Origin of the sequence: Pleomorphovibrio marinus, from assembly GCF_003347495.1 — a bacterium.
Classification (GTDB): domain Bacteria; phylum Bacteroidota; class Bacteroidia; order Cytophagales; family Cyclobacteriaceae; genus Pleomorphovibrio; species Pleomorphovibrio marinus.
The window spans coordinates 115,344-346,029 of record NZ_QCXY01000005.1 but is presented as its reverse complement, the minus strand read 5'-3'; the positions used below and the strand labels follow the sequence as shown (position 1 = coordinate 346,029).

At 43.1% G+C, this 230,686-nt stretch carries 176 protein-coding genes and 2 tRNA genes (2 of these 178 only partly in view); 105 read left to right on the top strand and 73 right to left on the bottom strand.

Translation table 11 applies throughout. From position 1 onward, the window contains the following. Positions 1–2,630, top strand: partial view of an alpha-L-rhamnosidase gene (locus tag DB520_RS15150; protein ID WP_198675351.1) — the 3' portion only. The gene continues 103 nt to the left of window position 1, outside the view; 2,630 of the gene's 2,733 nt are visible here — the last part of the coding sequence; the start codon falls outside the window, past its left edge; it ends in the stop codon at positions 2,628–2,630. Here DB520_RS15150 and DB520_RS15145 read toward each other — a convergent pair. Next, complete coding sequence (locus DB520_RS15145) at positions 2,627–3,136, bottom strand: YdeI/OmpD-associated family protein (protein WP_114750552.1); 510 nt, start codon at positions 3,134–3,136, stop codon at positions 2,627–2,629. The two genes, DB520_RS15150 and DB520_RS15145, sit on opposite strands and share 4 nt — an antisense overlap. Positions 3,137–3,275: 139 nt before the next feature. Here DB520_RS15145 and hisD point away from each other — a divergent pair, with 139 nt between their 5' ends. From hisD to DB520_RS15130, 3 genes are all read left to right on the top strand, one after another. Beyond that, entirely contained in the window at positions 3,276–4,556 is a 1,281-nt protein-coding gene (gene hisD, locus DB520_RS15140) for a histidinol dehydrogenase (RefSeq protein ID WP_114750551.1), read from the top strand. A gap of 48 nt (positions 4,557–4,604) precedes the next feature. Further along, on the top strand, positions 4,605–5,993 hold the full coding sequence (locus tag DB520_RS15135; protein WP_114750550.1) for a GntP family permease: 1,389 nt from the start codon (positions 4,605–4,607) through the stop codon (positions 5,991–5,993). A 262-nt stretch (positions 5,994–6,255) separates the two neighbouring features. After that, positions 6,256–6,912: a hypothetical protein gene (locus DB520_RS15130; RefSeq protein ID WP_157972106.1), complete on the top strand. Its 657-nt coding sequence runs from the start codon at positions 6,256–6,258 to the stop codon at positions 6,910–6,912. 59 nt (positions 6,913–6,971) lie between these two features. Here DB520_RS15130 and DB520_RS15125 read toward each other — a convergent pair whose 3' ends face one another. Further along, a complete protein-coding gene (locus DB520_RS15125) occupies positions 6,972–7,283 on the bottom strand; it encodes a Dabb family protein (RefSeq protein ID WP_114750607.1) in 312 nt (103 codons plus the stop codon). Between the two features lie 370 nt (positions 7,284–7,653). Between DB520_RS15125 and DB520_RS15120 the strand changes: the two genes are divergently transcribed. Then, the gene (locus DB520_RS15120) at positions 7,654–8,058 is read left to right on the top strand and encodes a response regulator (RefSeq protein ID WP_114750548.1); all 405 of its coding nucleotides are present in this window, start codon (positions 7,654–7,656) and stop codon (positions 8,056–8,058) included. Here DB520_RS15120 and DB520_RS15115 read toward each other — a convergent pair. Then, positions 8,041–11,082, bottom strand: coding sequence for a glycoside hydrolase family 3 N-terminal domain-containing protein (locus tag DB520_RS15115; RefSeq protein WP_114750547.1), 3,042 nt, complete (start codon positions 11,080–11,082; stop codon positions 8,041–8,043). The two genes, DB520_RS15120 and DB520_RS15115, sit on opposite strands and share 18 nt — an antisense overlap. A gap of 117 nt (positions 11,083–11,199) precedes the next feature. Here DB520_RS15115 and DB520_RS15110 point away from each other — a divergent pair, with 117 nt between their 5' ends. Further along, entirely contained in the window at positions 11,200–12,642 is a 1,443-nt protein-coding gene (locus DB520_RS15110) for a sodium:solute symporter (RefSeq protein WP_114750546.1), read from the top strand. A 315-nt stretch (positions 12,643–12,957) separates the two neighbouring features. On the opposite strand, the gene DB520_RS15105 is transcribed toward DB520_RS15110, so the two are convergent. The 3 genes from DB520_RS15105 to DB520_RS15095 are packed head-to-tail and all read right to left on the bottom strand — an operon-like array spanning position 12,958 to position 16,768. After that, entirely contained in the window at positions 12,958–14,868 is a 1,911-nt protein-coding gene (locus tag DB520_RS15105; protein ID WP_114750545.1) for a beta-N-acetylhexosaminidase, read from the bottom strand. Positions 14,869–14,895: 27 nt separating this feature from the next. Continuing rightward, positions 14,896–15,510: a DUF4230 domain-containing protein gene (locus DB520_RS15100; protein WP_114750544.1), complete on the bottom strand. Its 615-nt coding sequence runs from the start codon at positions 15,508–15,510 to the stop codon at positions 14,896–14,898. A gap of 43 nt (positions 15,511–15,553) precedes the next feature. Beyond that, positions 15,554–16,768 carry a hypothetical protein gene (locus DB520_RS15095; protein ID WP_114750543.1) on the bottom strand — a complete coding sequence of 405 codons (1,215 nt, stop codon included), beginning with the start codon at positions 16,766–16,768 and terminating at the stop codon, positions 15,554–15,556. A 202-nt stretch (positions 16,769–16,970) separates the two neighbouring features. On the opposite strand from DB520_RS15095, the gene DB520_RS15090 reads away from it, so the two are divergent. Both DB520_RS15090 and DB520_RS15085 read left to right on the top strand, forming a co-directional pair. Next, complete coding sequence (locus DB520_RS15090; RefSeq protein ID WP_114750542.1) at positions 16,971–18,647, top strand: AMP-binding protein; 1,677 nt, start codon at positions 16,971–16,973, stop codon at positions 18,645–18,647. 499 nt (positions 18,648–19,146) lie between these two features. Then, positions 19,147–19,371 (top strand): hypothetical protein, encoded by a 225-nt coding sequence (locus DB520_RS15085; RefSeq protein ID WP_114750541.1) that lies wholly within the window; start codon positions 19,147–19,149, stop codon positions 19,369–19,371. 9 nt (positions 19,372–19,380) lie between these two features. Here DB520_RS15085 and DB520_RS15080 read toward each other — a convergent pair whose 3' ends face one another. Beyond that, on the bottom strand, positions 19,381–19,968 hold the full coding sequence (locus DB520_RS15080) for a class I SAM-dependent methyltransferase (RefSeq protein WP_114750540.1): 588 nt from the start codon (positions 19,966–19,968) through the stop codon (positions 19,381–19,383). A 59-nt stretch (positions 19,969–20,027) separates the two neighbouring features. Here DB520_RS15080 and DB520_RS15075 point away from each other — a divergent pair, with 59 nt between their 5' ends. The 10 genes from DB520_RS15075 to DB520_RS15035 all read left to right on the top strand — a co-directional run bounded on the left by DB520_RS15075 (position 20,028) and on the right by DB520_RS15035 (position 29,726). Continuing rightward, positions 20,028–20,945 carry a hypothetical protein gene (locus DB520_RS15075; RefSeq protein WP_114750539.1) on the top strand — a complete coding sequence of 306 codons (918 nt, stop codon included), beginning with the start codon at positions 20,028–20,030 and terminating at the stop codon, positions 20,943–20,945. A gap of 85 nt (positions 20,946–21,030) precedes the next feature. Further along, entirely contained in the window at positions 21,031–21,402 is a 372-nt protein-coding gene (gene rpsF, locus DB520_RS15070) for a 30S ribosomal protein S6 (protein WP_114750538.1), read from the top strand. Next, positions 21,399–21,650 carry a 30S ribosomal protein S18 gene (rpsR, locus tag DB520_RS15065; RefSeq protein ID WP_114750537.1) on the top strand — a complete coding sequence of 84 codons (252 nt, stop codon included), beginning with the start codon at positions 21,399–21,401 and terminating at the stop codon, positions 21,648–21,650. Before rpsF ends, rpsR begins: the two co-directional genes overlap by 4 nt. A 45-nt stretch (positions 21,651–21,695) precedes the next feature. Further along, the gene (gene rplI / locus DB520_RS15060; protein WP_114750536.1) at positions 21,696–22,139 is read left to right on the top strand and encodes a 50S ribosomal protein L9; all 444 of its coding nucleotides are present in this window, start codon (positions 21,696–21,698) and stop codon (positions 22,137–22,139) included. Positions 22,140–22,567: 428 nt separating this feature from the next. Continuing rightward, positions 22,568–24,697 (top strand): formylglycine-generating enzyme family protein, encoded by a 2,130-nt coding sequence (locus DB520_RS15055; RefSeq protein WP_157972105.1) that lies wholly within the window; start codon positions 22,568–22,570, stop codon positions 24,695–24,697. Between the two features lie 134 nt (positions 24,698–24,831). After that, entirely contained in the window at positions 24,832–24,921 is a 90-nt protein-coding gene (locus DB520_RS27490) for a DUF4160 domain-containing protein (protein WP_262511322.1), read from the top strand. After that, positions 24,897–25,094: a DUF4160 domain-containing protein gene (locus DB520_RS27675; RefSeq protein ID WP_394340937.1), complete on the top strand. Its 198-nt coding sequence runs from the start codon at positions 24,897–24,899 to the stop codon at positions 25,092–25,094. The genes DB520_RS27490 and DB520_RS27675 overlap by 25 nt, the downstream gene beginning before the upstream one ends. After that, positions 25,066–25,344: a DUF2442 domain-containing protein gene (locus tag DB520_RS15045; RefSeq protein ID WP_114750534.1), complete on the top strand. Its 279-nt coding sequence runs from the start codon at positions 25,066–25,068 to the stop codon at positions 25,342–25,344. The genes DB520_RS27675 and DB520_RS15045 overlap by 29 nt, the downstream gene beginning before the upstream one ends. 31 nt (positions 25,345–25,375) lie before the next feature. After that, positions 25,376–27,421 carry a PKD domain-containing protein gene (locus DB520_RS15040; RefSeq protein WP_114750533.1) on the top strand — a complete coding sequence of 682 codons (2,046 nt, stop codon included), beginning with the start codon at positions 25,376–25,378 and terminating at the stop codon, positions 27,419–27,421. A 241-nt stretch (positions 27,422–27,662) separates the two neighbouring features. Continuing rightward, positions 27,663–29,726: an alpha-L-fucosidase gene (locus DB520_RS15035; RefSeq protein ID WP_114750532.1), complete on the top strand. Its 2,064-nt coding sequence runs from the start codon at positions 27,663–27,665 to the stop codon at positions 29,724–29,726. Positions 29,727–29,787: 61 nt separating this feature from the next. On the opposite strand, the gene DB520_RS15030 is transcribed toward DB520_RS15035, so the two are convergent. The 5 genes from DB520_RS15030 to DB520_RS15010 all read right to left on the bottom strand — a co-directional run bounded on the left by DB520_RS15030 (position 29,788) and on the right by DB520_RS15010 (position 35,538). Further along, complete coding sequence (locus DB520_RS15030; RefSeq protein ID WP_114750531.1) at positions 29,788–30,171, bottom strand: PIN domain-containing protein; 384 nt, start codon at positions 30,169–30,171, stop codon at positions 29,788–29,790. Next, on the bottom strand, positions 30,168–30,374 hold the full coding sequence (locus DB520_RS15025; RefSeq protein ID WP_114750530.1) for a type II toxin-antitoxin system VapB family antitoxin: 207 nt from the start codon (positions 30,372–30,374) through the stop codon (positions 30,168–30,170). Before DB520_RS15025 ends, DB520_RS15030 begins: the two co-directional genes overlap by 4 nt. Before the next feature lie 256 nt (positions 30,375–30,630). Then, the gene (locus DB520_RS15020) at positions 30,631–31,566 is read right to left on the bottom strand and encodes a DUF4249 domain-containing protein (protein ID WP_114750529.1); all 936 of its coding nucleotides are present in this window, start codon (positions 31,564–31,566) and stop codon (positions 30,631–30,633) included. 3 nt (positions 31,567–31,569) lie between these two features. Then, complete coding sequence (locus DB520_RS15015; RefSeq protein ID WP_114750528.1) at positions 31,570–33,924, bottom strand: TonB-dependent receptor; 2,355 nt, start codon at positions 33,922–33,924, stop codon at positions 31,570–31,572. 135 nt (positions 33,925–34,059) lie between these two features. Then, positions 34,060–35,538: a M28 family peptidase gene (locus DB520_RS15010; RefSeq protein ID WP_114750527.1), complete on the bottom strand. Its 1,479-nt coding sequence runs from the start codon at positions 35,536–35,538 to the stop codon at positions 34,060–34,062. A 166-nt stretch (positions 35,539–35,704) separates the two neighbouring features. Between DB520_RS15010 and DB520_RS15005 the strand changes: the two genes are divergently transcribed. Beyond that, on the top strand, positions 35,705–36,577 hold the full coding sequence (locus tag DB520_RS15005) for an SMP-30/gluconolactonase/LRE family protein (protein WP_114750526.1): 873 nt from the start codon (positions 35,705–35,707) through the stop codon (positions 36,575–36,577). Positions 36,578–36,595: 18 nt separating this feature from the next. On the opposite strand, the gene DB520_RS15000 is transcribed toward DB520_RS15005, so the two are convergent. The 10 genes from DB520_RS15000 to DB520_RS14955 all read right to left on the bottom strand — a co-directional run bounded on the left by DB520_RS15000 (position 36,596) and on the right by DB520_RS14955 (position 48,718). Next, the gene (locus DB520_RS15000) at positions 36,596–37,627 is read right to left on the bottom strand and encodes a DUF3667 domain-containing protein (RefSeq protein WP_157972104.1); all 1,032 of its coding nucleotides are present in this window, start codon (positions 37,625–37,627) and stop codon (positions 36,596–36,598) included. Between the two features lie 304 nt (positions 37,628–37,931). Next, positions 37,932–38,909 (bottom strand): nucleoside hydrolase, encoded by a 978-nt coding sequence (locus tag DB520_RS14995; RefSeq protein ID WP_114750524.1) that lies wholly within the window; start codon positions 38,907–38,909, stop codon positions 37,932–37,934. After that, the gene (locus tag DB520_RS14990; RefSeq protein WP_157972102.1) at positions 38,906–40,672 is read right to left on the bottom strand and encodes a hypothetical protein; all 1,767 of its coding nucleotides are present in this window, start codon (positions 40,670–40,672) and stop codon (positions 38,906–38,908) included. The genes DB520_RS14995 and DB520_RS14990 overlap by 4 nt, the downstream gene beginning before the upstream one ends. A gap of 5 nt (positions 40,673–40,677) precedes the next feature. Continuing rightward, positions 40,678–42,333: an apiosidase-like domain-containing protein gene (locus tag DB520_RS14985; protein ID WP_232834996.1), complete on the bottom strand. Its 1,656-nt coding sequence runs from the start codon at positions 42,331–42,333 to the stop codon at positions 40,678–40,680. Continuing rightward, a complete protein-coding gene (locus DB520_RS14980; RefSeq protein WP_114750522.1) occupies positions 42,333–43,166 on the bottom strand; it encodes a phosphogluconate dehydrogenase C-terminal domain-containing protein in 834 nt (277 codons plus the stop codon). The genes DB520_RS14985 and DB520_RS14980 overlap by 1 nt, the downstream gene beginning before the upstream one ends. 38 nt (positions 43,167–43,204) lie before the next feature. Then, positions 43,205–44,596, bottom strand: a complete 1,392-nt coding sequence (locus tag DB520_RS14975) for a four-carbon acid sugar kinase family protein (RefSeq protein WP_114750521.1) — start codon at positions 44,594–44,596, stop codon at positions 43,205–43,207. Further along, a complete protein-coding gene (locus DB520_RS14970; protein WP_114750520.1) occupies positions 44,593–45,834 on the bottom strand; it encodes a RuBisCO large subunit C-terminal-like domain-containing protein in 1,242 nt (413 codons plus the stop codon). The genes DB520_RS14975 and DB520_RS14970 overlap by 4 nt, the downstream gene beginning before the upstream one ends. After that, positions 45,831–46,859, bottom strand: a complete 1,029-nt coding sequence (locus tag DB520_RS14965) for a Gfo/Idh/MocA family protein (protein WP_114750519.1) — start codon at positions 46,857–46,859, stop codon at positions 45,831–45,833. Before DB520_RS14965 ends, DB520_RS14970 begins: the two co-directional genes overlap by 4 nt. 16 nt (positions 46,860–46,875) lie before the next feature. Beyond that, positions 46,876–47,691: a sugar phosphate isomerase/epimerase family protein gene (locus tag DB520_RS14960; protein WP_157972101.1), complete on the bottom strand. Its 816-nt coding sequence runs from the start codon at positions 47,689–47,691 to the stop codon at positions 46,876–46,878. Positions 47,692–47,701: 10 nt separating this feature from the next. After that, positions 47,702–48,718, bottom strand: coding sequence for a GRP family sugar transporter (locus DB520_RS14955; protein WP_114750517.1), 1,017 nt, complete (start codon positions 48,716–48,718; stop codon positions 47,702–47,704). Positions 48,719–49,123: 405 nt separating this feature from the next. On the opposite strand from DB520_RS14955, the gene DB520_RS14950 reads away from it, so the two are divergent. The 9 genes from DB520_RS14950 (at position 49,124) to DB520_RS27485 (ending at position 58,808) form a co-directional block, all read left to right on the top strand. After that, positions 49,124–50,101: an endonuclease/exonuclease/phosphatase family protein gene (locus DB520_RS14950; protein WP_114750605.1), complete on the top strand. Its 978-nt coding sequence runs from the start codon at positions 49,124–49,126 to the stop codon at positions 50,099–50,101. Positions 50,102–50,150: 49 nt separating this feature from the next. Continuing rightward, the gene (locus DB520_RS14945) at positions 50,151–51,611 is read left to right on the top strand and encodes a Ca2+-dependent phosphoinositide-specific phospholipase C (RefSeq protein ID WP_114750516.1); all 1,461 of its coding nucleotides are present in this window, start codon (positions 50,151–50,153) and stop codon (positions 51,609–51,611) included. A gap of 33 nt (positions 51,612–51,644) precedes the next feature. Next, the gene (locus DB520_RS14940) at positions 51,645–53,657 is read left to right on the top strand and encodes an alpha amylase C-terminal domain-containing protein (RefSeq protein ID WP_114750515.1); all 2,013 of its coding nucleotides are present in this window, start codon (positions 51,645–51,647) and stop codon (positions 53,655–53,657) included. Positions 53,658–53,823: 166 nt separating this feature from the next. Continuing rightward, a tRNA-Ser gene (locus tag DB520_RS14935) sits at positions 53,824–53,912 on the top strand. Between the two features lie 364 nt (positions 53,913–54,276). After that, positions 54,277–54,663 (top strand): type II RES/Xre toxin-antitoxin system antitoxin, encoded by a 387-nt coding sequence (gene parS / locus DB520_RS14930; protein WP_114750514.1) that lies wholly within the window; start codon positions 54,277–54,279, stop codon positions 54,661–54,663. Positions 54,664–54,666: 3 nt separating this feature from the next. Further along, the gene (locus DB520_RS14925; protein WP_114750513.1) at positions 54,667–55,113 is read left to right on the top strand and encodes an RES family NAD+ phosphorylase; all 447 of its coding nucleotides are present in this window, start codon (positions 54,667–54,669) and stop codon (positions 55,111–55,113) included. A gap of 76 nt (positions 55,114–55,189) precedes the next feature. Then, the gene (locus DB520_RS14920) at positions 55,190–56,293 is read left to right on the top strand and encodes a cellulase family glycosylhydrolase (RefSeq protein WP_157972100.1); all 1,104 of its coding nucleotides are present in this window, start codon (positions 55,190–55,192) and stop codon (positions 56,291–56,293) included. 410 nt (positions 56,294–56,703) lie between these two features. Further along, positions 56,704–58,548 carry a MutS-related protein gene (locus tag DB520_RS14915; RefSeq protein ID WP_114750604.1) on the top strand — a complete coding sequence of 615 codons (1,845 nt, stop codon included), beginning with the start codon at positions 56,704–56,706 and terminating at the stop codon, positions 58,546–58,548. A 131-nt stretch (positions 58,549–58,679) separates the two neighbouring features. Then, positions 58,680–58,808: a hypothetical protein gene (locus tag DB520_RS27485; protein WP_262511321.1), complete on the top strand. Its 129-nt coding sequence runs from the start codon at positions 58,680–58,682 to the stop codon at positions 58,806–58,808. A 133-nt stretch (positions 58,809–58,941) separates the two neighbouring features. Here DB520_RS27485 and DB520_RS14910 read toward each other — a convergent pair whose 3' ends face one another. Next, positions 58,942–59,181 carry a hypothetical protein gene (locus DB520_RS14910; RefSeq protein ID WP_114750511.1) on the bottom strand — a complete coding sequence of 80 codons (240 nt, stop codon included), beginning with the start codon at positions 59,179–59,181 and terminating at the stop codon, positions 58,942–58,944. A 749-nt stretch (positions 59,182–59,930) separates the two neighbouring features. On the opposite strand from DB520_RS14910, the gene DB520_RS14905 reads away from it, so the two are divergent. From DB520_RS14905 to DB520_RS14865, 8 genes are all read left to right on the top strand, one after another. After that, the gene (locus tag DB520_RS14905; protein WP_114750510.1) at positions 59,931–60,740 is read left to right on the top strand and encodes a tyrosine-type recombinase/integrase; all 810 of its coding nucleotides are present in this window, start codon (positions 59,931–59,933) and stop codon (positions 60,738–60,740) included. Then, a complete protein-coding gene (locus tag DB520_RS14900) occupies positions 60,740–61,912 on the top strand; it encodes an IS91 family transposase (RefSeq protein ID WP_114750509.1) in 1,173 nt (390 codons plus the stop codon). Before DB520_RS14905 ends, DB520_RS14900 begins: the two co-directional genes overlap by 1 nt. 338 nt (positions 61,913–62,250) lie before the next feature. Continuing rightward, positions 62,251–63,549, top strand: a complete 1,299-nt coding sequence (locus DB520_RS14895; RefSeq protein WP_114750508.1) for a hypothetical protein — start codon at positions 62,251–62,253, stop codon at positions 63,547–63,549. 337 nt (positions 63,550–63,886) lie between these two features. Continuing rightward, complete coding sequence (locus DB520_RS14890) at positions 63,887–65,689, top strand: MotA/TolQ/ExbB proton channel family protein (RefSeq protein WP_114750507.1); 1,803 nt, start codon at positions 63,887–63,889, stop codon at positions 65,687–65,689. Then, on the top strand, positions 65,689–66,390 hold the full coding sequence (locus DB520_RS14885; RefSeq protein WP_114750506.1) for an OmpA family protein: 702 nt from the start codon (positions 65,689–65,691) through the stop codon (positions 66,388–66,390). The genes DB520_RS14890 and DB520_RS14885 overlap by 1 nt, the downstream gene beginning before the upstream one ends. Continuing rightward, complete coding sequence (locus tag DB520_RS14880) at positions 66,383–67,828, top strand: EH signature domain-containing protein (protein ID WP_114750505.1); 1,446 nt, start codon at positions 66,383–66,385, stop codon at positions 67,826–67,828. The genes DB520_RS14885 and DB520_RS14880 overlap by 8 nt, the downstream gene beginning before the upstream one ends. After that, complete coding sequence (locus tag DB520_RS14875; RefSeq protein WP_114750504.1) at positions 67,821–71,072, top strand: SNF2-related protein; 3,252 nt, start codon at positions 67,821–67,823, stop codon at positions 71,070–71,072. The genes DB520_RS14880 and DB520_RS14875 overlap by 8 nt, the downstream gene beginning before the upstream one ends. Before the next feature lie 182 nt (positions 71,073–71,254). Beyond that, the gene (locus DB520_RS14865; RefSeq protein WP_114750502.1) at positions 71,255–71,710 is read left to right on the top strand and encodes a GNAT family N-acetyltransferase; all 456 of its coding nucleotides are present in this window, start codon (positions 71,255–71,257) and stop codon (positions 71,708–71,710) included. Between the two features lie 160 nt (positions 71,711–71,870). Here DB520_RS14865 and DB520_RS26710 read toward each other — a convergent pair whose 3' ends face one another. Then, a complete protein-coding gene (locus DB520_RS26710; protein WP_157972099.1) occupies positions 71,871–72,152 on the bottom strand; it encodes a hypothetical protein in 282 nt (93 codons plus the stop codon). A 312-nt stretch (positions 72,153–72,464) separates the two neighbouring features. Here DB520_RS26710 and DB520_RS14860 point away from each other — a divergent pair, with 312 nt between their 5' ends. The 4 genes from DB520_RS14860 (at position 72,465) to DB520_RS14840 (ending at position 78,508) form a co-directional block, all read left to right on the top strand. Then, positions 72,465–72,827 carry a group II intron maturase-specific domain-containing protein gene (locus DB520_RS14860; RefSeq protein WP_114750501.1) on the top strand — a complete coding sequence of 121 codons (363 nt, stop codon included), beginning with the start codon at positions 72,465–72,467 and terminating at the stop codon, positions 72,825–72,827. Between the two features lie 233 nt (positions 72,828–73,060). Next, the gene (locus DB520_RS14855; RefSeq protein ID WP_157972098.1) at positions 73,061–76,765 is read left to right on the top strand and encodes a PIN domain-containing protein; all 3,705 of its coding nucleotides are present in this window, start codon (positions 73,061–73,063) and stop codon (positions 76,763–76,765) included. A gap of 228 nt (positions 76,766–76,993) precedes the next feature. Continuing rightward, positions 76,994–77,173, top strand: coding sequence for a hypothetical protein (locus tag DB520_RS27050; protein WP_198675357.1), 180 nt, complete (start codon positions 76,994–76,996; stop codon positions 77,171–77,173). Positions 77,174–77,911: 738 nt separating this feature from the next. Continuing rightward, positions 77,912–78,508: a hypothetical protein gene (locus DB520_RS14840; RefSeq protein WP_114750497.1), complete on the top strand. Its 597-nt coding sequence runs from the start codon at positions 77,912–77,914 to the stop codon at positions 78,506–78,508. A gap of 326 nt (positions 78,509–78,834) precedes the next feature. Here the strand turns inward: DB520_RS14840 and DB520_RS14835 are convergent, their stop codons facing one another. Next, on the bottom strand, positions 78,835–79,035 hold the full coding sequence (locus DB520_RS14835) for a hypothetical protein (protein WP_114750496.1): 201 nt from the start codon (positions 79,033–79,035) through the stop codon (positions 78,835–78,837). Between the two features lie 300 nt (positions 79,036–79,335). Here DB520_RS14835 and DB520_RS14830 point away from each other — a divergent pair, with 300 nt between their 5' ends. The 18 genes from DB520_RS14830 to DB520_RS14730 all read left to right on the top strand — a co-directional run bounded on the left by DB520_RS14830 (position 79,336) and on the right by DB520_RS14730 (position 103,403). Beyond that, entirely contained in the window at positions 79,336–82,872 is a 3,537-nt protein-coding gene (locus DB520_RS14830; RefSeq protein ID WP_114750495.1) for a DUF7149 domain-containing protein, read from the top strand. A gap of 5 nt (positions 82,873–82,877) precedes the next feature. Continuing rightward, the gene (locus tag DB520_RS14825) at positions 82,878–83,576 is read left to right on the top strand and encodes a hypothetical protein (protein ID WP_114750494.1); all 699 of its coding nucleotides are present in this window, start codon (positions 82,878–82,880) and stop codon (positions 83,574–83,576) included. Positions 83,577–83,588: 12 nt separating this feature from the next. Continuing rightward, positions 83,589–84,455, top strand: a complete 867-nt coding sequence (locus DB520_RS14820) for a hypothetical protein (RefSeq protein WP_114750493.1) — start codon at positions 83,589–83,591, stop codon at positions 84,453–84,455. 147 nt (positions 84,456–84,602) lie between these two features. Beyond that, positions 84,603–85,403 (top strand): hypothetical protein, encoded by an 801-nt coding sequence (locus DB520_RS14815; protein ID WP_114750492.1) that lies wholly within the window; start codon positions 84,603–84,605, stop codon positions 85,401–85,403. After that, positions 85,396–85,863 (top strand): hypothetical protein, encoded by a 468-nt coding sequence (locus tag DB520_RS14810; RefSeq protein ID WP_157972097.1) that lies wholly within the window; start codon positions 85,396–85,398, stop codon positions 85,861–85,863. The genes DB520_RS14815 and DB520_RS14810 overlap by 8 nt, the downstream gene beginning before the upstream one ends. Before the next feature lies 1 nt (position 85,864). Continuing rightward, positions 85,865–86,194 carry a hypothetical protein gene (locus DB520_RS14805; protein WP_114750490.1) on the top strand — a complete coding sequence of 110 codons (330 nt, stop codon included), beginning with the start codon at positions 85,865–85,867 and terminating at the stop codon, positions 86,192–86,194. Between the two features lie 526 nt (positions 86,195–86,720). Then, complete coding sequence (locus DB520_RS14795) at positions 86,721–86,948, top strand: hypothetical protein (protein WP_114750489.1); 228 nt, start codon at positions 86,721–86,723, stop codon at positions 86,946–86,948. Positions 86,949–87,149: 201 nt separating this feature from the next. Next, entirely contained in the window at positions 87,150–87,401 is a 252-nt protein-coding gene (locus DB520_RS14790) for a type II toxin-antitoxin system VapC family toxin (protein WP_394340940.1), read from the top strand. Positions 87,402–88,047: 646 nt separating this feature from the next. Next, positions 88,048–88,557 carry a hypothetical protein gene (locus DB520_RS14785; RefSeq protein ID WP_114750487.1) on the top strand — a complete coding sequence of 170 codons (510 nt, stop codon included), beginning with the start codon at positions 88,048–88,050 and terminating at the stop codon, positions 88,555–88,557. A gap of 464 nt (positions 88,558–89,021) precedes the next feature. Then, positions 89,022–89,354, top strand: a complete 333-nt coding sequence (locus DB520_RS14780) for a hypothetical protein (protein WP_114750603.1) — start codon at positions 89,022–89,024, stop codon at positions 89,352–89,354. A 35-nt stretch (positions 89,355–89,389) separates the two neighbouring features. Then, complete coding sequence (rhuM, locus tag DB520_RS14775; protein WP_114750486.1) at positions 89,390–90,400, top strand: virulence protein RhuM/Fic/DOC family protein; 1,011 nt, start codon at positions 89,390–89,392, stop codon at positions 90,398–90,400. Positions 90,401–90,642: 242 nt separating this feature from the next. After that, positions 90,643–92,103 (top strand): DUF3375 domain-containing protein, encoded by a 1,461-nt coding sequence (locus DB520_RS14770; RefSeq protein ID WP_114750485.1) that lies wholly within the window; start codon positions 90,643–90,645, stop codon positions 92,101–92,103. Then, positions 92,100–92,678, top strand: a complete 579-nt coding sequence (locus DB520_RS14765; RefSeq protein WP_114750484.1) for a DUF4194 domain-containing protein — start codon at positions 92,100–92,102, stop codon at positions 92,676–92,678. Before DB520_RS14770 ends, DB520_RS14765 begins: the two co-directional genes overlap by 4 nt. A 37-nt stretch (positions 92,679–92,715) precedes the next feature. Continuing rightward, positions 92,716–96,060, top strand: a complete 3,345-nt coding sequence (locus tag DB520_RS14760; RefSeq protein ID WP_198675350.1) for an ATP-binding protein — start codon at positions 92,716–92,718, stop codon at positions 96,058–96,060. Then, positions 96,057–97,205, top strand: a complete 1,149-nt coding sequence (locus DB520_RS14755; RefSeq protein ID WP_114750482.1) for a Wadjet anti-phage system protein JetD domain-containing protein — start codon at positions 96,057–96,059, stop codon at positions 97,203–97,205. The genes DB520_RS14760 and DB520_RS14755 overlap by 4 nt, the downstream gene beginning before the upstream one ends. A 547-nt stretch (positions 97,206–97,752) precedes the next feature. After that, the gene (locus tag DB520_RS27670) at positions 97,753–98,037 is read left to right on the top strand and encodes a hypothetical protein (RefSeq protein WP_394340939.1); all 285 of its coding nucleotides are present in this window, start codon (positions 97,753–97,755) and stop codon (positions 98,035–98,037) included. A 125-nt stretch (positions 98,038–98,162) separates the two neighbouring features. Continuing rightward, positions 98,163–100,049 carry a DUF885 domain-containing protein gene (locus DB520_RS14745; protein ID WP_114750480.1) on the top strand — a complete coding sequence of 629 codons (1,887 nt, stop codon included), beginning with the start codon at positions 98,163–98,165 and terminating at the stop codon, positions 100,047–100,049. 2,223 nt (positions 100,050–102,272) lie between these two features. After that, positions 102,273–103,403, top strand: a complete 1,131-nt coding sequence (locus tag DB520_RS14730) for a sensor histidine kinase (protein WP_114750477.1) — start codon at positions 102,273–102,275, stop codon at positions 103,401–103,403. Positions 103,404–103,471: 68 nt separating this feature from the next. Here DB520_RS14730 and DB520_RS14725 read toward each other — a convergent pair whose 3' ends face one another. Next, entirely contained in the window at positions 103,472–103,783 is a 312-nt protein-coding gene (locus DB520_RS14725) for a 3D domain-containing protein (protein WP_232834995.1), read from the bottom strand. Between the two features lie 320 nt (positions 103,784–104,103). After that, the gene (locus DB520_RS14720) at positions 104,104–104,898 is read right to left on the bottom strand and encodes a hypothetical protein (protein WP_157972094.1); all 795 of its coding nucleotides are present in this window, start codon (positions 104,896–104,898) and stop codon (positions 104,104–104,106) included. 224 nt (positions 104,899–105,122) lie between these two features. Between DB520_RS14720 and DB520_RS14715 the strand changes: the two genes are divergently transcribed. From DB520_RS14715 to DB520_RS14700, 4 genes are all read left to right on the top strand, one after another. Then, complete coding sequence (locus tag DB520_RS14715; RefSeq protein ID WP_232834994.1) at positions 105,123–105,386, top strand: ABC transporter permease; 264 nt, start codon at positions 105,123–105,125, stop codon at positions 105,384–105,386. A gap of 196 nt (positions 105,387–105,582) precedes the next feature. Then, positions 105,583–106,002: a hypothetical protein gene (locus DB520_RS14710; RefSeq protein WP_114750474.1), complete on the top strand. Its 420-nt coding sequence runs from the start codon at positions 105,583–105,585 to the stop codon at positions 106,000–106,002. Between the two features lie 135 nt (positions 106,003–106,137). Then, positions 106,138–107,262, top strand: a complete 1,125-nt coding sequence (locus tag DB520_RS14705) for a Gfo/Idh/MocA family protein (protein WP_114750473.1) — start codon at positions 106,138–106,140, stop codon at positions 107,260–107,262. 131 nt (positions 107,263–107,393) lie between these two features. Beyond that, a complete protein-coding gene (locus DB520_RS14700; RefSeq protein ID WP_114750472.1) occupies positions 107,394–107,708 on the top strand; it encodes a nucleotidyltransferase domain-containing protein in 315 nt (104 codons plus the stop codon). A gap of 433 nt (positions 107,709–108,141) precedes the next feature. Here the strand turns inward: DB520_RS14700 and DB520_RS14695 are convergent, their stop codons facing one another. Continuing rightward, positions 108,142–108,384: a hypothetical protein gene (locus DB520_RS14695; RefSeq protein ID WP_157972093.1), complete on the bottom strand. Its 243-nt coding sequence runs from the start codon at positions 108,382–108,384 to the stop codon at positions 108,142–108,144. Positions 108,385–108,555: 171 nt separating this feature from the next. Between DB520_RS14695 and DB520_RS14690 the strand changes: the two genes are divergently transcribed. Continuing rightward, positions 108,556–109,587: a chemotaxis protein CheB gene (locus DB520_RS14690; protein ID WP_114750470.1), complete on the top strand. Its 1,032-nt coding sequence runs from the start codon at positions 108,556–108,558 to the stop codon at positions 109,585–109,587. Positions 109,588–109,630: 43 nt separating this feature from the next. Here the strand turns inward: DB520_RS14690 and DB520_RS14685 are convergent, their stop codons facing one another. Continuing rightward, positions 109,631–111,283, bottom strand: a complete 1,653-nt coding sequence (locus DB520_RS14685) for a hypothetical protein (RefSeq protein ID WP_114750602.1) — start codon at positions 111,281–111,283, stop codon at positions 109,631–109,633. A gap of 776 nt (positions 111,284–112,059) precedes the next feature. Between DB520_RS14685 and DB520_RS14675 the strand changes: the two genes are divergently transcribed. Continuing rightward, the gene (locus tag DB520_RS14675; RefSeq protein WP_114750468.1) at positions 112,060–113,529 is read left to right on the top strand and encodes a Gfo/Idh/MocA family protein; all 1,470 of its coding nucleotides are present in this window, start codon (positions 112,060–112,062) and stop codon (positions 113,527–113,529) included. 33 nt (positions 113,530–113,562) lie between these two features. Here DB520_RS14675 and DB520_RS14670 read toward each other — a convergent pair whose 3' ends face one another. From DB520_RS14670 to DB520_RS14645, 5 genes are all read right to left on the bottom strand, one after another. Next, positions 113,563–115,710, bottom strand: coding sequence for a glycoside hydrolase family 20 zincin-like fold domain-containing protein (locus DB520_RS14670; RefSeq protein WP_114750467.1), 2,148 nt, complete (start codon positions 115,708–115,710; stop codon positions 113,563–113,565). 70 nt (positions 115,711–115,780) lie between these two features. Next, a complete protein-coding gene (locus DB520_RS14665) occupies positions 115,781–118,783 on the bottom strand; it encodes a PVC-type heme-binding CxxCH protein (RefSeq protein WP_114750466.1) in 3,003 nt (1,000 codons plus the stop codon). A gap of 433 nt (positions 118,784–119,216) precedes the next feature. After that, positions 119,217–120,584, bottom strand: a complete 1,368-nt coding sequence (locus DB520_RS14655; RefSeq protein WP_114750601.1) for an NAD(P)(+) transhydrogenase (Re/Si-specific) subunit beta — start codon at positions 120,582–120,584, stop codon at positions 119,217–119,219. A gap of 5 nt (positions 120,585–120,589) precedes the next feature. Next, complete coding sequence (locus tag DB520_RS14650; RefSeq protein ID WP_114750464.1) at positions 120,590–120,910, bottom strand: NAD(P) transhydrogenase subunit alpha; 321 nt, start codon at positions 120,908–120,910, stop codon at positions 120,590–120,592. 2 nt (positions 120,911–120,912) lie between these two features. Continuing rightward, positions 120,913–122,025 (bottom strand): Re/Si-specific NAD(P)(+) transhydrogenase subunit alpha, encoded by a 1,113-nt coding sequence (locus DB520_RS14645; protein WP_114750463.1) that lies wholly within the window; start codon positions 122,023–122,025, stop codon positions 120,913–120,915. A 344-nt stretch (positions 122,026–122,369) separates the two neighbouring features. Between DB520_RS14645 and DB520_RS26695 the strand changes: the two genes are divergently transcribed. The 5 genes from DB520_RS26695 to DB520_RS14620 all read left to right on the top strand — a co-directional run bounded on the left by DB520_RS26695 (position 122,370) and on the right by DB520_RS14620 (position 132,071). Then, positions 122,370–122,552 carry a hypothetical protein gene (locus tag DB520_RS26695; protein ID WP_157972092.1) on the top strand — a complete coding sequence of 61 codons (183 nt, stop codon included), beginning with the start codon at positions 122,370–122,372 and terminating at the stop codon, positions 122,550–122,552. Next, positions 122,549–123,553 (top strand): 2-hydroxyacid dehydrogenase, encoded by a 1,005-nt coding sequence (locus DB520_RS14635; protein ID WP_114750600.1) that lies wholly within the window; start codon positions 122,549–122,551, stop codon positions 123,551–123,553. Before DB520_RS26695 ends, DB520_RS14635 begins: the two co-directional genes overlap by 4 nt. 100 nt (positions 123,554–123,653) lie before the next feature. Continuing rightward, positions 123,654–124,982, top strand: coding sequence for an AGE family epimerase/isomerase (locus DB520_RS14630; RefSeq protein WP_232834992.1), 1,329 nt, complete (start codon positions 123,654–123,656; stop codon positions 124,980–124,982). A 150-nt stretch (positions 124,983–125,132) separates the two neighbouring features. After that, on the top strand, positions 125,133–128,573 hold the full coding sequence (locus tag DB520_RS14625) for a HEAT repeat domain-containing protein (protein WP_114750460.1): 3,441 nt from the start codon (positions 125,133–125,135) through the stop codon (positions 128,571–128,573). A 99-nt stretch (positions 128,574–128,672) separates the two neighbouring features. Continuing rightward, positions 128,673–132,071, top strand: a complete 3,399-nt coding sequence (locus DB520_RS14620) for a HEAT repeat domain-containing protein (RefSeq protein WP_114750459.1) — start codon at positions 128,673–128,675, stop codon at positions 132,069–132,071. 325 nt (positions 132,072–132,396) lie between these two features. Here the strand turns inward: DB520_RS14620 and DB520_RS14615 are convergent. Further along, positions 132,397–132,470, bottom strand: a tRNA-Arg gene (locus DB520_RS14615). A 30-nt stretch (positions 132,471–132,500) separates the two neighbouring features. Further along, positions 132,501–133,718, bottom strand: a complete 1,218-nt coding sequence (gene sucC / locus DB520_RS14610; protein ID WP_114750458.1) for an ADP-forming succinate--CoA ligase subunit beta — start codon at positions 133,716–133,718, stop codon at positions 132,501–132,503. Between the two features lie 371 nt (positions 133,719–134,089). Between sucC and DB520_RS14605 the strand changes: the two genes are divergently transcribed. Then, entirely contained in the window at positions 134,090–134,749 is a 660-nt protein-coding gene (locus tag DB520_RS14605) for an ABC transporter ATP-binding protein (protein ID WP_114750599.1), read from the top strand. Here the strand turns inward: DB520_RS14605 and DB520_RS14600 are convergent. Then, complete coding sequence (locus tag DB520_RS14600) at positions 134,746–135,198, bottom strand: peroxiredoxin (RefSeq protein WP_114750457.1); 453 nt, start codon at positions 135,196–135,198, stop codon at positions 134,746–134,748. The two genes, DB520_RS14605 and DB520_RS14600, sit on opposite strands and share 4 nt — an antisense overlap. Positions 135,199–135,488: 290 nt before the next feature. Between DB520_RS14600 and DB520_RS14595 the strand changes: the two genes are divergently transcribed. From DB520_RS14595 to DB520_RS14580, 4 genes are read left to right on the top strand one after another with little or no spacing between them, the layout of a single operon-like run. Continuing rightward, positions 135,489–138,254, top strand: a complete 2,766-nt coding sequence (locus tag DB520_RS14595) for a TonB-dependent receptor (RefSeq protein ID WP_198675348.1) — start codon at positions 135,489–135,491, stop codon at positions 138,252–138,254. A 27-nt stretch (positions 138,255–138,281) separates the two neighbouring features. After that, positions 138,282–139,622, top strand: coding sequence for a hypothetical protein (locus DB520_RS14590; protein WP_114750455.1), 1,341 nt, complete (start codon positions 138,282–138,284; stop codon positions 139,620–139,622). Between the two features lie 48 nt (positions 139,623–139,670). Beyond that, entirely contained in the window at positions 139,671–140,624 is a 954-nt protein-coding gene (locus DB520_RS14585; protein ID WP_157972091.1) for a hypothetical protein, read from the top strand. Between the two features lies 1 nt (position 140,625). Next, positions 140,626–141,378, top strand: a complete 753-nt coding sequence (locus tag DB520_RS14580) for a leucine-rich repeat domain-containing protein (RefSeq protein WP_114750453.1) — start codon at positions 140,626–140,628, stop codon at positions 141,376–141,378. A gap of 686 nt (positions 141,379–142,064) precedes the next feature. On the opposite strand, the gene DB520_RS14575 is transcribed toward DB520_RS14580, so the two are convergent. From DB520_RS14575 to DB520_RS14500, 16 genes are all read right to left on the bottom strand, one after another. Further along, the gene (locus DB520_RS14575) at positions 142,065–143,006 is read right to left on the bottom strand and encodes an alpha/beta hydrolase (RefSeq protein WP_114750452.1); all 942 of its coding nucleotides are present in this window, start codon (positions 143,004–143,006) and stop codon (positions 142,065–142,067) included. 366 nt (positions 143,007–143,372) lie between these two features. After that, positions 143,373–144,983: a RagB/SusD family nutrient uptake outer membrane protein gene (locus DB520_RS14570; RefSeq protein WP_114750451.1), complete on the bottom strand. Its 1,611-nt coding sequence runs from the start codon at positions 144,981–144,983 to the stop codon at positions 143,373–143,375. 14 nt (positions 144,984–144,997) lie between these two features. Next, positions 144,998–148,249, bottom strand: a complete 3,252-nt coding sequence (locus DB520_RS14565; RefSeq protein ID WP_114750450.1) for a SusC/RagA family TonB-linked outer membrane protein — start codon at positions 148,247–148,249, stop codon at positions 144,998–145,000. A gap of 82 nt (positions 148,250–148,331) precedes the next feature. Continuing rightward, a complete protein-coding gene (locus tag DB520_RS14560) occupies positions 148,332–149,303 on the bottom strand; it encodes a FecR family protein (protein WP_114750449.1) in 972 nt (323 codons plus the stop codon). Between the two features lie 290 nt (positions 149,304–149,593). Further along, complete coding sequence (locus DB520_RS14555; RefSeq protein ID WP_114750448.1) at positions 149,594–150,160, bottom strand: RNA polymerase sigma factor; 567 nt, start codon at positions 150,158–150,160, stop codon at positions 149,594–149,596. Positions 150,161–150,426: 266 nt separating this feature from the next. Next, positions 150,427–152,187, bottom strand: a complete 1,761-nt coding sequence (locus DB520_RS14550) for an efflux RND transporter periplasmic adaptor subunit (RefSeq protein WP_114750447.1) — start codon at positions 152,185–152,187, stop codon at positions 150,427–150,429. 45 nt (positions 152,188–152,232) lie between these two features. Next, positions 152,233–153,735: a TolC family protein gene (locus DB520_RS14545; RefSeq protein WP_198675347.1), complete on the bottom strand. Its 1,503-nt coding sequence runs from the start codon at positions 153,733–153,735 to the stop codon at positions 152,233–152,235. A gap of 34 nt (positions 153,736–153,769) precedes the next feature. Continuing rightward, positions 153,770–157,645: an efflux RND transporter permease subunit gene (locus tag DB520_RS14540; RefSeq protein WP_114750598.1), complete on the bottom strand. Its 3,876-nt coding sequence runs from the start codon at positions 157,643–157,645 to the stop codon at positions 153,770–153,772. 104 nt (positions 157,646–157,749) lie between these two features. Next, on the bottom strand, positions 157,750–158,136 hold the full coding sequence (locus tag DB520_RS14535) for a hypothetical protein (protein ID WP_157972090.1): 387 nt from the start codon (positions 158,134–158,136) through the stop codon (positions 157,750–157,752). Positions 158,137–158,355: 219 nt separating this feature from the next. After that, on the bottom strand, positions 158,356–159,474 hold the full coding sequence (locus DB520_RS14530) for an XdhC family protein (protein ID WP_114750444.1): 1,119 nt from the start codon (positions 159,472–159,474) through the stop codon (positions 158,356–158,358). A 233-nt stretch (positions 159,475–159,707) separates the two neighbouring features. Continuing rightward, complete coding sequence (locus tag DB520_RS14525; protein ID WP_114750443.1) at positions 159,708–160,895, bottom strand: molybdopterin molybdotransferase MoeA; 1,188 nt, start codon at positions 160,893–160,895, stop codon at positions 159,708–159,710. Continuing rightward, entirely contained in the window at positions 160,892–161,968 is a 1,077-nt protein-coding gene (locus tag DB520_RS14520; protein WP_114750442.1) for a HesA/MoeB/ThiF family protein, read from the bottom strand. Before DB520_RS14520 ends, DB520_RS14525 begins: the two co-directional genes overlap by 4 nt. 16 nt (positions 161,969–161,984) lie before the next feature. Next, a complete protein-coding gene (gene moaA, locus DB520_RS14515) occupies positions 161,985–162,992 on the bottom strand; it encodes a GTP 3',8-cyclase MoaA (RefSeq protein ID WP_114750441.1) in 1,008 nt (335 codons plus the stop codon). Positions 162,993–163,002: 10 nt separating this feature from the next. After that, complete coding sequence (locus tag DB520_RS14510) at positions 163,003–163,413, bottom strand: molybdenum cofactor biosynthesis protein MoaE (RefSeq protein ID WP_114750440.1); 411 nt, start codon at positions 163,411–163,413, stop codon at positions 163,003–163,005. A gap of 20 nt (positions 163,414–163,433) precedes the next feature. Beyond that, positions 163,434–163,673, bottom strand: a complete 240-nt coding sequence (locus DB520_RS14505) for a MoaD/ThiS family protein (protein WP_114750439.1) — start codon at positions 163,671–163,673, stop codon at positions 163,434–163,436. Between the two features lie 238 nt (positions 163,674–163,911). Beyond that, a complete protein-coding gene (locus tag DB520_RS14500; RefSeq protein WP_114750438.1) occupies positions 163,912–164,586 on the bottom strand; it encodes an RNA polymerase sigma factor in 675 nt (224 codons plus the stop codon). Between the two features lie 489 nt (positions 164,587–165,075). Here DB520_RS14500 and DB520_RS14495 point away from each other — a divergent pair, with 489 nt between their 5' ends. From DB520_RS14495 to DB520_RS14460, 8 genes are all read left to right on the top strand, one after another. Beyond that, the gene (locus tag DB520_RS14495) at positions 165,076–166,137 is read left to right on the top strand and encodes a FecR family protein (protein ID WP_114750437.1); all 1,062 of its coding nucleotides are present in this window, start codon (positions 165,076–165,078) and stop codon (positions 166,135–166,137) included. Between the two features lie 216 nt (positions 166,138–166,353). Further along, positions 166,354–169,695 carry a SusC/RagA family TonB-linked outer membrane protein gene (locus DB520_RS14490; protein WP_394340938.1) on the top strand — a complete coding sequence of 1,114 codons (3,342 nt, stop codon included), beginning with the start codon at positions 166,354–166,356 and terminating at the stop codon, positions 169,693–169,695. A 17-nt stretch (positions 169,696–169,712) separates the two neighbouring features. Further along, positions 169,713–171,236, top strand: a complete 1,524-nt coding sequence (locus tag DB520_RS14485) for a SusD/RagB family nutrient-binding outer membrane lipoprotein (protein ID WP_114750597.1) — start codon at positions 169,713–169,715, stop codon at positions 171,234–171,236. 63 nt (positions 171,237–171,299) lie between these two features. Continuing rightward, positions 171,300–172,076: an HpcH/HpaI aldolase family protein gene (locus tag DB520_RS14480; protein WP_114750435.1), complete on the top strand. Its 777-nt coding sequence runs from the start codon at positions 171,300–171,302 to the stop codon at positions 172,074–172,076. Between the two features lie 10 nt (positions 172,077–172,086). After that, a complete protein-coding gene (locus DB520_RS14475) occupies positions 172,087–173,523 on the top strand; it encodes a GntP family permease (RefSeq protein ID WP_198675346.1) in 1,437 nt (478 codons plus the stop codon). Between the two features lie 46 nt (positions 173,524–173,569). After that, the gene (locus DB520_RS14470) at positions 173,570–174,745 is read left to right on the top strand and encodes a mannonate dehydratase (RefSeq protein WP_114750434.1); all 1,176 of its coding nucleotides are present in this window, start codon (positions 173,570–173,572) and stop codon (positions 174,743–174,745) included. A 51-nt stretch (positions 174,746–174,796) separates the two neighbouring features. Further along, positions 174,797–175,672, top strand: coding sequence for a 2-hydroxy-3-oxopropionate reductase (locus tag DB520_RS14465; RefSeq protein ID WP_114750433.1), 876 nt, complete (start codon positions 174,797–174,799; stop codon positions 175,670–175,672). A gap of 109 nt (positions 175,673–175,781) precedes the next feature. Then, entirely contained in the window at positions 175,782–177,110 is a 1,329-nt protein-coding gene (locus DB520_RS14460) for an enolase C-terminal domain-like protein (RefSeq protein WP_114750595.1), read from the top strand. A gap of 364 nt (positions 177,111–177,474) precedes the next feature. Here the strand turns inward: DB520_RS14460 and DB520_RS14455 are convergent, their stop codons facing one another. Continuing rightward, the gene (locus DB520_RS14455) at positions 177,475–178,014 is read right to left on the bottom strand and encodes a DUF2141 domain-containing protein (protein ID WP_157972089.1); all 540 of its coding nucleotides are present in this window, start codon (positions 178,012–178,014) and stop codon (positions 177,475–177,477) included. 255 nt (positions 178,015–178,269) lie between these two features. On the opposite strand from DB520_RS14455, the gene DB520_RS14450 reads away from it, so the two are divergent. The 11 genes from DB520_RS14450 to nagA all read left to right on the top strand — a co-directional run bounded on the left by DB520_RS14450 (position 178,270) and on the right by nagA (position 194,849). Next, the gene (locus tag DB520_RS14450; protein ID WP_114750431.1) at positions 178,270–178,863 is read left to right on the top strand and encodes an RNA polymerase sigma factor; all 594 of its coding nucleotides are present in this window, start codon (positions 178,270–178,272) and stop codon (positions 178,861–178,863) included. A 120-nt stretch (positions 178,864–178,983) separates the two neighbouring features. Further along, complete coding sequence (locus DB520_RS14445; protein ID WP_114750430.1) at positions 178,984–180,000, top strand: FecR family protein; 1,017 nt, start codon at positions 178,984–178,986, stop codon at positions 179,998–180,000. Between the two features lie 181 nt (positions 180,001–180,181). Further along, on the top strand, positions 180,182–183,661 hold the full coding sequence (locus tag DB520_RS14440) for a SusC/RagA family TonB-linked outer membrane protein (protein WP_114750429.1): 3,480 nt from the start codon (positions 180,182–180,184) through the stop codon (positions 183,659–183,661). Positions 183,662–183,709: 48 nt separating this feature from the next. Next, the gene (locus DB520_RS14435; RefSeq protein ID WP_114750594.1) at positions 183,710–185,290 is read left to right on the top strand and encodes a SusD/RagB family nutrient-binding outer membrane lipoprotein; all 1,581 of its coding nucleotides are present in this window, start codon (positions 183,710–183,712) and stop codon (positions 185,288–185,290) included. Between the two features lie 84 nt (positions 185,291–185,374). After that, complete coding sequence (locus DB520_RS14430) at positions 185,375–186,307, top strand: RraA family protein (RefSeq protein ID WP_114750428.1); 933 nt, start codon at positions 185,375–185,377, stop codon at positions 186,305–186,307. A gap of 34 nt (positions 186,308–186,341) precedes the next feature. Continuing rightward, positions 186,342–187,640 carry a mandelate racemase/muconate lactonizing enzyme family protein gene (locus DB520_RS14425; RefSeq protein ID WP_114750427.1) on the top strand — a complete coding sequence of 433 codons (1,299 nt, stop codon included), beginning with the start codon at positions 186,342–186,344 and terminating at the stop codon, positions 187,638–187,640. A gap of 33 nt (positions 187,641–187,673) precedes the next feature. Further along, a complete protein-coding gene (locus tag DB520_RS14420) occupies positions 187,674–188,951 on the top strand; it encodes a mandelate racemase/muconate lactonizing enzyme family protein (RefSeq protein ID WP_114750426.1) in 1,278 nt (425 codons plus the stop codon). 24 nt (positions 188,952–188,975) lie between these two features. Continuing rightward, on the top strand, positions 188,976–190,445 hold the full coding sequence (locus DB520_RS14415; protein WP_114750425.1) for a mandelate racemase/muconate lactonizing enzyme family protein: 1,470 nt from the start codon (positions 188,976–188,978) through the stop codon (positions 190,443–190,445). A gap of 124 nt (positions 190,446–190,569) precedes the next feature. Beyond that, positions 190,570–191,502: an RraA family protein gene (locus tag DB520_RS14410; RefSeq protein ID WP_114750593.1), complete on the top strand. Its 933-nt coding sequence runs from the start codon at positions 190,570–190,572 to the stop codon at positions 191,500–191,502. A 125-nt stretch (positions 191,503–191,627) separates the two neighbouring features. Further along, positions 191,628–193,115: a mandelate racemase/muconate lactonizing enzyme family protein gene (locus tag DB520_RS14405; RefSeq protein WP_114750424.1), complete on the top strand. Its 1,488-nt coding sequence runs from the start codon at positions 191,628–191,630 to the stop codon at positions 193,113–193,115. A gap of 546 nt (positions 193,116–193,661) precedes the next feature. Beyond that, the gene (gene nagA / locus DB520_RS14400; RefSeq protein WP_114750423.1) at positions 193,662–194,849 is read left to right on the top strand and encodes an N-acetylglucosamine-6-phosphate deacetylase; all 1,188 of its coding nucleotides are present in this window, start codon (positions 193,662–193,664) and stop codon (positions 194,847–194,849) included. On the opposite strand, the gene DB520_RS14395 is transcribed toward nagA, so the two are convergent. Beyond that, on the bottom strand, positions 194,841–195,842 hold the full coding sequence (locus tag DB520_RS14395; protein ID WP_114750422.1) for a Gfo/Idh/MocA family protein: 1,002 nt from the start codon (positions 195,840–195,842) through the stop codon (positions 194,841–194,843). The genes nagA and DB520_RS14395 overlap by 9 nt on opposite strands. 372 nt (positions 195,843–196,214) lie before the next feature. Between DB520_RS14395 and DB520_RS14390 the strand changes: the two genes are divergently transcribed. From DB520_RS14390 to DB520_RS14380, 3 genes are all read left to right on the top strand, one after another. Beyond that, positions 196,215–197,612 (top strand): Gfo/Idh/MocA family protein, encoded by a 1,398-nt coding sequence (locus tag DB520_RS14390; protein ID WP_232834989.1) that lies wholly within the window; start codon positions 196,215–196,217, stop codon positions 197,610–197,612. 71 nt (positions 197,613–197,683) lie between these two features. Continuing rightward, the gene (locus DB520_RS14385; RefSeq protein WP_114750420.1) at positions 197,684–198,070 is read left to right on the top strand and encodes a VOC family protein; all 387 of its coding nucleotides are present in this window, start codon (positions 197,684–197,686) and stop codon (positions 198,068–198,070) included. Positions 198,071–198,073: 3 nt separating this feature from the next. Beyond that, a complete protein-coding gene (locus DB520_RS14380; protein ID WP_114750419.1) occupies positions 198,074–199,078 on the top strand; it encodes a nucleoside hydrolase in 1,005 nt (334 codons plus the stop codon). A gap of 135 nt (positions 199,079–199,213) precedes the next feature. Here DB520_RS14380 and DB520_RS14375 read toward each other — a convergent pair whose 3' ends face one another. The 6 genes from DB520_RS14375 to DB520_RS14350 all read right to left on the bottom strand — a co-directional run bounded on the left by DB520_RS14375 (position 199,214) and on the right by DB520_RS14350 (position 208,196). Beyond that, positions 199,214–200,170 carry an aldo/keto reductase gene (locus DB520_RS14375; RefSeq protein ID WP_232834988.1) on the bottom strand — a complete coding sequence of 319 codons (957 nt, stop codon included), beginning with the start codon at positions 200,168–200,170 and terminating at the stop codon, positions 199,214–199,216. A 53-nt stretch (positions 200,171–200,223) separates the two neighbouring features. Next, positions 200,224–201,366 (bottom strand): efflux RND transporter periplasmic adaptor subunit, encoded by a 1,143-nt coding sequence (locus DB520_RS14370; protein WP_114750418.1) that lies wholly within the window; start codon positions 201,364–201,366, stop codon positions 200,224–200,226. Next, a complete protein-coding gene (locus DB520_RS14365) occupies positions 201,353–204,499 on the bottom strand; it encodes an efflux RND transporter permease subunit (protein ID WP_114750417.1) in 3,147 nt (1,048 codons plus the stop codon). Before DB520_RS14365 ends, DB520_RS14370 begins: the two co-directional genes overlap by 14 nt. A 1-nt stretch (position 204,500) precedes the next feature. After that, entirely contained in the window at positions 204,501–205,880 is a 1,380-nt protein-coding gene (locus DB520_RS14360) for a TolC family protein (RefSeq protein WP_114750416.1), read from the bottom strand. A 184-nt stretch (positions 205,881–206,064) separates the two neighbouring features. Continuing rightward, on the bottom strand, positions 206,065–206,838 hold the full coding sequence (locus DB520_RS14355; protein WP_114750415.1) for a sulfite exporter TauE/SafE family protein: 774 nt from the start codon (positions 206,836–206,838) through the stop codon (positions 206,065–206,067). 95 nt (positions 206,839–206,933) lie between these two features. Further along, entirely contained in the window at positions 206,934–208,196 is a 1,263-nt protein-coding gene (locus DB520_RS14350) for a hypothetical protein (protein ID WP_232834987.1), read from the bottom strand. Between the two features lie 494 nt (positions 208,197–208,690). Between DB520_RS14350 and DB520_RS14345 the strand changes: the two genes are divergently transcribed. Genes DB520_RS14345 through DB520_RS14335 form a run of 3 tightly spaced genes read left to right on the top strand, consistent with a single transcriptional unit; the run spans position 208,691 to position 212,316 of the window. Then, positions 208,691–210,244, top strand: coding sequence for a hypothetical protein (locus DB520_RS14345; RefSeq protein WP_114750414.1), 1,554 nt, complete (start codon positions 208,691–208,693; stop codon positions 210,242–210,244). 24 nt (positions 210,245–210,268) lie between these two features. Further along, the gene (locus DB520_RS14340) at positions 210,269–211,129 is read left to right on the top strand and encodes a bile acid:sodium symporter family protein (RefSeq protein WP_114750413.1); all 861 of its coding nucleotides are present in this window, start codon (positions 210,269–210,271) and stop codon (positions 211,127–211,129) included. Positions 211,130–211,167: 38 nt separating this feature from the next. Then, complete coding sequence (locus DB520_RS14335; protein ID WP_114750412.1) at positions 211,168–212,316, top strand: lactonase family protein; 1,149 nt, start codon at positions 211,168–211,170, stop codon at positions 212,314–212,316. A 130-nt stretch (positions 212,317–212,446) separates the two neighbouring features. On the opposite strand, the gene DB520_RS14330 is transcribed toward DB520_RS14335, so the two are convergent. The 3 genes from DB520_RS14330 to ung all read right to left on the bottom strand — a co-directional run bounded on the left by DB520_RS14330 (position 212,447) and on the right by ung (position 214,924). Further along, on the bottom strand, positions 212,447–213,181 hold the full coding sequence (locus tag DB520_RS14330; protein WP_114750411.1) for a hypothetical protein: 735 nt from the start codon (positions 213,179–213,181) through the stop codon (positions 212,447–212,449). Positions 213,182–213,332: 151 nt separating this feature from the next. Then, positions 213,333–214,169, bottom strand: a complete 837-nt coding sequence (locus tag DB520_RS14325; protein WP_114750410.1) for a helix-turn-helix domain-containing protein — start codon at positions 214,167–214,169, stop codon at positions 213,333–213,335. 92 nt (positions 214,170–214,261) lie between these two features. Continuing rightward, the gene (gene ung, locus DB520_RS14320) at positions 214,262–214,924 is read right to left on the bottom strand and encodes a uracil-DNA glycosylase (protein WP_114750409.1); all 663 of its coding nucleotides are present in this window, start codon (positions 214,922–214,924) and stop codon (positions 214,262–214,264) included. A gap of 74 nt (positions 214,925–214,998) precedes the next feature. On the opposite strand from ung, the gene apaG reads away from it, so the two are divergent. Continuing rightward, positions 214,999–215,385, top strand: a complete 387-nt coding sequence (gene apaG / locus DB520_RS14315) for a Co2+/Mg2+ efflux protein ApaG (protein ID WP_114750408.1) — start codon at positions 214,999–215,001, stop codon at positions 215,383–215,385. A 3-nt stretch (positions 215,386–215,388) separates the two neighbouring features. Further along, positions 215,389–216,168, top strand: coding sequence for an O-methyltransferase (locus DB520_RS14310; protein WP_114750407.1), 780 nt, complete (start codon positions 215,389–215,391; stop codon positions 216,166–216,168). Here DB520_RS14310 and DB520_RS14305 read toward each other — a convergent pair whose 3' ends face one another. Next, a complete protein-coding gene (locus DB520_RS14305) occupies positions 216,169–218,892 on the bottom strand; it encodes a phosphoenolpyruvate carboxylase (protein WP_114750406.1) in 2,724 nt (907 codons plus the stop codon). It abuts the gene before it with no gap. A gap of 167 nt (positions 218,893–219,059) precedes the next feature. On the opposite strand from DB520_RS14305, the gene DB520_RS14300 reads away from it, so the two are divergent. Further along, complete coding sequence (locus DB520_RS14300) at positions 219,060–219,920, top strand: cysteine hydrolase family protein (RefSeq protein WP_114750405.1); 861 nt, start codon at positions 219,060–219,062, stop codon at positions 219,918–219,920. Then, a complete protein-coding gene (locus tag DB520_RS14295; protein WP_114750404.1) occupies positions 219,910–220,218 on the top strand; it encodes a SelT/SelW/SelH family protein in 309 nt (102 codons plus the stop codon). Before DB520_RS14300 ends, DB520_RS14295 begins: the two co-directional genes overlap by 11 nt. A 3-nt stretch (positions 220,219–220,221) precedes the next feature. On the opposite strand, the gene DB520_RS14290 is transcribed toward DB520_RS14295, so the two are convergent. Continuing rightward, on the bottom strand, positions 220,222–221,319 hold the full coding sequence (locus tag DB520_RS14290; RefSeq protein ID WP_114750403.1) for an NAD(P)/FAD-dependent oxidoreductase: 1,098 nt from the start codon (positions 221,317–221,319) through the stop codon (positions 220,222–220,224). 205 nt (positions 221,320–221,524) lie between these two features. Here DB520_RS14290 and DB520_RS14285 point away from each other — a divergent pair, with 205 nt between their 5' ends. Then, positions 221,525–222,088: a hypothetical protein gene (locus tag DB520_RS14285; protein WP_114750402.1), complete on the top strand. Its 564-nt coding sequence runs from the start codon at positions 221,525–221,527 to the stop codon at positions 222,086–222,088. Here the strand turns inward: DB520_RS14285 and DB520_RS14280 are convergent. Both DB520_RS14280 and DB520_RS14275 read right to left on the bottom strand, forming a co-directional pair. Then, positions 222,085–222,858 carry a 3-keto-disaccharide hydrolase gene (locus DB520_RS14280; RefSeq protein ID WP_114750401.1) on the bottom strand — a complete coding sequence of 258 codons (774 nt, stop codon included), beginning with the start codon at positions 222,856–222,858 and terminating at the stop codon, positions 222,085–222,087. The genes DB520_RS14285 and DB520_RS14280 overlap by 4 nt on opposite strands. Before the next feature lie 12 nt (positions 222,859–222,870). Further along, entirely contained in the window at positions 222,871–224,388 is a 1,518-nt protein-coding gene (locus tag DB520_RS14275; RefSeq protein WP_114750400.1) for a DUF4301 family protein, read from the bottom strand. Between the two features lie 291 nt (positions 224,389–224,679). Here DB520_RS14275 and DB520_RS14270 point away from each other — a divergent pair, with 291 nt between their 5' ends. After that, a complete protein-coding gene (locus DB520_RS14270) occupies positions 224,680–226,317 on the top strand; it encodes a TIM-barrel domain-containing protein (RefSeq protein WP_232834986.1) in 1,638 nt (545 codons plus the stop codon). Positions 226,318–226,537: 220 nt separating this feature from the next. On the opposite strand, the gene DB520_RS14265 is transcribed toward DB520_RS14270, so the two are convergent. The 5 genes in view from DB520_RS14265 to DB520_RS14245 are tightly spaced (at most 19 nt apart) and all read right to left on the bottom strand, a layout consistent with a single transcriptional unit that may run on beyond the window. Next, on the bottom strand, positions 226,538–227,722 hold the full coding sequence (locus DB520_RS14265) for a THUMP domain-containing class I SAM-dependent RNA methyltransferase (RefSeq protein WP_114750589.1): 1,185 nt from the start codon (positions 227,720–227,722) through the stop codon (positions 226,538–226,540). Positions 227,723–227,741: 19 nt separating this feature from the next. After that, positions 227,742–228,914 carry a putative sulfate/molybdate transporter gene (locus DB520_RS14260; protein ID WP_114750399.1) on the bottom strand — a complete coding sequence of 391 codons (1,173 nt, stop codon included), beginning with the start codon at positions 228,912–228,914 and terminating at the stop codon, positions 227,742–227,744. Positions 228,915–228,917: 3 nt separating this feature from the next. After that, positions 228,918–229,538, bottom strand: a complete 621-nt coding sequence (locus DB520_RS14255; protein ID WP_262511320.1) for an NTP transferase domain-containing protein — start codon at positions 229,536–229,538, stop codon at positions 228,918–228,920. Beyond that, positions 229,522–230,007 (bottom strand): cyclic pyranopterin monophosphate synthase MoaC, encoded by a 486-nt coding sequence (gene moaC, locus DB520_RS14250; protein WP_114750397.1) that lies wholly within the window; start codon positions 230,005–230,007, stop codon positions 229,522–229,524. Before moaC ends, DB520_RS14255 begins: the two co-directional genes overlap by 17 nt. Positions 230,008–230,012: 5 nt before the next feature. Further along, positions 230,013–230,686: the 3' portion of a cysteine desulfurase family protein gene (locus DB520_RS14245; protein ID WP_114750396.1), read on the bottom strand. 505 nt of this gene lie beyond the right edge of the window; only the last 674 of its 1,179 coding nucleotides appear in the window; its start codon lies beyond the right edge, outside the window; its stop codon occupies positions 230,013–230,015.

The window sequence follows — 230,686 nt, the reverse complement described above, 5'->3', positions numbered from 1 at the left end:
AAAAAAGAGAGAATAATGTCATCGCATTAAAGGCTAACCATTTAACAAATCCCATTGGACTTGAAAGCGTACCCACCTTAAGTTGGCAAATTTCCGGGCAAGAAACAGGTCTTCGACAGCTTGCCTACCAGGTGCTAGTGGCAAGTCGCCCCGAAAAGTTGACACCGGAAGATGCAGATCTCTGGGATAGTGGCAAAATAACTTCTTCTCAATCCCAGAATATCCCTTATCCGGGAAAAGAGTTGGGTTCAGGGGAGAGGGCATATTGGAAAGTAAGGGTATGGGATAAAGCCGATAAACCCACTCTATTTAGTGAGGAGGCATTTTGGGAAATGGGACTGCTGAATATGGTTGATTGGGAGGCAGAATGGATTTCACATGTGCCACCTTCGGATTCGGTGCCTCCCGTTTTACCATCCCCTTATTTTAGAAAGGAATTTGTGGTTGAAGACCAAGTAAGTAGTGCCCGATTGTATATTTCAGGGTTGGGCTACTATGAGGCCAAGATCAACGGTAACAAAGTGGGGGATCATGTCCTTGACCCCGTGCTTACCCGTTATGATAAACGGGTCAAATACGTGGTACACGATGTTACTAATTTGTTGGAGAATGGGGAAAACGCCATTGGGGTGGTATTGGGAAACGGTTGGTATAATCAGCATACCCGCACGGCCTGGGATTTTGACCAGGCACCATGGCGAGAATCACCTTCTTTACTGGTTCAACTAATCATCACCACTGAAAACGGAAAAGAGATCCTAGTAGCAACGGATAGTACCTGGCGTTTTAGCGAAGGGCCAATCCTGTTTAATGGGGTTCACAATGGAGAGACCTATGATGCTAGAAAGGAGCTGGGAGATTGGGCCAAAACCGGATTTGATGATGATGATTGGAAAAATGCCTTAGAGGTGCCCGGGCCACAAGGGAAACTTTCTGCTCAGCTAATGCCACCCATTAGAATCATCGATCAACTTTCCCCTAGTGATACCTGGCACATCAATGACTCGGTCAGTATGATTGACCTTGGACAGAATATCACAGGTTGGGCCAAACTTAAGGTAAAAGGACCTGCCGGAGGTCAGGTAAAAATCAGATATGGGGAGCGCATTTATGAGGATGGAACATTGGATCAAGAAGAACTCAGCCGTTTTATTTGGACAGGTGACACCCAAACCGACCGGTACCTCCTAAAAGGGGAAGGGGAGGAGCATTTTCACCCTATCTTTACCTACCAAGGGTTCCAGTATATGGAAATTACCCGAAGTGATCCCTCCATCGAAATCCTGGAACAGAATGCCGATGTGGTGCATACCGATCTTACCCGCATAGGAGACTTTAAATGCTCCAACGAGATGTTCAACCAACTGCATAAAAATATAGGTTGGTCTTTTTTGGGCAATTACCATGGGTACCCCACTGATTGTCCACATCGGGAAAAAATGGGATGGACAGGGGATGCCATGCTTGTGGCAGAGGTGGGTTTGTACAATTTTGACATGACCCAGTCCTATCTAAAATGGCTGGATGATTATGTGGATGAGCAAAGGGAAGATGGGGATTTACCCGGGATTATTCCCACAAGTGGATGGGGATATACTTATGGCAATAGGGAAGAAGGATACGGTCCCCAATGGGAAGGGGCATTTATGGAGATTCCCTGGCAGCTCTATAGGTATACGGGCGATAAGGGGATTATTGCTTCCTATTATCCGTACCTGAAAAAATATGTAGGATCCCTAACTATAAGGGCGCAGGATCATCTCCTGGACTTGGGCATAGACGACCATAAACAATTAGAAAACCTTACGGATGGTCCTTTTATTTCTTCTGCCTATTACTACTATTTTACAAGCATGCTCTCAAAGATGGCAGGTTTGACTGGAAACACCTCAGATGCTGAATCTTATGCCGACTTGGCCACTGCCATTAAAGCCTCCTTTAATAAAAAGTATTTTGACACAGGGTCGGGAACCTATTATCATGGTGGACAAGCACCCATGGCTTTGGCTTTGTATTTGGGTTTGGTGGATGAATCCAATACGGATATTGTATTACAAGGACTCCTTGATGCGATAGCAAATAAGGGAGGGCACATAGACGCTGGGGTAGTAGGGACGAAAGCGGTGATAAATGTCTTGCTTGAAAAGGGAGAACATAGGGTGCTGTACGAAATGGCCAACAAGAGGGAGTTTCCCGGTTGGGGGTATTGGGTAGACGAACTTGGGGCCAACACCATGTTTCAAAACTGGGATGGATCCCAATCCAGAAATCACATCATGTTTGGTTCTATTGGAGATTATTTTTATAAAGGCTTAGCGGGTATCCTGATCGATGAATCGGAGCCCGGATTTGGTAAGATTGTTATTCGACCGGACATGGAAAACGATATCACTTGGGTGGAGGCTTATCACGAATCCCCTTATGGAAAGATTGGGTCTAAATGGCAAAAGTCTGAGGAAAACAGCATTTTAGAAATTGAGATACCCGGCAACACAAGGGCAGAAATATGGATAAAACCCAAGTCTTCTAACAGTATCCAGCTCAACGGCAAGGAAGTAAAGGAGACCAGGGAATCGGGGGATTATAAGGTAATTGAAGTGGAAGCGGGAATGTTTAAGGTGGAGTTTTAAAGGTTATTGAAATATTTGATCTGCTCGTTGAGCTGTTTAAAATCCAACTGTCCTTTGGAAAGCTTGAGGTGGGAGGTGATCGCCAGTGCTTTTTTTAGTCGGGAATCGCTGTTTTTCACCCGGGTGACAATATAGATCAAACTTCGCTGCTTGCCTTTGGTGAGAGAATCGAAATAATCAAAGGCCTCCGGATCCTGATCCAACAGCACCTGCAACTCCTCCGGCATTTCATGACCATAAGTGGAGTTGTCTTTTTCCAGCCCTACTTTCACCTTATGCCCCTCCTGTTTGCCTAATTCGTTTCGTAGTTTTTGGTTGACCAATATAAACCAATAGTCCTTGCATTTCATTAAGGCTGCATGGTACCCGGGGGTGGTATCCAGGGTGCATATTACACGCCTGTTTTCCCCCTCTATCAGGGATAGGGCAATATCATCGGGTACAGGTACGTGATACTGCCAAAGGTTGGAGCCAAAGTTCTCCAGAGTACTTTCAAAAAGAGTCATTCCTTTCCTTTTTACGGATCACCAATTTACAAGTTCTTGACCAAAAAAGAAGTAGATGCACAAGCTAAAGCCTGAATATTTTCAAATGGGAAAAAGAATGTTTACTTTCAATTTTAAACCTATTTTAAACCCAAGATAAATGGCTAAGTATATCAAAGAGGGCAAATCAGCAGCCCAGTTAAAGGCGGAAGACAGCAAGGTAAGGGAAACGGTAAAAGCTGTTATTGAACGTATTGAACAAGAAGGGGACAAGGCAGTTAGGGAATATTCCAAGACTTTCGACAAATGGTCTCCCGCCTCATTTTTATTGAGCGAGCAACAAATCACCACCGTAATAGAGTCACTCCCCAAGCAGGTGATAGAGGACATAACCTTTGCCCAACAACAAATCCGTCATTTTGCTCAATTGCAGAGGGAATCCATCCAAGATATTGAAGTGGAAACCCTTCCTGGTGTGATATTGGGACATAAAAACATTCCAATAAACAGTGCTGGCTGTTACATCCCGGGGGGACGTTACCCTATGGTGGCCTCGGCCCATATGAGTATCCTCACTGCAAAGGTGGCCGGAGTAAAACGGGTGATAGGGTGTACACCTCCCATAAACGGTGAAATCCCAAAAGCCACCGTGGCTGCCATGCATCTGGCAGGAGCGGATGAAATCTATATTCTTGGTGGAGTGCAGGCCATGGCAGCCATGGCAGTGGGGACTGAAAAAATAGCACCTGTGGACATGATCGTTGGTCCTGGGAATGCCTATGTGGCGGAGGCAAAACGGCAGCTTTTTGGAAAAGTAGGAATAGACCTGTTGGCAGGTCCCACGGAGGTATTGATAGTGGCAGATGAAAGTGCAGATGCCGAAATGGTAGCCTGTGACATCCTCGGGCAGGCAGAACATGGCCCCACCTCACCGGGTGCTCTTATTACCACCTCAGAATCCCTGGCCCAAGAGACCCTAAAGGAAATTGATAGGCAATTGATTTCCCTGCCCACAGCCGATATTGCCAGAGTAGCATGGGAGGAAAATGGGCAAATCATTTTGGTGAAAGATGAAAAAGAGGCTGTTCTGGAAGCCGATAAGTTAGCCTATGAGCATGTTCAAATCCTTACCAAGGATCCCGATTACTTTTTGAACAATATGACCAATTATGGGGCACTCTTTTTGGGCCAAGAAACCAATGTGGCGTATGGGGACAAGGTAATAGGTACCAACCATACCCTTCCTACCAATAAAGCTGCGAAATATACAGGCGGACTTTGGGTGGGAAAATTTTTAAAGAACTGCACTTATCAAAGGTGTAATAAGGAAGCAAGCCTGAAGATTGGGCAATATGCCATGCGTCTCTGTGAACTGGAGGGTTTTATGGGACACAAAGAACAGGCCGCCCTTAGGGTTAGACGTTATGGGAAAGATGATTAATTGCAGCGGGTTTAAGCGCTGTTTGGCGTTTCCAATATTGCTTGCCTGATGGATGTTCTCATAATTTTACTTGCCCTTTCTCTGTTGATTTTGGTGGCTTACAGGGGTTTTAGTGTAATCGTATTTGCCCCTATTGCAGCTATGCTGGCTGTGGTGCTGACCTTTCCCTCCATGGTGTTACCCTATTTTTCAGGGGTGTTTATGGAGAAAATGGTAGATTTTGTGAAACTCTATTTCCCGGTTTTCCTATTGGGAGCCCTATTTGGAAAGGTAATAGCCATGTCCGGTTTTGCAAAGGCAATTACCGCCTTCACCCTGAAAACCTTTGGCCCCAACAGGTCCATTCTTGCTATCGTACTGGTTTGCGCCCTGCTCACCTACGGAGGGGTTTCCCTATTTGTGGTAGCCTTTGCCGTGTACCCCTTTGGAGCGGTATTGTTTAAGGGAGCCAACATTCCAAAACGGTTGCTGCCAGCTACCATTGCATTGGGGGCCTTTACCTTTACCATGGATGCCTTTCCGGGTTCCCCACAAATCCAAAACATCATTCCCACCACCTTTTACCGCACCGATACCTGGGCGGCTCCCTGGTTGGGTTTTCTGGGTGGGATGTTTGTATTCGCAACTGGCCTTTTTTACCTGCAATGGCAAAAAAGCAAGGCCAAAAAAAGAGGAGAGGGGTATGGAGCTGAGCATATCAATGAACCAGAGGAAAATCCACAGGAGAAGAAGGTTTCCCCTTATCTGGCCCTGCTTCCCTTATTGGTGGTGGCTTTGGCCAATAAGGGGTTTACCTATTGGATACCTGCCTATTATGGGAACACAGTGGAGCTTATGGGTATACCTGCAGATGGCCCCATAGAGGTTTCTCGGCTTGCCGGAATCTGGGCAGTGATGATTGCCTTGATTTTGGGAATCGTATCCGTGTTGGTATTTGCGTATAAAGAGGTTGGGAAGAATTTTAACGCCGAAATCAATACTGCGGTTACTGGTGCCTTGGTGGCTACTTTAAATACAGCATCGGAATATGGTTTTGGGGCGGTCATTGCGGCACTTCCGGGTTTTCAATCGGTACGTACTTATATTTCCAGTACCTTTTCCGATTTGCTGATCAACCAGGCAGTGACGATTAATGTATTATCTGGCATTACCGGTTCGGCCTCGGGAGGAATGAGCATTGCGTTGGCAGCTATGGGAGACACCTATCTTTCTGCTGCTGCGGAACTGGGCATACCCCCTGAGGTACTGCACCGGGTGGCCTCCATGGCCAGCGGTGGGATGGACACCCTTCCACATAATGGAGCTATTATTACCTTACTGCTAGTCTGTGGGCTCACCCATAGACAGTCCTATAAGGACATTTTTGTACTTACCGGGGTTAAGACTGCAGGAGTTTTCTTTATTATCGCACTCTACTACACCTTTGGGATCGTGTAAAAAAATCCATAAGTCTTAGGAGGAAATAGTCGCCCACAAATGTCTCTTATTTTTTTAAAAATCCCTTTGCACCTATCTGCGTAATCCTCGGGAAACCCTTTTTTCATCAGGATGAAGGGTTTGTTCTCTCGTAGATGTCGCTGATTTTCTGAGGACACCCTATGCTATTATTTGAGAGATCCGCCGGAATCATTTGCAGGGTACAGTTATCATTGGAACAGCTTTTGATTCAATAAGAGGGTAAACCAACTATTAAAAATCGATGAATACGAAGATTAAAGCAATGCTTTGTGGCTTATTTTTCCTTATGGTTGTAAAAGGTTGTGGGACAAGTACAGAAATCACGGCTCAATGGAAGGCCGATGAAATCACAGAAACCGAATATCAAAGAGTGTTTGTAGCCTCTATGATGGATGACCTTGAGGCAAGGGCGGAAATAGAAGAGGAATATGCCAGTAGGTTGGCAAACCGGAATGTGGAGACTGTAAAAAGTGTGGACGTTTTTCGTCCAGGCTTTTTGGATGATACCCAACCCTCCAAAGAGCAGCTATTGGAGATTATCCAAGAGCAAAATGTAGATGGCATATTAACCATTACACTCATCGATGAAAAGGATGAGCAAAGATGGGTGCCGGGAGGAGGAGCCCAAGGGCCCATGATGGCGCCTATGGGTAGGTTTGGCTATTATGGCAACTTCCCTGGTTATTTCGACCATTGGTACGGAACGGGTTGGAATACGGGCTACTACACACAAGACACTAAATTCTTAATTGAGACTAACCTTTACGATGCCGAAAGTCTCGACTTGATGTGGAGTGCGCAATCCAAAACTTATAATACCAGAAACTTGGCGTCCTTGGCCACAGAATATGTGGATGCCATCAAAAAAGAACTTAGGGAAGGAAAACTTATTCAATAAGAATAAAATAGGACAAGGCTGTCCCAAGAGCCTGAAAAGGAAGGGACAGCCTTTTACCATTATTTGGCCCAGTAATCCACCACAGTTACATCCGCCAAATGGGGTTTAAGCACTTCTACGAATGCCTGATGTTCAGGATGGGGTAAATAGGCATCCCGATCCGCTTCGCTTTCGAAGGTAACAAGAAAACAATGGGTCAAGCCTTTGTCTAATCCCTCGGGACTGTTGTTGGTTCCCCACTCAAAATCTTTGATTAATGGGATTTTGTCAGCAAGGGCTATAAAGGCATCTTCTACCTTTTTGATGTCCTCCTCAGAACTTTCCTCATTGAATTTAAACAACACAACGTGCCTTAGTTTATTTTCCTCCATTTTTTCATTTGTTTTTGAAGTGTTTGATTCATGGGTGTCGCTTACAGCATTTGGCCCGCAGGACCACAGTAAAGTGGCTGCTGAGAACATCACTAAAATTGATTTTGATAAATTGTTCATTGGTATAAGGCTTATTTGGTATAATCCGAAAATTAAAGAAAAAAACACGAATTAGAGTCATTCATTTACTAATAAGCGATGGATAAATCAAGAAAAATGCGGAATCAATCACCTATCAAAAATTAATAGCTAATCCTTAATAACTTTTGTAAATAAAATTTAATTAATTCTTATATTTATTGAAAATTTCCGTGATGATGAGGATTTAGTTTTTGATTATAATCCAATCAAAAAAAAAGAATTGACTTTTATGCCTAAAATTAAACTAGTATGTATTATCGATGACGATCCATTGTATATTTTTGGGATGAAAAAAATTCTGGAATATACCTCTTTGGCAGAAGAGAGCTTGTTTTATAAAAATGGACAGGAAGCCATTGATGGCCTTACAGATAGAGAAAAAATGGGTGAACCATTTCCAAATGTAATCCTCCTAGACATCAATATGCCTATCATGAACGGATGGACATTTTTAGAAAAATTCGCCGAAAAGGATTTCAAAGAAGAAGTCAAGATTTTCATGGTTTCTTCCTCCATTGATAAAGAGGAAGTGGACAAGGCACATGACAATTCCCTCATAAATGGATATATTTTTAAACCCATGACCATAGAAAAGATCAAAACCTTGAAAAAGGAATTAGAAGAAGGTTTCTGATGATCTTTCTGCAGCTTTCCGCATAGCCTCATACACCACTTCCATGATGTCCGTTCGGATATTGAGTTGGTATAATTTACGGTTATTCCGGGTTGGGTAAACCCTGTTGGAAAGGAAAACATAAACAATTTCATTTTCTGGGTCTAACCAGGTATAAGTACCCGTAAACCCTGAATGCCCAAAGCTTGATTCGGGAGTACTGGCTGCCGCATTTCCGTTGGGATCTCCAGGTTTGTTAGGTCTATCGAATCCCAAAGCTCTGTAATTTCCTTGCTTACAAAACTTACATTTGGAGAAGTAACTCACCACTCCAGGAGCAATAAGTTGTTCCCCGGCATATTTTCCGTCATACAGGTACAGGTGCATGAGTTTGGCCAGGTCGTCCGCTGTTCCAAAAAGGCCTGCATGACCACTGATCCCTCCAAGCATGGCGGCACCTTCATCGTGCACAGTGCCACGAAGTAACTGTTTTCGGAAAAGACTGTCCCTTTCTGTGGCCACAATACGATCTCGGGAAAATCGCTGATAAGGGTTAAAGGTTAGGCTTTTGGCACCAAGGGGTTGATAAAGTTTTTCGTTTAAATAATCTACAAACTCTTCCCCGGTGATGGATTGGATCACTAAGGGTGCCAGGATAAATGATAAATCACTGTATACATAACCTGCATCTGGATTCACTGGTGAGTCCATGATGGCCTTATAGATTTTACGTTCGTAGTTACGATGTATATAGAGATTCTCGGCCACGCGTATGGGAAACCTTCTTGAGGAATCCTGCTTAAATGTAAACCACTTGAAATTCCCGCTTTTTCTTACGGTAGATGTCCAGAATGGGATCCAGGATTGTAATCCTGCCTGGTGGGTCAGTATATCCGTATATTTTAGGTTCTCCTTGTTGGTTCCCCTGGCCATGGGTAAGTAGTCCCCTAGGGTTTTTTCTTCATCAAATTTCCCTTCACCCCTTAGGTGCATCAGGGCTGCCAAGGTTGTGCTGATCTTGGTAATGGAAGCCATGTCGTAGAGGTCGTCCTTATGTACTGCTTGTAGGGAGTCGTAGGTGTGATAGCCAAAGGCTTTTTGATAAATAACCTTTCCCTTCTTAGCAATTAAAATGGAAGCTCCTGGTATGGCCTCCTGACGTATGCCTTTAAGCACCAAAGAATCAATTCTGGCAAAATCCGAAGAGGCAAGGCCGCTGTCCTCAGGCATTCCATAGGACATTCTAAACCCATTTTCTAATACATCCTGTCCTTTGCCCATCGGAAAGTTAGGTGAAACGTTGACAGGTAATCTTCCATTGGCACCGATACCCCCAAATACCAATTGGGAAACCAAGTCCTGGGTATCCTCGGTTTCCTGGTAAGCAGCAATAATCCCATCTGCCTCAGGAAGGGCACTTAATTTTTCCATGCTATATACATTTCCAAATATCGCCACAATGGAGGGCTTGGCGTTGATAATGGTTTTTACCGCCAAATTCATTTCAGCGCTTATGCCAAAATTTCCCGAACCTGCTCTTAAGGCAAGACCATGCATTCCTATCAAGACCAGGTCGTAGGAGGCTAATTCTTCCATCAGCTTATTGAGATCAGTAAGGGAAGCTTCCTTGGGGAAATTGAAATGGGTCATGCTCCCATACCTTTCCAGGCCTTTTTGAAATGGGGTGATCTTATCTGTACCCATAGAAACAGTAGCTATTTTCTTTGAGGCCAGATTCTGAATAGGTAGTATGGATGATTCGTTTTTAAGCACAGTAAGCGATTTTGCTGCCAATTGCCTACTTAGGTGCTTGGCATAAGGGGAGTTTAGATCTTCAATAAGTTTACTTGTCTCTACATATTGCCAATTGGGTAGATCTAGCCATGCTTTTGCCCTTAAAACCTTTAGTACCCGCGTATTGATCTCCTCCTCGGTGATTTCTCCGTTTTCTAAGGCTTTTTTTACTTCCCGGATAGTGGCTCTGGTATCCATGGTGTTTAATAACATGTCGTTTCCGGCAAGCAGGGCCTTTACGTCCACTACACCAGGCTCATAATATTTCGCTACCCCTTGCATATTAAGTGCATCAGTAAAAACTAATCCCTTGTACCCCATGTCCTCTTTTAAGAGGCCTGTCACCACGGGTGGAGAAAGGGTGGAGGCCAAATTGGGGGTATCGTCCAATACAGGAATTTGCATATGGGCCACCATCACACTTCCGAGGCCTTCTCTCATAAGGGCTTTAAAGGGGTAGAGCTCCAACTCTTCTAGTCTGTTCATGGAAAAGGGAATGACAGGAAGCCCGTAGTGGGAATCCACATTGGTGTCCCCATGCCCGGGAAAATGTTTTGCACTTGCCAATACCTTTTCTTTTTGCATTCCTCTCATGTAAGCCAAGCCCTTCTGGGCTACGTTTACCTTATTCTCCCCAAAGGACCTAAAGCCGATTACTGGATTATTGGCATTGTTGTTAATGTCCACAACAGGAGCGAAGTTGACATGTAAACCAGCCCTACGACTCTGCCTTGCAATTTCAGCTCCCATTTCTTCGATGATCTCATTGTCCTGGATGGCACCCAGTGCCATTTGGTAAGGAAACCTTATCGTGCTGTCCAGCCTCATGGCAAGGCCCCATTCTCCATCTATACTAATCATTAATGGGACTTTCGATTCCCTCTGCAATCTATTGATCATGTTGGCCTGCCTTACTGGCCCTCCCTGAAAAAAGATGATCCCACCTATTTTGTGTTCTTTTACCAAGCGACTTATGGAATCCACATGCACTTGGTCCTTATTGGAGTAAGCAGGTACCATGATAAGTTGAGCGATTTTTTCCTCCGAGGTGAGGGATTCAAAGGTTTTTTGTACCCACCTTTCCTGCGTCTGGCTCAACCGGTCAAATGGGGGAGGAGCACTTTGGCTCTGTACGGATAATGGTGCGAAAACGAGACAGAAAATATAGAAGCATATTAGCCAAGGCTGTTTCGGGGTGGAGATGGATACACAGAAAAATGGACTGAGGCTAGGAAAAGGAATATGGTTCATGACTAGAGTTGCGTGTAATTATGGAATTTTGCACAAGATAAAGCATTTTGCTCACGATAGAAGGTGTGCCTTTGACAAAAATACGTAATTTCGGGCATCTTAAGAATCTAAAACCGCATGTCCCCAACATTGGTATTTGGCGTGATCGCCGGATATTTCCTTCTGCTGATATTGATCAGTTACCTGACCTCTAGAAAGTCGGATAGTTTGACTTTTTATACGGGAAACAGGGAGTCACCTTGGTTTTTGGTGGCCTTTGGCATGGTGGGAGCTTCTTTGTCTGGGGTAACATTCATTTCTGTCCCTGGGGAAGTGGGCAATACAAACTGGGCCTATTTGCAGCTTGTACTTGGCAATATGGTGGGATATGCGGTAATCGCTTTGGTACTTATTCCCCTGTTTTACAAGCTAAACCTAATATCTATCTATGAATATTTGAAAACCAGGTTTGGCAACAAAACCTATTTATCCGGAGCCACTATTTTTCTAATTTCACAGACAATAGGGGCATCTTTTAGGCTGTTTTTGGCTGCTACGGTTCTACAACTTGCTTTTTTTGAGGCTTTTGGTATCCCCTTTTATGCGGCTGTGTTCACTACCATGGTTTTGATCTGGCTTTATACCTTCAAAAGTGGCATCAAGACCATCGTATGGACGGATACCCTTCAAACCACCTTTCTTTTGGCCGCGGTTGTTATTTGTATATTTGTAATAGGCTACCACCTCAATAAGGATGGGTCTGGGCTAATGGGGATTATTGCACAAAGTGATCGTTCCCAAATTTGGGTGTGGGATGGCAATTCCAGCCAAAACTTTTTCAAGATGTTTTCCGCAGGAATTTTCATCACTATTGCCATGAACGGGCTCGACCAAAACGTGATGCAAAAAAACCTGACCTGCAAAAACCAAAAGGATGCCCAGAAAAACATATTTTGGTTTTCCATTACTTTCCTTTTTTCCAATGTGCTGTTTTTGGCTTTGGGGGTGTTGCTGTATGCCTATGCTTCTCAGTTTGGGATTGACTTGCCAGGAGCCACAGACGAATTATTCCCTTCCTTGGCACTAAACCACTTTGGTACATTGGCGGGGGTGGTGTTTTTGCTGGGAATTACTGCGGCGGCATTTTCTAGTGCGGACTCTGCTCTTACCGCACTTACCACTTCATTTTGCATAGATATCATTGACCTTCCAAAAAGGAAGGGAATCAATCAGGACAGGGTGAGGCTATTGATACATATTGGTTTTACCTTTTTGGTGTTTTTCACCATTGTGCTTTTCAATGAGCTGAACGACCGCTCTGTGGTAAGTGCCGTTTTTAAGGCGGCCGGGTTCACCTACGGTCCTTTGTTGGGGATGTTTGTATTTGGCCTCACCAATGGCTGGCAAGTGCGCGACAGGCTTGTGCCTTTTTTGTGCCTGGTAAGCCCGGCACTGTCATTTGTTCTGGATCATTACTCAGAGGTTTGGTTTTCAGGTTATCAGTTTGGTTTCGAAATTCTATTGGTAAATGCTGCCATTACTTTTTTAGGGCTTATTCTCTTGAAAAGAAAACCGATTTAAGGGTTACTCTTTCAGGTTGTACCAAGTTCGGAATTCGTTTTTTTCCTGTTTATCTGCTTTGGCCGAGCTTGTAAAGTGCACTTAATTTCGGAAAAAGGTTACTTGGTTTACTTTCATTTTATTTCCTCAAGTCGGCATATTACCTTTAGGTATAAGCTTTTAGGGAAAGTAGAATTTTATTTTTAAAGCTTAATTTTAAGATGAAGGTTGGTTGATTTTTAGTGAGTATATTTTTTTGTGGTTTAGTTGGGTAAGGCTCCCCAAGAACACTTATAGTGGTTTTGGGGAGCTTTTTCTATATACGCCAACCGCTTATTATTTAACCTCTACCTGGAATTCATTACTGGATCTTCCATTAGGCGTCACCACCACATACCTTAAGGAAAGCGGCCCCTGTCCCTCACCGGGAATAGGAGCCAAAAATGGGCCTCTATAGGGAGTGCCTGTTGGGTCTGCCTTATGCCCATCCACGGTATAGAAAACCAGAGCCTGATCTACCAGAGGGGTGATTGCTATGCGATGTCTTCCACTTTCCTCGTCTTTTTCAATACTGACCTGGGCTTCCGGGATTCTGAAGAAAACCCTGTCCCTCTCCAACTGTCTCAAATGCCGGGGTAGCCTGTCTCTGCTGAAACTCCCGTAATCTTTATCTTCCTTTGCCCTCCAAGCCACTTCAGCCAATGCCAAAGCTCGGGGGAAAAGGAAGTATTCCATTTTATTGTTTGTGGGAATATATTCTGTCCATAGGTTGGCCTGTACTCCCAGCACATGCTGACTTTCGGTATCATCCAGGTCAGCAGGAATTGGAGAGTAGCTATATACCTTTTCCAGTGGCAGGAAACCTCCAATGGCTAAGGGTTCCTTGCTTTTGTCTTCCCCTTGATAATGGTCGAAATAAAGATGGCTGTTCGGGGTCATGATTACGTCGTGTCCCATCTTTGCGGCTGCAATACCTCCTTTTTCACCTCTCCAGCTCATCACGGTGGCATTGGGAGCAAGGCCCCCCTCCAAAATCTCATCCCATCCGATCAACTTTCTTCCGTTTTTGTTTAGAAACGTTTCGATCCTTCTGATAAAAAAACTTTGAAGTTCATGTTCGTCTTCCAGCTTTTCCTTTTTAATCAGCTTTTGGGCAGCTTCTGAAGTAATCCAATGATCCTTGGGCACCTCATCCCCACCAATATGAATGTAGGTGCTGGGAAAAATTTCCATGATTTCAGTAAGCACGTCCTCCAAAAAGCGGAAAGCTTTTTCGGTGGGTCCATAAATATTTTTGTGCACGCCCCAATGGCCTGGGACTTTTGTGTCCAGGGTATTGTCATAGGGCTCTCCCTTTTCGTTTTTCGCCTCGATTTTACCCGGCAGAGCTTTTCCGTCCTTTACCTCAAAGCTTCCCAATTCGGGATAGGCAGCCAACACCGCAGAGCTGTGCCCGGGTAATTCAATCTCTGGAATTACGGTGATATTCCTGTCCGAAGCATACCTTACAATCTCTCTTGCTTCCTCTTGGGTATAGTATCCACCGTGTTTTTTGCCATCATAAATAAAGGGATCAAAGTCATAATATTGCCCGATGATAGTGGAATCTCTCCATGCGCTAAAAGAGGTGAGTTTGGGGTATTTTTTTATTTCAATTCGCCAGCCCTGATCTTCGGTTAGGTGCCAATGCAGCCGGTTGAATTTATAATGGCCCATCAAGTCAATAATTTTTTTGATTTGCTCCACAGGGAAGAAATGTCTGGCCACATCCAGCATGATACCCCTATATCCAAAAGCAGGTTCATCCTCAATTTGAAGCACAGGAACACTTAGGGTACCTTGGTTTTCTTCTACCAACTGAAGCAGGGACTGAAGCCCGTAAAATATACCGGCTTTTCCACCTTTGATGGTAATTTGGTCAGATTGTATACTTAGGCTATATGCCTCTTCGCTGTCCTTTAGTGTTTCTTCTTCCAAATGTATGGAAAGCCCTTCTTGGGGCACTGTAGCAGGCGTTAAACTGAATCCATGCCTTTTTTCAAAAAAGGCATTGAATAGTTCCAGAGACTGCCGTCCCCCTTCTGTGTTGGCTAGTACCGTGGTATGTGGGGAAAGGACAAAATTGCCCTCCCCTAAGGTTAAGGATTTGGGATAGGGGATGATTTGGACGCTAGGTTCCTCTTGTGCATAAAGCAGGTGGGACATAAAACAACCAATATAGGCAATGAGTAGTAATTTACCATTCATAAATAATAAAGCTTTGTTGCGTTAATTTTAAAATTGAAGTCGGTTAAAATCCTCCATGCTGTCAATGATGGACTCTTCGTAAGTGAGGGTCCATCCCATGGATTGGGTGAGGATATAAATTTTGGCGAGTTCACTTAGTAGCCTTTCTTTGGCATTTTCCTCTAGATTGGATTGTTTGATTTTTTCTTCCATCATAGTTGTGACCCTGCCCTTGATTTTATTATAATCCTCGGCCCCAAATTTATTAAAATAATCCTGGCTCACATCGTAGTATTCTATATCCGGGTAGATATTGATCTCCGGAGGGGGAATATAGGTCAGCCTTACGGTGCGGTTGGCCTCGTCTATTTCAGTCTGGATTTCCCTCAGGTCGTAGCCCACCGTGACCTTTGCGTTTACCACTACCAGTGCTTTTTTGTTGGCTGCGAAGATATCAAAATAGTTCCTGCGCGTATTGCGGTAGCTTACAATTTGCGAAAAGTTGCCTTCAGTGACGATGAGTTTACCCACCTGATTGATCTGTTGCTGGATCATGGCTGAATTGAGCCTGAGTTCTTCACTTTCCTCTTTTCGCTGAAAGAAGAAAAAAATACTAACTACCAAGATAAGGGTAAGGACTACCCCGGCAAGAAATCTATACATGTGCGTGAAACAAGGTTTGCTTTTAGGCAAGCCCTTGGCTTTTTTAATATACTTTATACATTTTGTTAGCGGAATTGATATATGCTAAGGGGCTGAAGGTTTTGTCAAAGGAGTTTTGCAGGTTGTTGAGCTTATTTTCCAAATCGTTCATCCTGCCCCCCAAATGCCTGCTTTTTTTATACTTTTCTATTAGTCCTCCATATTTATTGATGTTCTCGCTTATACGGAAGGTAATGGTTCCAAAACGTACCTTCAGGGACTGGATTTCCGTCATTTCATAGTAAAAGGTGTTTTTCCAGTTTTTGGGATTTTGGTTTTTTTCCTCTCTCACCTTTTCAGAGATGACCTCTGTAAGTTCATTGAGGTATTGGTATCTCTTGTTGGCATCATTTTCCAAGGTGAATCTCCTGTCAAAATCTCCCCTTTTTATGGCTAATATTTCCAGATTTTTATCCAAATTACTTTCGTATAGCTTCTTAAGTTCTTCTAATTCCACATTTATAGCTTCCCATTCAGTTTCAATCAAGTCCTTGTCGTTGGTGAATTGGCCTAGCTCCGTCACTAATTCAAACATCCTTTGACTCCTGTCCCGCAAGTCTTGGTTTTTTCTGTTCCCGCCTAAATTATCCACATAATTTGACATACCCAAAAATAGGGCTTGACTAAATGTCCCGAATATGGGGGTTCCTGCGGAAAGATTGCCTGTAAGGTTCATCAGGTTAGAAACCACGCCGAGGGTGGAATTGCTTTCCCGATTATCGTTTACATAGCTCTTAAAACCTGAATACCAATCGTTAAAGCCTGGGTATTTAGTGGGGTTCCCCACGTCGTTTAGGGTGGTGAAAAAGTCTCGGGTGGAATTAAAAAGTATAAGTGGCTTGAGCTCCCTTTCCATAGATACCAGATTGATAATGGCGGATTGGTAATTTCCTTTGTAGATGTTGAGTTCCGATTCCTTCTCAGCCTGTTGAAAATCCTCGATGAGCTTGACCCTTTCCACCAGCTTGTCCAAGATCATCCTTTCGTTGGTGGTCTGTTCCAGGGATAGGTCCAGAAGTTGGATTTTAAGGTCCAAATCCGAGAGTTTGGTACCCAGGTTCTGGTTCAACGAGTCTGTTTTTTGCTCTATGCTTTTCAACAAACTTTCTTTGAGTGTGTTTTCTAAGGTGACTACAAGGGAATCTTGCTGCTGAGCCAGCAGGGGGAGTTGACCAAGGACTACCAAGACCAACAGCCACAGGGATGTTTTCGTGTGCATGGGTGTTTGCAAATGATTATGGCATTATTTTTCAAATTTATGCCATTTGTTGCCATACTTCAACGGAAATTTTTCGTAAAAGATATTATAATATAGGGATTACTGAAAAAAAGGTGGGGACACTTCACATTCACCTAAAGAATGAATATATTAGAAGAAATTGGATCAATCATTCATGTTATCTTAACTCAAAATAATCGATATGCAAGACTATCCTTGGTTTAAGTTTTACCCGAAATCTGTGCCAAAGACTGTGGACGTTACAGCCTATGACAGCGTGGTGGATCTTTTTGAAGAGAGCATTAAAAAATTCGGGAATGGAATCGCTTATGAATGCATGGGCAAAACCATGACTTTTAATGAGCTGGACAAGTTATCGAAGGATTTTGCCGCCTTTCTTCAAAAGGAGCTGAAAATGAAAAAGGGTGACCGCATTGCCATACAAATGCCCAACCTTCTTCAATATCCTGTTGCTATGTTCGGGGCACTAAGGGCCGGTCTGATCGTAGTAAATACCAACCCACTCTATACTTCCAAAGAAATGAAGCATCAGTTTACCGATGCAGGTGTGGATGCGGTGGTTATTTTATCCAATTTTGCATCTAACCTTGAGAAAATAAAAAATGAAATCTCAGCCAAACACATCATTATCACTCAAATAGGGGATATGTTGGGAGGGCTGAAAGGTGGTATAGTGAATTTTGTGGTGAAGTATATCAAGAAAATGGTGCCGGCATACTCCCTTTCTGGAACACACTCCTTTAAGGATGCCCTTAAGCAAGGAGGAGCAAAAACCTTTGTTAGGGAAAAATTGAATAGGGAGGACTTGGCATTCCTTCAATATACCGGAGGAACCACGGGGGTGTCCAAAGGTGCCGAATTGACCCATGGAAATATCGTTGCCAATATGCAGCAGATTTCGGGGTGGATGAAGCCCAAGCTTAAGGAATATGAGGAAACAGTGATCACTGCCCTACCCCTTTACCATATCTTTGCCTTGACGGTAAACTGCTTGGCCATGCTTAAAATTGGCGCTCACAACGTGCTTATTACAAATCCCCGGGACATGCCGGCATTTTGTAAAGAACTTAAGAAACACCCTTTTTCGGTTTTTACGGGCGTAAACACCCTTTTCAACGGGCTTTTGAACCAAGAGGCATTTCGTTCCCTGGATTTCTCTTCCCTCAAGATAGCAGTGGGAGGAGGTATGGCTGTGCAAAAAGCCGTAGCCGAAAAATGGCAAAAGGTGACAGGTACCACATTGGCAGAAGGATATGGACTTACAGAAACTTCTCCGGTGGCCACCTGCAACCCCATTGATGGGACGGAAAGAATAGGCACCATAGGTCTTCCCTTGCCCAATACAGAATGTAAGATCATAGATGATGATGGGAATGAGGTAGCTACTGGTGAAAAGGGAGAGATGTGTGTAAAAGGACCTCAGGTAATGAGAGGCTATTGGAACAGAGCAGAGGACACAAAACAAGTCCTGGATGGAGGTTGGTTAAAAACCGGGGACATAGCGACTATGGACAAAGATGGATATTTCAAGATAGTAGACAGGAAAAAGGAGATGATACTGGTATCCGGATTTAATGTTTACCCCAATGAAGTGGAAGATGCTATTTCCGGGCATGAAAAAGTAAATGAAGTAGGGGTAATTGGCATTCCTGATGAAAAGTCCACAGAAAAAGTCGTGGCCTATGTGGTACCCAATGACCCCTCTGTCACTCAGGAAGAAATAATTGCACATGCAAGGGAGAACCTTACCAACTACAAAATCCCTAAGGAGGTGTATTTTGTAGACGAACTCCCAAAATCAAATGTGGGCAAAATACTCAGGAGGATAATCAAGGAAAACCACGAGAAAAACCATTAGGCACAAAGGCCCTTTGTTAAATGTCCAAAGGGCCTTTTTTTTGACCTTATTGCTGTGCATTTCTAACGGGCATGTCTAGATTTTCCCAACCGCTTCTATAGCTAGGTTTGCTGTACTTCCTGCATGCATTTAAGGCGTTTAATTCCATCAATTTTTTGTAGAAAGATGGTTTTCCGTCCTTTATTTGAAAGCTGTCACTTTCCTCTAGCTTTTTGCTTTCCCTACCTCAGATAATACGGAATGCCATGTTTTCCCCATCCAATTCCACCTAACCCATTACTGGGAACTATGCTAATTCCTGACCCAGCTTTTAGGCTTGTTTTCAAACACTCCCGCCTTTGGTTGATTTTTTGCTTGGTTGTTTTGGGATTAAGACTATTTCGAGTTTAATTTACCACGGGCTTTTTAGTAGGTGTAAACTTTTTTGAAAAATAATGAAAATTTTGGGACGCAATTTGCTTTCGGTTCGTATAGGTAAAAATTTAAAACCACATTAACCATGAAACGGATTTGGCTTTTTGTTCCAGATATTTTTTTCACACTCCTTATCGTCGCAAGCTGTGAAAGGGTTAGCCTTGACCAAGATAGGGAATCCGAAGGTGACAAGTTGGAGTGGGTGAGTAAGGTAGAAGTAAGTACCGATAACTCCCAGGATTGGAACAAGGAATTGGCAGATTATATGGTGAAGGCAAAACAAATATTGAAAAGAATGGAACTGAATTAATCAATCACCCTACTTTTTTCTTGCAATAAAGAACAACTCCATTCCTGCTCGATCGGGTATGGAGTTATGACAGGGCTGCATGGTGATAATCTCGAAAGTTTTCTCAAAATAGTGCAAATAAGAAGCCCTGTCTCCCCCGAAGGGAGGGCCATCGAATTGGAAATAGTGGTTGAAAAGAACCCCGACCATTTTTCCCCCGGTTTTCAGTAAACTATCTGCTTTTTGAATGTATTCCTGCCTCAATTTGGGATGAAGGGCACAAAAGAAGGTTTGTTCTAAGATGAGGTCATATTCACCTTCATGGGAAAAAAAGTCCTCAACATGAGCTTGTGAGACTGGAAATTCAGGGTTTTCTTTAAGAAATTTCTCGATTGGAATTCTTGAAAAATCAAGAATATGAATATTCTTGAACCCCTTTTCGAAAGCATATGCGGCTTCATATGCGTTTCCGGCTCCTGGGATTAAAATAGTTTTGGATTTTTCTGAGATTTGGTCTAGATATTGCTTTATGGGAGTGGAAATAAATCCAATGTCCCAGCCGATGTGATTTTCATTGTATCTGTTGGTCCAGTAGGTTTCATCAAATGGATTTTCCATTTTTTTTTATAGATAAAGTGGTGAGAAATCGTTTCAAAGATATATAATTAGTCTTCAAAATGAGTGAAGTAAATACGAATAAGGAAAACCGGCAGGAGCAAGGCAAAAACATTTTGATCGTTGTGCTTGTGATTTTGGTATTGTTAAGTGGGGTTAGGTTGTTTTTTGACCATAAGGAAAAGACCTTGAAATCCGAGGAAATTTTGATTCTTACCGAGGAGACAAGTTCCCTAAACTCCAGAATCGACTCCATGACCTTTCAACTGGACCTCCGGATAAAGGAAATAGAAAGGCTGGGGGGTGAGGTGGATTCGTTGGTGATGATTAAAGATGAGCTTATCAAGGAAAGGAATTCCGAAAGGACCCGTTCCGCCAGTGAAATTGCCAGACTTAATAGGCAAATGGATGGCTATGGAGAAATGCTCAGGGAGAAGGACGAGGATATTGTCAGACTTAGGGAATTAAACGATCAGTTGTATGCCGAAAATAAGGACCTAAAGTCCTCCAAAGCAGAGGTTGAAGAGGAAGTGGTAAAGCTCAACCGGAAGGCTCAGGAATTGGAGGAAAAGGTGAACGTGGCCGCGCGGCTGAGAGCTGAAAACATCGTCATTGCGGCCGTTAATGCAAGGGGAAGAGAAAGGGTAGGAGAATTTAGAAATCGGCAGCTTGAAAAACTTAAAATTTCTTTTAACCTGGGCGAAAACAGCGTGGCACCCTTAGGAGCAAAGGACATATATGTACAAGTGCTTGGCCCCAACGAACAGGTTATTTTTGACATCGCTAAGGGTTCCGGTACATTCAACCTCAATGGAAGGGAGGAATTTTTCACCTCTAAGCAGGACATTATTTTCGACAACACCTTACAGAAATTGACCTATTACTATGAGAAGGGGTCCGATTATGCCAAGGGGTCTTATATGGTAAAGGTGTTTTCGGATGGGATAGAAATTGGTAACGGAAGTTTTGAGGTAAAATAATAAAGACGCATTATTTTTTGTTTTTTCACTCATTCAGTCTAATTTTGCACTCTAATTTTCAATAAGTATCAAATAATACAAAAAAATGTTCCAAAAAAATTACGAGACGGTATTCATACTCACTCCCGTTTTGTCTGATGTTCAGATGAAGGATACCGTAGACAAGTTTGTGAACTTGTTAAAAGAAGAGGGGGCAGAAATTGTGAACGTGGAGAACTGGGGGCTTAAAAAAATGGCCTACCCGATTCAGAAGAAATCCACGGGGTTTTATGTGCTGGTTGAATTCAACGCCGAGCCCACCTTGATCAAGAAACTGGAGGTAGAATACAGGAGGGACGAAAAAGTCCTTAGGTTTCTTACCACTGTACTTGACAAGCACGCATTAGTTTATGCGGAAAGAAGAAGAAAAGGTGAATTTAACAAAAAAGCCGAAGCTAAGGAGGAGCCAGCAAAATGACACTGAGAAACGAACCTATCAATAGAGAGCAGAACAAAAAGAAATATTGCCGCTTCAAAAAGATGGGCATCAAATATATTGATTACAAGGATCCCAATTTCTTGTTGAAGTTTGTGAACGAACAGGGAAAGATCCTTCCTAGGAGACTGACTGGAAATTCTGCAAAATACCAAAGAAAAGTAGCTCAGGCCATAAAGAAAGCCAGACATTTGGCCTTGTTGCCCTTTGTAGCTGACGGCCTGAAATAGTGCAGTCCTGTTCTTTGTTCATTTATCTTAAATTGTGATCAACAAATGGAAATTATCTTAAAAACAGATATAAAGGGGCTAGGCTACAAAAACGACCTGGTGGAAGTAAAACCTGGGTACGGCCGTAATTACCTGATCCCCCAAGGGTTTGCCGTATTGGCCACCCCTTCAAATAAAAAAATCCTTCAGGAGAATGTAAAACAAGCAGCCCACAAGGCTGAGAAAATCAAGACGGAAGCAGAAGCTATTGCCGAGAAGATTCAAGGTATTAAACTTCAAATAAAAGCTAAAATCGGTGATTCCGGTAAGATTTTTGGCAAGGTCACCACTTTGCAGATTTCGGATGCCTTAGCCGAAAAGGGCATTGATGTAGACAGGAAGAAAATCGCCATCGCTCAACCCGTATCAACAGCTGGTGAGTTTGAGGCCGAGGTTGACCTTCACCGTGATGTGAAAACTCAGGTAAAATTCGAAGTGGTAGCGGAATAATCCGTATACTTTAAATATTGAAAAGCCGGGTTGTTAAATGCCCGGCTTTTTTTGTTTATACCTCCAGGGAATTTATACTTCACCTCTTTGATCTTCCCTAATCCCTCGTTACGGGTACATACCTCCTGTACACGAAGCAAATAAACAGCTTATCGCCTGGGAGGGTAATGATTGGATGTGCAAAGTCCAACATTTAATCAAAGCAAATTATTTAGCGAATTCCCCTAAAATAAGGTAGGCAGTTTGCCATTGCAAATGGCTTCATAAAGATATTGCTTTTTTCCTGTCACCACTTGCAAGTACCTGATCCTAATCCGGTTTGAAATGTGTCTGTTTTCAACTATATTTCAAGAAACGCCTCTCCCGACATGATTTCACTATGTCTCCGACATTTTCTGCTATGCACTATTCTATTCCTACTTGTACCCATGTTGAATATTCCCCTGATGGCCCAAGAGGAATCCGATGATACAATGGCCTTTGGCCAACTTATAGAAGCACCTACCTCTCCCTTGGAGTGGAAGGAGTGGGAAAAAAAGCTGAAGGGCTGGAAGGAAAAAACCCTCAGGAAACTGGAATACAGTGATGCTATTTACAGGGATCCCGGTTATCAATGGGCCTCTAAGGCATATTCCATGTTATTTCTTATTGCATTCGACCAAAACCTTTATGATCAGGATTGGAATTTTCAAATGGAGGAATACCTGGAGAACTATGAGGCTAACTACGGCGGGGTGGATATCGTATTACTTTGGCCTACTTATCCCCAGTTGGGTTTTGACAATAGGGATCAATTTGAGTTTTACCGGAACCTCCCGGGCGGGACGGAGGGCTTGAGGGAACTGGCCTCACAGCTTCACAGCATGGGCAAACGGCTATTTATCGCCTATAATCCCTGGGACAATATTGGTCGGCTCAATGGGAAAAATGATGAGGAGGAACTGATCAAACTGGTGAAAGAGACAGGTGCAGACGGAATTTTTTTGGATACTATTACCAGCGTAAAAGGATTTCTGGATCAGCTAAAGGAGGCCAGTCCGGGAGTGATCCTTCAGTCGGAAATCGCCACCTCCCCCGAGGAGTTACAGGAAATCCACCAATCCTGGCTGGAGATCGGCTGGTCCATGGAGGACAAGTACAAGGAGTTTTTGGAAGTTCCACCCTTGATCCGCAACCGCTGGCTGGAACAGAGACATATGCTCTATCGGCTTTCCCGGTGGAGCCATGAGCAGTCAGCAGTGATCCAAAATGCCTGGATGAACGGCAGTGGCATGGTGATTTGGGAAAACGTCTTTGGCAGCGTAAATCCCTTGAATCCTAGGGATAAAACCTTGCTGAGAACTATGTTGCCCCTGCAGAGGCACTTCAGCTCCTTTTTTACCGAGGGAGAGTGGAGCCCATTGGTGGAGACCCACCTGAACAGGGTGTATGCCTCCCTCTGGCAAAGGGGAAACCAGAAATTGTGGACCATCGTAAACCGTCAAGAACAGAGAGCCAAAGGGCCTTTTCTGAAATTGTACGCACATAAGGGGATGCGGTATTTTGATCTGATCAAAGGAGAGGAAGTAACCACCAGCCACCATGAGGATAAAATACACTTGCACCTTTCCCTGTTGCCAAGGGAGTTGGGGAGTTTTCTGGCTATTCCCAAAGAGGAAGTAACGGAAGAGTTACTCTTGTTTTTGGAAGGGCAAGGGGAAAGGTATGCTGAGGCAGACTTTAGGACAGCCCATACCCTTCCCCAACATACCTGGGAGCCATATTCTACTACTAAAAGGTACCCACCTGAGGGGTTGCCTGAAAACATGGCCATCCTTGAGGTACCGGAGGATTCCATCAATTTTACATTTAGTTTTAGAAGAAGGGAATGTGGTTTTTACCCCATGGAAGGAGTGGTGGACCATACTTTTGTGAACAACCAGTTGCATGAAACAGTGGAAGGCAGAGTTACCCAACAACTGAAGCCCTTTGCGATGGACAAGACCTTGGTAACCAATGCGGAGTTTAAGCGTTTTTTGGAAAAAAGCGGCTATGTGCCCAAGGTGAAGCATCAATTCCTGGCACATTGGGAAAACGGGAATATTCCAAAGGGAAAAGAGGAGCACCCTGTGACCTTTGTTTCGCTGGAGGATGCCAGGGCCTATGCTGCGTGGGCAGGCAAACGCCTACCTACCGAGGCAGAGTGGCAGTGGGCAGCTCAAAATGGTAATTCTGAGACGCAATACCCCTGGGGCAATGCTTTTGACCCCGAACGCTGTAACCATGGTCAGTTTGAGGACACCTCTCCGGTAACCTACTTCAAAAATGGAAGAACCGTGGAAGGCATCTATGATATGAGTGGCAATGTATGGCAATGGACAGAAAGCGAGCGCAGCGATGGACACAACCGGTATGCCATAGTGAGGGGAGGTGCCTGGTACGAGACCAAAGCCTCGGGGTGGTACGCCGATCAAGGTCCCCAACGCACTCATTTTGGGGCCAAGTACCTGTTCTCATGGCCAGGCCTGGACAGGTGTGGTACGGTGGGGTTTAGGTGTGTGGTGGATTTAAATTATTAACCTTTTTTGCAATAGAATATTCAAAATTTATTACTGAACCTATTTATTAATCCTGATTTTGAAAACTTCATTATTCAACTTTAATTCAATGAAATATACCAGAACTGAGCAGGTTTTATGGGATTATTATTTATATGTTTGTTAAGGATCACCATCCACCACATTTTCATGCAAAATATGGAGAATTTAAGGATATCTTTTGTGTAAAACTGGGGAACTTTTAGAAGGAGAACCTCCAAGAAGGGCACAACGTATGATAAAAGAAGGGGCTGGACTACATCAAGATGAGTTAATGAAAAATTGGGATTCTACCCAATCGGAAACACCGGAGTTTAGGAAGATTCAACCTCTACAAAAGAAAAAATGTTATGATATATTCAATAAAGGAAATAGTTGATGTTGAGCCTTATAGGGTGACGTTAAGGTTTAATACGGAAGAAATTCGCACAGTAGACTTGACAGAAAATTTAAATGAATTGGGCAGTAATCCCATTTCAAAGTTCGCTGAATTAAAAGATCCTTCTACCTTTAAAAAAGTAAAACTTGACGAGGAATTTGATACTGTAGTCTGGGAGAATGGAATTGATTTGTGCCCAGACGTATTGTATCAGATGAGTACCGGGAAGGCAATAAAGAACAAGGTTTAAATATATACACAGCCCCATTTATATTCCAGCTATGAATCATTTCAACATTTATTTTTTGATTGTTATCTCCTTTCTCTTGTCCAATCTGCGGTTATTGGCAAATCCCATTGTTTTATCTTCCAAATCTACCCTCACTGTAATAGAACTTGACGCTGGGGACAAGGTAAGCTATATCAAATCCAATGGGGACACCTTGCACTTTGAATTTCTCTCTTCCCAGCACAATATTGTTTTTTCTACCCTGAAAGACACCAAGCAAGGAGCCAACAAAAATGGAAGCATTTTCAATATGATCAGCAGGGTAAAAGTGGATGGGCAGGAGATGGAGATGCTGAGGTATGTGCCTGTACAGCAATCCTTTTATGAGCCCTACACGGTAAATGGGGTACAGATTTGGTTTGACGGACTAAGGTCATTGGGGGAAAACTTTAACGAAAACCATGGGGATTGCCTGCCCCAGAAGCAGGCGCGATTTGCTTTTCAGGATTTGGGAAAGTCTGTTAGTCCACAAACATTGACCAATTGGTGTCCGGTGCCTGACAGAAGGCTGAAGGTGGCGGATGCCTACCAGGGGGATGATGTCTGGATGGGACCCTATTTTGGGGCGGACCTTCATGGCGGACTGGACATCAACATGCCCTCTAATACCCCGCTGTGGGCACCCATAGATTTCGACACCCATTACTATTTTAATTCCTTAGGAGCAGGGCACAACAACAATCGCTGGAGAGGGAGCAGGACTTGGGAAAATGGGGATATCTGGCAGCTTCAGACCCACCATATGGTGGAATTGCTTATCCCAGAACACCAGCCTATAGCACAGGGGGAAACCTATGCCCATACCGGAGGGGTCTATACGGGTGTCACCCCCCACACCCACTTTGTATGGCGCATCAAGCAACCGGATCAGGAGTGGACCTTTATGGACCCATGGGTGTTTTTTTGGGAGATATTCAACAACAACAGGGAAAAGGCAGGGGAAATCCTGGCCAAAATTGATCCCCTTTCCAAGGCTAGTACCGGAGAAACCATACACTTCAAAAGTAGGGGTTCCCGCCCCGGTCTATGGGGAGGCGTATTGACCTATCATTGGGATTTCGGTGATGGAAGTATAGGCATCCACCCCAATCCTTCACATACTTATACCAGGCCAGGAATATACCCTGTGACCCTTACGGTAAGCGACGGACAGGACAAGCATGCCTTTAAACAATTTATTACCGTATCCGGAGAGACCATAAACCTTCCCTCTCTATACATTAGCGCTGAAGAAGAACCAGGATTTGATGCACCTGCGCCTTGGAAAACCAATACCCAGGATAGTGAATTCCCAACCACAAACACCCTTCGGTTTAGAGGCCACCACGATAGGAAGGAACACCTTCTTCCAAAGACCATCTCCCTTTTCCCTGAGCATTATCTATGGGGGCCAGATGAGGGGAGAAAGTGCCGTTTTGAGGCACTTTATGTTCATGGAAGTGATTGGTTGGAACTAACACCAAGCGTAAAGGAAGACCATATTCTCCTTGAGATTCTTCCCAAAACCGAAAAAATGATAAAAAAGCACGGTTTTTACGAAGCCTATGTGTTGGTTTACCATGAAGCCTTTGTCAATTCTCCCCAGTATATAAAAGTGAGGGTGGATTTCCCCTGGCAAAAGCCAGCTAAAGGAAGGATGGTCCATCATGATGACCCCTTTACCCAAAGATCGGATTATTTTTGGTTGTCTCCGGAGTTTCCTTTTGATTGGACTAAGGGTCAAAAAGGCCACTACCTTATCAATGGCAGAAAAGGGGAGGGGGAATTTATCAGGTATAACCCCTATTTGGAAAAAGGAAACTATAGCGTAAACCTGGAAAGTCCTGCCTATAAATATCCCGAGTTAGCCCAACTAGTGGGAGCCTTTGATGTTTGGGTAAGGCATATGGACGGAAAAGAAAAAATAACGGTAAACGCCAGGGAAAGCCTTGAGCTCGGCCGGTTTTCCATGGACGAACACAGCTATGTAGAGGTAGTGTCGGATGGTGCTGATAGCTTAATCCTTATAGATGCGGTAAATTTTGAGTGGGTAGAATAAGCCCTTTAAAACAATGTAATAGTTTTTAACTGTTAATTGTTAAATTTCAATTAACCTTTACCCCATTAACTATTACCTTATTGATCCATTAACAATTAATCATTAATACATTAACCATTACCGCTCTTCTCCAATTAAGTGCTTCCCACTCTTAACCCTTTTTCCACTATAAAAATCAGGGGCCTTTCCTTCAGGTATTAATGATTTGTGTATTTTTGGCCTTCCAATTACCTATTTAACTATGACCTTTCGATTGGCTTGCTGCTTTCCCTTGTTTTTTGTTCTTGCCTGTGGATCGGTGGATCCCCCGAGTGCTGTAATGCCCATTCCAAGTGAGCGCCAGTTGGCATGGCAGGACATGGAATTTTATATGTTTGTGCATTTCAATATGAACACTTTTACCAATATGGAGTGGGGGACAGGTGCGGAGGATCCTGTCCAGTTTAATCCCTCGGCCTTAGATGCAAATCAATGGGCTAGGGTGGCAAAGGAAAATGGAATGAAGGGAATTATCATTACGGCAAAGCACCATGACGGCTTTTGCCTTTGGCCTACCTCAACCACCTCTCATAGTATTGCGTATTCTCCCTACAAAAATGGGGAAGGCGATATTGTAAAGGAGGTAGCAGAGGCTTGTGAAAAACATGGGCTTAAATTTGGCGTGTACCTATCTCCATGGGACAGAAACCACCCGGAGTATGGGAACGATGCCTATATTGAGGTGTTCAGAGAACAGCTCAGGGAGCTCCTGACGGGGTATGGGGATATTTTCGAGGTTTGGTTTGATGGGGCAAATGGCGGTACCGGTTATTATGGAGGTGCCAATGAAGATAGAAGGGTGGACAAGAAGACCTATTACGACTGGCCAAATACCTATTCCATCATCCGAGACTTGCAGCCTGATGCGGTGATTTTTGGAGATGCGGGGCCGGATGTGAGATGGGTAGGCAACGAACACGGATTTGCCTATGAGACTACCTGGTCAAATCTTATGCGGGATTCCATCTACGGAGGCATGCCGGAATACAGCGAAAAATATTCGGCAGGTCAGGAAAATGGCACCCATTGGGTGCCTGCGGAGTCTGACGTTTCCATACGTCCAGGCTGGTACTATCACCCCTATGAGGACCATAAGGTGAAATCCCTTCCGGAACTGTTGGATATATACTATTACAGCATAGGGAGAAACAGCAGTTTGCTCTTGAACTTTCCAGTGGATACGAGGGGTCTGATCCATGAAAACGATGTGGAACAGGTAGAGAAGTTATATGCCAAGATTCAGGAGGATTTTAAAGATGACCTTATCCAAACTATAAACCAAAGCCATGCCTCAATTTCCAGGGGCAGGGGATTTGGGGTGGACCAGGCTCTGGACGGGAACCTGGACACCTATTGGTCCACCCCCGACGGACAGGTAAAAGGAGATCTGACTTTCGAATTTCCTTCTCCCACTGCTGTGAATCGCTTATTGGTTCAGGAACATATCCCACTTGGCCAAAGGATAAAAGCCTTTGAAATTGAGGCCAAGATGGACGGAGAATGGGTAACCTGGACGGAAGGCACTACTGTGGGCTATAAGCGTATCTTGAGGCTGGATGAGAAAGAGGTGGAAGGGGTACGTTTTAGGGTGCTGGATGCCAAGGCCAGTCCAACCATTGCCAACCTTGCACTTTATCGTGCGCCAAAACTCCTATTGGCACCTACTGTGGAAAGGGACAAAAGTGGAAGAGTAACCTTAATACCGGCAGAAGAAAATTTACAAATGGTATATTCCCTTGACGGAACCGACCCAAGTCCTGAAAGTACCCCCTACGAAGGCCCATTTATGGTGGCTTCGCCCTCGGTACTGAAAGCAGCAGCCCTGGAAGGTGAGGAGATAAGTGAGCCATTGGTGCAGAAAATGGATATCCCAAAAGCAGCATGGAAAGTGATCAGCAAGGGCAAAAACCCAGAGCACCTTATAGACGAAAACCCTAGGACCAACTTTGTTTCGGAGAACAATGAGGCCGTGGTGGACTTGGGGGAAACCTATAGGCTAAAAGGATTCACCTACTTGCCCATGCAAAACAGGTACATTGCAGGGGTGATAAAGGAGTATGAGTTTGCGGTAAGCAGAAATGGCCGGAACTGGGAAACAGTGAAAAAAGGGGAGTTTGGCAATATCGCCAATAGTCCTGTTTTGCAAGAGTTGGGGATAGATCCGGTCAATGCCAGATATATACGTCTAAGGGCCATCGACACCCTGGACGGTGAGCCAGCCAGCTTTGCGGAGTTGGGAGTGGTGACGGAGGGTGCTATTGAGTAATATCAAGAGCCAAAGGATGAGAGACTTACAAACGGAATAAATACTTAGAAAAAGAAATAACCTACAAATTAAATAAAAATTCATAACCAATAACTTTTCTGACCTTATTGTCTAAGGTCCATAGTAAAATGTCGTTTTTCTTCACTGAATGAATGATCACAGCGTCAATCAAACCCACGCCATGGTTGATGAGGTTAAGGCGGTTGGACATTATGCTTGCCTCTATAATTAGCTGAGGTTCGTCAAGTAGGGGAATTGAATTTACTAAATCGAGAATAACGCCTATTTCCCTTTTTCCTTTGGCTCCTTGAAGGAGTTCTGCAAAGATTAAGGCTATCCCACATACCTTTCCTTCTTCCAGAAGTTCTTGGCAATTGAAAAAATAGGAAGGATTGCCTTTCAGATATTCAATCCAAACAGAAGTGTCAAAAACTAGGCCCTTCATTTCCTGTTAAGATCCCTAAGTTCTTGGGGAGTGTATTTGAACTCCAAAGGCTCTTTTAATACGGCAGCACCAATTTGTTTGATTTTTTGAGACCTGATATAAGAAGTTAAAGCAATCTTTAGCGTTTCTGTTATGGTCTCACTTTTGGAGACCTGCATGGCTTCCTTAATCAGATCATCCGGAATAATGGCTGTTACTTTCATCTGTTTATAATTTCTTTTTAGCGGTCATATGGAATCTCGCAACGATAATCATCCCTCCGTTTGTCGCTTGCGTCATGCCCTGACTGCCGTCAGGACAGGCTCGATTTCATGACTCTTTTAAACGAATATACGATAGGTAATCGTATAAAGGTAATAGTCAGTAAAAAAAATTTGCTCAATTCACTGTAGATCTTGCTGTTGGGACCTATGCTAGGGGGATATTGAACCGATTTGTATGAAAATATATTATACTGAATTACTTTGCCTTGTATACATCACTAGCACTACCCATCAGAATTCCATAACCGTTTTTGATATTCGAATACACCCTGACAGGTTGGGCAAAAGGATCCCCATCGTTCCAATACTGAAGGCCATAGGTAGTTGAGAAATCATAATAGCTCCTTGTGACTGATTTCAGTTCAAAATGGATCTCAGTAATAACCTGCATACTTTCATAATTATGTTCAACTTCGAAATCGGTAAAGAAATTCCCACCCGTAAACAGATCTATGTTTGCTTCCTTTCCATCGAATAACTTGTCATCGACCAGTATGGAACCACCCACATAATAGTCTCTCTCATAGGCGGGATTTTTGGGTCGCAGGTACAGTGGATATCTTTCCACGAAGGTGACTTCTTCACCATGTTGGTTGGGAAAGGTACTGGTTCTAAGGGTATAGGCATTGATCTCATAGAAATTCTCCCCGTCTGGATCCTGAAAGGTCAAAGTGACATCATCGTCCCTGGACCATTCATTTCTCTCCACTACACCATTCACAGTAAATGAACGGATGGGAACCTTGGGCGGGATCCTTTCCGTAGCTTCTACTTGCTCATGCCCGTCCAAATTGACCCTAACGGTGTATTCTTTTTCAGCCTGAAGCCGAAGTGATGGCAATTGGTACTGTTCCTCATCCTGGTTATAGGATAGAAAATAGGTTTCTTCCCCGGAAGTAAGGGTGACTTGAGCATTGGGGATTGGGGAAAAGTTCCAATCGTTATCCAGAATATGCCTGCTCAGGGTTAATCTCACCTTTGGAATGGAGTCGGCTTGTAAGCGGGCATTGAGGGTTACCTTGGGTGCTTCAAAGGGCAGTTCTACATCCACCACGGTTTCGCAGGCACTTAAGAAATAAATAAGTATTCCCAAAGAGGAAAAGGATATACTATAGTGCAGTTGCTTGTTCATCGCTTAAAATTTAAAACCGTAGGAGAAAGAAGGGATCATGGGAAAAAGGCTGTATTGAAGGACTTTACGGTTTCCTCCCCTATCATAGCCTATGTCCATAAAGAAGGGATTGAGGCGGTTGTAGGCATTATAGACCCCCAAGGTCCATTTCCTTTCTCCCCAGCGCTTGGTTTTCCACCAACTAAAGCTGAGGTCCAGCCTATGGTAAGCCCTATTCCGAAAATTGTTGCGGCTTTCATAAAAGTTGATATTGCTTCTGTGCATTCCTCCCCACCTATTGAATTCAGGGCTTTCGTACCTTTGTGTGGGGAGTGAAACTGCATTGCCGGTCCCATATACCCATACCAAGGAAAAGTCCCTGTTTTCTTTCCAGTCATGGGTGATGGCAAGACTCACATCGTGCCTGCGGTCATATTTATAGGGAAACCATTCCCCAAAGTTGATTTCATCAAACCTTCTCTCGGTATTGGAAAGGGTATATCCCAACCATCCTGAAGTTCTACCCACTTTTCGCTGCGCAAACATCTCCAGGCCGTAGCTTCTTCCCTCACCAACCGCGACTTTGTTTTGCCAGTCTTGGTCCAAGTTCAGGTAAGTGGCCCCATCCCGGTATTCAATCAGGCCATCCATGGTTTTATAATATGCTTCTGCGCTAAGCTCAAAGCCCTTAATGTTTTTTACCACTCCAATGGCAGCCTGCATGGCCCGCTGGGGCCCAATTTGGTTCGTTGCTGGCACCCAAAGGTCAGTGGGAAGCCCTAACCCGGCATTAGTCAGCAGGTGAATAAACTGGGCCATGGTGACAAAGGAGGCTTTAATAGAGGTGGATTCATCTAGCAGGTACCTGGCGGCTATACGGGGCTGCAAGGAATTATAGTGCTGCCCCTCTGTAAAAAAACCGGAATAATGAAGCCCTACATTGGCTTTTAAGCGGTCATTCAACCGGATATCATCCTCTACGTAAACTGCATATTCTGTAGAATTCAACTCATCGGCCCCTAGCCTCAGATCATTTTCCTGGCGGCTGCTCCTGCTGGCGTATACACCAGGGGAAAAGCGGTGAAGGATTACGTTGCTGCCAAATCGTACATAATGGTCTGGATTGGGGATATACTCAAAGTCTGCCTTGGCGGCCCAGTCCCTGATGCCGGAAAAGTAGCGTTCTGAATAGGTATTGGATTCATTCTTGCCCACTCCTGTGACCTGCTCGTTATATTCATTAAAGAGATCAAAATTATACTTACTGTAGGTGAAAGTATAATTGCTAAAAAAACGGCTGCTGATGACGTTGTTCCATCTCAAGGCGGTGATAAAATTACCCCAACTCAGACCAAACTCATCTCTGTAGTCCGTTCTCTCGTTATTGTTGACGTAAAAGTTGCTGAAGCGGGAATAGGCTTTGTCATCCCCCGAATACATACTCAGGTAGATCCTGTTTTTGTCGTTCACTTTATGGTTGATCTTGCCATTAAGATCGTAGAAATAGTAACCCACTGATTCATTTCCCCCAGAGCTGGCTTGAATAATTGGCCTGGCTAAAAGGTCAAGGTAGGTTCTTCTTCCCGAGAATAAAAAGGAGGTTTTATCTTTTTTTATGGGGCCTTCTACGGTAAGTTTAGAGGCAATGATGCCGATGGAGCCTTCCCCTTTGAATTCCTGCATATTGCCTTCCTTCATGGTAACATCAATCACCGAAGACAACCTGCCTCCATACCGGGAGGGGAATCCCCCCTTGATCAATTCCACATTGTTGATGGCGTCGGCATTGAAAATGGAGAAAAAACCAAAAAGGTGTGCCGCATTATATACAGGGACACCATCCAAAAGCACCAGGTTTTGGTCTGGCCCTCCACCTCTTACGTAAAGCCCGCTGGCCCCTTCCGTACCGGATTGAACCCCTGGCAGTAACTGCAACACCTTAAACACATCCACTTCCCCCATCAGTGCAGGCAGCTCCTTGATCTGCTTGATGGGCACGTTGATGGATCCCATTCTTGTGGTTTCCTGAACTTGTTCCATGCTTAAGGCAGAAACGACCACTTCCTCTAGCAGGCCATCAGGAATTAATTGGATGTGAAGGACAGTATCTTTACTTACAGCGAAGGCAACTCGTTGGGTCTGAAAGCCGATATAGCTGAAATAAAGATCCACAGAATCTGTAGAGGTGGTGGTGTAACTATAAAATCCAAATTGATTGGAAGTGGCGCCTCTCTGCGCTGTCCTGTCGTAAACATTGGCTCCAATAAGGTGTTCTCCGGTCCCATCTTCACGGATGGTTCCGTTAATTGTTACCCTTTGACCATAAGCATTTTGTAAACAATAAATGCTGACTATTGCAATAAAAATTCCCCTTTTCATCAGTGGTACTAGGTGCAGAATGACGCCACCCACCTACTGAGGGCAATGCCACTTTTTTACCAGCAAATTTAAGTAAAAAGTGATATCAACAATTAATAATAAAAAAATTTCGCCAAAATTTAACAATTATTTTTGTTAAGGTAAACCGTAAAGAGATTTGGCCGCCTCCTCATATTTGTCACCTGGCTCCCAAAGGGGTTGATCGATTTCATTGGCTATCTTTTCGGCAGAAAGTAAGTAAGCCTTCCAGTAAAGTAGGGCATAATCCATGTCAAAATTGTCCGTTCTGTCGGAAGGTTGGTGGTAATGTTTGGCAACATCTTCGTCAAAGGCAGTAAATCCCAGGCTAAAGGTGGGTGCAGGGATTCCCTCCCGTGCAAAATTCACATTGTCCGACCGGTCGTAAAGCCCCTGCTCCGGTGCTGGATCGGGGATGGCTTCTATGCCAAATTCGGCTACAGCCTCTTTAATCAGGGTATCCACGGAGGTTCTACCCAGCCCAATAACAGTGATCACAGAGGTGTCGTTATAGCCGGCATTGTCAATGTTGAGGTTATAAATGATGTCCTTTAGGGATACCATGGGGTTTTTTGAAAAATAAGCAGATCCCAGCAATCCCTTTTCCTCTGCGGTCCAAGCACAAAGGAGAATGGATCGTTTAGGTGGGTTTTTGGCAAAATATTTCGCCGCATTGATTAATGCTACCGTGCCCACGGCATTGTCCCTGGCACCGTTATAGATGGAGTCGCCTTCCGCATTCGGGCGACCCACTCCCAAATGGTCGTAATGTGCAGAAAGCATCACATAAGTGGTACTTAACTCAGGATCAGTTCCTGGGATGTAGGCCACCACATTTCTTCCTTGGATCTTGCGGTTTACTTTTCCTTCCACTGCCAGATTTACCTCTAGCTCCTTACCTTCTATTTTTTTCACCCACTCGCCTCCGGTATCTTTGACCCATAAGTAGGGCAGGGCTGCCTCCTCGTCGGGATTTTCATCCAAGGTCATTTGTGGCCGATTTAGAAAATTAACCACCAATCCCCAAGGTGTGCTGGGGGCATTATAAAGCTCTAAGACCCCTGCAGCACCTTTGTTTCGGGCCAGTCGCATTTTTTCTCGCCCCGAGGCAAACATGTCCGTTGGGGCAAAGCGATTGGGTGCTCCCACCTTGACCACCACCACTTTACCTTCCACATTTTTTCCCTCATAATCTTCTTCCAAACCGAATCCCAAGTATACCATCTGCAGGGTTTCATCGATATCCGGGCCATCCAATACCAGTAAATCATCACCATGGGTAAAGGTGTGATCCAAAAAAGTCACCTCTCCCTTTTTTGGGGGCGCGGATTGTCGGAAAGGCACATATTGGTAAAAGTCCCCTAATGTATCTACTGACTCTGCACCATATTTTCTGAATTGCTCCTTAATATACCTTGCAGCAATATCTATTTCCATCCTCGCCGCGTCCCTGCCTTTCAATTCATCCGAGGCCAAAAAGGTAAAATGGGAAATAGCCTCTACACTATCCACGCTTTCCTCTATGGCCGCCTTTTGACCAACACTTTGAAATACAGGTAGAAATAGGCATAAGAGCCAGGTAAATTGCTTTTGCATGAAAGTTCAGAATGGGTTAAACCTCAAATATAACCATTTTTCCTAACGGTACATTCTAAAACAGGGGATAACCCTCCATAAATTACCTTTTTAGGAATTGGCGGGGAATTTGTAGTTTTGATCTTGAGAATACAGTAAATGAAACCTTCAAAACCCTAAGATTATTATGATAGCTTCCTTACTATACCCCTGTAAGGGGATATTGGCCGAAGGGCCCTATTGGCATACAGCATGGCAATCCTACCTGTGGGTGGATATCGAAAAGGGGATTTTGTACCGATATGGATGGAATGACCAAAAGGTGAAAACCTGGACCTTTCCAAATAGGCTTACCCTGGTGATCCCGGATCAAAAAGGAAGTCTAATACTGGCCCTAGATGCCAAATTGGCCCGCTTCCATCCAGATACCGAAGCATTGGACTGGTTGGCGCAGGTGGAGGAGGATAAGCCTTTGAATCGGTTTAACGATGGGGCATGTGATGCCATGGGCAGGCTTTGGGCGGGGACTATGAGCGTGAAGATGGAAAAAGGTGCCGGTAGCCTCTTTTGTTTCGATAAAACCTTAATTCCACAATCCAAAATTGCCCCGGTCACCGTTTCTAATGGACTTGCTTGGTCCCTGGATGGTAAAACTCTCTATTATATCGACAGTCCCAGCAGGGAAATCAAGGCCTATGATTTTGAGGAGGCCTCAGGGGATATCCAATTTAGGGAAGTTGTGGTAAAGGTACCTGAGGAAATGGGAACCCCTGATGGCATGTGTGCCGATACCGAAGGAAACCTCTGGGTAGGCCATTACGGTGGCAGCGGTGTTTTTGCATGGAATCCTAAAACCGGAGAAAATTTCGAAAAAATTGAGGTGGAAGCTCCCCACGTGACCTCCTGTGCCTTTGGAGGTCCAGAAAATGATCACCTTATCATCACAACGGCCCGCGAAAACCTGGGGAAGGATCAACTGGAAAAATACCCAGAAAGTGGCTCGGTTTTTTACTGCAAAATGCCCGTAAAAGGTGCCCCTGTACATGGGTTTGGTTTTTAAGACTTTGTGAGTTTAGGGTCAGAGCAGCAACACGGATAGGTATAGCTCCGTCAATACCCCAAAAATTAAAATGCTTATATACAAAAACCCCAGGACCAAGAATTTGAACAGGGTGCTGAGCCAATGTTGCTTGTGTACCCGCCAGATGGAGATAAAAGCAAAAAGGGATACTAGATAGAAACTATACTGAATGGGAAGAAAATCGGATTGCCCGAGGATTAGAAACAGTAGGATAGAAAATCCATACACCACATATGCCAGGGCATGTAGGTGAAGGCCATGGATCAGGTGTTCTATGTAGTACAACTTCGCATTGTAAAAAAGTATTTTCAAGAGCAACGCAAAAAAGGGCAGCAGGGCAAACATCATCAAAGGCAGGTTCTTTGCAGACTGCACGATAAAGAGGTTACTATTGGCGACAAAGTTCCTCTTTTTTTCTATGCCTATGGGCAGGTCAATGTGGAAATAACTTTGGCTCAAAGAAGTGGCAAATTCCTGGTTGCTGATCTCCTTATCCAGAGAAAGGAAACGCAATTCTTTCCAAGTGACTTTTTTCTTTAAAGTGTCCTTCCTATTTGTTTTCTCGGATGTTGGAAAAAATGGAATATTCCTGCTCCCAAATTCCAGAACTGAATCCAACTCAGCCCGTTCTCCCGGTGAAAGTTCATCTAAGCCTCCGGTTTCATCTTCATAAAGGGTAATGTCTTGGGAAAGTATATCATCCAGGATATTTGCTGGAATCACTAGTCCTATGATAAAGAAATAAAATAGGGAGCTAAAGAGGTAAAGCCGTATTGGGTGCGTGTATTTTTTCCGCTGCCCCTTGTTGAAGGTCATGGTCAGTTTGCCCGGTTGGAAGAAAAAGGGTCCCAGAGTCCTCAGGAACCTTCCGTCAAAACTCAGGATGCTTGCAATTAAATCCTCCAAAAACACCCCAATCGGCACTTTTTGGATTTTGTTTTCTTGCCCGCAGGAGGGGCAATAGTCTTCACCCTGTGACAGGTCCTGTTCACAGTTGAGGCAATATTCGGTTTTTCTGTTATCCTTCACTACTGATATAAATAGGTTTTACCCCCTCCTGAGCGGCTGGAGCCCAACGGAAATAAAAGTAGAAAGAAACCCATCATCTTGCAAGCGTGAAATTTTTCAAATAGATGGCGTCCTCGACCTTTGTGTTTTTAGGAACCCGTATTTGTATTCGGGGTTAAACGTTTTTCTCGAAACGGGCGCAAAGGGGATCGTAACGATCGCAGCGGGTTTTGTGAAAAAAGGGATTGGTGAAAACAAGATAGGAGGAAGCTCTCTAGGTCCAAAGAAGCTCTCAATGGTTTTGTGTATCGGACCTTAATTTGGATCAATCGCCGAATTGTCGGGCTAATCCCTCGTAGAAAAGCTGGAAGACCCCATCCCTGTCTATGTACTTGCACCTAAGGATCTTCCCGTTGGTTTTTTCAAAGTTGTAATCCATATAGTAATTGACAGTGGGGCATTCAATTTCCTCCCAGGTGGCAAGATCAGGATCCAATAAGGCTGCAATGTCACCCATATCAAAATATCCTTTGTCCTCCCTGAGGTAATAGGGGTGCTTTTTTCTATACTCATACAGATATTCCCCCAAGGCCCCATGGGGTTTCACTTCTCTTTCTGTCTCCTCCAGAGGACCTGCGGTCAAGTGGGTTCCTGTATCAAAAAGAACCAATGGAAAGGGGGCATGAAACATCATCATGGCAGCTTGTAAATCTCCTTTGATATTGTAGTTTATTGCCCTTTCTGGCCAGGTGTTTTCGGTACGCGCATGCCAAAACATAACCACCCTATCCTGAATGGCGGGTTCTTTCAAATAGGCGGAGGCCAGGTCTGTGGCAGAGCCTAACCCTACTACCCAAAGGGGTTTTTCTGCGGTGTGTTTCATAGCCTCTTCCACGATAAAATCTATGCCCTCACTGCTGGCAGGCTCGAACTCGTAACGCAAAGGATGGCCGCCCGGAAATACCGGAAACTCACCTCCCATGCCTGCTTTTTCCAGGATGGTGAAGATTTCTTTTACCGATAGCCAAACACTTTTGGTGCCCACCCCCTGGTGGGTGTGGTCGTAGTTGCTTCCCACAAAGCCCTTAATATCAAAACGCTCCGGATAGGAAAGGGCCAATGCAATGGCCCAAATGTCATCAATTTCATTGGTGGCATCACTGACAATGATAAGAGGAATCCTTTCGCCTTTCGGCGGGACCTTTGGAACCACAGTTTTTTCTCCATGGTATTTAGCAGACTGACCCTTTGCCATTCCCACCATTAATACTAACGAAAATAAAATTATCAGGACCTTATTCATATCTCGTCTTTACTAAAATGAACTAAACTATTTGCTGGAAGACTGCTGTCTTGGAAAGATACGGGTTGCCATTCGAATTTACTCCCTTTGACCATTTCCTTTGGAATAAAACCTTCGGGTAATTGTACTTTCTCTTCCTTATTGGACCAATTGACTACAAAGAGGGAAATTCCCCCATTTTGTTCAAAGGCAATGGTATCCACAAGTAATGGTTGGGAACTAGTGCTGCGGTACAATTTTTTTAGTTGTTTTAGGGAATCCCTTAAGGGATACATCGGGGATTTTTCGGCACCTTCGCCGATTTGTCTGTACCATCCATTGTCGCCACTTAATTCGAAGTAGCAAGCGTGATCCGCCCCTGATTGATGCAGGTACTTTTGACTGATCAAAAACCAGAAGGCTCCAAATAGGGTAAACTGCCGCTCGTCCGTCCATCGGGTGGGGTGCCGAAGGGGCTTGTCAGGGTCAGTGGCATTTGGGTTCCACCTCATATGGAAACTGACCGGACTGATGTTGATGCCCTTGTTGGGGTAAAGGTCCTTTGCCGAATCCACGGTATAGGCCTGAGCAGATAGGGTCTCCACCAAGGATTGGTCATCAAATGCATGTACTTGGGGGTTGATGGAGTAAGAAACACCGTCCAATTGGCTTGCATCCACCCTTTCCCTGTTCAACTCTGTGAAGAAAGCATCAGTGCCGCCATAAATCTGCACATTGGGATAGGCCTTTCTCAACTCAGGAAGATGATTTAACCATGCCAAGGGTGTGACTTTTACCTGGTTTCCGAAAAGGAGCAGCCTTTTGATTTCTCCCGCATCCGAAGTTAACCTCTTTAGTTTGGCGAGGTCTGGATCATCGGAGAAAATGGCCAATTCCAGAGGAAGTCCTAAATCTTTGCTCAGTTGCAGTGGGGATTCATCGATCTCTTTGTCCAGCTCAAGGTCTATTCTCAGGTACTCTACTCCCAGATCCTGCAGTGCCGCTTGGGCTATTTCCGGTTCGTTTAGGGTACTTAGCATTACCCCAAACTCCGGGAGTGGAGAGGGGGATGAATTATCTACCCGGATCTCTATAGGATTATCTTCCCTCTTTTCTAAGGAAAGGTTTTCCGGGATACTTACTTTTAATTGGATGCGCTGATTGACTTCCTCTCCTTTATTGAGTAGTACGGGAAAGGGCAAGCCAAGAGGGGTGCAGTAGGTCTTGTAGGAAGCATCTGTCCAGTTCCTTTGATCCTCCGTCTCGAAAATATCCCCTTTAAACAAGAGACTGGCTTTAATACCCTTTTCAAGACCCCAGTGCATTTCCTTTATATCCATAAAGGGTTGGTGGGGGCTGATTTGTACGGGGAAATGGCTATCCGTAGTGCTTCCATCTGTGTGTGTGATGCTGATGGGGTTGCCCACACAAGGTTCCACTGGGTGCAGCACGGTGAAGCCTATCCTGTTTCTTCTGAAGCTGGTCAATGCTTTTCCCGTATAGGTAAAGTTCAGGGAACTGTCAGAATTGCCTTTGATCTCACATTTCAGCGCAAAGGAGATGCCCTCCTGTTGAAAGGTGGCCTTATAGTTGATTTGAAAGGTATCTTTGTCTTCTTTTATCTCTTCCTCTTCTATTTTCATAGGGATTGTTCCCCAATTATGATCCCTTAAAGCATGGTTGATCATTCGGATGACTTCTTGCTCCCCACAATTGATGTATCGGAGAAAACCGTTTTCATACCATAGGGATAATTGGCCTGCTTTCAGTTTTTTTCTGGTCATTTTGGCTATTTTTTTTCTCCAATAAGTACTACCCAAGGTTCGTCATCCGGTAAAGAAAAGGTCTGTTTTACCTCGCCTGTAGTAGGGTCTTGAGAGTTACTATCCCCGGTCTTGGGATCCACAAAGACCACAGGCAGGTTTTCTTTGATGCCCATTAAGGTAAGATCTCCACCCTTGGGAAGGTAAGCCACAAAAAGGGAGTTCTCTTTTTGGAGCACCTTTGCCCCAGATGCTTCCTGATCCGAAATTTCAATATCGGCAATATCATATCCCTCAAGGGTTTTGCCTAAAATCCCAGGGTAAACACTACCCTCAAATTGGGTTGCCTCTTCCCAGGATGCATTAGTGGTGGACCAATCCGCAAAATCGGGTTCCTCTGTTCTTAATTTCCAGTTCCAAAGCCCAGCGGCACCATACACCACACCCATAGTGCCACCTGAGGTCCATTGGGACCAGGCTTCATGGCCTTGCCACCAACCCGTGGCTTTATCGGGGTCACCAATGCGTTCGTAGGTAGGCTCCCCGTTAGCAACAGCCTTGGTGGGGGAGTTATGGTACATTCTTTCTACCTTATGCAGGATATGCTCACCGGCGTGACCTGTTTGGCACCATTGGAAGTCCAACCATTCCTCTTCCTGGTAGGACTTGTTTCCATGTTTGGGAAAATTATCCGGATCTCCGGTATAGCCAGTAGGAGGGGCCTCGTCGAAGGGATTGTAATGAATACCTCTAGGCTGTGCATAGGCATCCCATTCCATTAGCATTTCACCGGTCTCTTTTATGCCTGGTTCCTTTCCGTGACCGTCCGCTGATACCAGGTACATTACCGGCATCGCACCATACCTGGCCAACAGATATTTGGTGTACCTCACATATTCCTCGGGAACGGGGTTTTTGCCTAGGGCATTTTTTCCTTTCCATCCATATCCCTGAAACACAGGTTGGAGTACCGGGACGATTTCATGCGCATGCAAAATATCCAAAAGCTCATCCAATAGTTGAAAATAAGCTGGATTGAGGTCATTGAGGTGACCATCCTTTAAATCATGAAAACCCCTGCCAAACCCCCCATCCTCTTCCCGGCTGTCTGGTCCTTCTACGCCTTGGTCAGGCTGTACCGTCATTAGCAGCGCAGCATTGAAACCTTTTTCCTGCCTATCCTTGGCATAGGTGCTCACCGAACTTGTGGTGCCCCGAAAGGGCAGTGCCCATGGGGTGTCACCGACCAAAAGAAAGGGGCTGCCGTCTCGGTGTACCACATTTCTTTTTCCCTCAGAAAGGGTGAGAAATCCTTTTTGCAATAGCTCGTTTTCCCCTCGATAGGGAGAGGAAAAAACTTTGCCCATCTTTCCATCCAGTCCATTATCCTTTACATTCGCAAAGGTTTCCCAAGAGTAGGTGTGGTCAGCCTCGGGAGGGGCAAATCTAATTTTCCAATTGTTTTCCCCATCCCAAAACGCGGGGCGTTTATAGCTTTCCCCATTTTCGTCGGTAAAAACGGCAAATAGATCTACATCTACATAGGGGTTCTGGTAACTACCATCTGCCGTTAGGCTGATTTCATAGCGTTCCCATTGTCCCACAGTTTCTATAAATGTCTCATCCTCACATCCCATACAGAATGCCAAGAATACAAGAAGAAAATAATTTCCTTTTCGCATTAGGTGATTGCTTTAATTTGTTCTTTTACGGATTCAGGTTCAAAAATCTCTTTCCAGTTATCTTTGAAGATTTTCTTTTTGCCAATCTCAATTGCCTTGATCGCGGCATCGGAGAATTTCCCCCCAGGAAGTTGGTTGAACAGCAAGGCCAATTCTATGTTGATGTGGCCCATCAAAAATTCAAAAACTGCCTCTTCAGGAACCCCTTGGGCAATGGCAGCGTCCGCGCCTTCTTTCAGTGCCGTAATCATAGCCCCACAGAATGTCTCTGAAAGAGCTGGTTCTAGGATCCCCATTTGCTCAATGGTCACCTTAATGGATTTATTTACGGGGCCATAGATTATTTTGGCTACTTTTTCCCCTACTTCGTAATGCTCCTTGGGTCCTTGTATCAAGGCGCATACTATACTCTGCTTTGCCGCAATCCCTCCAAAATAGTCGTAATGGTCTTTTTCATTAGGCTCCCAATTGAATACGGAAGGGTGGCAGGGGTGGGAGGCGAAATAGCTGATGTCTTCCCGCTGGGCAAGATGCCCTGCCAAAGGGGCGGCCGGGTCTAAGAACATGCCTATGGACCCTGCCTTCATTTGAGGAACATAGTTGGCGGTAACTTTGCCAATGGCCACATCCGGTACGGCATAAATGACCAGGTCGGCATCAGGAATGCAGTCTTCAGCTTTGCTGGGGCTAATGCCTATGGATTTCATCCTTTCCAGGCCGGCCTCACTTACTTCCAGGTAGGAAGTTTCATATTCCGGATGGTCTTTTAGGTTGTTGCTGAGTCTCACACCCATTTTACCTCCGGCACCTATCAATGTCACTTTAGTCTTCATGGTTGGTTTTTCTATTTTTAGCGGCTTTCTGCCGCAGTTTACAATTGATTTTCTTCATTTACAACACCCCCTTTTTGGGCGTATTCAAAGTAGCGGTGGTTGCCGTTTTGACCGCCCTTAATGGCGATCTCCATGCCGTCCACCCGCTTGTTTTTGCCATGGGCAATGCACAAAGGTGCTCCCGGTGACAGTTCCCCAGTGAACTCAAAGGCCTCTATTCCCAGTGCCTTTAATATATAGCCCGAGGTGTCTCCCCCAGCAGTTACCAGGCGTTTTAAGTGGAACTGCTCCACAATTTGCTTGGTGATGGCTGCCTGGGCAATGGCTATGGCCTGTGGATTTTCCTTGGCGTAGCTGGCTGTCAAGGTGGATTTTACCTGGGGGTCTTCCGGCCCCAACGCCGAGTAAATGACCGTGTTCTTATTTGCCTTTAGGGCTGCAAGGCCCTCTTGGGTTACACGATGGATTTCCGCCTGCTTTTCTTCAGGCTGATACAACCTTTTTACCTCCATTTTGATTAATTGAAAGCCCACCTTCTCCGCATGCAGGATCTGGTCGGCAGTGTTTTGCGCACAACTTCCCGCCACCACCAGCAAAGGAAGTATTTCTTTGGGAGGGGATTTCACTTTATTTTCGTTGCCATACACCCTTCCCAAGGCATACTCCATGGCCGAGGAGCCCAGCAATAATTGGTGTTGCTGCAGGCAGTGTTGATGCATCCATTGTCCAATAGGGTTGAGGTGGTCGTTTTCTACGGTGTCGAAAAGGATTAGTGGGGCTGGATCCTCGTTTTTGGGAAGCTCCAACAATTCCTGCGGTTTTTTGAGGGGCAGATTTTCAAGGTCCTGTAATTCCACCAGTTCCATGGGACGGTCCATCTGCTTTTTTAGGTGCAAACGAATTTCGCTTTCGTTCATGGGAGTGATGGGATGCCTTGACATCACCGGGTGCCGATCTAGCCTGTAGGTAGTGTTTCCGATTCTGGCAAAGAGGTGGCCAAATGCCACAAAGCGGTTGAGGGTAGGAAAGCCAATTACCAAGGGGATAAAGGGACTGGGAAAATATTTTTCCCCTACCTCCATGGCAGTACCTATATTTCCCACATCCGGGGAGCTGTCCAAGGTGCTGCAAACCTTATAATGAAAATACCGAAAGGGTATTTCTCTGATTTTTTTGAAAATGGGATCTATTTCCTTTTTCATGGCTTCGGGAGATAGACTACGGGCTATTCCGGCTACCCCAAATGCAATTTGCCCAAAGGCCTCCAAGGATTGGTTTTTAAACCGAAAGTTTTTTACCTGTTCCTTTGAGGGTGCCTCCAGGAATAATATGGTGGGTATTCCCAGTAAACTGAGTACCTCCAAAACATCGGAGGACCCGGTGAAATCATCTCCATAATATCCTAAGAGTATGTCTTTTTCCTTTCTCATCCAAAAAACGTAAATGCTTCGTCCACTACTTTGTATTTATTTCGGGCAGCCGTCTCGTCAAGTCCCTCCATGGCAGCTTGCCAGGCATAGCGCAAACTTTCCACACCGGCGGCTATCCCACCCGGGTGACCCATGATACCTCCTCCGGCCAAATACATCAGGGAGGTGGATTGAATACCTTTATAGGTGTCAAAGGCTTGTCCGGCCCACTGCCCGGAGGAAAGTACCGGCATGGCCCTGTCTTTATCACTCCAAATTGGGGAAAGGCAATCCTTGATGGAGGCGAATACCGAATCATCGGTTTCGCAAAACTTATTGCGGATGCCATTGGTGTGTAGGTGGTCCACCCCGGCCAACCTCCATACCTTGGCCATGGCAGGATATTCAATACCCAAAGAAGGGTGCCTCTGAAATATACCCCAACCGTTCCTATGCCCGTGAATAGGCATCTGGGTGTGGCGGGACATCTCTTGTATGCCGCTTAGGCCTACCCAGATCAGGTTGATCATGATACAGGTGCCGCCTTTTTCTAAGAGGTAGTCATGCCTTTGCTTCATCTCGTCTATCGTTCCGCTTATGTTGAAGGCATACATGGGCTTTTTGCCATGTTTGTCCGCATAGGCATTGATGACCTTCATACTGGCATCTACCCTTTCGGTAAATCGGTTGTAGGTGGGGTCGCCCATCAATTCGTCATCTTTGATAAAATCCAATTCAGCATGGATAAGCGTGCTTACCTGCGCCGCCGTCATGGCTGCGTCCAATCCAACACTGGGCTTGATGATGGTGCCGATAACAGGCCTATCGGAAATGCCTATTTTCTCGTAGGTGCCCGTTATGCCAAATTTTGGCCCAGGGTATACCTTTTCATAGCTGTCCGGTAAGCCGATATCCAAAAGTTTAAGTCCTGAAAAAGGTGCCAGCTCAAAGAGGTTGCCGGCCACAGTGGCCATTAGGTTGGGCAGGTTGGTGCTGATGTTTTCAATTGGCCAACTCAGCTTTACTTTTGCCTGCCGGATGATTTCGCCTTTCCTCGCGTGGGGTAATGAGGGGCCGTCTACCAGGCCCAGCTCCTCCACCTCCTCTATCCTGGCCGCATATTTTGCCATCAGTTCCCCAGTTTCTCCGGGTATTTTCACAAAGGTTCCCGTGGATTGTTCTCCGGCCATGGTCTCAATGGCCTTATCCAAGGGGGTGGCTGTTTCAATATGGTAGGTTGCGCTAAGTCTATTGCTCATGTCGTATAAAGCACTTTATTGGTTTCCGATGATTTGTAAGAAAGGAATACCAGTTCCATGGTTTTGAGGTTGTCCTGGCCGCTGTTTTCTGCTGCTGCTTTGTCCTGAAGGTCATCCAGTATACTTTGGTTACAGGTGACTACGGAGGAATGGATGAGGGCGTAATCCGGGTCCGCCCAATCGTATTGGGGAGGGTCTGCTTGTATTTTTTCGCTGCCCTTACCCTTCCGGGTAACCGTGATATGGTGGTTATAATCCAAACGAATAGAGCCCTTGTCTCCCTCAAGCAGCATTAAGGTCTGGGGAAAGGTTTCTTGTTCCAATTGTGAGGCATAGGAAACCTCAACCAAGCAATTTACCCCACTTTTCATAGAAAGTAGGGTAGTGGCCACATCCTCTCCCTTGATGCTGGGGTTGATCTTTTGGGTTTGGCAATACAGTTTTTCCACATCTCCAAACAGGTATCGGCTCATGTCCAGGATATGTACCCCAAGGTCCATGATGATAAACCTATCCAATTCTGCCAGGGCAGGCTGATTGTCAAACACCGGGAACCCCGAGCAAAACGTTAACCTGGCCTTAAAGGGATTACCGATTTCTCCTTGCTCCATAAGCTGCTTACACTTTCTTATGGGGGTTTGGAAGCGGAAGTTTTCATGGATAAAGTACTTTACTCCCGCATCCTCACAGGCTTTTACCATGGCTTGACAGGTTTTGTAATCTTCTGCCATTGGTTTTTGGCAAATGACGTGCACGCCGGCTTTTGCCGCAGCCATTACCAATGGAGCATGAGAGGGTATGCTGGAAATGATATCCACAAAATCCAGTTTTTCCTGTTTAAAAAGGGTGCCAGCATCCCTATATACGTTTGGAATGCCATGTTTTTCCGCCATTTTTTTTGCTTTTTCTTCATCGGGATCACAGATGGCCAGGAGCTCCACGCCCCCAACTTGCTTCCAGGCGCTGATTTGATAATTGGCCCAGAACCCGGCTCCGAAAACAGCAAATTTCAACGTTTTTTCCATAATTTTTTTACATCGTTTATTCAAAAGCCTCCAAGGATTGGAGGTAGTGTATGCTTTTTTTTGCCCATTCTTGTTCCTTTCTTATCGTGCCTTCCAGGTTTTCCTCCGGAGGGGTCCAGAGTTCCAGTGTGCAGGAGTGGCACCTTCTGAAGTGCTTAAGTTTTTTTACGATTCCCGGGATGTCCAGGAACCCTTCCCCAGCCACCGTCCCTGTCACCTCAAATCCCATTTGATGATAGTGCCGTTGTATGGTGAAATCCTTAATGTGAAAATTGATCGATAGGGGAATCAACTGTTCCAGTACTTCCTGAATGCCTTCTCCGGCACCTAAGGAGTTTACCGAGTCCAGACAAATTCCCACCTGTGTGGGGTCAGTCTGGTGTATGAGTTGGATCAGTTCCTTGCAGTGGAACCTGTCATGATTTTCTATCGCCAAGGAAATCTTGGCTTCGCGTAAGGCATTTAAGCCATCATTGATGACCTTTACTATCTCATCATGGGAGGGCTCATACTCTCCTTCGTCTATGACAAAACGCAGAAAAGGGGAACCCAGCGTTTTTGCTATTCCAAGGTATTTTTCCAGCCGCTGGGAGGTGAGCCCCCTAGCCCCAACTTCCAATTCCACTCCCAATTGCTGCGCTTGTTGAGAAAGCTGCTGAAGTTCCTCCTGGGGCCAATGGTGAAGGGGGATGTTGTCCGCAAGTTGAACCTTAGAAAGGCCGAATCCTTTGGCAGTGTGTATCAGGTCATATGCCCCCATAGGAGTGGGAGGAATTTGATTCCCCACACCTATGGACCAGGTGTAGGTATATGAGCTTATGCCTAATTTCATCAACAAATCTTTATACAAGTTTGGAAATTACAATCAACACTAACCCGATCAGGTAGAATACAAACATCCCTCCCAGCAATCGGTTGGTCTGTCGATCTGAACCAGCAAACTCTTTCCAAATAAACACTCCCCATATAGCGGCTACCACTGGGGCCGCATTGCTCAATGCATAGGAGATGGCGGGACTTCCTGCCCCTACGGCCATAAAGCTCAGCACCATTCCCCCCATCCAGATCAACCCTCCCGTCCATCCGGCCGCATGTTCTTTAAGGGTGGCGGCTTTGTATCCCTTCATAGAAACAGGTTGTCCTTCTACGGGGTATTTCATAAAGAGGGGATTGGCGATAAGTGTACATACCAATGTGCCTATGGAAAAGAAGAATACCGCGGTAAAGGGGGTGAGGTTACCCGTTCCTCCCGCCACGAAGGAGTTGTCCATAGACTGCACCACAAAACCGTAGAAAAAGGCAATCAATATCCCCGCAATTACGGAGACCACTATGCCCTTGGTGGAGGCTTTGCTGTTTTCACCTTCCAGTTTTTTATAGGATTTGCCCGAGAAGTAAATGGCCACCACTATAAAGGCCACTCCCACAAGCAATAGCAAGGGGGACCCCTCGGTGCTCCCTTTATCCATGTATTCCAACAGGAAATTATAGCCGATCCCCAGCACCCATGCAAGTCCCCCCCCTATAGGAAAAGCAACGGCCAGGCCGGTCAAGGCTATTCCAGCAACTAGGAGTAAATTCCCCAGGTTCCAGACAATGCCACCAAGTAATGCCATTAGGATACTTTGGGTATCCGCCTGCTCTAGGTCTTCCCAAAAGGTCCTGCCCTCTGTGCCCATGGATCCCAAGGTGATCGCTGCAATAAAGGCGGTGAGCAAAATGCCGATGATCAAATCCCAATAATAGAGTTCAAATCGGTAGTTGCTGGCCATTTTTTGAGTGTTTGCCCAAGAACCCCAGCAAATCATGCAGGTGATAAAGGCAAATATGGCAAGGGTGTAATTTTCAATAAGGATCATAAAAGGTTATTTAGGGGCTTATTGGTTTGGGCTATTTTTGATAAAGTAAATAAATCAGTTTAGGGAATTGAGAATTGAAAATTAGGTTCAAGTTTTCAACTCAATGCTCACAGCCTTTAACGCACTCACGTTAAGTTCTTGCTTGTCCAGTTGGGGGTAGAATGCCTTAAAAGGTAGGAATTTAACCTGACTTTTAAAAATACAAGTTACCCTTGGCTTGCGAGTCGTCCAATCCTTTTTGGGCTAAAATATCCCCGTATTCCTAGATCTATAATCAAAGGCAGGAGAGCACGGGAAGGGTGTTGGGGAATGTGTTTTTCCAAAGGTGAGGCAAACTTAAATTGGGGTAACATTTATAATTAAAATTTTATCTAACTTATGTGGACTTTTAAAACCCATACTTTTATGCCAAAAACGCAATCTAAAATTCAACTTTCTCCACCGGATTTTGTGGAGGCGGAGCTGGAATCACTCAGCCAAATCATGGATCAGGAGTTGCCCTTTAAAAAGCTGGACCATAACATCTTAATTGCCACTTGGAACATACGGACATTTGGAGGGTTGACTGAAAAATGGGTGGCGGAGGAAAATGATTCCCCAAAAAGGGACCTGCAATCTCTGCTGACCATCGCAAGGATCATCTCCAGGTTTGATATTATAGCCGTACAGGAAATAAAGGGAAACCTAAAGGCTTTTAGGCACATGATCAAAGTAATGGGGGACCACTGGAGTTTTATACTCACTGATGTTTGCGGTGGAGATATGGGCAATGACGAACGCATGGGTTTCCTTTTTGATACCCGCAAGGTGAAGCTATCCGGGTTGGCTTGTGAGTTGGTGGTACCCAATGAACAAGTGGAAAACATCCAGGAGGGGGCCTTTTCCAGACAATTTGCCCGTACCCCTTATGCAGTGGGTTTTAAGGTGGAGGATAAAACCTTTGTACTTGTTTCTTTGCATGTAATTTATGGTAGGAAGGCTTCAGATAGGGTAGGGGAGCTGGAAACCATCGCCAGGTGGATGAAAAATTGGGCTACGGATATGAATGCCTTTGACCAAAGCCTAATGGTGCTGGGGGATTTTAATATAGACCGAAGGGGAGACCCCAGATACCAGGCCTTCGCGTCCACCGGCCTCAGGGTGCCGGAATCCCTGCAAGAACTGCAACGCACTGTTTATGATCACCATACCAAGTATTACACCCAAATCGCGTGGTTTGAGAACCACCACAACATTCCCCAACTTTCCATTAAGTATTTACAGGGCGGGGTTTTTAACTTTGGGCCACATGTGCTTAAGGACAGGGACTTGACCCCTTTTCAGCTTTCCTGGCGCATGTCGGATCACTTGCCCCTATGGGCGGAGTTTTCCACAAGGTGCTGATTTTGGCAAAAGTTTGGATATATTAGGATATTGAAACAAAGCGGATGCGATGAAATATTTTGTCTTGGTAGGCCTGTTACTATTTAACTGGAGCGCTTGTAAGTCTGTAGATGAGAAGAAGGACAAGACGGAACTAAAGCTTAACCAGATCCAATTAATCGGCTCTCACAACAGCTACAAGTTGCCCATACAGCCGGAACTAATGCAGTTGCTGGAAGAAATCCAACCCGAACAGGCTAGGGCATTGGATTATGGTCACTTTCCGATTTGGGAGCAATTGGACATGGGAATAAGGGTTTTTGAACTGGATGTGTTTGATGATCCTAAGGGTGGCCAATTTGCTGCCCCCGCGGGTCATTTACTGCTTCAAGAGGCTGGACAGGAGGTGCTACCATTGGTAGAACCCCATAAGTGGGAGGAGCCCGGACTGAAGGTCATGCATGTGCAGGATATTGATTTTCGAGCCCATCATGCCACGTTCACGGATTATTTGATGGAGCTTAAGGTCTGGTCGGAATTTCATCCAAACCACTTGCCAGTTTTTATTAGCATCAACGCAAAGGACCAAACCTTTCCGGATAAGAGGTTTACACCTGCATTGCCCTTTGGGAGTGAGGGTTTGGCCCGAATAGACAAGGAGATCGCAGCGGTATTTCCAGAAGAAAAACTCCTCCTCCCTGCCCAGGTAAAAGGGGAGTTTGAAACCCTGGAAAAGGCCATAAAGGAAAATGCCTGGCCAAGCCTTTCTGACGCTCGTGGCAGGTTTTTGTTTATCTTGGACGAAACAGGGGAGAAGATGAACCAATACATCGCCTTAGACAGCAGCTTTCAAAGCCAAAGGATGTTCGTGATTCCAGAGCCTGGTCATCCCCTATCCGGAATCTTATTTCTGAATGACCCCGTGGCACAAGAGGAGGATATAAGCGAGTGGGTGAAGCGGGGTTACATGGTAAGGACACTTGCCGACTCAGAAACCAAGGAGGCCAGGGACAACGATACCTTGAGAAGGGAAAAAGCCTTTTCTTCCGGGGCACAGCTGGTGAGCACGGATTATTATGTGCCAGATAGCAGATTCTCCAGTTATGCTGTTCGCTTTCCTGGGAACAATTTCAAAAGGCCAAACCCCCTTACAGCCTCCCAGAAATCTTCTAACAAACTCGATGAACCTGTTCCTGAGGGGCTGGTGGGCGTTTCTGCCGAGTCCTTTAAATGGGCCATGGAAAATGGAATGGGAAGGATATTGGACGTGCGCACAGTCGAGGAATTAAAGGAAGGAGTGATAGGAGAAGTGGAGCACCTGGATTTTATGGGAGAAGACTTTGAGAAGGGATTGGCAGATCTAAGCAAGGAGGGCCCTTTCTTGGTGTACTGTAAAGTGGGTGGAAGAAGTGAAAAAGCCGGCAAGAAGATGTTGGAAATGGGCTTTGAGCGGGTGTATCACTTAGAAGGGGGGATCGATAAATGGAAGGAAAAAGGAATAGGGGTGGTGCCCTATAGGAACAACCAGTGAATTGAAAAATTTTAACCCGTAAACCGAATTTTTGTGGAACAGGACACACATCTCGCCATTGTAAAGGAGGACCCTTGGTTGGTTCCCTATAAGGAAGAAATTTTGCAACGTTACGTCAGGTACCAGCGTGCACTTTTGGAGATTGAGTTGGCCGAGGACAGCCTAACCCATTTTTCCAAAGGTCATCACATTTTTGGTATCAATTTCGATCCCAACAGAAATGGTTGGGTGTACCGGGAATGGGCACCGGGGGCAAATGCACTTTTTCTTATCGGTGATTTTAATGACTGGGACAGAAATGCCCATCCCCTTACCCGAAAAGAATGGGGGGTTTGGGAGTTGTTTTTGCCGGAAGACCAGTATAAGGACCGATTTAAACATGGCAGTTTGGTAAAAGTCCACGTGGTGACAAAAAAGCATGCACTGGACCGCATACCTGCCTATATAACCCGGGTGGTGCAGGATGAGGACTCCAAGGATTTTTCTGGGCAATTGTGGTTTCCCGAGGTAGAGTTTGAATGGACAGACCAAAAATTCAAGCCCAAAAAAGCACTTGAACCCCTGCTTATCTATGAATGTCATGTGGGTATGGGCCAGGAAAAACTCGGGTTAGGCACTTATGCCGAGTTTGCCGACAAGATCCTTCCCCGGATCAAAAAAAGTGGCTATACGGCTATTCAACTAATGGCAATAATGGAACACCCCTATTATGGTTCCTTTGGATATCACGTTTCCAATTTCTTCTGTCCTTCTTCCCGCTTCGGTACGCCGGAGGAGTTAAAGTACTTGGTGAACCGTGCCCATGAGTTGGGGATTGCGGTGATCATGGATATTGTGCACTCCCATGCAGTACAGAATGTGGCCGAAGGGTTGAATGAGTTTGACGGCACCGATCATCAATATTTTCACAAGGGTCCCAGGGGTTACCACGAGGTTTGGGATTCTAAGCTGTTCGATTACGGAAAATGGGAGGTTAAAAGGTTTTTGCTTTCCAATATCCGGTATTGGTTGGAGGAGTTTCACTTTGACGGTTTCCGTTTCGATGGGGTCACCTCCATGCTTTACTTCCACCATGGTTTGACCGAGTTTGATCATTTTGACAAGTACTTCCTAAATGAAGTGGACTGGGATGCCATGGTCTATATGCAGTTGGCGAATAAACTGATCCATGAGATTAAACCCGGTGCTATTTCCATTGCAGAGGAGGTGAGCGGTATGCCGGGGCTCTGCAGGCAACCCCTGGAAGGGGGGCTGGGCTTCGATTTCAGGATGGCCATGGGTATTCCCGATTTTTATATCAAGATTCTTAAGGAACAGAAAGACGAGGAATGGGACATCTTTGAGTTTTGGAAGGTCTTGAGCGACCGAAGGTATAAGGAGGGCACCATTGCCTATGCAGAATCCCATGACCAGGCCCTGGTTGGGGACAAGTCTATTGCTTTTTGGCTGATGGACAAGGAGATGTATTTCCACATGCAGGTGAAGGACAGCAATATCGTGGTGGACAGGGGAATCGCCTATCACAAGTTGTTCCGGTTTTTCACCATAAGTTTGGGAGGGGAAGGCTATCTCAACTTTATGGGCAACGAATTTGGCCACCCGGAATGGATTGACTTTCCCAGGGAAGGGAACCAGTGGAGTTACCAATACGCCAGAAGGCAATGGAGCCTGGCAGACGACAAGAACCTGAAATATAAATTCCTTTGGAAATGGGACATCGACATGCTGCACCTGATCAAGAAGCACGGCATTTTACAGGCGCCCTTTGCTGAGCAGTTGCACATGGATCCGGCCAATAAGGTAATCGTGTTTATGCGTGGGGGTTTGGTGTTTGTGTTTAACTTCAACACTTCGGCCTCCATTTTTGATTATAAGTTCCGTGCTCCTTCTATGGGAAAATATGCCCTCCTGTTGGATTCCGATGCTTCGAAATACGGAGGTTTTGACCGCATAGAGGAGGGGCAGCATTACTATACCGACCAGCACCAGAGGCTCAGCCTGTACCTGACCAACCGTACGGCCTTGGTGTTAAAGAAAGAGGACTGAAACCGGCCTGCACCGCACCGCTTTGAAGGAGAGCCTTTTACTGATTTTACCCTGTAGAATTCTTCCATTGATGTGTTTTTCTGGGCAAAGGTTTTTTTTAAATGGGAATTTATGATTTATATTTGCAGAGCTTTCGGGGAAGCATTGGATGTTTTCTTGATAAAATAGAGAGTTGGGTGAGTGGCTTAAACCAGCAGTTTGCTAAACTGTCGTACGTCTAACAGCGTACCGGGGGTTCGAATCCCCCACTCTCTACGGATTAAAACCCTAACTAATTGAATGTCAATAAGTTAGGGTTTTTATTTTTTAATCAGGGGCTAAACGAGGGGCATTTTGAATTGTTTTTGCCTCCTAACAGTCAAGTTCCGGGACCCCTTTTAGCCCAGTTCGCATTTTAATTCAATCCATTTTAAAGTAATGGTAAAATTGGGTTTGCCCCGCCCTCGCCCCTCGGTCCCCTGAAGGGGAAGGTCTGCCCGCCTGACTTAAATTAAACGTTTTAGTTTCAAGACTGAAAGATGATTATCTGTTTAGTATTCCCTGAAAACGGCAAAAGAAAACTGCAAAAATTCTTGTGTATAGCGAAAAAATGATTAATTTGGGGTAAATATGTCTTGTTATGGAAAATATCGTGAGTGATTTTACAATGGTATATCAAGTGGACAGGGGTGTCCATGTCTCGAAGTTTGATCAGTTGCTGCAGCATTCTGGAATGCAGAAGCAGGTTCTGGCCAATTTGTTGGGACTGGATCCTCGTACTATTGACAATTACCGGAAGCAAGGCAGGAACTTCCCTTCTTTGGAGGGAGAATTATTGCTTAAAATTACCCAGCTATTTAAGTTGGGAGAAGAGGTTTTTGGTGGAGTGGGGGCCTTTCGGGATTGGTTAGATGTTTCTTCCAAGGCCTTTGACCAGCGAAAGCCGATGACATTTCTTCGTACATCCACGGGTGCAGCCTTGGTGCAACAAGCCTTACTGCGCATTGCTCACGGGTATGCGGTCTAGTTAATGGAGCTGTTTCGTATTACCTTGTCGGTTTATGCAAAAAAACTCCATGCACCGGGATTTCCAGGGCGTTGGAATGGGAAAGGGGAGGAGGTGATTTATGCGTCCTCCACTCGATCCTTGGCCTGTTTGGAAAATATGGTGCATCGCAAAGGACGTGGGGATAATTTAATATATAGCACCTTGGTGATCTATGCGCCAGACACATCCTCCATTACACAAGTCAACCTATCCGATTTACCTGCAGACTGGAATCAGGGATCCGATGTCAGTGGTTGCCAATCCATTGGATCAGAATGGTATAGCAAGAAGAAATCACTACTTCTCCGGGTACCTTCTGCCGTAGTTCCGGATGAATATAACGTTGTCATCCATACCAGGCATCCTGAATTTTCAGAGGTAAGTCTGGTTAAGGAATTACCCTTTAGCTTTGATAAGCGGCTTGGTTAGGGGAATAGTGATTCTGATCATACCCATTGATGGAAAGATCAGGGAAAGATTTAACAAAAACCAATTGACATATACCATGAAAGCTTTAAAAAATTGTTCCTTCCTTATCCTGCTTCTACTTTTTCAACCTTTTTATGCTAAATCCCAGCAATCAGATCGCATTCGTGTTGGAGGCCAGGATCTGTTTCTAAGTGGAGGTAATATAGCATGGGTGGATTTTGCCAAAGACATAGGGCCAGGAGAGACTCAATTTGATTTGTTTGAGGAAATGTTTCAAGAAGTCAATAAATATGGCGGCAATACAACGCGCCTTTGGCTGCATACCGACGGAACCAATACTCCGGAGTGGGAGGATTCAGATGTGATTGGGCCGGGGGAAGGTGCCATTGAAGACCTTAAGACTATCCTGGATCTTGGTCATAAATATAATGTAAGTTTAGTTCTGTGCCTCTGGAGCTTCGATATGCTTAATATAAATGAAGAAAACCCACATTTTCCTGGCCGGGCCCGTGATATGCTAACCATGCAGTCAAAAACCAGCCTTTATATCGAAAATGCATTGATTCCAATGGTCGAAGCCTTAAAAGGACACCCTGCCATTGCAGCCTGGGAGATATTTAATGAACCTGAGGGCATGAGCGAGGAGTTCGGTTGGGAAACCACTCATCATTTACCCATGGCCAATATTCAGCGCTTTGTAAATCAGACTACCGCGGCAATTAAAGCTACTGATCCTGATGTATTGGTCACAACCGGTGCCTGGAGTTTTAAGGCATTAAGCGATAATGTGGAGGAAGAAAACGCCAAAAATTATTATAGCGATAAAGAGCTGATAGAAAATGGTGGCAAGGAGAATGGAGTCCTGGATTTTTATTCAGTTCATTATTATCCTAACCACTTTGGAGAAAACCTTTCCCCATTTCACAACGACGCGGCTCATTGGGGACTGGATAAGCCAATTGTTGTCGCTGAATTTTATACGCAGGATACACATGGCATACCACATGAATACCTTTATAAGACACTTTTTGAGGGTGGTTATGCTGGGGCCTTAGTTTGGCAATGGAAGAATCGTAACCATAAGAGTCATCACCATATTTACTGGCCTCGGGCACTCGTCAGCATGAAGAATTTATATGAATTACACCCGGAGGATATTCATCTTGAATTTCAAGATTGAATAAAAAAAGTGAACGGGGGGAAACCCGTGTAGAATGCCCCCGCCAGATTTTTCCGTCGGGGAGTGTTTCTTCCCTAAAGGGAAATCCCTAGCTTATTTTAGTTGTAAGCGCTTCATTCATTGATTAACATCATCGCAATATCCATTTCAAGGTCCCTGTTTCCGATATAATCCTAAATGGTATAGTTTGTTGGAAATTCAGGTTTAATCCCCCTTCCCTGAGGTAAATTTTGTGAAACTGCATTTTGAATTTGGAAAAGGGGGATGGCTACCCCTATTTTTAACCGATGGTAAAATCGCATGGGATGGGCTGCCGTACCCATATGGAGGGTATCCTGTCCTGTACATACAAAGATGGAAGCAGAACCTTTACCAGGATATACCAATTCTCCCCTATAAATTCATTCCACATGGCGAAGATTTACCAGACCAACATCGAGACATATAATGCCGAAATATCCGACCTTGACCAAGCAATAAAAAAGCTTTCACTATTTCGGTTGGCATCTTTTCTTGGCTCACTAATCCTTATTACTGCGCTGGCGAATGAACGTTTACTAACATTATTGTGGATTGTGGCTCCGCTGTGTGTCTTTGGTTTTATCTTTTTACTGGTTCGCTACAACCAATTGATCAAGCGCAAGGAAACCGCGACTTTCTTAAAAAAAATCAATCAGGAGGAGCTGTTAAAGTTCGCGAACGAATTAACAAGTTTTCCTACGGGACAATCCTACCTTAATAGGGACCATGCTTATATTGCCGATTTAGATGTTTTTGGGTCGCACTCCCTTTTTCAACTCTTAAATAGAACAACAACAGAATCAGGAAGTCTCTTATTGGCCAAGTGGCTATCTGAACCTGCCCCCAAGGAAGTAATTCTGGAAAGACAAAAAGCCATCAGGGAGTTGAAACCTAATTTGGAGTGGAGACAACAACTCCAAGTCGCGGGTCTACCCTTTATGAATAGGGAAAGTGATTTTAAAAAGCTATTGAAATGGTTTGATAGCAGTGAACACCTCCTTCCTAAACAAACGAAATATCTGATAGGCAGTATTACATTGGCTGTATCGTCAACGGTTTTGGCTGTTCTGTATGTTGTTAATTCCTTGCTTGAAGGCTGGAATTTATACCTGCCTCCCTTGCTGATAGTAGTATTGATCAATGTTTTACTTTTAAGAAAAGTGGCTCCTTTCGCGGAGGAGATCATCGACCATACGGATCGGAATGTTAAGATATTAGGTGGTTTTCAGATGCTGGCCCAGACTATTTTATCTGAAAAATTTCAGTCGAAAATACTGAAAAAGCTTCGATCAAAACTGGATCAAAACGGATCATCTGCTGCCATTGAAATCAAAAAACTGAAGAAAATACTGGAAGCCTTTCAACTGAGAGGCACCAAGAGGAGCGATAGCAACAAGTTTTACTTGATTTTCAATTATTTTTGGCTGTTTGACATTTATTGGATCATCCTGACAGAAAGGTGGAAGGATAGGAACAGGGACCAAATCCAATCCTGGATACGCTCCATCAGTGAGTTTGAAGTGCTAAACAGTTTAGCGGGTTTTGCCTATTCTAACTCGGATTTTGTATTTCCTGAGATTAAGGAAGAGCACTATAGCATACATTTTGAATCACTTGGACATCCATTGATCAAATCGGAAAGTAGGGTCTGCAATCATTTTAACTTAAAAGGGCGGGGACAAATCGCGATGATTACCGGGTCAAACATGGCAGGGAAAAGTACTTTCTTAAGGACAGTAGGAGTGAACCTGATTTTGGCATTAATGGGTGCGCCTTGTTGCGCCAAATCCGGGCAAGTTTCGCAGATGAAGATGTTTACCAGCATGCGAACCCAGGATAATCTTGAAGAAGGCGTATCTTCCTTCTATGCAGAATTAAAAAGAGTGGAACAACTACTGGCACTAATAAAAAGCGGACAACCAATATTTTTTATGATGGACGAGATGTTCAAGGGAACGAATTCAGAGGACCGTTACAAAGGAGGAGTATCCTTAATCAAACAACTGAATGAACTCAATGCCTTTGGCATCATCTCAACCCATGATTTGGAATTGGCCAGGTTAGCTGGCAACCACATGATAGTTTCTAACCACAGCTTTAACAGCAAAATTATTGATGAAAAGATGAGCTTTAATTATACACTCCAGGACGGTATATGCACAGATTTCAATGCAAGTGAACTAATGAAGAAATGCGGAATAAACATTCTTGCTAATGTTGAAAAGATGCGCTAAACGAATAAGAAGCCATCCTAACTCATTTTTCCGATATCCTCAATATTCCCGAGGAAGCCATCCAGAGTTTTATGAGGAGCAGGCGGTGAATTTATTCCGAATACCTAACTATAGTTCTTAAACTTCAAAAAATGAAGATTAAAATATTCGGTCAGGGCAGGGAGAGTAGGGCTCCGGAAGAACCCGCCGCTGCCCCTCGGTCCCCTGAAGGGGAAGTCCACCCGCTGAGGCAGAAAGTCTCAAGTAATGGGTTTTTTTAATGAGTTTCTATAACATTAGCATTACTTGGCTTTCTGAATTGTATTGAAATCATCACCGATCACTCCTTTACTGATCACCTGATTTTGTTATGTAGTGAAAAAGGATACCTAGAAGGCGAAAGCCCAAGAATAATCAAAGGTCCAGTTTCAGGCCCTCGGTTTCCAGGTCTCTGATATGCATGCCTGCCTGTATCAAGTTGTCCTCCTCTATGGCCTGCAGGGTCATTTTTATTAACTCCAGGAGTTTGTTGCCCTTGGCCAATCTCGCAAAAGGAAAAGGATCCAGGTTTTGGTCCAGGATATGATTGATCTTTCGGTCTATCTGGATTTCCTTGTCCTTCAATTGCTCCACAATCAGGGAAATATCTTTCATTGTCAATTTAATTAACTTTTATAGGTTAATAATATAGACAATAGTAGGGAGAGAATCAATGTAATGATCAAGGAATGCTAAGCAATATTCTTTTTTGGCCCGTAAAAAAGAAACAAACTCCATTTGAGGTCTCCTTCGATGGCATTTGAGTCCTATTTTAAAGGTCATTGATTTTTTTACACATTTTTATGCAGTTTATTTCTGTTAATTGGCAGACCTCAGGTGGGAGATCCTAATGCTTTTGATAATAAATCAATATAAAATAGCACTAAATGATCCCCCTCAAAAATATACCCCGATCACGGTATTTTTTGCCTAGGGATTAACCTTTATTTTTAAGGCTGAATAAAGGGGTTCACTTGTTCTTTTTATGGGGCTTAGTGTGGCGAAGCTGTGTAGGGGTGGCAGATTTTTGTTTTCAAACGCTTATTCCCAGATAAGGTCAAAATACGGAAAGCTAGGTAGAGAAATGCCAATGAAAGCAACCGGGAGATTAAGGAAATCAGGAGTCCGATAGAGTACATGGACACTGATTTATAATCGTAATAAAAACTGAACATAGCCAACAAAATACGAAAACAGTGTGTGGAAAACCCGTACCAATAAAAGTGTTGAACAAAACCTCCTACGTCGGTAGTTTGGTATTTTATAGGTTTCAAGTGCCTTATTATTAGTGATATAACTTATTTTTATTCCATGTTTCATCTTTCAATCATAACTATCATGGAAAAAAAAGCCTACGTCAGCAGATGTATGAGGAGATGCAGATCAGAAACTACTCCCCCAGAAGCATCCAGTGCTACATTGACCTTGTTTCCTCGGTATCCGTCCATTTCGGAAAAAGCCCCGAACACCTCGGCACAGGGGAGTTGAAAGCGTACCTTTTCCACAAGGTGGAGACCTCAAACCTGTCGGCCTCGAGGATCAACCAGACCATCAGTGCCTTCAAAATCCTTTTCAGGGATGTTCTCGGCAGGGACTGGGACCCGGTAAAGATCAAACGGCCAAGGCGCCCCAAGCCCCTTCCGGTTGTTTTTTCAAAAGAGGAGGTATCGCTTATCCTCAACCGGCTCAGGAACAGAAAACATTATTGCCTGATTGCGCTCACCTATGCCTCCGGGTTAAGGCTGGGCGAGGTGACCGCCCTGAAGTTCGGCGACATCGACAGTGACAGGATGCAGCTGAAGGTCCGCGGGGGCAAAGGGAACAAAGACCGGTATACCCTGCTTCCCAAAGGGCTGTTGGAAAAGCTCCGGGAATATTACAGGTATTACCGGCCCAAGACCTTTCTGTTCGAAGGCCGGGAGGCGGGGAAGGCCTACAGCCACCGGAGCGCGCAGGAAGTACTGAAAAAAGCCCTCCTGGACTGCGGGATAAGGAAGCGGGCCTCCTTCCACACCCTCCGCCATTCCTTTGCCACCCACCTCCTTGAACAGGGCACCAACATCAGGGTGATCCAGGAACTCATGGGCCACGGGTCCCTGAAGACGACTTCGGTCTACCTGCATGTGAGCAACATCGATCCCTCCCAGGTCAAAAGCCCGCTGGACGGACTGTGATGGAAACGGTCAACAAAAGGAACGCCGGCACGGAGCTTTCCGATGTCCTGGGGTCCCAGGGGGACAGTCTCACGGTCGGGATGAAGCTCTGCCCCGAGCAGGCCAAGGCCTATAACGACATCCTGTATTGCCGTACACCGAAAATGGGCTCACACAGTCTCAGCTGTGATTCCTGCGGCACGGTCAAAGTCTGCTACAACAGTTGCCGTAACCGTCACTGCCCCAAGTGCCAGTACGTAAAGCAGCTGTTATGGGTGGAAAAGCTGAAGTGCAGGCTGCTCCCGGTAAGGTATTTTCACGTTGTGTTCACGGTTCCGGAATTCCTCAAGCCCCTGTTTTACCTCAACCAGCGGGAATGTTATGGCATGCTATTTTCCTCTTCGGCACTTTCAGTAAAGAAGGCAGCCTCCAACCCGGCCTTCCTGGGAGTGGAAAGCGGCTGTCTGTCGGTACTCCATACCTGGGGACAGGCACTCAATTACCATCCCCATATCCACATGCTGGTACCTGCAGGAGGGCCTGACCCTGACCATATGGAGTGGGTGGCAGCCAACAAAAAGTTCTTTGTGCCCGTGAAAGCCCTCTCACAGATATTCCGGGGGATATTCATGGAAAAGCTTCTCTTTGCCTTGCAGGCAAACCAGCTTAGGGTGCCTGAAAAACAGAAAGATCTATTTGCTGCCATGGGACTTTTAAAAAAGGAGGCTTATTCAAAGTTTTGGCATGTCTATATTAAAAAAACGTTCAAAGGGGCCGGCCAGGTGGTCAGCTACCTGGGCAGGTACACCCACAGGGTGGCCATCAGCAACAGCCGGATAGTGGGCGTTCAGGGCAGGACGGTTAGGTTCAGGTGGAAGGATTACAGGGACAACAAAAGCAAAATAATGGAACTTCCCTGTGCCGAGTTTATCCGCAGGTTCATGCAGCATGTACTTCCCAACGGCTTTTACAAGATAAGGTATTACGGGATCATGTCATCGGCGAACAGCAAGACCAAAATGGAGGACTGTTTCCGGTTACTGGGGATAAGGAGGTTCATTTCCTTCTACGAAGGTTTGTCCACCTATGAGATTTTGGAAGAAATACTCGGCCAGGATCCGTTCAGGTGTACCTGTTGCAATCGTGGAAAGATGGTATATGGCCTTGCGGAGGGGAAGGGCAAGGAGCCTTAACATGGGCCAAAACAGCAACGTTCTTTGAAATCATGGCTCAAACCAAAACGCATCCGGACGTTAAGGGGAAAGGACTGCCCATACATTACCGGAAGCATCCGGAAGTCAGCGGATATGGAGACCAAAAATGAGGTTACTGGTACCGCACACCTCAAAATCCCCCGAACAACGAAACATAAATGCCCATAGACAGGCCACCGGTTTCGTCCAACAAAGTTTTAACCGCAATCTGGGGAAATCCAACTCAACTAGTAATTTTTTTGGCTAGATTGCGTTTAAAACTCTTTTCGTTATCGGCAACCTTAGACAACGACACACCAACATTAAAACGACAATAAATGAGCATTATAAAAAAAGACAGTAAAGCAGAAATAATTATTCCTCAGGACAAACTCGAATACTTACAAAAAGAGTTGACAAATGTTAGAGAAGAGTTTGCAGACAATAAATATGTTCGTGAAGCAATTACAGTTTTAGCAGCAGGTGGACTTAGAAGCACAATTGGTTCTTATTGGAACGCTGTGGTGGACGACCTTAGAAGAAAAATAATGCACCGAAGCATTGACTTGTTCAATAAAGAAATCAATCCTAAAAAAGAGATAAAAACTTATGAAGACTTTCAAAATCATTTGACTGACTTTGAATTGATTGATGGAGCATATAAAATAGGTGTTTTGAGTTGGGAAGCACATAAACTCTTGCATCAAGCAAGAGAAACTCGTAATATTTTCGATGGACATCCAGACAGCTCTGACCCAACTCTCTTCAAAGTTTTTAATATGATTGCTGACTGCAATCGTTATGTTCTTTCACAGGACTATCCTTTGACAATTATTGATGTTAACCAATACATCTTGACAATGGATACAGATACTTTTAATAAAAATGAAATTGCCGTTGAACAAGCATTCACAGACTTGCCTGAGATATACAAAAACGAAATGACTAATCGTCTTTTCACACTTTATATAGGAGATAATGCCTCAACAAGGTTGAAAAGTAATATTGAATTTAGCTATCCAGTTTTATGGAAAGTAATTTCTAAAGAAATACGACAGCAAATCGGGAAACGCTTTGATAAGTTAATGGTTGAGGGAAATAGCGAAACCATTGAAAAAGCAAATGACCTTTTGACAATTGTTGAAGGTCTTAGATATGTTTCTGCCGCAAGTAGAAAAATACTTTACGAACCTGCAATAAAAGACCTTGAAGAAAATTTGGACAATTGGGGTGCAGAAGGCAGAGCAGTTCAATACTTGCAAAGATTAGGCACAAATATTCCGACAGATTTTATAGGTCGTTATGTAAGTGCTTTGACTCTTACCTACGTTGGATATAAAGGTGGGAGTTTCCAATACTCAAGAACGGAATTTTATTCAAATTCTGCTGCACCAAGAATTTCGGATATGTTTGAAAAATTTGACAACTCTTCTGCTGAAGCATTTATTGAAACAATTAAAACAAACGAAAAACTTCAACAAAGGATTAGATATACAAATCAACTAAACCGACTTAGAACTCTCGGCAATATTTTATTAAACAAACCTGAGATACGTGATGATACAAGAGAATTTTTAGAGGTGTTAGTTGACCCGGAAAAAACCAAAGAATTTTTCATCTCATTGAAAGGTAAATAGTATGGGTACAACAAGAAAGGCAGCCGATAACAGCAGCTACCCAAAAGTGGCGGTTCAGTGGTTAAATCAAGCTTTGTACATCTATCAAAGTTTGTGCTTGGTTGACAGTGAAGTGCTTCGAAATCGCCACCTTCGGGTAGCTGCAAAACGTTAGCACTCACCCTAAAAGACAACGACAGTGATAAATATGAAGATGAAAGAAATAGAAAGAAAAGCCAACGCACAAATGGCACATTTGCAAAACCGCACATGCCAACGCAGAACCCAAGTTTTGCAAAAAGCCATTTTTTGCCAACGCTCGACCGACACAATTAAGTAACATCAAGACAAATAATAAATGGATTTTCTTTATAAACTTTTCCCATATAAATCACTCTTTCAATTTGACGGTAATACCCTGACTGCTTGGTGGGTTGTTGTGATTGTAGCAATTTTCTTGTTCTATGTTTTCAGACTATTGAATGTAACTCGCAGATTAAGGAGAAAATTAGAATCTTTATCCAAAAAATTCTCTGAAGACTTGATAAAGAAAGACGTGCTATTTAGCCAAGTATGGAAAGATTATCAAGAATCTTTTATTGAGTTCAATGGTGGAAAAAAAACTGATGAATTTTCGTATGACTACTTCAATGAAAAGCATTTATTGTCAGCAAACACCAACCTCCGACTAATAAATTCAATACCTGCAACACTTGTTGGATTTGGAATTCTTGGAACGTTTATAGGCTTGACTTATGGAATATCCAATTTCCAGACAAGTTCAACAGAACAGATAAAAGACAGTATTGAAACATTATTATCAGGTATGGGAACTGCCTTTGTTTCTTCCATCTATGGTATGCTGCTCTCCTTGGTTTTTACTTTTTTTGAAAAAATACAAGTAAACTCACTTCATAATTCTATACATATTCTGTGTTACAAACTTGACAAAAAATTCAAAATATCAAAAGAAGATGAACGGACAATTGAATTAAAAAGACAGGAACGATTACTGAATGAATATTTTATTTTTAAAGACGAAAACGGAAATGACATAAAACCAGGCAATGTTTTTAGAGATATATTCATTGAGACTAGAAAACAATCCGTTGCATTGCAATCATTCTCAACAGATCTTGCCAATCTTATTGAAGCAGGGTTTGAGAAAATTTTGAATGACCCAGACAAAGGAGTGATGTTTGAACTTCAATCATTAAAAACTGAGATAGTAAATCTAGGATCTAAACTTCAAGACCCAGCTTCTGAAATGACCCAAAATGTAGTCAAGGAACTTGAAACGTCAATGGCTAAAATGATTGAGGAGTTTAAGGTTTCTATGAGCGGTTCGACAAAATCAGAATTAGAAAATTTAACTACTCTGCTCGGACAAGCAGGCAGTTCTCTTACTGACTTTCCAAGTAAATTGGAGTTAATGACAGATAACCTAAATCAGAATTTCAAAGGCTTACAAGAGGTCGTTCAACAAATTTCTCAACAGACTTTACTGCAATCTGAGCAATCAACTGAACAAATGCGAAAGCAAGTTGAGGAAATGGGTGAAATATTAAAAGATAAAGTTGGCGACTTACAGGTTGGACAAGAGGTACTAATGACAAAGCAAACCGAGAATTTACAAGTATCTGAAAAATTGCTAGGTTCATTTAACTCCAGTATTGAGAGATTGAATGAATTATCTAAACAGGTTAACGAAACAGTCTCAAGTTTCAGTAAAGTCCAAGGCGAGCTTAACTCTGCATCAGGTCAATTAAAGTCAATAACTGACAATGTTCTAAGCTCATCCAATTCATTCAAAGAAGCTCAATTAAAATTCGCTCAACACTCTAATGAATTTTTGAAGAACAACGCATCTACAATAGAAGAAATTCAGAAGTCTTTGCAAAAGGCCGAAAGACTTTCTAGCGATTATGCTAATAAATTTGAAATTATCGAAAAAGGCCTCAAAAACATATTTGAGGAACTAGATAAAGGATTGAAAGGCTATCAAGAAAATGTTGAAGTTAGTACCGCTAGTTATCTTGAAAAATATTCAAAAGCTTTAACAGATACTGCATCTGCACTTGGAAAGTCCTTTGATAAATTAGATCCAGTTCTAGATGAAATAAATGAAAGCCTCGCTGAAATAAAAAACAATCGTAGGTAATGAGAAAGGTTACCACAACATATCAGGAGGATGAACCTCAAAATCCATTTGCCCTTTCCATTGGGGACTTAATGGCTGCATTGCTATTAATATTTGTCCTTTTGCTTTCTTCGACGCTTTTGAGGCTTCAAGATGAATTCGAAAATAAGTCACTTATTGCAGAAAGATACTCTTCAATAAAAGAAGATATATATAAGGAGCTAATTAAGGAATTTGAAAAGGATTTAAAAGATTGGAATGCTACTATTGACGAAAAGGATTTACTCATAAGATTTTCAGGACCTAGAGTTGAGTTTGACTTTGGCAAATCAGAAGTAAAGCCACAGTTTAAAGAAATATTGAGCGACTTTTTTCCAAGATATGTAAAGATTATTACACTTCCGAAATTTAAAGATAACATTGAAGAAATAAGAATTGAAGGACATACAGATAATAAGGGAACCTATTTTCATAATATGGAACTTTCTCAAAATCGCACTAGAAGCGTATTAAACTTCGTGTTAGAAAACACTAGTTATGAAACTACTGAAAAAACATGGATTCAACTCAATCTTACAGCAAATGGTCTCTCTTATAGCAAACCAATAGCGGATAATGACACAGAACTAGGTCAGAGTCTAAATAGACGAGTAGAGTTTAGAATAAGAACTAATGCGGAAAAACAGATTGATGAAATTTTAAAAGTAAACCTAAATGAATAATATAAATGACATATTAGAATTTAGGTTTTCACAGAATTCGTTCTCTGAAAAAGGGAAAAACATTGTGCCAACTCATATTCTCAATCTTTGCCAATCTCGAATTTCAACCTTGAATGCTATAACGGAAAAGATTGGGAACTCAATGATTGATGAAAAACCGACTAAAGGGATTCGAGATGTATATCTTAAATTCATTAAAATCTCTCAATTGTACAATGGCTTTAATGACAAGTTTGATAAACGTGAGTTAAGAACTCTCACTTACGCCTTGACCTATAAAGAGCATCAAGAAGATTCTATTTTTGAAAACTCAAATTATTTACAACAATGCTTTTTGCTTTTGAATAATAATTGGAGAGATTCATTTATTTCAGGTTTACTTGATTGTTACTTATCCCATTGGGGCAGTTCAAACAAAGAATCTTTTAACATTCTATCAAAATTTTTGACTTCCAAAATCGAAAATTATAAAGGTTCTAGAAGTTTGTTTCAATCTCTTAAAACCAACGCCAAGTTTTTCGACAAGGATAAAGGAGACTTAGATTTAGGTGCGACTTTGGCAATTTCGAATAAAAGCATAACAGAAGCAACGAAGTTTTTATCGCTTCCTGACCATTGGATAACCTATCCATACTTTTCAGGGGTTATAAATGGCTACTTTGAAAAATCCAAAAATCGACTTGAAACTGCTTTAGATGATATTTCTTATGTACTTGAAAAACACAGTAATTCAACTAAAGCCACGAGAACAAACAAACTTATAGTAAGCAAAATCATTCGCCACTCCACAACAGCAAGTGAAATTCTTCAGAATAAAGTTAAAGATGTTGCATTCAAATTAGTTGGAGACCCAGGAATCACATCTATTTGGCGACCATATGAAAATGCTAGTCAATCCGAAATTTCAACAATCAACAAAGCAAGAGAGGTTCTTAATGAATGGGTTACACGCCAATTTATTAATGTGTTTTTTGAGAAATGTATCAACGATAATAGAAGAAAACGCTTTTGGTTGCAATACAGCAAAAAGATAACCGCATTTAAAGTTTTTGGCCCAAGCCATATTAAACGAATTTTAAAAACAGACCAGAGAATTTCAGAATATGTTGACGGGCGTTTTCATTCGGTTGCCAGCAACAGAGGTGTATCAGCTTTTATGTTTCTGATTGGCGAACATAAAATGATTGAATTTAGTGACCCAGGCTATGCATTTTATGCCTACAAAGCTTCTAATTCAATGGCCCCTTCCTTCGATGCAAAATATGTTTCATCAGTTGACAACTTTCGAGATGGAAGTATGTCAATGTTGGTTTACAGAAGCGGTTATCACTTACACTCATTTTCCGATGAAGGAAGATTGAGCCATAATGATGGAGATATGAAATGGGAAGATGTTTTTTCAAATTGGTTAAAAAGAAAGGCAGGGATTAATGTTTAAATGGAAATTTGATAAGACGTTTTTGTTTTCCTTGGAATCTTCCACAGGGGAGAATGTACCGTTTTCAGAATGGGACAATTTCCATAGCGATTATTTGTCGCAATTATCAATAATTCAAGAGCTTGTTGATAATGGTCTTGCAATGACAACGTATTCAGTAGTTGAAATAGAAACTGAAGACATATTAACTCTCGATGAAATCGACAAAAGACTGTTAGGTCTTCCGTCTGATTATCCATTCGTAATCTTTATCGAAGCAGATGGGATTTTAAGTCAGGGTTCATTTAAGTTTAAATATGGCTTCTTTGATTTTGTACCGAATGGAAATAGATTGTTTTTCAATAGAGATGGTGTGGTTTTAAAAAATACCGATACACAATATTTACTTTCATTAAGCCAATTCAAAGTCCTTGATGCTATTGAAGCATTCAATTCCCTTCCAGAATCATCAAGAACATTTCAACATAATCTAACTTGCTTTGCAGACATAAAAAGCCTTTCAGATGATGTAGCAACCATGTTAGACAGTTTTTTACAAAGTCAAAATGTACTACATCCTGAAAAAATCAAAATTGATGTTTCCTTTGAAAATGAGACTTTAGAGTTAAAACCTAAAATTGACACGCTAAAACAAGAATCACTTGAAAAAGCGTTTGATTTAAGTCCAACAATCAAACCTACCTATAATTTAGCTGATGAAAACGGAGGCACAACAAGAGTGATAATTGATGAAGTTCAAAAGGAAGAATTAACAAGATTAAAACGCAATAGAAAAATATCAAATCAAGAATTGATAGAGGATATTGTAGAAAATCCTGAAAATTACTTTGATGACAATATTATCGACTTAGCATATTTCAGCCAAAGGGTAAGGGAAATTGGAATATATAAGCCAAAGTTTTACCCTTTTGTCTGTCCATATAAATCTGAATGGATTCCGGGGTTTGTGATAAAGGATAAACTAAACGGTGATAAAAAAATCCACTTTAAAACGCCTGTTGAGTTAGCTGAATTCGAAACTGAAAGAAATATTGCGATAAAGGAAGGCAAGACTCATTTTACCTACAAGAATGAACAAATTTCAGTTGATGATGCAGATAAAATCGTCTCAATTGCAACTAAGCAATTTGAAAATCCCAAAGAGCCAATTGTAAAGGAATCAAGCACAAACTCGGACGAAGTTCTAATTATCAAAGAAAATGCAGACTTATTAGAATACATTGAAAACAACTCCAATCCAGAATCTTTACAGCATAGTTTTTTTAATATAGAAAATCTTAAAGCTCCAATTGAGTTAAAAGAACATCAAATTGAGGGTGTGGCATGGCTACAATCTTTGTTTCGTGAAAATCTTAATGGATGCTTGTTGGCTGATGATATGGGTTTGGGTAAGACCCTTCAACTTCTTTATTTCATAGAGTGGCATGCCCAGAATATCAATGATGACAAACCATATCTTATTGTTGCTCCTGTATCATTATTGGAAAATTGGGAAAGTGAATACAAACGATTCTTTAATCCAACAAATTTGGAGTTAAGATTTCTATTTGGTGCAACAGGTATTGATCGAGACTTTTCAAGAAGCGCAGTTTTAGAGTTACAGCGTAAACAATTAATACTAACAAACTATGAATCCCTTAGGTCATATCAAATGAATCTTTGTGCAGTCGACTATTCGATAGTGGTATTAGATGAAGCACAAAAGATTAAAACACCAGGAACTTTAGTTACAAATGTTTCAAAGGCACTAAAGGCGGATTTTAAAATTGCCATGACAGGAACACCAGTTGAAAATACATTGGTTGACTTATGGTGTATCATGGATTTTTCTGTTCCAGGGTTGTTGGGTAATGCTAAAGATTTCGCAAAGAACTATCAAAAACCTTTAAGCAATGAAGATACCGACATACATGCTTTAGGAGAACAACTAAGAGGTCAAATAGGAGTTTTTATCAAAAGACGCTTAAAGCAAGATGTTGCAAAAGATTTACCAAGGAAAAATTTGAGGGTTGTTCCTAGAACAATGCCTGAAATTCAAGCGAATAGATATTCTGTTGAAATCGAGCTAGCCAAAAACGAGCAAATGGAAGGTGTGGAAAGGCGTAATCAAATCTTAAAATCATTATGGGCAATTCGTGACATCTCCGACCATCCCTATTTAGTCGATAATCAAATTAATATGTTCAATTCGTCTGAACTAATTTATAGTTCTGCAAAGCTTCAAATACTAATTGAAATATTACACGAAGTTCAGTATAAATCTGAAAAGGCTATAATTTTTGCTGACAGGAAGGAAACACAAAAGATGCTTCAAAAAGTTATTTATGAAACATTCAAAATATCTCCGCCATCCATAATCAACGGAGATACCCCATCATCAAAACAAAAAGAAACCAGTAGCAAGTTATCTAGACAGCAGACAATTGACCGCTTTCAAAATGAAGATGGTTTTAATGTAATTATTATGTCTCAATTAGCAGCAGGGGTTGGGCTTAATGTTGTTGGTGCAAATCACGTCATCCACTATACAAGACATTGGAATCCTGCCAAAGAAGAGCAAGCAACTGACAGAGCATATAGAATTGGTCAGACAAGGGATGTAACAGTTTACTATCCAATGGCTGTATTCCCTGAAAGTTTCCAAAACGAAAAAGGAGAACGTCAAAAATCATTTGATGAAATTCTAGATGTTTTATTGTCTCGCAAAAAATCACTTGCATCAAGTACACTATTCCCTTCCGAACAAAGTGAGGTTCGACCAGATGAGATATTTGATGATGTGTTCGGAAATATTCAAAATCAAAGAAATAATAAACCATTAGCGTTCACAGAAATAGAAAAATTGAATCCAAGGTTATTTGAGGCATATGTAGCATCCCTTTATACAAAGCAAGGATTTCAGGTTTACTTAACTCCATTCGCAAATGATAAAGGTGCTGATGTAGTTGCATTAAGTCCACATGGTAATTATTTGATTCAAGCCAAGCAAAGTCAATCAAGCGTTAGTAATGATGCTATCCAAGAAGTTGTAACTTCAAAAAACTACTATGAAAACCACTTTAGTGAAAAATTCAATTTGGTTGTTTTGACAAACAATTATTTTGGATCGTCTGCAACGACACTTTCAAACTCTAATGAAGTTGAAAAAATTGACCGAATTAAACTTGAAAGTTTGATACAAAATTTTCCTGTAACAATCCAAGACATTAACAGACATGAATCACAGCGTCTTCAAAGAATATAAGCCCACCCAAAAGCAAGCACATTTGCAAACCGCACAATGCCGACCCTCAAGCCGAAGTTTGCAAAAGAGCTTGCTTTGCCACCACACCTCGACCGACAAAATTAACAGACCAAAACAGGGAAGAAAAGAAGGGCGAATTGCTAACATCATTTGGCAACAAGCTGAAAAAACTAAACAAAAAGATGAAATTTAGAAAAGCGACAAAAAATGATATTTCAATAATTGTGGAAATGATTGCTGATGATGAGGTTGGAAGAACCAGAGAAAATTTTCAGGTTCCATTACCAGCCGAATACCTTAACGCTTTTGAAAAAATAAGTAATGACGGAAATCAAGAACTAATTATTGTTGAAAACGAAAATGCTGAAATTATCGGAACTTTACAATTGTCCTTTATTCAGTATCTGGCTTATCGGGGTGGAATTGGAGCGCAGATAGAAGCCGTAAGAATAAAGAAAGACCAAAGAGGACACGGAATTGGAAAAGCAATGCTTAAATGGGCTATAAATAGAGCAAAAGAACGGAATGCTCATTTACTACAATTAACGTCTGACAAAAAACGACCGAAAGCGATTAAATTCTATGAGGACTTAGGGTTTAAAGCAACTCACGAAGGAATGAAAATACACTTTGAATAAAAAAGCCTGTTGCCAACAGCGCATATAACTTATGGCTGGAAAGTAGTAAATTCGGGTTCGCGGCTGCGATTGGAGATTATCATGGGTTGAAAGAAAACAGCTTCGAAATCCGCCACAAGTCATATGTGTGCCGAGAAGCAGTGGATCGGCAATATTAATTTCACTGCATGCTGTAAATGAGATGATGGAACCGACCCAACGGAGTCGCCTTACAGGAGGGGGCTTCAAACCACCCAAAGGTGCATTGGTAAAGAGCCATGGTACTGAGCGTTTGGGAAAAGATTTCACCAAGAGTGAGATCAGGTAGGTGTAGAGGAGTCGAACTGACCGTAACCGCTGAAGAGGTGTCGAGAAAGTGCCACACTCTGTCAAAAGCCGTAAAGGTATGTATACGGTGATGAATACGGAGAAACCTGTTTACTGTCCGTATGGCAGGCGTCATTCAGGCGGCGTGAACTCTATCCGGGCTCTTTTACGGAACTCGGGAACCTGTTCAACGATGACAGGCTGCCTTAAAGGCTACCGTTGGAGGATTCGCTGGCAGTCAAAGGGAAACATTCGATAAGCACAACTTAGAGGTGGAATACCGATGCGTTGATTCAGGGTCGGACTTGCCCGTAGTAACGAGGATTGTCCTGTAACGGGATAGGAGTGAAGGGGCAGGGTTATACAGTCCCATTACATCGACCAACTTGAAAGACAGGATGAATTTATGGAATGAGACAAGAACAGTACCGATCAGTCGGGAAATGGTATGGAAAGCCTACCTGAAAGTCAAGGCAAATTGTTTCTTGGGTTTGACTGTGCTATCAGCATAGGCTCAAGAAAGCGGATAGCTGACAAGCTGGAGGAGTTGGATATAGTGAACATGAGTTGTAAGAGCATAGCAAAAATCCTGAATCCAATGATTCGGGGTTGGGTAAACTATTATGCCAGATTCAGCGGCTATGAACTCTCTAAGGTTTTTCAGTTATTAAGGAGCCGTTTAGTAAGGTGGGCAAGAAAACGGTACAAGCGATACATAACTAGCCTTAACCGGGCATTCAGGTGGCTGGACAGGGTAAGGGTGCAATTCCCTAACCTATTCTACCACTGGCAGGTGGGATACTCTTGTTAGCGAAAGTTCTGTATAACAAGAGCCGTATGACGGGAGACTGTCACGTACGGTTCTGTGAGAGGCTTGGGGGAAACTCCCCTTGCCTACTCGACACTCAACGTTGTGTTTCATGCTGAGAGAGACCGTACAACAAATACCAATGCACATATGGCACATTTACAAGCTCCGACACACAGGCTGATGCTTCAGCTTGTAAAAGAGCCAAATTTTGTCAAACGCGCAAGATGATTTATATGGAAGCTTTAATATTCGCAGCTCAAACAATAGCTGCATATGGATTCAATAAAGGACTAGATAAAATATTCTCAAATAGAGAAGATTTTAGCAATCGATTATTTAAAATCATTTCCTTAACCATTGATGAATATCAAGAAAAGTATCCTGCACAAGACCAAGGGAAACAGTTTGCTTTTTATAAATCACAAATTTTAATTGAAGAATTTTTAAAATTCAGATTATTCTCAAACAAGGGTTACAAAATAGACCCTAAAACAATTCAAACGGAATTGGAGAAAAATCCGAATATTCTTAAACCAAAAGATTCAGAATTAGACAACTTTATTCTGATTTTTGACAAATACATCAATGAAGATGAAAAACTTAAATTATTAGAAATTGAAGCTTTTCACAAAGAAGTAATTTTTGACATTTATAATGATGTTGAGCGGATTCTAAACATTTTAGAAAATCAACTGGTTAATATTGTACCATTACTTGAAAATGAATATCAAGCAAAAATTAATAGTTATCTAGCCGAAATAAAAAGTCTAAAACCTCGAACGGCACTAAACCATCTTCAAGACCTAGAAAAACGTGTAAATGAAAATATAAAACATGTTTCAAATAAAGTCCAAGCGACATTAAAATACTTTATTGGAGTGTGCTTTGAAGCATTAGGTTCAGCAAATGAAGCATATGAAAACTTTATTAGTGCATATAAGATCGAACCAGAGAATAAAACATATTTAGAAAAAGCCTGTATTTCATATTATTTCCTAAAGGATGACAAATACAAAAACTTAAAGGAAGTAATTGAAAAAAGTGATGATTACAATACCTTTTGTTGGGCTATTAATACCATAGAGTCTGAAAATATTCTGAATTACATTAAAGAATCTGTACCACAACTTGTACTTGATAAAAACCACTTCAAAAGAATTGTATTTAATAATAATCTTAAAACTCATAAAGTTGATTCGTTAGAATTAATTGATTTATTTGGAGTTTCGAAATATTCAAATGAATTTCCCGACTCGATAAACTATGATAACCTTCATCATTGGATTTTTATATTAAATTCTTTATCAATACAATTTTTTACAAGCTGTGAAATACCTTATTGGGGGTTTTTAGAAAAAAATGAAAAATCTATTCAATTTCTGGAGCTTTCAAAAATTCTTTCAGAAGCAATAAAGATTAGTGAATTGGATGAAAGTTATAATGTAATTATCTTTAATTATTATTGGCTCCAAAGTGAAGTAAACATTCAAGAAAATACACTCGAAAAACTTAAAGAAGCCTATAATTCGCTTAAAGAGGAGGATGCGTTTAGAACAATGTTAGTAGCGAATTCAATTCAGAAACATGATAATATCCCAAATGCATTAAAATATATAAATGAATTTCAAGGGGAATTAGATGAGAATTTAGTATCACTAAAGACTTTCTGTCAACTGGGAAATCCTCAAACCGAAGAAACAGTAATAGAGTACTTTAAATTTGTAAACCACATAGATGAACTTAATGCTATAAATGCTTGTGGATACTTGATACCGATTATAAAGTCTAATATAATTGAAAAAGAAAAATTGAAGGAACTTTTAAAAAGTGTCAGTTTCTCTAAGACAGAATATGAGGAGTTAGTATTTTTGTTGATTGATACTCTTTATGCAAAAGATTTACCTATTGAAATTGAAAAAATCAACAAGGTAAAAGATAAACTTATAGGTGAATCGAGATTATTTTTCTTCATTGCTTTATTGTACTTTGAAAACAAATACTTTTCGGAATGTGTAAAATTTCAAGAAACTTATGTAGATGAAGATAAAGAGTCAAGAGATTTGTTCCTATTCATTAGAACCTTAGACGCGACAAAAAACCAAAACCAATTAAAGCTTCTGAGACTATTAAAGAAATGGAGAACTTCATTTACTTATAATGATTATCTACTAAGGATTGAGATTGAATTTCAACAAATTTTGAAGGATTGGAAAGAACTTGAGGAAATTGCGAAATATGCTCTCACCGAATTACCAAATGATGAAGCTTTTTTTACAATCTATATAATTGCATTATCGATAAATGAGAAAAAGTCTGAATTAAAAAATGAAATTGATAAAATAAAACAATTCAGGTTTAAGTCTACTGAAAATACGTTAACTGTTGTAAGTAATCTATTACATTCTGGATTTATAGATGCTGCTTTGGAATTGTTATATGTTAAGGCTTTAAATAAGTCTGACAGTTTAGCCCGCTTAAATTATTTTTCATTACCAACTAATTTGCCAGAAGATTATTTTAAAGAGTATGATGAAATAACCGATGATAGTTATGTCAAATTTGAAATTGATGGTGAAGTAGAAACAATTCATGTAAATCAAGAAACAAAATCATCTGATATTATTCAAAAATCTTTAGGTAAAACTGTTCTAGAAACATTTACAATCGAGAAAGCTTTGTCTAAAAAGTTGAAGCATGTAAAGATACTTCGCATTATGAACAAATATCTTGCCTTATATGATGATATTCTTACTGAAGCGCATAGTTCATTTTCTAACTTACCTGTAGAGTCATTAAAATTTGATTCTACTGATATGGAAAGTTTTGAAAAGACTTTAATTGAGAATTTTGGTGCAACTGATATTGAAAGGCGGAAGCATGCAGAAGAGATATTTAGTAAATATCAAAGCTATAACTTATCGTTTACTGAATTAGCAAATGCCAACTTTGATGGTTCATTTATTGATGCTTATTATCATTTAATATCGAATCAAAGTGAAGGTTTTTTAGTTAAACCTTTGAAATATTTTAATAATGTCGAATTTAAGAATAAATCACTAGTAATTGATTTCAGCAGTGGTATGCTCTTCTTTGAACTTGAGTCTAAGCTAGGTATAACGTTTGATAAATTTATTGTTACAGAAAATACATACATCCAAATAGATAAATTAATTGCAAAAACAGAATCTCAACGCAATTCAAAAATGTCTGTTAGTTTGTATAATAACAAGATTGTACCACATTTTTATCCAGAGGACTTTCATGATAAAAGGATTGAGTTTTTGCAAAAGCTAAAAAAATGGTTCCATGAAAACTCAATATCAGATAATCCAAAAGAGAAATTAGAAGTTATTAGACCCTTGTTCCTTGAAGGTAAAATAACTGATACGATGGAGTATGTTATAGACAATGCATTTTTAGCACAACGGAAGGATTATGTATTAATAACTGACGATATTGGATATGAGAGAATGTTAAAGGTAAATAACTGGGCTACAACCGAAATTTATTTACAGCATATATTTCCAGATAGAAAGAATGAAATACTTGAGATTATGTTGTCTTTTAGATATGTTGGTTTAACAGTTAACTCAGAACTGTTGTACTCTACATATATAAATCATTTTAAAGAAGGATACAATCATATATACAATTACGCATTACGGAATTTATCTTTGCATGTTAATTTCAATTCGTTTAATATTTTTATCGTCGTTGATTTTTTAAAGAAACTCGCTTTAAATTCAACTTTGACAAAGGAAAAGTATAAATATGATGCAACTAATATTCTAGCAATGGTGATTTCAAGTTTTCCAAATCCTTCATTTAGCTTTTCTTTGAAAAATAGGATTGAACAGCAATTTCATTTATTAGGAGATTATTTAAATCTTACTTTATCAGCACTTTTAAATGCCTTAAGAATAAAAAGCCCACAATAGCCATGCACATTAAGCAAACACATATACCAGTTACACAATCATATTTGCTTAAAGAGCATGTCTCCTCAACACACGGTTTGACAGATGTAATAAATCACGAAAATACAACACAGTATATAAAACATTTGGCGGAAAGTGCTAATTTTAAGGCGTTACATTTAATAAACATCGCAACGGTTTGATAGGAAATCGCTTTGAAATGCTAAACGTTTCATATACCCATCCGCCGTGTGTGACTTGAATCAGCCCCATGGGGCTGAATGCTTTGAAATGGATGGAAGACCGCTGGGAAACCAGTGGATAGGCCTTCCGATTGCGGCCTGCGGGCCTGCCCTGATTTCTCAGGTGGCAGCCATCAAACCACCTTACGCTGGATTTAGCGGAAACGCTGATGTGGTGAACGGCTAAGGAAAAACGGGGACAACGATTCCTGTAGGTGATTACTTTGGAGCTGAATGAAAATGAACCAACGATGAAGCCTCGATAAAGCGAATTAAGATGTGAAAAACAGGTAGTTACGGTTGTATCTGTGATAAGTGTGGCGGGCGTCCGGATCCCGATAGCTATCGGGAGGCCACACCGCATCCGGGGTAAAGTTGGCAGGAACACTGTACAGGCCATTTCAATGCCTGCAAGTGAACTCTACACCGCTCTGTAAAATCGAAAGAGGAAGCAGACTTTCAGGGAATCCCGATGGAAAATCGGGACAAGTTGTGGAAGAGATGTAGGGGGCAGACTCCTTCGTAGTAGTGTTGAAGCTCCTGAAATGCTCAGCATTCACGAATACCGATAAAATTTATTGCCTTATGAGTAAATGGGAGTGGAGCGAAGGGGTGAGCATACCATGTTTTGCCTTCATTTACAACCTTGTTCATTCAGGGGAGGATTTATGGAAAAGAAGCAGGACCACCGCTAATTAATTAAATTAGCGCATTACCTTTAAGTGGTTGTTGGTATGAGGAGCCCCCGCATTTTTGCGGGGCAGGCAGTGTTAGGTGAGAGTCTCACGCACAGCCTGTCCCGTGTTTACGGGAGTTCTCCCGAAAAGCGGGACAAGTTGTGGGAAGGTAGGGGTGAAATTCCCCCGCCTGACCCGATTGTAGCCAATTTGAAAATAAAAATCACCTTAATTAATAATGAAGATATATGGCTAAAATTCAAGGATCAGATATAATATCTGAAGCAACAGACAAAAGCTCCAGGAGATTATACGTATTAGGTGCCATCATATTTCTAATTAAAATTTACAATGTTGACTTAGACGACCTTTCAGTGCTTGGCGTACCTCTTCCTGCTGCATTATTTGATCTTATCGCATTTGTTCTTATCATTTGGAGTATGTATCAATTAATTGTCAACTGGCTTGTAGATATAATTGCTTTTAAAAACTGGTATCAATCACGAAATATTTGGTCACAATTTCAGACCAATATGGAAATAGACAAGAGCTTTTATAGTGGAGGAACGCGTCTCCTATTAGAATTACATGATCTCAAACAGAAAAAACAATTCCCATCAAAAGAGGAGGAAATTCCCAAACAAGTACATGAAGATTACCAAAATTTTAAAATAAATGCAGAACTATTTGTTGCTAGACTGGAAGCCGCAGGAAATAGCTTTAAGAAAGTGTCCAAATGGGGTCAATATTACGTTTGGGTCCATGCTTTCATTATTCCAATAATAGTTGCAACCGCTGCTTTGGTGGTATTGATTTGCAAGGGTAACTTCATGATTGATAGTTAGATGATAAAAACTGGTTACAATCGAGCCCGACCTGAGCCAAATGGCTCAGGTTGAGGCTCTCACACCACCGAGGGTACGGGTCTCGTACCCTCCATGCAACCCGGCCCTTCGCTAAAACGACCCAAAGGGGTCATTTTTTTAACGCTCAGTCCCAGTTCACTGGATTGTAGGTTGCGCCCGCCTGAATGACAAACTCGGGCAGGATTTGAGGTAATAGGAAAGCATGGATTCGTATCCCTTTCTTCTCATCTCAGGCGTGACAAAGTGATAGTCGTGATCAGAATCGGACTCTGAGCCACTGCCCATCCCATAAGTGGCGCATGCCCTTAAAGTAGACTGCTCATCGTCTCAATCCCATTGTCAGTGGACTGCTCAACTACTACCACAAGCTGAGAGGAGAGCCCATGCGTGAAGTGTGTAATCCACTCATCCATCGTTTGCTCAAATGGGAAAAGGGGTTGAATAAAATGGCAGCAGTCAGATGGCTGAAGCACCAGTACAAAGCCTCCCCGGGGCTGTTTGAGCATTGGAAATTGGTTCAACCTTAGGTACATTTAGAACCAAGCGATTTATAAACCTGTCTGCCGAACAGGCAGGCATGAGGAGCCCTCGTAAAAACGGGGCAGGCTGTGTGAGGTGAGATTCCCTCGCCTAACCCGATTAGCGTTCATTGTAGAAAAGCCAACCGCACAAATGGCACATTTGGTTTTTGCCAACACACAGCCCAAAGCTGAAAAAACCAAAAGAGCCATTTTTTGCCAACGCTCGGACAGAAAAACGAACAGAAAAAACTAAATTAACCGACTGAAAAGAAAGACATAGAGTAAATGAAGATAAACAGATTGAAACCAAGAAAGACCCTGAACAAAGCCTTTTTAAAAGTAAAACCGAACAGGACTGAAATTGAGAGTTTCAAGACTAATCTTATCCAGTTGCTCGACAGGACAAATGACACGGAATCAGAAGAATTCCATAAAAACCTTGTCATTGACTTTCTGAAAAAGACATACTACGACCCAAACCATTTCATAAACACAAAAGGACGGAACGACCTTGTAATTCACAACGGAGACAAGGCAAAAAGTTCGGTTGGCGTAATTCTCGAAGCAAAAAAGCCGACCAACAAAAGCGAAATGGTGACCGCTGAAAAGCTGAATACAAAAGCTTTTCAAGAATTGGTGCTTTATTACCTTAGAGAACGAATTACACATAAAAACCTTGAAGTAAAGCATTTGGTTATTACCAACATCAATGAATGGTTCATTTTTGATGCTATCACCTTTGACAGACTTTTTGCCCAAAACAAAATTCTTGTAAAGCAATTCAATGACTTTGAAAGCGGACGTTTGGCAGACACCAAAACAGATTTTTTCTATAAGCAGATTGCAGAACCGCTTATTGCAGGAATCACAACTGAAATTGAGTTTACCTACTTCAATTTACAGGATTATCAAAAGCCATTGCGAAATGAAGACAAAGCGGACGACAATAAACTGATTGCACTTTTCAAGTTACTTTCTCCTGAACATCTTTTAAAACTTCCTTTCACCAATGATAGCAACAGCCTTGACAAACGCTTTTACAGTGAGTTGTTGCACATTATCGGTTTGACAGAAACCAAAGAAGGAAGCAAAAAACTCATTGAACGGAATAAAGAAGGTGAACGAAATACAGGAAGCATTTTAGAAGATGCCATCATTCAACTTGACAGTTTAGATAAAATCAGTCGATTAGACCGACCAGCCCAGTTTGGAAATACCCAACAAGAACGACTTTTCAATGTTGCCCTTGAATTGACCATCACTTGGATAAACCGTATTTTGTTTTTGAAGTTGTTGGAAGCCCAACTCATCACCTATCACAAGGGTGACAAATCATATTCGTTTCTCAACCTTGACAAAATCAAAAACTATGACGACCTAAACAGCTTGTTTTTTCAGGTATTGGCACGCAAGTATGATGAAAGAAACCCAGACGTAAAGGAAATTTTTGAGAAAGTTCCTTATCTAAACTCTTCCCTTTTTGAACCGACTGATATTGAGCATTCCACTTTGTTTATCAGCAACCTGAAAGATGATAAGACCATTCCAATTACCTCGTCTACGGTTTTAAAAAACGACCAAGGGAAGAAAAGAACAGGAAAACTTTCAACGCTTGAATATCTCTTTGAATTTTTGAACGCATACGACTTTAGCAGTGAAGGCTCAGAAGAAATTCAGGAAGACAATAAAACACTGATAAACGCTTCGGTTCTCGGATTGATTTTCGAGAAAATCAACGGTTACAAAGATGGTTCATTTTTTACTCCAGGTTTCATCACAATGTATATGTGCCGTGAAACCATTCGCAAAGCCGTTGTGCAGAAATTCAATGAAACCAAAAATTGGAAATGCCAAGACCTAAATGAACTTTACAATAAAATTGTTGACACAAAAGAAGCCAATGCAATTTTAAACAGTATCAAAATTTGCGACCCTGCCGTTGGTTCAGGACACTTTTTAGTTTCCGCCCTCAATGAAATGATTGCGGTTAAAAATGACTTGAAAATTCTGCAGGACCGTGACGGCAAACGCCTCAAAGAATATCAGGTGGAAGTGGTCAATGATGAATTGATTGTAACAGACGAAGAAGGGGAACTATTCGATTACAATCCAAACAACAAAGAAAGCCAACGCATACAAGAAACACTTTTCCACGAAAAGCAAACCATCATTGAAAACTGCCTTTTTGGTGTGGACATCAATCCCAATTCAGTAAAGATTTGCCGTTTGCGTTTGTGGATAGAGCTTTTGAAAAATGCTTACTACAAAAACACCACTGAATTAGAAACGCTTCCCAATATTGACATCAACATAAAATGTGGGAACTCGTTGGTAAGTCGTTTTGCCATTGATGCCGACCTTAAACAAGCCTTGAAAAAAAGCAAGTGGACAATCGACAGCTACCGAATAGCCGTTGACACTTACCGAAATGCTGAAAGCAAGGAACAAAAAAGAGAAATGGAACGGTTGATTGCCGACATTAAATCAGATTTCAGAAGTGAAATATCATTGAACGACCCGAAAGTAAAGAAACTGCGAAAACTTTCAGGCGAACTTTTCCAAATGACCAACCAGCAACAACTTTTTGAAATGAGCAAAAAGGAAAAAGCTGATTGGAACAAAAAAGTGCAACAACTGACCGAAGAAACCAAAAAGATTGAAACAGAAATTGAAGAAATAAAAGCCAACAAGATTTTTGAAAATGCTTTTGAATGGCGTTTTGAATTTCCCGAAGTGCTAAATGATGATGGCGATTTTGTGGGCTTTGATGTTGTTATTGGAAATCCGCCTTATGTTGTTATTTTAAAATCAACTTTTGGAAATAATTATTTAGATTTTTTCAATCAAAATTACACAACAGCAGAATACAATCCGAATACTTATGCTTTGTTTATCGAATTAGCGTTGAGTAAACTTTTGAAAAACAAAGGACAATTTTCATACATCATTCCTAACTCTTGGTTAAATGGAAAATACTTTACAAAGTTGAGAGCATTTGTTCAAAATCTTAATAACACAGAGTTAATAAACTTAAAAGACAACGCTTTTGAAGTTATCGTTGAAACTGTAATTCTTATTTCCGAAAATGAAAAAACGGCTCAAAAACCTATTCTCAAAGAATTTGCAGATGGAAATAAATTCGTAGAAGTTAATAGAGAATTTGAATTTGGAGTAAATCCGTTTTTTGAATTACAGTTACCAGATTTCGTAAGCAGAATTATCAAATCCTCAGAGAATATTAAAAATCACTGTTTCGTTTATCGTGGCGTTGAAACAAGAAGAAATGATGATTATATTTCTATCACGAAGCACGATGATTTATGGAAAGAAATCTTGCTTGGTAAAGACATTCACAGATACTCTTACAAATACAGTGGTTCTTATGTAAAGTTTGTTCCTAAAGAGCTAAAAAGCAATGCGAACATTGACTATTATTTGCGTGATAAAATTCTAATGCGAAGAACAGGAAACTCAATTATTGCTTGTGCAGACTTCAACAAATATATTGCCTTGAAAAATCTGTATCTAATCATTCCAAACGATGCAAAACTTCTTCCGTTAATTCTTCTTCAACTTAACTCGAAATTGTTTGACTTTATTCATAAATCATTAACCACAGGCGAAAATAAGGCGTTTGCCCAATTTCCAGCACATTACGTTGAAACGCTACCTTGTAGAATTGACAATGCATTAATTGAAAAATCAAAAATGCTTTTGCAACAAAGAGAAACCAACGAAAATGCAGAAAACCAAATAGACCAATTGGTTTACCAACTTTACGAGTTGACGGAAGAAGAAATTAAAATCATTGAAAATAGTTAGTGATAATGATTCCAAAAAAAATAGATGAAAAGACATTAGAATTACTCAATGATTTACAAACAGATTTTGATATTTCGTTTGAAATTAAAGACATAGACTATTGCGAAGTTTTTCAGAAAAGTAAAACTGTAACAATCTACTACAATCCGAAAATTGTAAATTCTGAATCAATTGCACACGAACTTTTACATATTTGGCTTAACCGCTTTAATTATAGCATAGGCAACCATATTTTTTTAAGCACTCAAAGCGATAAGAAACTGAGTAAATTTCTAAACAAATTTCTATGCGACTACATTGGCAATTGTTGCGACCACTATAAAATGTATCCAAAATATTTAGAAATGGGATACAGTCCTAAGGAATTTCTTAAAAACGGTCTTGAACTCAAAACATCAATTGCCGACATTAAAAAAATAAAACTGAAATTTTTAGGTTTCTACAATTCGCAATCCATTAACCTATTTATAGGCTGCCTATTTTCAATTCTTGCAGACCATATAAAGGAAAACGACTACACAGAACACCACAAATATTTAATTGAAAAAGACTCTAAATTGTATAACATAGTTTCTGATTTTTGGAAGAAGTGGGAAGCATTTGATATTGAAAATATTGACCCAATTTATAATTCTGATTTAGAATTGACCGATAGCCTAATTGACGGGCTAACGACTTGGGTAAATGGTGAAACTATTATATAGGGAACATAAACAATGAATTTTTGGACTGACATAGAAGCGATATTTAACAACAGAGAAATAGCATTACTTCTTTGGATTGCTGTTATTGTATTGGTTGTATTACTTTCCAAACTAAGAAAATCACTTGTTCCAATTTTCAAAATCCTAACAAGTAAAATGTTCTTGATTATTTTCTCACTAATCGGAGCATATTTATACGGCACAATATTACTTCTTAAAAACCTTGAAGTATGGCAAACTTCAAACTTGAAAGATGTTTTGTTTTGGCTTTTCTCAGTTGGTTTAATCTTGGTTTTTAAAATCAATGAAGCCAAAAGCAACGCATATTTTAAAGGCATTTTCTTGTCAGCAATCAAATGGACAATAGGTCTTGAATTTATCGTAAATCTTTACAGTTTTAGTTTGTTTAAGGAAATAATCATTTTGCCTATTTTGGTTTTCTTAGCAATGACGCAAGCAGTTGCTGAAATGGACGAAAAGCATAAAGTTGTTTCAAAGTTTTTGCAAAATGTTATCGCAATAGCAGGACTTTCAATTTTCTCTTATTCACTTTACAAAACCATTGTAAACTTTGATGATGTTTTGACTTTTCAAAATCTTGTTTCATTCCTACTACCAAGCACAATCACAGTTTTATTCATACCATTTGTTTACTTCTTGGCATTATACAGCACTTACGAAAGCTATTTCATTCATCTTGACTTTATGACTGTTAAGAAAGACAAAGTAAAGGAAACCAAGAAGCTGATTTTACGAATTGCAAACATCAACCTTGACAAACTTTTAAGGATAAAAAAGAACTTTGAGAAAAGAGTTTTTTATGACGACACGGACTTAAAATCTTACATTCACAATATCAGTAAACAATCTAAAATTTAAAATTATGGCAACCAAAAAAGTTCCTGTTAAACCTCACAAAAGGTCAACACCATCACCGACACCAAGAAAAAATCCTGATGCTCCAAAGCCAGGACCTAAAACTGTTCCAGTTACACCGCATAAACGTACACCACCTAAAAAGTAAATATGGACAAAAAGACACTGACATTTAGCGGAATAGTCTGTTACATCAATGACTTCAAGATTGATATTGACAGCTTCAAAGAAGTTGTTCAATCGGGAAAGTTTGATGAAGTCAGTGGTAATCGTGTCCATATTTTTGAAATGGATTATGAAAATAACTATCTGAAAATAAATTTTTCTGATGGGTCTGCAATGCCTCGTAATCCAAATGTTTATAATAAGACTAAACAAGAATTTGAGCCAAATCCAAGAGATTCAGACCAAATTGAACCAAAAGAGTATTTTGCGGTATTTGACCTAACTTCAAGTTATTTATGGCTCAGTAATACAAAGAAAAAATCTCTTTTGATTGACTATTTCCAAAAGCTGTTCAAAAACAAAAAGATAGTATTAAAGGATGTTTATGATGAAGAAAAATTTATTGAAGGATTAAAGACCCTTGACCAAATCAAACTTAGTGCAGCACCAAGTCTATTCAGTCAATCAAATTCAGTTTCGAAGGCGTTAATTGACGAAATGTATGGTGCATATGAAGCAATTTTACACTTGAAATATAAAGACACGTTTATTGGAGATGATTTACAGACTAAAATCAAAAGCATTTTCAAAAACCGTGAAAGTTTCAATGGAATAATGATTGCAGGAAGAGATGAGAAAAATATAGGAATGTTTTTTAATAATAACCTATTCACGAGAAAGATTGATATTGAAGCACCTGTTGATGAAAATGAAATGTTTAACCCAAGTGATGTTTTCAGTCGAATCATTGCTAAAATCGAAGAAGAATTAAATGCAAATGGCTAAGAATATATCAAAATATATTTTCTCAATAGGAGTAATTTTTCTCTTATCAACCTATTTGCATTTTGATAATTCTGTAACTTTTGGACATATTTTGACCTTTTTGTCAGTTACAACGGGTTTTACAATAACTGCTTTATCAATTATAGCAACATCGAACTTCTCAAAGGATTTGTACAAAAAGGAAGCTCCAGATGATAATTCAAAATCTTTGCTTCATCAATTAGTAGGTAAGTTTGAAAAATCAACCCTGACCTTTGCTTCTGCAATATTTTTGATTCTGATTTACTCATTAATCGAACCAGCTCAAATCAAAGAATGGTCATTACTAAATACATCCATTAGCTTTAAAACGCTTTTAAGTGGACTAATTTGGTTTTTAACGTTTTGGTCAATTTGGCTCTTTTTAGACCTCTTGAAAATGTTTTCGAAATTTGTAATACAAAGTGCTAAAAGACAATAATATGCCAACGCTTCACAGCCACACACATTGCCAAGTCGCACCAGCCGACCCGCAAGCCAAAACTTGGCAAAGAGAGTATTTGTCCCATCGCACAACAGACAGACAATCAGGACGAAAGAAAGAACAACGAAACGCTAACAGCATGTATGTGGCAATAGCGGGTGCGGTAAGCGGACTTAAATACTCCGAAATCCCGCACTACGCTAATGTGCCGAGAAGCAGTGAATCGGCAATGTTAATTTCACTGCATGCTGTAAATGGGATGATGGAACCGACCCATCGGAGTCGCCTTACAGGAGGGGCTTCAAACCACCCAAAGGTGCATTGGTAAAGAGCCATGGTACTGAGCGTTTGGGAAAAGATTTCACCAAAAGTGAGATCAGGTAGGTGTAGAGGAGACGAACTGACCGTAACCGCTGAAGAGGTGTCGGTAAAATGCCACACTTTGTCAAAAGCCGTAAAGGTAAGTATACGGTGATGAATACTGATTCAGAGGCTATGAACTCTCCAAGGTTTTTCAGTTATTAAGGAGCCGTTTAGTAAGGTGGGCAAGAAAACGGTACAAGCGATACAAGACTAGCCTTAACCGGGCATTCAGGTGGCTGGACAGGGTAAGGGGTGCAATTCCCTGACATATTCTACCACTGGCAGGTGGGTTACTCTTGTTAGCGAAAGTTCTGTATAACAAGAGCCGTATGACGGGAGACTGTCATGTACGGTTCTGTGAGAGGCTTGGGGTGAAACTCCCCTTGCCTACTCGACACGCAAAACGTCGTAGGAAATGTAATGAGAGGGCTGCTTACAACCAAATAGAATTGATATATGAATTGCTATCTTTACCTTGATAAGAATTGAACATGACCGATATAGTATTAAAATACAGTTTGCTGGACAAAAGCGGGAGGAAAGAGGTCAATGATTTCCTGGATTTTCTTCTTCAAAAACAGCGGGAGAAAAAAGGTAATTCTCTATCAGCTTATAAGAAAAAGATTCTTGGGGTTACTACCTGGTCAGATTCAGATATAGATTCATTTCGGGTGAATCAAGAGCTATTTAATTCTTCCTGGAAACCTGAGAAATGGTAGTTGACACGAGTTTATTTATCGAATACCTAAGAGCAAAAGACAAGAAGAAGAGTACTTTATTTGCAATTCCGGATTCAACACAATTATTTATTTCATATGATTATAATTTGTTTTTTAAAGGCCATATAGCCTGCCCCGAACTCGCTTCGGGGGAATCTCGCAGTCTATAATCATCCCAGTGTGTGACGTGCTCGTCATGCCCTGACTGCCGTCAGGACAGGCTCGATTTCATGTGTTACAATGTATGAACTTTTGATGGGTGCTATAGATGAGAATAAACGGAAAGATATTAGATTATTGACGGAAGACATACCTGTACTTCCTTTCGATGAGAATATTTCCAAAATGGCCGCAGAAATCTATCATCAACTGCGCAGTGAAAATAAAATGAGGCTACGAGCCTTTTGGTTACTTTGGAATGGGTTGTCAAGTGTATGGGTGGTTAAAGCCTAGGAGCTGGGCTTTGAGTAGCAGCAATAACAGGCACCTGTAAGAACGAGTATTTCACCCAATCACTCGATTTTGTTATGTAGTGAAAAAGGATACCTAGAAGGCGAAAGCCCAAAGAAAATCAAAGGTCCAGTTTCAGGCCCTCCGTTTCCAGGTCCCTGATATTTTTACACATTTTTATGCAGTTTATTTCGGTTAAAGGACCGATCTCAGGTGGGAGATCCTATTGCTTTTGATAATAAATCAATATAAAATAGCACTAAATGATCCCCCTCAAAAATATACCCCGATCCCGGTATTTTTTGCCTAGGGATTAACCTTTATTTTTAAGGCTGAATAAAGGGGGTTTACTTGTTCTTTTTATGGGGCTTAGTGTGGCGAAGCTGTGTTGGGGTGGCAGTTTTTTGTTTTCAAACGCTTATTCCCAGATAAGGTCAAAATACGGAAAGCTAGGTAGAGAAATGCCAATGAAAGCAACCGGGAGATTAAGGAAATCAGGAGTCCGATAGAGTACATGGACACTGATTTATAATCGTAATAAAAACTGAACATAGCCAACAAAATACGAAAACAGTGTGTGGAAAACCCGTACCAATAAAAGTGTTATGCCCAATGCTAAAATAGCGATATTTGCATGCACCACGACTGAATGAAAAAAGAAATTTATATACGACAATCTAAGAGCCGGCTTTTTTTTGAATTAGCTATGACTTTACTTATGGTTCAACTACCGACTTTAGTTCTATTTGGACTTTTAGGTTTGAAGTTGTCGTCAGGGTTTATGCTAATTCAATTTTTAATATCCTGTCTTTCCGCCTTTTTCTATCTTAGGTTTTTTTATTGGAGGTATGAAATATCAATGGATAAAATCCAAATTATCTATCCCTTTAATTCAAATCGTGGATATGTCATTCAAGATATGGATGTCTTGTCAGCAACACTTATCCAAGCCCCCAGAAGTAGTCCAGGTTTAAAAATCAAATCAAAAGACAAAACTGTATCACTCCCGATTTCTGTTTCGTTATATAAATTAGCAGAATTGCTGAAAGTATATCGAAATAAGGGGATAGAAATAATATTTGACCCCAAAGATCATGAAATAGAGATGTACATTGAAGGAAAGATTGCATCATTGCCCATGACTAATGATATGAAATGATAGACGACATGCAAACAAATAATGCAAAAGGCGTAGGAAAGTGGTTCAGACACATATTGTATTTCCAGACTTGTATTTGACTGTGATTTCTTTGACAACCCAGACAAACTAAATAATAAAAATTACCACAAAAACTTATTGACATTTAAAACTAAATGATATAGCGGAGAATTAAGAGATTTATTGTTGTTGAAAGAGAGACTTGTACTTACCAATAGAACGTTCAATAGAATTTGACATAGGAAGTATTCCTCTGGACCAAAGCAAATAGGATTGATATTTTTTATAGAGCTGACGACTAAATGATAAAAAGAACTGGGCATAACATCACCTTGGATACAGCGGGCGGTTCAAAGTATAAACTGAAAATTTACTGTCTTTAAGAAGTTTGGGTTAGGTAAAAAGAGAACGGGTCCAAAATGCCCGCCGTCTCCAAGCTGAGAAACGTTGGACTCAATTCTAAAATGGCAAAGCAGAATCCTTGGATAATCGGAATATTGGGGTTTGGAGTTTTTCTATACCTAGCATGGAATAATTTCAAAACACCCTTTGCTCCATGGACAAAAACCGCAGAAGCAAAAGCCGTAATTACCGATAAAGCACTTGGTTATGGACCAATGGGGAGAGGATTTACTCAAATCATCACGATATCCTATCAGGTTGACGATTCGGTTTACGTTCAGAAGAAAAAACTTTCGCAGCGAATCGATAAAAAGGAAATAGGATCGGAGGTTTTAATTGAATATACTGTTAAAGATCCTGCCAATTTTGAAATCAAAGGGTTTTTGAAACAATGAACTAATATTTTTATCAAAAAACTTTATCTTCCAATATGGAAACAGTTGACTTCATTTCTGAAATAGTGGTTTTCAAACCCTCCCAAGGTAGTGATGAATTTGAAATCATTTTGGATGGGGAGCACGATACGGTTTGGGTTACCGAACAGCAACTTGTTGAGTTATTTGGTAAAGCTAGAAGAACGATTGGTGAGCATATCCGAAATATTTACAAAGAGGGAGAATTGGATAAAGAGTCAACTTGGCGGAATTTCCGCCAAGTTCAAAAAGAAGGAGAAAGAAAAGTAAAAAGGGCAGTTTCAGCTTACAATTTGGATGTTGTGATCTCAGTAGGATACCGTGTGAAATCACCTGTTGGGATTGAATTCAGAAAATGGGCAACCCAAAGATTGAAAGATTACTTAGTGAAAGGTTATGCCATCAACAGCGAATTACTGAGCAAACAAGGCCAAAAAATCATCCAGTTAGAAAACCAACTTGATATTTTAAAGGAAAGAACGTTTGAATCACAAAGAGTATTGACCGAAGGCTTTTTGGATATTATTTCAAAGTATTCCAAATCTTTTGAATTACTCAATAGGTATGATTCAGAAGATCTTCAGCTCGATAACCTTTCAAAAGAAATCATTTATGTCATTAACTATGATGATGTCAAGAAAGCCATTCACCAATTAAAGAAGGAATTGATTCAGAAAGGAGAGGCCGGAGAGCTCTTCGGCAACGAAAAAGATGATTCATTCAGGGGAATATTGGGAAGTATCTCCCAAACGGTGTTTGGAGAATTGGCATATCCAACCATTGAAGAGCAGGCAGCACAATTGTTATATTCTGTCATCAAAGGTCATGCCTTTAGCGATGGAAATAAGAGAATTGGTTCATTTCTGTTTGTATGGTTCTTAGAACAGAACAGTTATCATTTGGATGAAAGAGGAATAAGAAAAATAAATGAAAATACATTGGTTGCATTGGCATTGGCAGTAGCACAAAGTTTACCTCAGCAAAGGGATTTGATGATTAAACTGATAGTAAACCTAATAAAGAACTGAGCAACATCACCTTGGATACAGCGATCGGTTCAGTGTAAATAGAAAATACAGTATCTTTAAGAAGTTAGGAGTAGGCTTGGAGAGTACGGCTCCGAATGCCCGCCGTCTCCAAGCTGAATCCCGTTGGGCAACATACAAAGAAAGCCTACGCGCAACCAGGCACATTTGGTTTTGCCGTCACACAGAGCCAACGCTGAAAAACCAAAAGAGCCTGTTTTTTGCCAATGCTGAACAGAGTTAAAATGAATGAAAACTCCAAAATATTAGAATTACTAAACACATCGCCAAGTGTTGAATTGCTGCGTTTACGTAATAGAGAAATAATTATTGAGTTTCTAATGAGCACATTTTTAAGCAAACAAGGTGCTATTTCATCTGAAAATATTCACACTCAATTAGCCGATTTCCTAGAATACAAAAAAGTTGAAAATGATGAAGACAGCGAAATCACCACCTTTGACACTTATGAAGAAAAAGCCAAAAAGTACATTCTAAACTGGACTAACAAAGGGTTCTTAACCAATTACCCTGATGAGCAGGGAGAAGTTTTCTATGAACTTTCTGCTCATTCGAGTAAATCATTAGATTGGTTGGCAAGTTTAAAAAAGGAGGAATTTGTTGGGACAGAATCAAAGTTCAACAATATTTTAAATCAGTTGAAAGAATTGGTCGAATTTACCAATGAAGATGCTGAAAAACGGATTGAGTTATTGGAAGAAAAGAAACTGGAAATTGAGCAGCAAATTCAACGAATAAAAGTGGGTGAAGATGTTAAAGTATTTGAAGAATTTGAAATTATTCCTCGTTTCAACCAGCTTAATCAATCCGCAAAAGAATTGCTTTCAGACTTTAAAGAGGTAGAAGATAATTTTAAGAATATCACAAAAGGCATTTATCAAAAGCACTCTGACGGAAGTTTGTCGAAAAGCGACATTTTAGAATTCACCTTTGATGCATTAGATGAATTGAAAGATAGCCAACAAGGGAAGAGTTTTTATGCTTTTTGGTCGTTTATCTTAAACCCTGATTTGCAGCACAGATGGGAAGAGCTGACTAAGGAATTGTATAAAACGTTAGAAGAAAAATCAATACCTGTTAATGATCCATTCCTGAAAGGGATGAAAAAGCATCTTCACAGTTCAGGTCAAAAAGTTTATAAAGCCAACGATAAGATGGCTGAAAAACTAAGCCGTATTATTCGTGAAAGTGAGAGTTCACAATCGGAAGCAACCAAAAAAATTATACAGGAAATCAAAAGACAACTTGTTGAAATCAGCAAGTCAAGAAGAAAACCTGATATTTCATTTGAACTGGAAATCAATACTGAAATCAACATCCCATTTGATCGAAAACTAACTTCCGAACAGACAGAAGATGTTTTGTATACAAGCAAACCACAAATTGCTGATGAAGACATTACTGCTTCCAATCATTTAAGCAAGTTGTTTTCGCAATCGAACATCGATAAGGAGTTATTGAGAAAAAAAATTACATCTGTTCTAAACGAAAAATCCCAAACAACACTATTAGAAGTAGTTGAAAATTACGGAGGATTAAAAAAAGGCTTACCAGAACTATTTGGATATATTGGCATTATTAAGGACTTTAAACATAGCATCCATCCCGACAAAACCCAGAGAATAGTGTTTGATACTGAAAACAAAAAGCAGATTAGAATACCCGAAATTATATTGACCAAATGAGCAGCCTAGAGCAAAATGAAAAACCGTACAGTAAAGCAATTGTAAAGTTGCTCAAGGGAGTAATTGAACGAAACTCTAACGTTTGGGAAGATGTAATCCATTATCAAAATGAAATTCAGGAATACATAGGTCAGATTGGTTTGGAACTCATCGTAAAGAAAGATGATGGTTTTGCGTTTGTGAAGCAGTTTGAAGATAGCGAAGGCAAAACCCTTGGTTTGGTAACAAGACGACAAATCGGGTTTGAAACATCAATCGTACTTGTAGTATTAAGACAAAGTTTAGAGGAGTTTGACAGCAATCCCACGCAGTTAGCAACAGAAAGATTCATCACTAATACTGAAATCAAAGATGAATTAGAACTCTTTCTACAAGAGGGTTACAATAAGTTGAAATTTCAACAGAACTTGGATACTTACATTAATAAAGCTGTAGAATTAGGCTACCTAAAGGAAATTAGTAGAAAAGACAATGAAACAAAATATCAGATACACCGGATTATTAAAGAGAAAATAACACTGGATATATTACAGGATTTTAAAACAAAATTGCAGGAATATGTTGAGTCTGTTTAGTACAAGCTCTGACTCAGCGGGTTTCAGGCTTCAATATATGGAAGTCTTTAACTGGGGAACATTTGATAAAAAAGTGTTTAGAATAAATCCGCAAGGAAATAATTCACTGTTAACAGGTGCCAACGCATCGGGGAAAAGTACCTACATAGATGCCTTACTTACCTTGATGGTTCCTGCCAAAAGAGACCGTTTTTACAATCAATCTTCGGGTGTTGAGAAAAAAGGCGACCGCACCGAAGAAACCTATGTGCTGGGACATTACGGAAATATTCAAGAAGAAGGCAAAAGCTCCACCTCTACCCAGAAGTTGCGTGATACAAATACCTATTCCGTAATTCTTGCTCATTTTAAAAATACGGATGAAAAGAAGATTACTCTATTTCAGGTACGTTGGTTTGCCAATAACGACTTAAAAAGACAGTTCGGAATTGCTCATGTTTCACTTGAAATAGAAAAGGACTTTAGCCAGTTTGATGCTAAAGGCAATTGGAAAAAACGATTGGATAAAACCTATAACGCGAATACTTCTAAACGCAGAATTGAATTTTTGGACGGCCCAATAGCTTATGCGGAAAGAATGTCAAACCTGTTCGGAATGCGTTCTGTGAAAGCATTGAGCCTGTTCAACCAGGTGGTTGGTGTAAAGGTTTTGGAAGATTTGGACGAATTTATCAGAACGAATATGCTGGAGGAGCAAGATGCCGAAACGGAATTTAGGCAACTCAAAGAAAGTTTTTTGACCTTAATGGATGCCAAAACCAACATTGAAAAAGCCAAAGAACAGATTAAACAACTAACACCTATCAATGAAATTGCAATAATGCTAACCAATATTCAAGTTGATTTGTTGCGGTTAGAAAAATCAAAAGAAACTGCAGTTTATTGGTTTGCTAAAAATGGCGTTGAATTGGGCGAAATGGAATTAGAAAAATGCAAAGAAGAATTACAACGACTAGATGAGGAGTTAACGGAGTTAAGAAGGAAAGAAGAAGAACTAAAACAAAATGAACGAACCATTTCCATTTCTATTGAAAAAGATGAAGTTGGAAGTAAAATCAAAGAATTAGAAAAAGAAATTAAACAGCTTGATAAAAGTCGGGAATTAAGAAGTGGCAAGCTTGATGAATACAACAAAATTGCTCAAAACATTGAACTGAACACCAATCCAAGTGAAGAAACTTTTATTACAAACCGTGAGGTTGCAAAACAATTAAAGCAAGGTACACAACAGAAAATAGATGATGAAAGTGAAAATCTTCGTGCTTTAAAAAACAAGGATGATGAATTAACTGAAGTTACAGAAGAACTGGTAAACACCATTCAAACACTTCAAAAAAACAAAAACAATATTGCTGGACGGGTAGCAGAAATACGAGAAGAACTGATTAATCATATTGAAGCCTCAAAAGAAGAAATACCTTTTATTGGTGAACTCATTAAAGTAAAAGAAGATGAATTGGCTTGGGAATCTTCTATTGAAAAGGTGCTTCACAATTTTGCATTACGATTGATTGTTCCGCCAAAATATTATTCAAAAGTAAACGACTATGTAAACAGCAACAATTTGCGAGGAAGGATCCGTTACGATAAATACGAAGAACAAGATTACCTCAAAAATTTACGACACAAAGAAATTAAAGAAAACTCCCTGGTAAACAAAATTGAAATAAAACCCAAAACGTACTATTTCGAATGGATTGAAAACTATTTGGAAAATCAGTTTGACTTTGTCTGCGTGGATAACCTATCAGAATTTGAACGCTATTCCGAAATGGCAATCACTCAAAACGGGTTGATAAAGTTTAGAAAAGGGAAACACGAAAAAGACGACCGTCCGCACATTTCAAGAAAAGAGAACTATGTTTTAGGTTGGGACAACAAAGAGAAAATTGCTGTCCTAAGGAAGGAATTAACCAATCTGCAAAATCAACAGAAAACCAATAAAGAAGGTATTAAGCAATCACAAAGCAATACGAAAAAATTAATCGAATACAAAGATGAATGTCATAATCTGTTTTCACAGTTTGATAAGTATGATGACATAGATTGGCAAACTTACGCCAACCAAATACAGGAAAAAACAGAACAAAAAGAAGACTTAGAAAAAACCAATGACCGGGTTAAGAAGCTACAAGAGCAGTTAACAAAAGTTCAGGCAGATTTAAAACAGCTTTCGGAGGTTGATATTGAGAGTAAAGTTATTGAGAAAGGTAAAAAGCAAACGGAAATTGAGTCCATATCTCAAACTGTAAAAAGCAACAAAATCATTTTTGAGCCTTTGGGGGATATAGATGTATCTGAATTTGAAGCACAAAACCCAGACTTGCTAGATGTTGATTTCACCAATTTTGAAACAAGTCGTAGAAAATTTCAAGAGGAAAAGTCAAAAGAAATAAAAGAGCTTGAAAAACAAAAAGGAGAAAAGGAAAGTGAAGTAAGAATTAAAATAACCGATTTTAAACGACCGACAGAAGATATTACCAATAAATTCAAAGATTGGCATTCAGATGTGAATTCGCTTCCCGATTCAACCCATTTAGAATTTATTAGCGAGTACCGGAAAAGATTGGAAAAACTCCAAAGAGATGATCTTCCCAGGTTTGAAACCAAGTTTAATAACTATCTGGAAGAAACAATTACCAACAAAGTAGGTGATTTCAGGATGTTTTTTGAAAACTGGTCAGACTCAATCAAAGAAAACATTAAACACTTAAATGACTCACTAAAGGAGATTGATTTCAAAACCAACCCAAAAACCTATATACAACTGAATGCGGCAAATAAATTCAATGATGAAGTAAAAGAATTTAAAAAACTTTTGGACAACGCAGTTCCGAATGTACATCTAATGAACTCTACGATTGACGGAAGAAAACATCACTTTATTGAAAATATACAGCCCTTTATTGAGAAATTGGACAAAGAAGATTACCGTAAAAAAGTAATGGACGTTCGCTCTTGGTACAGCTACAAAGCCGAAGAATTTTATAAGGAAACCAATTCCAAATTCAAAACCTATGAAAATATGGGACAGCTTTCGGGTGGCGAAAAGGCTCAGCTTACATACACCATTTTAGGTTCTGCAATAGCTTATCAATTTGGATTAACAAAAGAAGGCTTACAAAGTAATTCATTTCGTTTTATTGCCATTGATGAAGCCTTCAAAGCACAAGATGAGGATAAAGCTCGATACCTTGTAACACTATGCAAACAACTTCATTTACAATTATTGGTTGTTACGCCAAGCGACAACATCCATATTGTAGAAAATGATATTTCGTTTGTGCATTTTGTAGAACGTAAAGAAGAAAAACACTCTTGGCTGTATGATATGCCGATTGAACAATTCAAAGAAGAAAAAGCCAATTACGTGCATCAATGATTACACCACAGGAAATAAAGAAAAAATCAGAAAGAAAATATGTTTCTTTTCTTCAGTCATTGATTGAACAGAAAACCTTTGAAAAACTGGTTATTCGTGGGGATAAAAAATACACCAAATCATCACTAACTGAATTTGAAAAAGAAATACAGTCAATAACCAGCCAATCCAAGTCCAAAAAAGGCTTTGGCTATACTTTGGAATTTCAACAAGTGAAGACAAAATATTTAGGCGTACAGGATCTGCCTACATCTATATATTTTGATTCTAAAAATGACTTCTTGAAGTTTTTAGGGAAGGAAAAAGAGGTTGAATTATTCGTTGAAAGTACGAGAGAAATAAGACAAACGTTTCCCCAGCTGGAGGAATGGATAATTAAAAACCCAACAAAGGTTATTCAAAACCAAACGGAATGGAAAAGTATTTTGAAAGTGTGCCAATACTTTAAACAAAACCCTAAACCGAATTTGTACATAAGAGAACTCCCGATCAGAGTTCACACAAAGTTTTTAGAGCGAAATCAGAGCGTAATCAAGGAATTGCTTGAAGTTCTTATTTCAGAACACATTAACACAGATGAAAAATTATTTGAGAGAAGATTTAACCTAAAATATGCCGAGCCACAAATTAGGATTAAGGTGCTTGACAAAGAAATAAGTCAAAAATTCTTCTCAGGAATTGACGATTTGGCTATTCCAGTGAGTCAATTTGAAATTTTGAATTTACCAGTTGAAAAGATAATTGTTTTGGAAAACAAAACCTCATTCTATACTGCATTGACCCTTCCCAAAATCAATAAATCCATTGCTTTATTCGGAAGCGGATTTAGTGTATATAATCTAAAGAATGTAAATTGGTTTAAGAACAAGGAACTGCTTTACTGGGGCGACATTGATGCACAGGGGTTTGAAATTTTATCGCAATTCAGAGGTTACTTTCCTCATACAAAAAGCGTTTTGATGGGCAAGCAAACCTTTGATAAGTTCTTTGAAAACGACAAAGGCACACCGACAAATATTTCAACAAAACTTAACTTGACATACAAAGAACAAGAACTTTACGACACATTGAAAAAGAACAACTGGCGACTTGAACAAGAAAAAATTCCATTTGAGTACGTAAACAACTATTTTGATAATGAATGAGCCAACCCTTCACAGCCACACACATTGCCAAGCCGCTCAAGCCAACCGCAACAGCCAAAGCTTGTCAATAAGTGTGTCTGAGCCAACGCTGTCAGACGGACGTAAAAAAAGTACGATTGCCCAATCGAGTGGATGGCCGCAGGCCATAAGCCTGCGGAGCACCCCTCACACCAACCAGCGTACGGGTCTCGTATCCTCCCTGCAACCCGGCCCTTCGCTAAAATGATCCAAAGGGATCATTTCTTAACGCTCAGTCCCAGTTCACTGGATTGTGGGTTGCGCCCGCCTGAATGACATAGTCGGGCAGGTTTTGAGGTAATAGGAAATCGAGCCTGCCTGGACGGCAGTCAGGCATGACGGAATCTAGGTGCCGAAGGATGATTAGTAATCATGCGAGATTCAATGTGACCACTAAAAAACAATTATAAACACATTAAAGCATGGTTTCATTTCCTTTTCTTCTCAGGGGTGACAAATTGATTGTCGTGATCAGAACCGGACTCTGAGCCACAGCTCATCCCACAAGTGGCGCTAGCCCTTACAGGAGATTGCCCATTGTCTCAACCCCATTGTCAGAGGACTGCTCAACTACCACCACAAGCTGAGAGGGGAGGCCATGCGTGAAGTGTGTAATCCATTCATCCATCGTTTGCTCAAATGGGAAAAGGGGTTGTATAAAATGGCAGCAGTCAGATGGCTGAAGCACCAGTACAAAGTCTCCCTGGGTTTGTTTGAGCATTGGAATTGGTTCAACCTTAGGTATATTAGAACCGAGCGATTTATAATCCTGTCTGCCGAACAGGAAGGTATAAAGAGGCCCAGCAGGGGGTAGGGCAGGCAGTTTGATGTAAGCGTCTCACCTAAAGCCTGTCCTGTTTTAAGGGAGTCCTGTGGGAACGTGGGGGTGGAATTCCCCTGCCTGACCCGATTAGCCTTCATTGGACAAAAAAATAACTTATGACTACAAATAAACGCACATGGAAATATTGGACTGGAAGGACTTTGCTGGCATTGCTTGTTATTGGAGGTGTTTGGATAACCAATCTCATTTGGTTTAAACCCTTTAGCATTAACCATTTCTATGAAAAGGTCTTCATAGAAATACTAGTCAACAGCCCGGAATTAACCACTCAACTCGGTGTTCCTATCCTTTACGATTTGTATAAAGATGATTTAGATGATATTTCTGACGATAGACTATGGGAGAATTTTAAAAAGGATAAAGAGAATTACGAGACCTTACTAAGGTATAATTTTGACAAGCAATCATCAGATAATCAGCTCAACACCCAAATTTTAGGATATTATATGAAGGTGAACAGTGTAGAAAGAGAGCCTTTCTTCTATTACGATTATCCTGTCAACCAAATGTTTGGTGTACAAAGTGGTTTACCAAGCATGATGGTCAGTTCCCATAAACTCAATAATGCCAAAGACATTAAAGCCTATATCACACGGCTGTCGAAATTCGACATCAAATTTTCCCAGCTCTTAGAAAACCTTTCAATAAGAGAATCGAAAGGTATAATACTGCCCCGATTTATAATCAGCATTCTACTTGATGAAATGAGAGGGTTTGTTGGCCTGACGGCAGACTCTCTGGCCAATCGATCAGCAGTACCAATGGCTGCTGTAAAATCAAATGTTCTTTATACCAACTTTGTAACCAAAGTAGATGCGATAAGTGATATTCCGGAAGAGCAAAAAAACGATTATAAGAATCAAGTAGCTGAGACGATTGAAAATACGGTATTTCCGGCATACCAACGTCTTATCGATTATTTTGAAAACCTATATTTAAAAGCTACCAATGATGCAGGTGTTTGGAAATTTCCCAATGGTGAAAACTATTATAAATACATGCTTAAAGTACACACTACAACCGATTTAAGTCCTGAGGAGGTGTACAATATTGGGCTTTCGGAAGTAGAAAGAATCAAAGAGGAGATGAATGCAATTCTTCAAGGCGAAGGATATGCGGATTCTACGAAAACCATTGGTGAGATTATTCAAGCATTAAGTAAAGAGGAACGATTTGTATTTCCAAACAATGAGGAGGGGCGTCAAATGATAATTGCCGAATACAATCGAATTTTAGATGAAATTGGTAATGGTATTGGTGATGTATTTGACCTTTTCCCCAAAGCAGGTTTAGATGTAAAGCGGGTTCCGGAATTTAAAGAAGAAGGTACTGCATTCGCTTATTACGAGCCACCTGCAATGGATGGTTCACGCGGTGGTATCTTTTACACTAATTTAAGAGCACCTCAAGACATTGTGAAATACGGAATGAAAACCTTGGCCTATCATGAAGGTATACCCGGTCATCATTTTCAAATTGGGATACAGTATGAATTGGAGGGCTTACCGACATTCAGAACTGTTATTCCTTTCACTGCTTATGCCGAAGGATGGGCGCTCTATACAGAGCAATTGGCTTGGGAACTAGGCTTCTACGAAAACGATCCATTCGGCAACTTGGGAAGGTTGCAAGCTGAAATGTTTAGGGCTGTGCGATTGGTGGTGGATGTCGGAATACATTATAAAAAGTGGACACGAGAAGAAGCCATTGATTACATGGTTTCTCATACCGGTGATCCAACCAAGCAAGTCATCACAGAGATAGAACGTTATATTGTTATGCCCGGCCAAGCCTGCGCATACAAGGTAGGGATGATGAAAATACTTGAATTAAGAGAAAGAGCAAAGCAAAAACTAGGGGATAAATTTGATTTGCGGGAATTTCACACTACCGTTTTAGAAAACGGAGCCATTCCTTTAGCTATTTTGGAGGATATTATTAACGATTATATTAGTCGTACTTTAAAAAAGAACAGTAACTAACCTTTAAAAAACAAGTGAAATATCTGCAAACGAAGGCTAATCGTGTAGACGGCCCCGCCAGATTCCTCTGACGGGGAGCGCCTCACACTCCACTCCCGATAGCCATCGAGGATACGGGTCTCCCCGAAGCAAGGTTAGGCTTATCAAATATATTCCTCTCAGTGAAGAAGTGCCTTGGAGTTGAACCACTTCGTGGTTCTGGGGTTTGGGGGTGGTGCCCCAATTCCCCGGGTTTCGCCCGGGGTTATTGTTGTTTGACCCTTTCAGGGTCATGGGTCGAAACCAAGTGACTCGTCCTGAAAAAAGTTCACAGATTTAAATTTTATTCATTGTTAGTCCTTTCACAAATTTACAGGGTGTCCCATTCGATAAAATCCACTGTTTCTCGAAATTTGTAATTTCGAGAACAGATAAAGCGGATTTGTAATCCGCAGTTTGCACATCTTCGTGAAAATATTTTGGATTTCGGAGCCTCTACTTTTCTAGAACATTGCTTCATCAGATCTTGATCTGGGGGATTACCGATCCCGAACATCGGCACAGCGGCTACTTAAAATCTATCCCTCTTCCAGGGCAAAAACAACGATTCGATCTTTCCCCCTCCTGTTTTAGGAGGGGGATAAAAGGGGGTGGTGGAGACAAGGCGGAGGCAATGATCAACCTTTCGAAGCCTACCATTTTTCACCCACCATCCCTCAACCCGAAACAAGGTTAGGCTTATCAAATATATTCCTCTCAGTGAAGAAGTGCCTTGGAGTTGAACCACTCCGTGGTTCTGGGCTTTTGGGATGGTATCCCAATTCCCCGGGTTTCGCCCGGCGTTATTATTGTTTGACCCTTTCAGGGTCATGGGTCGAAACCAAGATTGACTCGTCCTGAAAAAAGTTTACAAATTTAAATTTTATTCATTGTTAGTCCTGCCACAAATTTACAGGGTGCCCCATTCGATAAAATCCACTGTTTCTCGAAATTTGTAATTTCGAGAACAGATAAAGCGGATTTGTAATCCGCAGTTTGCACATCTTTGTGAAAATATTTTGGATTTCGGAGCCTCTACTTTTCTAGAACATTGCTTCATCAGATCTTGTTCTGGGGGATTACCGATCCCGAACTGCGGCACAGCGGCTTCTTAAAATCTATCCCTCTTCCGGGGCAAAAACAACGATTCGATTTTTCCCCCTCCTGTTTTAGGAGGGGGAAAAAGGGGGTGGTGGAGACAACTCGGCGGTAATTGTCAACCTTTCGAAGCCTACCATTATTCGCCCACCATCCCTCAGCCCGAAGCAAGGTTAGGCTTATCAAAATATATTCCTCTCAGTGAAGAAGTGCCTTGGAGTTGAACCACTTCGTGGTTCTGGGCTTTTGGGATGGTATCCCAATTCCCCGGGTTTCGCCCGGGGTTATTGTTGTTTGACCCTTTCAGGGTCATGGGTCGAAACCAAGTGACTCGTCCTGAAAAAAGTTTACAGATTTAAATTTTATTCATTGTTAGTCCTGTCACAAATTTACAGGGTGCCCCAATCGATAAAATCCACTGTTCTCGAAATTTGTAATTTCGAGAACAGATAAAGCGGATTTGTAATCCGCAGTCTGCACATCTTCGAGAAAATATTTTGGATTTCGGAGCCTCTACTTTTTTAGAACATTGCTTCATCAGATCTTGTTCTGGGGGATTACCGATCCCGAACAGCGGCACAGCGGCTTCTTAAAATCTATCCCTCTTCCAGGGCAAAAACAACGATTCGATCTTTCCCCCTCCTGTTTTAGGAGGGGGATAAAAGGGGGTGGTGAAAACAAGGCGGAGGCAATGATCAACCTTTCGAAGCCTACCATTTTTCACCCACCATCCCTAAGCCCGAAGTAAGGTTAGGCTTATCAAATATATTCCTCTCAGTGAAGAAGTGCCTTGGAGTTGAACCACTCCGTGGTTCTCGGGTTTGGGGGTGCTGCCCCAATTACCCGGGTGTCATGGTCAGTTTTCTGGTTTGCTAACAATTTAGTCGTTTGGAAGAAGCGTGGAAGAAAAACGAAAAACACAAAAGCGTAATCCTTGATAAATATGCATTTGAATTAAAATCCGATGGCGTAGCAAGTTAGATCATTGGCATACTTTTCAATCACATTGTCTCTTTTGGATCAATTTTTGATAATAAAAAATTTAATAATTACAATTTTCACCTGAATACATATAAATGTCAAATAATATTTTAAAATTAATCCTTAATGGATAATAAGCAACAAAAGAAAGTAATCAGAAAAGTTGTCGAGCTGAACCAAGAATTAGAAAACTATTTCAGAAATACGGTAATACCCCAGTTGTTTGTGGATTCCGATTTAATTCTCCGGAAATTCACCCCTCCAGCGATGAAACATTTTCGATTGACCGATTCTGATATTGGCAGGCCAATCAGTGAGGCAACCAATAGGATCAGGTTTCCCACAATCATAGATAACATACAGGAGGTAATTGAATCCAATCAGGATTTGGAAAAGGAAATTCAGACCACGGACCTTAAATGGTACCAGATGAATATACTTCCCTATATTGTACAAGAAAGCGCCAAGACAAATGGTGTGATCATCACCTTTATAGATATATCCCCTCGTATTGAAATCCTCAAACAATATGAGAGGCTTAACAAGAATCACGAAACAGTCATTTTTGCGCTGTCCCACGACCTAAAAGGCCCAATAGGAAATATCAATGGCTTAATATACCTGTTAAGGAATAACCCAGAAAATGATAGCATTGATTCAGATACACTGTTGGAATCGTTGAGCGTATCTGTGGGGAAGTTAATGAAAACTATAGAAGACCTCACCGAAAGCATTAAGGACAATTCAGACCTGCCTTTGGATGCCGAGCGGGTAAACATTCAGCATATAGTGGAAGATGTTAGGATTGGCTTAAGCGATCAAATATTTAAATCCAAAGCAAAAATCAATGCTGATTACCAAGTGACGGAATTTAACCTTTCCCGAAAACATATCAGAAGTATTGTTTATAACCTTATCAACAATGCCATCAAATTCAGTGAAAGGAATGGCGAGCCAGAAATTTGGATCACAACCGAAGACAAAAATGATAGCCTCCTCCTGACTGTACGTGATAATGGGCCGGGGATAAAAAGGGAAAACCACGAGATGATCTTTTTACCACGAATGAGATTAAACAAAGATGTAGAAGGTACCGGGACAGGACTATTTATCGTGAAAAGAATGGTGGAAGAACTGGGAGGAAAAATTGAGGTAGAAAGTACCCCGGGTAAAGGATCTATTTTCAGGGTTTTTTTCAGAAAGGAGCCCGCCAGTTCGGAAAAACCAATGAAACTACCCAAAATAGCATACACCTGACAAAGGGAACATCCCCATTTGTAGCCCCTCTTCGTGATGGAAAAGCGGATTGGGAGAAATCAACACCATCACTCTACTTTCCAGGTGATTTCCACCTTCTGCCTGCCCCACTCTCTGGCAAGCCCCACATTTTCGCCCATATAGATGTCAATCTTCTTGGTCCAGCGCCTGTTCATTTTATCCAGCACCTTGTATTTTCCAGGTAGGCCCTTTATGCTCACTTCGGCACCGTGTTCGATTCCCTCTTCTGCCAGCAAATCCCTGGAAACCGCGATGGCTTTCATCCCAGGCTCCAGTTTGTCTCCCCAGGCGGTAGTCGTAGGGTCTCCTTTTTTGGTCTGATTTTCCACTGAATTATAGGCAGTAGCTGTTACCTCCATGGTTTTGGTTTCGGCACAAGATGCCAGAAATAGGAGGGGCAGGATGCATATAAGATATAAATTATTGATAAAATGATTCATGAGTTGTCGCATGTTGTTAGCAAGCATTCCGGGAATTGGCAGAACAAACCGTTTCAATTATTATGGAAGGCAGGAAGGGTAGAGAGAAAGCCAAAGACCTCTATTGTTTTTTAGGTGTGGTAAAGAGAAAGTTTAAAGTATTGATTGCCTTACGGTTATGTAACCGAAAAATAAAGCCTTTGGTTCATGCTGGCAGGATATGTTAGTATATAGACGGCATCCCAATCCCTTAATAAAAATTACTTTTTGCTTGCGGATGCTTGTTTTTTGAGCCAATCTGCTGTCTCTTTAAGGTATGCTTCGCGATTGGAGCCGCTCATGGATAATGCGACTTGAATAGACTGAAGAAACGTTTCTATCCTCTCGGCTTTTACCTCATCGGACGCGATTTTAGTGAGGATGGTTTTTTCGAGTTCCTTAAGCATAAGAGTACCACCACCAGCCATAAGGCCCACGAGCGACGAGAGCGTCCCAAGAACACCACTTTCCCTAAATAACGCAAGATAAGCTCCTATTGCAATGAGAAGAAAAGTGAATATGATCCCACTGACACGAAGACGCATGGCTGTTTCCGCACGCCGTTCACCACGCTCAATCGTGTTTGTAAGTTTTACCTGGCTACGCTCGAACATTTCCTGACTTCGGCGGAGGAAGGCCTCTTGGGCGGCAAGCTCCAAAGAGGCCTGCTGTGTGATCGTTTTCGGTGGCAATAAGGGTTCAGGCACTTTTTCGGAACCCTCCCCTCTTAGAAGGTCAGGCTGTGAAGTTGTCGGTTCGATAGGGGAGGGGGTTGACGAAAGTGCTTCTTTTCCTTTTGAGTTCTGGCCATCGGCAATAGCATGTTTATTAGCTTCGCGGGCGGCTTGCGCAATAAGCTCCTCCGGTGTTTCGAAATACTGAAGAAGCATCTTCTCAAACTCCTCAATCCATTGCGCTAATGGTGGCACCAATTTGGCAGTCCAATTAAGTATTATGAGAAATAACTTTTTATTTGGATTTGGACTAGCATAACCTCTTCCTAACGACTTTGGCATGACAAGTGGCATAACTACTAAATAGGCTGCCAATTTGCAGTCTATCACTCGTTACCGTTTTGATTGAAAATTGATTTTTAACTTTTTATTGAAAATATCGTTTTTGGCTTATATTAACCGTGTTTTTAGTTAATTTATGATCTTAAGTTATGAAAAATAAAAATAAACGAAATAAAATCCAAGAAAAATTTTTTTGGTAGGATAAAGATCCAAACCAGTTCGACATGACAACCGCGGTACAGAATAGCCTTGTTTGTTGGATCATAGCATATCTCGTTTACTTTAGTGAAAAGCAACTGATTTTGTTGTCTAGTTTAGCGAACGCAATTTCCATGTCCGGAGGTTACCTCGGTGTCAATATTAGGGGGCATGTAAGTTGGCACCTCTACTGGTTTCAGGTATTCGATGCATTGTCATTTGGAGATGTGATATCCTCCTTGATCAAAACCTTCTTCTTTGGGTTTGCTATTGGAATAGTAGGTTGCTAAAAGGGTTTTACCTTAGCAAAGGGAACAGAGGGAGTTGGCAGATCAGTATCCATAGCTGTTCATGAGACGAATTGTTTAGGTTGACTTAAAGTAGGAAGGAGACAGTCTTGAAGAAACGACTGAGATCCTCTATGAAAATACCACAAAGCTGAATGCAAATGAAATCCATTGGGGACTACTTTCAGATTCTATATTGATGAGGGATATCAGGGTTGCGGTAAGCAAACTCAAACTTGCCGCTTCCAAAGCAGTCGCTATGGCAGATACAGGGAATCAATTCTTGGCCGACATGATGGAAGGGAAGGGGGTGGTCCAAAAACTGTTTACAGATACTGAGCTTGCTGATAAATTATCGTATTCCATTGAAAGAATTAGCGAATCCGGCAATCAGGCTGCGGGAATTGTCAGTCAAATCGATACGCTAATTGATAGTCTGGAAGCAGGGGAGGGAACAATCGGGTTACTGCTTAAAGTACCTTCATTCCGAGAAGAACTTTCAAACAGCAGACTGAATCTGGTGATGAGTACAGAGAGGTTCAATGAGAATTTGGAGGCTATGAGAAGAAACTTTTTGTTTAGGAGACTTGAGAAGGAAAGGGGTAGGGAACCTGAATAACAACAAAAGGTTTTAATCGACCCTATAGTAAAGGAAATAAATCTGTCGTCAATTTTTAAAAAGGTACCTTAACATAATTCGTAAAAAACCGTACATTAAAAAAGTCATTTTCCTCTTCCCTAAATACACTGTTTTATGATCAAAATAGGATTAATTGGTTGTGGTATGATTGCGGAATATGGACATATACCAGCAATACAAAAAGTAACAGGGTTACAACTTTATGCCCTTTATGACCGAGACTTTGCTAGGGCTACCCACCTGCAACACCAATTTCATATCCCTCATGCATACCCAACGGAAGATGCTTTTTTTTCGTCGGGTATTGATGCGGTTGTGATTTGCACACCGGCTCCCATTCACTTTAAAAATGTAATGGATGCAGCCAAGTATGGCAAGCATGTATTATGCGAAAAGCCCCTGGGCATGAATGTGGAAGAAATGCTGGAAATGGAAAAAGTGATGAAAGAAGCCGGGTTAATGTTGTTTACGGGCTTCAATTACAGGTTCAGCCAAAGCGCCAAGGATATCCACTGGCTAGTGAAAGAAAAGGCAATTGGAGAGGTTAGGCTATTACGTCTTGTTTATAACTGGCACCTACACGGGAAGTGGCATTGGAACGAAAATGGAGAAAGAGTGGATACCTCGCTGCGCGTCGGAAGGATGGAGGAAGGGGGACCTATGGTTGATTGCGGGGTTCATCAGATCGACCTGGCCCGTTGGTGGTTAAATTCCGAAGTAGAGTGGCAGCATGGAATAGGTGTCTGGCTTGATAACTACGAAGCTCCCGACCACATGTACCTTCACATGGCCCACAGTTGCGGAGCGCATACCATGGTGGAGATGAGCTTTTCTTACAACACTACCTCCAAAGAACCCCGCACCCACTTTCAATATGAAATAATCGGCACCGATGGAGTGATAAGGTACAACAGAGAAGAGCATTCCTTTGAGCTTAGAAACTCCCATGGCACCCAACATCTGCCCTGGCATCCCGAAAAGAGTTTTACAGGGATGTATGTTGAGCTGTTGAAAGCTTTGCAAAATGGTACGCCCGGAGACATGCCAACGGCAGAGGATGGCATCAGGGCAACAAAAATAGCCAAGGCCGCAACTGACCAGGCAATCAGGGAGCGAGATAAGCCCAGTAAAGGGTGTCCTTCTACCAAAGTTAGGGCTGAGCAGGGTAGGCTTCACAAGGAGGAAGTTCCTATGGATTTTCTAGAGGAGATAGAAGAATATAAAGGGGAGGGTAAGTAAGCAATAGCCAGCACAGCGTTTAAAACAGTTCCTACTTACAATCAAGATATATTGGAAGTAGAATTTAAAAAAGTGGTTAAGTCGTATGCAGCACTTTTTGAAAGATTTGAACTAAAAATGTACTCCCTGCTATGAAATTTGGCCTTGACAATTCAACCCTTCAAAAAATTCAAGTTGTGTTTGAGAAGTACCGGGAAATAGAAGAGGTCCTAACCTATGGCTCCAGGGCCAAAGGAAATTACCGTGAGGGTTCTGATATTGATATTGCATTAAAAGGTGAAAAATTAACCCATAACCTGCTTTCTTCCATTGAGCAGGACATTGATGAACTGAACACGCCTTATCTGTTTGATATTTCCATTTATCACCTGCTCAAGTCCCCATCTTTGGTTGGTCATATTGAACGGGTGGGGAAAGTTTTTTATAAGCATAAAGAAAAAGTCTGAACTGTAAATGGCAGCTATTCCACTATTATAAGGCTATCCCACTTCTCAAACAGCACATCACTGGTGCGTCCGCTGGAGGCTTTGAAACCTGAAACCGTTCCGTCTTCATTCCGCACAAAGTGAACCGATGTAAGAGGAAATTCCGAGCTGAAGAAATCCTTAGCTCCGGGTCTTGGCTGATCTGATAGTTCCTCAGGAACAGTGTGCTATCTTTCATCACAACAGTGTATAGCGTTTCGATCTCCTCCCTGTAAAACCGTCCTACATATTCCGACATTTGGTCTGTTTCTAATTTACACTCGATCTTCCTTGCGATATGGTTTCCGTTTCCGAACTATGCTCGATATAAAATCCAAATCCCCCGATAGGAATCAGCCCATTCCATAAAATAGAACTCCAAAACCCCCGGCTTTAGCCCATAAAATTGCAGCCATCATTGTTTAATAAATGTCTTTAAACTAGATACCGAGACCTCACTTTGGGGTTTGAAATCATCCGAATTCATATAATTCTCTAAACTTACCCTTAGCTGTTTGGCCACCAAACGCTTATCCAGATCAGTAGCCAAGTCAATGGACGAAAAAATCAGCCTTCCTTCACCTACCTTTGCCTCAAACAAGGTGCTCAGTGACCGGTTGGTTACGAAATTGTCCACCCCCCGAATCAATGGAGTCACTTCATATGATTATATTAGCGAGAGTCCTCGGAAACAAGTTCCCTGAAACAAGTTCAGGAAAGCCTAGGGCAGGCTTCCCCGACCTGCGGTAGGGGGCAGGCTACCTGCTGACGGTTTACCTGCCGAAGGCATGGCAGTCAGGTATAACCGCTGAAAAGAAATTATAAACACATGAAAAAAGCTAGTAAAACCCAGAAGCCTGAAAAATTTTCTAAGGTTGTTGTAATAGGTACATCGGCAGGAGGGCTTTTCGCAATAAAAAAACTAATCAGTCAATTGCGAAATGACTTCCCGCTTCCGATATTGGTTGTCCATCATGTTTCTCCTGATGCTACAGGAAATGTATTCTTAGATGAGCTAAATGCGTTAAATACCGTAAAATGTCAGCATGCAAAATCCGGGAATAACTTGAAATCCGGGCATTTATATATGGCACCATCAGACCATCACCTGATGATTGGAGAAGACTTAAAAATACTGGTGACCAAAGGAGCACAGGAAAACAGGTATCGTCCTGCAATTGATCCGTTGTTTCGATCCGCGGCGGTAAGGTTTGGAACTGGTGTTATCGGGATATTACTGACGGGTTATCTTGATGATGGAACGGCAGGAATGAAAGCCATTAAAAGCTGTGGAGGAACTTGTATTGTGCAGGACCCTGATGAAGCTGATTATCCGGCTATGCCAAAAAATGCCTTGAATAATGTAAAGGTAGATTATTGTCTGCCTATATCTGAAATAGGCCCCTTGCTTTACCAGCTTATTCAACAGAAATTGCGAAAAAGCATGCCTGTTCCGAAAGATGTTACAATAGAGGCTAAAATTGCCGAACGGGTTTTAAGCGATTTGTCTTCAGTTAATAAACTGGGCGATCAGGTTCCCTTTAACTGTCCGGGTTGTGGTGGTGTTTTATGGAAAGTGAAAAAGGACAGCAGCTCACGGTTTCGTTGCCATACCGGGCACGCATACACGGAAGCTTCCCTTTTGGCTGAACAGACAAAAAAAATCGAAGAAACTATGTGGACTGCATTGCGGATGTTTGAGGAACGTAAGAATTTGCTGACTGAAATGGCACAGGGAAAAAAAGGTGTTGGTTCTCGATCAGCCATTGAAAGGGCAAAAATGTCCCAGGTTCATATTGACCGGATAAGAGCAATCCTGAATACAACGAATAATGAAGGTGAGGAGGAGATACCAAGCTGACGAAAAGGCTGAAATTAAAAATTTTAAAAGAAACTGACTTTCTTCAGTCTTTATCCACCTTCACATCCTTGAACATAAAGGGATTTTCGCTAATTCTCAATGGCTTGCCGCTCTCAGTGGTCACATTCCTGAGAATGACTTCCTTGGTTCTGATATAGGGGAATTTCTCCTCGTAGGAATCGTCTTTCATATCCGGATTGAAATTCCCGAAAATGGCTGGCCCTTGGTAGTCTTCGGGATGATTGGAGTCATCGATATGGAGAGATTGTATGGTGATCCTTTCCGGCATGTAGCTAGTGTACCCAAAATCATGTTGCCCTTTATTGGAACCGTTGATCAAGGTGGCACTCGTCGTTTTGCCAGCAGCAGGTACGAATTTACAGTTCCGGATAACGATTTCACCTTGCCAAGTGCTACCATAGTCCGAGCGCAGGTTGATAAGGCTTCTTCCATAAACGGTGGACCCCTCCAAGGTAAACGTTCCACTCCCAATGGCATTTATTCCCTGATGCCCCAAGGTGGAGTTACGGATGGTGGCATTGGCAACCCCCATGTGGGCATCAAACCTTGAAAACGTGCATTGATCTAACAGCAGGTTTTTGCAGTAGTTGGAACCCATGATTCCCCAGTAATCACTGTCATTGATGTCGTTTGTCTGGCTGCTGTTTACAAATGACACATTGAGAGCCCGGCTAAGGGAAATGTCATAGCTGCCCATGGAGACGGGAACCCCAGCTGAACCTATGGTCCTATACGTTTTGCGTCCGGTAAGGACGGAATTCTGTACTGTCACATAAGCACAGTCGCTAATGGAGAGAAACCCCCCATAAGGCGCCCCATGCTCTCCTTCACCGGTGACATGGTGTTCCACCCCATCCACAAGTACATTGGAACGCCTGATCGCAATACCTCTGCTGTAATACGTGTACTTTGATTCGGCCTTGTTGGCGATGGTGGTAAAATGCCCTCCCGTAAGGGTCAAAGTTTTTTCATCAAGGGGGAGGGCGCTGATATCCGTAATTTCATCAAAGTCCCAAATGATTGGGGCGTCGCCATCCACATTGCCGTCCTTGTCTGCGATGAACACATCTGTTTGAGAGGATCCCTTATTTTGGTTTGGGCCAAAGCGAATATACCGTTTCACATTGGAATTGGTAACGGAAATAAGGCATGGACCCGGCAGGGATACCTCGATTTTCTCTTGGTTCCTCTTAAGGGAAGTAACCCCTTCAAGCTCGAAGGATTGCTTACTGGAACTCACCAGAAAAACGGGTGAGCTACGGTTTTCAACTTCCGTATCGTCAATGATAAAGAAGGCTTTACCAAAATCGGTGTCGGTCTTTATGACGGCCGTGCGGTCCTTCCCTCCAATAAAATACGAGGCACCCTCCTTGGCTTTCACGGGGAGGCCTTCTTGGTTGGCGTAGGCATGCGCCGCAGCGATGGCGTCGATATCATCTGTTTTGCCGTCACCTTTGGCGCCGAATTCACCATAGTGAACTACCCCACTTGTTTTAAATTTTTCGGCATCCTTGTTGGACACATTGATAACAAGTTTTCCGCCTTCATCGGTGCTTACCTGGGTTTTTTGACTGTTGAGGGTTATCTCTACATTTTCATTCGGGTTGTTTTCTTGTCCCTGAACCCTTCCTAAAACCCCAATAAATACAATGAAAAATATAAACCAGTAGTTCATTCCTCTTCGTGTCAATTCCGTCATGCTTGATGTCATTTCCTATAAATTTTTAATCCAATTCCTACTAAATCCCTAAGGAAGGAGCCGTGTTCTTTTTTCAAAGGGTAAGCTAGCCGTTTTCACCGATCCTGGCAAGGGGAATTCTATTGGAGGTAGTAATAACTAGGGTTGTGGTTCATTGCCAGTTTCATTGCCGTGAAAGTTCAGAAAACACCTATGGATACTGCTTTCTCAGCAATGGTAAATGGATCCACCTGTCCAACAGTAGTTGTTGGGACACCCCACCCATTATAACCAATGATTATGAAGGGACCTGGAAAATGGATGGAGATATGCTTACATTTTCAGCCGACTTTTGGAGAGGTTCGCCAACTCAGGGATGCAAATTCACGAGTACTTCGGGAAATACCTTAGAAGTAGAGGTGATTTGCAGGGATTTGCAAATGAGGGAAGGACCTATCAAAGGGAACACTTTAGGTAAGCACCTTCTTGTTTTTATATTATTAAAGATGAGCTGAGTAGTATAGGTAGAGCTAGTTATCTTATCCGAAAAAATGATAGCATTTTTCAGGATGCTTACCTTTATGGATTTGAAATAAAAGATAGGAATGTTTTTATAGGGTTGAGAAAATACATTGGAGTCCCACCCAAATTGTTTTGAATTTGAATCCTTCAAATTCTAGGAAGGTACTTTATATAGAAAGGTTGATTATTTCCTTGGGAATTATCTATTTTAGAAGTTTGAAATATAGTTGTCAGTAACAGGTATTAATAAGATGAGTAAAAAAGATTTGCCCAAAAAGAAAAATGCAAGGAGGGATTTCCTCAAAACATCCACCACCGCCCTGGCCGGATTTTACATAGTTCCTAGGCATGTATTGGGAGGCCCGGGTTTCAAGGCTCCCAGTGACAAGTTGGTAATTGCCGGTATAGGAGTAGGGGGGAAGGGATATAGTGATATCAAAAATTTCTACGAAAGTGGGAATGCAGAGATCGCGGTCCTCTGTGATGTGGATGACGAACGTGCCAAGCGCAGTAGAGAGGACTATCCCAAAGCCAAATACTACCGGGACTACCGGGAGATGTTGGACAAGGAACATAAAGGCATAGACGCGGTATCGGTGTCAGGCCCTGACCATAACCATGCCGTGCAGGCATTGGCGGCCATGCAGCTAGGCAAACATGTGTATGTGCAGAAACCCCTCACCAAGGACATCTATGAGGCCCGGATGATGACTGAGGCAGCTGATAAATACAAACTGGTTACTCAAATGGGAAACCAGGGAGCATCTGGGGAAGGGGTCAGAAAAATGATGGAATGGTACAAAGCCGGCATCATTGGAGAAGCCACCAGGGTTTGGACCTGGACGGATAGGCCCGTGTGGCCACAGGGTGTGCCCTGGCCTGAATCCAAAGCCAAAAAAGCCCCCAAACATTTTGATTGGGATCTTTGGTTGGGAACAGCCCCCAAAAAACCATATACAGAAAACATACATCCTTTCAACTGGAGAGGTTGGTGGGATTATGGTACCGGGGCACTGGGGGATATGGCTTGCCATATCATGGAGCCAGCTTACAGGGTCTTGGACCTGGGATATCCTACAGAGGCGGAATGTAGCGTAGGGTCTGTGTATGTGGATGAATTTAAGCGGGGCTATTTTCCGGAGAGTTGTCCTCCTTCCTCTCATATTACACTGAGGTTTGACAGGCCGAATGGCAGTAAGTTGACCTTCCATTGGATGGATGGTGGCATCAAACCCACCCGGCCTGAGGAATTGGGACCTGATGAACCTATGGGGGATGGAGGCAATGGGGTAATTATAGAAGGCACTCGTGGAAAAATGATGTGTGATACTTATGGAAGAAACCCCAGGCTTTTGCCTTCTTCCCTAAATGAAAGCATTAGTGTTCCAGAGAGCTTGCCTCGTGTAGAAGGTGGAATTCCCGGCCATTATGCTCAATGGGTCAACGCCTGTATCGCAGGCCATGGCAGCAAAGAATACCATGAGCTAAGCTCTCCTTTCTCCATTGCCGGACCACTTACCGAAACGGTGCTGATGGGGAATTTGGCCATAAGAAGCTATGACTACAGAGAGGAAAGGGCCGATGGAAAAGGCTACAACTACCCTGGTAGGGACATCAAGCTACTATGGGACGGCAAAAACATGAAAATCACGAACTTCGAACCTGCCAACCAATTTATAAAGCGGGAATACCCTGTGGGTTTTGAACTTCCTAAGGTATAAACGTCAATAAAAAGGGGCAATTAGCCCCTTTTTTTATTTCACCCCGCTTCGGGCAATTTCCAAATCAGCTTTCACCTCATCCAGATAGTTTTTCCAGTGAAATTTTCTACCCTTTGGCTGAGCCCTATTGTTGTGGACTAAGGGCATTTCCAGATAGAGGGGTTCTGTGAGGGCAATGATTTTTTCCCAGTGGTCAACGCCCTTTTCAAGGTGCTCAAGGGCTTGCTCTTGGTAACTTGCATCTTGGTTATCCCAAAAAGTGGCCAAAGCAACCCCACCCCTAATCTTTTCGGAAAGGTATAGGCCCAGGTAAGACCATATCTCCACGTCTCCCACCTCATAGGTGAGGGATAGATTAGCACCTCCTTGAATCCCCTCCACCCATTCAAGTGCCTGATTGGCCTCATCCTCCAGTTGGTCGGCCAGTTGCAGTGGTAATAGCTCGTGGTCTTCGAAGGTCTCTCCGGCAGCCAATCTGGAAATATAATCCTTGATGGAAACAAAATCGGGGTCAGTAGGCTTGCGGTTGATTAATTCCTCCACCGTAATCAGGTTGGTGACATTATCGGGATCAATGGAAAGAAACCCCTCACTATACAAGGTATAATCCCAAGCCACATCCCATAGGGAAGCTAGACGTAGAGGGACCTTAGAAGCTAACTGATAGGCTTGGAATAGCGACTCCCCTTTCTCTTCTCCGTATTTTTGGGAGAATCGGGAAATAAATACCCCGTCATCGGTGGAGGGATCATAAAGTAACCTTCCCCAGGTTTGGTAAAATAGCCATTGCCGTTCAAAAGCATATTCCCAGTCCCTTTCCCCCTCCATCCTGGTAAAATAATCCACCGCGGGGATATAGCATTCAGAACCTACATAATAGCCAGCCACATATTCAGGGGTGTTCCTTTCAATATGCTCCCGGATAAAATCGGTTTGTCCCCACCTTAGGGCAAAGAAATCCTCATTTCTCATCATCCAGGTCATCTTATAATTTTCTGGAACGGGATTCCAATAGGTATCCGAAAGTGGGCCACCATGTACCTTTACCAGTTTAGGAGTACTGTGGGCATGAGACCAGTTAAACTTTGCTTCCACATAAATGGGCTTTTCCACACCTTCTAGGGTGTCCAGAGCTGCCCGGGTAAGTACCTCTGTGCTTTTGTCTGTGGAGCCTCCGGATCCCAGATCAGCCGAAAAAGGGGCCCTGTGTATTAGCTTTACTGGCCGATCTGCGGCTTGCATGCCTGCAATCACCGTTTCAAGCACCCATTCTTCGCGTTCTGCCGGAGTCATACCTCCCATTCCCTCTCCCAAACTGATGCCCAGTCCCGTCAAATCGGGGTACTCTTCCAATACCTGCTGTACCACCTCACGGGTGTAGTCCTTGATGATGCTACTGGTGTCTCCGTCAGAAAAATACTGCCCATCGATACTGTATTCAGCCACCCCATGAGCCTCTGCAAATTCCGGGGAAACGAAAATATTCCAGTTTACCAGGTAGGTCTCTATTCCCCGCTGTTTTGCCATGCGAAAAAGCGCGTTCCAAAACTGCCTCCATTCCTCCAGCTCAGAATCTGAAAATCCAGTGGCCTCAGGGTAATTGGTAGAGCGTGTGAGGTAATTGAAAGGATGTAAGTTCCATAGCGTAAGTACATTAAATCTGTTTTCAGCCATCATATCCAAAAATTTTTCCCAGAAAGCCAAGTCCCTTACCGTATCGTGATGGAGCTGTAGGGCCTCACTTCTGCGGTAAGAATCCCAGGGTAGGTTAAATTTAATAGCCCTAAAGGGGACATTTGCTTGGGTGGAATGGGAGGTTATATCCTTGAGGGAAGTGCCAAATTCCAGTTGTTCTTTTATATGATAAATGCCGTATAGAAGTCCATTGGAATCATTTCCTTTAACCCGAATTTCCCGGTCCGAAATACTCAGTTGGTAGCCTTCATCGGTGATTTCTTCACTATCCAAATTCAACCTTATGAAAGTTCCTGCCTTAGGCGCATCCACTACCACGTATCCGTGTTCTTCTAAAGTTCTCTCCAACACTTTTTTGGGAAACTCCTTTCCAGCCAACCCTTCTTCCAATAGTATGGCGACTTTGTCCTCCTTGCTACAGGCAAAAAAGATAAGGAAAGAAAAAATGATAGAGGCATGGGTTTTCCAAAATTGTTGATGGGACATAATGATCAGGGGCTTATTGTGGGATTATTATCCTAACAATATAGCAAAAAATGTCGGCATAGGAAAAAACCTACTCGATCTGTTTGATAAAGGCCAGCAAGTCGGCCATTTCCTGTTGACTGATCTGCTGCTCCCATCCTCCGGGCATGGCTGAGGCAGCCGATACATTCAGCTCCAGTATATCCTTTCTGGCCAAGGTGGTGGTTTGTCCTCCCACTTGTTTAAGTTCAATTGCCACAGGGGTTTCCGCATGGATAAGCCCTTGGTGAGATGCACCATCTTGCATTTTCACCATCCACAAGTCATACCCATCTGCAATGGACAAGTCGGGGTCCAGGATGTCGCTGAGTAGATTGATTTTTTGCCTATTTCTTAGGGAGGCCAAATCTGGACCGAAAGCGATGCCTCGATCTTTTCCCATTTGATGACAAACCGCACAATTTCTGTCATAGACTTTTTCCCCTTTGGAAATTGACCCTTTAAGGGAGAGTACCTGTTGGTATTCGGCAATGGCAGCTTCCCTGGCTTCCTCCTGCCCGGCCAATAATTCCCTGGCCCTGGATTTGAGGTCCTGGTCTTTTTGGTTCATCAGCCTTACCGATCTTGGCCACCCCAAATGTGATGCCTGGAGAGGCCCGTTTTCTAGGTTGTCTAAAATCAAAAGAATCCCCTCCCTATTGGCTAGCCACCTGTCCAGAGCCGCCTCCCGGATAGGAGGGGTAAGTGTGTTCCATTTGTTCAATAAATAGCTGGACCAGCCCTTTGAAGCACCTTTATCTAAGGTTTGCAGTACAGCGAGTTGTAGGGGTAGGGGGGAATTGGGGTTGATCCAGGTCAGCAATGTGTCCTGAACACCCCGGAGAAAGTCACCCTCTAGCAATCGGATAAAAAGAGCACGTTCTTCTCCGGATTTTTGCTGATCGCTGGCTGCGATAAAGGCTTTCTTCTGGTAAGCCTCAGATAGCTTTCCCCCTGATTTCAAGAAAAGGGAATGACAGGCTTCCCGGATAGGGATTTCCCGATCAGAGAAAGCCAATTCCAGGAGTTTTTCTTTATCTGCCTCTTTGAGTGTATTGGCTAAAAACGCAGTAGATGCAGTTTCAGCCAATCCCTGTAACAATTTGCCCTGCCATAAACGATCCTTTTCGGAAGTAGGGGGAGTCGTTGCCAGGTGGATGGCCTCTTTGCTTTCCTTTTCCACCTTTCGGAGCCCTACCATCTTACCCACTTTCTGGGCCAGGGAAGCAGAGGCTTCGGGATGTTCCTCGGCTGATTTTCTTATAAGCTCCAAATAAGCAGAGGGGTCTGAATGCTTCGCACTGAGTGCGGCAATATGCACCCATTCTTCTTCCAAATCTCTCTTCAGTAGTTCAAGCCTGATCTCTTTTGCAATTTCCCCATTCTCAAATCCAAGGGTATTCACCAATTGAAACCGTACTTTAGGGTCAGGGTCTTGAGCCATGGACATAAGTTGTTGTACCAAATCGGGGAATTTATCCCTATGGGTTTCTATCAACTTTATGATATTTACCCTGACTCCGGGATGCTTATCGTGAAGTGCTCCCTCAAGGATTTCGGGGTTTAATTTGCCCAAACCTTCCAATGTCCAAAGTGCATGAACCCTGCTGATTGGGTCGTTCTCCTGACTGGCTAGAGCCATTAGCGTTTCCAATGCTTCCTCATCCTTTCGGTCCACCAGGAGCCGCTGGGCGTTTTGCCTCCACCAGCTATTGGCATGTCCCAGCATTTCGGCGAGTTCCCGGCTGCTTAGTTGGCTGATGTTGGGTTTTGAGGTTGCTTTTTTTTCGCCCTTTGGAGTGATTTTATAGATTCTTCCTTTGTCAGCACCATTGTAGAGTCCTCCTGCCTCCACTATTTCATCCGCCATCCATTCCGGATGCTCAATGTATTGTCGGTAATAATCCACCACATAAAGGGCACCATCAGGTCCCACGTAAAAATTCACGGGCCTGAACCAGGAATCCCTGGAGGCTAAAAATTCCTTGTCCTCAAAAAGGCGGCTTGCCGTAAAGGTGGCTCCATTCTCCGAAAGTATATCCACATGCACCAGGTTGCTTACCGGTTCGGCAACGAAAACGGCACCCTCATAAGGTTCGGGAAAACTTCCTCCCAAATAGGTGAGCGGCCCACAGGCCGAAGTCATTACCCCAATGTCGGTTAGCAACTGATGTTCGGGATTATCGGTGATGCTAAAGACTTCTGCGGCATTTCCATGGTCGGATATGGATTGAGTAGTGCCGGAAATAGGAAAATGGGGGTTACGGTCCAGGTATTCCGCCTTGAACACCTCGTGTATAATATGGTTATTGTTGTTGACCAGAAAGCGTTGCCCAAAGGCATCCCAGGTATGGCCAAACTGGGTTCTGCTGGATAGCAGTTCCAGGGCCTTGTGATCGGGCTTCAGCCTAATGCCTCTGCCTCCTGCATTAACGGGGAGCTTGGGACCCTCTGGAAAATCCGGGAAATGAACCTCTGAACCCGTGTCTCCAAATAGGTCTGCGTATTGAATGGTGGTGACTGCTGGTTCGTGCCCTAGGTAGATCCAGTTGTCCATAGCTAACCTGGGGCTATTAACATTATGCTGGGGGTTTGATCTGGCAAACCCACTTAATACAGGGGTCCGAATATCCGCTTTACCATCCCCATTGCTGTCCTCCAAATACAAGAGGTGGGGAGGGTCGGTGACCAGCACCCCTTTTTTCCATCGGGTAATGCCCGTGGGAAGTACCAGGTTGTCTGCAAACACCCCATGCCGGTCATAGTCGCCATCCCCATTACTGTCTTCCAAAAGGATTATTTTTCCACTTCCACTGACATCCATGGGGTACCCATGCATTTCCACCACAAACATGCGTCCTTCTTCGTCTATGATCATGTCCACCGGGTCAGATATTATCGGTTCTGACACCACAAGGGAGATTTCAAACCCTTCGGCGAGCTGAAAGGAATTTATGGCGGCTTCAAGGGTTAAGTCCTTATCGCCGGATTTACAAGCCGACCAGGTTAGCGCAAGGCATGTACTGAATAAGAGAGGAAACCTGGAATAGGACATGTTGGTGAATTTTTCCCACTAGTATAAGGGATTAATTTCAAACACCTGTGCCTTTGGTGGAAAATTATCATGGAAATTCGCTCGTCTGGCAACAACATAAAGAACTCCAATATAAATAAGAGGTAATGAAGAATCTGGGGAAAAGGAATTTTGGGTGGTTCACTTCAATAGGTGAGCCTTGTTGATATTTACTTTTTAATAAATAACCACAATCCTCCTTCCAAACACTTCACTTGTGGGATATTGTAATATCGGAGGCAGTTGAAGGGTTTCAGCTCGATTTGACGGAGATCTTTGTGCATATTCATTAGGAGAAACAAAAAAGGCAACGGAATTCCGCTGCCTTTTTTGTTTTATATAAAATGCCTTTAGCATTTTCTGTTTTTCTTAGCAAAAGTTCCATCCCCTCCATCTCCAATCCTTCATCTATCACCTACATATTCTTCACCTCACTCACTAACCCGGTAAGTACCTTTTTGGCATCACCAAAGAGCATCCTGGTCTTTGCGTCGAAGAAGAGGGCATTCTGAATACCGGCATAACCGGAGCTCATACTTCTTTTGATCACTATTACATTGGTGGCCTTGTTTACTTCTAGAATGGGCATTCCGTAGATAGGACTGGAAGGGTCGTCGTTTGCTGCGGGGTTTACCACGTCGTTCGCACCGATTACCATTACCACGTCTGTATTGGGAAGCTTCTCATTCATGTCGTCCATTTCAATGAGCTTGTCATAGGACACGTCGGATTCCGCCAGCAACACGTTCATGTGTCCGGGCATCCTGCCTGCCACTGGGTGAATGCCATAGAGTACCTCAACCCCTTTTTCTTCAAGGATTTTTTCCAGGTCATGCACCGCATGCTGGGCCTGCGCCACAGCCAATCCATATCCAGGCACCACCACCACTCGCTTGGCATAAGCCAGTAGGATGGAGGTATCGTAGGCATTGATTTCCTTGGCCACCTGTTCGCCATCCTCTCCTGAACCTGCGCCGCCAGCGGCCGATCCAAAGGAGGTAAAGAGAACATTTGCCACAGATCGATTCATGGCCTTGGCCATCAAAAGGGTAAGCAAAAGACCTGCTGAGCCCACCAATATTCCACCCATCAACATCACCTTGTTGTTATACAATAAGCCAGTGGTGGCTGCTGTGACACCAGTCAGGGAGTTAAGCAAGGAAATCACCACGGGCATGTCCGCACCACCAATAGGATACACAAATGCCAGTCCATAGATCAGGGAGATCACTACCACCACATACACCAGTACGGGTTGCGGTTCTCCGGATGTGATGATATAAACGGCCAATGCCACCGCTACTGCAAGCATTAGAAAAGCCAAAATCTTGTTGATCCGTATATCTTTGATGACCCCTTCCAGTTTCCCCATTGCGATTAGGGATCCTGAGAAACTGATAGAACCAATCACGAGGCTGGCCATCAATACAGCTCCCTTGCCCACCTCATCCATGGGCAAGTCTCCATATTCCACTAACCCGATTAAAGCGGCGGCCGCACCTCCCATACCGTTGAAAAATGACACCAACTGAGGCATGGCGGTCATTTTTACCGATTTTGCAAAGTACAAGCCACCTCCCGTGCCTAGTGCCATGGCTCCGAGGATAAGGAGGATATTATTCAGTCCCGGTGTAAGGAAAGATGCAACTATTGCCAGTATCATTCCCGAAAGGGCAATGGCATTACCTCTTCTGGCGGAGTCCGGGTGGCTCATCAGCTTGATGCCAAGGATAAACAACACCACCGCCACTAAATAGCATATATCTATAATCTGTACGATCATCATGTTTATTGTTTTTTAGCGGGTTTTTTCTTGAACATTTCAAGCATGCGGTTGGTCACGGCAAATCCACCAACCACATTCAGTGTGGCAAGTAGTACAGCCAAAAAACCCAAGCTTAAACCTACATAATTGTCAGGGGCGGTTTTGCCCAAAACTAAAATCGACCCCACGATTACTACGCCGGAAAGGGCATTGGACCCAGACATCAGGGGGGTATGCAAAACAGTGGGTACCTTGGAGATTACTTCTATTCCCACAAATACCGCCAAAATAAAGACGTAAAATTCCTCTTGGTTTACAGATATGTATTGAATGACTTGTTCCATGGTTATTGTTTTAATGGTTCATAAACTACCTCACCATTATGGGTAATGCAGGTTCCCTTTATAATGGGATCCTCAAAATTGAGGTTCAGCTGATCTTCTTTTAACATGATCTTAAGCAGGTTATGCACGTTTTTGCTGTACATACGCGTGGCATCCTCAGGCATGGTGGAGGGCAATGCGGAGGTCCCAATGATGGTGACACCTTCTATGGTCACAGTTTCCTCATTTATGGTGCCTTCACAATTGCCGCCGTTTACAGCAGCTAGATCCACCACCACCGCTCCAGGCTTCATTTGAACTAACATGTCCTTGGTAATGAGTAAGGGGGCTTTTCTCCCGGGGATCAGGGCTGTGGTGATTACCACATCGGATTTCACGATGGACTTTTCCATCATCTCTGCCTGTTTCTGTTTATATTCCTCGGATTGCTCTACAGCATAGCCACCTGCGGCCTTGTCCTCTACTGCACCTGGAACTTCCACGAATTTGCCGCCCAAGCTTTCCACTTGCTCCTTTACGGAAGGACGGGTATCAAAGGCCTCCACTACAGCCCCTAGTCGCTTTGCCGTGGCAATGGCCTGAAGACCTGCTACTCCGGCACCAATCACCAGCACCTTTGCCGGTGCTATGGTACCTGCTGCTGTCATCAGCATGGGGAAAAATCGAGGCAATTGGGCCGCAGCCAGTAAAACGGCTTTATATCCCGAAACTGTGCTCATGCTGGACAGCACGTCCATGCTTTGAGCTCTTGTGATTCTGGGGATGGCATCCATGCTTAGCAAAGTGACGCCTTGGGTGGCGATTTCCTTCATGAGATCCTTTTCCACCAATGGCTGATAAATCCCGAACACCAATTTACCCGTGGTAAGGGTCTGACGCTCCTGCTTGGAAATGGGGGTGATTTGAAAAAGCATTTCTGCTTGCTGTAGCACCTCTTTTCTTTCGGCTATTTGGGCACCGGCTTCCTGATAAAGTGTATCATTTAGGAAAGCAGTATCCCCTGCCCCCTTTTCTACCAGTATCTTATTGCCTGTCCCTGTCAGGGCTTTCACTGCCTCAGGGTGCAGGGAGACCCTGGTTTCGGGTGATGGCTCCTTAAGTAGTCCTAAAATCATAGTGTATTGGGAAGGTTATTGACGTTTATTAACTATTTACTAAAATGACAGTAATCAAGGTTTTTGCGTTTTTTCCTAGGATTGACCTCGCATAAAGGTAAATCTTATTTGGAAAAATGTAAAAGGACTGCAAAAAAAGCACTTTTTTACCGAAATTTTATTTTATCGAACTGAAAATTTCAAAAAATTAACCAGCCAATCCCTTTTTTTGACTAAACTGGAAATTATTGGCAGGTTACTTGTGGTTTTACCAAATGATAAATCCAGTTTCACCAAGAATTCTACCCGAATTTGGGGGTATCTGTTTATCTTTTGGAAAAAATTTACCCCAATACCCAAACAAGATGAAGTCAACGACCTTACTTACTCTTTCTCTCCTATGTTTGTTACCCACCTTCTCTCTCCTTGCCCAGCAGGAAAATGGAGAGGAATCCTATTTGTTATTGGACTATTGGCCTGTATTGTTAGTGCCCATTTTTGGGATTTTATGGTTTAGATGGTGGAGAAAAAGGAAGAAAAGACCATGAACAAGGTAGCTTTTTTCAGTGCGCAGGAATATGACAAGGAGCATTTCCAACCTGTTTTTGAGGGAGGAAACCTAAGCATATCCTATTTTGACACCATGCTTGACCAATACACCGTTCCCTTGGCGAAAGGGCACGGGGTGGTTTGCGCGTTTGTGAATGACAAGCTAGATAAACAAACCCTTGAAGGACTTCAGGCACAGGGTACGGAATTGGTGGCTTTAAGATGTGCCGGTTTCAATAATGTGGACTTGGAGGCAGCGTCAAGGTTAGGGGTCAAGATTTGCCGGGTACCGGCCTATTCCCCCGAAGCGGTGGCTGAGCATGCCCTTGCCCTGATATTGACCCTGAACAGAAAAACCCACAAAGCTTACAACAGGGTGCGGGAAAATAATTTTTCCTTACACCATCTGACCGGGTTCAACCTTAATGGGAAACAGGTGGGTGTGATAGGAACAGGAATGATTGGCCAGGTTTTTTCCACGATTATGAAAGGTCTGGGATGCAGGGTGATGGCATTTGACCCTAAGCCCAACCCCAGCTTGCAGGATAAGGGTATAACTTATGTTTCCCTCTCCGAATTATTTTCCAAAAGTGACATCATATCTCTGCATTGCCCCCTAAACGACAAAACTAAACACCTGATAAATAAAGAGGCGGTGAGCCAGATGAAAAAGGGGGTAATGATTATCAATACCAGCAGAGGAGCCCTGATTGACACCCAGGCAATGATAGGAGGTCTAAAAAACGGGCATATAGGGTATTTGGGAATCGATGTATACGAACAGGAAGAGGGTATTTTTTTCAAGGACCTTTCCGGCATGGTACTTCAGGATGATATTATCTCTCGGCTAATGACCTTTCCAAACGTGCTAATTACGGGTCACCAAGGATTTCTCACCCAAGAAGCACTTCACGAAATTGCTAAAATCACCTACGCCAACATTGATACTTTTTTAAAAGGGAAACCCCTAAAGAACGAAATCAATTTGGAGGGGATTTAGGATATTTCCTACACTTGCTTTATTTTTGGGGAATACACCCAATCCAAATTGATCCATGATAACCTTTTATACACGCTTTTGCGGATTATTTTTACTACTTATGGCATGCGAGCAAGAACCTGTGGATGAGCACAAGGAAAGGCGCCTGGAACTTGCTGATGAAATGGAATATTCCATCCAAAACGAGATGCTCAACAAGTGGTATCCGACTGCTTATGATGAGGAGTACGGAGGCTATTTAGCCAATTTTGAATTCGATTTTTCCCTTTCCGAAAACCAAAATAAGATGATTGTGTCACAGGGCAGACATCTTTGGACCACCTCAAAGGCTTATAAGATGTACCCTGAGGAAGAGCACTACTTGCATGGTGCTTCACTTGGTTTCCAATTCCTTAGGGATAAATTTTGGGATCAAGAATATGGAGGGTTTTACACAAATTTAGACCGAGAAGGCAATGTGCTATCGGGTTCCTCACAAAACGGTTATAATGAGGCCGGCAAGACCGCATATGGAAATGCATTTGGCATTTACGGACTCGCAGCATATTATGAGGTGAGTGGGGAAGAAGGCGCACTGGAACTGGCAAAAAAGGCTTTTCAGTGGCTGGAGGAAAACAGTTATGACCCAGAATACGGCGGTTATTTCCAATCCTTGGCCAGGGATGGAAGCCCCATACAGCGGGAAGAAGATACCCCTTCTACCTCCACCCTAGGATATAAGGATCAAAACAGCTCCATTCATTTGTTGGAGGCTTTTACAGAGCTTTATCATGTATGGAAGGATCCATTGCTAAAGCAACGCCTTGAGGAGCTACTTCTTATTATTAGAGACACTATCGTGCAGGATGAAAAATACCTACAACTGTTTTTATACCCTGATTGGACACCGGTCAGCTTTAGGGACAGTACGGAGGAGATAATAGAGAAACACCATTCCATAGACCACGTTTCGTACGGGCATGATGTAGAAACTGCCTTTTTGATGATGGAGGCGGCAGAGGTGCTGGGCATGCCCAATGACGAACGTACTTTGGTAGTTGGAAAATCTATGGTTGACCACTCCATTAAATATGGTTGGGATAATGAAAAAGGGGGATTTTATGATGGGGGATACTATTTTGCCGGAGAGGAGGCCCCCAAAGTAGTCAGGGGCACCAAAAACTGGTGGGCACAAGCCGAAGGGCTGAACACTTTGCTGATCATGGCGGATTTGTACCCGGAAGATGAAAGAGATTACTTCTCAAAATTCGAGCAACAGTGGGAATACATCAATAACCAACTGATAGATCATGAGCATGGCGAGTGGTTCTCAGGGGGAATTGACCTGCAACCTGAATTTAAGGAAGCCAAGAAAGGACATGCCTGGAAGACCGCTTACCACAACTTTCGGTCCCTTGCCAATTGTGTAAGCAGGCTTAGGAGTTTTTAGCTTACCGAACATGGGGTGTTGAGCACCCCTGTCCATAAAAAGGCTCAATTAATAAAATAATCATTTCAAGGTCCTTTGGTTTTCCCTATATTTCACAGCGAAAAAATTAAATGCTGCAATTACGGCCTTTAAAAAGCAAATTATAAATATATGAATATACCTGGAATCGGTGCCAAGTACCCCACCTTGTGGAGAATGTACCTTTTAGTGTTCAGTATCTTAATCCTTACCATTTCCTGTAAAAGGGAGCCGGAAGATTTGAGGATAAAACAAATCGGTCCTGATGAAGCAAAGCAATTTGCCTCCACCATTGAAGGACTTGTATCCCCAGAGTTGGATGAAAGGCTTCAGGTAAAACTTTGGGCCTCTGATTCCTTAGTTTTCGACCCTATTTCCATAGATTTTGACGACAAGGGCAGACTTTACTACAGCCGCACAAATCGGCAAAAAAACTCCGAGATTGAGATAAGGAGGTTCCCTCAATGGGAAATCCCTTCGATTTCCCTACAATCCATATCCGACAAAAGGGCCTTCTTAAGGGAGGAGCTTTCTCCGGAAAGAAGCGAGCACAACAAGTGGATGCCTGACTTGAACAACGATGGCTCCCATGACTGGAAGGACATGACCGTGGAAAAGGAGCATATTTACAGACTAGAAGATACTGATGGTGATGGGCTGGCGGACAAATACCAGTTGGTGGTCCAAGATTTTCACGAAGAGGTTACCGATGTAGCGGGTGCGGTTCTCAAATTTGAAGACGACCTTTTTGTGGGTGTAGGCCCGGACATGTGGCGAATCACAGAGGACGAATATGGTTTGGCTTCAGAAAAACAATCGATTTCACATGGGTATGCTATACATATAGGTTTTGGTGCACATGGTATGTCAGGAGCAGAAATTGGTCCCGACGGCCGAGTGTATTGGGGGATTGGAGATGTTGGGTTTCATGGGGAGGATCAGGAGGGAAATACCTGGAAATACCCCAACCGTGGCGTAATTGCCCGCTCAAATCCCGACGGAAGTGATTTTGAGATTTTTGCCATGGGCGTGAGAAACACGCATGAATTTGTGTTTGATGAATTCGGCAACCTTATCAGCGTGGATAACGACGGGGACCATCAGGGAGAAAGGGAAAGGCTCGTTTATCTGGTGGATGGATCCGATACGGGATGGAGGATCAATTGGCAGTTTGGGAAATATCGGGACCCGAATAACAACACCTACAAAGTTTGGATGGATGAGGACATGCATACTCCTAGAACTAACCCTGCAACTAAAGCAGCCTATTATATACCACCCATTGCAAATTATGTTAATGGACCTACAGGAATGCTTTATAATCCAGGAACCGCTTTGGGGCCAGAATGGAAAAACAACTTTTTTGTGGCTGAATTTGTGGGCAACCCCGCAAGATCCGGAATTCATGCCTTTAAACTGGAACCCAAAGGAGCTGGGTTTGAACTTGCGGAAACCAAAAAAATCATGGGTGGTATCCTTGCTACCGGGATGGACTTTGCCCCCGATGGCTCCCTGTATTTTGCCGACTGGATAGATGGTTGGGGCACTAAGGGCTACGGGAGGATTTGGAAATTATTGGATTCGGAGGGACAAAACTGGGAAGCCAGAAAAACCACAGAGGCATTGATGGGGCAAGATTTTGAAAGTATGGAGGATGATGAGTTGGAGGCCCATTTGGGTAATGAAGACCAAAGGATCAGAAGAAAAGCTCAGTTTGCATTGGCAAAGCGGGGAGAGAAGGGTTTTGAATTGTTCAAAAGTCAATTAGCTCAAAAGCAGAATAGGTTGGCCAGGGTACATGCCATTTGGGGAATTAGCCAGTTGGCAAGAAAAGACCTTTCCAAGGCGGAGGCCCTGCTTCCTTACCTTAAAGATGAGGACGGAGAGATCCGGGCTCAGGCTGCCCGTTGGATTGGGGATGTAAGGTATGCCGATGCAGGTGAGCAGTTGATGACTTTATTGGACGACGAATACGATAGGGCGAGGTTTTTTGCCGCAGAGGCCTTGGGCAGAACATCCCACGCCCCAGCTATCTCCAAACTTATTGATATGCTGGAAAAAAACGATGATGAAGATGTGTACCTTAGGCATGCCGGCAGTTTGGCGTTAGCCCGTATTGGGGATGAAGACGCTGTGATGAAGCTGAAAGACCATCCTTCTAGGGCTGTAAGGATAGCTGCAGTAGTTGCATTGAGAAGGATGGAATACCCTGGAGTAGCTGAGTTCTTAAAAGACAAGGATGAATATATAGTGGCTGAAGCGGCTAGGGCCATTAATGACGACTTTTCAATTCCGGATGCGTTGCCAGCGCTGGGTAAAACGCTAGAGGAGGACAGGTTTAAATCCGAGCCTTTGATCCGAAGGGCGATAAATGCCAATTTGCGATTAGGTACGGAGGAAGCGATGGAAGCATTATTGGCCTATGCCATAAGACCTTCTGCGCCAAGAGCAATGAGGGAGGAAGCTATTGCTGCCTTAGGCACCTGGGCCCAGCCTTCGGTACTCGACAGGGTGGACGGCAGGTATAGGGGAGAAGTTACCCGTGATCCTGCACTCGTACGCCAAGCGTCTTCAAAAAGGTTAATGGACCTTTTGTCGAATAGCGACCCGGCCATCAGGGTAGCTGCTGCAAATGCATTGGGTAAACTTGAGGTAAAAGATGCCGCTGAACCCTTATTTGCAAGGCTTAAAAGTGATCCAACTGCGGAAGTAAGAGAAGTTGCCCTGAAGGCTTTGGTAGCCATCAATTGGGAGAACAATGATCAGGCGATTGAAACAGCATTAGCAGACCGAGAGAAACAAGTACGCGTTGCTGGGCTTGACCTGATGGAACGCCTGGAGGTAGATCAGTCTCTTTTGGTGGAACTTTTGGTGGAAGTGATCCAGAAAAGAACCATAGAGGAAAGGCAGGCCGCAATGCTTACATTGGGTAAGGTGGACTTAACCCACTCAAAAGAGGCTTTTGAGCAGATGCTGGCTCAGGTAGAAAATGGAGAACTGGCTCCTGAGGTAGAACTGGAGCTTTCAGAGGCATTGGAGGAAGCAGAAGCCCAAGATTTGCTGACTCAATACGAAAATATAAAATCCGAACTCACTGAAGGCGAGTTATTGGCCTCCTACAGGGGAAGCCTCTATGGGGGAGACGTTGACAGGGGCAGAAACATATTTGTCCGGCACCAAACCGGCCAATGTATTCGCTGTCATGCCTATGACGATTATGGGGGGAATGCTGGCCCTAGAATGAATGGAATAGCGGAAATTTTGGATAGGCAGGAGTTGTTGGAAGCTTTAATAGACCCCAGTAAAAGACTGGCACCGGGTTTCGGTGTCGTTACATTGACACTGCAGGATGAACAAACGGTCTCTGGGATTTTGGCTGAGGAGAATGCCCAAAGCCTTGCTGTGAAAATGGGCAATAAGCCTGATACTGTGATCATGAAGACGGATGTGGCCGAAAGAAAAGATGCTCTTTCCAGTATGCCAGACATGAAGGGCCTATTGAACCGGAGAGAAATTCGGGATTTGGTAAGTTTTCTTGCCACCTTAAAAGAAGATGATTATAGTACCTATTGATTACCATTCATATACATAAGGGCGGTAAAGGTTTTCTTGAGCGAACATCCCCCAATAGGAATAGTTATAGGCTAAACAAAGAAATAGAATCAATTGACAATGAAGTGCTTATTTGGTAAGACCCTTGGGAGTTTCCTGGCCTTGAGTTTGGTGCTATTTTCTGCATGCAAAACGGAGCCTCAGGATCTCAGAATAAAAACCCTTAGTGCGGAGCAGGCGAAGGTACAAGCCTCTACGGTAGAAGAATTGGTGAAGCCGGAATTACATGAGGACTTGCAGATAAGGGTTTGGGCTACTGATTCACTTGTTGCCGATCCAATTTCTATGCGCTTTGATGATTCAGGGAGGATTTTCTATTCCAGGACTAACAGGAGGAAAATTTCAGAATTTGATATTCGAAGTCACCAGGATTGGGAGATTGCCTCTATTGGTTTTCAGACAGTGGAAGACAGACGCAAGTTTTTGCACGAGGAGTTGTCCCCTGAAAATTCTGAAAAAAACGAATGGCTCCCGGATATTAACCAAGATGGCTCCCACGACTGGAAAGACCTAACAGTAGAAAAGGAAAATGTTTATAGGTTAGAGGACACTAATGGGGACGGCTTGGCAGATTTGGCCCAATTGGTGGTCAGGGATTTCCATGAGGAGGTTACCGATGTGGCTGGAGCTGTTCTCTATCATGAGGGTGAGCTCTTTGTGGGCGTTGCTCCGGACCTTTGGAAACTTACCGATACCAATGGAGATGGACTTATGGACACCAAGACCTCCCTAATTAGTGGTTTCGGGGTTCATATAGGGTTTGGTGGACATAATATGTCCGGGCTTACGGTAGGCCCAGAAGGGAAAATCTACTGGAGTATAGGAGATATTGGCTTTAATGGTACGGACAAGGAGGGAAATACCTGGGAATTCCCCAACTGCGGAGTAGTTGCCAGGTGCGATACGGACGGCAGTAATTTTGAAATTTTTGCGATGGGGGTCCGAAATACCCATGAGTTTGCCTTCGATCAATATGGTAACCTGATCAGTGTGGATAATGACGGCGACCATAGTGGGGAGAGGGAACGTATTGTTTATCTTGTAGATGGCTCGGATTCCGGCTGGAGGATCAACTGGCAATTCGGGAAATACAGAGATCCGAAAAACAACAGTTATAAGGTTTGGATGGATGAGAACATGCATACCCCAAGAAACCCGGAGCAAGCAGCCTATTTTATTCCTACGATAGAGAATTACGTGAACGGACCCACCGGAATGCTTTTTAATCCAGGGACAGCACTGGGAGAACAGTGGAAAAACACCTTTTTTGTGGCGGAGTTTGCGGGCAACCCTGCCCGCTCCGGTATACATGGCTTCAAGTTGAAACCCGAAGGCGCCGGATTCGAGTTGGAATCTACTCAGCAGTTAATGGGGGGTATTTTGGCTACGGGTATGGATTTTAGTCCCGATGGTGCCTTGTACTTTGCCGACTGGATAGACGGATGGGTCAATAAAGGGTATGGGAGAATTTGGAAAATGACAGATACCCAATCGGATAATGAAGCCAAAAGGAAGGAAACCGCTGAACTGATGGCACAGGATTTTTCCGATTTAGAAGTGGATAGGCTTGAAGTTCTTCTAGGATACGAGGACCAAAGAATTCGAAAAAAAGCGCAATTTGCCTTAGCAAAAATGGGAGGGGAGGGGTTACAAGCCTTTAAAAACCAATTGATTCCACAGGCCAATCAATTGGCCAGAATTCATGCCATTTGGGGAATAAGTCAAATGGCGAGAAAAGAGGATATGCAGGTGGCAAAGGAACTTTTGCCATTCCTGAAAGACCAGGATCCTGAAATCAGGGCGCAAGCTGCAAAATGGATAGGAGATGTAAAATATGCCGATGGTTCGGACGCCTTGCTTCCCTTGCTAAAGGATGAAAACAGCAGGGTGAAATTTTTCGCCGCTGAGGCATTGGGCAGGGTAGCGTATTCACCTGCCATTCCATATCTTGTCGAGATGCTGGAAGAGAACAATGGAGAAGACCTGTACCTTCGCCATGCTGGAAGCTTGGCCTTGGCCAGAATAGGAGAGGAGACCCCTTTAGCTGCCTTGGTTAACCACAGGTCCAAAGCAGTTAGAGTTGCTGCAGTGGTTGCGCTGAGAAGGATGAAATCACCTACCATTTCCAAATTCCTTTTGGATCAGGATCCCTATATCGTGGCCGAAGCTGCTAGGGGCATCAATGATGATACGTCAATTCCAGAGGCACTAGGTGATTTAGGTGCTTTGCTGGCAGAAGATAGGTTCAAGGAAGAGCCTATTATCAGAAGAGCTATCAATGCCAATCTCAGATTGGGAACACAGGAAGCCTTGGATCAATTATTGGCTTATATATCAAATGGAAATGCACCTGCAGCAATGCGGGCTGAGGCCATTGCTGCACTTAGCACTTGGACAAAACCATCTGTATTGGACCGGGTAGACGGTTGGTACAGAGGTGAAATTGAGCGGGAGGCAGGCATGGTTTTGTCTTCTGCAAAAGCACCACTGGAGAAGCTGGTAGAGGATGGGGATGCCCAAATCCGTTTTGCCGCCGTTCAGGCACTGGGTATTCTCAAGGTAAAAGATGCTGAGCAGGTGTTGTTAGCCTCCTTAAAAGGAGACCCATCCGCGGATGTAAGAGAAGCAGCATTAAAGGCATTAGCTTCCCTGGAAGCTGAAAATATGGAAGAAGCCATAGAGCATGGGCTTTCGGATAGGGCTAAAAATGTACGGATTGCTGGACTTGACCTGATAGAGAGGATGGAAATTTCCGCCAAATTAAAAGCAGACTTGCTGGCGGAGGTAATTCAGAAACAAACCACGGAAGAAAAACAGGCCGCATTGATCTCTTTGGGGAAAATTGACGCTGATGCTTCTACCCCAGTGTTTAGGGGTTTTCTTGCCCAAATGGAAGAAGGAACGTTTTATCCGGAAATTGAACTTGAATTGGCTGAAGCACTGGAAATTTCCGGAATCGAGCAACTCCAAAATACCTATGAGAAAATTAAATCCCAACAGTCCGAGGACGAAACCTTGGCCTCCTACAGTGGAAGCATGTATGGAGGGGATCCTGTGAAGGGAAGGAGGATCTTCTTTCAACATCCAACAGGCCAGTGTATCAAGTGCCATGCTTACGAAGACTTTGGAGGTAATGCAGGCCCAAAACTCAACGGTATAGCCAATGAATTGAACAGACAGGAATTACTGGAGGCTTTGATAGACCCCAGTAAGCGCTTGGCACCAGGGTTTGGAGTAGTTATCCTGAATCTGGAAAACGAAAAGCGGGTGGCTGGAATTAAAGCTGCCGAAAATCAACAAAGCATAACAGTGAAAATGGGTAACAAGCCTGATACCGTAGTGATGAAGGAGCATATCCTGGAGCGAAAAGATGCCCCCTCCAGCATGCCCGATATGAAACAATACCTTACCCGAAGGGAGATCAGGGACCTGGTGAGCTTTTTGGCTACCTTGAATTAAGTTCCTCCAGGCAAAACTCGAGTTCCGTCTAAAGTCCACTATTTAGCAGGTAGAGCCATTGTAGTTTCTTTTAAGCCGGTTATATTACTTTATTTTAGCAGAGAAAATAAGTAAAAAATTGACAGTTATTACTCTTTGGTTAAAATACCAAATTGCTAGTAGGAGCATGGCTATTTTCAGGAATAGGAGGTAACACAATTTCCTTCCTTAGGATCTTTGATCTACCGCCAATTCCCAAAAGTTTTGATTTAAATATTCAAATCCTATTAAAAAAAAAATCCTCCGAATTCCACGTTGGATATCCTGGAGGATTTTGAGTTTTGTGTACGCCCGGAAGGATTCGAACCCTCAACCCTCGGAGCCGAAATCCGATATTCTATCCAGTTGAACTACGGGCGCAACAATCTTTTTATGTGAGACTAAATCAATTTATAAGTTTTGCAAAACCTGTTGCACTTTTTCAGCTGCTTCTTTTAAGGTAATTGCAGAAGTAACCTTAAGTCCAGACTGGTCGATAATTTTAGCTCCTTCTTCCGCATTGGTACCTTGTAACCTAACGATAATGGGTATATCGATGTTTCCAATGGATTTATAAGCTTCCACAACTCCACTGGCTATTCTGTCACATCGAACGATTCCTCCAAATACGTTGATCAATATTGCTTTAACCTTAGGATCTTTAAGAATGATCCTGAAACCGGCTTCCACAGTTTGTGCATTGGCTCCTCCTCCTACGTCCAAGAAATTGGCAGGTTCCCCACCGGATAACTTGATCATGTCCATGGTGGCCATGGCAAGTCCGGCACCGTTTACCATACAACCCACGTTACCGTCAAGTTTCACGTAGTTGAGTCCAGATTCCCCGGCTTCTACTTCTAGGGGGTCTTCCTCGTCCAAGTCCCTGAGCGCGGCCAAGTTTTTATTTCTATATAGGGCATTGTCGTCCAAATTAACCTTGGCATCCACCGCCAAAATTTGATCGTCTGATGTCTTCAACACGGGGTTGATTTCAAATTGGGAAGCATCTGACCCATCATAGGCAGCATATAAGTTCATGATGAATTTCACCATTTCCTTAAAGGAATTTCCCTTTAGGCCCAATTTAAAAGCCACCTTTCTAGCTTGGTAGGGCTGTATGCCCAAAAGCGGATCCACCCATTCTTTGATGATTTTCTCAGGGGTGCTTTCTGCTACTTCTTCAATATCCATCCCGCCTTCTGTAGAGGCCATAATGACATTGCTGCCTGTTGCTCTGTCCAACAATATGGAGAGATAATATTCCTTAGGCTGGCCATCGCCAGGATAATAAACATCCTGCGCCACCAGAATTTTTTTCACTTTTTTTCCTTCTGCACCCGTTTGGATGGTGACTAATGTACCTCCCAGGATTTTTCCGGAGATTTCAGATACCTGATCCAAGGACTTGGCCAACACCACACCCCTAGAACCTGTTTCCTTCACCTCTCCTTTACCACGTCCACCTGCATGTATTTGGGCCTTTAATACATACCAAGAAGTGCCAGTTTCGGCATTTAATTTCTTGGCAGCCTCCAGTGCATCTTCTGGGGTATCAGCTACGATTCCCTCCTGGATTTTTACGCCATATGATTTAAGTACTTCCTTTGCCTGATATTCGTGAATATTCATATGTTTATAATTGTCTTTTTAGCGGTCATATGGAATCTCGCACCCCGATAGCTATCGGGGCATCCCGGTGGGTGACGTTCTCGTCATGCTCGATTTCATCCTGATAAAATTTTTGCCCGAAGTTAGTTGCAATTAACCGATAATTCAAGGTTTCCTTCGTGCTTTTTGGCTTTGAGTGCTGATTTTTTCTGAATGGGGGCTTTTGCAGTGTCCCTATCGGATTAATACTCAGAATAATATAATAATCTGGGTAGAAGCAAATACAGAGGCGAGGAAAAAGTTAGAAAAAAACCTTACTTTTAAGGTTTGCTGTCAATTCAGCAAGACTTTGAAATTGAACGATGAAACCTTTCTTTAGGATTTGAATTATGTTGTTACAGGCAAAGGATATACATAAGCATTATGGTGATCTTCACGTTTTAAAAGGAGTGGATGTCACCATCCAATCCGGGGAGATTGTTTCCATCGTCGGTGCCTCAGGTGCCGGTAAAAGCACTTTGCTTCATATTTTGGGTACGCTTGACCAGGCTGATCAGGGAAGTTTGGTACTTAGTGGGGTTGATTTATCCAAGATAAAAGGAGATAAACTGGCGAGTTTTAGAAACCAACGTATTGGCTTTATTTTTCAATTCCATAACCTTCTGCCGGAATTTACCGCAGAGGAGAATATCATTATCCCAGGGTTGATCGGAGGTAAGAAAGAACAGCAACTCAAGACCCGTGCCGGTGAACTCGCAGAACTGCTGGGGATCACTGAGCGGTTGCAGCATAAGCCCTCCGAGCTTTCCGGTGGGGAACAACAGAGGGTGGCAGTGGCCCGTGCCCTTATCAACAACCCCACGGTGATTTTTGCAGATGAGCCAAGTGGGAACCTTGACACTACTAGCTCCCAGGCACTGCATGAGTTGTTTTTCAAGTTGAGGGATGAATTTGGACAATCCTTTATCATCGTTACCCATAACCAGGCCCTTGCAAAAATGTCCGACAGGATGTTGACAATGAAGGATGGTAAAATCCTTAAAGAACATTAACTGTTTTTTACTTCCTCTACCATTTTGCTGATATGTGACTTTGCATCAAACATATCCTGAAAAACCGCTTCGATCCTATGATTCTTGTTTAAAAGATAGGTAATCCGTTTTGGCATTCGGACAATGGGAATAAGTGCGTCATAGTCCTCGCATACGCCCCCTTTGGCATCGCTAAGCAATTCAAAGGGTAACCGGTGTTCCTTTTTGAACTTTTGGTGGGAAGAAATGGTGTCTCTACTAATTCCCACGATGGGAATATCCAGTTCCCTGAAAGACTCAAAGTGATCCCTGAACTCACAAGCCTCTGCGGTACAGCCCTTGGTAAAATCCTTGGGGTAGAAATAAATGATGCAAGCTTTACCTCCAAAGTCCTTGGATAGATGAAACTGCTTCCCGCTGGTAGAGGGAAGGATAAAATCGGGAGCTTTGGTGCCTTTCTCGAGTGCCATAAAGTTATTTTTAACTTCAACTGAATGATTTAAGATACTAAGCTACTAAAGTGAATTTTTGACTGATTTGTTCGGAATAGCCGTAAGGCGCAAAGAAATTTTTCACCCCAACTCTCCCTGTTTTAGCTGAAACGTTGAGATTTAGCTGCCAAAAATAACATTAATTTAACCTTAACCAATAGTACTTAACCCAATGAAAACATAGGAGAAATTAAGAGGTAACCTTAGAGACTGACCTTTGCGGCATGATTAAAGGATTCACGATTTGCTTGTTCATTTCTTTATTTACCATGCCATTTGCAAAGTGCGGGGATCTTTCTGGGCATGTTTTTGATGGAGCAACGGGTGAGCCCCTTGTTGGTGCTACCGTTGAGGTTTTAGCTACTGCCAAGTACGCCATTGTTGGTTTAGATGGTTCTTTTTCGATCAAAAATGTTCCTAATGGCGTCCACATACTGGAGGTTTCTTTTTTGGGTTTCGAGAGATCTCAAAAAGAGATAACAGTAAATGGCAATACCACTGTTGAAATCGTCCTGCGTGAGGATTCCGCCGACCTTGAGGAATTTGTGGTCCAAGGAAGTATGATCAAAGGTTCTGAGATGCAAGCGAGGAACTTGGAACGAAATGCCCCCAACACCTTAAACGTAATTTCAAAAAAAGCCATAGAATTATCACCAGATATCACGGTGGCAAACATTGTTCAGCGTGTTTCCGGCCTTTCAGTTGAAAGAAATGCAAACGGAGACCCCCAACATGCCATCGTCAGGGGCATGGACAAGCGATATAACTATACCCTGATTAATGGGGTAAAAATCCCGTCTCCCGACAATAAAAATCGATATATACCTCTGGATATATTTCCAGCTCAACTTTTAGAGAGGTTGGAGGTATCAAAGTCACTTACGGCAGGAATGGAAGGGGATGCCATTGGAGGAGCTGTAAACCTAGTGATGAAGGATGCTCCTGAGGAATTTATGATAGAAGGCGACCTACAATTGGGGTATAACCAAATAAATTTTGACAGAGGCTATTACCAATACGATAGGTCTGAAATCAATCGCCAATCACCTTATGAGCAGTTTGGTTCGCAGTATTTTGCAGAAGTTTCGGATTTCCCCACTTCTAACATGTCCTTTGAAAACCAAAAGCAGGAATCGGGAAGTAACTGGCAGCTTTTTACCATGCCGGATCTATTAGGCAGTTTGACGCTCGGGAATCGATATTTTGGCAATAAGCTTGGAGTAATGCTGGGGGGTAGTTTTCAAAATAGCTATAGGGGTGTTGACAGTAACTGGTTTAGGACTGGAATGGATAATTTCGGCTCTGGCAGACCTACCTTACAGCGGTTGCAGGAGAGAAAATCTTCCACACAGCAGCAGCGCTATGCCATCCATTCCAAGCTGGATTATTATTTTAATGAAAATCACAAAATTGATTTATACCTGGGAAATTATCAGTTGAACGACTTCAGGGTCAGGGATATGGTGGATACGGAGACGGAAGGGAGGAATTTCAGCATGGAAGAAGGAAACGGAATTCTTACTCATATCACGCGCTACACCACTAGGTACCAAAATATCAGAACGGCTAATTTGTCCGGTGAACACAAGTTCAATTCCAATTTTCGGGTACACTGGTCTGGGGTAGGTTCTATAGCTGGAAGCGAATCCCCCGATGACGGTATTTTTAAGAGAAATGGTGAGTTAGCCAATTTTGTAGAGCAGCCTCAAAATATTGAAAGAAGAAACTATAGAAGGTGGGAAAACAATACTGATACGGACCTTACTGGATATTTGAATTTTTACTATACTCCTTCTGAAATAGCCCACTTAAATGAGATTTCAGTTGGCGGAATGTACAGGAAAAGAGAAAGGGATAGTTTTTTCAACCGCTATATCTTTGATCCTGCAAATCCTGCCTTCCAAATTCAAGGTATTCACTGGGAGAGTTATGCAGATGTGAATTGGGGTTTACTCAACCCACGGGGTGGAGTGTCGGATCCCCTGAATTTTGAATCCTATGAAAATATCAGTGCAGCTTATCTGAACACCAATTGGAGTAATTGGGGTGCGGAAGTCAACCTTGGGGTACGTCTAGAGCATACAGTTCAGGGGTATGAATTAAAGGTGGCTCAACAGAGTGTAAATGCAGATTCCAGTCAAAATTACGTGGATGTTTTACCTTCCATTGGCATCAAATACAAGTTGGCAGAGAAGACCAACCTTAGGGCATCTTACTATAAGGCACTTGCAAGACCTGGGTTTCACGAAATTGTCCCCTACAGATTATCCGAGGATGACGGCTTTGACGAATCGGGAAACCCCTCCTTGAATAGGGTAAGGTCTCATAATTATGACCTGAGATGGGAGTATTTTCCCAGCTTGACGGAGCAAGTGTTGGTAGGGGCATTTGTGAAGGATATACGGGATCCGATTGAATACACCCTGGTGAGAGATAGGGTTACGTCGGGGCCACTAAGCCTAAGACCAAATAATTTCGGTAATGCCTTTAATTGGGGGTTGGAGGCTGATTTTATCAAGTTTTTCAACAAAATAGGTATCCGGATGAATTATACCTACACCAATTCCACTATCACCACTCCAAAAATAAATCAAAGAAGGGAGAACCCGGACGATGAAAGCTCACAGCTAGTTCAGGTACCCGTAGATCAATCCAGGCCCCTTCAAGGGCAGGCAGACCATATAGGCAACCTTAGCTTGATGTATAAAAACCAACTGTCGGGGACAGATATGCAGATAGCCATGGTCTACACAGGTGAGCGCATCGAGTTTGTATCACCCTTCCTGGAAAATGATCATTGGTCAAAGCCAATTACCCAACTGGACTTTTCCTTTGATCAAAAAATAGGAAAGTACCTGACGGTCTTTGCTAGGATAAATAATATTTTGGATTCCCCCTATGAGTTGTTTATCAAAAGCCCCTTGGCCAGGGAGGAAGCAAGATTCCCTTACCAATCAAACCCAGAAGAGACTACAGTGAGGATAGACAGGTATGGTCAATCCTATCGCTTAGGAATACGATTTAAAGTAAATTAATTATATCTAACTATTGATTTGAAGCTTATGAAGAAGATTTCAGCACTATTTCTATCCATGCTATTATTTGGAATGATGGCATGCTCTGATGATGAATCAACTCCTATCATTGAAGAAGAAGAGGAAGAAGAAACCCCTGCAGAGCCTACGCAGGATAATATGTTTGGAGAAGTCTCCGGGGTTTGGGAAGCTGGTAGCACCTACACGATTACAGGTGACGTTATCATTCCTGAAGGAGAGAGCCTTACCATCGAAGAAGGTGTCACCATAATCATAGACGGAGATGGCAGACAAGGGTCAAGTCCCGAAATTCAGTTATATGGAAGTCTATATTGCTATGGATCGGAAGACAACAGAATATTGTTCACTGTACCTCAGGGGCTAAGAACTAGTGCCAACACCTTTGCCGGTTTGTGGGGTGGAATATCAGCCACAGAGACAGTAAAGGACCTGGTTTTGGAATATGTGGATATCGAATATGCCGGCGCACCAGGTGAAGCTGGCAATCCCATTGTACAAGAAGGCGAAATAAGCGAGGGTGAGCCAAGGTATGCCATCTACATGCAAGACGATGGTTTGACTTCGAATTTTATCATGTGGCATTCTAGAATAGCCTATTCCAAAGATGACGCCATCAGACTAAACGGGGCAAAAACACTTATTGCCCATAGCGTATTTGAACTTAACGGAGAGACTGGTGGAGAGGCAGTGAATACGAAATCAGGCACCGTTGGAGACTTTTGCTTCAATCTCATTTATGGGTCTGCAACGAACGGACTAAAGGTGGCCAATTCTAAGGGCAGAACTCCTCAGGCAGACAACTATTTTTACAACAACACGATTGTATCCAGCGGCTGGAGGAGAACTCAAGCTGGAAGAGGAGGATCCTTAAATTATGAAAATGGCTCTAGAGGCCAGTGTTTTAACAACATGGTGGTGAATTCCAGATATGGGTTGAGAATGGTTCCACCGGATGACCAGCCTGATTTGGCCAATACCGATTGGGGCCACCAATACTATTATGGTGATGAAGAAATCATCGTGGAAGAGTTTTATCCTTCAAATGGAACCATTGGAAGAGAAGGTGGTCAGCCTATACCTACCTCTGATGTTGCAGGTGGTGTTCACGAAAACGACCCTATGTTTGTAAACTATACTTTGGGAACTTTCGATATCGATGCAGCTAGGGAAGGTAGTACTGTGGGAAGAATGCCCGAGGATGCCAACTTCCATTTGCAGGAGGGGTCTTTGGCCTTGACTGGGGGCAAAACAGATTTTGAGCCCAGATATGCATCTTACGAGGTGAATGGTAAGGTATACGAAACTCCTAAACCTTCAGGCTTTTTTGGTGCCTTTGGTGCCCAGTAATTCAATTAATAAGATGACGGGGCTACTAATGTCCTGTCATCTTTTTTTATGAAAAAACACTACATCACATCAATATGTTTGTTGGGCCTGTTATCTGCTTGCCTAAACACAACACCTGAATTTGAGAGTCCATGGGAAAATCAAAATTCATTTGCGGTCGAGTATGACCTAAGGAATTTGGTCACGGTGGATTTCTTTGCAAAGGAGGGTGAGTCAATGGGCGAATCCACATTGATAGAAGCTTCTGGACTAGCTAGGAGCCGAAAAAATGAAGGATATCTATGGACCCATCAGGATCGGGGAAATGACAACCGAATATTTCTAATGGATGAGAACACCGGAGAAACTGTAGCGGCATACAAAATCACTGGAATGAGAAACCGCGACTGGGAGGATATAGAAATTGTCACTGATCCCCAGGACGGAATGGATTACTTATACCTAGGAGATATAGGAGACAACGCCCAGGTGTATAACTCGTACACCATCTACAAGTTTCTGGAACCTGAATTTGAACCAGCTCACAGGGGAAAAGTGGTGGATTTGGAGTGGGAATTTGAAGAATTTAAGTTTAGGTTTCCCGATAAGAGTCACGATACTGAGGCCTTAATGGTGGATCCATGGACAGGAGACATCTTTCTGGCCACAAAACGGGATTTCTGGTCCATGCTTTTTGTTGCCCCATATCCTCAGCCTGTAGAAGAGGAATTTACCCTTATTCATGCAGGAAATTTCGGATTTAGAAGAGCACTTGCCGGAACAGTTTCAGATGACGGTTTAGAGGTTTTAATTAAAAATGACGACCAGATATTTTATTGGAACAGAACCGAAGGTGAGTCCTTTTTGAATATGATGCAAGAGGTTCCCAAAGAAGCTCCTTACAATCCGGTTGAAGCTCAGGGAGAAGCCATTTGTTTTGGTAAATATGGCGGTTATTATACGCTGAGCGAATATAGTAATGGTATTACTCCTGAATTATTTCACTACAAAAGAATAAAATAACATGAAGAAAATTAACTTATTTTGGTATTGTGTTTTAGTCTGTGTCTTTGCTTCCTGCAACGACGATGAGAATGGCCCAGTACTCCCAGCTGTCATCAATTTTCCCGATGGGAATTTGGAACTGGCGATCAGAGAAGCACTGGAACTCGGTGCCGATGAAAGCATCAACACTGAAAATATCTTGGGCTTGGAAAGCCTAAACCTACGAAACGCAGAGGTGACTAACCTCACGGGGTTGGAGTCCGCTGAAAATCTTATTTCCCTTGATTTGAGGGAACAGCAAATTGCTGACCTCGGCCCAATCGCGGAGTTAAAGGGTATGGAATGGTTAAGTCTGAGGGAGACCTTGGTGACGGATATCTCCATGTTGGAAGGGTTTAATGATTTGGTATACCTTAACCTCAACCGCCTGGAAGGGATCACGGACATAAGCTCACTTGCAGGTGCCACACGCCTAGAGGAATTGATAATCAGGGATGTCCAATTCGGGGATGAAGGAATGGAAGTAATCAGAAACTTCACCAACCTCTACCGTCTCAACATGAGAAACTGTAATGTAACCCAGGTGGATGCTCTGGCACACTTGATGGAAAATGGTGCATTAAGGGACACGCCAGATCAAATGGCCGTGATCGACATTAGGGATAATGATATTCCAAACGAGCCCGGTAACGATGGTTATGCCCCTATACGGCCCTTTTATGAAAACCTTGGAGACAGAAGCCCTAATAATTTACCTGATCCAATGGATTAGGATTTTGAACTTCTAATTTGAATCCCTTGCCATTTAGGTAAGGGATTTTTTTGATCCTTAACTATACCGGAGGAAAATCAGTGCATCCATAACTTCCTATTTGCCACAAAGTTGTGCGAAACGTCGAAACCTTCAGGCTTTTTTGGTGCCTTTGGTGCTCATTAATTTGCAGATGATTTAAGAGGTTCCCAGAGAAACGCCCTACAACCCGGTAGAAGCCCAAGGAGAAGCCCTTTGTTTTGCCAAATATGCCCTGAGCGAATAGTAATGGTTTTACATCTGAAATATTTCACTACAAAAGAAAATGAGGGATAATAATTTCAAAATTAAAAAAACCACTAACTTTCCCCAAACCACCTCCTTTCCTTGTGGGATGAGGATTATTTTTAGACTGAATGTGGTCTTCCTACATCATCGAACACTTCCACTTCGTTAGTGAAAATTAGTGCATCCGTGGCTTATTAATTTGCCAAGGCAGCTGGGCCACTACATAACAGGCCGGGAAACTCCCAGGCCAAGCAACAGGAAGGAAGTCCTAGAGGGTGTTCACAAACTCGGGAGAGAGCTCCTGAGTGTAGGTTAAAAACACCTGACCGTAATTAGTAGGGTATTTTTAGAAATGTATTGATAATATCCCGGAAAAAAAAGACAGCTTTCGTCCTTTAAAAGAATGGACTGACCATCGATCACTCCCCAGTAAGGAACTCGTTAACCTCCAGCCAATGCATAAAGGCTTCGAACCAGCGATTACTGGTCCGGCCGGGATTCCCGAGGCCAAAACCGTGGCCACCGTTCTGGTAAAGGTGAAACTCTACAGGTATGCCGGCTTTGTACCAGGAGTCAATTACCCCAAATTGACCGCGAAAGAGAAAATCATCCGTGGCAATAACATTGAACATTGGCGGTGCGTTTTCTGGCACTTCCACCGAGCCCATACCTCCGTAAATTGGGCCAATAAAGGCCAGTTTCATGGTCTCGGAGTGAAGCGTTGAGTGCATTGTGAGGCCTGCACCGGCAGAAAAACCGATCATGCCTATTCTATCTACATCTACTCCCCACTCATCTGCCCTATCCAGGATCATGGCATAGGCAGCCTCCGCATCCTCAAGCTGATTGGATAAGTCACGTTGCTGTGGACTTGGTGGGGTTTCACTTTCTGTAGTTTCTGAAGACGGAGCCGCGGCCGGCCGGGGTCTATTCATCCATTCCGTAAATTCATCCAGCGACTCCGAGGTTGGGTGCAGCCTGTATTTGAGTACAAAGGCGGCGATTCCTTGCTCGGCAAGTGCCTCGGCTACTTCCCAGCCTTCATTACCCATCGAAAGCCATCTGAAACCTCCTCCAGGTGCCACAATAATGGCTGTGCCATTTGCCTTTCCCGGTTCGGGCAGAAATGGTGTCAGGGTCGCCTTGGAGATATTCCGCGCCATTGGGTCGCCCCACTGGCGAAACCAGGTCTCTGGAGCGGGCTGGTCTTGGACGCTTCCCGTACCAAGCGGTATAGCATTAGGCTCATCAGGAGGATCAAGGGGGTAAATGGTGCCATCTTGCGCAATAGCAGGTAGAGTAATGGGAATAAATGCTACCAAAATTGAGTTTTTGGCCAGGTTTAGAAAGTTGAAGTCCATAGTAAAAGGGCTTAATAGGTTAAGGACTAAAAATATATATAATTAGTAATTAAAAAAATATTTTCTTCTAAAACATTCTGAATTTGCAGTATTTCATTTCTCGGTAAAAGGTGTTCCAATTCATCTGTTTATATTTTTTTCAGTGGTTAGATGCCTGCCTGGTCGGCAGACAGGGAATCTTCGCATGTTTTATAATCATCCCTCCGTGTGTCGCTCGCGTCATGCCCTGACTGCCGTCAAGGCGGGCTCGATTTCATATTTTATTTTTCCATCCTATTACCCCTTTCCAGAAAAAACCGTAACAAAAAACCCCCACCCAATTACGATGGGCAGGGGAAAGTTGATTAGGTTATGCTAGCAATTGTATTAATAGCCCGGGTTCTGGCCAAACTCATTCTGCGTACGGTCGATTTGACTTTGTGGAATGGGCCTAAGGGCATGATGCTCCTGAATATTTGGTCCTCCGTAGGGATTGTATTTTCTTACCCTTTCCAGCAGCTTACCCGTCCTTTTCAAGTCCGGCCACCTGTGCAGTTCACCAGCAAGTTCCCTGCCTCTCTCGTCCAAAATTTCGTCAATATCCAACTCATCGGGGGTAATAAGTGGGATTTCTTCCCCAGGATAGGCAGCGCGGCTTCGTACCACATTGAAATATTCAGCAGCTTCGTCCAGCCTGCCCAACATCATTAAGGCTTCAGCTGCGATCAAATAGGTCTCCCCCAGTCTCATGTACATATAGTCCCTGCCGTTGTTTCGCAAGAAGGGGTACCTATGTTTTTGAACGGTTGGAGAAAAAACATCATTTCGGTCTCTGATCCTTATGAGTCTAAAGGGTTTTTGTGCTACTTCTTCATCAGAAAGCTCCTGCATAATTGGGTCATTTGTAAACCAGGCTGCGGTATCCCCAGCAGCCCTCCCGGCTGGGATATTAGGGACGTCATTGTATTCCCAAACCTCTTTGAAGGTGGCATGGTACCTACTGTCGTTTCGGATATGTAATCCACCATTCCTATAGTCATTGCCAAACAATTCCGTCAAAGCATAATCGGTAGGCCAGAATCTTGCAATTCCTACGTGGTACATATCGTCCCCTATAAGACCAGGAAGTAACCATTGTCTGGGAGCCAAAAACCGTTGCAGCTCGTTGCCGGGGTTGTTTACCTCAGGATTATCCCCCCATTGCACCGACCAGATAACTTCAGAATGCCGCTGGTTGAAAGGGTCAAAGATATCAGCATAGTTATCCAACAATTGATACTGTCCGCTCTCAATGACTTCTATCGCAAGTTCCGCGGCTTTTTCCCAGTTTCCCATGGTAAGGTAAACTTTTGCCAGGTGGTTTACGGCAGCATAGCGGGTGGGGCGACCGTATTGTACCTGGTTTACAGGTAAATTGGCGATTGCGAAGTTTAAGTCTGCCACTATAGCCTCATAAATTTCAGGCTCTGGTGTCCGAAAAGCCTCTAATTCTACTGCCCGGGTTTCTTCTAGGGTCAAATGAACCCCACCGAAATGCTGCACCAACACAAAATAGTAGTGGGCACGGAGAAACCTGGCTTCCCCGACTTTGGTGTTTTTGAAGTTTGGATCCAGCCCATCGATTTCCTCCGAACGGGTTACCACCGTGTTTGCGTAGTTGATTCCACGGTAAAAATGCTCCCATACTAGCACTTGTCCTGAAGGTTCTAAGCGGGCTGAGGAGTTCAGTCCAGGGCCATAGTTGTCCCACCAGGAATTGTAACTTTGACCTTCCTGAAAAAGGTCGGTTCCGTAAAGGTTCATCAACATGCCGGGCTCCCTTCCATAAAACCAGCGTAAGGGCTGATAAGCTCCTATAAGAGCCTCGTCAAGTCCCTCTGCAGTGGAGAACTGTACATCGGCCACCGTATCCGTAATCATGTTTTCCGTAAGGTCTGCGCAGCTTTGTAAGGCAACCAACAGACCTACCAATCCTATGTATTTTTTTAGTGTATTCATCGTAGTTGTGGGAATTAAAATCCTAGATCTATTCCTAGTAAGAATGTCCTGAAATTAGGCATGTCATGATTTCTGGCTCCTTCAGGATCCAAGCCAGGAAAGCCTGTGAAAGTAAAGGGGTTTTGTACTCCCCCATAGAACCTTGATTTTGTCAGTCCTAGCTTGTCCAACACCTGATTGGGAAGGCTGTATCCCAAAGTGATATTCCTTACTCTGACAAAACTTGCATCAAAATACCCCATGGGAGTGCTATAATCATGGCCTCTTACTCTTGGTCTAGGGTACTCGTTACTGGGATTTTCCGGGGTCCAATAGTCTATATTCCTGGAATTTAGGTTATATCCTCTCCTTAAGTTGATCATTCCTCCTAGGGAAGTTCCTCCTGCCTCACTGAAAATGGTGATGCCCTGGGTGGTATAGATGAAAAAGGACAAGTCAAAGTTTTTGTAGTTGATACGGTTATTGATACTTCCTGTCCATCCAGGTACATCAGAGCCCAATATTAACCTGTCATCGGCATCAATTCGCCCATCGTTGTTGACATCTCTCAATTTCATGTCCCCGGGTTGTTGCCCAAAGCTTGCAGCCATATCCCTTTCAGTTTCCTGCCAAATGCCTTCAAATTCCCAATCGAAATATACATTTATGGGATGGCCAATGAACCAGCGATTACCAGGGTCATCTTCTTTGCCACCATAAAGCTCCACTATTTCATTTCTATTGGTGTGAAAAACGATATCGGTAGTCCATCTAAATCCCCCAGGGGATTTGGCATCCACATTCACAGTGGATATATTGAATTCAAATCCTCTATTTCTGGTTGCTCCCACGTTTTCCAAAACACTGGCAAACCCGGAAGTGGGAGGGAGTTGCCTATTCATCAACAGGTCAAAAGTATTTTGTTGATAGAGCCCAATAGTACCCATCACCCGGTTATTCCAGAAACCGAAATCCACGCCCAAGTCCACCTGTCGGGTTCTTTCCCAGCGCAGGTCGGTATTGGCAAGTTCTGCACTTTGGAATCCGAAAACCGATTGATCCCCAAAGGCATAACCGATTCGTTGCACTCTTCCTTGGGTCTGAAAGGGGTTAATACCTGTGTTTCCTACATCCCCATAGCTGGCTCTAAACTTCAGTTCATCAAAGAAAGACTGTCCACTCATAAAGCCCTCTTGGTCTAAAAGCCAGGCAAAAGCAGCGGAAGGAAAAATCCCGTACTGGTTTCCTTCGGCCAACCTAGAAGATCCGTCGATTCTGCTTGTAAGGGTGAACATATATTTTTCCATCAGGCTGTAGTTGATTCTTAGCATATAGGACTCCAATTCCCACTCGTTGAGGAAGGAGCTTCTGCCAGTGGTCTCCTCCGCAGTGCCTATGTTATGGTAGCGTTGCTGCTCAAAGGGAAGGCCTCTCACCGAAACTGCTGAGCCCATACCTCTTAAAGTTTGAACCGAATACAGTCCTGTTGCCCTGAGCTTGTGGTTTTGGCTGAAAATTTTCTCGTAGTTGATGATGTTCTCGTAAAGGATGTTGCTGGTACGGGAATTGGAAATTCCAGCCGTAGAAGTCTGCCAGGTATGGTTGCCTCGCTCAGAATAGGTAAGGTCAGGGGCAAAATTGAACCTGTAACTCAACCCGTCAATAATATCAATCTCTCCATAAACGTTGGTGATGATCCTGGTCCTGTCCCTTCTGTCTATAAACAAGTCCCTGTTTAGGGCCAGCGTAGGGAAGTTTTCTCCTACTGCAAATTCACTGGTCAGAGCACCCTCTGCTCTTTCTGGCCAATCCAAGGGACTTCTGAGCAGGAGATCCCTAAAATTACCCCCACGGTATTCAGCGCTATATGCAACCTGTGCGGATACTCCTGCCCTAAAGCGTTTGGTCACATCCTGATCCAGGTTCAAGCGGCCCACAAATCTGGAGAAGTCATTGTTTCCAACTATGGCATTATGCTCCAAGTAGGTACCGGATAGGGCATATCGGGTATCTTCTGTTCCGCCTCTTACACTTAATTGGTGATTTTGCTGAAAACCTGTCTGGAATGCCTCCCTTTGCCAATCGGTATTTACCCCTCTTTCTATGGCTTCCAACTCCCAATCGAGAAACAATGCTTCATCTGTGGTATAGGTGCCTTGGTGCCTTGCTGCTTCCCGGTTCATTTCAATGTATTGATCCGCATTCATAAGATCCACACGGTTTGCCATGTTTTGTAAACCTGCAAACCCACTATACTCAATTTGTGTCCCCCCGGCATAGCCTCTTCTCGTGGTGATCAAAATCACCCCATTGGATCCCCGGGATCCGTAAATGGCTGTAGCAGAAGCATCTTTTAATATTTCTATGGACTCTATGTCTGATGGGTTAATGTCCATAAGGTTGCCTTCAATGGGAATCCCATCCATGACGATCAGCGGATCATTTCCCGCCACCAAAGACCTGGCTCCGCGAATTCGGACAGTGGATCCAGCCCCTGGTCTATAACTATCGGCCACCACATCTACCCCTGCGGCCCTACCTTGTAGTAGGTTCTCAAAAGAATAAATGGGCTCTGCGACTATATCCTGCCTACCAATGGAGGCCACTGATCCGGTGAGTTCCCTTCTTTCCACGGATCCGTATCCAACCACTACAAATTCTTCCAGTGAACTTTCATCTTCGGATAAGGTGACTTGAATTTCGGATTGGTTCCCTACTTCTATTCGTATGGATTGGTAGCCTATAAAGGAAACTAATATCACCCCACCGGGTGGTACATCAATGGCAAAATTGCCTTCTATGTCTGTAGCAGTACCTGCTGAAGTACCCTCTACTAAGACCGTTGCCCCGGGGATGGGATTACCCTCATCATCCACCACTTTTCCTGTTACCATTTGGTCCACAGAGGCTAACCCGCTGGCACTTACGGTAATTGTTTTTTCCCGTACGGTAATGGTTTGGTTGATTTGTTTGAAGGCCAGGTTGGACTGCCTGCTCGCCTCTTCCAAAGCAGATTCAAGGTCAGTGTCCATCACCGTAAATTCCAATAGTTGCTGGAGATCTATATTTTGTTCATAAACAAACTTAAATCCTGTCTGCTCTTCTACTGAAGAGAGGAATCCAAATAGTTCGATGGTGGTATTAGGTATGACCACTGGGGTCTCTTTCATTACCTGGGCATCCGAATGTATGGCCCAAACCACTCCGGAACCCCAATAGAACAAGGCCCCTGTAATAAATGTGTGGATGGTGATCCTCATAAAAAGGACAAGTAGCTTTTTTTTCATAATTTTGTAAAGATTTAGTTGAGTTACATTTTCCCGATGTAGCGCTAATCGTTGGACGGTGCTATTGGCGTAGCACCGTCTTTTAGCAGTTTCCTTCGCTTACTTTTAGTTTTTTCCCATTGATTTTATAGTTTATTCCGGTTGCATATTGTAAAGATTCCATAACTTCCTTGAGACTCATGCGAGTATAGGTAGCAGTGACCTTGCAATTATTTCCTAAATTTTCCCTGATCACTTCTTCAAGACCATACCATTCCTCCAGTTCAGACAGGACCTCACTCATTGGGGTTTCCTTAAAGAAAAGTATGCCTTCCACCCAACTAAAAGAGAGATTAGGATCCACGGTTTGAATGTCCCCAAAACCTCCATCAGTATTCCACTTTACCTGTTGTAATGCGGTGAGGGTTTGGGTGGCATTTGTATCGATTTTATGGATTACGGGCGTTACAGCTACCTTTCCTGTTTTTACGGTGATAGTTTGCTGATGCTGGTTTTTGGTATTTATAAGAAAAGAGGTTCCCAATACCTCTGTTACAGCCAATTCGGTGATGACCTGAAAAGGGTGAAGAGAGTCCTCTACTACTTCAAAAAAAGCTTCTCCTTCTAACCTTAACCGCCGGTTGTCGACAAATTTTCTGGGAATCTGTAGTCGGCTTTCCCCCCTTAACCATACCTTGGAGCCATCTGCCAAAGTGATCTTTCTGCGGATTCCTTGGGTATTTTGTATGGTTTCATGGTTATCCTCTAGTTGCACCAGTTTTTCCCTTTCTACTCCTGGAGTGACCCACCAAAGACCCGCTATAATGCAAAGTGCGATACTGGCAGCCACCACGTTCAACCAATGCAGCATTTTGGGCTCATTTACTAAATTTATTTTCCTAAGGGTTTTTTTAAGGTCTTTTTTGGTGTTAATTTTTTCCAGGATATTTAGATCGGTATGGTGAGTACCTCCTTCCTGAAGGTACCAACAATCCAACTCAGCCTTTTCAGTAGGACTTATTTTTCCCCTTAATGCCTTGGCAATCAGTTTTTGGATGTGTAGAGGTACCTTCATAAAATAGCGTCTATAATAGTAAGTGCAGAAATACCTGTTGTACTACCTAAAAAAAACATTAATTGAATGTTAAATACACACGGGTGCCGTAATAATACCTTAATAAAGGAGCTTAAACTATTTTAAATAGATAGGGAAAAAATCAAGAAAAAGGAACAATCAAATCGAGCAGGACGCAGGCGACGTACAGTGTTTTAAAAGTTGGTAATTACAGTAAGGAAATCAAGTTGGACGGGTACGTCACAATTGTAAATGGTAGGAATGCCCCCTGATAGCTACAGGACTGGGCACTATATGACCACTGAAAAAACAATTATAAACACATTTAAAAGATAATGTCGCAACTCTGCCCTTAAAAATTTTAAGGCTTGATGCATCCGGTTGTGTACGGTTTGGGGTGCCAAATGCAATTTGCCTGCTATTTCGGCTATGTTTAAGTATTGGAAGCGGCTAAGCACAAATACTTCTTTTTCCTTTTGGGGGAGTTTTTCAATCATCACTTGTAACTGACCATACAACTCCTCAAAAGCCAAAATGTCCCCATTTATAAAATGTTTGGAGTCATGTTCAGGTAAAAGCTGGCAGATTAGACGTTGTCGGTCAATATGCCTAAATACTTTGTACTTCACGGCGGTCATTAAATACCCACTCAAATTGCTGGTGACATCTAAATGCTTTCGATTGTGCCACAGTTCCGCGAATATTTCCTGAACCAAATCTTCAGAGGTAGACAGATCCTTTAATTTCGAATAAGCCTTTGCTACCATGGGCTTATAATTCTTTTCAAAAAGGTATTCAAAAGCCTTGCTTTCGCCCCTTTTTATTTTTTCCAAAAGCTGTATATCTGCCGAATTCATTGCCTTTTCAATAATAGGACTAAGTTAGCATCCATCTCGCTTTCGGAGATGCCTTCTTCAATTACCAAATCATTAATTCTTTTTGGATTGATAATTGTCAATTAATTGGATCGATCCGCAGCCTTTAATCGGAAGAAGGATGCTAACTTTAATGAAAGCAAATTGCATCTGTTCTCATTATTTAGTCAGTGGTCATATGGCAATATAAAGAAATATCTTGGTTTTTTTTTGAGCAATGATTAATTCCTTCATTCAAGCATTATTTTTTAATGGTGATGCTGTTGGGATTGTTCCGGAGAGGAATCCCCTTCCAATACCTCTTTGCCCGGTTCATAGGTTTCTTTAAGATCGCCACAAGTGAGCATTTCATCCCCAAAATAGGGGTTTTTAATTTCCTTTTCTGCACTTAGCCAATAAGCACCTTGATCATCAAAAGCCATAGGGCAAAATTGCCGGTACAGGGTCAACCCAATTACACCGAAGAGCTCCACAGCCTCTATCATCTCCTCTGATAGGTCCTCAAAGTGTTTTCTTTGAGCACCTATTTCATTTGCTTCACCCATTCCTTCTAGGCTTCTTAGCAACCTGCGTTTAATCCCTTTCCATTCTTCTAAGGAATTTTGGTCCAGGTCTTCGTCTTGTACGTTCTCCACTTCCTTTTTTAAGGGGGCGATTTTTGATAAGACCATTTGGGGGTCGCTCTCGACAAACGCATCCTTAAGTGGTAAATAGGCTTTCACCGTTTCAGTTATTTGCTCCCTGAAACTTTCGGGTACATCCATGGATTTTACCTCAGGCCTGAGCATCATGCTGTAGTTACCGGTAAGTTGCGCAGCAGCATCTACTGCAAAGGTGCCTTGGCTTACCAATTCATCTCCTTCATTTATTCCTGAAAGTATCCTATAATCTTTGCCTACAGCTCCTCCCAGCTCTACCTCCCTCATCTCAAAGGCAGGTGCATCCCTGTTTCCCACCTGTACAAAAACCACCGAACGTGGACCAGTCCAAAGTACAGAGGATTTAGGTACTAGTAATCCAGGAAGTTCCCTGGATGTGGAGGATATTTCCGCTTGGACAAACATTCCTGGTTTTAATCTGCCTCCTGGGTTGCTGGTTTCTGCTCTTAGTGGAATTGTCCTGGTAGACTCATCCATCACAGGGTTGATAAAGGTTATCCTACCGCTAAATTCCCTTCCGGGAATTGCAGCGACCTTAAAAGAAATGGGGTCTCCAATTTGGACATTTTGAATATTTTTTTCGTAGGCATCCAAGATTACCCAAACCGAGGAAAGATCCACCAGATCGAACATGGCTGTTCCTCTGCCTACATAGTCCCCGGTGGCAATATTTCTGGACCAGACCACTCCATCACTATCTGCGATAATGTCAAAATTCGTAAGAACCTTGCCGCTAGTTTCTATTTCTTGGATTTGTTGCTCGCTGATTTTCCAGGACCGGAGTTTTTCCTTTGCTGCTTGATAAATACTCGGTTGCCTGTCTTTGATCTTGGCCGCTTCCAGGAGTTCTTTTTGGCTATTGACCAGTTCAGGAGAATAGATGCTTGCTAGTTTTTCCCCTTTCTTTATTTCCTGTCCGGTAAAATTGACAAAAAGTTCCTCAATTCTACCCGGATAGTTTGCAGTAAGACTTTTTACCTTTTGTTCATTGATTTTTATCTTTCCGGTCAGAGTAGTCTTGCCTTCACCAGTTCCCTTTCTTGCTTTCGTAGTTGAGACATTTGCCATGGCCACCGCCTCCTTGGTCATTTCCAATACAAATGGGCTACTTTCCTCTTTTTTCACCTGACTGGCTGGTACAAGGGACATGCCGCAAATGGGGCAGTCCCCAGGTTCATCCTGACGGATCTGAGGGTGCATGGAGCAGGTATAGGTGGTGCCAGATTCATCTTCATGATCGTGCTCATGATCATGTTGCTCTATATCACTTCCTCCCCTAATTAGCCAGCCAATAAGGATCCCAGTTATGAGCAACAAGCAAATCCATATAATATTTTTTCGGTTCTTCATGACATTAGTGTTTCAACTGTAATTCGTTTTAAAAAGGGCAGTAATTTATATTCCCACCAAGGAAGCGAGCCTGGCATGGGCACGGTGTACATCAAGTTCTGCTTTTACCTGATCCAGTCTGAATTCCAGCAGCTCCCGCTGTATGGCAATTAGCTCCTCAAAACTTCCCTCATCATTGGCATAGGCTACTATCATTAGCTCCAGGGTTTTTTCCAACAGCTCCACCTGCTCCTGGAGAAGAATTTCTCTCCTTTCAGCATCTTGGATAGTGTTGAGGATCTCCGCAAGTGCTGTTTGAAGCAAATTGCGGAGGTTTTCCTGCTCATCCAGGTTGGCGGATTTTAAGTACTGGGCCTCGGATTCCATTGCCCTATACTTTTTTCGTGCTATGGGCAGGCTTAGGGTTAACATGGGCATCCACATATTACCTCCCATTCCGGCAGGCGTATATTCCATCCCGGGGGAATTGCCCGGCATTCCCATTTCAGGTCTTGAATTCAATAGCATGTAATTGACGCCTAAACCGATCATGGGCTTTCCGGCCAGCTCAGCCAATCTGGCCTTGGTTTGCAATGCATCTGCTTCATTGCCGAGCATCAAGAGCATTGGGTTATTGTTCCAAAGGCTGTCCAAAAGGATTTCTTCTAATTCGGCTAAGGCTATCTTTTCTCCATGTACCAGTTCAATCTCTTCCTCTACCGATAATCCGGTAAGTTGACTGAACTTTTGTATCAGGGGTTTTTTATTATTATGTAACTGACCCAGTTCGCTTTTCAGCCCTTTTATTTGAATTTGTAGCCTCAGTACATCGGTTAGACGGGCAGCTCCTTTGCCCTCATTCATGGTACTCATTCCCGAGGAACTCGGCGTATTTGGGGACTCCGAAGTGGATGCACCGCCCATGTCCATTGGGTTTCCAGGTGAAAGGGAGCCAGAAAAGGTGGGGGCTGGGATTGCCTCTCTGGCTTTGCCTGAAGCCGCACCGGTTTCTCCACCTTGAAATCGGACCAGGCTTAATTCTTCCAGGCTTTCCAGAAGGACCAGGTTTGCCTCTGTAATTTCTATGCTTTGCTGTAATAGTAGCAGGTCATAGTAGGTGTTTTTTACTTCAAACATCACTTGGTTACGTTCTTCCCTGAAGGCCTCATAGCCTGCCTTTGCCATGGCCGATGCTTCCGACTTTTCAGCCTTAAGGGTTCCAAACCAAGGGAACATCTGCATCAAGGAAACTTCTCCAATTTGATTGCCCATGAGAAGCTGCATGGGCCGAAGGAAATAACCTATTCCAAGTTCTGCGTCTGGAAGCTGACCCATTTGGTCTATTTGTGCAAGTTGTGCCTTATAGGAATTAAATGCTCCCATCACCTGCGGATTATTTTCTGCCGCCATCTCCAAGTACAGGCTCAGTGGTGGGGAAGCTTCTTGGGCCTGGGAGGAAAGCCCGCCAAAGAGCAACATGGCTATCAAGCCTAGTCCACCACTGATTCTGGGGAAAAGCTGTGTGCTTTGCTGGCTTTTTTGAATCGGGTCAATTGCAGTAGTTTTCATAGCTAGTCTGTATTGAAGATGTTTACCAATAGTGCTATACATCCGTTTCTTTTAGTTTAAGGATCTTGTACCGGCCATACAGCACGGGCACAATAAACAAGGAGACCACAGCCACACTCATTCCCCCAAAGGCAGGAATGGCCATGGGGATCATGATATCAGCACCTCTTCCTGTGCTGCTAAGTATAGGCAACAAAGCCAATAGGGTGGTTGCTGTGGTCATCAGACAAGGTCTGACCCTCTTGTTTCCAGCGGCCAGCACTGCCATTTTGATGCTTTTTGCATCCCCGGGATTCAGTTTTTCAAAGCTTTGCTTAAGATAGGTACCCATCACTACCCCATCATCGGTGGCGATGCCAAACAGGGCAATAAACCCAACCCATACCGCAACGCTAAGGTTAAAAGTCTGCATTTGGAATAGGTCCCGTAGATTGGTTCCAAGGATAGGAAAATCAAAAAACCAATCTTGCGCATACAGCCAAAGCATGAGAAACCCTCCTGAGAAGGCCATGGCAATGGAGGTGAATATCATCAAAGAAAGTGCTGTGGATTTAAATTGCAAATAGAGGATAAGGAAGATAATTGCGAGGCTGAGGGGAATGACCAAGCTAAGGCGCTTCTCGGCCCTTACTTGGTTTTCGTAACTTCCAGAAAAAACATAGGAAACCCCAGATGGAACCTCCAGTTCTCCCGATTGGACCTTCTCTTGCAGGTGTTTTTTGGCTTGTTCAACTGCAGTTACCTCAGCATAGCCTTGCGCCTTGTCCAGCATGATGTAGCCAACCAAAAATGATTCCTCTCCCCGTATCATGGTAGGTCCGGATCTGAAGGTGATTTCTGCTAGTTGACCCAAAGGCACTTGCTGGCCAACGGGCGTATCGATCAGGATTTCTTTAAGCGTTTCGGGATCATCCCTGTACTCCCTGGCATACCTTGCCCGGATACCATACCTTTCTCTGCCTTCCACTGTAGTGGTCAAGGTCATGCCCCCTATGCTAAGCTCAAGCATTTCTTGAACAGTTGCGATGCTTAAGCCATAACGTGCCATTGCCTGTCGGTCCAGGTCAATTTCCAAATAGGGCTTGCCTAGGGAGCGGTCGGCAAAAACAGCTTGCTCCTTAATTGCCGGCACTTCCTTTAACAAGGACTCCAGTTTCAGGCTGAAACTCTCAATGGTTTCTAAATCAGGTCCATACACCTTAAGTCCCATAGGAGCACGCATACCGGTTTGCAGCATGACCAGGCGGGTTTCTATGGGTTGAAGCTTGGGTGCCGATGTCACCCCGGGGATATTCGAGGTGCGGTTTTGGATTTCGTCCCAAATGTCATCGGGGCTTTTGATATGGTCTCTCCACTGTCTGAAATAGCTACCCCTTTTGTCGTCCTCAACTAAATATTTTCCAGGGTTTTTTTGGGCTTTTCTTGTGGTTTCCCTGTCCGCATAATTCCCTTCATCGTTAAAGACTTCTTGCTCCGTTCTGTCATACCAAAAAGATTTTCCGTCCAGGCTAATCTCGAAATGACCTTTATTGTTGGTTTTGAACCGTATTTTTTCCCCTTCCTCGTTTTGGATATAGGTGGTTTTGTAGTTGATGATGTTTTCATACATGGTGAGCGGGGCAGGATCCAGCGGGCTTTCGGCCCTTCCTGCTTTTCCTACCACCATTTCCACTTCCGGTATGGACTGAACCAATAAGTCCAATTGCTTAACCGTACGTAGGTTGGCTTCCACACCTGCATGAGGCATGGAGGTGGGCATAAGGAGAAAGGAGCCTTCGTTTAAGGCTGGCATAAATTCTTTTCCCAAGCCAGGGAAGGTCTGTGCCATTCCTTTCCATGTGGAAGTGTTTCTGACTTCCCAACCAAGCTTTTCCATCCCATCTGCTGCAAATCCAAAAAGCCGGGGAAAGCCCAACCAAACATTCAAACCCAATAGGATAAGGAGAGTAGGTACCGATAAAAAAAGCATGGGATGGTCCAGGCACCATCCCAGCATCCGCTCATAGAAATACATAAAAAGGGAGAAGAATCCCAACACCAGCCCTATAAGGATTATAATAAACAGCCCATTGAGTAATAGAGACTGTTCAAGCCCTAAAGGACGCCATTCCATTGCCAGCAGATAACTCAGGGCCAATACGGCGATTATCATGCTAATAAGGTGCTTGTACTTGCCATTTGCTGTGTGTTCTGGGAAAAACAAATGTACCAGATGTAAGCTGCCAAAAGCCAAAAGAACCAGGCCGGCCCATGGGTAAAGGAAAAGCAAATAGATCCCTGCCAATACCAGTAGGATATTGGCTATTGCCTTGTATTTTTTTGTGGAAACCTTAAAGCCAAATGTCCAATGAGCAAGTGCAGGGATGAAAATCAAGGTGATTAGGACAGCAGCAAGAAGGGCGAAGGTTTTGGTGTAGGCAAGTGGGCCAAATAATTTCCCCTCAGCAGCTTGTAGAGTGAATACGGGCAAGAAACTGACTATGGTAGTCAATACAGCTGTAAGGATAGCTCCAGCAACCTCTGAAGTTGCGTCTAGGATCACCGCTTTTAAAGGACGTTTGCCGTCGGCAGTTTCCAGGTGACGCAATATGTTCTCATTCAGTATAATGCCCAAATCCACCATAGTGCCTATGGCGATAGCAATACCAGAGAGGGCCACAATATTGGCATCCACCCCCACATGTTTCATCATGATGAAGCACATCAATACAGCTATGGGCAATAGAGAAGCAATCAGGAAAGAGGCCCTGAGGTTAAATACCATAACCACTATAACAATGATGGTCACAAGTACTTGTAAGCTAATGGCCTCGTTGAGGGTATTGAGAGTTTCTTTGATCAGTCCTGACCTGTCGTAGAATGGAACAATGGTTACTTTGGAAACAGTGCCATCCTCCAGGGTTTTGCTGGGTAGGCCTTCGGACAGCTCTTCGATTTTTTCCTTGACTGCGCTTATTACTTGAAGAGGGTTGTCTCCATACCTTGCCACCACCACACCTCCTACAGCCTCTGCCCCTCCCTTATCCAGAATAGCCCTTTCGGACCTGCTGGCTGGGCCCAAGCTTACCTGTGCGATATCCTTTATACTAATGGGTATGTTGTCGGAACTGGTAACTACGGAAGTAGCAATGTCCTCAATGTCCTTTACATATCCCAAGCCCCTAACTAGGTATTCCACCTGATTAACCTCCATGGTATTTGCACCCACATCCAAGTTCGATTGCCTGATGGCGTCCATGACCTGCATTATGGAAATTCCATGAGCCTTCATGGCCACGGGATCCAAATCCACCTGATATTCCTTGATATGCCCACCTATACTAGCCACTTCTGCGACGCCCTTAGCACCGGAAAGCCCATATTTCACATAAAAATCTTGAATGGACCTCAGTTCATGCAGGTCCCAGCCCCCTGCTGGCTCCCCGTTTTCATCCCTACCTTCAAGAGTGTAGAAATATACCTGCCCCAGCCCGGTGGCATCTGGCCCCAACTTGGGCTGTACCCCCTCTGGGAGCAGTCCTGTGGACAATGCATTCAACTTTTCTAACACCCTTGACCTGCTCCAATAAAATTCCACCTCTTCTTCAAAGATGATATAGATGGAGGAGAAGCCAAACATAGAAGTGCTGCGAATGGAACGGACACCCGGTAATCCAAGCAATGTAGTGGTTAGGGGATAGGTGATTTGGTCCTCTACATCTTGGGGGGATCTTCCCATCCACTCCGTGAAAACGATTTGTTGGTTTTCCCCTATGTCAGGGATAGCATCCACAGGTACGGGGTCTTCGGGAAGGAAACCCCTGTCCCAGTCGAATGGAGCTACCATGATCCCCCAAGCGATCATTAGAAATAGTAAGGTAAACGTAATTACCTTATTTTCAAGGAAGAATTTTATTAAAGCGTTGAGCATTGCCATGCATAGGATTAGCCCGGAATAACTCCCGAAGCATGTAAGAAAAGAAATAAGGGATGAAATATAGGAGGAGTAGGAATTCCTTCAGGAAAAATAAAAAATCAGATCAACCAAACTTGGTGGATCAAGAACAAGGAGGTTTGGGTGGGTATAAGGGGAGGGGCATGTACAGAAAAACCAAGCTTTTCGGCAATACTCCAGTTTAATTGGATATTCTTTTCAAATAGGATTGAGGGATGGAAAGTGAGGTCAGAAAGGGAAAGGCAGACCTGGTTGGGTTGAAATTCCTCTCCATTGGGAACTTCCAAGTGACTCACATCCTCACAGCAGTCAGGCATCTCTGTCTCTCCGGGACAACATCCTTCTGAGGATGCAAAAAAGTTGAAGTGCTTAAAGTCCCCTTCACAGAAATGCATGGAATAGCTCAACCCCGCATTAAAGCAAAGATAACAAACAAGTAGCGCTATTTTCCTGGTAAAGAGTGGCATTTCATTTATTATAACGACAAATCTATTAAACTTGTCTGGTAATTACTTACAAAATTCCTGATAAAATTTATGTCATGTCTTTTTGGAGTACTTCAATTCTTCGTGATACTTGAAAGTAAACAAATTGAGGTGAGACCAACAGAAGGGAAATTTGTGTTTAAAAAAGGCGTCAGTTGGAGAGACTAATCCCAGTGGATTTAATTCCATTTCAAAAGGTATTTATAACCTTTCCTCCTCATGGATAGGACCCTTTTTTTCCCTCAGAAACGTGCCTTTTTCACCAGAGAGCACTGCTTTTACCTCACTGATAATGGAAAGGGCTATTTCCTCTGGAGCCTCAGCACCCAGGTTCAATCCCGCAGGCCCAAACAGCCTTTCTTTATCATCGGTGCTTGGAGCCTTACCCAATTTCTCCAAATTCTCCAATAACTTTACCAATTTTTTCTTAGGTCCCAAGACACCTACGTAGGGGATGCTTATGGGTAGCATTTCCTTCAATAGTAAAAGTTCGTAATTGAAGTTGTGGGTCATCAACACCATAGCTGTCCTATCGTCAAAATGAAGCGTTTCATATACCATTTCTGCATCCAACACCCTTATGTCCTCCACATTGGGGAATCGACCCGAGTTGGCGTGGTTTTCCCTTCCGTCGATGAGGGTGACTTCCCATCCGAGGAGTTGGGCCATTTTGCTTAAGGGGATAGCGTCGTTGCCTGCTCCAACAATCATGAGGCGAATGGGAGCATGGACCAATTCTACAAAAGCATGTTGGCCTTCCAAGGCAGCTATCCAGGATTTTTTATCCTGTAGCACTTTCTGAGCCATAGGTGTCAAGGTACCTTGAAAGGGTTCAGATTTCCCAAATGCAATGGTTTGTTCACTGGTTTTTAGCCAACAGGTACCAATTTGGGGTTTTCGCGGGTTTTCCAGATCAAATAAGGTGGCCAACACCTTTGGGCTTCTATCAGTAAGGCATTTTTTGAGCAGTTGTATGGGATGAAGCTCCTGGCTAGGGTCAATGGGCTCAATAAGGATGTGGATAATGCCATTACACCCAAGACCCACACCAAATTTGGCATCGTCTTCATCCGTGGTGTCATAGGTCACCAACATGGACTGTTTTTTCAGCATCACCAACTGGGCTTTTTTAAGTGCATCCCCTTCCAGACAACCCCCGCTGATGGCACCGGTCAACATCCCGTTTTCCGTCACCAACATTCGGGCTCCCGGTCGCCTATAGGAAGAACCTATTACTTTTACCACCGTAGCCAAGGCAGTTTGTTCCCCTCTTTCTACTGCTTCTTCAAAGGAACTGATGATTTCTTTTATTTCTTTCATCTGTTTATAATTGTCTTTTTAAGGTCACATGGAATCTCGCAACGATAATCATCCCGGTGTGTGACGTGCTCGTCATGCTCGATTTCATCTGTTTATAATTGTCTTTTCAGCGGTCATATAGCCTGCCCCGAACTTGCTTCGGGGGAATCTCGCAGTCTATAATCATCCCAGTGTGTGACGTTTCCGTCATGCCCTGACTGCCGTCAGGACAGGTTCGATTTCATAGGTGAATATCAATAAAAATATTCCAGTGGGTAGGCCTCGTCCTTTTTGTGTTTTTCGGAATCCTCCGGCAAGGACAAAAAACCATCGGCTATGGAAAGGTGAATCAAATCACCGGAGCCAGAATGTTGGACCGGTGTGGCCAGAAGTTCTCCTTCTACCAGGGAGAGAGTCACCAACTGGTGGAGGGTAAGTGGTTTCTTGAAGGGGATCTCAGTGGTAAGCTTAGCGGTAGCCAAGGTAGTTTTCATCCCAAGAGCCTGAAAAAGCAAAGGCTTAAAATAGGTGTGGAAACATACCAGGGTGGATGAGGGATTTCCCGGGAATCCAAATACCAGGGAATTCTCCAACTTTCCGAACAAGAAGGGTTTACCTGGCTTTTGCGCCACCCCATGGATCATTTTTTCCATTCCCAATTCATTTAAGACCTCCGGCAAAAAATCAAACTTCCCCTTCGAAACGGCTCCCGAAAACATCAAGACCTCATATTGTCCAAGAAGTTGAGCCAGTTCTTTCTTCATGGAGGCCTTGTCATCGGGTATATATTTACTTTCCGCATCCATGCCCAATGCCCGAAGTGCCGCGACCAACATGGGGGAGTTGGAGTTTCGGATTTGATGGGGTAGAGGGGTGTCTTCTATCGGAATCAATTCATCCCCTGTGGCACAGACCACCACCTTTGGAGGCACTATCACTTTTATATTAGGCAAACCAACAGCCGCCATTACCCCAACACTTCCGGGGGTTATTTTTTTTCCTCTGGAAATTAGGATATCTCCCTTCCTGGCATCAGAACCTTTTAAATGCACATTTTGGTTTGCATCCACTTGCTCATCCACCTTAAGGGTAGCAGTTTGATTTTCTATGTCCAGCCATTCGTAGGGGATCACACAGTCGGTGTTTTTAGGTAGTACTGCCCCGGTCATCACCTCTAGACATTGATCAGTTTTCTCCAGGGTAAGCTGGGATTTACCTGCCGCTTGTACACCGGCTATTGCAAAGGATTTTTGTGTTTTCAATTTTGAGGCCTGTAAGGCTATTCCATCCATGGTCACCCGGTTGAAAGGGGGCGAATCCCTGTCTGCGAGCACATCTTCGGCGAGAATATTGCCTACTGCTTTCCAAATAGGCAGGATTTGCGTCTCCAATTTCAAGGATTGGGAGAGTATGAGGTCTTTAGCTGCTTGTACGCTTATCATGTTTCGCTGGTTTGTTTAGCCACCTGTTTCCAACGGCCATAGCCGCCTTCTAAATTGAACAGTTCAAGTTCCGGGTGGGATTCCTTTAAATAATGGATGGCCTTTTGGCTGCGTCCCCCCATTTGACACATGAGTATCCAAGGCTTTCCCTTAGGTAAGTCGGGTAGTTTACCTTGTATTTTTGACAAGGGCCAAGAAACAGCCTGTGGAACATGTCCGGCCTTATACTCATGCGTTTCTCTTACATCAATAAGTACATGTTCCTTATCCCAGTTCATCCATTCCTCTACACTTAATGTAGGTGAGGTTTCAGTTTGACATAGGGGTACTTCGTATGTATCTGCCAAGGTGTGTAAATTTGTATAGCTGGGGTTAGGCTTAAGCTTTATTTTATATTGTGATTGACCCAACAGGTCCATTACCAAAAGCTGTCCGGAAAGTGGCTCCCCTATTCCACTGATCACCTTTAAGGCCTCCAATGCTTGGAAGGAGCCAATAATGCCAGGCACAATGCCCAATACCCCTGCCTGATTGCAGTCGGGTACCTGCCCTGGGTCTGGAGGATTAGGGTAAAGGCATCGATAGGTGGGGCCATTTTGATAATTAAACACACTGACGTGGCCTTCAAAAAACTGTAAAGCACCATAGATAAAGGGCTTTTTTAATAACACACAGGCATCATTTATAAGGTACCTAGTCGCAAAATTATCCGTAGCATCCACCACCAAATCGTATTTGCCAATCAGTGTTAGGGCATTTTCCTTATTCAGAAAACTAGGATAGGTTTGCAGGTTCATTTCGGGGTTTTGCAGAGAAAGCTTAACTTTACAAACCTCCACCTTCATTTTCCCTACATCGGAAGGGGAATAGATGACTTGGCGGTGCAGGTTGGTCTCTTCAATTCGGTCACCATCCACGATTCCGATAGTTCCTATGCCCATACCAGTCAAGTACTGCAATACCGGCACTCCCAAACCCCCTGCGCCTACCACCAATACCTTGGCCTTGTTCAATTTTTCTTGTCCTTCCTTCCCAAATTCGGGTACCTGAATTTGTCTGAGGTATCTGTTCATAACTGTTTTGCTACTTTTATCCTCCTAAAAAAGTCATGGATTTTTTTGGGGTAGATGCTTGAAGCTTTTCTGCCTCAAACCCGTCCTTTTCCTTCTTTGCCACAACATCCGTGATAGTTTGGATAAGCCTTTCTTTGTCGGCCCCCTCCCTAAGCACATCCCTGAGGTTTGCCCTAGGGGGGCCATAAAGGCAGGTTCTCATTTCCCCGGTAGCGGATAAACGGATGCGGTTGCAAGTCCCGCAAAAGGTTCTACTATAGGAAGGTATGATACCGAAACTACCTTGGTAGCCTTTAATTCGGTAATTGGTGGAGGTGCTGTTTTTTTCGTCCAATAGCTTTTCTACTTCCGAATAGTGGCCGGAAATATAACTGAAGATAGCCTTATAATTCCATTTAGGGGTCTCAAAACTGCCTTTTCCGTTAAATGGCATTTCCTCCAGAAACCTCACGGAAAGCGGGTAGGATTTTGTCAATTCCACAAAAGGAATAATATCCTGGATGTTTTTTTCCTCTGCCAGCACGCAGTTGAGTTTCACTTTAAAGCCCTTTTGTAACAAGGCTAAAATGCAATCAAATACCTCTTCAAACTTATCCCTACGGGTCATTTCGAAAAATCGCTCCTTATCCAGGGAATCCAGTGAAATGTTGATGTTTGTGATGCCCAGACGAAGCAATTCGTTCATTTTTTCCTCCCCCAAGGTACCGTTGCTGGTTACTGTGATCTGCTGGAGTTGGGGAATATCACTTAGTTTACCCAAAAAACCCATAATGCCTTTTCGGACGAAGGGTTCGCCACCGGTAATCCTGACCTTCCGGACACCCAATTCACAGAAAATCCCTGTGAGGTAGCTTAGTTCCTCATAAGTGAGCAGTTCTTTTCTGGGCACAAACTCCACCCCTTCCTCAGGCATGCAGTAATAGCAACGGAAGTTACACCTATCCGTTACAGAAAGCCTGAGGTAATCAAGCTTACGGCCATAAGGGTCAATAAGAGTTGGTTCTGTATGTTTTGGTTTGTCCATTGTAGTTCATTTAGGGGTGGGCATTCACCCAAACGGTTTGGTCTTCAAAATGTTCTTTTTTCCAGATGGGGACGGAATTTTTGAGTTCATCAATCAGAAATCTGCAGGAAGCAAAGGAATCGCTGCGATGTGCAGTGGATGTCCCTATCAGAACCACAGATTCTCCTACCTTTTTTTCTCCCAGTGCATGTATCATTACCAATTGCTTAATAGGCCACTTATTCCTTGCTTCTGAGGCAATCTTTTCCATTTCCTTTAAGGCCATAGGCTCATATCCTTCAAAGTCTAGTTGCATTACACCTGATTTTCCGGGCGTATGGTTCCGGACGGTGCCGATAAAAAGGCTAATTCCTCCAGCCTCCTCATGTTGCAAGGCTGCATATGCCTCATTAAGGTCTATTTCTTTTACGAGTTTAATCATATTTAATCATAACGGGATGGTTAACCGCCACTTACGGGGGGAATTAGTGCAATTTCATTGCCAGGGCTCAGTTTATCCCCGTCTTCAGCATACCCATGGTCAACGGCCACAGCCAATGCCTTTAGACTTTTAATATCTGGGTATTTCGCGTAAAGCCAGTGTTTTAAATCCCTTACTGTATGGATGGAAAGGTCATTAGGCACTTGAAGACTTTCAGCTCCTATGATGTCCTTTGTTATTCCGAATAGTCTGATATTCATAATTAGAACCTACGAATTATTATCCTTGAATTTTAAAATTAAAGAATATCCAGGATTTGACCATGACATGTGCTTAATTTTCCAGCTATGGTTTATCTTCCTTTCATTGAAACACCAAGATTCAAATTCGTGTTCATTCTAAGGAAAGTCTTTGGTTTAGGGGAGAGAAGAGGTACAGTCATATTGAGGATTAGCCGGCTAATTTGAGTGGGTGGCATTTTAAGCTTAAATTGAAAAATCACCCACTAATGGAGTTTTCATTGATTATTCCTAAATAAAGAAGGGCAAGAACCATATACTTCCTTAAATTGGACAAGGCTCTGTATATCAGTCTTCTTGCTGAAGATACACGAGAAAATTCTAACAATTCTGCGATCTGTTCATAGGATAAGTTGTCATAATAAAAATGGTATATTGCCTCACGTTCCTTTATTTCCAGCTTTTGTAAGGCGTTTTCAAGTTTAAAAAGTTGCTGGCTCTCAAATTGGCGGTTGATAAACACGGTTTCATGGGAAAACTGAATGGGGAATTCGAAAAAACCTGGTTGTTTCAGCCTATCTTTTTCTTTGGATTGCTTTTTGGTGTAATCAATAACCTTTCGCCGAAAGGATTTTAGCAAATACAGCTTTATGGAGTTGGTGTCCCCAAGATTTGACCTCTTAGTCCTCAGATAGATAAAAAAGTCTTGCAGGCAATCCTTTATCAAATCTCTGTCTTGCGTGAATTGACACCCAAAGTTAAAAAGGAGGTTAGAATAGTTTTTATAGATAGAAATAAAAGCACCTTCATCCCCCGACTTAAACAATGTCCATAATTCAGAGTCGTTTAGGGGTGGAATTAACTCCCTTACTTCCTCAACACCTTCTTCAAATCCTGTGCATTGAACTTGTTTTCCGTTAGGCTGAATTTGCATTTTGGGTCTTTTAATAAATATTCAAATCAAAAGATAAATAATAAATCTAAAAAATTACAAATATTTTGAATTTTTTATCCTTTAAATGTTTTAATACTGAAATTTTACAAAATTTAATTTCGAAAAAAAATTTTATTTAAGGAAAATGTTTCAATTTGTAATCACTGGTTATTAGCGTTTGAAATAGAAAGAAAGGAGTCCTTAGTACCAAATACTTGGTTATTTTTAAGAGTTTAATTTTTCTAAAAATCTTGGTATCTCTTGCGTATTATTTGCCTTTTACATGCGGAAAGCATGAAATCAAGTGAAATTGCTATTCCAAATAGTCTGCTACTCCTAATTAGAACCGACGATTCCTAAATCATTGTATGTGGAATTGTGGAAAACCAAGGATTTGACCATGATTGAAAATTTTTTTGAAAAAAATCATTAAAACCCGGTATCATTTCGAATAAAGTGTCCTTAATAATATAAAAGGCATATTATATCTTGAAGACGTCGGTCAACCATATTTTTATCCAATTGATTACAGATCCTGAGTTTATTATTTGGGTAAATTTCAGAAGCAAGGAGCGTACCCTCTTCTGGGAAAAGTGGGCAAAGGACCAACCCGATCGTCAGGAGGCTTTGCTTCATGCGGTTGAGTTCCTAAGTAGGCTTCATTTCAGGGAGGTCAGTTTAAGTGAAAAGGAAAGCGATAAGTTGCTGGAAGGCATACTTAAGGAAAAGGTTGAAAAAAAGGGTACCACTTTTTCAAGGAAAAGGGAGTGGTTTTTTTCCCAATGGATAAGGGTTGCATCCATCCTCGTATGTTGTCTTCTGGGAGGATATACATTGGATCGGTTTACTACTGATGCACCTATTGTTAATGAGGAACCTACAAAACCGATATACCATACCATTAAAAACCCAAAGGGTAGACGCTCCCTACTCAAACTTCCCGATGGCACAAGGGTACATTTGAGTCATGATTCCGAATTGGTTTTCCCTCAAACATTTGCGGGGAAGAGAAGAGAGGTTTTTTTAAAAGGTGAAGCATATTTTGAGGTAGCCCCAAAGGATTCTACTCCTTTTTTGGTCAAGGTTAAAGGAATGGCAGTAAACGTCATTGGAACGAGTTTCAACGTGAAATCCAGAGATAAAGATTACGAGTCGGTGGTTTCCTTGGTTACTGGAAAGGTGAAGATCGCATTGGACGAGCAGATCCCTGAGAAGGAATTATCCCCAGGAGAACAGTTTAGTCTCAATTTGATAAAAAATGAAATAGCGTTGTCCCATTTCCATGTAGAAAAGGTCACGGGATGGAAGGATGGGGTCATTCATTTCCATGATGCAGACATGGACGACTTTATCGAAGTAATGGAAGACTGGTATGGAGTTAATTTTCAGGTATTCGGAAGGTCTTCTCCTGCATGGAAAATCAATGCTAAATATAAGGATGAAACCCTGGAAGAGATTCTAATGGGTCTTCAATATGTGTATGGTATCAGTTTCAAGATTAATGGTAAGACAGTATGGATGAAAGTCGATGAACAAGAAATTTCTCCCTGACAAGAAAGTAGCATTCATAAAAAAACTAGCAAAACCTAAATTAATTAACAACCCAAAATCATGAAAAAAACTTTACAGTTCTACCACATGAGGAGTTGGTTATTAGCCTTCTTTAACTGGCTAATTGTACTAACTCCAACCTTAAGTAATGGCCAGGACCACAGTGCCTTGGCCATAGCAAGCACTCGGTCCCAACATACTGTCAATGCGAACCCCATGGATCAGTTTCTCACCATCGACGTGAAAGGAATTGGCACCAAGGAGCTCTTTAAAAACATAGAGGCAAAGACTGGGATGAAATTTGTCTATGATAAATCAGATATCCAGCAGGATATTCGGTTTGACATTAACGAAAAGTGGATATCCCTGTATGACTTACTTTATTTGGTTTCCTCTCATTCTTCCTACAGGTTTAAGCAGGTAAACAATAACATCAATGTAAAATTACTGAAATCCGATGACAAAGCGGCTATTGAAATGTCCTTGGATATCACGATAAGGGGAAAAGTAACGGACCTCAACCAACTCCCCTTACCTGGGGTTTCTGTATTGGTGGAAGGCACCACACAAGGTACGGTTACTGATTTGGACGGTAACTACACCATTGATGCTCCTGAGACGGGATATTTGGTGTTCTCCTTTATTGGTTTTCAGACTCAAAGAGTGGCAGTAGGCAACCGAAGCCAAATAAATATCACCATGGAGGAGGATGTGGCCGGGCTTGACGAGGTAGTGGTTACTGCCTTAGGCATTAAAAGGGAAGCAAAAAGCCTGGGATATGCCACATCTACGGTCGGGCAGGAGGAGATGACCATTAACCGAACCCCCAATTTCATGAATGCCCTACAAGGAAAAATGGCAGGGGTTAACATTACCCCTTTGGGTGCAGGCCCATCGGGTACCAGTAAAATCCGTATTCGAGGGCAGTCTTCCTTTGGTGGCAACAACTCTCCCTTGATTGTGCTGGATGGGGTGCCAATTGACAATACCAACTTCGGGGCTAGAGGAGACTATTCGGAGAGGGGAAGCAATCGAACTTCGGACAGTGGTGATGGGCTTAACAGTATCAACCCGGACAACATTGAGTCCATGACGGTATTGAAAGGAGGGGCGGCCTCTGCCCTATACGGTGCAAGGGCTAAGGATGGGGTCATTATGATCACCACTAAGAATAGAGGAGAAGGACGGGGCATTACGCTGGAATTTAACAGCAATTTCACCCATGACACCCCTTTGGACTACAGGGATTATCAATATGAGTATGGACAGGGAGAAAACGGGGTACGGCCTACCAGTCCGTTTCCGACCTCCGGTGTGTGGAGTTTTGGGGAACGTTTCCAACCCGGAATGACCCATATCCTTTTTGACAATGTGGAGGTACCTTACCAACCACAACGCAACCATGTGAGGGATTTCTATCCTAATGGATTTACTTGGACCAACTCCTTTACTTTGGCCAACTCGGGAGAAAATGGTGGGTTTAACTTGATGGTATCCAATATGGATAACCAAGTCACTTTCCCTAATTCCGATTTCAACAGGAAAACCATCAACCTTGGGTTTACCCAGACATTTGCCAAAAAATTAACGGTTTCAGGAAATATTAACTATTCCAAGGAAAGAAGGAATAATCCCCCCAACATTGCAGAACAGGATTACAGCCCGGTGATCATTTATACCTTGGCCAACTCCATGCCATTGGATGTCCTCAGAGAAAATGCCGAAGATCCCCTAGGGAACGAAAATGTTTGGTCTAGATTTACTAATAGGACTAATCCTTATTTTGCTTTAAAGCGGTTTGATCATATTGACAGGGACAGGGTTTTTGGAAATATTACCGCAAGATATGAATTTACGGACTGGTTGTTTTTGCAAGGAAGAGTGGGCCAGGATTTCTTTGCACGGGAACAGGAATACAACCTACCTCATGGCACACAAAGACAGGTGCCAGCCCCACCCGGTTTTGTAAACGGACAATACGTTCAGGATGCTTCCAATGTAAGGGAAGTGAATGCCGACTTCCTTATGGGTGCCAATCGTTCCTTTGGGGATTTTGCTGTGGACCTTAACCTGGGAGGCAACCAGATGTATAGAAGGTTTAGCAGGCATAATGTGTTTGTGCAGGATTTCTTCAGCAGGGACTTATACACCATTGGAAACAGCAGACTGCGGGACCCCATCTACCAGTTTTCTGAACTTCAGGTAAATTCGCTCTATGCAGCTTCTGAAATATCTTATAAAGAGTTTTTCTATGTGAACGGAACCGTAAGAAATGATTGGTTCTCTACGCTTTCTTCTGCTAATCGTAGTATACTTTATCCATCCATTACCGGAAGTTTTATCTTTTCCCAGGCATTCGGGGCCACATTACCCGAATGGATATCCTTTGGAAAAGTAAGAGCGGCTTATTCGGAAGTGGGTAGTGACACTGATGTGCAACCTTATTCCAATAACCTGTTTTATAATATCAATGCCCAACAGTTTCCCAATTCCAACGGCATCCCTCAACCTATGGGTACCATCGCAGGTTCTGTAGTTCCTAATGATGACCTGAGGCCTATGAGAGTCCAGGAGACTGAATTTGGACTGGAAATGGCATTGTTCGACAATAGGATTGGGTTTGAGGTAACCTATTACCATAAACTATCTTCCGACCAGATCCTTCAAGCCCAGTTGTCAGACGCTACAGGGTTTTTGACCCAGTTGATTAATGTAGGTCAATCCAAGAATGAAGGGGTAGAAATGATGTTGAATTTAGCTCCTGTTACTACTAACAACTTCCGTTGGACTGCTAATTTTAATGCTGCTTACAACATTACTGAAGTTCTCGACCTAGGAGAAGATGTAAGTGACAATAGCATAACAGTTGGATCCGGGGATTTTCATGGAGAACTAAGGCATGTGGTCGGCCAGCCTATGGCGCAACTGTATGGCTTTGGGCTGCTAAGAGACGACCAGGGTAGGGTGATACATGATCCTGGCAATGGAAGACCATTGCGTACACCTGAGCAAATTCCCTTCGGTAGTGCCATCCCTACTTGGGTAGGAGGGATCACCAATTCTTTCGATTATAAGGGAGTACAGTTCTCTTTTTTGGTTGATTTCAAATTGGGGCACAGGATGATTTCAGGTACACACGTAAATGCATACCGACATGGATTGGATAAGGCAACCTTGCCAGGCAGAGATGTGGGTTTTGTGGTTGGAGACGGCGTAAACCCAAACGGGGAAATAAATACCACACAAGCGGAGGTTCAATTATATTATGAATCTGTTCGTAGTTTACAGCTTTCCGAGCTCTCCGTGTTTAACGCTGGGCTTTGGCAACTAAGGCAAATGTCTTTGGGATATGATTTCACAAAGCTCCTTCCCAGCAATTTTCCAGTAAGGGGTTTAAGGGTAAATGCAGTAGCTAACAATGTGGCCGTACTGAAAAAATGGGTACCTCACATCCACCCTGACCAATTTGGGTTTCCTTCCGATAACCTCATGGGACTGGAAGCTACAGGACTACCCATAGCCAGAAGCATTGGCTTCAACCTTAATGTCAAATTTTAATGAAACCCAACAGAACCATGAAAACATATAAGTTAATCATTATAATTGCAGGCATGATCCTTTGGGCTGGCTGCGACGAAGGGTTTGACGAAATGAATATCAACCCCAATGCACTTACGGGCATTGAGCCTGTATTCCAATTGAATAATTCCATGGTGGCTACAGCACCGGTTTATGGAAATCTTAGTTATGAGACCACCATCGTAAAACAAATGATTACTCCCTTCAGTGGAGTTGGTGCATCCGGCAATTTTAACCAGGATAACAGGAATGTGGCAGCAGGAAATTGGCAGAGGGGCTACAGACAGAATATCAAGGACTTAACCGATGCGCTTGCAAGCTCCGAAAATAGACCTGAGCTTCAAAACCTTGTCCATCTGATCAGAATCTGGAAAGCCTATACCTATATGTTTCTCACGGACACCTATGGGGATGTTCCCTATTACCAGGCAGGTAGAGTGTTTCGAGAAGGGATCACCAATCCCGTATATGACCCACAAGAAGAAATTTATGACAATATTCTTAGGGAGTTGGATGAAGCCTCAGCGGCTATTAATACCGAGGGGCCTCCAGTGTCTAGTGAGGTGCTTTATTCAGGGGATTTGAGCAAATGGAAGAGGTTAGGCTATTCTTTGTTGCTTAGAGCGGCAATGCGGCTCTCCAAAGTGAACCCCACCAAAGCTGCAGAATACGTGGTCAGAGCTATAAATGGAGGTGTAATGAACTCTAATGAGGACAATGCGATAATCCGGCATACCGCCAATTTTCAAAATAATATTGGTGCACAGCTCAATGGTGGTCAATCTGCTTTCTTTTACCTGGCTGAAGATTTTGTCAGTTTTCTTCAGGAAAATGATGACCCAAGGCTGGAATCCATTGCAGTAAGGTATACAGGCGCATCCTCCGGAGCCCAACAAGTGGAAAGCCGGGCGGATAGAAATCCCGATGTTCAGATAGGGATGCCCCTTGGCTATGACAACACCACCGTATCTGCCGCAGTGCAGGAAAGTGGGTTGGTTTCCCTTTGGGATTATAGTCAATTGGACAGAACCAGGATGGCCAACCCCCAAGCCCCAAGCTTTCTGGTAACTTACGGACAAACCCTTTTGCTGATGGCTGAGGCAGCCCATAGAAACTGGATTCAGGGGAATGTAGAAGAACTCTATTCGGCCGGAATCGCGGCTCATATGGAACAGTTGGCTTATTACGGTTCCAATACCGCCATAGCCCCAGAACGGATAGAAGCCTATGTAAGTGCAAACCCCTTGGAGCCAGGAAGGGAAATGGAACAAATCAATACCCAATACTGGGTAGCCACCTTCCTGAACGGGCCTGAAACCTGGGCAAATTTCCGACGTACGGGATATCCCGTTCTCAGCCCAAATCCCTACCCGGGTAGTGACTTGGCTAATGAGGACTTTATACGAAGGCTTACCTATACGGATGCAGAAATCAATGTAAATGCTGCCAATGTACAACAGGCCATCAGCCGACAAGGACCGAATATCATGGATACAAGGATTTGGTGGGATGTTGAATAGTTATTTGTCAATTAATTGTCTAATTTATCGGCAATAACCGTTCGCACATATAAACCCAATATAATGAAAGGATTGAAGAAGAGACTCCAGCAAGGAGAAACCCTATTTGGATGCTGGTTAAACCTAGGCAGTCCCGTAACCGCTGAGATTGTGGGATTGTCCGGGTTTGATTGGGTGCTTTTGGACCTAGAGCATGGGGCAGGGGAGCCCAAGGATCTGCTACACCAGCTTCAGGCACTTGAGCACACTACCGCAGCACCAGTGGTGAGAGTGGAAAGCGTGGCAAAGGAACGAATACACAGAATTTTGGATGTGGGAGCCGAAGGTGTCATGTGTCCGCGTATCCAAACCGTGGATGATGCCCGGAAAGCCGTTTCCGCAATGCATTATCCTCCCAAGGGAGTTAGAGGAGTGGCGAAAATGGTGAGGGCAACCGGGTTTGGACACCACTTTGAATCCTATGTACAAGATGCTCAGGAAAATATCCTCGGCATCCTGCAAATAGAGACATTGGAAGCCATGAATCACCTGGATGAAATTGCAAAGCTTGGAGGGGTGGATGTCCTATTCATAGGCCCGGCAGATTTGACCATGGCCTTGGGAATTTATGGTCAATTGGACCATCCCAAATTTGTGGAAGCCGTGGACCGTATTGTAGCTGCAGCCAAAAAAGCAGGAAAATCAACTGGCATACTGCTCTTTAATCCAGATGAATTCCCCACCTATCAGGCAAAAGGCATTCAATTGATTGCTTGTGGGTCTGATGCTACATTTGTGGCCAATGGGGCAGGGGCTATGGCCAAAAAGCTTAGGGGTTTGAGAAAGGATTCCAACACTTAAAGTCACTCAGATGTTGGAAGATCCTTTTATTATCCTGGGGATAGGTATCGTCATTGTGGTGGGAGGGATCATTTGGCTTAGGCTGAACCCCTTTCTTGCCTTATTGATTTCCGCATTGGTGGTGGCATTCATGACCCCTGCTTCGGCGATTGAAGGCTTTGCTTTGGCCAAAGGTTTTTCACCCACGGCCGCCTTAGACCTGGCAAACAAGTCCATTGGGGAACGTGTGGCTCAAGCTTTTGGCAACACCGCTGGCCAAATTGGTATTCTAATTGCCATGGCAGCGGTAATTGGCAAATGCATGCTAGTGAGTGGAGCGGCAGAAAGGATAGTGCGTTCCATCCTGGGCTTGACTGGTGAACAAAAGGCTCCCTTTGCTTTTTTGAGCAGTAGTTTCTTTTTGGGCATACCCGTTTTTTTCGATACGGTGTTCTACTTAATGATCCCATTGGCCAAAGCAATGGCCATGCGGTTAAAAAAGAGTTACCTGCTGCTAGTACTCTGCGTTACTGCTGGTGCGGCAATGGCAAATTCACTAGTACCACCTACACCAGGACCACTGTTTTTGATTGTAGAGATGGATATTCCCATAGGAATGATGATGGTCGGAGGCTTTTTGGTGGGATTGGTGACCATTGTGGTGGGCTACTTATTTGCAGCATGGGCCAATAGGAGATGGCAGATTCCCCTTAGGGATTCTCTGGACTCTCCCTTGAAGGAGATCCAGAAACTTGCGGAAAAGAGTAGTTCCCAGTTGCCATCCTTAGGCTTTGCCATAGCTCCAATAGTTATTCCCCTATTATTAATTAGTGCCAAAGCGGCTCTTGAAACCTTTTACCCTGAGGCAGCAGCATCATCTCAGCCTAGCTGGATAGTGCAGTTTATTGTTTTTTTCGGTGAAAAAAACCTAGCCCTAATATTAGGGGGGTTAGCGGCCCTAGCAACAGTGGTAAAGCAGAAGTCTGGGGAAAGGGAAGAAGTTGTAAAGGCCGTACAAGGAGCCATCACAAGTGCCGGAGTGATCATCTTGATTACTGCGGCGGGAGGGGCATTTGGAGCCATGTTGCAGCAAACCGGTATAAGCCTTCGAATAGCCTCACTGACTTCAGAATACCAAATGGCCCTGATTCCTTTAGCATTTTTCATCACTGCACTGGTACGTACTGCCCAAGGTTCCGCAACGGTGGCCATGATTACCGCATCTGGGATATTGGCAGGTATGTCCCAAGCCAATTTGGAATACCACCAGCTATACCTAGGCCTTTCCATTGCCTGTGGGTCCAAATTAGTCCCATGGATGAATGACTCTGGCTTCTGGATCGTTTGTAAAATGAGCAACCTCACTGAAAAGGAAGCCTTGAAAACTTTCTCTCCCTTACTCACCATTATGGGGTTTACCGGGTTGTTAGTTATCTTGGTTGCAGCCAAAATTTTCCCTTTGATTTAATACTATGTTGTAAAAAATAGAAATATCACTTAACTTAAAACTTGACATGAAAACCCAATTCGACCCCAAATCCCACAATGGAAATAGTCCAAGAAGAAAATTCCTAAAGACACTTTCGGCTGGTTCGCTAGGGGCAGTGACCATGGGTACCTCCCTTGGATGTTCTCCGGAAGAAGTAAAAGAGGACAAGGAGAAGGACAAAACCCCCAAGAAAGTGCTTATGAAAGTAGGTTGCCAATCGGGTGGGACCTCAGATGAAAACCTGGCCTTCAAAGCACGCCATGGAGTATACCATATAGATGGGGGCATGCCAGAGATGATTGCCGGCAAGGGTTGGGACTTAGATGACTCTTTGGCAAAGCGGGATGCCTGTGAAAAATACGGCATCAAACTGGAAGCCTACCACTTGCCACTAACTTCTGCGGGTATAGAAAGAGTGACTGTACCGAACATCATGCTTGGCAAAAGCCCTGAAAGGGACAGGGAAATTGAAATGATTCAGCAAATGATAGAAGTTGCTGCCAAAACTGGTGTACACCTATTAAACTACAACACCACCATTCTCCCTGTTCTCCGTACAGAAAGGACCATAGATCCAAAAAGGGGTAACGCTTCATACAGTACATGGGTGTACGAGGAGGCCGTCAAGCAAGAGCAACCCCTGACTGTGGCAGGAGAAGTGGATGTGGATGAAATTTTCGAACGAATCACTTACCTGTTAGACAGGATACTCCCTGTGGCAGAAGAGTATAAGGTTAAATTGGCAAACCATATCGCTGATCCCCCAGCTCCGGATGGGTTTAGGGGTATTACCCGCTGGAATAGCCCTGATGTTTTTGAGGGAATAAAAAGGTTTGCACAGCTTTACGACAGCCCATACCATGGTTTTAACCTTTGTGTAGGATCAGTGGCGGAGGGCCTTAAAGATCCTGCTACCGAAATTTTTCCTATATTGGAATGGATAGGAGAAAGGAAGCAAATATTTAATATACACCTAAGGAACATAAAGGGTGGGTGGAACAATTTTCAGGAAGTATATCCCGACAACGGTGACATGAATTTCTACAAAGTGGTGAAGACCCTTAGGGACCTGGAATACGATGGCATGGTAATGCCGGATCACGTTCCCCATCACCCGGCAGAAGGGTCAAACCTACAAGCTTTCTCCTTTGCCTATGGCTATATCATTGCGATGCTTCAAGCTGTGGGTTCAGAAGCTTAGGGAAGCCGAAACAGCAACTAAACTAAATTTTTGAACCATAAACCAAATAAAATGAAAAAAGTAGGATTTATAGGACTAGGAATAATGGGTAAACCCATGGCCATAAACTTGATGGATGCAGGTTATGCTATCTTAGTTTTGGATACTAATAAAGCGGCCGGGGATTTAACCCATAAGGGTGCTGAGGCCTTTTCCACACCCAAAGAAGTTGCTTCCCATTCCGATATTGTTATTACCATGTTGCCAGATTCTCCTGAAGTTGAGGAGGTAGTTTTGGGCAAAGACGGAGTGGTGGAAGGAATTAAAGAAGGAACCATTTTTATCGACATGTCTACTATAGCCCCCTCCACTGCCAGGAAGGTATATGATGCCCTCCAGGAAAAAAAGGTACAGGCACTGGATGCCCCCGTTTCTGGAGGTCAGGTCGGGGCTGAAAGTGGCAACCTGTCCATCATGGTAGGTGGAAGTCAGGATGCATTCGACGCCGTAAAGCCTCTATTTGATGTAATGGGCAAAAGCGCAGTTCTCATCGGCGATGCTGGTGCGGGGCAAATGACCAAAGCCTGTAACCAAATGATAGTAGGAATGACCATCCAAGCCGTAGCCGAATCTTTTACCCTTGCAAAAAAAGCTGGGGTCAACCTTGAGAAAATGAGGGAAGCCCTGTTGGGGGGGTTTGCACAAAGCCGGATCCTTGACCTTCATGGGCAGCGGATCATAGACCGAAACTTTGAGCCTGGATTTAAAATTAAATTGCATCGTAAGGACATGAACATTGCCTTGGAGGCAGGAAAGGAGTTTTCCGTTCCTTTGTATGGTTCAGCGCTGGTAGCCAGTCATATGGATGCCATCCTGGCTTCTGGAAAGGGTGAAAAGGACCACTCTTCCATAGCTTTACTGATGGAGGAACTAGCCAAAGTGGACTAATTACGCTAATACTTTATGGGTTATACCTAAATTCAATAGCAGAAAATGACTGTTGAATTTAGGTATGACCCTTGTTATTCTTATTGTTTCAATATTCCCAAAAAACACTATGCATCTGTTTCCAAAATCCCCTGCTTCCATTGGAGTAGGCCCCCTGATCAAAGAAATGCATATTACCCCAATTGCGATTACGGATCCTCCCTTGCTCAATGCCGCAGGACTTCATGCACCATTTGCTCTGAGGACAGTAGTGGAGTTGGTCACAGATGATGGCATTACTGGTATAAGTGAGATTCCGGGAAATATCCAGACCGATGAAGCTCTGGAAGCTGCTAGGCATCTGATCATAGGAAAAGATCCATTCCAGCTTGGGCAGTTGCAGTATGCATTGGAAGCCCATTTTGGAAAAGAATCTGCTCAGGATAGGGGAGATACACCTTGGGACCAGCGTAAAGTGGTACATGTATTTTCAGCCTTGGAGGTTGCCTGCCTGGATATTATTGGGAAGATATGCAATAGGCCTGTTGTGGACTTGCTGGGTGGCAAGATGAGAGATGCAGTCCCTTTTGCTGCCTATTTGTTTTTTAAGTATGAAGGTGCGGGTGGTATTTTGGGCAGAAAAAAGGAGCCTGCCCTCAAAGGATGGGCTGCTGCTCGTCAGGAAGAAGCTGTGGACCCCAAAGGGATTGTGGCTCAGGCACGTGCCATGTGTAATGCTTATGGGTTTAAATCCATAAAGCTTAAAGGAGGAGCTTTCGAACCTAGGGTGGAGACCGATGCCATGTTGGCACTTCACGGGGAGTTTGGGAAGGAATACCCTCTCCGCTTCGACCCTAATGCCATATGGAAACCAGAAACCGCTTATATTTATGGCAAGGAGATGGAGGGTATATTGGAATACCTGGAGGACCCGGTTAGAGGCCAGGAAAATATGGGGAAGCTACGGAAGAAATTGAAAACTCCCCTAGCCACGAATATGTGTACTACCTCCTTTGAAGATATTCCCAAAAGTATACGACTTGGAGCTGAGGATATTATCCTATCCGACCACCATTTTTGGGGAGGGTTAAGGGCCTCCATGCAACTTTCCAAACTTTGCAGAACTTTTGGAAGGGATCTATCCATGCATTCCAATAGCCACTTGGGCATATCTCTGGCGGCAATGGTACACCTAGGTGCTGCACTACCCGAAATGCCCTACGCCTTGGATACCCATTACCCCTGGCAGTCCGAAGAAATAATAGTAGGGGGTAGTCTTGAATTCCAGGAGGGGGCTGTTCCCGTTCCTACGGGCCCTGGCTTAGGGGTAGTACTGGATAAGGAGGCATTGCAACGGCTGCATGAGGCTTACAAAGCCTGTGGGCTGACAAAAAGGGACGACGAAGTGGAAATGCAAAAGATCCATCCCGAATGGAAATTCCAGAAAGTCAGGTGGTAAGTGGTAGTAGGTTACTCCTTATTACTATTCTCATTAACAGTCAGAAATCGAAAAATTATTTCTGTTCACCCATTTTCCGATCCGTTTGCGAAATTAATTCCCTGTGTTTTTTTTGCTGCATGAGCCCTTAAATGGAAGGCAAATTTGCACTTAATTACGGTAAATGGTTACTTCATTTACTTCAGTTTTTTTTATTCCCTCCGCACATTTACATTTGGTTATACATTTGAAGATCAGGAGTTGAAGGATAGGTTTAGTTGGGTTAAGGTTGGATATTTTTTTAACTAGGTTGGGTAAATTTTTAGTGGTTTAGTTGGGAAAAGCTCCCCAAGTTCGCGAAAACGAAACTGGGGAGTTTTTTTTATCAAAAATATTTTACCCTTATGGTAAGGTTTCTTTTATTGGAATTGAGATTAACTTTTGTATCCTCAAAACTTGGTTTGCTCAATCCTATTTTTGGATTTTTAGAAAACCCTAACCCTTCTTTGGGCATTTTGACTAAATTAAAATCCATCTTTCCATTATTGTTTTCGTCATGAATCACAACCATGGAATATTCACCAAAAGGAATTTCATCTGTTACTATGGTGGACTTTTGGCCCGAGATGGAGCTATGAAATTCCGCCCAGACCTTGTCCTCACTAAGGTGCCCATCTTCTTCATAAAGTGCAACTGTAACAACCCCATCAGAATTTCTCAAACCTTCTACTTTGATGATGAATTTACCTTTTTGGACGGGTGTAGCTGAAAAGAAAAGAAAGAGGACAAAGGATGATGATAAGCATTTTAAAGTATAGTCCTGAAGCATTTTTGGATTTTTATAATATTGAATTTTTTTTCTTATCCTGTTTGATAGTTCATAAACTAATCTCACTGGGGTTAAATTTGTTTTGGTTGAGGTCATTATAAAGAAAATTCGTAGGATTACAAAGTATGACATTTTCCAATATCCCGAGTTAAGTTATTATGAAGTTTTTAAATTTTTGTTTTTAATGCTGAAAGTTTTTTAAATTTTTAACCTAACCAAGCTATTTAAATTCTATAATTGTGGGGATATTAAATGAATATTTTAATCTGAAAGGGATATAACGAATAAAGAGTTGTTATAATGAAATTTATTGCATTTATTGTGTGAGCTTAATTGTCAATATATGTGTCAATGAACTCTACCCAAAATATACCCAAGTTAGTTCGGCTATTAAAAAAAGGGGATGAGGCCTCCTTTTCTCAACTTTTCCATCTTTTTGGGCCTAAACTTTACAATACGTCGCGGAAGATGAACCTTTCTCATGAGGATGCAGAGGAAGTGGTGCAGGAAGTTTTTTTGAAGATTTGGAAGAAAAGGGAGCAATTGGATTATAATCTTTCTTTTAATGCCTATTTACTCTCCATCCTCAAGTCACTTGTCTATAAGAGGGTTAAAAAACAATTAAGAGAAGTTGCTTTTCAACACTACTCCTCTCAGAAAAATGATGCTGTAGCTAATGGTGGGGAGGAATCAATGATTGCAGAGGACTTACGGGCTTTTTCCGGAACCTTACTGGAAACACTTCCAAAAGGCCAAAAACAAATTGTAGAGTTGAGATACCTTCACCAATTAAGTGCAGACGAGATAGCCCTACAATTAAATGTCTCCAAACGTACCGTTGAACACCAGATTTACAAGGCTACGAAATCATTGAGGGAAAGATTACAAAATTGCAGTGTTATCCCCTTTGACCTAATCGTTATTATTGGTTTATTTTTAACATAAAGACCTTTTTTTTGCTGAATTAATAAAAATTTTTTCTCAGAATAAATTTTCTTAAAAATTCATTTCTCCCGTACGTAAATTTTTCGACTTGAGGCTATATAGTTTGTAAATGGCTGCAAGATGAGAAATTTCAAACTATATTGGAAGAAATTTTTTAAGGGTGAGTTAACCTCCGAGGAGGCTTATTTTTTCATGGACTGGTTCCATAGTAATAAGGGGAAAAAGGCATTTGACAGCATGATTGAGGAGGCCTACAAAGAAGAAACCGATGTTGCTTCCGAATGGGATGGGGAAAGACTTTTACAGGAGACCCTCAAAAAAAAGGAAGCAAAAAAAGGCGGTAATTTCCTCCGCTACCCGAAGATTTACCTTGGGGAATTTATCAAATATGCTGCAGTAGTTATTTTCTCCATAGGGTTTTCCTATTTTTTGATTGGCTACGATAATGATTCTACAATGGAAGTGGAATCCAAATCCGAAGAGGTATCCCCGAAACTTTTAACCCGTCAAAATCCTAAAGGCCAAAAATCCAGAATTGTTCTACCTGACAGTACTGTGGTGTTCTTGAATGCAGACAGTGAACTGTCCTATCTGGAAGGTTTTTCTCAAGGTAGGGAAGTGAAATTGAGGGGAGAGGCTTTCTTTGAAATTGCAAAAGACAGTTTAAATCCTTTCGTGGTAAAGAGTGGCCGTTTATCCACTACTGCTTTGGGAACTTCCTTTAACGTCCAAGCCTATGAGGAAGATCCTGCAGTAAAAGTAACATTGGCTACGGGAAAAGTAAGTGTAGAGGATAAGTTAAGTAATAAGGTTTTACTTATGGATCCTGGCGAGGCAACTTTGGTGAAAATGGAAGACCATGAACCAAGAAAAGTACATTCAGACCCTAAGGTTACAAGTTTATGGAAGGACGGAATCCTTCATTTTGACAAAACACCTTTAAATGAAGTGATACCCACCCTGGAAAGGTGGTACGGCGTCAAAATAGAGGTATCGGGGAAGTTACCGAATCATAAATGTACTGGCACCTTCAAAAAAAATGAATACCTGAGTAATGTATTAAGAGTATTGGGCCATAACGTGGGGTTCAATTATATCATCAAGGGTAAAGAAGTTTTCATTTATCTAAAACCCTAAACCTATGAAACTACAAAGTTTACTATTGGCACAAGGCACCTTGCCCCCCTAGGGGCCCTGCTATCCGAGACAATTGCACAACTAAATTCTATCAATCAAAAATTAACAATCCCAAAACATGAAACACTATTTATCAAAACCGGTATTGTTGGCTTGTACCTTCTTTTGCCTTTCATGGTTAATGACGGTGGCAATGGCCATACCATCTGCTCTGGCTCTGGAGGAAGTCAAGGCCAAGAGCATAGAAGATGTAAGGATTAAATTGGATGTCAAGGAAGGAAACCTTGAAACTATTTTGAAGGCTATTGAAAAGAAAACTGAGTTTAGCTTTTTCTACACCGATAAGAACCTCTTGGATGATAGGCAAATAGCCTTGACAAAGAACAGAGGTTCTGTAGCAGAGATACTCACTGATGTTGCTACTCAGCTTCAGCTTCATTTTAAGCAGGTAAACAACACTATAAGTGTAAGGAATTTGAACCTTAATGGAGACCAACCGCTAGAAATTCAATTGGAAGAAGCGGACATCAACATAACGGGTACAATTTATACACCAGATGGAGAACCCATCCCTGGTGCAGCTGTGGCCGTGGCTGGTACCACACTTGGAACAGTTACGGATATAGATGGGAATTATTCCATTACCGCACCTGAAGACGGCACCCTTGTGGTTTCTTATATAGGATACGCTACACAGCGGGTCCAAATAGGAAATAGGTCTGTAATAGATGTGACCCTTCAAGAAGATGTAGCGGCCTTGGAAGAAGTGGTAGTGACTGCCTTGGGTATAGAAAGGGAAGCCAAGGCCTTGGGTTATGCCACCAATAAGGTGGAAGCTGAGGAAATGACCATTAATAGAACTCCCAACTTTATGAATGCCCTTCAAGGCAAGGTGGCTGGTGTAAATATCAGTTCTTTAGGATCTGGCCCAGCGGGTACGAGTAAAATAAGGATCAGGGGCCAGTCTTCATTTGGAGGACAAAACCAGCCATTAATCGTTATAAACGGGGTTCCCATAGATAACACTAACTTTGGAGCCAACCCGGGAAACCAGGGATCGGATGCAGCAAACACCGACAGAGGCCAAACTCGTGTTTCTGATGGTGGAGATGGACTGACGAGTGTCAACCCCGATGACATAGAAAGTATGACGGTACTTAGGGGTGCAGCAGCTTCTGCCCTATATGGTGCGAGGGCTAAAGATGGTGTTATTATGATTACCACAAAGACCAGGAGTAAGGAGCAAGGTATAGGTGTCGAATTTAACACTAATTACACTGCTGATAATGCCATGGATTTCACGGACTGGCAATATGAATACGGTCAAGGCGAAAATGGAATCCGCCCCACTTCCCCTAATCCTACGTCTGGGGTTTGGAGTTTTGGGGAGAGGTTTCAACCTGGGATGACTCAAGTATTGTTTGACGGGGTGGAATTACCCTATGTGCCACAACCCAGTCATATTAGTACTTTTTATCGTCAAGGTCACTCCTTTACCAATACCGTTTCTATTTCTTCAGGTGGTGAATTCGGAGGATTTAACTTATCTGTTTCCAATTTGGACAACCAAAGTATAGTTCCCAATTCGGATTATAACAGAAAAACCATAAACCTTGGTTTTACCCAGGAAATTGCCAAGAAACTGATAGTTTCTGGTAATATCAATTACTCCTTGGAAAACATCAAAAACCCACCTCAGATTGCCGAGCAGGATATGAGTACGCCCACTACTCTTAACACTTTGGCGAATTCTATGCCATTATGGTTGATGCAGGAAAAAATGGCAGATGCCAATGGGGATGAGTTTGTGTATTCTAGGTTTAGGAACAGGACAAACCCCTATTGGTCTACCTTCGAAAAATTCGACAATGTCCGCAGGGACAGGGTTTTCGGAAACATCACTGCTAGGTACAATGTTACCGACTGGTTGTTTGTCCAAGGAAGGGTCGGCCAGGATTTTTTCGCTAGGGATCAAGAATATAATTTTCCAACAGGCACAGCCTCCTTGGGTAATGCGCCTGTAGGTTTTGTAAACGGCCAGTATGTACAAGACAACCGGAGGTTTAGGGAGGTAAATGCGGACTTCCTAATTGGTGCAAACCATAAATTTGGGGATTTTGGTACAAGCCTGACTCTGGGGGGAAACCAGATGTACCGAAGGATGGATAGAAACAACACCTTGGTCAATGATTTTGTAGTACGAGATTTATACACAGTCATGAACGGAAGGGTAAAAGACCCTATCTATGATATCTCTGAAAGACAGGTTAATTCTTTGTATGCCATGGGTGAGTTTTCCTTTAGGGATTACTTATTCATAAATGGTACGGTAAGAAACGATTGGTTTTCTACCCTTTCTCCTGCAAATAGGAGTATTCTTTACCCTGCTGTCACAGGTAGTTTTGTCTTTTCCCAACCCTGGGAAAACTTTCCGGAATGGATTTCATTCGGTAAGGTCAGAGCAGGATATGCTGAGGTGGGAAGTGACACCGACGTGAGCCCCTATGCCGATAATTTGTTTTACAGGGTAGAACCAAATTTATTTCCTAATCCCGCAGGCCAACAGCAACCCATAGGCATTATCAATACCGCCACTGTTCCTAATGCAAATTTGCGGCCTATGACCGTAAAAGAATGGGAAGTAGGGTTAGAGTTGAAATTCTTTGATAACAGGGTTGGATTGGATCTTACCTACTATGATAAATTGACTACGGACCAAATTCTCGGTGCCCAAGTATCTGATGCCTCCGGCTATACCAACCAGCTTATCAACGTGGGGGAAAGTAAAAATAGGGGACTGGAGCTGCTTTTGACAGCAGTCCCTGTTCAAACTCAAAATTTCATGTGGGAGACCAGTATCAATGCCGCATATAACCAAACAGAGACCATCCGATTAGGCGTATCTGATGCGGATAGTGTTATTACTGTCGGTGCGGCTGTGTTTGGGGGAGAATTGAGGCAGGCTGTGGGTATGCCCATGGGGCAGATTTATGGATTTGGTTATAGAAGAGACCCAAATGGAAATGTAATTTTCGACGCTAATAACGGAAGGCCTCTCAGGACTGATTTGCAAATTCCTTTTGGTTCAGCTATCCCAGTTTGGGTGGGTGGATTTATGAATACATTTCACTATAAGAACCTCACAGTATCTACTTTAATCGACTTTAAACTAGGACATAAGTTGCTTTCCGGAACCAATTTCAACGCTTGGCGTCATGGTTTGCATAAAGGCACTTTGCCCGGTAGAGAGGAGGGATTTGTCATTGGCGATGGGGTGAAAATCGAGAGTGTAGAAACTAACGAAGCAGGAGAGGTCACTAATACAGTATATGTCCCCAATGACGTACCCTCCCAGCTTCAACCTTATTATGAGGTGGTAAGGTCTCAGAATATGGTAGAAGAATTCATTTATAATGCCGGCTTCTGGAACCTTAGGCAAGTCACTATTGGCTATAACCTTACTCCACACTTACCAGAGAATTTTTTCATTAAAAGCTTAAGGGCAAATATTGTGGGTAATAATGTCCTGGTATTAAAGAAATGGGTACCTAACATTCATCCTGAGGAGTTTGGTTTTTCTTCAGACAACTTGATGGGCTTGGAAGCACATGGATTGCCTGTAACGCGAAGCATCGGTTTTAACCTAAATTTTAAATTTTAACAAATGAAAAAGTTAGGAAAAAAAATCATGGTCAAAAATGATACAGTTATGAAAAAGACAATTAAATATATTTTGCTTAGTCTGGTATTACTTGCACCCTTGACAAGTTGCGACGAAGGCTTTGATGAAATGAATATCAATCCGGTACAACCCACCGAATTGAATCCGCTATACCTGATGAACAGAGCCGTTTTGTTTTCATCCCCTGCGGGCACGTCCTTGACGTATGAAATTGCCATTGTGCAACAAGTGGTTTCCCCAAATGGAGGCGTTTTGGCTGGTGGAAACTTTAATCAATTGAACCGTCCATTTGCCATTGGAACCTGGAATAAGTTTTACCGGGACGTGTTGAAACACACTACTGATGTCAAGCGATTTACCAGGGACGATCCAAATCGTGCCAACCTCTACCACATGGCTAGGATCCTTCACAGTTATTCTGCCATGATATTGACGGATACCTTTGGGGACATCCCCTATTTTGAGGCTGGGCTTGGCTTTTTGGAAGGCAAAGTGGATCCAGCCTATGACAGGCAGGAGGACATCTATTTGGATGTGTTAAATGAACTGGAGCAGGCCACTGCAGGGCTTAGCAACGCCAGCACCATCGAAAACGGGGATGTTGTTTACGGTGGTGACATAGAAAGTTGGAGAAGGCTAGGATATTCCCTAATGTTAAGAGCAGCTATGAGGCATACCAAAGTAAATCCCTCACGCGCTCAAGAGTGGGCGGTAAAGGCTATAAATGGCGGGGTTATGACAAGTAATGAGGATAATTTAGTGATCCGTCACGATTTTAACTATACCAATGCCTTAGGTAACACCTTAAATGCTACCGAGGCCAATAATTATTACTTGGCAGAACCTTTTGAACAGTTTTTAAGGGAAAAAAACGACCCCAGGTTGGCTTCAATCGCAGTTCGTTTTATTGGAGCAGGAAGTGGACCAGATCAAAACAGTTCTTTGGCAGGAAACCCTCCAGCTGGTGTGACCTTGTCTAGGAGCCCGGAAGATCAAATGGGTTTTCCTATGGGTTTTGACAACCAGACCATAGCTGCGGTAGTTCAAGAGAGAGGACTTCAAAGTTTTTACGAGTTCTCCCAAGTGGATAGGACTAGGATGACTGCCAGGGATGCACCCTCGTTTTTGATCACCTATGCCCAAACCAGCCTTCTTGTTGCCGAAGCTGTTGTTAGAGGTTGGGTGAACGGTGATGCTGCTGAGCTATTTGAGAATGCTGTTCGTGCCAATATGGAACAAATGGCAGATTATGGGTCTGCAACAGAAATACCATCTGACCAAATTGATGCATATATTGAGGCCAACCCCTTGGATATGGGCAATGCGATGGAGCAGATAGGAGAGGAATATTGGGTTTCCACATTTCTGAATGGACACGAATCTTTTGCTAATTTCCGCAGGACTGGCTATCCTGCCCTTACTCCAAACCCTTATCCAGGTAGGGATATTAGTGGGGAATTTATCAGGAGATTATCCTATCCGGATGCGGAATTTGCCGTGAATAACCAGAATATTCAAGCTGCCATTAGCAGGCAAGGACCTGACAATTTGGACACAAGAGTCTGGTGGGATGCCTCTACGCAAGAACAAATAGCATCTAACAATTAAGTTAGTATATTTAGGGCAGGCTTTCAACAAAAGCCTGCCCTAAATCCATTTTAGAACTTTATACAGCCATTTAAACCAATCAAAATGAATATTAAAATTTACCCATTACTCTTTTTATTTTTGGCCTCCTTTAGTCTTTCTGCTCAGCAAATTAGCAAAGAAGAAATGCTTTTCCTGACCCCGGAATGGGAAGGGGAACGTTATGATGACGGAAGGCCAAAAGTCCCGGATGATATCATTGAGAGAATGAAGGAGGTAACCCACGAAGAAGCATGGGCAGTGATGAAAAACGCAGGTTACCTGTACCAATATGCAGAAGGATGGGAATTGATCAATCCGGATTCGGTTTTGGTGGGTAGAGCGGTTACTGCCACTTTTATGCCCGGTAGGCCAGACATTCATGATGCCATTGATGAAAGGGGAAAAGCAGAAGGCAAAAGAGGCCAAAATTCATGGCCAATAGATGTGCTGATTCAGGGAGATGTGTATGTGGCAGACCAATTTGGCATCCATGTGGACGGCCCAACTATAGGTGACAACGTAGGTAATGCTATCTATGCCAGGTCCGGCAATGGAATCGTTTATGATGGGGCCTTACGGGATATCACAGGCTTAAAAGAAATTGGCGGTTTCACTTCCTTTTTTACAAGTTACCATCCCTCTCACCATAACCAAAGGGGCAACCTGAATACCATGCTCATCGGCATCAACAAACCCACTAAAATCCGGCAAGTTACCGTAATGGCCGGGGATGTGGTTTTAGGAAGAGATGGAGGGGTATCCTTTATTCCGCCCCATCTTGCAGAAAAAGTAGTAGTCACCTCGGAGATTGTACGGTTAAGGGACATGTTCGGCCATCAAAGGATAAGGGAAGGTGTATATACCGCAGGACAAATTGATACCCGGTGGGAGGAAGAAATTGAAAAAGACTTTTCCCAATGGCTCAATGACCATATCGACGAGTTGCCTGTACCAAAGGAACAGATTCAGGAAATCCTGAAAAATAGGACCTGGTAATACCATAGCAATAAAATAACCCAAAATCACCAATATGGAAAGTGTCCCAAAAGAGTCCTCTAGAAGGTCTTTTCTCAAAAAAGGTTTGGCCACAGGAGTGGTCGGAAGTCTTGGCCTATCTGCCTTTGGCAGTGAACTAGCAGATGCTGTGGCCAATGGCCCCAGGTATTCCAATCCTTCGGATTTGAAAATCACAGACATCAAAACTGCCTATATGCGTGGCCATGGTACCCATATGTTTGTAAAACTTATCACCAACCAGGACATCGTAGGCTATGGAGAAGCTATGGATGCAGTGAGGGGTACCTATGGTGTGGCCACAGGATCCATAGGCTGGGACAATATGCGGCAGTTTCTAGTGGGAAAAAACCCGCTGGATATCAATAAGATCTTCGAACAAATTCTTCGCAGAGGCCATTTTGGGGGTGCCCAAAGCGGTATGTATGTAGCTGTGCTTACCGGCATTGAAATCGCACTTTGGGATTTGGCAGGAAAGGCCATGGGACTCCCGGTTTACCGATTGATGGGAGGGAAGTTCAGGGACAAAATACGGCTGTACTGTGATACGGCAAGTAGTTCAGAAAGCCCAGAGGATATGGCCGCTGCCGCAATGGAAGTGAAAAATAAAGGGTTTACAGCCATAAAGTTTGATATAGACTGGGCCGGGGACCCTTCTAAGCAGGATGAATTCAATATGACGGCCTCCAACGGGGAAATTGAGCGCATGGTGAAACAGGTGGGGGCAGTAAGAGATGCCATAGGCATGAACATGGACCTTTGCCTGGATGCCCATGGGAGGTATGACCTGCCCTCGGGAATTCAGATTGCCAAGGAAATGGAGCCCTTTAAACTTATGTGGCTGGAGGAACCCATTCCGGCTGAAAACTTGGATAGCTTAAGGGAAATCACCCGGCAAACCAAAACACCTATTTGTACGGGAGAAAATCACTACCTGGCGCATGATTTCCGTAAAATTCTGGAGAAACAGGCTGCGGATATTGTGATGCCCGACCTGCACAAATGTGGGGGCCTCGGGGAAGGGCAAAGAATAGCCAATCTGGCAAACCTCTATTATGTGCCCATGGCACCCCATATGGTGGCCTCTCCTTTCGGCGCTATGGCTGCATCCCACTGCTGCGCCACAGTTTCCAATTTCCTTTGCTTGGAATGGCATTGGATTTCAAAATGGGATCAATGGAATGAACTCATTCAGGAAGATCCCATCATCAAGGACGGGTTCATCGCATTGTCGGACAAACCTGGAGTGGGGGTGACCCCGGACGAAGAGGCCATACGGAAATATGCCGTGGAGGAAGCCCCATCTTTTTTTTAAGAACATTAAATCTATAAACCAAATATTTCAAAGATGAAGAAAAAATTAGACAGAAGATCGTTTTTAGGGAAATCTGCATTGGCAGGTATGGCAGGGACAGCTTGGTTGTCTTCGTATGGTAGTGGATTGGCCAAGGCAGTAGACAATGCGCCCAAATATTCCAATCCATCTGACCTTGAGATTACCGACGTGAAATGCGGATATGTGAGGGGGTCTTTGTTTGTGAAAATATATACCAATCAGGATGTATGGGGCTGTGGGGAGGCTGTGGATGCCATTCATGGCACTTACCACCTCGTTCAACGAATGGGCCGGATGATCAAGGGACAAAACCCTTTAAACCCTCACCGAATTGCTGAATTTTTGAGAAAGTCTGCTTTCTTCGGTGGGGCACAATCGGGCATGTATGTGGCCGTGATGACTGCTGTGGAAACTGCACTGTGGGATTTAACAGGAAAAGTCTATGGAGTGCCTGTCTATCAGATGCTTGGTGGGAAATTCAGGGATAAGATCAGGGTGTATTGCGATACTGCCCTATATACGGCCAGAAACCCTACACCGGAAGATTATGCAGAGGCGGCAAAGGACACGGTAGCCAGAGGATATAATGCAGTAAAATTTGATGTAGATGACGGAAGGGACCCCAACAAATACGACAGGTTCAACTGGACGGCCAACCCTATGGAGATAGACCGTATGTACCAAGCTATAGCTGCTGTGAGGGAGGCCGTAGGTCCTAATATAGACATTTGCGTAGATATGCATGGCCGGTATGATGCACCTACGGGTCTGCGGATGGCCAAGAAATACGAGGATTTAAACCTGATGTGGCTGGAAGAGCCAATACCGGCTGATAATGTTGATGCCTATAAGTTCATCACACAACAGACTACCACTCCCATTTGCACGGGCGAAAATCTGTACTTGGCACATGGCTTTACCAGGCTGCTGAATGATGGAGCTGTGGATATCATTATGCCTGACCTTCAGAAAGCCGGTGGGCTAGGAGAAGGACAGCGGATTGCCAATCTATCTAACCTTTACTATGTGCCCTTTGCACCGCATATGGTGGCATCCTTCTTAGGTGCAATGGCCTCATGCCACGTCTGTGCTTCTGTGCCTAATTTCATGATTATGGAGTGGCAAATCTACATGGACAAGGATCCCATGTGGCAGGAAATTGTGACCTATGACGGGCCAAGGACTGAAAATAGCTTTATAACCCTTTCGGAAAAACCTGGCATCGGAGTAGAAATCAATGAAGAAGGCATGAAAAAATATGCTGTCGAGGGAGTTCCCTTTTTTGAATAACAATTGATTAACTCTAAAAGAAAAATGAAAAACTACAATAACCCAAAATTCAACGACCTGTTCAAACTTCCGGAGCAAAAGATTCAACCCACTGCGGGACCCGGCCAGAAGGAGAGCATTCCCGCAAGAAGGGATTTCTTACAAAAAGCAGGTTTGGGAGGCCTTGCTCTAGGGGCATTTATGTTTCAACCTATTGAGGATACGCTGGCCTATTCCACCCAAAAGGTTAACAGGTATTCCAGTCCCTCCGATTTAAAGATTACGGATCTGAGGGTAGCGGAAGTGGCTGGTGCTCCAATGCGGTGTCCTATCATAAGGATAGACACTAACCAAGGGCTTTACGGATTGGGCGAAGTGAGGGACGGGGCAAGCCACAAATATGCCTTGGAACTAAAAAGCCGTATTCTAGGTGAAAACCCCTGTCAAATTGAACGGATCTTCAAAAAAATCAAGCAATTCGGGAATCATGCCAGACAGGCAGGGGGAGTTTGTGCCGTAGAGATGGCACTATGGGACCTGGCCGGAAAGGCGTATAATGTACCAGTTTATCAAATGCTGGGGGGAAAATACCGGGATGCCATCCGATTGTATTCCGATACTACTCAGTCCAGGGATCCTGAGGTTTTTGCAACCAGGATGAAAGAACGCATGGATATGGGCTATACGTTTCTGAAGATGGATTTCGGGGTGCAGATGATCCGTGACAATAAGGGATCCTTGGTCAATACTAAAGCTTTTGACAAAGGCACAAAGTGGGCCAGCGAATATGGCAGTTATTCCCGTACCGAGCATCCCTTTACCGCTATTCAAATTACCGATAAGGGGCTGGAGGAGTTAGTGCAATATGTGGCGGCAGTAAGGGACAAGGTGGGTTATGATGTGCCACTTGCAGCAGACCATTTCGGCCATTTTGACTACAAAGAGTGTATACGCTTGGCAGATGCACTTGAGCCGTATCGGTTGGCTTGGCTAGAAGACATGGTACCTTGGTTTTTCACCGAAAAGTGGAAACAAATTACGGATGCAGTTAAAACCCCAACCTTGACCGGTGAGGACATATTTCTCAAAGAGGAATTCGTCAAATTGGTGGATACGAGATCGGTGGACATGATTCAACCCGATTTAGCCTCCTCAGGGGGCATATTGGAAACCAAGAAAATTGGGGATTATGCCGAAGAGAGAGGGATTCCCATGGCCATGCACTTTGCAGGTACTCCTGTTTCTTTCATGGCCAACATTCACTGTGCAGCAGCTACAGAAAACTTCATTGCATTGGAGCACCATTCTGTAGATATTCCTTGGTGGGAAGATATGGTGAAAGGTATACCTAAGCCTTTGGTTAAGGATGGATTTGCCCCAGTGCCAGAAGGGCCGGGTTTGGGTATTGAGTTGAATGACGATGTCATCAAGCAGCACCTAGTCGAAGGCACTGAATATTTTGCCCCAACAGAAGAGTGGAATACCATTAGGTCAAACGACAGGTGGTGGAGCTAAAATTTTGAAAATTATAAGAATGGTAATCTTGCTTACCATTCTTATAATTTATGTGATTCTTTTTGAAAATTCGTCGGCTTTTGCCCAAATTGAGGTCGATTTTAATGTATTAAACCTAGATATAATGAAGAAAATTGCGTTAGCAACTATTGCTTGGATTTGTTTACTGAGCATTCAGGCTCAGGCACAGCAAATTACTCCCACACCAGAACAAATCATCGCCCTAACTTCGGCTTGGGAAGGTGAGAGATTTGAGGATGGAAGACCAAAAGTTCCGGATGCTCTATTGGAGCGACTCAAAGGAATTTCCATGGAAGAAGCCTGGGGGATTTTGAGGAACAAAGGGTATCATAACCAATATGAAAACGACTGGGTCATTTTAGATGATGAAGAAGTGATGACCGGACGTGCACTCACTGCACAATACATGCCCCTTAGAGATGATGTAAACGATCTGGTAAAGGAAATTGGAAAAGAGGAAGGCCGTGCACAAAGGGGAGGCACCAATTCTTGGCCTATCGACCAATTGACCCAGGGAGACATATACGTGGCGGATAGCTACGGCAAAATTGTGGACGGTACCTTGATTGGAGACAATTTGGGCAACGCCATTTATACCAACTCCGGAAATGGGGTGATTTTTAACGGTTCTGTGAGGGATATGGCCGGCCTCTTGGAAATTGAAGGGTTCAATGGCTGGATAAAAGGCCATGACCCCAGCTACATCCAACAAATGATGATGACCACCATCAACTATCCCATCCGGATCGGAAGAGCTACTGTATTGCCAGGAGATGCCGTTCTTGCCAATAAATGGGGTGTGATATTTATACCTTCTCACCTTTTGGCTGACCTTGTGATCAATGCCGAATTTATTATGCTCAGGGATGAATTTGGCCATCAACGATTAAGAGAACAAAAATACACAGCCGGCGAAATCGATAGTAGCTGGAGTGATGAGATTAAGAAAGATTTTCTGAATTGGCTTAATGAAAAACAAGACCTACCCATGAGCAGGGAGGAACTGGACGAATACATGAAAGATAGGAACTGGTAATACAGAGAAAGCTTTCAATGTTTGTGAAATTTTAAAAATTATCAAAACCATTATTGGTAGTGCTTATGCTATTCAATGATGGTTTTTTATTGCCTATTATTCATCAAACTTAATACAATAAACCTATGAAGGAAGATTTAAAAAAGATTATTGAGAAATGTAAAGCAGAGGATGCGGTAGCCGCACAGGCTAGGCAGGTTGAAATTGATGACCCCACTACGGAAAACAAAAGGAGGAGCTTTCTTAAAAAGTCCATGTTGGGGGGATTAAGCCTTGCAGCTTTGATGAATGCATCCATCGAGGACACAGTGGCTCATACCACATCCAAGGTAAACCGCCTCTCCAACCCATCAGACTTGAAAATTACCGACATGCGGGTGGCAGTTTTGAGAAATGTGGGTAGAACCCCTATTATACGCATTGACACCAACCAGGGAATTTATGGACTTGGAGAGGTCCGGGATGGGGCAGACGAAAGATATGCCCTTATGCTCAAAAGCAGGATACTGGGACTAAATCCCTGCAACGTGGAACAATTGTGGAAAATAATCAACCAATTCGGTGGACATGGCCGTTTGGGAGGAGGAGTCTGTGCAGTGGAAATGGCCCTCTGGGATTTATGCGGAAAAGCCTATGGTGTGCCTGCATGGCAGCTCCTGGGTGGCAGGTACAGGGACAAGGTAAGGTTATACGCCGATACCCCCGGGTTTGATGACCCATCCGAATTTGCTGCTGTGATGAAGGAAAGAACGGTGGATCAGGGTTTTACTTGGTTAAAGATGGATTTGGGTATCCATCTGGTAGCCGAGCAGGAAGGTTCCCTTGTTAACAAGGATTTCTGGGGAGGTGCTAAAGGCCAATATGATACCAGGGATTATATGAGTTATGGTAGTACGCAGCACCCTTTTACCCAAGTGCAGATCACCGAAAAAGGTTTGGAAGGACTGGCTCAATACATGGAGCAGGTGAGGAATGCCATTGGGTATGAAATCCCGCTTTGTGCGGATCATTTTGGGCATTTTGACGTGAACAATTCCATTCGGTTTGCAAGGGCAGTGGATAAATATAGATTGGCTTGGCTGGAGGATATGGTGCCCTGGTTCTATACCGACCAATGGAAAACCCTATCTGACGCCATAGAAACCCCAACTTGCACTGGAGAGGATATTTATATGCTGAACGGCTTTAAACCATTGATCGACGCAAAGGCTGTGGATATTGTACACCCAGATATGGGAACATCGGGAGGCTTGATGGAGACTAAGAAAATTGGAGACTACGCTGAGGAAAACGGTGTGGCAATGGCCATGCATATGGCAGGTTCTCCTGTTTGTTTTATGGCTAATGTGCATTGCGCTGCAGCTACACAAAACTTCTTATCCTTGGAGCACCATTCTGTGGATACGCCCTGGTGGGAAGACTTGGTCACTATGACTGGTTCCCAACCTATGGTTACCAAGGGTTTCGCCAATGTGCCTTTGGACGCACCAGGATTGGGAATTGAATTGAACGACGATGTCATGAAAGAACACCTGCACCCGGATGCTCCGGGTTATTTTGAACCCACTCCCGATTGGGATCAAAAGAGGAGTTGGGACAGAACGTGGAGTTAATATCAAAGTATCCCCTGTATCTTTTACAGGGGATAACTTTTTATTGTGTTTCCATTTGGGTAATGATTTGAACAATTTGTGGGGAATAACCACAGTTGTTATTCCCAAGTACAAGCCTTGAAATGATAGGTGAGTTTCTTTTATCTATTTTGAAACTTGTTAAATTGCTGAAAATTAATACCTAAGCAAGCATCGGTATATTTTAACCTGTTTTTTTTCTATTTAAATCCCAACTGGCAAGGTTACTGTCTATTTAATTGTGAAAAATCATTAAAGAAAAACAAGCTGTTTTATTTGGCATTTGATTTGTTAAAGAAATAGTTAAACATACAGAAACCCCTAATTTTTTAGTAAAAGGCAGGTCAATTTTTTTCCTGCCTTTTTTATTTTTTAAATCGTGCATAGCTTTACGAATCCAAAATTAAATTTTGTAGTTCCAAAAAATTCATCAAGAGCATGAAATCGAGCATGATGAGCACGTCACACACTAGGATGATTATAGACTACGAGATTCCATATGGCCTTTAAAAAACAAATTATAATCATATGAAAACCCAAATAATTAACGCAAAAGTAATTACCCCTTTCGAAATCATTCTCAATGCCAGCGTTTTAATTTTTGATGGGAAAATCCACGGCATCAATCGAAGGAATGAGAAACTGGAAGGGGTTGAAATATGGGATGCAGAAGGGAATTATCTGTCGCCAGGCTTTGTGGACATCCATGTACATGGTGGTGGAGGGTTTGATTTTATGGATGGTGAGGTGGATGGCTTTCTTAGCATCGCTTCCCTACATGCCAGTTATGGTACTACAGCCATGGTGCCTACCACCTTGACCAGTGAAAAGGAGCAGCTTATTCACACTTTGGATACCTACGAAAAAGCACTCCGGCAGAACCATGATGGAGCCTCATTTTTGGGCATGCACATAGAAGGGCCATACTTTGCAATGAACCAGCGGGGTGCGCAAGACCCCAGGTTTATTCGTGACCCAGATCCCGAGGAATACGAAGAAATTTTAAAGAGGTCTCATTTAATCGCCAGGTGGAGCGCCGCCCCGGAAAGGTCCGGAGCCATGGCTTTTGGAAGAAGGTTGAGGGAAAAGGGGGTGCTGCCTGCAATCGCCCATACCGATGCGGTATATGAGGACGTCATAGAGGCTCTGGCCAATGGGTACACCTTAAGTACCCATTTGTACTCTGGGATGTCGGGGGTTACCAGAAAAAATGCCTTTAGGTACGCTGGGGTTATTGAAAGTTCCCTTTTGTTGGACGAGTTAGATGTGGAGGTAATTGCGGATGGCGTTCATTTACCCTCACCGCTGTTAAAACTTATTTACAAAGTAAAGGGACCGGATAAGATTGCACTTATCACAGATGCCATGAGGGCCGCAGGCACAAATGTTACCTCAAGTATTTTGGGTCAAAAAGATACCGGTTTGCCCGTTTTGGTGGAAGATGGAGTAGCTAAACTTCCAGACAGAAGCTCCTTTGCGGGTAGTGTGGCAACAACAGACCGTTTGGTAAGGACTATGGTTCAACAGGGTGGTGTCCCATTGCTGGAGGCCGTCAAAATGGCAAGTCGTACCCCTGCACGAATTACAGGCGTGGGGCATAGGAAAGGTTCCTTATTGCCGGGGATGGATGCAGACTTGGTTGTTTTTGACGAAAACATCCAAGTCTGTGCTACATTTATTGAGGGCAAGCAGGTGTACAATAAGACCTTAAGCTAAGTCCACCCACCTTTTTTCCTTAGCAGCTTTGAAAATGGCCTCCAGCACCTTGGTGTTCCGGTAGGCATTTTCCAGGCTTACCGGTACATCGCCATCCTCTAAGATGGCCTTGGAGAAATCCTCTCCTTGTCGGGTGTATTGATTGCTGATGGGCATTCTAATTATCTCCACTTCATGGTGAAGGATGTCCCCATGGTGAAGGGGTAGCTCATTTGGCTCGTCGGAGGGAGCATTGAAAGGGATACGGACTTCCAGTGCCTTTTTATCCCCGAAAAACATCATCCTTTGATAGGGCATCAGTTGTGTGCTTATGGAAAAGTTCATTTGTACACTAGGGTATTGGATAAGCACCGCCCCCAGTCGGTCCGTGCCAAAGTTAGGGTCATAATCCAATAAAGCAGCAAGCCTTTCCGGCTCCTTTCCCAACACAAACCGGGAGGTAAAAACAGGGTAACAACCTATGTCCCAAACGCCCCCACCACCATTTTCGGAAATATTCCGGATATTGTCAGGCATTATGTTGTGATAGCTGAAAAACCCCTGAATACTTTTCAGGGTTCCCAGTTCTCCACTATTGACAATTTCCCTAGCTTTGATCCACTGCGGGTTTGAGGCCACCATAAAGGCTTCACCCACTTTTACTTTATGCTTATCTCTTGCCTTTATCAAGTCCAGGATCTCTTCGGATTTCAGTGCCAGGGGCTTTTCACATAAAACATGCTTACCAGCCTCTATGCATTTTTTGGTGTAAAACACGTGAAGGTCGTTGGGTAAGGGGTTGTAAACAGCATCTATTTCCGGGTCGTCAATTAGAGCTTCATAAGATCCATAATGAACGGGTATGCCCAATTCCTTTGCCGTAATTTCGGCTTTCTTTGCATCTCTTGAAGCAAGTCCATGAATAATATGGAGCTGACTTCCCTGCATGGCGGGGATTACTTTTTCCCTAGCGATTTTGGCTGCCCCAAGCACCCCCCATTTAATACTTTTCATAAAGATCAAGGTTTATTTTCAATGGTAAGTTGGTGAAATATTTCCCAAAATAATGGATTTAAACCATGAATACGGCCATTAGCCTTGTTTGTATTAAAACTAATTATAAATAACTTTAACTTGGATATTTCGCGTTCACGGTTTTTACGAAATAAACAATTGCTGAACTCCTATTTTTGGCAGAAAAAAGAATTTTTGGATTCATAAGTTAATTAATCGGTATAATATTTTAAATTGTTTTCTGTTTTTTCAATTTTTTCCTGATTATCAATTTTTGAAAAAAAGTAAATTCTCCCTATAATGCAATCGATTGCGCAAGACCTTGGGGTTTTGGGTATCCAAATAGACTCAACCGTTATTAATAAGCGTATTATGGAAAATAAATTTTCGAGAAGATCATTTCTATACTCGGTCAGTATGCTGGCAGCGGGTACGGCATTTGCCCCTCCACTTACGGGATTTGGCATGAACAGAAAACTTAGAGTTGCCTTAGTAGGCACCGGTGTAAGGGGAATTTCCTTCTGGGGAAAAAGATTGGTGGAACAATATCCTGAAATTCTGGAATTTGTGGGTCTAAGCGACATTAACCCTGGAAGACTTGAATTCGGTAAGCAGTATATGGGCGTGTCCTGTCCTACCTTTGTGGATTTTGACAAGATGATGCAGGAGGTCAAGCCTGACTTGTTGATAGTGACCACCAAGGACTCCACCCACCATGAGTTTATTATTAAAGGGCTGGATGCAGGTATCGATGTCCTTACTGAGAAACCATTAACCACTGATGAGAAGAAATGCCAGGAAATACTGGAAGCAGAAAAGCGTTCTGACAAAAAACTAATCGTAGGTTTTAACTACCGATGGAGCCCTTATATTACCAAAATCAAAGAACTGATCCAAACCAAGGAAGTAGGGGAGATTACCTCTGTGGATTTTCATTGGTATCTGAATATCCATCACGGGGCATCCTATTTCAGGAGATGGCACGGAGTGGCCGAAAATGGAGGTACACTGTGGGTACACAAAGCCACCCACCACTTTGACCTGCTCAATTGGTGGTTGGATTCCGACCCAGAGGAAGTGTTTGCCTATGGGGATTTGGAGCATTACGGCAGCAATGGGCCTTTCAGGGGGAAAAGTTGCAGGTCTTGTGAACACAAGTCGGATTGCAAGTATTACTGGGATGTCACCAAGAGCCAACATGACATGAACCTCTATGTAAAACATGAAGATCATGACGGATACATTCGGGATGGTTGTGTATATAGGCATGAAATAGATATCTTTGATAAAATGTCTGCCAATATCAAATATGCCAATAATGCGGTGGTTAACTATTCCCTTACTACCTATAGCCCTTACGAGGGATGGAAAATTGCATTCAATGGTCAAAACGGCAGGATAGATGCATGGTTGGACATACCGTTTATGAGTAAGGATAATTTGGACCAAGAGGCTCTACATGCAGCTGAAATGGACCAAACACCTGATGACATGAACCAAGAGCCATTGGTGGTTCATAAAAACTTCGAAGAGCCCAAAATCATTAATGTTTTAAGTGAAAGGGGAGGCCATGGTGGCGGTGACCGAAGGTTGCACGACAAAATATTCAAAAACCCTGATGCGGATGATCCTTTCAAGCATGCTGCAGGGCTCAGGGACGGGATTATGTCGGTTTTGATTGGCGTTGCTGCCAGAAACTCCATTGAAAGCAAGGGCCCAGTAAGAATCGAAAATCTTACTGAGATCAAACCCAGTGCAGATAGGTCCTAAACAAACCAAGAAAGCCTTCCACCCTCGAATAGAATTCTTGGGCGGAGGCTTTTTTATTCAAATCCTAGATTATGAAGATAGAACATTTTGCCTTAAACGTGACGCACCCGCAAGCCTTGTCAGATTGGTACGAAAAGCACTTGGGACTTCGGGTGGTGAGAAAGATGGCTGAGCCACCCTACATGACTTTCCTTGCGGATGACAGTGGAAAGGTAATGGTGGAACTTTACCATAATGACAAAGCCCCAGTTTTGGAATTTGAGAAAATGAATCCTTTAATGGTCCACTTAGCATTCGTATCAGAAAACCCCACGGCTGATCGGGATAGGTTGGTTGCAAATGGTGCGGAAGAAGTTTCTGACGACACCTTGCCGGATGGTTCTCGCTTGGTGATGCTTAGAGATCCATGGGGGATATGTATACAGCTCTGCAAGAGGGCAACCCCAATGCTAAGCTGAAAAATGACAGCCACCTTCCTCTCCAATTGTCTTAGAAAACCCCTTTCCCTGGTGGTTCTTGGGCTGATTATTTTGTTTTTTCCAAGCTATAGCCAGTCCCAGGGTATTAATGTAATCCTTGACACCGACATCGATTCAGACGTTGACGATGTGGGGGCTTTGGCAATGTTGCATACACTAGCGGACCACGGCAGAGTAGAAATCATGGGAGTGATTGTCACTAGTGACGATCCCTTCGCCCCGGGATGCACCAGTGCTATCAATCAGTATTTTGGGAGACCCGATATTCCCATTGGTGTAGAACCGGGAATTGCCCTTAACAACCACTCTAGGTACACCCGGCAAATTTCCCAAGAGTTCCCTGCGGCAATTTCCAGGTATGCGGAGGCGGAGGATGCTGTGCAGGTTTACAGAAGGCTTTTGGCAAATGCCCAAGATAGCAGCGTAGTGCTTATCAGCATCGGGCACCTTACCAATGTTGCCAGGCTTTTGGATTCCTCCCCGGATAGTTACAGTGATCTGAGTGGAGTAGAACTGGTGGCGAAAAAAGTAAAATTATGGTCTTGCATGGGAGGTCATTTCCCGGAAGGAAAAGAAGCAAATTTTTACCGACCTGATCCTGCCTCAACGGTCCACTCTGTGCAGAATTGGCCTGGCAGGGTGGTTTTTGCAGGATGGGAAATCGGTCAGGAAATTATTACTGGGGGGCTTTTTTTAAAGAATTACCTTCCTGAAGACAGTCCTTTGTGGAGGGCCTATGAACTTTATAACAATTTCTCCGGTAGGCAAAGCTGGGACCAGGCTTCCATTTTATATGCCGTATCTCCCGAGAAGGCCTATTGGGAATTAGAAGAGCGGGGCCAAGTAGTGGTGGCAGAGGATGGCTCCAACAAGTGGGAGCCAGGGGATACTAGCAATCAGGCATATCTTAAAGTCAATCACGCCCCGGAAGAATTAGCCAAGATTATTGATGCGTTGATGGTGGGGATTTATAGTGATGGGTTTTAATTGATTTGTCCAATGCCAATCATGGAAGTCTCTCCTACAAAAAGATGATGGGAGTGATCAGAAGTATTGCGGGAAGCAGTACTACTACATAGTTTCTCCTTGCCATTGAAGCTAAAAGTATTAGCTTTGAAAAGGTCAGGCTTCGATAATTTTCAACATTTTTTTCCTGGTAACTTCATCGGGCATTTTACCTACACCAGCCCCCATGTTGTCCACCAGGTGCCTGGGGTTTGATGTTCCGGGTATCACACAGGTCACGGCTTCGTTTCCCAACAGGTATTTCAAGAAAAATTGTCCCCAGGACTGTATGCCAAATTCCTCACACCATTCGGGAAGTTGCTTGTTTTTTACTTTTCCAAATAAGCTCCCCTGGGAGTAAGGCCTGTTGATGATGACTGCTACACCATGATCCTTGGCTGCAGGAAGCAGTCTTTTTTCGGCGTTTCTATCCACCATGGAGTAGTTTACCTGTATAAAGTCCACTAGGTTGGCAGTTACAATTTGCTCCAACTGCGGATGGGAGGAAGCCGTGTAGTGGGTAACCCCGATATATCGAATATGTCCTTCTTTTTTCCATGCTTCAAGTGTTTTCAGGTGTGTTTTGTAATCCACTAAATTATGCACCTGCATGAGGTCCATCCTCTTCCGATTCATTTTCTGCAAGGACTCCCTCATTTGACGGATACCTGCCTCCCGGCCGCTTGTCCAGACCTTGGTGGCATAGAAAAAATGATCCGGATACTCCATTTCCTGAGAGAGTTCTCCCACTACGCTTTCGGATTTTCCATACATTGGAGAGGAATCGATCACTTTGCCTCCTTTTTGGTACATTTGGCCCAAAACTTCCCTTAAAGGATCCCTGTCCTTAGCAGCACTTCCTACATCAAAGGTAATCCAAGTACCTAAGCCCACTACTGGGAGGTTTTCTCCAGAAGAAGGGATTTGCCTCTCCTTCAAGTTAGTTTTGGGGATATTGCTTTTTTTGGAAATAGGCCTATTCTCCCTGGACTGGGAGAAAGTCAGCCCATACCCTGCAATGCCAATTCCCGTGAGACCCGCCATACGTAACCATTTTCTTCTTGACTCTCTCATTTTCCAAGTTTATTTGTAAAATGAAGTTAATCAATATAAGAGGCATTCAAAAATCATGGTGCACTTATCTGGACGGTCTGGCCGGTTTGGATATTGTCTGGGGGAGAAAGCAGTAGCTGATCCCCCTCCCTTAAATTTCCAAATACTTCCACTTCGTCTTTATAGAGAAGCCCCCTACGTACAGAAACCCTTTCCGCTTGTTTTTCTACTACCCTTACAACAAACCTATCCTCAAGGTTACTTACCAGGGCAGAAGTAGGAATAATATAGGTGTTTTCTTTATGGTAGTTGAGATTGACCTGAGCAAAACTGCCACCCAATAAGGATAAATCCTGGTTAACAATGTCAGCTTCTATCATTTCGGTACGTGTTTGGGGCCTTAGTCCACCTGCTTGACGGGTGATGACCGCCTTGTGCATGGTACCAGGTCTTGTGTTGACCTCAAAATTCACACTGTCTCCTTGAAAATCCAAGCCGGCAAATGCTTCGGGTACGGGGATTTCAAGTCGTAGTTTTTGGGTCATTTCCAGACGAAACATGGGCTCCTTGTTTTCACTTCCTTGCTGGCTAATAAAGGTTCCGGTATGAACGTTTCTTTCAGTGATAACTCCATCAAACGGAGCCCTTATGGTCAGGTAAGCAGCCATTTGCTCACTGGCACGCAATAATGACCTACTAGCTTCTAATTGACTTTGAGCGGCCACGTACAAGGAGCTGTCCTCGCGCATTTTGTTACTTACCTGAAGCATATCCCCTTGGGATATGGCGCCTGGGGTTTGGGAAGTTTTAAGCATGCGTTCATAATGGTCCTTACTGGTTTCCCATAAGGCTTTTTGTTTTAACACCTCTCCTTCAGCTGCTTGGGAACCAGCCTTGGCCGCAGCCATTTCAGCAACTATTTCAGGTGCATCAATTTCTGCAAGCACTTCGTTTTTTTTCACCCTGCTTCCCCTGTCCACATTTACTTTTCTCACAAACCCACTAGCTTTAGGATAGATGTTTACTGCTTCAAAGGGCTTAAGCTCACCTGGCAAACTGAAATTTCCTGCTAGAGTGGATTTTTTCAAGGTGAAAACCTCGAAGCGTTCCTCTGTTTCTTGGGCAGTGGTTCCTCCGGAATCCCCGGAACCACAGGAAAAATGCAGCCAAGGGATGGCACAGATTAGTAGTAGTGGATAAGGCTTATTTATTTTCATAATAATTGCTTTGACTGTCATAAGGATCAAGGGAAACGGATGAGGTATTGGCATTTTTCATTAACAAGGAATAGGTGGCAGGCATCACCAAAAGGGTGGTGATAGTGGAAAACAACAATCCGCCAATCACTGCTATTCCCAAAGGAGCGGTTTGATCCCCGCCCAAGGCAAGTGGTATTAATCCCACGACCATAGAAATACTGGTCATTAAAATGGGGCGTATCCGACTTTCGGCAGCTTTTTGCGCAGCGGTATAAGCGCTTCCCTGTTCCTTTCTGCTTTTTTCCGCAAAAGTGGTGAAAAGGATGGCATTCGCTACAGACACACCCAAGGCCATAATCAATCCCATATAGGATTGAATATTGAGAGTGGCTCCAAAAAGAAGTAGAAAGCCAAGAGACCCAATTGCCACTGCCGGAAGGGTGGAAAGTGTGGAAAGGGCAGCCTTAAAGGACTGAAAGTTTATAGCAAGCATCAGAAAGATAACCAGGATAGCCACTATAATTCCTGTTTGCAGTTCGGAAAGGGTATCGTCCAAAAACTCCATTTGCCCCCTGATACTAAGATTGACCCCTCTAGGCCGCTCTCCGGCATTGGATATGGCCTTATTTAGGTCTCTTCTTGCATCCCCAATGGACTTTTCGTGAAGGTTGGCAGTTACAGAAACCATCCTCTGCTGATTCAACCGAGTTACCTCTCCAGGGGAATAAGTGGTGGTGATGGAGGCCACATCCCCCAATACGTTATTCGTCTGACCCCTCTGGGGCAAAAAGATATTGGCCAACTCCATTTCACTGTTCATTCGGTATTGAGGTATTTCCACCTGTACTTGATAAGAGTTTCCGGAGGATTCCTCCAGCCAATAAACGGGACGGGTAAACCTGGAGGAATTGGTGGCCGAAATCATGGATTTGCTTATATCAGCAGAGGAAAGTCCCAATTGCCCCGCCTTGATGCGGTCTATGGCTACTTCAAGGGTAGGATAATCCAAGGGTTGGGGGATTTGAATATCCCTTAGATAAGCTATTTTTTCCAGCTCTTTTTTTACTTTGTTGGCATATTCCCTAGTTTCTTTGATGTCCTTGCCAGTAAGGGAGATTTCGATGGGAGCATTGGCACCCATACTCATTACTTGATCCACAATGTCGGCAGGTTCAAAGGAAAGCTTGAGCGTTGGGAACTTCTCTTTGACACGGGCTCTTAAATTTTCCTTGAGTGCCTCCACTTTTATGCCTGAACCATCTCTCAACTTTACAGTCATGGTGGCAACTTGAGGGCCACTGTTCCAAATATACGTGGTAGAGGCTGGGTAAGCCGATGGAATTATCCCCACATAACCCGAGCTGATTTCCACATTTTCTCTACCCACCAGGTCATAGAGTTCCTGGAATACTTCCTGGGTAATCTGTTCGGTTTTTTCAATTCTTGTACCTTCTTTAGCAGTAAGCCGCATTTGGAATTGGCCGGCATCCACCTTAGGGAAGATTTCGGTTCCAATTAGAAGGTAAAGTCCCACAGTTCCTGCTATTCCGATTAAAAAGTATAGGGCCACCAGTATTTTACTTTTTTGCAGGTTGGTGTTCAAGATTCTTTTATAGCGTTCCAGAAAGCGCATAAACTTTCCCGAAGTCTGTTTTTCCGCCAGGGTCTTGAGCTTTTCTTCCTTAAGCAGCCAATTTCCCATAACAGGTACAAAAGATTGGGAAAGCAAAAAGGAGGCGATCATGGCAAAACCAACCGCCAATGAGAGGGGCACAAACATGGATCTTGGCACCCCGGACATAAAGAAAGAGGGTACAAACACGGCCAGGATACTAAAAACTATAAGTAATTTAGGAATCACGATTTCCCTGGTGCCATCAATAATTGCCTTGGCTTTACTTTTCCCCATTTCAAGGTGCCTAAATACATTTTCCATGGTCACGGTGGCCTCATCCACCAATACCCCAATGGATAATGCCAATCCCACCAGGGTCATAATATTGAGCGTCTGACCAGAAAGATTTAAAAACACGGTGGAGGTCAATAAGGCTAGTGGGATGGTCATTACCACAATCAATCCACTTCTCCAGTCCCCCAAAAACAAGATCACCATGGTACCTGTCAGGATAGCTGCAATAAGTGCCTCTATACCGATATTTCTCAATGATCGGATCACATACCCGGACTGGTCAAAAGCAAAATCTATGTTTATATCCTCTGGAACAGCCTCTCGCATCCTGGGTAATGCATTTTTTACATTTTTTACTACGGTCCAGGTGGATGCATCTGCTCTTTTGGTAACGGGTATGTAGACAGAACGCTTACCGTTAACCAAAGCATAACCTGTGGTGATGTCTGCACTGTTTTTTACTTCTGCCAGGTCTTTGAGGTATACCGAAGGCCCATGGTTGAGGTGGATAGGGATGTTTTCCAGTTCTTGGTAATCCTTTACCACCGAGTTGGGTTTGGTGAGGTACTCTGTGTCGTTTATCCTTATACTCCCAGAGGGGGTGAGCAAATTTCCCTGAGCCAAGGCTTCTACCACATCCTCAGTGGATAGCCGATAGCTCTTCAATTTTTCGGGATCGATGTCAATGACAATAGATCTTTGGTTTCCTCCGACAGGAGGGGGGGAGGAAACTCCTGGCAGGGAAGAAAACATGGGCCTGACCCACTTTACTGCCTGGTCTTGGATTTCAGGAAGGCTTCGGGAGTCACTACTGAAAACCAATTGGCCTACAGGGACATTGCCAGCATCGTATCTCACCACAAAAGGAGCAATTGTGCCTGGAGGCATTTTACCGCCGGCACGATTTACCTGGGCAACTACCTGAGCCATGGATTCGGCCATGTCCGTACCCTCATGAAACTCCAGTTTTATGAGGGACATTCCCTGAATAGAGCGGGATTCCATATTACTGATCCCGGTAATGTAGATGAAATGCTGTTCATAGATGGAGCTTAGGTACCCCTCCATCTGTTCCGGCGACATCCCCCCATAAGGTTGGGCCACGTAGATAGTAGGTATCCCTACCTTGGGGAATATATCTATGGGCATGGTTTGAATGGTCAGGAAAGAGAAAAACCCTAAAGCCAACATGATGACCATGACGGATATGGGTTTTCTAAGTGATGCTTTTATCAGCTCCATATTAATTCAGGAATTGGATGAAGAGTTCTAAATTGCCATTAACTGCCGCATAGTAGAGCAATGCTTTCCACATTTCTGAGCGGATTTGGATATCCTCTGCCTCTGCGGAAGCCAGGTCAAATTGTCCTTGAAGCAATTCACTCAAATTGATCAGGCCAGCATCATAGCGTGCCTGCAGGGCTTGGTAGACAAAATCAGCATCCTGTACATAATCGGGACTTAGCTGGGCCGCCTCCATGGCGTTTTCTAAAGTAGCCATGGCAATGGCCATTTCTTTGTCGATGGCTAATTCCACTTGTCTTTCATAGGCCTCAGAGGCCGCCACCTTATAGGCCTGCTTTCGCACTTGATGCCTGTTTTGGGCAAACTGAAGCAGTGGGAAGCTGATCTGAAACCCCAGGCCATAATTATACCTGGAAAAACTCAACCCGTCCTCCGGCCGGTCAAAAGTGCCGTCAAAGTTGATGGCCGATCCTCTTGCGAACCCTGTACCCCAAATCAGGAAATCAGGAAGGATATCCCGGGAAAAACGGGTTTTTTCGGCTTGCGCAAAAGCGGTATTTTGTTGTTGCCTTGCCAATAAAGGGTGTAAATGGGAAGGCTGATGAGGAAAAACACGGATGACTTCCTCTAACCCGGGATCGGTGGTTTGTTGCCAATCTTCGGTGCCCAAAAGTTCCTTTACCCGCTCGGCTTTTGAGATGGTTTCATTTTTGGCTTTCAATACAGCAATCGATGATTTTGCCCTTAGGGTGCGGTATTGTGCCGAGTCTACCCCGGGCCTAATACCGTTCAAGACCAGTGACCTGGACAGTTTCAGGTTAAAGGTATACCGCTCCAGGTCTTTTTCTAAAGCCACTTGCCGGGATTTAGCTTCCCAAAATTCCAGATAAGCCTGTACAAACCTGATTTGGTGCTCAAATTCAGTTAATTCTTGGTTGGCATCAGTAAGGGCTTGCCCTTCACGGGCGGATTGTATCCTACTGCTTCTTTTACCAAAAGTGATAGGGGACCAATGCATTAGCAGGGCAGCTGCACTTCCATACACCATATCATTGGTATTTTCAATGGAGGGAGGCCCACTTATCGGCATGACTTGGCCTGGTAAAAACATTCCAGTAATGTTGTTGGAGGTGGCATAGTTTGCCTGGTAGGAGGCATTGAGTTTTGGGACGAAGTCTGTTCGCTCATAAGCGACTTGGCTTTTGGCAGCCTCGGATTCCAGCCTTTTTGCCTCCAGTTCCGGATAATGCTCGAGGCTGATCTCCAACAATTCCTTTAGGGAAACCTGGGCTAATCCCTCCAATATAGGAAAGGTTCCTAGCCAGGCGATCAATAAAAGGCGGCGGAGAAGGAAAGGTTTTGGGTTAGTTTGTATCATGTTTTAAAGGTAAATTTTAGCAGTCACACCTTCCTGTCGTCAGGCATGCGCAATCATGCATCTCCCCGGTAGCCCCAATGGCCCCCATAACTATCGGGGGGGCATCCCAGTATTTTTCGCCTGTGTCATACCTGCCTGTCCGGTAGGCAGGCTCGATTTCATATCTTTGAGTAATCATCTTTGCTTATATCCATCCCAACCCAAGAGCCACAGCAATGAGTAGCAGCATGATGGCTACTAGTTTTTGGACAAATGGAAGGGTTACTTTTTTTAATAGTTTACTTCCCAAGTAGGCACCGGAAAATGCTGCAAGGGTAGATGTTGCCAGCAAGGGTATATTATCTTGCAAACCTGAGGAGATAAACCGGGTTGCATAAACGGAAATTCTCGTAAAATCGATAAAGCTGGATATCACAACAGAGGTTGCGATAAATGTGCTTTTGGATAGACCTGCTTTTATGAGGAATGCGGACCTTAAGGCTCCCTGGTGACCAGAAATACCTCCAAAAAATCCAGAAAGCATTCCCCCTACTGGCAAATGCTTTGACTTGATATTTAGGGAATGTAATTTGGGGATGAGGTCTAGGAATGCAAAAACTACAAGTAGTAGGGAAATGACAAATTTCAATGGGCTGACTTCAAATGTTCGCCCCCAAAATTCATAGCTAAATAGAGCTGGCAAATCTGTAAGAAGAAGTAGTAACCCGGCTCCCAGGAATGCCGCCAAAACCGCTGGTATTCCAAATCGAATCAGGATGGATTTGTCAGCAAGCATACCCACCAAATAAAGTTTGAAGAGATTGTTCAAAAAGTGCACTACCCCAGTAAGCGCAATGGAAAGATCCACTGGAAAGAATAGGATAAAGGCAGGGGTAAGAATTGTACCTAATCCGAAACCGGAAAAGAAGGTGAGAATGGAGGCGAGAAACGCCACAATACCTATTACGATGTAGTCCATAACCTAATACCCCAAATTTAATGGGTTACCTAAGGTAGGTTATGGTACTTTTAGAAAGAAAAATGGTGATTTTATAAACGGTACTGTTATTACTCTCAAGTACCCACTATTCCATGGATGTCGATATAATACATCTGCCTGCTACCTTCATGGGTACTGTCAAAGAATACACGCTGTCCAGTCTGGTCACATCTCGGGTGCAAGTCGCAGCGCCACTCCCCGAAATAGGATTCAGGAGAATAGAATTTTCCGAGGATTACTTGTTTTTTGGTGGGGATATGGTAGAGGTAAAGTGTTATTTTCCTGTCCTTGTTGGGGTAAGTATCATTTAAGACCCATTCCTTGTTGGTATTTGGCACATAGGTGTTGTGCCCATTTCCTGTCATGGTTTCTTTTCCGATTATGTGCATGTTTTCTGATTGGTCCTCCAATAGCCAAAACCCCGTTTCTTTGCCTAGGGGTTTGGTCCAAACGAAAATATGTTTGGGATCTCTCCATACAAAATGGGAGCTGTTGCCGGAAGGATCGGCAACGTAGCGGTTCCTTCCATCAGCGTCTACTGTGATCATCCGGGTCACAAAGCCTGTCCTGGCCATCACCTGCGGTTCCAAAAGCTCAGGCCTCCACCTGTGGAGAAACAGTAAGCGCTTACTATCAGGACTTACCAATAGGTGGTTGAACCAATGCCAATTGTCTGAAACGTCCTCTCCCAAATGATCCATCTCTGCCATATCGGCTATACTCAGCAATTGCTGGTGATCACCACTCTGTAAGTCCATTTTATAGAGTCCAATTTCTTCCGGGGCCTTTGTAGCTTTGAAGGGGTCAGGTATGCCCACATAGCCATATCCTGGCCTGAGGTTCTGGATACGATTGAATGCAGTGCCAATGGCAAATTTTCCGTTTGGGGCCAAGGCATAAATAGGTTTGGGCAAGGTTCGCTCTTCCCCAGTTTTCACATTGTGGATGCGACTTATGTGGTCGCTACCTTCTCTATCATTCCAAATTACTTCCGTATTAGATCCTGGTATCCATTGCAACATACAGGATTGTTGCCATCCCCAAGCACTGGAATTACCTAATTTGGTCCACTTATTTTCCCTTTCAAGGTCGATTAACCCAATTTCTAGGGTGTCTTTCGCCTGTGGGGACCTTCCTTCAAAACCCACCTTGCATCCAAGGGCATACCTGCCACTGGGATCCACTTGAAACTTATCGTAATATCCGAACCAATAGGCGGAAGCCCCATCGGTAATTTTTTTGGGTACCGGCACACCTTGGTGGGGAATCCACATGGGTGAGGTAGCCAATCCCAATCCCATTCCAAGGGATTGGCGGATAAATTTTCTTCTCTTCATACGATTATAATTTGCTTTTTAAAGGCCATATCTGACTGCCTGCCCCATCCAGTAGCTATCGGGATCGGGGAACTTGGTTCGGGAGAATCTCGCAACTCCCTGATAGCCCAGTAGCTATACGGGGTGGCATCCCCGTGTGACGTGCTCCTCATGCCCTGCTTGTCCGGTAGGCAGGCTCGATATCATACGTTCTTTTATTAATTGATTTATAGCGGCCATAACTTGGCAGGTGATGAATGTCTCGTCCTGCGTTTTACTCGATATCGTCCTTGTTGAATTATTTGAAAGTAGATTACACAATTTGGGAGGAGTTTGGACTTCTCTAATCAATGACCCAATAGACAGAATTCCCCATCGATTGATTAGGTAGGGGTAAAGACTGAAATAGGATTTACTAAATTAGTCCAAAAATAACAAAAGTAAATTTTGGTGAAATAAAAAAGCCTAAAAATGTAAAAACCCCTTATATTGTGTCATTTTAAATCACAACTGTTATGATAAGGGGAGTAAAAATTGCCTTGGTGGTATTGGGGTTGTTAGTTTTGGTTTTTATTACTTATTCCTGGCTTCAATTGAGGGACAGACACCCCGGGTATAAGTTGGATCTGGAATTAAAAGGAGAAAGGGAGGGAGAGATGAAAGCCGGATTTGCGAAGGTTGACATTACCCCTAGCTCTTTCGACACTTGGATGGATGTGGAAGGAAACGCAAGGTATCTCCCCTCTGAAGGGGATACGTTTAATGACTTGAACGGAAACGGTGTTTTTGATGCCGTCTGGCTAGCGGGGTTTCATCAAAACAGGCCTGCCTCCGGGGTAAATGATCCCCTATGGAGCAGGTGTATGGTTCTTCAGGACGGAAATTCTACCATTGGGTTTTGTGTGTTGGATATGATTGGGTTTTTGCATGATGACCTTATCACCATGCGTAAAAGGGTTCAGCAAAAACTCGGCTTGGACCATCTTATCATTTCTAGCACCCATGTGCATTCTTCCCCTGATTTGATGGGAATGTGGGGGCCAAAGCCATGGAAAAGCGGGGTAGATCCAAATTATTTGGAGCAGGTTTTTCAAGGGATAGAAACCTCTTTGGCACTTGCGCTGGAGAATCTCGAACCGGCTTATTTTAGATTTGCCAAGAATGGGTCGGAGGCATTACCCTTGGTAGGTGACACCCGTATGCCTCAGGTATTTGATGCTGGCATCAGAGTGATGCAAGTGTTATCGGTTGATTCTAATAAGACTTTGGGCAGTATCTTGAACTGGGGGAACCATCCCGAGACGTTTTGGGCAGGCAATACAAGAATTAGCTCTGATTTCCCCCATTATTGGCGGGAATATATGGAAAACGGCATCCAACTTGGGGACTCCATTATTCATGAGGGCTTGGGAGGTGTAGCAATCTTCATGAATGGAGCCGTGGGTGGGTTGATGACCACTAGGCCAGACCATCCTATTGTCCACCCTTATAAAGGAGATACCTTGTTGGGAACCAGTGTGGAAAAGGTGAATGCCCAGGGCTTGGCATTGGCAAAGATATCTTTTGAAGCCATGGCAAGTGGAATGGTGGAAACCAGAAAAGCCAATATATCGCTTTTTACCAAAACTGTAACATTGCCTTTGGACAATCCCCTATTTCGATTAGCTGCCTTGGTAGGGATATTTGACAGAGGGCTTACAGGCTGGGGAAAAATAAGGTCAGAAGTAGCCGTTTGGTCCCTTGGCCCTGCGACTTTTGTACATGTACCCGGTGAATTGTACCCGGAGATTTTAAATGGAGGAATAGAGTCACCTGAAGGAGCTGACTACGATATTAAACCTGTAGAAGTACCGGATATAAGGTCACAAATGCCGGGAAGCTTTAGGTTTTTTTCCGGTATGTCTAATGATATGATTGGCTATATTGTTCCAAAGAGCCAATGGGATGAAAAACCCCCATATACCTATGGAAATGAAAAGGCTCCCTATGGCGAAGTTAATTCCCTGGGTCCAGAAACTGCCCCGATTATACATAGGGAGGTACTTGGATTGCTCCAAAGGTTAAAATAATTTTACTCTTAAACCTGAATAACCATGGAACAAAGCGTGTTGACAGCGGTATTTTTACCCTTGGCTTTGGCATTTATTATGTTGGGGATGGGGCTCACCCTTTCCTTAAAGGACTTTAAGAACGTGATTATTTACCCAAAAGCCATGATTTTGGGATTGATTAACCAATTACTCCTTTTGCCGCTATTTGGATTTTTTCTGGTTTATGTTTTCAATTTGGAAGGTGCCATGGCGGTGGGTATTATGATACTGGCTGCCTGTCCCGGGGGACCCACCTCCAACCTGATCACCCACCTTTCCAAGGGGGATACAGCACTTTCTATTAGCCTTACCGCCATTAGTTCATTTGTTACCATCCTAAGTATTCCCCTAATTGTGAATTTGGCGATTGTTCATTTTGGAGAGGAGGGAAGTGTAACTCTTCCGGTGGGGGAAACTATCCTTCAGATCATGGGAGTGACCCTTATCCCGGTTTCCATAGGCATGTTTCTAAAAAGTAGGTTGCCTATCCTCTCCCGGAAAGCCGACCGCCCAGTACGGATAGCCTCTGCTGTTTTCTTTTCATTAATTGTATTTGCGGCTATTTTTAAGGAAAGGGAAAACCTTGTCAGCTTTTTCCAGCTTGCTGGTCCAGCCACATTGACACTCAATCTGACGACTTTGTTGTTGGGGTATTTATTTGCCAAGGTGTTTTTGCTGAACAAGCGACAGCAGATTTGTATTGCCGTGGAGTCTGGAATTCAAAATGGAACCCTTGGGATCATGGTTGCAGCCACCTTGCTGAACAACTCAGCTATGACCATTCCTGTAGCCATATACAGTTTAATCATGTTTATTACTGCAGCTTTTGTTATTTTTATTGCAAACAAAGCTCATAAAGGTTAGTTTTAAAGGTGACACTATAAAATCCCTTTATATCCCCTATGCGACTTTTGATTATCCTTTTGTCCTTTCCCTTCCTATTTACTGTAGTATCTGCTCAGACTTTAAATAAGGAAATTTGGTATGTTGGGACTTTCGGTGGAGAGGACAGTGAGGGGGTATATGTGGTTTCCTTTGATCGTCATTTCATGACATTGGAGTTGATACAGACTGTGGATGACAAACTTAATCCTAGCTTTATTGCCCTGCATCCCAGCAACGAGTTTCTCTATGTAGCTGCTAGGGAAGGAATGGAAGATGGGGATGAAAATGGCAGCATAATTACTTATAAAATTAATTCCCTGACAGGAAGCCTATCAAAAATCAACGAAGTGTCCTCCATGGGGGAAAGCCCTTGTCATATTAGCGTCGATCCAGATGGGGATGTTGTTTTTGTGTCAAATTACCAAGGAGGAAATGTTGCGAGTTACAAGGTTAGGGAAGACGGGGGCTTACACAGAGCTTCCTCGGTAATACAGCATGAAGGAAGCAGTGTTCATCCCGAACGACAGCAAAAACCACACGCTCATTCTATGATCAGCTCTCCGGATGGGAAGTTTGTTTATGCCTCTGACCTGGGGCTGGACAAGATCCTGATCTATGAAGTGGATGACAGGACCGGTTCCATTGAGCCGACAAGAAGGAAGTCGGTGAAAAGTCAACCTGGTGCAGGCCCAAGACATTTTGTTTTTCACCCCACTATACCGGTTGCTTATTCTGTGGAGGAACTCAGCAGCACAGTGGCCAAATATAGCTTTAATGCCAGAAATGGCAGCCTTAAGGCAAGCGGTAGACTGGAAATGCTGTCGCCATCCCTTCCTAAGGAGGGTAGTACTGCTGCGGATATTCACTTGTCTGTGGATGGCAAATGGTTATATGCCTCAAATAGGGGACAGGATAATATGGCGATCTTTCAGGTGAACCCATTGAATGGTGACTTGACCAATACCGGTCATATCAGTACTGAAGGGAGTCACCCCAGGAATTTTTGCGTGGATAGCAGGGGGGAATTCCTATACATTGCCAATATGCATAGCAACCAAATTTCCGTGTTCCATCAAGATGACATCTCCGGGCAACTTGAATATGCAAACGAGAGTTTCGAAATACCCAGTCCCTCTTGTGTGGTTCAGCTATTTCTTGGAGAATAATCGATTTTTAGTGCGGGATGGAAAACAAACCTCTGAGAGAGGAAGAAATTTTTTCGATAAAGTCTAAAACTGGCCATGATACCTTATCAAAGAAATCCAATCCAACCATTCTAAAAAGCGGACTTAGATATTATTTTGTTCTTTTAGGCCTCCAATTATCCGTATTAAAACCAAATCCAATAAAGATACCAGTGTAGGAGGATAGGCTATTGCCCATTACCTCAACCATGGGCTCCCCTGGAATAGTACTGACCTGAGAATATTCGTCGGTTTCCATTAAACCTTGGTGATGTCTTATTCCCATTACAAAGTAGTTTCTACTTGGAAAATACCTTTTTGCACCGAGTTCGGCTCTTAATCCCAACCCTATTGGATTAGGGGAACTGGAAGTTCGTTCGAAATAGGGAAAAACACTTTCTGGAAGTGGATTAGGGTCCCTCATTTCTATTGGCAACAGGGAGATGCCCACGGAAGGTTGGAAAAAAAAGCCCCAGCTTTTGAAATCATTCGTATATCTAGCACCCAAGGCAAAGGTAGGGAGTTCGTAAAAAGCAGGTCCCACGTGCTGCATGCCTTCTCCTGCCGTTCCTTGAGCGTTTTCTATAGCAATAGATCTAGCAAACATTTCTGCCTGAATACTAAGCTGCCAATTGGGAGAAATCCTGGGAAGGAAATTGACCCCACCGTGTAGGGTTAACTTTTGATAAGGTTGATGGGGAGAGCTAAGGTCGGAAGGTTGATTTTCGAAGCTCATGTACGTAAAGGTTGGTCCCCCGTAAATTTCAATATTTAACCTATCCTGTCCGTAAATGGAATTTACCGAAAACAACAAAATAAGGAGGAATATAAGTGTATTTTTTTTCATTTTTATCGGTGTTTCAGGATGTTTTTATTTCAGTAATTTAAAAAAAATATAACTAAATTAAAATTAATGTTGTATTTAATAAAACAGGTATTACTATTTATCGGTAAAACCAAAAACGATAGCTGCCTTTTTCTAAGAGGGTAATTTTTAACTATCCCAAATAATTCTGCCTAAACTGGTAAGGGGTTTGGCCTGTGTGTTTTTTGAAGAATTTCACAAAATAGGAAGCATCGTTAAATCCTAAGAAGTCAGCCAATTCATTGAGCGTCATGTCCGTGTGAAGGATATTTCTTTTGGCCTCCAATAATAATTGGGAGGTCACATGCTGGCTGGTACTTCTATTGCCGTGTTTTTTGCAGATCGCATTAAGGTTCTGAACACTAGTTCCAAGTTTTTCCGCAAAATCCCCAACATTCAAGTTTTTTCCATTTCCCATTTCATTCAGGAGTTCTGTGAATTTTTGGTAAATGGCGGATGGAGTTTGGCCTATTGCTCCATTTAGTTTTTGCTGGGGGCTAAATTTTAATAGAAGGGCGAATAAGGTTCGAAGGTGACCCAAAATGATTTCACTAGCATAGGGTGTGGGGTGTTCATACTCATGGAGCATCCCCTGGAAGGTGGGCTCGAGGTCGAAGTTGCCTGGCAAGGAAATCCTAGTAACTGCTTTAAGTTGGTGGATCAATCCAAGTAGGGGAGCCTCTCTTATTGGGTCTAACATGGAGTCCCTAAAGAGCAAAACATATCCTTTTGGAATATCCGTGAACTGCCAGCAATGCATCTGGTCGGGTTTCATGAAATATAAATCCGGGGGGGAAAGCCGAAAATGCTGGCTTTCTATCCAGTGAAACCCTTCACCCTGACTCAAAAAGATCAATTCATAGTACCCGCCATGTTTATGAGGTTTGGTTCTTTTTATGGCGGGTTTAAAGGTAGATACTTTAAATACCTTTTCTTTAAGTTTATCTTTAGTCAGAATTTTTTCTTCCATAATCCCTTAATAACCTAACAAATATGGCCAATGTTCACCAGAATAACTATACATTTGGGAATAAAGGCCCGAAAACCCAAAACCTTAATGCCTCACCATTGAATGGGAGTTAATCCTCGGCTTTCCAAGTAGGCATTGGCTTTACTGAAATGCCTACAGCCAAAGAAGCCCCTGTGTGAGGACAGCGGACTGGGATGGGGAGCCTTAAGCTTCAGGTGTTTGTCGTCTTGTATAATGGATGCCTTTTTTTGGGCATATGCCCCCCATAGCATAAATACCAATCCTTCATTCTGCTCAGAGAGGATTTTAATCACTGCATCTGTAAATTGTTCCCAACCATGGTTTTGGTGGCTGCCTGCCATATGGGCTTGGACAGTGAGTGTGGCATTAAGCAACAGAACCCCTTGTCTTGCCCATCTTTCCAGGTTGCCGTTGGAAGGGATGGGTAAATCCAGATCGGATTTCAATTCCTTGAAAATATTAAGTAGGGAGGGGGGGAAAGGGGTTCCCTCTCTCACAGAAAAAGAAAGCCCGTGGGCTTGACCAGGACCATGGTAAGGGTCTTGCCCCAAGACCACAACCTTTGTGGCAGGAAGAGGACATTTGTCAAATGCATTGAATATTTCTTTACCCTGGGGGAATACGGTGTGCTTTTTATAAGCAGATTTCACAAATTGCGCAAGCTGGTGAAAATAGGGTTTATTAAATTCCTCCGCCAAGGCTAATTTCCAGCTTTTTTCTATGTTTACCTCCATTTAAGTAAATAGTATTGGATATTTTTATATTAAAATAGTAATTTTGAAATAGCTTTTCAAATGCAAAGATAACAATGGTCACGGCAATTACAGAAGGGATCAAAGTAAGTGTGGAGGTTACCTATCAGGCTGAGTTTTCCAGCCCTCACCAACACCACTATGTCTTCACGTATAAAGTCACCATTGAGAACCATGGCACTTCCACCATACAATTACTAAAAAGGAAATGGGAAATATCAGATGCAGGGGAAACACAAAAGGTCGTGGAAGGGGATGGAGTAGTGGGGCAGCAACCCATTTTGGAGCCTGGAGGAAAGCACCAGTATATTTCTGGTTGTAACCTAAGGTCTGGCATGGGTAAAATGAAAGGTTATTATTACATGGAGCGCTTGATTGATGGTAAAATGCTATCTGTCATGATTCCGGAATTCCAATTGATAGCTGATATTTTTGCCAATTAAGCTGTGGTTTCTGGGAGATTCTATGTATTAGCCCAATATGTTCGTTACTTTTTGGAAAAAGTGGATCAGTTTAGTATTCACAGTCCATTTGTCTATAAGCTTTATACTGGACTAAAGGATCACACATCTAAATTTGCAGTAGGTGACCTTTATTTGGAATCCAAAAGAAGGGAGTTCGCAAAAAACAATAACTCCTATTCCTGGGTGGATAAAGGGGCAGGTTCTCACCAATTTGGAAAAAAAACGGTATCCAGCATATGCAGGTTTTCCAACAGTACTTTGAAATACAACCTGCTTTACCAGTATTTATGTAGTCTTACTCCAAGCGAATATGTAGTAGAGCTGGGAGGAAGCCTGGGCTTAAATGCTGCTTACCTGTCCAAAGTTTGTTTGGGGAAGGTTTACAGCCTTGAGGGGGATCCCCAATTGGTAAATCTTGCTGCTGTAACCTTGGAAAGAATCCCAAATGTAAATCAGGTACTTGGTGCTATTGAAGATACCCTCCCGGGACTAATTCAACAAATCCCTAGAATTGATTTCGCCCTAATCGATGCCAACCATACCGAAGGGGCCACACTAGATAATTTTCATTTGCTATTCCCCCACTTACATGAACAAAGTATAGTTGTAGTCGGTGACATTTACTGGTCAAAGGGGATGACCAGAGCCTGGAAGGCAATTAAGGATCATCCTGGGGTTTCTTTGAGTTTGGATTTTTTCGAATGCGGGGTGTTGTTTTTTAACCTTGAGCTCAGCAAAGAAAATTATGTACTGGATTATTGATTAGCCGGTGTTTTTCAATCCACTGGCCAAGGCTGTGGTAATTTCCAACAGCTGAATGAGGGTTGGGTGATCTTGGCCACTAGAATCGGTGATCTCCTCCCTTTCTTTCCTCCAGGATTTAAGTTTTTCCCATTGCATAATATGAAGGGCATGGAGCGGCTTTTTCCTTCTGGCAAGGTTAAAAGCCTGGCCTTGTCTTCTTTCTTCCCTTTGGCGGTCAAACATTCGGGCTATTTCATCCAAAGCCCTAGTATGTTCTTCTTCTACTATTCCAAAAATCTCCTTGTGATTCTCTCCGCTTAGGCTCGCGTATTTTTTAAATATCTCCTTATCGGCACCCATCAGGTTAGTTTCGATCTGGATAAGCACATATCTCCACAGTGGCCATTTATTGGCTTGCTCTCTCAAGGCCTGATAGGCATCCGGGGAAGAGTTACGTAAGGTATAAAGGGACTGGCCTATTCCGTACCATCCGGTAAGGTTGAACCTGGATTGTGCCCAGCTAAATACCCAAGGAATGGCCCTAAGATCGGAGAGTTTCCGGGTTCCTGTTCTTCTTGCAGGTCTTGAACCTATTTTGCTCAGTTCTAATACGTCAATAGGTGTGACTGTACCGTAAAACTCGATAAAATCTGGATGTCCGATAAAGGCTTGGTAATGTTTCAGTGCTATTTCGGTCAGCTGTTTCAGCGCATCTATGGGGTAGGGGTTTTGTGGTCTCGGATATAGTTTGTATCCGGTTTGCAAGGCAGTGCCTGAAAGCAACATTTCCATATTGTAGGTTCCATTTAGAAGATTGGCGAATTGTTGGGCAATGGTTTCCCCCTGAACAGTAAGTTTCATTTGTCCTGCCATGCTCCCCAAAGGCATGCTTTCTAAAAACCTGTGGTACTTGCCACCACCTCTACTGATGGTGCCACCAATACCGTGGAAAAAGCGAATGGACACCCCTTTACTATTGGCAACTTCGGTAAGTTCTTTTTCTGCCATAAAGATATGCCATCGACTGGCCATAATGCCTCCATCTTTGTTGCTGTCGCTGTATCCAAGCATTATCTCTTGTATATGGCTGTTTTGGGCGGTTTTATCCTGAACATAGGGGTGATTCAGATACTCTCTTAACACCTTGGGAGATTGCACCAAGTCCTCTATGGTTTCGAATAAGGGAACAACCTGAAAACCAACATTCTGTAGTCCCACCTCACGTAAGAACAAGTAAACCAGAAGTAAATCACTCAGCTTCCTGGTCATGCTCACAATAAAAGACCCTATTCCTTCGGTACCGTATCGATCGTGGTGTTTTTTGATTTCCCAGTAATAGGCCAGCAATTTGTCCGCTTCCTCCCCAAAGGACATCCCTGGATTGGCGAAGGGTCTTCCACTAAGTAGTTCCTGGTTAACAAATTCCAGGCGTTCTTCTTCTGTCCAAGATTCAAATGGCTTCCTCTCCGGCATGATCTTGCTTACTATTTGCCCCATTGCTTTGTCATGGTAGTCGGAATTTTGGCGGATGTCCAATTTTGCAAGGAAAAAGCCAAAACAAGAAACATGACGTAGGATAGGAAAGAGCAGGTCCATGGCCACTTTATCCGCTTTTATTTCTACCAGACTTTGCCATAGTACGCTGAGGTCTTGAATCAGCTCACCCGATTCTTTATATCCGGGCATTCCCTTTAAAAATCCATCGTCTATAGTGGACTCAAGTTGAAGAATGATCAAGTTGGTAAACTGTCTCCAAGGTTCGTAAGGGTTTCTATCCATTGCCCTTTCACCCCTAGCTCCCAGAAGTCTCTTTTTATCCTCTATAGCGTCCAACAAAACCTTAGGAACCTCATTTCTGATCTTAGAAAAGCTCAATTTTGCCGCAAGTGCTTGTAGTTTTTGGTCGATAAGCTGAAGGGCAGCTTTTCGGTGAGCAAGCAATGTTTCGGAGGTAATGGAAGCTGTAACGTAGGGATGGCCGTCCCGGTCGCCTCCTACCCAACTTCCAAACTCCACCCTTGGAAAGTTACTAGGGTTGGAGAGGTTTTTGGGGTTAAATCCAGCGTCTTGCCAGCTTTGCAGCAGAACTTGGTCCACCCTGCTAAGAATTTCAGGGAATACCCTATTGAAATAGTGCATCACGTTAGACCTCTCCGCTTCCACGTTGGGTTTTTCCAGATAAACCTCCCCTGTGCGCCACCATCTCTCCAAAAGTGCCCCTATTTCCATCTCTATGGCCCCACGTTCTTTTTGGGAATAGGTCTGGTTTTCTAATTTAACCAAATTGAGGTAAAACTCCCTATGGATATCAAGCACCGAAAGCCTCTTTGCCTCAGTGGGATGGGCAGTCAACACAGGCATTACCTGTGTACTGCCTAGGATGTCCAAAATTTTGTTTTCATCCAGTCCTTGTTCCTTCCACCTCTTAAAGGTTTCCGCCCAAGATCCTCTTATATCCTGCATTCCCTTTTGGTCTGCTTGTTTTCTTCTGAACTGTACCGCAGCGTTTTCCTCTACCAGGTTCATCAGTTGCAGATAGATGCTTAATGCCTGTATCTGCTTTTCTTCCAAGTTTTTTGCCAGTACCTGTAAAGGCTTATCCTGCTGCAAATTATTCAAGAAATCAGCCACTTCCGTTTCCCCCAGATCCCTTAGCACCTTTTGAAAGTTCCGGCTAAGAAATTCCATATTTGAGACTATCTTTTCATTTAAGGACTTTTGCGTTAGTTCAAGTGTTGTCATTTTTGTTGTGGTTTTCGGTTTAAAAATAGTGGTTGGTGTTATAATATTAACAGCTATTGCTCAATATGACAAGTAGCTGAGTCTTTAATATTAGGAGTTCAGCCCATTTTTTCCTTAATTAGTCAAATGTCTGGCCACTTTGCTTAAATAAAACAAAAAAAGGGTTTATGAAAACGATTTTACTTTTTCCATTACTGTTTGCTATGCTACTTTCTGATGCAGGGGAGGAGGAGCTATTGAACCTAACCCTTCGCTCTAGGGTAATGAGCAACCAGGATTCCTGGAATGAAAAGCAAGAGCAGGTAAGTTGGGAGGCTTCATCCACGGCAATAATCGTTACGGACATGTGGAATAAGCATTGGTGTGAGAGCGCTTCCGACAGGGTGGCTGAGCTTGCACCCCATATGGAGGAAGTGATAGGGGAGGCAAGGAAAAGGGGCGTTACCATTATACATGCACCCAGCGGAACGATGGATTTCTACAAGGATTTTCCCCAAAGGAAGAAAGCTACCCAAGTGCCATATCACCGAGCCCCCGCCAATATAGCAATCAATGACTGGTGCTATCTGGATCCTGAGAGGGAAGGGGCTCTTCCTATCGACGACAGTGACGGGGGCTGCGACCAACCCTGTGCCAATGGGGAACCCTGCGAGGAAAAATCAGTCTGGACGAGACAAATTGATTTACTTTCTATAAAGGAGGATGATTTTATCACGGATAATGGGCAAGAAGTTTTCAATATTCTCTCAGAACAGGAAATTGAAAACGTTATCATCATGGGCGTACATATCAACATGTGTGTATTGGGAAGGCCTTTTGCCATTAGACAAATGAACCAACTGGGTAAAAATGTGGTGCTTATGAGGGATATGACCGATGCCATGTATAATCCTGAAATGCCCCCATATGTAAACCATTTTAAAGGCGTCGAACTGGTAGTAGCGCATATAGAAAAATATTGGGCACCTACTGTTCTGAGCAGTGACATCACAGGAAAGCCCGCATTTAAGTTCAAGGATGACAAGTAAGGACACCAAAAAAGGACATGTAGAAATACACTATTGCACCCAATGCAAATGGTTACTTAGAGCAGCTTGGATGGCACAGGAGCTGCTTGGTACTTTTGAAGAAGAAATCGGAACACTCGCCTTAAAACCAGGTACAGGTGGTGTGTTTGAGGTGTCCGCCAATGGCAAACAGCTCTGGAACAGAAAGGAAAAGGGGAGGTTTCCGGAGATTACGGAGCTAAAGCGACTGATAAGGGATGAAGTGGCACCTGGCAGGCATTTAGGGCATGTAGATAGGAAAGAAGAAAATAGCAATTAAGCACTATAAATCCTTCACCCATTCCTTGCTCAGGTGTGCGGAGGGCCCTACACCCATCCCCGAGTAACCCCCAATCCAATAAACATTTTCGTCGGTTTTTAAACATTTGGGTGTTTTGTCTTCCAAATAACCCATTGTACCAGTCCACTCCATTGCTATTTTATTTGCTAAGTCCAGATGTAAGTTTTCTTTGGCAAAATTTATCAACCATTCCTTTATATTATCAGGGATTTCTTGGCTACTGGTAAATTCCGTTTGTAAAGAAATATGTCTACCTCCACCCATAAGTAATCTTCCATCCAATGGCCTAAAATAAACAAAACCCTGGTGGTGGTGAACTGGAAAATCAATAGGTATTTTGGGTAAGGGCTGGGTCAGCATCACATAGTTTCTCGTGGGTTGTATAGCTACGGATGGAACCAGGTTGTGGCTATAGCCGTTGGTGGCCAATAAAATGCATTCTGAAGGTATGGGATCTGGAACATTTTTTAGCCAAACATAGCCGCTTTTTACCTCAACCACCTCGCAGCCGAAATGAAATCGCGCACCTTTTTGGGCAACGTTTTCACTTAGGTACTGGATCAGCTTGCCGGGGTTCAGCATACTCTCCATTTTGCAATAAATATCCTTTTCCCCCCAGACTTTTTTGAGATTGTAGGTTTCCTTTTCCTCTGTGATAGGAGCGATTAGTTGGTTTAGAAAGTCCAATTTGTCATTTACCTTTGCAAAACCAATGGGATCGGTGAAAATCTCTAATCCTCCGGAGGCCTGATAATCCATGGCTTTTCGGGGTACCCTTTCCAATAAATAGGCTAAGCCCTTAACCCGTTGCTCCATCCTAAGTAAAAGGTGGTCTACCGAATGCTCCTCCAAATCCCCTGCAAGCTCCCCGGCAGAACCAAAACAGGAAAAACCCGCATTTTTGATGGAGGCACCCATTGGAAAGGGCCCGGATTCAAATATCTGGACATTTGCTCCCGGAAATCTTTCCAGAAAATGATAGGCAGCCCATAGCCCGGTAAATCCAGCCCCAACGATGGTAAGATCTACGGACTTAAAATAGCTTTGCTTCTGCCAATAGGAAAGGTTTTTAAGATTCATGTGCTTTTTTGGTAAGTGCTGGGAAATTAATCTGAAAATTAGTTAAATAATTTTTTGCATCAAGGGTTAAATTCTTGTTCAAAGGGGGCAAATAAATCCGCATATCCTATGTCTAGTCATTTATACACAGCTTTTTAAGTATTGTATACGATATTATCTATATTTGAATACAGGGTATTAGTTAGTTAATTTAAAAACCAGAGATATGAAGAAGTTTGTTTTTTTTCCAATTTCGGTCCTTTTTCTTTTTGGATGTGAGCAAATCAGGGATTTGGTGAATCAAACCTTTGAAACAGAATTTAACAGGGAATTTGAATGGAGGATTCCAGAGGGAAGTTTTTCTCAAAGCGAACCTTTCAGAGAGGTATGGGAAGGGCAGCTTGACCTGAGCGACTCAGATTTTCCAGATGAAGTTAGAAACAATATTTCTGAACTTTTTGAAATTCAAGTACCAGGCATAACCCTGGAAATAACCGAAATGGAGGGTGAATTGTCCACTCCTGCTAGCCTTTGGGGTAATCTGGATTTTACGGATCCGGAAACCGGTCAGGTTGTAGCTAGTTTTCCGGTACCTGAGGTGCAAATACAAGGAGAAGGAACAGTTATTCATGTACCAATAGAAGAGGGACTTGTGGATCAGCTCACTAATAGTTTATTGACTATGCCTAAGTTGGATTATTCCCTGGAATTTCTGTTTAGTGGTGAAGGGCCAGTCAATGCTAACACGCATATGACTGTACCCATGGAGATAGCCCTTCAGTTACTTTAAAAATCCGTATCAGCCTCATGGATGTCCATGGGGACAATCCAGATATTCCTAAATCGAACATCGAATCCCTCAGCCTGCAATTTGATGCCTCCAGGCCGGTCGGTAATACCTTTTCCACCATCGTTACCACCGTCCAATCCAGAGTTGGGCCCACCCCATACTTGTTGTATGCGTCGGTTTTCATGTACTTTTTCTCCATTGAAGTACATGGTCATTAACGCCCTTTCGGTCAGGTTTCCCTGTTCGTCAAACCTGGCTGCACGGAACTTAATGTCATAAGCGTTCCATTTGCCAACTCCATTATAGGGGTGATAGGGAGCTGCATGTTCATTGATGATCGCGGCCATCCCGTGGTCGGTACTGTCCCCATCCAGAATTTGTATTTCATACCGGTTTTGCAGATATACACCACTGTTTCCGCCTTCCTCGTTGATCAAAAATTCCACGTGCAACCTGAAATCCTTGAATTTTTCTTTGGTTACTATGTCTGCCGCACCGTATTTACCTCCTGCTGCAGCAGGATCATTGGCACTTACCACTTTACCTTTATCCACCGGGTCATCTACTATCTCCCATTTGATGGGAGGCGAAGCAGCTAGACGTGGACCGTCCCAATATTCCCATTGTTGATGGAGCATTTTTTTATTTCCATCGAAGAGCATTTTGCCCTCTTTGGGCTTTTTAGTGCTTACCCCGACTTGTGCGGAAATTGAATAGGGGATTAGTCCTGCACAAATTATGGCAATTAGAATTCTTACTTTTCTTCGCATATACTTTCTAGCTTATTGGTGCTCATCCCTGAGCAGGTCGTTAATTGTTTTTACAGGGTTGAAGGTGATCAGGGGAACTTCCACAAAGATTGAATTCCAATCGGCCATTGCGCCATTCCAGAGTCCCGGCAATTCCTGGGCTTTCAAATCCATTCCATTCTTTGACTTTTGGGTAATGAACCCTGTTTTGGGGTCCCTGAATTTCAGCAGGTTAAATTTGTTCCCTTTGTAGTTTTTAATGCCACAGACAAGGTCGGTTGGATTAAAGTGGGAGGAGGATTGGAAACGCTCTTTTTGAACAGGATCATCCAAATCCAATTGAGCTGTTTCCCCGATTTGCAAGGCAAGTGTACCGTCTTTTTCTTTCACCCAAAACGGCCCACCTCCGGGTTCGCCAGTGTTCTCTACCATTCCGCAAACCCGGATAGGGCGGTTTAGTTTCTTTTGGAGATAGTTGCCTTTTTCTCCAAGGCTGAGGCTTTCGAAGTTTTCAGGAAGCTTACTGCCTATCGCTTCCGTAAAAACGGCCTTTGCATTTTCAACAGAACTTTCATTCACACTGCTGTCCAACTGTCTCAGTGCCTTGAAAACAGCCTCTTGCACACTGGTTAGCACACCGGCAACGGCCCGTTTGTAGGTTTTGGTGGTTTCCTTCAACCTATCAGGTACTACGTTGTCTATGTTCTTGATAAACACCAAATCAGCATCTATGTCATTCAGGTTTTCCAGCAAGGCACCATGTCCCGCAGGTCGAAACAGAATTTCTCCGTCTTCTTCTTTAAAAGGTTTGTTTTCCATGTCCACGGCTATGGTGTCAGTGGATTTTTTTTGTTGGGAAAAAGAAACCTCAAACTTGAGCCCAAAGGATTTTTCCAAATCTCCCTTTATCTCATCAATATGTTCTTCAAAATTGGTTTGGTGTTCGGGGGAAACCGTAAAATGCAACCTTACCTTGTTTCCTTTCCCCACGCCATATTGGGCTCCTTCCACAAAGTGCTCCTGCACTGGGGTTCTTGGGCCATTCTCATAATTGTGAAATTTAAGGAGCCCTTTTGGCAAATTGCCATAGCCTAGGCCTTCATCTTCCAGCAATTGCCTTACAATAAGCAGATGGTCCTTTTCCTTAAGTGCTTGTGCAATGCTGCTCCCTTTTTTTTCCAAAGCCTTGTCCAAGTCATCAAAAAAGGCAAAAGAGCTAAGCTTATCTATAAAATGCTTTGTGAACTTATCCTCTGACAGATCATTGCTGTTCTTTTCCAAAAAGGCGTAAAGGTTCTTGAACATCCGGCTGGCAGCACCGCTGGCAGGCACAAATTTAACAATCTCAATTTCTTTCGAATGTCTGGCAAATGCTTGTAGGTATTTTTTCAATGCCTCGTCATCTAAGGCCAAAATACCGTCTCCAATTGCGGCGGGAGCGTGGATTTTTAGAGAAGGGAACCCGTCTTTGAAATTCTTGATCTGTTCTTCTACCAGTGCTAAATCCATTCCCTGGGCTTGAATTTGATTTTTGTGTTCTTGGGTAAGCATATAAAAATTATTTTAATTGGGTAGCGTTGATTAAGTGTTGAATTTAATTAATTGAGTTTTCAAATACTTAATAATATTAATTTATTCCAAAAATATTATCTAGTTCTTGGGTACGATTAGCCTTTTGAAAAGTAGTACCAACAAGGTTTCAATCAAGGTGTGGTTATGCTGAAAAAATTGCTTTTGTGGGTTTCAGGAATTTTATTCGTGATTTTTTCTCTGGCCTACTTCCTGTTTTTGCACCCCTTTTGGGGATGGCCGTTTGCAAAATATAGACACGGACCCCCCCCTTTGACACCTGCTTGGGCCCTGGAGTGTTGGCTTTGGGAAGATGATCACAATACCGCTGAATTTGTGGATGAATTGTTGGAGGGGTATCGAAAACATGACATCCCTGTGCGAACCGTCATTTTGGATAGTCCTTGGAGCCATAGATACAATGATTTTCGGGTAGATACCTTGTTGTATCCCAATTATAAAGACTGGTTTGCCGAAAAAAAGGAACAGGGTTACCGCCTGGTACTTTGGATGACCCCGAATGTAAATCGCTACAGCAAGGGCTTGAGGGAACCCGATTCCGAAGAATGGTATAACCAGGCAGACAGCAAAGGCTATTTGGTAAAAGGAAAACCTACAAAATGGTGGAAGGGAGAGGGAGGGTTTATCGACTATACCGACCAAAAGGCCATGGAGTGGTGGAGGTCTATGCAGCAGAATGTTTTCGACCTTGGAATAGATGGTTGGAAGCTGGATGGTAGTGCAACCTTGTTTGCCAACAATCTGTGGGGCATACCTTTTTTTTACAAAAAGGGCTCTCAGGGTTGGATGAATACAAGAACCTATATGGATCTTTATTATCGGGAGGAATACCTGCATGGTTTAACCCAAAACCCCGAATTTGTCACACTTTCTAGGGCCCTGGACAGGTGGTACCACCCGGAAGGTTTCTCCCCCATTGAGGCCTCCCCCGTAAACTGGGTGGGTGACCAAAAGCACGAATGGAGGACAGCCGAAATGCTAAACCAAGAAGAGGAAAGAACTGACATTGCCCTAGATGGCATAGAGGATTTCGAGTCCGCCATTAAGTCCATACTTAACAGTGCAAAATTGGGATACAATATCATAGGTAGTGATATTGCAGGGTTTTCTGGTTCAGAAATCCCAGCTAGGCTATATATAAGGTGGGCTCAGTTTTCTACTTTTTGCGGTCTTTTCCTGAATGGGGGGCATGGGGAGCGACGATTATGGCTGAGAAGTAAACAGGAGTTGGATTTGATCAGGAAATTTTCCTGGCTGCATACAGAATTGGTTCCTTATATGTACCATTATGTGGTAAAGGCCCACTCTGGAGGTAGAAGATTGCAAGTTCCTATAGGCAAGGGATACCAATACATGTTTGGGGATTATTTACTGGTCGCTCCCATCTATGAGGATAGAAAAAATTGGGAAGTGGATTTACCTGAAGGGAATTGGAGGTATTTTTTCGACGATATGGATTTGCTGGAAGGGGGGCAACGACTCGAAAGGGATTTCCCTTTGAAGGAGTTTCCGGTATATGTCAAAGAGGGAGCCATTATACCCATGCACATAAGCAAGTCGTATTCTGGAATTGGGGAAGCGCGGGATAAAGGCAAGCTCACCTTGCTATGTTATCCCGGCTCGGAATACAGTGCATTTACGGTCTACAGGGAACAGGAGGAAAGTACCAAAGTGGAGCTTTTGCCGGGTTCGAAATCACTAAAGGTAAATCTTTCCGGCAAGAAAACACCTCATGTTTTGCGTATAAAACTAGAAGGAAGCCCAAAAGTGGTAAATTTAGATGGGGCCTCTTTGGCTTCAGAGGAGGATTTTAGCTATGACCTTTCAAGGAAACAACTCGTGATAAGGACAGAGGAGTACCAGGTAGGGGAGTATCTCATTGAATGGTGATTTTCCGATTGGGAAACTCAATGACGAAAATAGGAAGGGTGTGTTAACTTGCGGATAGTTGGTTTGGGTTTTGTAAGGTTTTCATTTCCATAATCAGGAGGTTAATACGGGCTTTAGGGAAAAATAAAATAGTCTCTTTTTCAATGATAAATGAGGGTTGATCTTCACCAGTACCGTTAAAACCCAAAGAAACAATAAGGCCAAGAAAAGGACAAAAACATCATTTTGCCCCTTCTTGAAAATCCCCTCTTTTCGACCCTTGGTAAAGCTCATACGTAAAAAGCCTGCAATCTAACTGTCCACTGAAAAAGGGGATCTTTCTCGCAGGTTTTAGCCCCACCTGTTTACCCAATGCTAAATTGCCTGTGAAAACCATGCCCTTATAACCAGCCCCGTTTTGCTTCATAAAATCGCCGATTTCCCTGTACACCAGCCCAAGATCTTCGATTTCACCCATTCTCTGCCCGTATTCAGGATTGAAAATCAGTATTCCCCCGCTTTCTTGGGGCAAGGTGGTTTCTTTAAAATCACAAGTCTCAAATTGGATCAAGTGGTCTACACCGGCAGTTTCGGCATTCATTCTGGCGGCATTTATGGCCCTTTGGCTGTAATCCGAAGCAATGATGGTTGGGGGATTATTATCATCCACCTGTAAATAGACTTGTTTTTTGAGCTGTCTATAGTCTTTGTCATCGTAGCCAGTAATATGCATAAATGCAAACTCATCCCTGTATAGGCCTGGAAACCTATTGCTAGCCATTAGTGCAGCTTCTATGGCCAAAGTCCCTGAACCGCACATGGGGTTTACAAATGGGCTCCTTCTGTCCCATCCAGAAGCGAGGATCACCGAGGAAGCTAGGGATTCCAGCATGGGGGCCATGCCCGGGACTTTTCTGTAACTGTGCTTACTAAGTGTTTCTCCAGAGGTATTTATGTAAAGGGTGGCTTCGTTTAGTCTCCAGAACAAGGTAAAAACCGCTCCCAAAAAATCAGATCCTGAATTGGGCCTTTTACTATACTTGTCCCTAAAGCGATCCACAATGGCATCTTTCACCTTCACGTTTACAAAGAGCGGGTTGTCCACACTGTCATTCTGCACATTGCTGGTTACCGAAAAATAACCTTCGATGTCTAATATTTCTTCCCAAGGGATGCTTTTTACCTGTCGGTACAGGTCTTTTACATGAGGTAGGCTAAATGTCGCTATGGGGTACAAAACATGGGAAGCCGTACGCAGGTGTAAGTTCAAAACCATACACTCCTCAAAAGAAGCCATTACTTCAACCGCCGTTCGTTCTTCATTGGTGGGTTCGAAGCCCAATGCCCTTAACTCTTCAGCAAGGTAGGGTGAATTCCTGTCGAAACAGGTAATGACCACTTTTACTTTTTCCTTGAAATCAATCATCGAACAAAGATAACAGCCTTTAATTTTTACCTGCTTTTCTTGTGCCAATAATTTGGAGCACATTCAGCTTTATGGGTAAATAATACAACAAAGTGCCCACCACAATTCCAACCAGGAACCCAAAGGGAAGTCCGGCAGCAATAATGGCCACTAATAAGGCGATTACCAAGCCTCTGCTATCTTGGGTCACGTCTCGGATCAGAAGCATCAAAGCCAAACTCTCAAAGAGCAAAATCACTCCCAATACAGGCAAGGGAAATACCTGTATTACCGTCTGGAAATTCTCCCCAAAAAATACCCCTAGAAAAATAAATAACCCTCCGTATAAAATTACCGAGCCTCCGGTCCTACCCCCAAAGGTATAGTGGCCTACCATACCCCCTGCTCCATGGCAGGTGGGTATACCGCTAAGAAAAGGGTTAATCAGGTTCATGAGGGCATATGAGATACCGATTTTTTTTATGGAAGGGGTAGGCCTGTCTGGAAACAAGTCTTGACTCACCTGTTTGGTTGCGAGTATAGAATTGCCAAGTGATAAGGGTATTTGGGGAAGTGCCAATAGCAAGAACCCCATCCAAATAGTATCCATAGTGGGGACATAGAACTTTGGGGTTTCTATCCCTATGGAAGCGCCCAACTGGGTATAATCCAATTTGAATAGCAAGGCATATCCTAAACCCAATACAATGACTACCAAGGCTGCGGGGAACTTTTTATGGTCTAACAAAAGCAGTATAAGCACAAATGAAATCCCTGCCAACCAATATCCCCCAATTTGCTCTGCAGGAATGTAATCCTTAAAGGCCAGCAAGGCCAGGGTGATACCCAGCCCAACCTGAATACCCCGGATGACCGATTTAGGAATCATTCTAGCCAACCAAGCCAGAAGGCCGGTGAGGGAAAAGACCAGCATCACCACACCGATAGCCAATCCTGCCCCAAATAGGAGTTCGCCGTCTAATTGCTGGGCGATTACGAGTGTGGCCATGGCTTTGAGGGGTTGTGCAGGCATGGGCATTTTATAGACCATTCCGGTAAGGACCTGCATACTACCGAAGAGAATCAATACACTGGGTGCATGTAGATCTGCGGCCAAAATCATGGCCACAATCAATGGGAAGTCAGTTCCTATGTCCCCAAAAGCACCTGCCCACTCTTGTCTGTTGAACTTTATCCCTTCAAAGAGTTTCATACTTCAGGCTTGGCGGTTTTGAATTACTTCCTTGGCTCTTTCTAAGGCCTCTGCATCATTTACATTTGCCAATCTCTCCGGTTGGGAGGGTATAAGCCATTCCACCTGCATTTTCCCCAGCAGTCTAGAAGGGGATTTTTCCCCCTGTTCAAACTCTAGCTTCATCATTTTTAATCCCTCAGGCTCATAAATAGCGAATAGGGGTTCTGGGTATCCGGTGTGGGGATGCCTAAATGCAGTAGCCATTTTTTTTGGGTTCCTTTGTGAATATAGTTCTTGTAGCAAGCTCAAGGTAATAAAAGGCATATCACAAGCCGTTACAAACCAAGCATGATGTGGGAATTCAAGATGAGCACTTATAATGCCTCCCAATGGGCCTGCCTCCTTTACCCTGTCTACCACACAGTGGGATGGCTTTTGGGTTGTGCCAAGCTGGGTGGCATTGCAGGAAAAACTTACATTTGGGGTTATTTTCTTCAAGAGATTAGCCAAATGTTCCCGCTGGGTTTTACCATGAAATTCAAGCAGACTTTTGTCCCTTTTCATTCGGCTGCTTTTACCGCCGATTAATATTAAGCCAGTCAAATCAGCGCACAAGCTTTCTGGACTATCGCTCGAAATCACTTTTGCCTCCCGTTTTTTTCAACAACTTGGTTTCTTTGATGGTGATGTCATGGGAAAAGCCCTTACACATGTCATAGATGGTGAGGGCGGTAACAGTGGCTCCAGTTAAAGCTTCCATTTCTACGCCCGTTTTTCCACTTAAGGAAACCGTACAGGTAATAATGACCCTATCCTTGGAGCTTGGTTCCACTTTGATATCAATCTTTTCCAACAACAAGGGATGGCAAAGGGGTATTAATTCCGAGGTCTTTTTGACTCCCATGGTACCTGCAATTATTGCTGTTTGAAACACAGGGCCTTTTTTTGTCTCTAATTCCTTACCCCCCAATAGGTTTGCCATAATGTCTTCCCCAAGTACTACTTCACAACTTGCTGTGGCAGTCCTTTTGCTTGGATCTTTGTGTCCCACATCCACCATTCTGGGTTGTCCGGTTTTTTCATCCAAATGGGTAAAGTCTTTTTTATGCATATCAATTATGGGGTAACAGCTGTGTTTCGGGTTTCTTTTCCCGCCCTTAAAGCATGGAGAGATTTGGTGATATGGCTGATGGCAACATCCACATCCCTTTCGGTAGTGCTGAGGCCCATACTTAACCTCAAGGTATTTTTCGCTATTTGATCTGTAATGCCCATGGCTTTGAGTACATGGGAAGCTTTCTCTGTAATACTGCTGCATGCTGATCCAGAGCTACATGCGATAGACTTGTTGATTGCTATTTGCCACGCCTTACTTTCCACCCCTTCAAAGGAAATATTGGTGACGTGGGGCAATCTTTTTAAAGGATCACCATTGAGTTTTGTGCCTTCAAGCTTCAGAATATTTTCTTCTAATTTGTCCCTCAAGAGGGCAAGTCTTTTATATTCTGTATCGAGATGGGAGATCCTAAGTGAAGCGGCAGCACCCAAACCTACTATTCCACCTACATTAAGGGTCCCGCTTCTCCATCCTCTTTCATGCCCCCCTCCGGTAAGGATACTGCGCAGCCGGACCTTCCTCGGATTATTTCGGATATATAGGGCGCCTACACCCTTTGGTCCGTACATTTTGTGCCCGCTTAGGGGCATTATATCTACTTGAAGTTGATCTACGGCTACCGGTATCTTACCCACCGCCTGCACCCCGTCTGATAAGAGGAGTGTTTCCTTAG

What these genes read in the sequence shown, in the direction of transcription:
- DB520_RS15145 (WP_114750552.1), bottom strand. Translation starts at nt 3,136, where the DNA reads ATGACTCTTTTTGAAAGTACTCTGGAGAACTTTGGCTCCAACCTTTGG.
- hisD (WP_114750551.1), top strand. Translation starts at nt 3,276, where the DNA reads ATGGCTAAGTATATCAAAGAGGGCAAATCAGCAGCCCAGTTAAAGGCG.
- DB520_RS15135 (WP_114750550.1), top strand. Translation starts at nt 4,605, where the DNA reads ATGGATGTTCTCATAATTTTACTTGCCCTTTCTCTGTTGATTTTGGTG.
- DB520_RS15130 (WP_157972106.1), top strand. Translation starts at nt 6,256, where the DNA reads ATGAATACGAAGATTAAAGCAATGCTTTGTGGCTTATTTTTCCTTATG.
- DB520_RS15125 (WP_114750607.1), bottom strand. Translation starts at nt 7,283, where the DNA reads ATGGAGGAAAATAAACTAAGGCACGTTGTGTTGTTTAAATTCAATGAG.
- DB520_RS15120 (WP_114750548.1), top strand. Translation starts at nt 7,654, where the DNA reads ATGCCTAAAATTAAACTAGTATGTATTATCGATGACGATCCATTGTAT.
- DB520_RS15115 (WP_114750547.1), bottom strand. Translation starts at nt 11,082, where the DNA reads ATGAACCATATTCCTTTTCCTAGCCTCAGTCCATTTTTCTGTGTATCC.
- DB520_RS15110 (WP_114750546.1), top strand. Translation starts at nt 11,200, where the DNA reads ATGTCCCCAACATTGGTATTTGGCGTGATCGCCGGATATTTCCTTCTG.
- DB520_RS15105 (WP_114750545.1), bottom strand. Translation starts at nt 14,868, where the DNA reads ATGAATGGTAAATTACTACTCATTGCCTATATTGGTTGTTTTATGTCC.
- DB520_RS15100 (WP_114750544.1), bottom strand. Translation starts at nt 15,510, where the DNA reads ATGTATAGATTTCTTGCCGGGGTAGTCCTTACCCTTATCTTGGTAGTT.
- DB520_RS15095 (WP_114750543.1), bottom strand. Translation starts at nt 16,768, where the DNA reads ATGCACACGAAAACATCCCTGTGGCTGTTGGTCTTGGTAGTCCTTGGT.
- DB520_RS15090 (WP_114750542.1), top strand. Translation starts at nt 16,971, where the DNA reads ATGCAAGACTATCCTTGGTTTAAGTTTTACCCGAAATCTGTGCCAAAG.
- DB520_RS15085 (WP_114750541.1), top strand. Translation starts at nt 19,147, where the DNA reads ATGAAACGGATTTGGCTTTTTGTTCCAGATATTTTTTTCACACTCCTT.
- DB520_RS15080 (WP_114750540.1), bottom strand. Translation starts at nt 19,968, where the DNA reads ATGGAAAATCCATTTGATGAAACCTACTGGACCAACAGATACAATGAA.
- DB520_RS15075 (WP_114750539.1), top strand. Translation starts at nt 20,028, where the DNA reads ATGAGTGAAGTAAATACGAATAAGGAAAACCGGCAGGAGCAAGGCAAA.
- rpsF (WP_114750538.1), top strand. Translation starts at nt 21,031, where the DNA reads ATGTTCCAAAAAAATTACGAGACGGTATTCATACTCACTCCCGTTTTG.
- rpsR (WP_114750537.1), top strand. Translation starts at nt 21,399, where the DNA reads ATGACACTGAGAAACGAACCTATCAATAGAGAGCAGAACAAAAAGAAA.
- rplI (WP_114750536.1), top strand. Translation starts at nt 21,696, where the DNA reads ATGGAAATTATCTTAAAAACAGATATAAAGGGGCTAGGCTACAAAAAC.
- DB520_RS15055 (WP_157972105.1), top strand. Translation starts at nt 22,568, where the DNA reads ATGTTGAATATTCCCCTGATGGCCCAAGAGGAATCCGATGATACAATG.
- DB520_RS27490 (WP_262511322.1), top strand. Translation starts at nt 24,832, where the DNA reads ATGTTTGTTAAGGATCACCATCCACCACATTTTCATGCAAAATATGGA.
- DB520_RS15045 (WP_114750534.1), top strand. Translation starts at nt 25,066, where the DNA reads ATGATATATTCAATAAAGGAAATAGTTGATGTTGAGCCTTATAGGGTG.
- DB520_RS15040 (WP_114750533.1), top strand. Translation starts at nt 25,376, where the DNA reads ATGAATCATTTCAACATTTATTTTTTGATTGTTATCTCCTTTCTCTTG.
- DB520_RS15035 (WP_114750532.1), top strand. Translation starts at nt 27,663, where the DNA reads ATGACCTTTCGATTGGCTTGCTGCTTTCCCTTGTTTTTTGTTCTTGCC.
- DB520_RS15030 (WP_114750531.1), bottom strand. Translation starts at nt 30,171, where the DNA reads ATGAAGGGCCTAGTTTTTGACACTTCTGTTTGGATTGAATATCTGAAA.
- DB520_RS15025 (WP_114750530.1), bottom strand. Translation starts at nt 30,374, where the DNA reads ATGAAAGTAACAGCCATTATTCCGGATGATCTGATTAAGGAAGCCATG.
- DB520_RS15020 (WP_114750529.1), bottom strand. Translation starts at nt 31,566, where the DNA reads ATGAACAAGCAACTGCACTATAGTATATCCTTTTCCTCTTTGGGAATA.
- DB520_RS15015 (WP_114750528.1), bottom strand. Translation starts at nt 33,924, where the DNA reads ATGAAAAGGGGAATTTTTATTGCAATAGTCAGCATTTATTGTTTACAA.
- DB520_RS15010 (WP_114750527.1), bottom strand. Translation starts at nt 35,538, where the DNA reads ATGCAAAAGCAATTTACCTGGCTCTTATGCCTATTTCTACCTGTATTT.
- DB520_RS15005 (WP_114750526.1), top strand. Translation starts at nt 35,705, where the DNA reads ATGATAGCTTCCTTACTATACCCCTGTAAGGGGATATTGGCCGAAGGG.
- DB520_RS14995 (WP_114750524.1), bottom strand. Translation starts at nt 38,909, where the DNA reads ATGAATAAGGTCCTGATAATTTTATTTTCGTTAGTATTAATGGTGGGA.
- DB520_RS14990 (WP_157972102.1), bottom strand. Translation starts at nt 40,672, where the DNA reads ATGACCAGAAAAAAACTGAAAGCAGGCCAATTATCCCTATGGTATGAA.
- DB520_RS14985 (WP_232834996.1), bottom strand. Translation starts at nt 42,333, where the DNA reads ATGCGAAAAGGAAATTATTTTCTTCTTGTATTCTTGGCATTCTGTATG.
- DB520_RS14980 (WP_114750522.1), bottom strand. Translation starts at nt 43,166, where the DNA reads ATGAAGACTAAAGTGACATTGATAGGTGCCGGAGGTAAAATGGGTGTG.
- DB520_RS14975 (WP_114750521.1), bottom strand. Translation starts at nt 44,596, where the DNA reads ATGAGAAAGGAAAAAGACATACTCTTAGGATATTATGGAGATGATTTC.
- DB520_RS14970 (WP_114750520.1), bottom strand. Translation starts at nt 45,834, where the DNA reads ATGAGCAATAGACTTAGCGCAACCTACCATATTGAAACAGCCACCCCC.
- DB520_RS14965 (WP_114750519.1), bottom strand. Translation starts at nt 46,859, where the DNA reads ATGGAAAAAACGTTGAAATTTGCTGTTTTCGGAGCCGGGTTCTGGGCC.
- DB520_RS14960 (WP_157972101.1), bottom strand. Translation starts at nt 47,691, where the DNA reads ATGAAATTAGGCATAAGCTCATATACCTACACCTGGTCCATAGGTGTG.
- DB520_RS14955 (WP_114750517.1), bottom strand. Translation starts at nt 48,718, where the DNA reads ATGATCCTTATTGAAAATTACACCCTTGCCATATTTGCCTTTATCACC.
- DB520_RS14950 (WP_114750605.1), top strand. Translation starts at nt 49,124, where the DNA reads ATGCCAAAAACGCAATCTAAAATTCAACTTTCTCCACCGGATTTTGTG.
- DB520_RS14945 (WP_114750516.1), top strand. Translation starts at nt 50,151, where the DNA reads ATGAAATATTTTGTCTTGGTAGGCCTGTTACTATTTAACTGGAGCGCT.
- parS (WP_114750514.1), top strand. Translation starts at nt 54,277, where the DNA reads ATGGAAAATATCGTGAGTGATTTTACAATGGTATATCAAGTGGACAGG.
- DB520_RS14925 (WP_114750513.1), top strand. Translation starts at nt 54,667, where the DNA reads ATGGAGCTGTTTCGTATTACCTTGTCGGTTTATGCAAAAAAACTCCAT.
- DB520_RS14920 (WP_157972100.1), top strand. Translation starts at nt 55,190, where the DNA reads ATGAAAGCTTTAAAAAATTGTTCCTTCCTTATCCTGCTTCTACTTTTT.
- DB520_RS14915 (WP_114750604.1), top strand. Translation starts at nt 56,704, where the DNA reads ATGGCGAAGATTTACCAGACCAACATCGAGACATATAATGCCGAAATA.
- DB520_RS27485 (WP_262511321.1), top strand. Translation starts at nt 58,680, where the DNA reads ATGAAGATTAAAATATTCGGTCAGGGCAGGGAGAGTAGGGCTCCGGAA.
- DB520_RS14910 (WP_114750511.1), bottom strand. Translation starts at nt 59,181, where the DNA reads ATGAAAGATATTTCCCTGATTGTGGAGCAATTGAAGGACAAGGAAATC.
- DB520_RS14905 (WP_114750510.1), top strand. Translation starts at nt 59,931, where the DNA reads ATGTATGAGGAGATGCAGATCAGAAACTACTCCCCCAGAAGCATCCAG.
- DB520_RS14900 (WP_114750509.1), top strand. Translation starts at nt 60,740, where the DNA reads ATGGAAACGGTCAACAAAAGGAACGCCGGCACGGAGCTTTCCGATGTC.
- DB520_RS14895 (WP_114750508.1), top strand. Translation starts at nt 62,251, where the DNA reads ATGAGCATTATAAAAAAAGACAGTAAAGCAGAAATAATTATTCCTCAG.
- DB520_RS14890 (WP_114750507.1), top strand. Translation starts at nt 63,887, where the DNA reads ATGGATTTTCTTTATAAACTTTTCCCATATAAATCACTCTTTCAATTT.
- DB520_RS14885 (WP_114750506.1), top strand. Translation starts at nt 65,689, where the DNA reads ATGAGAAAGGTTACCACAACATATCAGGAGGATGAACCTCAAAATCCA.
- DB520_RS14880 (WP_114750505.1), top strand. Translation starts at nt 66,383, where the DNA reads ATGAATAATATAAATGACATATTAGAATTTAGGTTTTCACAGAATTCG.
- DB520_RS14875 (WP_114750504.1), top strand. Translation starts at nt 67,821, where the DNA reads ATGTTTAAATGGAAATTTGATAAGACGTTTTTGTTTTCCTTGGAATCT.
- DB520_RS14865 (WP_114750502.1), top strand. Translation starts at nt 71,255, where the DNA reads ATGAAATTTAGAAAAGCGACAAAAAATGATATTTCAATAATTGTGGAA.
- DB520_RS26710 (WP_157972099.1), bottom strand. Translation starts at nt 72,152, where the DNA reads ATGACGCCTGCCATACGGACAGTAAACAGGTTTCTCCGTATTCATCAC.
- DB520_RS14860 (WP_114750501.1), top strand. Translation starts at nt 72,465, where the DNA reads ATGGAAAGCCTACCTGAAAGTCAAGGCAAATTGTTTCTTGGGTTTGAC.
- DB520_RS14855 (WP_157972098.1), top strand. Translation starts at nt 73,061, where the DNA reads ATGGAAGCTTTAATATTCGCAGCTCAAACAATAGCTGCATATGGATTC.
- DB520_RS14840 (WP_114750497.1), top strand. Translation starts at nt 77,912, where the DNA reads ATGGCTAAAATTCAAGGATCAGATATAATATCTGAAGCAACAGACAAA.
- DB520_RS14835 (WP_114750496.1), bottom strand. Translation starts at nt 79,035, where the DNA reads ATGCTCAAACAGCCCCGGGGAGGCTTTGTACTGGTGCTTCAGCCATCT.
- DB520_RS14830 (WP_114750495.1), top strand. Translation starts at nt 79,336, where the DNA reads ATGAAGATAAACAGATTGAAACCAAGAAAGACCCTGAACAAAGCCTTT.
- DB520_RS14825 (WP_114750494.1), top strand. Translation starts at nt 82,878, where the DNA reads ATGATTCCAAAAAAAATAGATGAAAAGACATTAGAATTACTCAATGAT.
- DB520_RS14820 (WP_114750493.1), top strand. Translation starts at nt 83,589, where the DNA reads ATGAATTTTTGGACTGACATAGAAGCGATATTTAACAACAGAGAAATA.
- DB520_RS14815 (WP_114750492.1), top strand. Translation starts at nt 84,603, where the DNA reads ATGGACAAAAAGACACTGACATTTAGCGGAATAGTCTGTTACATCAAT.
- DB520_RS14810 (WP_157972097.1), top strand. Translation starts at nt 85,396, where the DNA reads ATGGCTAAGAATATATCAAAATATATTTTCTCAATAGGAGTAATTTTT.
- DB520_RS14805 (WP_114750490.1), top strand. Translation starts at nt 85,865, where the DNA reads ATGCCAACGCTTCACAGCCACACACATTGCCAAGTCGCACCAGCCGAC.
- DB520_RS14795 (WP_114750489.1), top strand. Translation starts at nt 86,721, where the DNA reads ATGACCGATATAGTATTAAAATACAGTTTGCTGGACAAAAGCGGGAGG.
- DB520_RS14785 (WP_114750487.1), top strand. Translation starts at nt 88,048, where the DNA reads ATGAAAAAAGAAATTTATATACGACAATCTAAGAGCCGGCTTTTTTTT.
- DB520_RS14780 (WP_114750603.1), top strand. Translation starts at nt 89,022, where the DNA reads ATGGCAAAGCAGAATCCTTGGATAATCGGAATATTGGGGTTTGGAGTT.
- rhuM (WP_114750486.1), top strand. Translation starts at nt 89,390, where the DNA reads ATGGAAACAGTTGACTTCATTTCTGAAATAGTGGTTTTCAAACCCTCC.
- DB520_RS14770 (WP_114750485.1), top strand. Translation starts at nt 90,643, where the DNA reads ATGAATGAAAACTCCAAAATATTAGAATTACTAAACACATCGCCAAGT.
- DB520_RS14765 (WP_114750484.1), top strand. Translation starts at nt 92,100, where the DNA reads ATGAGCAGCCTAGAGCAAAATGAAAAACCGTACAGTAAAGCAATTGTA.
- DB520_RS14760 (WP_198675350.1), top strand. Translation starts at nt 92,716, where the DNA reads ATGGAAGTCTTTAACTGGGGAACATTTGATAAAAAAGTGTTTAGAATA.
- DB520_RS14755 (WP_114750482.1), top strand. Translation starts at nt 96,057, where the DNA reads ATGATTACACCACAGGAAATAAAGAAAAAATCAGAAAGAAAATATGTT.
- DB520_RS14745 (WP_114750480.1), top strand. Translation starts at nt 98,163, where the DNA reads ATGACTACAAATAAACGCACATGGAAATATTGGACTGGAAGGACTTTG.
- DB520_RS14730 (WP_114750477.1), top strand. Translation starts at nt 102,273, where the DNA reads ATGGATAATAAGCAACAAAAGAAAGTAATCAGAAAAGTTGTCGAGCTG.
- DB520_RS14725 (WP_232834995.1), bottom strand. Translation starts at nt 103,783, where the DNA reads ATGGAGGTAACAGCTACTGCCTATAATTCAGTGGAAAATCAGACCAAA.
- DB520_RS14720 (WP_157972094.1), bottom strand. Translation starts at nt 104,898, where the DNA reads ATGCCAAAGTCGTTAGGAAGAGGTTATGCTAGTCCAAATCCAAATAAA.
- DB520_RS14715 (WP_232834994.1), top strand. Translation starts at nt 105,123, where the DNA reads ATGACAACCGCGGTACAGAATAGCCTTGTTTGTTGGATCATAGCATAT.
- DB520_RS14710 (WP_114750474.1), top strand. Translation starts at nt 105,583, where the DNA reads ATGAGGGATATCAGGGTTGCGGTAAGCAAACTCAAACTTGCCGCTTCC.
- DB520_RS14705 (WP_114750473.1), top strand. Translation starts at nt 106,138, where the DNA reads ATGATCAAAATAGGATTAATTGGTTGTGGTATGATTGCGGAATATGGA.
- DB520_RS14700 (WP_114750472.1), top strand. Translation starts at nt 107,394, where the DNA reads ATGAAATTTGGCCTTGACAATTCAACCCTTCAAAAAATTCAAGTTGTG.
- DB520_RS14690 (WP_114750470.1), top strand. Translation starts at nt 108,556, where the DNA reads ATGAAAAAAGCTAGTAAAACCCAGAAGCCTGAAAAATTTTCTAAGGTT.
- DB520_RS14685 (WP_114750602.1), bottom strand. Translation starts at nt 111,283, where the DNA reads ATGAACTACTGGTTTATATTTTTCATTGTATTTATTGGGGTTTTAGGA.
- DB520_RS14675 (WP_114750468.1), top strand. Translation starts at nt 112,060, where the DNA reads ATGAGTAAAAAAGATTTGCCCAAAAAGAAAAATGCAAGGAGGGATTTC.
- DB520_RS14670 (WP_114750467.1), bottom strand. Translation starts at nt 115,710, where the DNA reads ATGTCCCATCAACAATTTTGGAAAACCCATGCCTCTATCATTTTTTCT.
- DB520_RS14665 (WP_114750466.1), bottom strand. Translation starts at nt 118,783, where the DNA reads ATGTCCTATTCCAGGTTTCCTCTCTTATTCAGTACATGCCTTGCGCTA.
- DB520_RS14655 (WP_114750601.1), bottom strand. Translation starts at nt 120,584, where the DNA reads ATGATCGTACAGATTATAGATATATGCTATTTAGTGGCGGTGGTGTTG.
- DB520_RS14650 (WP_114750464.1), bottom strand. Translation starts at nt 120,910, where the DNA reads ATGGAACAAGTCATTCAATACATATCTGTAAACCAAGAGGAATTTTAC.
- DB520_RS14645 (WP_114750463.1), bottom strand. Translation starts at nt 122,025, where the DNA reads ATGATTTTAGGACTACTTAAGGAGCCATCACCCGAAACCAGGGTCTCC.
- DB520_RS26695 (WP_157972092.1), top strand. Translation starts at nt 122,370, where the DNA reads ATGAAGTCAACGACCTTACTTACTCTTTCTCTCCTATGTTTGTTACCC.
- DB520_RS14635 (WP_114750600.1), top strand. Translation starts at nt 122,549, where the DNA reads ATGAACAAGGTAGCTTTTTTCAGTGCGCAGGAATATGACAAGGAGCAT.
- DB520_RS14630 (WP_232834992.1), top strand. Translation starts at nt 123,654, where the DNA reads ATGGCATGCGAGCAAGAACCTGTGGATGAGCACAAGGAAAGGCGCCTG.
- DB520_RS14625 (WP_114750460.1), top strand. Translation starts at nt 125,133, where the DNA reads ATGAATATACCTGGAATCGGTGCCAAGTACCCCACCTTGTGGAGAATG.
- DB520_RS14620 (WP_114750459.1), top strand. Translation starts at nt 128,673, where the DNA reads ATGAAGTGCTTATTTGGTAAGACCCTTGGGAGTTTCCTGGCCTTGAGT.
- sucC (WP_114750458.1), bottom strand. Translation starts at nt 133,718, where the DNA reads ATGAATATTCACGAATATCAGGCAAAGGAAGTACTTAAATCATATGGC.
- DB520_RS14600 (WP_114750457.1), bottom strand. Translation starts at nt 135,198, where the DNA reads ATGGCACTCGAGAAAGGCACCAAAGCTCCCGATTTTATCCTTCCCTCT.
- DB520_RS14595 (WP_198675348.1), top strand. Translation starts at nt 135,489, where the DNA reads ATGCCATTTGCAAAGTGCGGGGATCTTTCTGGGCATGTTTTTGATGGA.
- DB520_RS14590 (WP_114750455.1), top strand. Translation starts at nt 138,282, where the DNA reads ATGAAGAAGATTTCAGCACTATTTCTATCCATGCTATTATTTGGAATG.
- DB520_RS14585 (WP_157972091.1), top strand. Translation starts at nt 139,671, where the DNA reads ATGAAAAAACACTACATCACATCAATATGTTTGTTGGGCCTGTTATCT.
- DB520_RS14580 (WP_114750453.1), top strand. Translation starts at nt 140,626, where the DNA reads ATGAAGAAAATTAACTTATTTTGGTATTGTGTTTTAGTCTGTGTCTTT.
- DB520_RS14575 (WP_114750452.1), bottom strand. Translation starts at nt 143,006, where the DNA reads ATGGACTTCAACTTTCTAAACCTGGCCAAAAACTCAATTTTGGTAGCA.
- DB520_RS14570 (WP_114750451.1), bottom strand. Translation starts at nt 144,983, where the DNA reads ATGAATACACTAAAAAAATACATAGGATTGGTAGGTCTGTTGGTTGCC.
- DB520_RS14565 (WP_114750450.1), bottom strand. Translation starts at nt 148,249, where the DNA reads ATGAAAAAAAAGCTACTTGTCCTTTTTATGAGGATCACCATCCACACA.
- DB520_RS14560 (WP_114750449.1), bottom strand. Translation starts at nt 149,303, where the DNA reads ATGAAGGTACCTCTACACATCCAAAAACTGATTGCCAAGGCATTAAGG.
- DB520_RS14555 (WP_114750448.1), bottom strand. Translation starts at nt 150,160, where the DNA reads ATGAATTCGGCAGATATACAGCTTTTGGAAAAAATAAAAAGGGGCGAA.
- DB520_RS14550 (WP_114750447.1), bottom strand. Translation starts at nt 152,187, where the DNA reads ATGAAGAACCGAAAAAATATTATATGGATTTGCTTGTTGCTCATAACT.
- DB520_RS14545 (WP_198675347.1), bottom strand. Translation starts at nt 153,735, where the DNA reads ATGAAAACTACTGCAATTGACCCGATTCAAAAAAGCCAGCAAAGCACA.
- DB520_RS14540 (WP_114750598.1), bottom strand. Translation starts at nt 157,645, where the DNA reads ATGCTCAACGCTTTAATAAAATTCTTCCTTGAAAATAAGGTAATTACG.
- DB520_RS14535 (WP_157972090.1), bottom strand. Translation starts at nt 158,136, where the DNA reads ATGCCACTCTTTACCAGGAAAATAGCGCTACTTGTTTGTTATCTTTGC.
- DB520_RS14530 (WP_114750444.1), bottom strand. Translation starts at nt 159,474, where the DNA reads ATGAAAGAAATAAAAGAAATCATCAGTTCCTTTGAAGAAGCAGTAGAA.
- DB520_RS14525 (WP_114750443.1), bottom strand. Translation starts at nt 160,895, where the DNA reads ATGATAAGCGTACAAGCAGCTAAAGACCTCATACTCTCCCAATCCTTG.
- DB520_RS14520 (WP_114750442.1), bottom strand. Translation starts at nt 161,968, where the DNA reads ATGAACAGATACCTCAGACAAATTCAGGTACCCGAATTTGGGAAGGAA.
- moaA (WP_114750441.1), bottom strand. Translation starts at nt 162,992, where the DNA reads ATGGACAAACCAAAACATACAGAACCAACTCTTATTGACCCTTATGGC.
- DB520_RS14510 (WP_114750440.1), bottom strand. Translation starts at nt 163,413, where the DNA reads ATGATTAAACTCGTAAAAGAAATAGACCTTAATGAGGCATATGCAGCC.
- DB520_RS14505 (WP_114750439.1), bottom strand. Translation starts at nt 163,673, where the DNA reads ATGAATATCAGACTATTCGGAATAACAAAGGACATCATAGGAGCTGAA.
- DB520_RS14500 (WP_114750438.1), bottom strand. Translation starts at nt 164,586, where the DNA reads ATGCAAATTCAGCCTAACGGAAAACAAGTTCAATGCACAGGATTTGAA.
- DB520_RS14490 (WP_394340938.1), top strand. Translation starts at nt 166,354, where the DNA reads ATGGATCAGTTTCTCACCATCGACGTGAAAGGAATTGGCACCAAGGAG.
- DB520_RS14485 (WP_114750597.1), top strand. Translation starts at nt 169,713, where the DNA reads ATGAAAACATATAAGTTAATCATTATAATTGCAGGCATGATCCTTTGG.
- DB520_RS14480 (WP_114750435.1), top strand. Translation starts at nt 171,300, where the DNA reads ATGAAAGGATTGAAGAAGAGACTCCAGCAAGGAGAAACCCTATTTGGA.
- DB520_RS14475 (WP_198675346.1), top strand. Translation starts at nt 172,087, where the DNA reads ATGTTGGAAGATCCTTTTATTATCCTGGGGATAGGTATCGTCATTGTG.
- DB520_RS14470 (WP_114750434.1), top strand. Translation starts at nt 173,570, where the DNA reads ATGAAAACCCAATTCGACCCCAAATCCCACAATGGAAATAGTCCAAGA.
- DB520_RS14465 (WP_114750433.1), top strand. Translation starts at nt 174,797, where the DNA reads ATGAAAAAAGTAGGATTTATAGGACTAGGAATAATGGGTAAACCCATG.
- DB520_RS14460 (WP_114750595.1), top strand. Translation starts at nt 175,782, where the DNA reads ATGCATCTGTTTCCAAAATCCCCTGCTTCCATTGGAGTAGGCCCCCTG.
- DB520_RS14455 (WP_157972089.1), bottom strand. Translation starts at nt 178,014, where the DNA reads ATGACCTCAACCAAAACAAATTTAACCCCAGTGAGATTAGTTTATGAA.
- DB520_RS14450 (WP_114750431.1), top strand. Translation starts at nt 178,270, where the DNA reads ATGAACTCTACCCAAAATATACCCAAGTTAGTTCGGCTATTAAAAAAA.
- DB520_RS14445 (WP_114750430.1), top strand. Translation starts at nt 178,984, where the DNA reads ATGAGAAATTTCAAACTATATTGGAAGAAATTTTTTAAGGGTGAGTTA.
- DB520_RS14440 (WP_114750429.1), top strand. Translation starts at nt 180,182, where the DNA reads ATGACGGTGGCAATGGCCATACCATCTGCTCTGGCTCTGGAGGAAGTC.
- DB520_RS14435 (WP_114750594.1), top strand. Translation starts at nt 183,710, where the DNA reads ATGAAAAAGACAATTAAATATATTTTGCTTAGTCTGGTATTACTTGCA.
- DB520_RS14430 (WP_114750428.1), top strand. Translation starts at nt 185,375, where the DNA reads ATGAATATTAAAATTTACCCATTACTCTTTTTATTTTTGGCCTCCTTT.
- DB520_RS14425 (WP_114750427.1), top strand. Translation starts at nt 186,342, where the DNA reads ATGGAAAGTGTCCCAAAAGAGTCCTCTAGAAGGTCTTTTCTCAAAAAA.
- DB520_RS14420 (WP_114750426.1), top strand. Translation starts at nt 187,674, where the DNA reads ATGAAGAAAAAATTAGACAGAAGATCGTTTTTAGGGAAATCTGCATTG.
- DB520_RS14415 (WP_114750425.1), top strand. Translation starts at nt 188,976, where the DNA reads ATGAAAAACTACAATAACCCAAAATTCAACGACCTGTTCAAACTTCCG.
- DB520_RS14410 (WP_114750593.1), top strand. Translation starts at nt 190,570, where the DNA reads ATGAAGAAAATTGCGTTAGCAACTATTGCTTGGATTTGTTTACTGAGC.
- DB520_RS14405 (WP_114750424.1), top strand. Translation starts at nt 191,628, where the DNA reads ATGAAGGAAGATTTAAAAAAGATTATTGAGAAATGTAAAGCAGAGGAT.
- nagA (WP_114750423.1), top strand. Translation starts at nt 193,662, where the DNA reads ATGAAAACCCAAATAATTAACGCAAAAGTAATTACCCCTTTCGAAATC.
- DB520_RS14395 (WP_114750422.1), bottom strand. Translation starts at nt 195,842, where the DNA reads ATGAAAAGTATTAAATGGGGGGTGCTTGGGGCAGCCAAAATCGCTAGG.
- DB520_RS14390 (WP_232834989.1), top strand. Translation starts at nt 196,215, where the DNA reads ATGGAAAATAAATTTTCGAGAAGATCATTTCTATACTCGGTCAGTATG.
- DB520_RS14385 (WP_114750420.1), top strand. Translation starts at nt 197,684, where the DNA reads ATGAAGATAGAACATTTTGCCTTAAACGTGACGCACCCGCAAGCCTTG.
- DB520_RS14380 (WP_114750419.1), top strand. Translation starts at nt 198,074, where the DNA reads ATGACAGCCACCTTCCTCTCCAATTGTCTTAGAAAACCCCTTTCCCTG.
- DB520_RS14375 (WP_232834988.1), bottom strand. Translation starts at nt 200,170, where the DNA reads ATGAGAGAGTCAAGAAGAAAATGGTTACGTATGGCGGGTCTCACGGGA.
- DB520_RS14370 (WP_114750418.1), bottom strand. Translation starts at nt 201,366, where the DNA reads ATGAAAATAAATAAGCCTTATCCACTACTACTAATCTGTGCCATCCCT.
- DB520_RS14365 (WP_114750417.1), bottom strand. Translation starts at nt 204,499, where the DNA reads ATGGAGCTGATAAAAGCATCACTTAGAAAACCCATATCCGTCATGGTC.
- DB520_RS14360 (WP_114750416.1), bottom strand. Translation starts at nt 205,880, where the DNA reads ATGATACAAACTAACCCAAAACCTTTCCTTCTCCGCCGCCTTTTATTG.
- DB520_RS14355 (WP_114750415.1), bottom strand. Translation starts at nt 206,838, where the DNA reads ATGGACTACATCGTAATAGGTATTGTGGCGTTTCTCGCCTCCATTCTC.
- DB520_RS14350 (WP_232834987.1), bottom strand. Translation starts at nt 208,196, where the DNA reads ATGAAGAGAAGAAAATTTATCCGCCAATCCCTTGGAATGGGATTGGGA.
- DB520_RS14345 (WP_114750414.1), top strand. Translation starts at nt 208,691, where the DNA reads ATGATAAGGGGAGTAAAAATTGCCTTGGTGGTATTGGGGTTGTTAGTT.
- DB520_RS14340 (WP_114750413.1), top strand. Translation starts at nt 210,269, where the DNA reads ATGGAACAAAGCGTGTTGACAGCGGTATTTTTACCCTTGGCTTTGGCA.
- DB520_RS14335 (WP_114750412.1), top strand. Translation starts at nt 211,168, where the DNA reads ATGCGACTTTTGATTATCCTTTTGTCCTTTCCCTTCCTATTTACTGTA.
- DB520_RS14330 (WP_114750411.1), bottom strand. Translation starts at nt 213,181, where the DNA reads ATGAAAAAAAATACACTTATATTCCTCCTTATTTTGTTGTTTTCGGTA.
- DB520_RS14325 (WP_114750410.1), bottom strand. Translation starts at nt 214,169, where the DNA reads ATGGAAGAAAAAATTCTGACTAAAGATAAACTTAAAGAAAAGGTATTT.
- ung (WP_114750409.1), bottom strand. Translation starts at nt 214,924, where the DNA reads ATGGAGGTAAACATAGAAAAAAGCTGGAAATTAGCCTTGGCGGAGGAA.
- apaG (WP_114750408.1), top strand. Translation starts at nt 214,999, where the DNA reads ATGGTCACGGCAATTACAGAAGGGATCAAAGTAAGTGTGGAGGTTACC.
- DB520_RS14305 (WP_114750406.1), bottom strand. Translation starts at nt 218,892, where the DNA reads ATGACAACACTTGAACTAACGCAAAAGTCCTTAAATGAAAAGATAGTC.
- DB520_RS14300 (WP_114750405.1), top strand. Translation starts at nt 219,060, where the DNA reads ATGAAAACGATTTTACTTTTTCCATTACTGTTTGCTATGCTACTTTCT.
- DB520_RS14295 (WP_114750404.1), top strand. Translation starts at nt 219,910, where the DNA reads ATGACAAGTAAGGACACCAAAAAAGGACATGTAGAAATACACTATTGC.
- DB520_RS14290 (WP_114750403.1), bottom strand. Translation starts at nt 221,319, where the DNA reads ATGAATCTTAAAAACCTTTCCTATTGGCAGAAGCAAAGCTATTTTAAG.
- DB520_RS14285 (WP_114750402.1), top strand. Translation starts at nt 221,525, where the DNA reads ATGAAGAAGTTTGTTTTTTTTCCAATTTCGGTCCTTTTTCTTTTTGGA.
- DB520_RS14280 (WP_114750401.1), bottom strand. Translation starts at nt 222,858, where the DNA reads ATGCGAAGAAAAGTAAGAATTCTAATTGCCATAATTTGTGCAGGACTA.
- DB520_RS14275 (WP_114750400.1), bottom strand. Translation starts at nt 224,388, where the DNA reads ATGCTTACCCAAGAACACAAAAATCAAATTCAAGCCCAGGGAATGGAT.
- DB520_RS14265 (WP_114750589.1), bottom strand. Translation starts at nt 227,722, where the DNA reads ATGATTGATTTCAAGGAAAAAGTAAAAGTGGTCATTACCTGTTTCGAC.
- DB520_RS14260 (WP_114750399.1), bottom strand. Translation starts at nt 228,914, where the DNA reads ATGAAACTCTTTGAAGGGATAAAGTTCAACAGACAAGAGTGGGCAGGT.
- moaC (WP_114750397.1), bottom strand. Translation starts at nt 230,007, where the DNA reads ATGCATAAAAAAGACTTTACCCATTTGGATGAAAAAACCGGACAACCC.